The sequence below is a fragment of the Pseudomonas sp. zfem004 genome (assembly GCF_032621715.1).
Lineage (GTDB): Bacteria > Pseudomonadota > Gammaproteobacteria > Pseudomonadales > Pseudomonadaceae > Aquipseudomonas > Aquipseudomonas sichuanensis.
Window position 1 is genome coordinate 1 of the sequence record NZ_JAVYJF010000016.1, and the last position, 180,143, is coordinate 180,143.

General features: G+C 64.8%; 157 protein-coding genes and 1 pseudogene. 93 read left to right on the forward strand and 65 right to left on the reverse strand.

Annotation, left to right across the window (positions count from 1 at the left end):
• Positions 1–206 precede the first annotated feature (206 nt).
• The gene (locus tag RTH46_RS17520) at positions 207–1,196 is read right to left on the reverse strand and encodes a TerC family protein (protein WP_153788001.1); all 990 of its coding nucleotides are present in this window, start codon (positions 1,194–1,196) and stop codon (positions 207–209) included.
• 325 nt (positions 1,197–1,521) lie between these two features.
• On the opposite strand from RTH46_RS17520, the gene RTH46_RS17525 reads away from it, so the two are divergent.
• A complete protein-coding gene (locus RTH46_RS17525) occupies positions 1,522–3,756 on the forward strand; it encodes a TonB-dependent siderophore receptor (RefSeq protein ID WP_316906226.1) in 2,235 nt (744 codons plus the stop codon).
• A gap of 55 nt (positions 3,757–3,811) precedes the next feature.
• On the opposite strand, the gene RTH46_RS17530 is transcribed toward RTH46_RS17525, so the two are convergent.
• Both RTH46_RS17530 and RTH46_RS17535 read right to left on the reverse strand, forming a co-directional pair.
• Entirely contained in the window at positions 3,812–4,471 is a 660-nt protein-coding gene (locus tag RTH46_RS17530) for a DUF3313 domain-containing protein (protein WP_153788000.1), read from the reverse strand.
• On the reverse strand, positions 4,468–4,776 hold the full coding sequence (locus tag RTH46_RS17535) for a hypothetical protein (RefSeq protein ID WP_316906227.1): 309 nt from the start codon (positions 4,774–4,776) through the stop codon (positions 4,468–4,470). Before RTH46_RS17535 ends, RTH46_RS17530 begins: the two co-directional genes overlap by 4 nt.
• A gap of 158 nt (positions 4,777–4,934) precedes the next feature.
• Here RTH46_RS17535 and RTH46_RS17540 point away from each other — a divergent pair, with 158 nt between their 5' ends.
• Positions 4,935–5,642: a response regulator gene (locus tag RTH46_RS17540; RefSeq protein ID WP_279847627.1), complete on the forward strand. Its 708-nt coding sequence runs from the start codon at positions 4,935–4,937 to the stop codon at positions 5,640–5,642.
• Positions 5,639–6,973 carry an ATP-binding protein gene (locus RTH46_RS17545; RefSeq protein WP_316906228.1) on the forward strand — a complete coding sequence of 445 codons (1,335 nt, stop codon included), beginning with the start codon at positions 5,639–5,641 and terminating at the stop codon, positions 6,971–6,973. The genes RTH46_RS17540 and RTH46_RS17545 overlap by 4 nt, the downstream gene beginning before the upstream one ends.
• 3 nt (positions 6,974–6,976) lie before the next feature.
• On the opposite strand, the gene RTH46_RS17550 is transcribed toward RTH46_RS17545, so the two are convergent.
• The gene (locus RTH46_RS17550) at positions 6,977–8,284 is read right to left on the reverse strand and encodes a phosphate ABC transporter substrate-binding/OmpA family protein (protein ID WP_316906229.1); all 1,308 of its coding nucleotides are present in this window, start codon (positions 8,282–8,284) and stop codon (positions 6,977–6,979) included.
• Positions 8,285–8,470: 186 nt separating this feature from the next.
• Entirely contained in the window at positions 8,471–9,868 is a 1,398-nt protein-coding gene (locus tag RTH46_RS17555) for a cytosine permease (protein ID WP_316906230.1), read from the reverse strand.
• 262 nt (positions 9,869–10,130) lie between these two features.
• Here RTH46_RS17555 and RTH46_RS17560 point away from each other — a divergent pair, with 262 nt between their 5' ends.
• From RTH46_RS17560 to RTH46_RS17575, 4 genes are all read left to right on the forward strand, one after another.
• The gene (locus RTH46_RS17560; RefSeq protein WP_316906231.1) at positions 10,131–11,015 is read left to right on the forward strand and encodes an EamA family transporter; all 885 of its coding nucleotides are present in this window, start codon (positions 10,131–10,133) and stop codon (positions 11,013–11,015) included.
• Between the two features lie 192 nt (positions 11,016–11,207).
• Positions 11,208–11,528, forward strand: a complete 321-nt coding sequence (locus RTH46_RS17565) for a YbjQ family protein (protein ID WP_110995759.1) — start codon at positions 11,208–11,210, stop codon at positions 11,526–11,528.
• 140 nt (positions 11,529–11,668) lie between these two features.
• Positions 11,669–11,857 carry a hypothetical protein gene (locus tag RTH46_RS17570; protein WP_125463870.1) on the forward strand — a complete coding sequence of 63 codons (189 nt, stop codon included), beginning with the start codon at positions 11,669–11,671 and terminating at the stop codon, positions 11,855–11,857.
• 140 nt (positions 11,858–11,997) lie between these two features.
• Positions 11,998–12,303, forward strand: a complete 306-nt coding sequence (locus RTH46_RS17575) for a hypothetical protein (RefSeq protein ID WP_125463871.1) — start codon at positions 11,998–12,000, stop codon at positions 12,301–12,303.
• On the opposite strand, the gene RTH46_RS17580 is transcribed toward RTH46_RS17575, so the two are convergent.
• The 4 genes from RTH46_RS17580 to ampC all read right to left on the reverse strand — a co-directional run bounded on the left by RTH46_RS17580 (position 12,294) and on the right by ampC (position 15,219).
• Positions 12,294–12,716 carry a group II truncated hemoglobin gene (locus RTH46_RS17580; protein WP_316906232.1) on the reverse strand — a complete coding sequence of 141 codons (423 nt, stop codon included), beginning with the start codon at positions 12,714–12,716 and terminating at the stop codon, positions 12,294–12,296. The genes RTH46_RS17575 and RTH46_RS17580 overlap by 10 nt on opposite strands.
• A 96-nt stretch (positions 12,717–12,812) precedes the next feature.
• Entirely contained in the window at positions 12,813–13,145 is a 333-nt protein-coding gene (locus RTH46_RS17585) for a hypothetical protein (protein WP_110995763.1), read from the reverse strand.
• A gap of 308 nt (positions 13,146–13,453) precedes the next feature.
• Positions 13,454–14,077, reverse strand: a complete 624-nt coding sequence (locus RTH46_RS17590; RefSeq protein WP_153787991.1) for a glutathione S-transferase family protein — start codon at positions 14,075–14,077, stop codon at positions 13,454–13,456.
• Positions 14,078–14,079: 2 nt separating this feature from the next.
• Positions 14,080–15,219, reverse strand: coding sequence for a class C beta-lactamase (ampC, locus tag RTH46_RS17595; protein ID WP_316906233.1), 1,140 nt, complete (start codon positions 15,217–15,219; stop codon positions 14,080–14,082).
• 133 nt (positions 15,220–15,352) lie between these two features.
• Between ampC and RTH46_RS17600 the strand changes: the two genes are divergently transcribed.
• Entirely contained in the window at positions 15,353–16,342 is a 990-nt protein-coding gene (locus RTH46_RS17600) for a bile acid:sodium symporter family protein (protein ID WP_316906234.1), read from the forward strand.
• Here the strand turns inward: RTH46_RS17600 and RTH46_RS17605 are convergent.
• Genes RTH46_RS17605 through RTH46_RS17615 form a run of 3 tightly spaced genes read right to left on the reverse strand, consistent with a single transcriptional unit; the run spans position 16,339 to position 18,982 of the window.
• Positions 16,339–16,926 carry a TetR/AcrR family transcriptional regulator gene (locus RTH46_RS17605; protein WP_279847619.1) on the reverse strand — a complete coding sequence of 196 codons (588 nt, stop codon included), beginning with the start codon at positions 16,924–16,926 and terminating at the stop codon, positions 16,339–16,341. The genes RTH46_RS17600 and RTH46_RS17605 overlap by 4 nt on opposite strands.
• Before the next feature lie 10 nt (positions 16,927–16,936).
• Positions 16,937–17,785 carry a 3-hydroxybutyryl-CoA dehydrogenase gene (locus RTH46_RS17610; RefSeq protein WP_125463877.1) on the reverse strand — a complete coding sequence of 283 codons (849 nt, stop codon included), beginning with the start codon at positions 17,783–17,785 and terminating at the stop codon, positions 16,937–16,939.
• A gap of 12 nt (positions 17,786–17,797) precedes the next feature.
• The gene (locus RTH46_RS17615; protein WP_279847618.1) at positions 17,798–18,982 is read right to left on the reverse strand and encodes an acetyl-CoA C-acyltransferase family protein; all 1,185 of its coding nucleotides are present in this window, start codon (positions 18,980–18,982) and stop codon (positions 17,798–17,800) included.
• A 166-nt stretch (positions 18,983–19,148) separates the two neighbouring features.
• Here RTH46_RS17615 and RTH46_RS17620 point away from each other — a divergent pair, with 166 nt between their 5' ends.
• Complete coding sequence (locus RTH46_RS17620; RefSeq protein WP_153787986.1) at positions 19,149–20,159, forward strand: AraC family transcriptional regulator; 1,011 nt, start codon at positions 19,149–19,151, stop codon at positions 20,157–20,159.
• 94 nt (positions 20,160–20,253) lie between these two features.
• On the opposite strand, the gene RTH46_RS17625 is transcribed toward RTH46_RS17620, so the two are convergent.
• Positions 20,254–20,691 (reverse strand): carboxymuconolactone decarboxylase family protein, encoded by a 438-nt coding sequence (locus tag RTH46_RS17625; RefSeq protein WP_153787985.1) that lies wholly within the window; start codon positions 20,689–20,691, stop codon positions 20,254–20,256.
• A gap of 195 nt (positions 20,692–20,886) precedes the next feature.
• Between RTH46_RS17625 and RTH46_RS17630 the strand changes: the two genes are divergently transcribed.
• Together RTH46_RS17630 and RTH46_RS17635 are read left to right on the forward strand one after the other, a co-directional pair.
• Positions 20,887–21,345 (forward strand): nucleoside deaminase, encoded by a 459-nt coding sequence (locus tag RTH46_RS17630; protein WP_125858446.1) that lies wholly within the window; start codon positions 20,887–20,889, stop codon positions 21,343–21,345.
• Positions 21,342–22,535 carry a cyanate transporter gene (locus RTH46_RS17635; protein ID WP_316906235.1) on the forward strand — a complete coding sequence of 398 codons (1,194 nt, stop codon included), beginning with the start codon at positions 21,342–21,344 and terminating at the stop codon, positions 22,533–22,535. Before RTH46_RS17630 ends, RTH46_RS17635 begins: the two co-directional genes overlap by 4 nt.
• Here the strand turns inward: RTH46_RS17635 and RTH46_RS17640 are convergent.
• Both RTH46_RS17640 and RTH46_RS17645 read right to left on the reverse strand, forming a co-directional pair.
• On the reverse strand, positions 22,528–23,961 hold the full coding sequence (locus tag RTH46_RS17640; RefSeq protein WP_316906236.1) for a PLP-dependent aminotransferase family protein: 1,434 nt from the start codon (positions 23,959–23,961) through the stop codon (positions 22,528–22,530). The genes RTH46_RS17635 and RTH46_RS17640 overlap by 8 nt on opposite strands.
• A gap of 93 nt (positions 23,962–24,054) precedes the next feature.
• Complete coding sequence (locus RTH46_RS17645; protein ID WP_153787982.1) at positions 24,055–24,393, reverse strand: hypothetical protein; 339 nt, start codon at positions 24,391–24,393, stop codon at positions 24,055–24,057.
• Positions 24,394–24,628: 235 nt separating this feature from the next.
• Here RTH46_RS17645 and RTH46_RS17650 point away from each other — a divergent pair, with 235 nt between their 5' ends.
• Complete coding sequence (locus RTH46_RS17650; protein ID WP_153787981.1) at positions 24,629–25,210, forward strand: flavin reductase family protein; 582 nt, start codon at positions 24,629–24,631, stop codon at positions 25,208–25,210.
• 10 nt (positions 25,211–25,220) lie between these two features.
• Here the strand turns inward: RTH46_RS17650 and RTH46_RS17655 are convergent, their stop codons facing one another.
• Positions 25,221–25,949, reverse strand: coding sequence for a DUF899 domain-containing protein (locus RTH46_RS17655; RefSeq protein ID WP_153787980.1), 729 nt, complete (start codon positions 25,947–25,949; stop codon positions 25,221–25,223).
• A gap of 166 nt (positions 25,950–26,115) precedes the next feature.
• On the opposite strand from RTH46_RS17655, the gene RTH46_RS17660 reads away from it, so the two are divergent.
• Positions 26,116–26,427: a hypothetical protein gene (locus tag RTH46_RS17660; RefSeq protein ID WP_256671387.1), complete on the forward strand. Its 312-nt coding sequence runs from the start codon at positions 26,116–26,118 to the stop codon at positions 26,425–26,427.
• On the opposite strand, the gene RTH46_RS17665 is transcribed toward RTH46_RS17660, so the two are convergent.
• Positions 26,424–27,083 (reverse strand): HAD family hydrolase, encoded by a 660-nt coding sequence (locus RTH46_RS17665; RefSeq protein ID WP_153787979.1) that lies wholly within the window; start codon positions 27,081–27,083, stop codon positions 26,424–26,426. The genes RTH46_RS17660 and RTH46_RS17665 overlap by 4 nt on opposite strands.
• A gap of 102 nt (positions 27,084–27,185) precedes the next feature.
• On the opposite strand from RTH46_RS17665, the gene lexA reads away from it, so the two are divergent.
• The 4 genes from lexA to RTH46_RS17685 are packed head-to-tail and all read left to right on the forward strand — an operon-like array spanning position 27,186 to position 32,907.
• Positions 27,186–27,794, forward strand: coding sequence for a transcriptional repressor LexA (gene lexA / locus RTH46_RS17670; protein WP_316906237.1), 609 nt, complete (start codon positions 27,186–27,188; stop codon positions 27,792–27,794).
• Positions 27,794–28,405: a translesion DNA synthesis-associated protein ImuA gene (imuA, locus tag RTH46_RS17675; protein ID WP_153787977.1), complete on the forward strand. Its 612-nt coding sequence runs from the start codon at positions 27,794–27,796 to the stop codon at positions 28,403–28,405. Before lexA ends, imuA begins: the two co-directional genes overlap by 1 nt.
• 6 nt (positions 28,406–28,411) lie before the next feature.
• On the forward strand, positions 28,412–29,830 hold the full coding sequence (locus tag RTH46_RS17680; protein ID WP_153787976.1) for a Y-family DNA polymerase: 1,419 nt from the start codon (positions 28,412–28,414) through the stop codon (positions 29,828–29,830).
• Positions 29,806–32,907: an error-prone DNA polymerase gene (locus RTH46_RS17685; RefSeq protein ID WP_316906238.1), complete on the forward strand. Its 3,102-nt coding sequence runs from the start codon at positions 29,806–29,808 to the stop codon at positions 32,905–32,907. The genes RTH46_RS17680 and RTH46_RS17685 overlap by 25 nt, the downstream gene beginning before the upstream one ends.
• Positions 32,908–32,989: 82 nt before the next feature.
• On the opposite strand, the gene RTH46_RS17690 is transcribed toward RTH46_RS17685, so the two are convergent.
• Positions 32,990–33,811 carry an aldo/keto reductase gene (locus tag RTH46_RS17690; protein ID WP_316906239.1) on the reverse strand — a complete coding sequence of 274 codons (822 nt, stop codon included), beginning with the start codon at positions 33,809–33,811 and terminating at the stop codon, positions 32,990–32,992.
• The gene (locus RTH46_RS17695; protein ID WP_110995782.1) at positions 33,799–34,704 is read right to left on the reverse strand and encodes a LysR family transcriptional regulator; all 906 of its coding nucleotides are present in this window, start codon (positions 34,702–34,704) and stop codon (positions 33,799–33,801) included. The genes RTH46_RS17690 and RTH46_RS17695 overlap by 13 nt, the downstream gene beginning before the upstream one ends.
• 120 nt (positions 34,705–34,824) lie before the next feature.
• On the opposite strand from RTH46_RS17695, the gene RTH46_RS17700 reads away from it, so the two are divergent.
• From RTH46_RS17700 to RTH46_RS17720, 5 genes are all read left to right on the forward strand, one after another.
• On the forward strand, positions 34,825–35,523 hold the full coding sequence (locus RTH46_RS17700) for a CoA transferase subunit A (RefSeq protein ID WP_125463892.1): 699 nt from the start codon (positions 34,825–34,827) through the stop codon (positions 35,521–35,523).
• A gap of 35 nt (positions 35,524–35,558) precedes the next feature.
• Positions 35,559–36,215 (forward strand): CoA transferase subunit B, encoded by a 657-nt coding sequence (locus RTH46_RS17705; protein ID WP_125463893.1) that lies wholly within the window; start codon positions 35,559–35,561, stop codon positions 36,213–36,215.
• Between the two features lie 192 nt (positions 36,216–36,407).
• Positions 36,408–37,826, forward strand: a complete 1,419-nt coding sequence (locus RTH46_RS17710; protein ID WP_153787973.1) for a short-chain fatty acid transporter — start codon at positions 36,408–36,410, stop codon at positions 37,824–37,826.
• A gap of 158 nt (positions 37,827–37,984) precedes the next feature.
• Positions 37,985–40,207, forward strand: coding sequence for a TonB-dependent siderophore receptor (locus RTH46_RS17715; RefSeq protein ID WP_316906240.1), 2,223 nt, complete (start codon positions 37,985–37,987; stop codon positions 40,205–40,207).
• A 142-nt stretch (positions 40,208–40,349) separates the two neighbouring features.
• A complete protein-coding gene (locus RTH46_RS17720; protein WP_316906241.1) occupies positions 40,350–40,991 on the forward strand; it encodes a hypothetical protein in 642 nt (213 codons plus the stop codon).
• Between the two features lie 52 nt (positions 40,992–41,043).
• Here RTH46_RS17720 and RTH46_RS17725 read toward each other — a convergent pair whose 3' ends face one another.
• Both RTH46_RS17725 and RTH46_RS17730 read right to left on the reverse strand, forming a co-directional pair.
• Entirely contained in the window at positions 41,044–41,937 is an 894-nt protein-coding gene (locus RTH46_RS17725) for a dihydrodipicolinate synthase family protein (RefSeq protein ID WP_316906242.1), read from the reverse strand.
• Between the two features lie 33 nt (positions 41,938–41,970).
• Positions 41,971–42,753, reverse strand: a complete 783-nt coding sequence (locus RTH46_RS17730) for an aldolase (protein ID WP_153787969.1) — start codon at positions 42,751–42,753, stop codon at positions 41,971–41,973.
• Between the two features lie 154 nt (positions 42,754–42,907).
• Here RTH46_RS17730 and RTH46_RS17735 point away from each other — a divergent pair, with 154 nt between their 5' ends.
• Both RTH46_RS17735 and RTH46_RS17740 read left to right on the forward strand, forming a co-directional pair.
• Positions 42,908–43,450 (forward strand): helix-turn-helix domain-containing protein, encoded by a 543-nt coding sequence (locus RTH46_RS17735; protein ID WP_110992595.1) that lies wholly within the window; start codon positions 42,908–42,910, stop codon positions 43,448–43,450.
• Positions 43,451–43,460: 10 nt separating this feature from the next.
• Positions 43,461–44,240 carry an AraC family transcriptional regulator gene (locus tag RTH46_RS17740; RefSeq protein WP_316906243.1) on the forward strand — a complete coding sequence of 260 codons (780 nt, stop codon included), beginning with the start codon at positions 43,461–43,463 and terminating at the stop codon, positions 44,238–44,240.
• Between the two features lie 72 nt (positions 44,241–44,312).
• On the opposite strand, the gene RTH46_RS17745 is transcribed toward RTH46_RS17740, so the two are convergent.
• A complete protein-coding gene (locus tag RTH46_RS17745) occupies positions 44,313–44,897 on the reverse strand; it encodes a LysE family translocator (RefSeq protein WP_110992597.1) in 585 nt (194 codons plus the stop codon).
• 260 nt (positions 44,898–45,157) lie between these two features.
• Between RTH46_RS17745 and RTH46_RS17750 the strand changes: the two genes are divergently transcribed.
• Entirely contained in the window at positions 45,158–46,729 is a 1,572-nt protein-coding gene (locus RTH46_RS17750; protein WP_316906244.1) for a TerC family protein, read from the forward strand.
• Here the strand turns inward: RTH46_RS17750 and rarD are convergent.
• Together rarD and RTH46_RS17760 are read right to left on the reverse strand one after the other, a co-directional pair.
• The gene (gene rarD, locus RTH46_RS17755) at positions 46,692–47,579 is read right to left on the reverse strand and encodes an EamA family transporter RarD (RefSeq protein WP_153787965.1); all 888 of its coding nucleotides are present in this window, start codon (positions 47,577–47,579) and stop codon (positions 46,692–46,694) included. The two genes, RTH46_RS17750 and rarD, sit on opposite strands and share 38 nt — an antisense overlap.
• Before the next feature lie 36 nt (positions 47,580–47,615).
• Entirely contained in the window at positions 47,616–49,202 is a 1,587-nt protein-coding gene (locus RTH46_RS17760) for an EAL domain-containing protein (RefSeq protein ID WP_316906245.1), read from the reverse strand.
• 314 nt (positions 49,203–49,516) lie between these two features.
• On the opposite strand from RTH46_RS17760, the gene hppD reads away from it, so the two are divergent.
• On the forward strand, positions 49,517–50,593 hold the full coding sequence (hppD, locus tag RTH46_RS17765; protein ID WP_153787963.1) for a 4-hydroxyphenylpyruvate dioxygenase: 1,077 nt from the start codon (positions 49,517–49,519) through the stop codon (positions 50,591–50,593).
• A 194-nt stretch (positions 50,594–50,787) separates the two neighbouring features.
• On the opposite strand, the gene RTH46_RS17770 is transcribed toward hppD, so the two are convergent.
• Complete coding sequence (locus RTH46_RS17770) at positions 50,788–51,483, reverse strand: type 1 glutamine amidotransferase domain-containing protein (protein ID WP_316906246.1); 696 nt, start codon at positions 51,481–51,483, stop codon at positions 50,788–50,790.
• Positions 51,484–51,627: 144 nt separating this feature from the next.
• Between RTH46_RS17770 and RTH46_RS17775 the strand changes: the two genes are divergently transcribed.
• Both RTH46_RS17775 and RTH46_RS17780 read left to right on the forward strand, forming a co-directional pair.
• On the forward strand, positions 51,628–52,071 hold the full coding sequence (locus RTH46_RS17775) for a nucleoside deaminase (RefSeq protein ID WP_153786306.1): 444 nt from the start codon (positions 51,628–51,630) through the stop codon (positions 52,069–52,071).
• 25 nt (positions 52,072–52,096) lie between these two features.
• The gene (locus RTH46_RS17780) at positions 52,097–54,112 is read left to right on the forward strand and encodes an ATP-binding protein (RefSeq protein ID WP_153786398.1); all 2,016 of its coding nucleotides are present in this window, start codon (positions 52,097–52,099) and stop codon (positions 54,110–54,112) included.
• Positions 54,113–54,118: 6 nt separating this feature from the next.
• Here the strand turns inward: RTH46_RS17780 and RTH46_RS17785 are convergent, their stop codons facing one another.
• Together RTH46_RS17785 and RTH46_RS17790 are read right to left on the reverse strand one after the other, a co-directional pair.
• Positions 54,119–55,699: a response regulator gene (locus RTH46_RS17785; RefSeq protein ID WP_316906247.1), complete on the reverse strand. Its 1,581-nt coding sequence runs from the start codon at positions 55,697–55,699 to the stop codon at positions 54,119–54,121.
• A 108-nt stretch (positions 55,700–55,807) separates the two neighbouring features.
• Positions 55,808–56,863, reverse strand: coding sequence for a HEAT repeat domain-containing protein (locus RTH46_RS17790; protein WP_153786308.1), 1,056 nt, complete (start codon positions 56,861–56,863; stop codon positions 55,808–55,810).
• A gap of 111 nt (positions 56,864–56,974) precedes the next feature.
• Here RTH46_RS17790 and hisN point away from each other — a divergent pair, with 111 nt between their 5' ends.
• The 3 genes from hisN (at position 56,975) to RTH46_RS17805 (ending at position 59,792) form a co-directional block, all read left to right on the forward strand.
• Positions 56,975–57,766: a histidinol-phosphatase gene (gene hisN, locus RTH46_RS17795; protein WP_153786309.1), complete on the forward strand. Its 792-nt coding sequence runs from the start codon at positions 56,975–56,977 to the stop codon at positions 57,764–57,766.
• A 96-nt stretch (positions 57,767–57,862) separates the two neighbouring features.
• Complete coding sequence (locus tag RTH46_RS17800; protein WP_153786310.1) at positions 57,863–58,597, forward strand: hypothetical protein; 735 nt, start codon at positions 57,863–57,865, stop codon at positions 58,595–58,597.
• Between the two features lie 238 nt (positions 58,598–58,835).
• Positions 58,836–59,792 carry an AraC family transcriptional regulator gene (locus tag RTH46_RS17805; RefSeq protein WP_153786311.1) on the forward strand — a complete coding sequence of 319 codons (957 nt, stop codon included), beginning with the start codon at positions 58,836–58,838 and terminating at the stop codon, positions 59,790–59,792.
• 46 nt (positions 59,793–59,838) lie between these two features.
• Here the strand turns inward: RTH46_RS17805 and RTH46_RS17810 are convergent, their stop codons facing one another.
• A complete protein-coding gene (locus RTH46_RS17810; RefSeq protein ID WP_125463913.1) occupies positions 59,839–60,537 on the reverse strand; it encodes a pirin family protein in 699 nt (232 codons plus the stop codon).
• A gap of 187 nt (positions 60,538–60,724) precedes the next feature.
• On the opposite strand from RTH46_RS17810, the gene RTH46_RS17815 reads away from it, so the two are divergent.
• On the forward strand, positions 60,725–63,229 hold the full coding sequence (locus RTH46_RS17815; protein WP_316906248.1) for a UvrD-helicase domain-containing protein: 2,505 nt from the start codon (positions 60,725–60,727) through the stop codon (positions 63,227–63,229).
• A gap of 3 nt (positions 63,230–63,232) precedes the next feature.
• Here RTH46_RS17815 and RTH46_RS17820 read toward each other — a convergent pair whose 3' ends face one another.
• Complete coding sequence (locus tag RTH46_RS17820; protein WP_316906249.1) at positions 63,233–68,200, reverse strand: dermonecrotic toxin domain-containing protein; 4,968 nt, start codon at positions 68,198–68,200, stop codon at positions 63,233–63,235.
• Positions 68,201–68,431: 231 nt separating this feature from the next.
• On the opposite strand from RTH46_RS17820, the gene RTH46_RS17825 reads away from it, so the two are divergent.
• From RTH46_RS17825 to RTH46_RS17840, 4 genes are all read left to right on the forward strand, one after another.
• Entirely contained in the window at positions 68,432–69,358 is a 927-nt protein-coding gene (locus RTH46_RS17825) for an alpha/beta fold hydrolase (protein ID WP_153786315.1), read from the forward strand.
• A 48-nt stretch (positions 69,359–69,406) separates the two neighbouring features.
• Positions 69,407–69,829, forward strand: a complete 423-nt coding sequence (locus RTH46_RS17830; protein ID WP_153786316.1) for a VOC family protein — start codon at positions 69,407–69,409, stop codon at positions 69,827–69,829.
• A 91-nt stretch (positions 69,830–69,920) separates the two neighbouring features.
• Positions 69,921–70,700: an alpha/beta hydrolase gene (locus tag RTH46_RS17835; RefSeq protein ID WP_316906250.1), complete on the forward strand. Its 780-nt coding sequence runs from the start codon at positions 69,921–69,923 to the stop codon at positions 70,698–70,700.
• Positions 70,701–70,927: 227 nt separating this feature from the next.
• A complete protein-coding gene (locus RTH46_RS17840; RefSeq protein ID WP_153786318.1) occupies positions 70,928–72,613 on the forward strand; it encodes an MFS transporter in 1,686 nt (561 codons plus the stop codon).
• A gap of 109 nt (positions 72,614–72,722) precedes the next feature.
• Here the strand turns inward: RTH46_RS17840 and RTH46_RS17845 are convergent, their stop codons facing one another.
• The 10 genes from RTH46_RS17845 to RTH46_RS17890 all read right to left on the reverse strand — a co-directional run bounded on the left by RTH46_RS17845 (position 72,723) and on the right by RTH46_RS17890 (position 84,064).
• Positions 72,723–73,292 carry a hypothetical protein gene (locus tag RTH46_RS17845; protein WP_153786319.1) on the reverse strand — a complete coding sequence of 190 codons (570 nt, stop codon included), beginning with the start codon at positions 73,290–73,292 and terminating at the stop codon, positions 72,723–72,725.
• A gap of 96 nt (positions 73,293–73,388) precedes the next feature.
• Positions 73,389–73,775: a VOC family protein gene (locus tag RTH46_RS17850; RefSeq protein WP_153786320.1), complete on the reverse strand. Its 387-nt coding sequence runs from the start codon at positions 73,773–73,775 to the stop codon at positions 73,389–73,391.
• An 82-nt stretch (positions 73,776–73,857) separates the two neighbouring features.
• Complete coding sequence (gene alkB / locus RTH46_RS17855; protein WP_153786321.1) at positions 73,858–74,502, reverse strand: DNA oxidative demethylase AlkB; 645 nt, start codon at positions 74,500–74,502, stop codon at positions 73,858–73,860.
• Between the two features lie 114 nt (positions 74,503–74,616).
• Complete coding sequence (locus tag RTH46_RS17860; RefSeq protein WP_153786322.1) at positions 74,617–76,062, reverse strand: curlin; 1,446 nt, start codon at positions 76,060–76,062, stop codon at positions 74,617–74,619.
• 28 nt (positions 76,063–76,090) lie between these two features.
• The gene (locus tag RTH46_RS17865) at positions 76,091–76,561 is read right to left on the reverse strand and encodes a curlin (RefSeq protein ID WP_153786323.1); all 471 of its coding nucleotides are present in this window, start codon (positions 76,559–76,561) and stop codon (positions 76,091–76,093) included.
• 16 nt (positions 76,562–76,577) lie between these two features.
• A complete protein-coding gene (locus RTH46_RS17870) occupies positions 76,578–78,818 on the reverse strand; it encodes an Ig-like domain-containing protein (RefSeq protein WP_316906251.1) in 2,241 nt (746 codons plus the stop codon).
• A gap of 20 nt (positions 78,819–78,838) precedes the next feature.
• Positions 78,839–80,188, reverse strand: coding sequence for a hypothetical protein (locus RTH46_RS17875; RefSeq protein ID WP_153786325.1), 1,350 nt, complete (start codon positions 80,186–80,188; stop codon positions 78,839–78,841).
• A gap of 344 nt (positions 80,189–80,532) precedes the next feature.
• Positions 80,533–81,729: a hypothetical protein gene (locus RTH46_RS17880; RefSeq protein WP_153786326.1), complete on the reverse strand. Its 1,197-nt coding sequence runs from the start codon at positions 81,727–81,729 to the stop codon at positions 80,533–80,535.
• Positions 81,730–81,816: 87 nt separating this feature from the next.
• Positions 81,817–82,284: a VOC family protein gene (locus RTH46_RS17885; protein WP_153786327.1), complete on the reverse strand. Its 468-nt coding sequence runs from the start codon at positions 82,282–82,284 to the stop codon at positions 81,817–81,819.
• Positions 82,285–82,444: 160 nt separating this feature from the next.
• Positions 82,445–84,064 carry an NADP-dependent glyceraldehyde-3-phosphate dehydrogenase gene (locus tag RTH46_RS17890; protein ID WP_153786328.1) on the reverse strand — a complete coding sequence of 540 codons (1,620 nt, stop codon included), beginning with the start codon at positions 84,062–84,064 and terminating at the stop codon, positions 82,445–82,447.
• Positions 84,065–84,203: 139 nt separating this feature from the next.
• Between RTH46_RS17890 and RTH46_RS17895 the strand changes: the two genes are divergently transcribed.
• A complete protein-coding gene (locus RTH46_RS17895) occupies positions 84,204–86,447 on the forward strand; it encodes a putative bifunctional diguanylate cyclase/phosphodiesterase (RefSeq protein ID WP_316906252.1) in 2,244 nt (747 codons plus the stop codon).
• A gap of 21 nt (positions 86,448–86,468) precedes the next feature.
• Here RTH46_RS17895 and RTH46_RS17900 read toward each other — a convergent pair whose 3' ends face one another.
• Complete coding sequence (locus RTH46_RS17900) at positions 86,469–90,308, reverse strand: leucine-rich repeat domain-containing protein (protein ID WP_153786330.1); 3,840 nt, start codon at positions 90,306–90,308, stop codon at positions 86,469–86,471.
• A 324-nt stretch (positions 90,309–90,632) separates the two neighbouring features.
• On the opposite strand from RTH46_RS17900, the gene RTH46_RS17905 reads away from it, so the two are divergent.
• The 7 genes from RTH46_RS17905 (at position 90,633) to RTH46_RS17935 (ending at position 97,961) form a co-directional block, all read left to right on the forward strand.
• Positions 90,633–91,787, forward strand: coding sequence for a hypothetical protein (locus RTH46_RS17905; protein WP_153786331.1), 1,155 nt, complete (start codon positions 90,633–90,635; stop codon positions 91,785–91,787).
• Between the two features lie 63 nt (positions 91,788–91,850).
• The gene (locus RTH46_RS17910) at positions 91,851–92,966 is read left to right on the forward strand and encodes a glycosyltransferase family 61 protein (protein WP_316906253.1); all 1,116 of its coding nucleotides are present in this window, start codon (positions 91,851–91,853) and stop codon (positions 92,964–92,966) included.
• A gap of 395 nt (positions 92,967–93,361) precedes the next feature.
• Complete coding sequence (gene eppA, locus RTH46_RS17915; RefSeq protein ID WP_178125794.1) at positions 93,362–93,538, forward strand: EPS-associated small membrane protein EppA; 177 nt, start codon at positions 93,362–93,364, stop codon at positions 93,536–93,538.
• Between the two features lie 323 nt (positions 93,539–93,861).
• Positions 93,862–94,422, forward strand: coding sequence for a polysaccharide biosynthesis/export family protein (locus RTH46_RS17920; RefSeq protein ID WP_153786333.1), 561 nt, complete (start codon positions 93,862–93,864; stop codon positions 94,420–94,422).
• 74 nt (positions 94,423–94,496) lie between these two features.
• Positions 94,497–95,567 carry a hypothetical protein gene (locus tag RTH46_RS17925; RefSeq protein ID WP_371923681.1) on the forward strand — a complete coding sequence of 357 codons (1,071 nt, stop codon included), beginning with the start codon at positions 94,497–94,499 and terminating at the stop codon, positions 95,565–95,567.
• 19 nt (positions 95,568–95,586) lie between these two features.
• Positions 95,587–97,152, forward strand: a complete 1,566-nt coding sequence (locus RTH46_RS17930; RefSeq protein WP_153786335.1) for a GumC family protein — start codon at positions 95,587–95,589, stop codon at positions 97,150–97,152.
• Positions 97,153–97,163: 11 nt separating this feature from the next.
• Complete coding sequence (locus RTH46_RS17935) at positions 97,164–97,961, forward strand: CpsD/CapB family tyrosine-protein kinase (RefSeq protein WP_153786336.1); 798 nt, start codon at positions 97,164–97,166, stop codon at positions 97,959–97,961.
• Between the two features lie 27 nt (positions 97,962–97,988).
• Here RTH46_RS17935 and galE read toward each other — a convergent pair whose 3' ends face one another.
• The 3 genes from galE to RTH46_RS17950 form a co-directional block, all read right to left on the reverse strand.
• Positions 97,989–98,951, reverse strand: a complete 963-nt coding sequence (galE, locus tag RTH46_RS17940; protein ID WP_153786337.1) for a UDP-glucose 4-epimerase GalE — start codon at positions 98,949–98,951, stop codon at positions 97,989–97,991.
• A 94-nt stretch (positions 98,952–99,045) separates the two neighbouring features.
• Complete coding sequence (locus RTH46_RS17945) at positions 99,046–101,646, reverse strand: cellulase family glycosylhydrolase (protein ID WP_316906254.1); 2,601 nt, start codon at positions 101,644–101,646, stop codon at positions 99,046–99,048.
• A gap of 5 nt (positions 101,647–101,651) precedes the next feature.
• The gene (locus RTH46_RS17950; RefSeq protein WP_316906255.1) at positions 101,652–103,178 is read right to left on the reverse strand and encodes an O-antigen ligase family protein; all 1,527 of its coding nucleotides are present in this window, start codon (positions 103,176–103,178) and stop codon (positions 101,652–101,654) included.
• 95 nt (positions 103,179–103,273) lie between these two features.
• Here RTH46_RS17950 and RTH46_RS17955 point away from each other — a divergent pair, with 95 nt between their 5' ends.
• The 14 genes and pseudogenes from RTH46_RS17955 to RTH46_RS18020 all read left to right on the forward strand — a co-directional run bounded on the left by RTH46_RS17955 (position 103,274) and on the right by RTH46_RS18020 (position 118,594).
• The gene (locus RTH46_RS17955) at positions 103,274–104,650 is read left to right on the forward strand and encodes an oligosaccharide flippase family protein (protein WP_316906256.1); all 1,377 of its coding nucleotides are present in this window, start codon (positions 103,274–103,276) and stop codon (positions 104,648–104,650) included.
• An 82-nt stretch (positions 104,651–104,732) separates the two neighbouring features.
• The gene (locus RTH46_RS17960; protein ID WP_316906257.1) at positions 104,733–104,951 is read left to right on the forward strand and encodes a hypothetical protein; all 219 of its coding nucleotides are present in this window, start codon (positions 104,733–104,735) and stop codon (positions 104,949–104,951) included.
• The gene (locus RTH46_RS17965) at positions 104,948–106,414 is read left to right on the forward strand and encodes a GMC family oxidoreductase (RefSeq protein ID WP_316906258.1); all 1,467 of its coding nucleotides are present in this window, start codon (positions 104,948–104,950) and stop codon (positions 106,412–106,414) included. Before RTH46_RS17960 ends, RTH46_RS17965 begins: the two co-directional genes overlap by 4 nt.
• A gap of 132 nt (positions 106,415–106,546) precedes the next feature.
• Positions 106,547–107,164, forward strand: a complete 618-nt coding sequence (locus RTH46_RS17970) for an acyltransferase (RefSeq protein ID WP_153786343.1) — start codon at positions 106,547–106,549, stop codon at positions 107,162–107,164.
• Positions 107,157–108,113, forward strand: coding sequence for a glycosyltransferase family 2 protein (locus RTH46_RS17975; protein ID WP_153786344.1), 957 nt, complete (start codon positions 107,157–107,159; stop codon positions 108,111–108,113). Before RTH46_RS17970 ends, RTH46_RS17975 begins: the two co-directional genes overlap by 8 nt.
• Positions 108,114–108,121: 8 nt before the next feature.
• A complete protein-coding gene (locus RTH46_RS17980) occupies positions 108,122–108,646 on the forward strand; it encodes a serine O-acetyltransferase (RefSeq protein WP_153786345.1) in 525 nt (174 codons plus the stop codon).
• Positions 108,647–108,683: 37 nt separating this feature from the next.
• Complete coding sequence (locus RTH46_RS17985) at positions 108,684–109,661, forward strand: glycosyltransferase family 2 protein (protein ID WP_316906259.1); 978 nt, start codon at positions 108,684–108,686, stop codon at positions 109,659–109,661.
• Positions 109,662–109,668: 7 nt separating this feature from the next.
• Positions 109,669–110,578 (forward strand): annotated as a pseudogene (locus RTH46_RS17990) (DUF535 family protein); the annotation flags it as partial.
• 719 nt (positions 110,579–111,297) lie between these two features.
• Positions 111,298–112,641, forward strand: a complete 1,344-nt coding sequence (locus RTH46_RS17995; RefSeq protein WP_316906289.1) for a glycosyltransferase family 4 protein — start codon at positions 111,298–111,300, stop codon at positions 112,639–112,641.
• 62 nt (positions 112,642–112,703) lie between these two features.
• Entirely contained in the window at positions 112,704–113,906 is a 1,203-nt protein-coding gene (locus RTH46_RS18000) for a glycosyltransferase (RefSeq protein ID WP_316906260.1), read from the forward strand.
• A complete protein-coding gene (locus RTH46_RS18005) occupies positions 113,903–115,090 on the forward strand; it encodes a glycosyltransferase family 2 protein (protein WP_316906261.1) in 1,188 nt (395 codons plus the stop codon). Before RTH46_RS18000 ends, RTH46_RS18005 begins: the two co-directional genes overlap by 4 nt.
• A complete protein-coding gene (locus RTH46_RS18010; RefSeq protein WP_279847594.1) occupies positions 115,090–115,863 on the forward strand; it encodes a WecB/TagA/CpsF family glycosyltransferase in 774 nt (257 codons plus the stop codon). The genes RTH46_RS18005 and RTH46_RS18010 overlap by 1 nt, the downstream gene beginning before the upstream one ends.
• 350 nt (positions 115,864–116,213) lie before the next feature.
• Positions 116,214–117,632, forward strand: coding sequence for an undecaprenyl-phosphate glucose phosphotransferase (locus RTH46_RS18015; protein WP_316906262.1), 1,419 nt, complete (start codon positions 116,214–116,216; stop codon positions 117,630–117,632).
• A 179-nt stretch (positions 117,633–117,811) separates the two neighbouring features.
• A complete protein-coding gene (locus RTH46_RS18020) occupies positions 117,812–118,594 on the forward strand; it encodes a hypothetical protein (RefSeq protein ID WP_256671339.1) in 783 nt (260 codons plus the stop codon).
• A 31-nt stretch (positions 118,595–118,625) separates the two neighbouring features.
• Here RTH46_RS18020 and RTH46_RS18025 read toward each other — a convergent pair whose 3' ends face one another.
• The 3 genes from RTH46_RS18025 to RTH46_RS18035 form a co-directional block, all read right to left on the reverse strand.
• Positions 118,626–119,381 carry a hypothetical protein gene (locus tag RTH46_RS18025; protein WP_110992647.1) on the reverse strand — a complete coding sequence of 252 codons (756 nt, stop codon included), beginning with the start codon at positions 119,379–119,381 and terminating at the stop codon, positions 118,626–118,628.
• A 197-nt stretch (positions 119,382–119,578) separates the two neighbouring features.
• Positions 119,579–119,824, reverse strand: a complete 246-nt coding sequence (locus RTH46_RS18030) for a hypothetical protein (RefSeq protein WP_125858502.1) — start codon at positions 119,822–119,824, stop codon at positions 119,579–119,581.
• 150 nt (positions 119,825–119,974) lie between these two features.
• Positions 119,975–120,922: a LysR substrate-binding domain-containing protein gene (locus tag RTH46_RS18035; protein ID WP_316906263.1), complete on the reverse strand. Its 948-nt coding sequence runs from the start codon at positions 120,920–120,922 to the stop codon at positions 119,975–119,977.
• Between the two features lie 146 nt (positions 120,923–121,068).
• Between RTH46_RS18035 and RTH46_RS18040 the strand changes: the two genes are divergently transcribed.
• Entirely contained in the window at positions 121,069–122,445 is a 1,377-nt protein-coding gene (locus RTH46_RS18040) for an L-serine ammonia-lyase (protein WP_153786352.1), read from the forward strand.
• Positions 122,446–122,688: 243 nt separating this feature from the next.
• Positions 122,689–123,996, forward strand: a complete 1,308-nt coding sequence (locus RTH46_RS18045; RefSeq protein WP_153786353.1) for a serine/threonine transporter — start codon at positions 122,689–122,691, stop codon at positions 123,994–123,996.
• A 75-nt stretch (positions 123,997–124,071) separates the two neighbouring features.
• On the opposite strand, the gene RTH46_RS18050 is transcribed toward RTH46_RS18045, so the two are convergent.
• Complete coding sequence (locus RTH46_RS18050) at positions 124,072–124,749, reverse strand: DUF3313 domain-containing protein (RefSeq protein ID WP_153786354.1); 678 nt, start codon at positions 124,747–124,749, stop codon at positions 124,072–124,074.
• 181 nt (positions 124,750–124,930) lie between these two features.
• On the opposite strand from RTH46_RS18050, the gene RTH46_RS18055 reads away from it, so the two are divergent.
• Positions 124,931–125,314 (forward strand): type II toxin-antitoxin system RelE/ParE family toxin, encoded by a 384-nt coding sequence (locus RTH46_RS18055; RefSeq protein WP_316906264.1) that lies wholly within the window; start codon positions 124,931–124,933, stop codon positions 125,312–125,314.
• Positions 125,295–125,600 carry a helix-turn-helix domain-containing protein gene (locus RTH46_RS18060; protein ID WP_153786356.1) on the forward strand — a complete coding sequence of 102 codons (306 nt, stop codon included), beginning with the start codon at positions 125,295–125,297 and terminating at the stop codon, positions 125,598–125,600. Before RTH46_RS18055 ends, RTH46_RS18060 begins: the two co-directional genes overlap by 20 nt.
• A 10-nt stretch (positions 125,601–125,610) precedes the next feature.
• Here RTH46_RS18060 and RTH46_RS18065 read toward each other — a convergent pair whose 3' ends face one another.
• The 3 genes from RTH46_RS18065 to RTH46_RS18075 all read right to left on the reverse strand — a co-directional run bounded on the left by RTH46_RS18065 (position 125,611) and on the right by RTH46_RS18075 (position 129,508).
• The gene (locus RTH46_RS18065; RefSeq protein WP_316906265.1) at positions 125,611–126,906 is read right to left on the reverse strand and encodes an FAD-binding oxidoreductase; all 1,296 of its coding nucleotides are present in this window, start codon (positions 126,904–126,906) and stop codon (positions 125,611–125,613) included.
• A 13-nt stretch (positions 126,907–126,919) separates the two neighbouring features.
• The gene (locus tag RTH46_RS18070) at positions 126,920–128,008 is read right to left on the reverse strand and encodes a polyamine ABC transporter substrate-binding protein (RefSeq protein ID WP_153786358.1); all 1,089 of its coding nucleotides are present in this window, start codon (positions 128,006–128,008) and stop codon (positions 126,920–126,922) included.
• 141 nt (positions 128,009–128,149) lie between these two features.
• Complete coding sequence (locus RTH46_RS18075) at positions 128,150–129,508, reverse strand: glutamine synthetase family protein (RefSeq protein WP_153786359.1); 1,359 nt, start codon at positions 129,506–129,508, stop codon at positions 128,150–128,152.
• A gap of 151 nt (positions 129,509–129,659) precedes the next feature.
• On the opposite strand from RTH46_RS18075, the gene RTH46_RS18080 reads away from it, so the two are divergent.
• Together RTH46_RS18080 and RTH46_RS18085 are read left to right on the forward strand one after the other, a co-directional pair.
• Positions 129,660–130,559 (forward strand): helix-turn-helix domain-containing protein, encoded by a 900-nt coding sequence (locus RTH46_RS18080; RefSeq protein ID WP_153786360.1) that lies wholly within the window; start codon positions 129,660–129,662, stop codon positions 130,557–130,559.
• Positions 130,560–130,772: 213 nt separating this feature from the next.
• Positions 130,773–132,170, forward strand: coding sequence for a PLP-dependent aminotransferase family protein (locus tag RTH46_RS18085; protein WP_316906266.1), 1,398 nt, complete (start codon positions 130,773–130,775; stop codon positions 132,168–132,170).
• On the opposite strand, the gene panB is transcribed toward RTH46_RS18085, so the two are convergent.
• Together panB and RTH46_RS18095 are read right to left on the reverse strand one after the other, a co-directional pair.
• On the reverse strand, positions 132,158–132,973 hold the full coding sequence (gene panB, locus RTH46_RS18090) for a 3-methyl-2-oxobutanoate hydroxymethyltransferase (RefSeq protein ID WP_153786362.1): 816 nt from the start codon (positions 132,971–132,973) through the stop codon (positions 132,158–132,160). The two genes, RTH46_RS18085 and panB, sit on opposite strands and share 13 nt — an antisense overlap.
• Before the next feature lie 155 nt (positions 132,974–133,128).
• Positions 133,129–134,514 (reverse strand): aldehyde dehydrogenase family protein, encoded by a 1,386-nt coding sequence (locus RTH46_RS18095; protein ID WP_316906267.1) that lies wholly within the window; start codon positions 134,512–134,514, stop codon positions 133,129–133,131.
• A 105-nt stretch (positions 134,515–134,619) separates the two neighbouring features.
• Between RTH46_RS18095 and ptrR the strand changes: the two genes are divergently transcribed.
• The 4 genes from ptrR to RTH46_RS18115 all read left to right on the forward strand — a co-directional run bounded on the left by ptrR (position 134,620) and on the right by RTH46_RS18115 (position 137,767).
• Entirely contained in the window at positions 134,620–135,498 is an 879-nt protein-coding gene (gene ptrR, locus RTH46_RS18100) for a putrescine utilization regulator PtrR (protein WP_125463967.1), read from the forward strand.
• Positions 135,499–135,824: 326 nt separating this feature from the next.
• Positions 135,825–136,268 carry a carboxypeptidase regulatory-like domain-containing protein gene (locus RTH46_RS18105; protein WP_153786364.1) on the forward strand — a complete coding sequence of 148 codons (444 nt, stop codon included), beginning with the start codon at positions 135,825–135,827 and terminating at the stop codon, positions 136,266–136,268.
• Positions 136,269–136,313: 45 nt separating this feature from the next.
• Positions 136,314–137,045: a phytanoyl-CoA dioxygenase family protein gene (locus RTH46_RS18110; RefSeq protein WP_153786365.1), complete on the forward strand. Its 732-nt coding sequence runs from the start codon at positions 136,314–136,316 to the stop codon at positions 137,043–137,045.
• Between the two features lie 200 nt (positions 137,046–137,245).
• Positions 137,246–137,767 carry an acyloxyacyl hydrolase gene (locus RTH46_RS18115; RefSeq protein ID WP_153786366.1) on the forward strand — a complete coding sequence of 174 codons (522 nt, stop codon included), beginning with the start codon at positions 137,246–137,248 and terminating at the stop codon, positions 137,765–137,767.
• A 21-nt stretch (positions 137,768–137,788) separates the two neighbouring features.
• Here RTH46_RS18115 and RTH46_RS18120 read toward each other — a convergent pair whose 3' ends face one another.
• The 4 genes from RTH46_RS18120 to RTH46_RS18135 all read right to left on the reverse strand — a co-directional run bounded on the left by RTH46_RS18120 (position 137,789) and on the right by RTH46_RS18135 (position 142,157).
• Entirely contained in the window at positions 137,789–138,679 is an 891-nt protein-coding gene (locus tag RTH46_RS18120) for a universal stress protein (protein ID WP_153786367.1), read from the reverse strand.
• A 274-nt stretch (positions 138,680–138,953) separates the two neighbouring features.
• A complete protein-coding gene (locus RTH46_RS18125; RefSeq protein ID WP_153786368.1) occupies positions 138,954–140,105 on the reverse strand; it encodes an acyl-CoA dehydrogenase family protein in 1,152 nt (383 codons plus the stop codon).
• Positions 140,106–140,121: 16 nt separating this feature from the next.
• Complete coding sequence (locus RTH46_RS18130; protein WP_153786369.1) at positions 140,122–141,192, reverse strand: enoyl-CoA hydratase/isomerase family protein; 1,071 nt, start codon at positions 141,190–141,192, stop codon at positions 140,122–140,124.
• A 179-nt stretch (positions 141,193–141,371) separates the two neighbouring features.
• Positions 141,372–142,157 (reverse strand): helix-turn-helix transcriptional regulator, encoded by a 786-nt coding sequence (locus RTH46_RS18135; protein WP_153786370.1) that lies wholly within the window; start codon positions 142,155–142,157, stop codon positions 141,372–141,374.
• Positions 142,158–142,414: 257 nt separating this feature from the next.
• On the opposite strand from RTH46_RS18135, the gene RTH46_RS18140 reads away from it, so the two are divergent.
• Positions 142,415–143,779: an APC family permease gene (locus RTH46_RS18140; RefSeq protein WP_153786371.1), complete on the forward strand. Its 1,365-nt coding sequence runs from the start codon at positions 142,415–142,417 to the stop codon at positions 143,777–143,779.
• 17 nt (positions 143,780–143,796) lie between these two features.
• A complete protein-coding gene (locus RTH46_RS18145; RefSeq protein WP_316906268.1) occupies positions 143,797–144,912 on the forward strand; it encodes a P1 family peptidase in 1,116 nt (371 codons plus the stop codon).
• A gap of 97 nt (positions 144,913–145,009) precedes the next feature.
• On the opposite strand, the gene RTH46_RS18150 is transcribed toward RTH46_RS18145, so the two are convergent.
• On the reverse strand, positions 145,010–146,338 hold the full coding sequence (locus RTH46_RS18150; RefSeq protein ID WP_153786373.1) for an MFS transporter: 1,329 nt from the start codon (positions 146,336–146,338) through the stop codon (positions 145,010–145,012).
• Positions 146,339–146,501: 163 nt separating this feature from the next.
• On the opposite strand from RTH46_RS18150, the gene RTH46_RS18155 reads away from it, so the two are divergent.
• From RTH46_RS18155 to RTH46_RS18170, 4 genes are all read left to right on the forward strand, one after another.
• Positions 146,502–147,599 carry a sugar diacid recognition domain-containing protein gene (locus RTH46_RS18155; protein WP_153786374.1) on the forward strand — a complete coding sequence of 366 codons (1,098 nt, stop codon included), beginning with the start codon at positions 146,502–146,504 and terminating at the stop codon, positions 147,597–147,599.
• 32 nt (positions 147,600–147,631) lie between these two features.
• Complete coding sequence (locus tag RTH46_RS18160) at positions 147,632–148,717, forward strand: metal-dependent hydrolase (RefSeq protein WP_316906269.1); 1,086 nt, start codon at positions 147,632–147,634, stop codon at positions 148,715–148,717.
• Between the two features lie 67 nt (positions 148,718–148,784).
• The gene (locus RTH46_RS18165; RefSeq protein ID WP_153786376.1) at positions 148,785–149,699 is read left to right on the forward strand and encodes a LysR family transcriptional regulator; all 915 of its coding nucleotides are present in this window, start codon (positions 148,785–148,787) and stop codon (positions 149,697–149,699) included.
• A gap of 291 nt (positions 149,700–149,990) precedes the next feature.
• Positions 149,991–150,971, forward strand: coding sequence for an LLM class flavin-dependent oxidoreductase (locus tag RTH46_RS18170; protein WP_316906270.1), 981 nt, complete (start codon positions 149,991–149,993; stop codon positions 150,969–150,971).
• A 131-nt stretch (positions 150,972–151,102) separates the two neighbouring features.
• Here RTH46_RS18170 and RTH46_RS18175 read toward each other — a convergent pair whose 3' ends face one another.
• The 3 genes from RTH46_RS18175 to RTH46_RS18185 form a co-directional block, all read right to left on the reverse strand.
• The gene (locus tag RTH46_RS18175) at positions 151,103–152,200 is read right to left on the reverse strand and encodes an alkene reductase (RefSeq protein WP_316906271.1); all 1,098 of its coding nucleotides are present in this window, start codon (positions 152,198–152,200) and stop codon (positions 151,103–151,105) included.
• A gap of 108 nt (positions 152,201–152,308) precedes the next feature.
• A complete protein-coding gene (locus tag RTH46_RS18180) occupies positions 152,309–153,181 on the reverse strand; it encodes a phosphate/phosphite/phosphonate ABC transporter substrate-binding protein (protein ID WP_316906272.1) in 873 nt (290 codons plus the stop codon).
• The gene (locus tag RTH46_RS18185; protein WP_316906273.1) at positions 153,169–155,493 is read right to left on the reverse strand and encodes an EAL domain-containing protein; all 2,325 of its coding nucleotides are present in this window, start codon (positions 155,491–155,493) and stop codon (positions 153,169–153,171) included. Before RTH46_RS18185 ends, RTH46_RS18180 begins: the two co-directional genes overlap by 13 nt.
• A gap of 277 nt (positions 155,494–155,770) precedes the next feature.
• On the opposite strand from RTH46_RS18185, the gene RTH46_RS18190 reads away from it, so the two are divergent.
• The 6 genes from RTH46_RS18190 to hchA all read left to right on the forward strand — a co-directional run bounded on the left by RTH46_RS18190 (position 155,771) and on the right by hchA (position 162,918).
• On the forward strand, positions 155,771–158,602 hold the full coding sequence (locus RTH46_RS18190) for a xanthine dehydrogenase family protein molybdopterin-binding subunit (protein ID WP_316906274.1): 2,832 nt from the start codon (positions 155,771–155,773) through the stop codon (positions 158,600–158,602).
• Entirely contained in the window at positions 158,595–159,134 is a 540-nt protein-coding gene (locus RTH46_RS18195; RefSeq protein ID WP_153786382.1) for a (2Fe-2S)-binding protein, read from the forward strand. Before RTH46_RS18190 ends, RTH46_RS18195 begins: the two co-directional genes overlap by 8 nt.
• A gap of 2 nt (positions 159,135–159,136) precedes the next feature.
• Positions 159,137–160,348 carry a cytochrome c gene (locus tag RTH46_RS18200; protein ID WP_279847838.1) on the forward strand — a complete coding sequence of 404 codons (1,212 nt, stop codon included), beginning with the start codon at positions 159,137–159,139 and terminating at the stop codon, positions 160,346–160,348.
• A gap of 1 nt (position 160,349) precedes the next feature.
• The gene (locus RTH46_RS18205; protein WP_316906275.1) at positions 160,350–161,321 is read left to right on the forward strand and encodes an XdhC family protein; all 972 of its coding nucleotides are present in this window, start codon (positions 160,350–160,352) and stop codon (positions 161,319–161,321) included.
• Complete coding sequence (locus RTH46_RS18210; RefSeq protein ID WP_316906276.1) at positions 161,318–161,881, forward strand: nucleotidyltransferase family protein; 564 nt, start codon at positions 161,318–161,320, stop codon at positions 161,879–161,881. Before RTH46_RS18205 ends, RTH46_RS18210 begins: the two co-directional genes overlap by 4 nt.
• Positions 161,882–162,072: 191 nt before the next feature.
• Positions 162,073–162,918 carry a glyoxalase III HchA gene (gene hchA / locus RTH46_RS18215; protein WP_153786386.1) on the forward strand — a complete coding sequence of 282 codons (846 nt, stop codon included), beginning with the start codon at positions 162,073–162,075 and terminating at the stop codon, positions 162,916–162,918.
• Between the two features lie 37 nt (positions 162,919–162,955).
• On the opposite strand, the gene RTH46_RS18220 is transcribed toward hchA, so the two are convergent.
• A complete protein-coding gene (locus RTH46_RS18220) occupies positions 162,956–163,948 on the reverse strand; it encodes an NAD(P)H-quinone oxidoreductase (RefSeq protein ID WP_316906290.1) in 993 nt (330 codons plus the stop codon).
• Between the two features lie 22 nt (positions 163,949–163,970).
• On the opposite strand from RTH46_RS18220, the gene RTH46_RS18225 reads away from it, so the two are divergent.
• Both RTH46_RS18225 and RTH46_RS18230 read left to right on the forward strand, forming a co-directional pair.
• Complete coding sequence (locus RTH46_RS18225) at positions 163,971–164,099, forward strand: hypothetical protein (protein WP_256671341.1); 129 nt, start codon at positions 163,971–163,973, stop codon at positions 164,097–164,099.
• Positions 164,086–164,964, forward strand: a complete 879-nt coding sequence (locus RTH46_RS18230) for a LysR family transcriptional regulator (RefSeq protein ID WP_316906277.1) — start codon at positions 164,086–164,088, stop codon at positions 164,962–164,964. The genes RTH46_RS18225 and RTH46_RS18230 overlap by 14 nt, the downstream gene beginning before the upstream one ends.
• Positions 164,965–164,977: 13 nt before the next feature.
• Here RTH46_RS18230 and RTH46_RS18235 read toward each other — a convergent pair whose 3' ends face one another.
• Positions 164,978–165,808: an alpha/beta hydrolase gene (locus RTH46_RS18235; RefSeq protein ID WP_316906278.1), complete on the reverse strand. Its 831-nt coding sequence runs from the start codon at positions 165,806–165,808 to the stop codon at positions 164,978–164,980.
• A 177-nt stretch (positions 165,809–165,985) separates the two neighbouring features.
• On the opposite strand from RTH46_RS18235, the gene RTH46_RS18240 reads away from it, so the two are divergent.
• Positions 165,986–166,813 (forward strand): DNA-binding protein, encoded by an 828-nt coding sequence (locus tag RTH46_RS18240; RefSeq protein WP_316906279.1) that lies wholly within the window; start codon positions 165,986–165,988, stop codon positions 166,811–166,813.
• A gap of 63 nt (positions 166,814–166,876) precedes the next feature.
• Entirely contained in the window at positions 166,877–168,445 is a 1,569-nt protein-coding gene (locus RTH46_RS18245; RefSeq protein WP_316906280.1) for a sensor domain-containing diguanylate cyclase, read from the forward strand.
• A gap of 4 nt (positions 168,446–168,449) precedes the next feature.
• On the opposite strand, the gene RTH46_RS18250 is transcribed toward RTH46_RS18245, so the two are convergent.
• The gene (locus RTH46_RS18250; protein ID WP_316906281.1) at positions 168,450–168,953 is read right to left on the reverse strand and encodes a GNAT family N-acetyltransferase; all 504 of its coding nucleotides are present in this window, start codon (positions 168,951–168,953) and stop codon (positions 168,450–168,452) included.
• Positions 168,954–169,193: 240 nt separating this feature from the next.
• Between RTH46_RS18250 and RTH46_RS18255 the strand changes: the two genes are divergently transcribed.
• The 7 genes from RTH46_RS18255 (at position 169,194) to dksA (ending at position 175,847) form a co-directional block, all read left to right on the forward strand.
• Positions 169,194–169,406, forward strand: coding sequence for a hypothetical protein (locus tag RTH46_RS18255; RefSeq protein WP_316906282.1), 213 nt, complete (start codon positions 169,194–169,196; stop codon positions 169,404–169,406).
• Entirely contained in the window at positions 169,403–170,221 is an 819-nt protein-coding gene (locus RTH46_RS18260; RefSeq protein ID WP_316906283.1) for a DUF4123 domain-containing protein, read from the forward strand. Before RTH46_RS18255 ends, RTH46_RS18260 begins: the two co-directional genes overlap by 4 nt.
• Before the next feature lie 14 nt (positions 170,222–170,235).
• Positions 170,236–171,009, forward strand: coding sequence for a hypothetical protein (locus tag RTH46_RS18265; RefSeq protein WP_316906284.1), 774 nt, complete (start codon positions 170,236–170,238; stop codon positions 171,007–171,009).
• Between the two features lie 609 nt (positions 171,010–171,618).
• The gene (locus RTH46_RS18270; RefSeq protein WP_316906285.1) at positions 171,619–173,202 is read left to right on the forward strand and encodes a lipase family protein; all 1,584 of its coding nucleotides are present in this window, start codon (positions 171,619–171,621) and stop codon (positions 173,200–173,202) included.
• Between the two features lie 232 nt (positions 173,203–173,434).
• On the forward strand, positions 173,435–173,995 hold the full coding sequence (locus RTH46_RS18275) for a carbonate dehydratase (RefSeq protein WP_153786392.1): 561 nt from the start codon (positions 173,435–173,437) through the stop codon (positions 173,993–173,995).
• A 2-nt stretch (positions 173,996–173,997) separates the two neighbouring features.
• On the forward strand, positions 173,998–175,335 hold the full coding sequence (locus tag RTH46_RS18280; protein WP_153786393.1) for a dihydroorotase: 1,338 nt from the start codon (positions 173,998–174,000) through the stop codon (positions 175,333–175,335).
• Positions 175,336–175,439: 104 nt separating this feature from the next.
• Positions 175,440–175,847 carry an RNA polymerase-binding protein DksA gene (gene dksA, locus RTH46_RS18285; RefSeq protein ID WP_153786394.1) on the forward strand — a complete coding sequence of 136 codons (408 nt, stop codon included), beginning with the start codon at positions 175,440–175,442 and terminating at the stop codon, positions 175,845–175,847.
• Here the strand turns inward: dksA and RTH46_RS18290 are convergent.
• On the reverse strand, positions 175,844–176,557 hold the full coding sequence (locus RTH46_RS18290) for an MgtC/SapB family protein (protein WP_279847821.1): 714 nt from the start codon (positions 176,555–176,557) through the stop codon (positions 175,844–175,846). The two genes, dksA and RTH46_RS18290, sit on opposite strands and share 4 nt — an antisense overlap.
• Before the next feature lie 439 nt (positions 176,558–176,996).
• On the opposite strand from RTH46_RS18290, the gene RTH46_RS18295 reads away from it, so the two are divergent.
• Entirely contained in the window at positions 176,997–177,458 is a 462-nt protein-coding gene (locus RTH46_RS18295; protein WP_316906286.1) for a sterol desaturase family protein, read from the forward strand.
• A gap of 111 nt (positions 177,459–177,569) precedes the next feature.
• Here RTH46_RS18295 and RTH46_RS18300 read toward each other — a convergent pair whose 3' ends face one another.
• Entirely contained in the window at positions 177,570–178,466 is an 897-nt protein-coding gene (locus RTH46_RS18300) for a bile acid:sodium symporter family protein (RefSeq protein WP_316906287.1), read from the reverse strand.
• A gap of 182 nt (positions 178,467–178,648) precedes the next feature.
• On the opposite strand from RTH46_RS18300, the gene RTH46_RS18305 reads away from it, so the two are divergent.
• Complete coding sequence (locus RTH46_RS18305; protein WP_316906288.1) at positions 178,649–179,527, forward strand: Dyp-type peroxidase; 879 nt, start codon at positions 178,649–178,651, stop codon at positions 179,525–179,527.
• The last annotated feature ends 616 nt before the right edge of the window (positions 179,528–180,143 follow it).

Here is a 180,143-nt window from a genome sequence, read left to right on the forward strand (position 1 = left end):
CGATACCAAAATGCTGCGCTACCTTCCTGAAGCCATTGTTGCCTTCTAGGTAGGCGCTGATGGCTATGAGCTTGAAGCGCTCGGTGTACTTGCCCATAAATCCCCCAAGGGTTGGATTGGTGTCCAACTTCTTGGGGGCAGTCCATTGGCCTGTGTTATCCCTGTGGGAGCGGGTTTACCCGCGAAGGGCCGCAAGGCGGCCCCATTCACACATCTTCTTTCGCCTGCCCACGGGTCCGCAGCAGCGACAACAGCACCCCGCCCAGCAACAGCCCGAACGTCACCCCCAGCGACACCCCAGCCGGCACCTTGCCCACCATCCCGTGCCAGAAGATCTTGCAGCCGATGAAGATGAGCACCATCGCCAGCGCGTACTTGAGGTAGACGAAGCGGTGCATCAGCGCCGCCAGGGCGAAGTACAGCGAGCGCAGGCCGAGGATGGCGAAGATGTTCGAGGTGTAGACGATGAACGGATCCTGGGTGATGGCGAAAATCGCCGGCACGCTGTCGACGGCAAACACCAGGTCGGCCAGCTCGATCAGCACCAGGGCGAGGAACAGCGGTGTGGCGTAGCGGATGGCCTGTTGCTCGCCGGGCGGGGTGAGCCGCACGAAAAAGCGCGGGCCGTGGATCTGTTCGGTGACCCGCATGTGCCGGCGCACGAAGCGCAGCACCGGGTTGTTGGCCAGGTCCGGGTGGCTGTCGTCTTTAGACAGCGCCATCTTCACCCCGGTGAACAGCAGGAAGGCGCCGAAGATGTACAACACCCAGGCAAAGTGCTGCACCAGTGCCGCGCCCACGCCGATCATGATCGCCCGCAACACCACCACCCCGAGGATGCCCCAGAACAGCACGCGGTGCTGGTAGCGGCGGGGGATGGCGAAGAAACTGAAAATCATCGCCATGACGAACACGTTGTCCATCGACAACGATTGTTCAACCAGGAACCCGGTGTAGAACTCCAGCGCCGACTGCGCGCCCAATTCATGCCAGACCCACACACCGAACAGCACGCCGACGCTGAAGTAGCCGGAATACAGCAGCAGGCTTTCGCGCATTTCGATCTCGCGTTCCTGGCGGTGCAGCACACCCAGGTCGAGCACGAGCAAGGCGATGACGATCGCGATGAACACCAGCCACAACCAGGTGCTGGTGCCGAGGAATGGGTTAACGAGAAATGCATGCAGAGCTGTCATGAGCCCCTCCTTGATTGTCGACGTTGCCAGGCAACAGTGATTCCGACATGGCGGCGCAAACCGTCAGAGGGGCCCGGCATCACATGCTCTTGAGGCTAGTCCTGAATGCCGGGGATGCCGATGGCAGGGCTGTTACATTTCTTTTCCAGTCAGATAATTATTACGAATCATTAGCAATTGTAAAAATTTCGTAAAAACCCTAGGATGCGCCGCAGCCGTCGCAGAACGGGCGCGCCACTTGGCGCAGCGCATCTACAACCATAAAAAATGTCAGTGATTAGCCCCTTACGTAGCGAGCTTCACAACACACTAGGGGTCGACAAGCGTGCAACAGCAGCACTCTCTGAACACGGTTCAAGGGGCAGGGAACGCCACCACCGTCCGCCAGCGCCATCCACTGGCCCTGGCCATTCTCGCCGCCACCCTCGCCACGCCGGTCGGCATGGCCTGGGCCGAGCAGGCCGGCGGCACGGGCACCCTGGAGCTGGGCGCCACCGCCATCACCGACTCGTCGCTGGGTGAAACCACCGAAGGCAGCGGTTCCTACACCACCGGCGCCACCCGCACCGCCACGCGCATGGCGCTGTCGCCGCGCGAGACGCCGCAGTCGGTGAGCGTGATCACCCGCCAGCAGATGGACGACCAGAACCTCACCAGCATCAGCGATGTACTGGGCAAGACCCCAGGTGTCACCGTCAACAAGCTCGACAGCAACCGCGCCAGCTTCAAGGCCCGTGGCTTCGACATCGACAACTTCCAGATCGATGGCATCCCGGCGGCCTTCCGTTTCGGCAACGGCATCGACCAGACCGACATGGTCATCTACGACCGGGTGGAGGTGCTGCGTGGCTCCACAGGCCTGCTCAGTGGCTTCGGCAGCCCCTCGGCGACCGTCAACCTGGTACGCAAGCGGCCTACCCGCGAGCTGTCGGGCTATGTGTCGCTGGGTGCCGGCAGCTGGGACACCTACCGCGGTGAGTTCGACATCGGTGGCGCGCTGACCCCCGAAGGCAATGTGCGTGGGCGCTTCGTCACCGCCTATGAAGACGGCCAGTCGTTCATGGACAACCTGTCCGAGAAGAAGCAGGTGATGTACGGCATCGTCGAAGCCGACCTGAGTGAAGACACCCTGCTCAGCGTTGGCCTGAGCCGCCAGACCAACCGTCCGGAGGGTTCCTCCTGGGGGCCATCGACGCCCCTGCTGGACAACAAGGGCAATGAATTCGGCATGTCGCGCTCGTTCAACCCGGGCGCCAAGTGGAGCGCCTGGGACAACACCGCCGACAACCTGTTCGTCACCCTCGAACAGCGCCTGGCCAACGACTGGACCCTCAAGGCCTCGGCCACCCGCAGTGAGACCGATTCGCCGATAACCCTCGGCTCTGCGGCCAGTGGTTATCCGGATTCGGCCACCGGTGCCGGCATGGGCGTGTGGCTGGGGCGCTACCGCTACCAAACCGACCAGAACGCCTATGACCTGTATGCCAGCGGGCCGTTCCAGGTGCTCGGCCGTGAACACGAGCTGGTGGCCGGTATCTCCCACCGCGACACCCGGGCCCATGAAGAGAACTGGCCGTTCCTGTTCGGCAGCGCCAACATCTACCAATGGAGCGGCGACTACCCCGAACAGGATTGGGGCCGCCCGTTGTCGAAGGTCGACACCCGTCTGCGTGAAGATGCCGCCTACCTGACCGGTCGCTTCAAACCCACCGACCGGCTCTCGATCATCCTCGGCGGGCGCCTGTCCAACTGGCAGCTCGACAGCACCCGCCTGGACACCACCAGCGGCGAGCGCAGCAAGACCCAGGACCTGGAAGAGAACGGTGTGGTGGTGCCCTATGCCGGCCTGGTCTACGACCTGGACGACACCTGGTCGGTGTACGGCAGCTACACCAGCATCTTCAAGCCGCACGAAAGCGAGCAGGACGCCAGCGGCAAGATGATCGAGCCGGAGGAGGGCGATGCCTACGAACTGGGCCTGAAGGGCGAGTTCTTCGATGGCCGCCTGAACGCCAGCCTTGCCGTGTTCGAAGTGCAGCAGGACAACCTGGCAGAGCTGGACCGTACCGATCCGGTCACCAACCGCGGCATCTACCGCTCGATCCAGGGCGCCAAGACCCGAGGCTTCGAGCTTGAGCTGGCGGGTGAGCTGACGCCGAACTGGCAGGTGCAAGGCGGTTTCACCCACCGCATCACCCGCGATGGCGAGCACGACAAGATCTCCACCATCGAACCGGAGAACCTGCTGCGCCTGTCCACCAGCTACCGCCTGCCCGGGGTCTGGAACAAGCTGACCGTGGGTGGCTCGGCCAACTGGCAGAGCAAGGTGTGGAAAGACCTCGACAGCCCGGTGGTGGCTGACCAGACCATTCGCTACACCCAGTCGGACTACCTGATCCTCGACGCCATGGCCCGTTACCAGGTGACCGAGCAGCTGTCGGTGACCCTCAACGGCAATAACCTTACCGACAAGAAGTACTTCAACAACCTGGGCTTCTATAACGGTGGCTTCTACGGTGATCCGCGCAACTTCATGCTGACCACCCGCTACGCCTTCTGAGCCTGGCCTCGCCTGTTGCGCACGTATCGGGGTTGCCCGGTGCGTGCGCAGTCAATCAGCGATGGTTGACGGCATACGCCTGGCGCACATCGCTGGCCCAGCCATCGAGCACCGCCTTGACGTTGTCGGCGGTCATCTGCTGGCGGTCGTTTTCCAGCGGCACGCCAGTGCCGCTGAGGACCGCCGCGCCGATCAGCCTGCCGCTGGTGCCCGCCTCGAAACGCAGCTCGCTGGCAATTTCACTGTCCAGGTCGCGCCAGCCTGCGGCGCTGCTCACACCGGCCGCCACCAGGGTGACCGGCAGCCATTCATAGAAGTGCAAACCTTGGGTATGGGCATCGACCCGGCTGATGACCGGCCTGATCACCAGGGTGTTCGGGCCAGGGCGCTCGACCACGGTCATGACCTTGCCCAGCTCGTTGCGCAGCGCCGCGTCGTAGTAGCCGGTAATGCTGGCCAGCGTGCTCTGCGGGATGCGTGCGGTTGGCGCGGGCGCAGGGTATAGCCGGCTCGGTGCGAGGTACACCTGGATATAGCGGCCGCGCGGCAGTTTCGGGTCGACCCAGGTCAGGGCGGTGCCGCCCGAAGGGGTCGGGTGCGGGCTCAGCACGCTGTAGTCCGGCAGGAAACCGGCAGGCGGCGGCGTCTTGCTGCTACATGCAGACAGGCCTAAGACGCAGGTCAGCAGCACGGCACAGGCAGGATTACGCTTCATGGCTGGCCCCCGGCTGTGGCGGCCGCCGGGTCCTGTGGCGAATGCTCGATGTGCAGTTGCCCCTTGGCCATCATCCAGTGGATGAGTTCGTTCGCCGTCACCGTATGGCTGTACTCCACCCATTCGCCGTGCGCCGGGCTGTAATGTTCGAAGTAGCGCCGCAGGACGATCTGGCCGTTGTGCTCGCCCAGTTCAAGGCTCGCCTGCTGGATGGTCAGGGCTGCGCCGTCGCCACGGGTGCTGGTGCGCTGGTTGAGGATCAGGGCAGGGCCCTCGGTGCTGGTGCTGCGGTGCGAGACGTTCATCGGTGCCCCCTGGTGGTCGAAGGCCTGCAGGGTGCCCCAGGATGTTTGCCGGCGAATGTCGGCGTGATGTCCACACTGTAGAAATGTTACGCGGTTGAAATAAATGACCGCAGCCGCGCAATGGTTTTAGATACGCCCTTTTTCTGGACCAAGTGACCGTGAGCAGACTGCTGATCGTCGACGACGACGTGGAAATCCTGGCCCTGCTGAAGCAGTTCTTCATGCAGCATGCCTACGAGGTCGAGTTGGCCGCCGACGGCCAGGCCATGTGGGCGGCCATTGCCCGGCAAGCCCCGGACATCATCATCCTCGACCTGATGCTGCCGGGCGAGGGTGGCCTGAGCCTGTGCCAGAAGGTCCGGGCCCAGACCGGCATCCCGATCGTCATGCTCACCGCCATGGCCGAGCTGAGCGACCGTATCGTCGGCCTGGAACTGGGCGCCGACGACTACCTGACCAAACCCTTCGACCCGCGTGAGCTGCTTGCCCGCCTGCGCGCTGTGCAGCGCCGGGCCAGTGGCCAGTTGCCCCGTGCCGAGGCCGTGCGGCCGCTGATCGGCTTTGCCGGCTGGCAGCTGGATGTCACCTGCCGCGAGCTGCGTTCGCCCGAGCAGGTGATGATCCCGTTGTCCGGCGCCGAATTCGACCTGCTGGTGGTGTTCCTCGAGCACCCGCAGCGCATCCTCACCCGCGAGCAACTGATCGACCTGACCCGTGGCCAGGGGCATGACGCCTTCGACCGCAGCATCGATGTGCAGGTCAGCCGGCTGCGGCGCAAGATCGAGCCGGACAGCAAGCGGCCGGACCTGATCCGCACCGTGCGCAACGGCGGCTACCTGTTCACTGCCAAGGTCACCCGCTCATGATCGGCCGCTTGTTGCGACGCGACACCCTGCGCTGGCGGATCGCCCTGACCATCTTCGCCGCCATGCTGGCGTCGCTGGCGCTCAATGCGCTGTTCGTCCAGGTGGCCGGCATCTGGGCTCGCCCGCCGATCGAGCGCACCGGCCTGCTCGAACAGATCGCCGTGACCACGCGCCTGCTGGAGGCGGCGCCGGTACCCTTGCGCGGGCAACTGGCGCGGGCGGCGAGCAACCCGGCCTTGCAGGTGACCTGGAGCGACCAGCGTGACGCACTTGGGCTGCCTGCCGCGGGCATGCCAGTGGAGGCCGAGCGGATCCCGGCGTTGCGGCCATTACTGGGGCAGGGCAGGACGATCGAGGCGTTCAACCCCTCGGATTGGCCAGCGGGCAGCGCCGAGGCGCATTACGGCGCGCTGGTGCGCCTGGCCGACGGCAGCTGGCTGGAGTTCGTCCCGCCCGAGCGCAGCTGGGGACTCAGCGCGCCGGCACGGATTGCGGTGATCCTCGGCCTGGGGCTGATCGCCACGCTACTGGTGGCCTGGCTGGCCACGCGGCAACTGGCCAACCCGCTGCAGCGCTTTGCCAGCGCGGCCCGGCGCTTCGGCGGCGACCTGCAGGCCCCGCCCATCGCCGTCGAGGGGCCGCAGGAGATCCGCCAGGCCATCGTTGCGTTCAATACCATGCAGGCGCAGATCCAGCATTTCGTGCGCGAGCGCACCCAGATGCTCGCGGCCATTTCCCATGACCTGCGTGCCCCCCTGACGCGCCTGCGCCTGCGCAGCGAGTTCATGGAGGACCTGGAACACCAGCGCAAGCTGGTGCGCGATGTCGACGAGATGCAATCGATGATCAACGCGGCCCTGGCGTTCTTCCGCGAAGGCACGCAACTGGAGCAGGCGACGGTGTTCGACTTGTCCGAGCTGTTGCAGACCATCCTCGACGACTACTGCGACCAGCATATCGACGTCGACTTCAGCGGCCCCGCGCACCTGGTGCATTGGGGCCGGCCGTTGGCGCTCAAGCGGGTGGTGGTCAACCTGCTGGAGAACGCGATCAAGTACGCGCGCGCCCCGCGCATCGCCCTGAGCCGTGAGGCCCATAGGGTATTGATCGAGATCAGCGATGAGGGGCCGGGCATCCCCGAAGCGGCATTGCAGCAGGTGTTCGAGCCGTTCTTCCGCCTGGAAGGCTCACGCAACCGGCATACCGGCGGCGTAGGGCTCGGCTTGTCGGCGGCGCGGGCGATGGTGCGCGAGCAGGGTGGCGAGCTGACCTTGCACAACCGCCGGGGCGCGGGGCTGATGGCGCGGATCGAACTGCCGGACTACCGCTGAGGCTCAGTACACCCAGACCTCGACCCGGCGGTTGCGCAAGCGCCCCTGTTCCAGGTCGTTGCCCGCGACCGGCAGCTCGTCGCCCATGCCGGTCACTTCCTTGACCTCCACGCCCTGGCGCGCCAGTTCGCGGCGTACAGCCATGGCCCGCAGGCGCGAGAGCAGGGCGGCGCGCCCCGGGGTTTCCTTGGGGTCGCCGAAACCCACCAGCACGGCCTTGCGCTGCAGCTTGCCGGCCTGGCGCAGGTAGTCGCCGACCCGCTGCACATCGCGCAGGGCCTTGTTGTCGAGGCCGGCGCTGCCCTCCTGGAAACGGAAGTTGACCGTCAGGCGGCTGGCTTCGCGGGCAAGGTTCAGGTAGCGCACCGGCATGTCCGCTTGTGCCGGCACCGGCAGCGCCTTGATCTGCTGCGAAACGAAGCCCTGCTCGGCGACGATGGCCTGGCCGGCGGGGCTCTGGGCAAACTCGGCCAGGGCCCGGGCCTGGGGGATCGCGTTGGCCGGCAGGTAGAGGAACAGGCGCCGCGACAGTGGGTAGTCCTCGCTGGCCACCAGCGCGCGGCTGGGTGGCAGGGCGGCGGCGTCACCGTCGGCCACCGCCATTACCTTGGCCCCGTGCACCGTGGCCAGGCCGCTGAAACCGATGGCCTGGCGGTCGGCCTTGACCTGTTCGGCCAGGGCGTCGGCGGATTCGAAGCGCCGGGCCTGGGCCGACAGTTCGCCGTGGCGTGGGTCGAGCACCAGTGCCTTGAAGGTTTCGAAGGTGCCCGAGCGGTCGTCGCGGGCATACAGGTGGATAGCGCCGCCGGGCACCCCCAACTGCTCCCAGCGTGACAGCTGGCCGGAGAAGATCTGCGCCAGTTGCACGGTGGTCAGTTGCGCCAGCGGGTTGTCGGGGTGGACGATGACCGCCACGCCATCCAGGCCAATCACCTGTTCCGAGCCGCCGCCGCGCAGGTCGCCCAAGGTTTGCAGCTGCTGCGCTTCGAGGTCGTTGATCGGCCGCGAGGCGGCGGCCAGGTCGGCGTCGCCCCGGGCCAGGGCGGCAAAGCCGGTGCTCGAACCGTGGGCGGCGATGTCGATGCGCAGCGGCTGACCGTTGCGGCTCTGGGCGCGGATCACGATCTCGTTGACCGCCGCGCCGGGCTGACTGTCGATCGCACTGGCGCCTTGCGCCTGCAACAGCCCGCGCACCAGCGCCGGGGCCAATGCGGCGCCGATGGTGTTGGAGCCCTGGAGGCGCAGTTGCACGGGCTCGGCCATGGCAAGCGTAGGGAGCAGGCAGAGCAGAAGGGGGAGCAGGCGGTGCATGCCGGGGACCTTTGGCACAGAGTTGCGCCGCAGATTACGACAGTGGCGTGACTGTTGGATGACAGGGGCGGCAGGTGGCTTTTGATGCCTTCAGGTGTATGGCGACAGGTTTGCAGCGCTCTCAAGATCGAGCGCCGCAGAAACATCGGCGGGCACCTGGAAGCCCTCATCCAATATCCCGCCAAATCACCGCGCCTCAGGCACGATGATCTGCGCCGGCGCCTCACTGGCCCGCCGGCGGGCAACGCAGTAATACAGCACGCTCGGCACCACCAGTCCGATCAACCAGGACACATCCACCCCGCCCAGGTGCGCGACCATGGGCCCGGTGTACAGCTTGGTATCGATGAACGGCATCTGCACCAGCACGCCGAAGGTGTACACGCCGATCCCCGGCCAGTTCCAGCGGCCATAGCGGCCGTCGGGGTCGGCCAGTGCCGGGATGTCGTAGCGTTCCTTGGTGATGAAGTAGTAATCCACCAGGTTCACCGCACTCCAGGGCACGAAGAAGGTCAGCAGGAACAGGATGAACGACTTGAACGCCGTAAGGAACGAGTGCTGGCCGAGCAGGGCGACCAGCGTGGCGGCCCCGACGATACCGAGCACGAACACCAGGCGCTGGGCGCGGCTGATCTCAAGGTGGCCACGGAAACCGCTGATGATCGTGGCGATGCACATGAAGCTGCCGTAGCTGTTGAGCGTCGAGATGGTCACCTTGCCGAACGCGATGCAGAAGTACAGCAGCGCCGCGGTAGTACCGGCACCGCCCAGGCCGACGATGTAGGCCACTTCACGCCCGGAGAACTGCCCGCCGGCGATGGCGACGGCGAACACCCCCAGGACCATCGAGGCCTGGGCGCCGAGCACCGAACCCAGGCCTGCGGCGAGGAAGGTCCTGAGTGGCGAGGTGTTGCTGGGCAGGTAGCGCGAATAGTCGGCCACATAGGGGCCGAAGGCGATCTGCCAGGACGCCGCCAGGGAGACCGCGAGCAGGAAAGTCGCCCAGCTGAAATGGCGGTTGGCCAGCAGTTCGCTGATGTCGGCCAGCATCAGGATACGGCTGAACAGGTAGACGAAGGCGATGATCCCCAGCACGCTGGCCACGCGGCCGATCCAGTGAATCACCCGGTAGCCGGCCAGGGTCGCCAGCACGATCACCCCGGCGAACAGCAGGATGCCGGTGCTGTCGCTGACGCTGAGCAACTGGCCGATGGCCTGGCCGGACAGCACCGTACCGGTGGCGGTAAAGCCCATGTACATCAGGCACACCAGCACCATGGGGATGGCTGCGCCGTAGACCCCGAACTGCACACGGCTGGAGATCATCTGCGGCAGCCCCAGGCGCGGACCCTGGGCGGCATGCAGGGCCATCACCGCGCCGCCGATCAGCTGGCCGATGAACAGGCCGATCAACGACCAGAACACATCGCCGCCGAGCACCACGGCCAAGGCGCCGGTGACGATCGCGGTAATCTGCAGGTTGGCACCCAGCCACAGGGTGAACTGGCTGTAGACGCGTCCATGGCGTTCGGCTTCGGGAATGTAGTCGATCGAGCGCCGCTCGATCACAGGTTTGCTGGACATCGGGGAGGGCTCCGCTTCGTTGTTTTTGTGAAGGGCGGCGGCTATCGGCGGGACGCAGGGCGGATGGCCGAGGCTTGATATGAGCATGTCTATACAAGTTCGGTCAAGTGAAGCTTGGGGCCAGTTTTTCCTGCTTTCCTGGAGCCGATACAGCGCACTGTTACGTAAGGTCGGCACACAACTGTGCTGGTTCCTGAACCTGCAATCGCCTTATGCTGTAACGAAATATGTCTAGAACAAGCCTGCAGAAGGAAAGCGTGCCATGCCACTCAAGGACCTGCTGATCGCCCTGGTGGTGATCATCGCCTGGGGCGTCAATTTCGTGGTCATCAAGGTCGGCCTCGACGGTCTGCCGCCGATGCTGCTGGGTGCCTTGCGCTTTCTGCTGGTGGCGTTTCCGGCAGTGTTGCTGGTGCGGCGTCCGAATTTGCCGTGGCGCTGGCTGATCGCCTACGGCGCGACCATATCCCTGGGGCAGTTCGCCTTTCTGTTCCAGGCCATGTACAGCGGCATGCCGCCGGGGCTGGCATCGCTGGTGCTGCAGTCGCAGGCGTTCTTCACCCTTGGTTTCGCCGCGCTGTTCCTTGGTGAGCGGCTGCGCCTGGCCAGTGTGCTCGGGCTGCTGGTGGCGGCCGGTGGGCTGGCGGTGATCGGCAGCGAGCACAGCAGCCACGTGCCGCTGATAGCCTTGTTGCTGACCCTGTGCGGCGGCGCCATGTGGGGCATGGGCAACATCATCACCCGGCGCTTCGGCAAGGTCGACCTGGTGGCGCTGGTGATCTGGGGCGGGCTGATCCCGCCGCTGCCGTTCCTGGTGCTGTCTTGGTGGCTGGAAGGGCCGGAGCTGATCGCCCATGCGCTGCTCAACATCAGCTGGAGCTCGGTGCTGGCCCTGGCCTACCTGGCGTTCGTCGCCACCATGATCGGCTACAGCCTGTGGAGCACGCTGCTGTCGCGCCACCCGGCGGGCAAGGTGGCGCCGTTCTCGCTGCTGGTGCCGGTGATCGGCCTGAGTTCCTCGGCGCTGCTGCTGGGCGAGCGCTTGAGCCAGATGCAGGTTTGGGGTGGCCTGCTGGTGATGCTGGGGCTGCTGATCAATGTGTTCGGGCCACGGCTGGGGCAGCGCTTGAAGGCCGCCAGCGCGTAGTTCACGCCCGTTGTAGGAGCGGCCTTGTGTCGCGAAAGGGCTGCGCAGCAGCCCCGGCAATCTATGTGGTAACGCTGGGGCCGCTTTGCCGGCCCTTTCGCGGCACAAGGCCGCTCCTACAGGGGACGTGCGGATTCATTGTGTAGTCCCTCTGTTAGACTCGGCCTTTTTGCCATGTCAACGGAGCAGCCCATGATCATCTCTACCACCAGCCAACTCGAAGGCCGCCCGGTTGCCGAGTACCTCGGCGTGGTCAGCGCCGAATCGGTGCAAGGGATCAACTTCGTGCGTGATTTCTTCGCACGCTTTCGCGACGTCTTCGGCGGCCGTTCGCAGACCCTGGAAGGCGCACTGAAGCTGGCCCGCGAGCAGGCCACCGAGGAACTACAGGCGCGGGCACGGCAGTTGCAAGCCGATGCAGTGCTGGGTGTGGACTTCGAGATCAGCATGCCGTCGGTGCAGGGCGGCATGGTCGTGGTGTTCGCCACCGGCACGGCGGTGCGCCTGAAATAGCAATGTGCCATTGGTCGGGCAAGGGTGTTTTGTCCGACTGGTCTGCAAATGACCGGCTAGTCTCACTTCATCAGGCCGCCGCTTCACTTGGGCAAACACGCTGTTTGCCGGCACGGTCAGCATTGGAGGGAGTCACGGGCATGAACGAATCCTACGTCGAAGACTTGAACGATTCATTTCCGATCAACAATCAGGTGTGGTGCGGCCAGTCGGCGTTCCGGCTGGGGTTCGCCAACATGACCCTGGACGAGTCGGAGCAGCTGCAACCGGCGCACCTGCAGCGTGCCAAGAAGGGGCGCTTCACCCCGCGGCTACCGCCGAAAAAGTAAACCTGCACAGCGAACACCCCGCCCAACGGCGGGGTTTTTTTTGCATTCCTTGATCCTGCGCATGGCAATGCAGGGTCGTGCTCGTCGCAAGCCCGCCGCTGTGGTTTGCTTGCGCGATTCACTCATGGAGTACCGATTCAATGCGCATCAGGGAAGAAACCTACTGGCAGTGGGCCGATCCACAGTTGCACAGCCGCAGCCACGACGAGGCGCTGAGCGACGGCACCTGCATCGAGGTGCAGGTGCGCCTGTCGCGCCTGGGTGCCACGCAGATGTTCCTTGGGGTGTATGCCCAGGGTGGCAGGGCGCTGGTGGAGGAGTACTACCCGGCGCGCCCCGGCGAAACCATGACCCGCGCGCTGGTGTGGGGCGTTGACCGGGCCCGCGCCCTGGCCACGGGTGCCTTGCCGCTGCCCGTGCAGGCGCCGCGCCGGCTTCAGGCCTGAGGGTGGCGGTTGCGGCTGGCCTGGACGATGCGTTCGGCGGGCACCCGTAGCTGGCGCAACAGGTATTCGGCAAAGTCGACGGGCCAGGGTTGCAGGGCAATGGCCCGGGCCATGCAGTCCAGCCACTGCGCGCTGTGGCTTTGGTCGATTGGCCATTGCGCGTGGAATGACGGAATGGCGATCGAGCCATACCGTTCGCAGTACAGGCGCGGCCCACCCAGCCAGCCACTCAGAAAGCACGCCAGCTTGTCGCGCGAAGCAGACAGGTCGTGCGGGTGCATGCGCCGCAGGGGCGCGGCCTCCGGCCGTTCATCCATCAACCGATAGAAATCGTCGACCAGCCGGCGCAGGCCATCGATGCCGCCAGCGGCTTGGTAGGAGGCATCGTCGGTGCCGTAGGTGGGGGTGTTCATCGGGCGCTCCGCTTCAGTAAGGCGGGCATTCTAGCAGGCATGAAAAAGCCCGGCCTTGCGGGGCCGGGCTCAAGCTGTGGTGGACGACGGGGGGTGTCAGTTCAACGTGTCGATCACCTTGACTGCCTGGTGCTCACGGGCACCGGGCCATTCTTGTTGCAGGGTCTGCAGCACGCGGCCGACGAAACCGGTGTCGGCGGCGGCCTTCTTGCCGACGTAGCCCTGGCCACGGCGGTAGACCTTGAAACGGGCGCGCATGCTGGGCATGTGCGATTCGAATTCGTTTTCGACCGTGTTCGGCGGCAGACGGTCCAGGCGTACTTCACCGGACTGGCTGACCCACAGCAGATGGTCGTCGAGGCTGTCCTTGCGCGCGGCGAACAGCTGGGCCAATTGGTCGATGGTTGGATTGTTGTTCAAGTTCATCATAAAGCCCCCATTACCCTATTCGTTGGGTGAAGTTCGTTGTGAAGTTCACATTCGGCGCCACAACATGTAGCGCACTAACCAAAGCTGCTACAGCAGCATCGCAACAGGGGCTTTCTCACGCTGCCTTCTGGGCAGTTTCCCTCTCCACGGACGGCCTGCGTTACCGCGCAAGCCGTCTGGAACACCCTTGCCACCGCTCCCGATCAGGGAGACGGCCTCATCATGCCCAAGGCCCGGGAAGTGCGTCAATAGGTTTGTAGTGAATATTTTTAGTCACTACATGTTGTCCGACAATCCTGCATTTGCTGTCAGACCAAGCCGTTATCGCCGTGTTCAAGGAAGCCCGGGCGCTCCCGCAGCCGGGCATGGTAGGCCTCCAGCGCCGGCAGCGGCGGGTGCTCCAGCGGGGTGCGGCGCCAGCGGTTGAGCGACAGGCCGATGACCACGTCGGCCAGGCTGAAATCGCTACCGGCGATGTAGGCGCCAGTGACCTGCAGGCGCTGCTCGATCAGGCCCATCCTGGCGGTCCACAAAGCGCTGCTGGCGGCCAGCTGTGCCGGGTCCTGGTGGGCTGGCGACTGGCGCACCAGCGACATGAACGGGTAGCGCCAGGCGTCGTTGAGGTCGGTGGCCTGCCAGTCCAGCCACTGGTCCACGGCGGCCCGGGCGCGTGGCGCCGACGGGTAGAGGTGGCCGCCGTCGTACTGGTTGACCAGGTAGCGCAGGATGCTGTTGGACTCCCACAGCACAAAATCGCCATCGACGATCACCGGCACCATGGCGTTGGGGTTCAGGGCCAGGAACGCCGGCGTGTCGGTGGCCTGGAAGCCGCTGCCCCAGTCTTCGCGCTGGTAGGGCAGGTTGAGTTCGGCGCAGGTCCACAGCACCTTGCGTACGTTGATCGACGAAGCCTTGCCGAGGATCTTCAACATGCTCATTGCTCCAGGCTGGACAGGATGCGTTGCGCGGCGCGCACGCGCTCCTCGTTGGGGTAGTTGCGGTTGGCCAGCAGGACGATGCCCAACTGCTTGGCGGGCACGAAGGCGGCGTATGCACCGAAGCCACTGGTAGCGCCGGTCTTGTTGTACCAGGCTGCAGGTTCGGCAGGCTCTGCTGGGCTCAAGGCGCGGGTGGCCTGGGGCTCGCGGATCATCTTCGCGCCGTTGCCGGCCAGCAGGGTGTCGAGCGTGACCGGATAGGGGTAGCGCTCCCAGCCCAGGCCCTGAGTCATCGCGCCGACCTGGAAGTAGCCGCCCTGGGTGATGGCGATGGCCTTGCGCAGGGCCGGGTCCAACTCGGCGGGCTGCACCTGCAACTGCACGTAGCGCAGCAGGTCGCTGGCGCTGGTCTTGATGCCGTAGGCCTGGTCGGCATAAGGGCCCGGGTTCACCCGCACGGGTTTGTCGGCCGCATCGTAGCCCTGGGCGTAGAGCCCGCGTTCCTTGGCCGGAACCTCAAGATAGGTGTGCTTGAGGCCCAGTCGTGGCAGCAGGTCCTGGCTCATCAGTTCGTCGAAAGGGCGCTGCTGCGAACGGGCGGCGAGGTCACCGAACAGGCCCAGGCTTGGGTTGGAATAGCAGCGCTGGGTGCCGTGCTCGGCAACGCGCTTCCAGTTCTGCAACCAGGCCAGGGTCTGCTCGGGCGTTTGCACCTCGTCCGGGAACTGCAGCGGCAGGCAATCGCCGCTGTAGGCGCCCAGCTCCAGCACGCTGGCGCTGCCGATCGGGGCCTTGGCCAGGGCCGGCTGGTAGCGGCTGGCGGGGGCGTTGAGGTCAAGCTTGCCTTCGGCGCTGGCCAGGGCGGCGAGGGTGGCGGTGAAGGTCTTGCTCAGCGAGCCGATCTCGAACAGGGTGTCGCGGGTCACGGCCTGCTTGTCGGCCTTGTTGGCCCAGCCATAGCTGAAGTAATGCGACTGGCCATTGGCGTAGACCGCCACGGCCATGCCGGCGATGCCTTGTTCGCGCATCAGCGGCTGGATGATGCCATCGACCTGGCTTTGCAGGTCATCGGCCAGCAGTGGTGGCGCCACGAGCGTCAGGGCGGCGGTAAGCAGTGCGTGGTGGGTGCGGATCATCGAAAGGGGCTGTCCTTGTCAGGGGCGGGGCGGTGGTGTCCGTTGCGCGACACTGGCAGGGGTTCCAGCGTTAGCGGCGCAAGGCACGAAACCTTATCGTCTGGCCTTGCACAATGACAAGACGGAACCTGTGATGAAGTACTTGCGCATGCTGTTCGACAATTTCACCCTGGCCTTGCTCGGGGTGGTGTTCATTGCCACCGTGCTGCCCTGCTCCGGCGAGGGCGCACTGATGTTCGGCTGGCTGACCAACCTGGCCATCGGCCTCTTGTTCTTCCTGCACGGCGCCAAGCTGTCGCGCGAGGCGATCATCGCCGGTGCCGGCCACTGGCGCCTGCACCTGCTGGTGTTTTCCTGCACCTTCGTACTGTTCCCACTCTTGGGCATGGCATTCAAGCCACTGTTCGTGCCGCTGGTGGGCAACGAGTTGTACTTGGGCGTGCTCTATCTGTGCGCGCTGCCGGCCACGGTGCAATCGGCCATCGCCTTCACCTCGCTGGCTCGCGGCAACGTGCCAGCGGCGATCTGCAGCGCGGCGGCGTCGAGCCTGCTGGGGATCTTCCTCACGCCGTTGCTGGTGATGATGCTGCTTGGTGCCTCCGGCGATACCGGCTCGGGGCTGGATGCGGTGCTGAAGATCACCCTGCAGTTGCTGGTGCCGTTCGTGGCCGGGCAGATTGCTCGGCGCTGGATCGGTGACTGGGTCAAGCGCAATGCGCGCTGGCTGAAGCTGGTCGACCAGGGCTCGATTCTGCTGGTGGTCTACACCGCGTTCAGCGAAGCGGTGGTCACTGGTCTGTGGCACACGGTGTCGCCGCAACACCTGGCCGGGCTGTTCGCCGTGTGCGGGATCCTGCTGGCGGTGGTGTTGTTGGGCACCCGCGTGCTCGGGCGTGTGCTGGGGTTCAGCGTGGAAGACCGCATCACCATCCTGTTCGCGGGTTCCAAGAAAAGCCTGGCCACCGGCGTGCCGATGGCCCAGGTGCTGTTCGTGGGCAGTGGCATCGGGGCGATGATCCTGCCATTGATGCTGTTCCACCAGATCCAGCTGATGGTCTGCGCGGTGCTGGCGCAGCGTTATGCCGCGCGGGACGGCGCGGGTGAGGCGGCGACCGCAGGTTAGCCGAGGGTGCGCTCGATGCCGCCCAGGACCAGGCTTTCCATCAGCGCCAGGCCCTGCGCTTCGCCCAGGTCGCGCTCGCGCAGCCAGCCTGGCAGCTGGTTGAGCAGGGTCGCCAGCACATGCCCGGTGGCGGCCAGGGCGGCGCCATCGAGCCGTGCTTGCGGGGCGATCAGGCGCAGCAGGCCGGCCTCATAGCGCTCGCGCAACAGCAGCAGGCGCGCCTGCTGTGCCTCGCTGAGGCAACAGAAGTCGCGCTCGGCCAGGCGGAACTGCAACGGCCGTTCGCCATGCAGCTGCCAGTGCGCGGCAATCAGGCAGGCCAGCACCGGCTTGCCCTTGGCCAAGGCCCTGCGGCCTTGGTCGAGGGTGGCCTGGAGCTCTTCGTAGAGCTCCTCGATCAGGTCGTACAGCAGGTCCTGCTTGCTGGGGAAGTGGTGGTACAACGAGCCCGCGGTCAGCCCCACGTGCGCCGCCAGCTCACGCATGCTGACCTGGCCGAAGCCCTTTTCGGCGAACAGCGCCATGGCCCTGTCACGCCGCTCTTCGAAGTTGGCACAGCGCATCGCCGCGTTGACCGGGGGCATGGCGTGCTCCTTAGTAGGTGAAGAAGCCGCGACCGCTTTTGCGGCCCAGATAGCCGGCGGCAACCATTTCCTTGAGCAGCGGGGCAGGGCGGTACTTGCTGTCGTTGAAGCCCTCGTGGAAGGCCTCCATGATCGCCAGCAGGGTGTCCAGGCCCACCAGGTCGGCCAGGGCCAGCGGGCCGATCGGCTGGTTGCAGCCCAGGCGCATGCCGGTGTCGATGTCCTCGGCACTGGCCAGGCCTTCCTGGCGCACGAAGATCGCCTCGTTGATCATCGGCACCAGGATGCGGTTGACCACGAAGCCCGGGCGGTTGCCGGCGGTGATCGGGGTCTTGCCGAGCTTTTCGGTGACCAGCAGCGCCTGGGCGTAGGTGCTGTCGCTGGTCTGCAGGCCACGGATGATTTCGACCAGGGCCATCATCGGCACCGGGTTGAAGAAGTGCACGCCGATGAAGCGCTCGGGGTGCTCGATGCTGGCGGCCAGTTGGGTGACCGACAGCGACGAGGTATTGGTGGCGATCAGGCAGTCGCTGCCGACGTTGACCGCCACCTGCTGCAGGATGCGCTGCTTGAGTTGCAGGTTCTCGGTGGCCGCCTCGATCACCAGCTGCGCGCTGGCCAGCTGGGCATAGTCGGTGCTGGTGCGGATGCGGGTTTTCGCCGCCGCTGCGGTGCCTGCATCCAGGGTGCCCTTGTTGACCTGGCGCTCGAGGTTCTTGCCCAGGGTGGCCACGCCACGCTCCAGCGCGGCGTCGGACACGTCCACCAGCAACACCTGGTAGCCGGCCACCGCGCACACCTGCGCGATGCCGTTGCCCATGGTGCCGGCGCCGATCACGGCGATCTGTTCGATAGTCATGTTGCCGGCTCCTTACACGCGTTCGAAGACGACGGCGATACCCTGGCCGCCGCCGATGCACATGGTGGCCAGGGCGTAGCGGCCCTGCACACGCTGCAGTTCATGGATCGCCTTGGTGGCGATGATCGCGCCGGTGGCGCCCACCGGGTGGCCCAGGGAAATGCCCGAACCGTTGGGGTTGACCTTTTCCGGGTCGAAGCCCAGGGCGCGGGACACGGCGCAGGCCTGGGAAGCGAAGGCTTCGTTGGACTCGATCACGTCCAGGTCGGAAACGCTCAGGCCGGCCTTTTCCAGCACTTTCCTGGTCGCCGGGATCGGGCCCAGGCCCATCAACTCGGGCTCGACGCCGGCATGGGCGTAGGCCACCAGGCGTGCCAGCGGCTTCAGGCCCAGGCGTTGCACGGCGTCACCGGTGGCCAGCACCAGGGCAGCGGCGCCGTCGTTGATGCTGCTGGCGTTGCCGGCGGTGACGCTGCCGTCTTTCTTGAACGCAGGCTTCATGCCGGCCAGTTGCTCGGCGCTGGCTTCGCCGCGCACGTTCTCATCGACGCTGAACTGCACGCTGCCTTTGCGGGTCTTGATTTCGATTGGGACGATCTGGCTGTCGAAGCGGCCTTCGGCAATGGCGCGGGCGGCGCGGCGCTGGCTGGTCAGGGCCACTTCGTCCTGCATTTCGCGGGTGATGCCGTGGGCCGCCGCGACGTTCTCAGCGGTGATGCCCATGTGGAAGTGCTCGAACGGGTCCTGCAGGATGCCGACCATGTAGTCGATGCCCTGCAGGTCACCCATGCGCGCGCCCCAACGGGCTTGTGGCAGCAGGTACGGGCCGCGGCTCATGGATTCGGCGCCGGCGGCCAGGGCGATGTCGCTTTCACCCAGCAACAGGCCCTGGGCGGCCGAGACGATGGCCTGCAGGCCCGAGCCGCACAGGCGGTTGACGTTGAAGGCGGGGGTTTCCTTGGGCACGCCGGCATTCATCGAGGCCAGGCGGCTCAGGTAGGCGTCGCGGGGTTCGGTGGGGATCACGGTGCCCATCACCACGTGGCCGATCTGCTCGGCGCTCACGCCCGAGCGCTCGATGGCGGCGCGGGTCACCTGGGTGGCCAGGTCGGCCAGCGGCAGGTCCTTGAGCGAACCGCCAAAACTGCCGATGGCCGAACGCACTGCGCTGACAACGTAGATTTCTGTGCTGCTCATAAAGGCTCCGTTTGCAAAGACATGGCGGGGCGGGGGCCGGCTCTGCGAGAATGGCGCCGCCTCAGGGTGGATCGAGTCTAGGCAAAGGCCTCAAGGCGGCCTATGCCGGATCTGTTCAGTCAACCTGGCATTTTTTGCCACTCAGCATAGACAGCGAACTTCAGCCATGCGCGATAGCGATACGGTCGCGGTGTACTTTCTCAACGCCATGCTCCACGCCTTGCGCGAGCGCCCGCAGGCGCGCGATGCCCACCTGCGCGCGGTCGGCATCGAGCCTGGGTTGCTGGCGCAGCCCCAGGCGCGGGTACCGGCCAAGGCCTTCGCCCAGTTGTGGCTGGCGTTGATCGACGAGCTCAGCGATGAGTTCTTTCACCTCGACAGCCACGGTATGCCGCTGGGCAGCTTCGCCCTGATCTGCCGTGGCTTGATCCAGGAGCCCAACCTGGACAAGGCCTTGCGCCAGTGCCTGAGCAGTTTCGCGCTGTTTTTGCGTGACCTGCGCGGCACTGTCACGGTGCGCGGTGCGCGTGCGGTGATCAGCGTGCAGTCGAGCATCGAAGACCCGCTGACCCGGGTGTACGCCGAGGAAACCTACCTGGTGCTGGTGGTCGGCCTGCTGTGCTGGCTGGCCGGGCGGCGGATCGCCATCGACCGTACCGAGCTTGCGTTGCCGCGCCCGGCCCAGGAGGACGACGCCTTGCTGTGGGGGCCGGACCTGCGCCTGGGCAGTGGCCGCACCGAAGTGGAGTTCGACAGCGCCTGGCTGCGCTTGCCGGTGATGCAGGATCTGCCTGCCCTGAAGACTTTCCTGCGCAGTGCGCCCCAGGGGCTGGTGATCCGCTTTCGCAATCAGAACGGTCTGGTGGCGGAGGTGTACCGACACTTGCGCGCTCGCCACTATGGGCAGTGGCCAACCCTCAATGCCATGGCCGAGCGGCAGCGGCTCAGTGCCAGCAGCTTTCGCCGCCAGTTGGAGCGTGAAGGGCGTTCGTATCAGCAGATCAAGGACGAAGTGCGCCGGGCGATGGCCTTCGAGCTGTTACGCGAGGGTTGCCTGAGCATTGCCGAGGTTGCCGAGCAGACCGGCTTCCAGGAGCCCAGCGCGTTTCACCGGGCGTTCAAGAAATGGACCGGGCAGAGCCCGGGCAGTTATCGGGCCAGGCTCAGAGTGGTTTAGAGCCATCTCTGTCGAGATGCCATGAAGCCCGTCGCGACACAAGGCCGCTTGTGTCGCGATAGGGGCGCGCAGCGGTCCCAATTACGCCTAATTCTCAGGCCGGCACCATCGCAAAGCCTACGCCAAAGCGGTTCCAGGCATTGATAGTGGCAATGGCCAGGGTCAGGTTGGCGACTTCCTTAGGCTCGAAGTACTCCTGCAGCGCCTCATACTCATCCTGCGGCGCACCCCGCTCGGGCAAGCGGGTCAGGCTCTCGACCCAAGCCAGGGCGGCCCGCTCGCGCGGGGTGAAGTAGCGGGTTTCACGCCACACGCTCAAGGTCTGCAGGCGGGCTTCGGTCTCGCCGGCCTTGCGTGCATCGTTGGCGTGCAGGTTGACGCAGTAGGCGCAGCCGTTGATCTGCGAGGCGCGCAGACGGATCAGTTCGAGCAGCGAATGCTCCAGCCCCGATTGGATCAGGGCCTGCTCAAGGCCGACCATGGCTTTGTAGGCTTCTGGGGCGGCTTTGGCCCATTCGATACGGTCGTGCATGGTGTTTCTCCGGAAAGGTAATTAGGCGTGGTGCCACCTTAACGCCGCCCGGCAGCGTGCCGAATAGCCAATCCCACGCTTTGCCAGGAGGCCAATCCGGCATTCGCCTGGCCACTGAGGTGCATCCAATCTCTTCATTTCTACCGCTGCGGCCAAGCCGGGATAATGGCCGGGACAATTGCGGAGTACCGATTCATGTCCCAAGAACACTTCATGCGCGAGGCCCTCGACCTGGCCCGCGCCAATATCCAGGCCGGTGGCCGCCCGTTCGGTGCCGTGCTGGTGTACCAGGGCCAGGTGATCGCTCGCGCCGTCAACGAGATCCACAGCACCCAGGACCCGACCAGCCACGCCGAGATGCAGGCCATCCGCCAGGCCGCCCAGGCTTTGGGCCGGGCCCGCCTGGACGGTGCCGAAATCTACGCCAGTGGCCACCCGTGCCCGATGTGCCTGGCGGCCATGCACCTGTGCGGCGTCGAACGTGCCTGGTTCGCCTATGGCAACGACGAGGGCGAGCCCTACGGGCTGTCCACCGCCGCGGTGTACGCGCAGATGGCCCGCCCGCCGCAGCAGCAAAGCTTGCCGTTGCGCCCGCTCAAACCCGCTGGCGAAGCGGGCCTGTATGCCCAATGGCAGCAGGCCAGCCAGGCATGAGGGGCGCCCTGAACCTGTTGCTGGTGGTGTTGCTGGCACTCAACCTGCGACCAATCCTCACTAGCATCGGGCCATTGCTCGAGCCCATGCGCCAGAGCACCGGCCTGGGCTACCAGCAGGCGGCATTGCTGACGGCGCTGCCGGTACTGTGCATGGGCCTGGTGCCGCTGTTGCAGCCGTGGCTGCGGCGCTGGCTGAGCGAGCATGGCGGCATGCTTGCCGGGTTGGCGGCGATTGCCCTGGCTTGCCTGTGGCGGTTGCAACTGGACAGCGCCTGGGCACTGATCGCCAGTGCGGTGGTTGCCGGGCTGGGTGTGGCGCTGGTGCAGGGCATGATGCCGGGGCTGGTCAACCGCTGGTTCCCCACGCGGCTGGCGGCGACCATGGGCTTGTATTCGGCAGCCCTGATGACCGGTGGCGGCCTGGCGGCGGTGCTGGGCCCTTCGATCACTGCGCACTTTGGCCATTGGCAGGCGGGGCTGGGCGTGTGGGCCTTGCCCGCGCTGCTGGCGGTGATCGCCTGGGTGGCCCTGCGGCCACGCCAGGCCAGCCCCACGCTGGCCGGCACGGGTGGCGGGCACTGGTTCGGCAATCGCCGTGCCTGGCTGCTGGCGCTGTACTTCGGCCTGATCAATGGCGGCTACACCAGCATGGTGGCCTGGCTGCCGGCCTATCACCTGGAGCATGGCGGCACGGCCCAGGGCGGTGGTGAGCTGGTGGGGTTGATGACCATCTTCCAGGTGACCGGCGCCCTCGGCTTGCCGCTGTTGCTGCGCCGCCTGGCGGATCGTCGGCCTGGTTTGTGGTTGGCGCTGCTGATCCAGCTGGGCGGCTTCCTCGGCCTGCTGCTGGCGCCGGCCAGCGCCATGGGCCTGTGGGTGGCGATGATTGGCCTGGGCCTGGGCGCGTGCTTCAGCCTCAGCCTGACGCTGACCCTCGAACACCTGCGCACGCCGGCCGAAGCCGGCAGCCTGGCGGCCTTCGTCCAGGGGGTGGGGTTCATCGTCACCGGCATCGTGCCGTACATCACCGGCTGGCTGCGCGATGTCAGCGGCGACTTCCAGGCGTCCTGGACCCTGCTGACCTGCACCGTGCTGGCCATGCTGCTGGTCACCGCGCGCTTCGCCCCGGCTGGCTATGCCCGGGCCATCGCCCGGCCAGGGCAGGCCGGTGCTGCGGCGCTCAGCTGAGACGCTGCAGGGTATCGCGGACCCGGTCCAGCGCCGGGTCGATATCCAGCAGTTCGATGGCGCCGAAGCCCAGCAGCAACCCCGGGCGTACCGGGGCCTCGCTGAAGAACGGCGCCAACGAATAGAGCCCCACCTCGACCTTGCGCGCCAGGTTGACCAGCAGTTCCACATCGACCCCCGGCTTGGCCAAAGCGCTCAGGTGGAAGCCGGCACTGGCCGGCACGGCCTCGAACCAGGGCGCCAGGTCGCCGTCAAGGCGCGCCAGGATTCGTTCGCGGCGGGCACTGTACACCTCATGGCAGCGACGGATGTGCTTGCTCAGGTGGCCCTCGCCAATGAAGCGCGCCAGGGCCCATTGCTGCAGGCTCGGGCTGTGCCAGTCGGTCAGGTGCTTGGCCACGCAGGCGGCCTGCAGCACTGCCGGCGGAAGCACCGCATAGCCCAGGCGCAATTCGGGCAGCAAAGTTTTGGAGAAGGTGCCGACATAGGCCACCAGCCCGTGGCGGTCCAGGCGTTGCAAGGCCTCGGCGGCCGGCCCCTGGTAGCGGAACTCGCAGTCGTAGTCGTCCTCGATGATCAGCGCCCCCAGCGCGGCGGCTCGGGCCAGTAACGCCTGGCGCCGTCGTGCGCCCATGGGCATGCCCAACGGGAACTGGTGCGACGGGGTGACGTAGATCAGCCGGGTGCCGGCCTCGATCTGTTCCACGCACAGCCCCTCATCGTCCACGGGCACCGACTGCACCTGCGCGCCGAGGGCCAGGAACAGTTGCCGGGCCGGTGGGTAGCCGGGGTCCTCCATGGCCACCTTGCAGCCCGGCTCGACCAGCACCCGGGCGATCAGGTCCAGGGCCTGCTGGGCACCATTGCACACCAGCACATCGGCGGCGCTGCAGTGCACGCCCCGAGCGAACGCGATGTGGTGGGCAATGGCTTCGCGCAATTCAGGCAGCCCCTGCGGCGAGAACTGCCGCTCGGTGTGCCGCTGGCTGCGTCGCAGGGCGTATTGCAGGCAGCTGCGCCACTGGTCGTAGGGGAACTGCGCCTTGCTTGAGGCGCCACCGATGAAGTCATAGCGCGAGGGGGCATCCAGCGCGCGGCGGCCCAGCACCGTAGCGCGCAGGCGCCAGCGCTCCAAAGCGTCGGCAGCGGCCAGCGGGATGGCCTCGGCGGCGTTGGCTTGCAGGGGCTGGCGAGGGGTGATGAAGGTGCCGCGGCCGACCACGCCGCTGAGCAGGTTGTCGTAGGTCAGGCGCGAGTAAGCTTCGGCCACGGTCTTGCGTGATACGCCCAGTTGCTCGGCCAGCAGGCGCGTTGGTGGCAGTTGGGTGCCGGCAGCCAGGTGGCCGCTGTCGATGCTGGCGCGCAATTGCTGGTAGAGCTGCTCGGCAAGGCCTTTGCGACCTTCGAGGCGGATGTGCAGTTCCATCGGGGGCTGTGTCCGAAGCGCAGGGATGTCAAAGCTTCGGGGTTCGTGCGGCAAGCTGCAAGAGGGCCGAACAGGCGGCCCTTGCACAATGGGTCAAAGGCGGGCGGTGCTGATGGTGATATAGCCTTTGTCGGGCAGGGCGATGCGGATCACCGTCTCGTCCTGTGGAACCTTGCGTTTTTGCCGGATGCTGATGCCATCGACGGCCGCAGCCTGCATGTGTGCTGGGATGGCGCGACCCTGTTGGTCGAAGAAGGCTTCGCTGGCCAGCAGCTCGACGCGCTCGATCAGTTGCCGGGTGTGTTCGTCGGTGGCGCAGAAAAAGCGCACGCCGGACAGGTGCGGGTTGTCATCGGGGTTGCTGACCTCATGGGCCAGCAGTTGGCGCAGGGTGTGTTGCAGGGCTTCGGTGTGGCGGGCTTGGTTGGGCATGGTGGGGCCTCGTCGGGTGGGCTGGCCGCGCAGGGCGGGCATGACGACATCCAAGTCCGATCATGTTTTGGCTGGTGTAAGACGGAAAGCGGGCCACTTCCGACTGAATTGTAGGAAGAGTCATAAATTATGCGAGCGCCCCGCGCCTTGCCTTGATCCGGATCATTGCTGTCGCCGGTCTGCCCGCTGCGGCACAATGGCCGACCTGTCCCCCTGCGTAGCACCGAGGTTTGTCATGCACAGCCACTTCCAGCCCGTCGACCTGACCAAGGCCTATCGCCTGCTCAACCACGGCCCCACCGTGCTGGTCTCGGCCAGCCATGCCGGGGTCGACAATGTGATGGCTGCCGCCTGGGCCTGTGCCCTGGACTTCGACCCGCCCAAGGTGACCGTGGTCCTCGACAAGAGCGCCCGTACCCGCCAGTTGGTGGAGGGCAGTGGCTGGTTCGTGCTGCAGGTGCCCAACGCCGCCCAGGCACGGCTCACCCACCAGGTGGGCAGCCAGAGCCTGTTCGACCAGCCCGACAAGCTGGCGCGTATCGGTGTCGAGCTGGCCCGCGTCGCGGGGTTCGAGGCGCCGCTGGTCAACGGCTGCTCGGCCTGGCTGATGTGCCGGGTGATCGATGAACCGCACAACCAGCAAACCTACGACCTGTTCATCGGCGAAGTGGTCGCGGCCTGGGCCGATGACCGAGTGTTCCGCGACGGGCACTGGGCCTACGAGCATGCCGACCCCGACTGGCGCAGCCTGCATTACGTGGCGGGCGGGCACTTCTATGCCATCGGCGAACCCCTGGTGATCGACCAGGGCGAATGATCCGAGCCGGTCATTCCCCGCAGCAGTGCGGCTTGCCATGGGCGCCTTCATAGCGGTCGTGGTGGCGCACCCAGTCCATCGTCCCGCCCTCGTTGCGCCCCAGTGGGGCCAGGTCGAGGAAGTTGTAGGTATTGACCAGGATGTCCAGCCCGCGGGCGTAGGTGGAGTAGGTGTGATAGACGCTGCCGTCGCGGTCGCGAATGAACGCGCTCAGGCCTGGAAGCTCCGCTTCGTTGCCTGAGTAGGGCGCGTAGTTGTACTCGGCGCTGCCATCGGTGGCCACGCTCACGCCAAAGTCCTGGTTGAAACGGCTGCCGTGGGAGGAGTACCAGGGAAAGCGCCAGCCCATGCGCTGGCGGAACGCCTGGAATTCGCCATAGGGTGCCCGTGATACCGCCACCAGCGACACGTCATGGTGAGCCAGGTGCAGGTTGGCGCCGTCGAAATGGTCGGCGAGGAAGGAGCAGCCCGGGCAGCCTTCGTTCCAGCCATCCGCGAACATGAAGTGGTAGACCAGCAGCTGGCTGCGCCCGGCGAACAGGTCGGCCAGGGCCAGTTCGCCGTCGGGGCCGTGGAAACGGTAGTTTTCCTCGACCCGTACCCAGGGCAGGGCACGGCGGGCGGCGGCGAGTTCGTCGCGCTGGTGGGTGAGGGCTTTTTCATGCAGCCACAGTTGCCGGCGGGCGGCGAGCCATTGGCTGCGGGAGGCCACGGTGTGATTGTTGTCGAGCGTGTTCATGGGGCGCGCTCCGCGCTGGGGGGATTCATTGAGTGGTCGAATGAATCGAGGGCCAATCGACGGTTACCAGGCAGTCGACCGACGAATGGCGAGCATAGCTGCGCCGGAGATTTCTGATATCGTCGCGCCATCATTCACACGGAGCGTGACCATGTCCCTTCTATCCATGCGCTGGCTATCAATACCCTTGTTGGCCCTGTGCCTGGCTGTACCGGTTGCTAACGCTGGAAATACCCCTTGCTCTGGCCGCAAAGGGGGGATCGCCGGTTGTGATGGTGCCACCTTCCTTTGCAACGACGGTTCGATCAGTGCGTCGAAGAAAAATTGCAGCGCCCTATATGGTGAGCGCTCCAGCATCCAACCACTGCGTGCCAGCGACGATGGCTGCGCTTGCGGGAGTGGCAGCTACTGCACCGGGCCCCGTGGCGGTGTGTACTGCCTGACCCCGTCCGGCAACAAAAGCTACAAACGGCGCTAGCTCTGCATGCGCTCAATCAATGCCCACAACCGCGGATCATTGAAGTCGTCGATCACCAGTTGCGCCCCAGCCTTATGCAGGCGCTCGGCCGTCTGCGTGGTAGCCAAGCCCACCGTATAGATCCCGGCATCGCTGGCCGCCTTGACCCCCGGCAACGAATCTTCAAAAGCCAGCGCCTGCCCGGCCTCAGCCTGCAAGCGCTGCAGCCCGGTCAGGTAGGGCAGCGGGTCCGGTTTGGGCCTGGCCAGCTCATCAGCCACCAGCACATGCTCGAAACGTCCATCCAGCCCCATGGCCGCGAGCATGTGCTCGGCATTCAGGCGTGGCGCATTGGTCACTACGCACACGCCCACCGCATGTTGCCGGGCATGGTCGAGCAGGCGCAGCAGGCCGGGCAGGGGGTCGAGGTGCGGTGACAGTTCGCGGAACAGCGCCTCCTTGCGCTCGGCCAGGGCCTGGCGCTGGGCCGCATCGGCCTGAGGGAACAAGTCGGCGAACAGCAAACCGTTGGAGCGGCCGCTGACCTGCAGGTCGAACTGCTCCTGGGTCAGTTCGCGACCATCGTAGTCGTGCAGGAGCTGGCGGAAGGCCTGCAAGTGCAGGGTGTCGGTATCGGTGAGGGTCCCATCGAGGTCGAACAACAAGGCGGTGAGCATCGGGCATCCTGGCGTTGAAGAATCAATTCAGCAGCATCATAGCCAAAGCCGACGACCAAGGGGGCTGTTCAGTGTTCTACAAAAAGAGTACAAGTGTGCTCCATGGACAATCTGACCCCCAAACGCCGCGCCATTCTCGATTTCATTCGTGAGCGCATCACCGAACATGGCCAGCCGCCCTCGCTGGCTGATATCGCCGAGCGCTTCGGTTTTGCCTCACGCAGCGTGGCGCGCAAACACATCACCGCCCTGTGCCAGGGCGGCTTCATCGACGTCACCCCCAACCAGGCGCGCGGTATCCGCCTGGCCGAGCCGCTGCGCCGGCCTGAGATTCTCGAACTGCCGGTGCTCGGCCAGGTCGCCGCAGGCGCACCAATCGGCCCCGATCTCGATATTCACGAGCAGTTGCTGATCGACCCGAGCCTGTTCCGCCGTACCCCCGACTACCTGCTCAAGGTGCGTGGCGACTCGATGGTCGATGACGGCATCTTCGATGGCGACCTGGTCGGCATCCGTCAGCAGGGCGAGGCGCGCGACGGCCAGATCGTGGTCGCCCGGCTCGACGGCGAGGTCACCATCAAGCGCTTGCAGCACACCCGTGACGGTTACCGCTTGTTGCCCCGCAACCCGCACTATCAACCCATCGACGTAGGCCCCGAGCACGAATTCTTCATCGAAGGCGTGTTCTGTGGCTTGCTGAGGCGTGACTGATGGGCGCGGTGGTCGACCTCGACCGGCTGCTCGACCAGCGCCAGGTGTGGCGCGGCCGACAGGCCCAGGCTCGGCCGCTTGGCTTACAGCCCAGCGGGCATGCCGCGCTCGATGCACGGCTGCCAGAAGGCGGCTGGCCGGCGGCGGCATTGAGCGAATTGTTGTTGGCCAGCCCAGGTGTGGGTGAGCTGCAGTTGCTCTGGCCGACGCTGGCACGGTTGAGCGCAGCCAGTGAGCGGGTCGTGCTGGTGGCCCCACCCTTTATTCCCTATGCTCCGGCCTGGCAGGCAGCGGGTGTCGACCTGCGCTGGCTGGTGCAGGTCGACAGCGCGCGCGACGATGCCTTGTGGGCCGCCGAGCAATGCCTGCGCTCGGGCAGCTGCGCGGCGGTGGTTTGCTGGCCGGAGCGCGCCGATGACAAGGCCTTGCGTCGCCTGCAGGTGGCGGCGGAAACCGGCAACGCACTGGCGTTTGCCTGCCGCCCGCAGCAGGCCGCACTCAACCCGTCACCCGCCGCGCTGCGGATCGCCATCGACACCCGTCCGGCCCAGTGGCGGGTGCTCAAGTGCCGGGGTGGCCTGCCCCCCGCCAACCCCATCGCCCGGGGCTGAAGCACCATGCTCTGGGCCTGCATCCTGTTCCCGCAGTTGGCGCTGGACAGCGTCCTGCGCCAACGCGACGACCCTGACACCCCACTGGTGCTGCTGGGCGGGCATGGCCAGCGGCGTGTGCTGCAGGCGGTAAGCCCGGCCGCCGCCAGGCTGGGGTTGCGCGCCGGGCAGCCGCTGACCGCTGCCCGCGCCCTGGCCGATGGATTCACCTGCGTCGAAGTCGAGCCCGCGAGCATCGACAAGTTGCAGCAGCTGCTGGCCGCCTGGGCCTACCGGTTCAGTGCCCAGGTCAGCCTGCATTATCCGCGTGCGCTGCTGCTGGAGGTGGGATCGAGCCTGCAACTGTTCGGGCCCTGGCCCCTGTTAGAGGCGCGCCTGCGTGATGAGCTGGCCGGGTTGGGCCTGCGCCAGCGCATCGTGCTGGCCAGCAACCCGGTGGCGGCGCGGATGCTCGCCAATGCCCACGATGGGCTGGCCGTGAACAGCTCCGACGAGACCCGGGCAGCCTTGCTCGACCTGCCCATCGAACGGGCCGGCCTGCCACCTGAGGCCAGTGTGGCCTTGGCACGCATGGGCCTGCACCGGCTGGGCCAGGTCGTGGCGCTGCCCCGTGATGCCCTGGCCCGACGCTTCAGCAGCCAGGTGCAACTGCACCTGGACCAACTGCTTGGCCTGCGCTCGCTGGGGCTGGCGTTCTACCAACCGCCTGAGCACTTCGAAGCACGGCTGGAGCTGAACTTCGATGTCGAATCGCACCAGGCCCTGTTGTTTCCCTTGCGCCGGCTGCTCAACGACCTGGCGGCGTTCCTCGCCGGGCGTGATTGCGGTGTGCAGCGCTTCGAGCTTTACCTGGAGCACGCCGAGGGCCCGGATACCGTGCTCCAGGTTGGCCTGCTGGCTGCCGAGCGTGATGCTGCAATGCTCTTCGAACTGGCGCGAGGGCGCCTGGAGCCGCTGCGCATTCCGGCGCCGGTACGCAACCTGCGCCTGGTGGCGGCCGATCTGCCGCCGTTCATGCCCCAGCATCAGGCATTGTTCGACCCACGCGCCCAGCAGGCACAACCCTGGGAGCAACTGCGCGAACGCCTGCGTGCACGCCTTGGCGATGAAGCCGTCAAGGGCCTGCGCGCCGAAGCCGATCACCGTCCTGAATGTGCCTGGCAGGGCGTGGAGCAGGGCGCCCAAGGCCAGTTGGTCATGGCACCGGGCAGCCGCCCCGGCTGGCTGCTGCCTGAACCCCAAGCGCTGCCCGAGGCTGGCGTGCAACTGCTGGGGCATGCCGAGCGCATCGAGTCCGGTTGGTGGGACGGTGGCGATGTGCGGCGTGATTACTACCGCATCGAAACCCGCGATGGACTGCACGGCTGGGCCTTCCGCGACCTCGCGGCCCCCGGGCCGCTGTGGTTGCAGGGCTGGTTCGCGTGAACGGCCAGGGCTACGCAGAGCTGCATTGCCTGTCGAACTTCAGCTTTCAGCGCGGTGCCTCCAGTGCCGACGAACTGTTTCGCCGTGCCCGAGAGCAGGGCTACCAGGCCCTGGCGATCACTGACGAGTGCACCTTGGCAGGCATCGTCCGGGCCTGGCAGGCAGCCCGTGAGCATGGCCTCAAGCTGATCGTCGGCAGTGAAGTGCGGCTGGAGCAGGGGCCGAAGCTGGTGCTGCTGGTGCAGGACCTCGGCGGTTACCAGAACCTGTGCGCACTGATCACTCTTGCACGGCGCCGGGCGCCAAAAGGCAGCTACCGGCTGTTGGCCGAGGACCTTGCAGCCCATCATCAGGGTTTGCTGGCGTTGTGGGTGCCTGAGCCCGATGCGCCTGTCAGTGTCGGGCAGCAACTGCATGTGCTGTTCGGTGAACGCCTGTGGTTGGCCGTGCATCTGCATCGCGCAGCCGACGATGGCGCACGCCTGGCCCAGCTGTACGCCTTGAGCGCACAGCTGGCCGTGCCGCTGGTGGCCTGCGGCGATGTGCACATGCACGTGCGCGGGCGTCGCGCGCTGCAGGACTGCATCACCGCGATCCGCGCCCATTGCCCGGTGGCCGAGGCGGGGCGTTACCTGTTCGCCAATGGCGAGCGTCATCTGCGCCCGCTCGATCAACTGCACGAACTCTATCCAGCGCACCTGCTGGCCGAAACCCTGGTTATCGCCGAGCGCTGCAGCTTCGATCTTTCGGCGCTGAAATATCAGTACCCGCGTGAGCTGGTCCCCGAGGCTCACACGCCAGCCAGCTGGCTGCGCCACCTGTGCGAACAGGGCCTGCCCAGGCGTTGGCCCAGCGGGGTCACCGAAAAGGTCCGCGGCCTGCTGGACAAGGAGCTCGGGCTGATCGAGGCGCTGGGCTATGACAGCTACTTCCTCACCGTGCACGACATCGTCGCCTTTGCCCGCAGCCAGCACATCCTCTGCCAGGGCCGCGGTTCGGCGGCCAACTCGGTGGTGTGCTACGTGCTGGGCATCACCGAGCTCGACCCCACGGTGCACCGCCTGTTGTTCGAGCGCTTTCTGTCACGCGAGCGCAACGAGCCACCGGACATCGACGTGGACTTCGAGCACGACCGCCGCGAAGAAGTGATCCAGTACGTGTTTCGCCGCTATGGCCGCCACCGGGCCGCGCTCACCGCAGTGGTCAGCAGTTACCACGCTGCCGGGGCGGTGCGCGATGTGGCACGTGCGCTGGGGTTGCCCGCCGATCAGGTGGACGCCCTGGCCAAGTGTTGCGGGCGCTGGAGCGACCGCATTCCCGATGCCGAACGCCTGGCCGAGGCCGGTTTCGATGCACAGAGCCCCTCGCTGCGGCGCATCCTGGTACTGGCCGGCGAGCTGATCGGCTTCCCTCGGCACCTGTCGCAGCATCCGGGTGGTTTTGTCATTTCCCAGCAGCCCTTGCACGAACTGGTGCCGGTGGAGAACGCGGCGATGGAAGACCGCACGGTGATCCAGTGGGACAAGGACGACCTGGACATGGTCGGCCTGCTCAAGGTCGATGTGCTGGCGCTGGGCATGCTCAGCGCGCTGCGTCGCTGTTTCGACCTGATTGCCCTGCACCGTGGGCGTGAGCTGACCCTGGCCAGCATCCCCGCAGAAGACCCGGCCACCTACGCCATGATCAGCCGTGCCGAAACCATGGGCGTGTTCCAGATCGAGTCGCGGGCGCAGATGGCCATGTTGCCCAGACTCAAACCCACTACCTTCTACGACCTGGTAATCGAAGTGGCGATCGTGCGGCCAGGGCCGATCCAGGGCGATATGGTCCACCCCTACCTGCGCCGCCGACTGGGCGAGGAACCGGTCAGCTACCCCTCGGAAAAACTGCGCGAAGTGTTCGACCGTACCTTGGGCGTACCGCTGTTCCAGGAGCAGGTGATGGAACTGGCCATGGTCGCTGCCGACTACAGCCCCGGCGAGGCCGACCAGCTGCGCCGCAGCATGGCGGCCTGGAAGCGCCACGGCGGCCTTGAGCCCCACCGGGTCCGGCTGATCGAGGGCATGCTGCGCAATGGCTACGAACTGGCTTTTGCCGAGCGCATCTTCGAGCAGATCAAGGGGTTCGGCAGCTATGGTTTTCCCGAGTCGCACGCCGCCAGTTTCGCCCTGCTGTGCTACGCCAGCAGTTGGCTCAAATGCCACGAGCCGGCGATCTTCACCTGTGCCTTGATCAATAGCTGGCCCATGGGTTTCTACAGCCCCGACCAGCTGTTGCAGGAAGCGCGTCGGCAGGGCATCGAGGTGCGCCCGGTGGATGTCGAGCACAGCCAATGGGACTGCACCCTGGAGCCGGTGGGCGAGGGCGCGTTGGCCATCCGCCTGGGGTTGCGGCAGATCCGCGGCTTTGCCGAAGGCGATGCCCGGCGCCTGGACCAGGCCCGGGCACAACGGCCCTGGCGCGATGTCGAGGATCTGTGCCTGCGTGCCGGGCTCGACAGCCGCACCTGTGCCCAGCTTGCCGATGCCGGTGCATTGCGCGCGATGGCCCGCGATCGGCATCAGGCGCGCTGGCAGGTGGCGGCAGTGCAGGCGCAACTACCGCTTTTCGCCCAGGTCGAAGCAGCACCAGAAACGCCGGTCGAGCTGCCCGTACCCAGCGTGGCCGAGGACCTGGTGGCCGATTACGACACCCTCGGCACTACGCTCGGCCCGCATCCGCTGGCCTTGCTGCGACCGCGCCTGCGCGCCTTGGGCTGTCGCAGTTCAGCGCAACTGGCCGACGTCGAGCATGGCGACAGCATTGCCGTGGCCGGCATCGTGGTTGGCCGCCAACGGCCGCAAACGGCCAGCGGCGTTACCTTCGTCACCCTCGAGGACGAGCATGGCATGGTCAATGTGGTGGTCTGGCGAGAGTTGGCCGAACGTCAGCGAAGGGCGCTGGTGGGAGCGCGGTTGCTCAAGGTGAGCGGGCGTTTGGAGCAGGAGAAAGGCGTGCGCCATCTGATCGCCCGGCGGTTGGAAGACATCAGCCCCTTGCTGGAGGGGCTGGATGTGCGCAGTCGCGACTTTCATTGACCGCAATCGCGGGGCAAGTCGCACCGGCGCACCGCCGCTCCCACGTAACCTGCGTGGGAGCGGGCTTGCCCCGCGATGGGCCCTACACCATCGCCAACCGCTGCTTGCGCGTCGGCGCCGCAAACGCTTGGTCAATCGCCTGCAAGTCCGCCTCGGTCAACTCCAGCTCGCCCGCCGCTGCATTCAAGCGCACATGCGCCGGGCTCACCGCCTTGGGAATCGCAATCACCCCTTCGCCACGCGTGACCCATGCCAGGCTCACCTGCGCCGGCGTCGCAGCATGACGCGCCGCAATTTCAACCAGCACCGGGTGATGCAGCAGTCGCCCGGCCTGGGCCAGTGGGCAGTAGGCCATGGTCGGCAGCTGCCGCTGGCGGCTCCAGGGCAGCAGGTCGAACTCGATGCCACGCTCGGCCGGGTTGTACAGCACCTGGTTGGTGGCGCAGGCCGGGTTGTCCAGTTCCTGCAGGTCATCCAGGTCGAAGTTGGACACGCCCCAGCGGCGGATCTTGCCTTGCTCGATCAAGCGCTCGAAGGCCTCGACGGTCTCCTCCAGCGGATACTGTCCGCGCCAATGCAGCAGGTACAGGTCGATGCACTCGGTACCCAGGCGCTTGAGGCTGCGCTCGCACGCCGTCGGTACGCCGCGCCGGCTGGCGTTGTGCGGGTAGACCTTGCTGACCAGGAACACCTGGTCGCGACGCCCGGCGATGGCCTGGCCGACCACCTGCTCGGCACCGCCCTCGGCGTACATCTCGGCGGTATCGATCAGGCTCAGGCCCAGCTCGATGCCCTGCTGCAGGGCCGCCACTTCGGCCGCTTTGCTGCCTGGGTCTTCGCCCATGTACCAGGTGCCCTGGCCAATCGCCGGCACGCGGGTTCCCGCCAGATTCACGTAACGCATGTCACCTCCTGTGGATGGGTATGGGTCAGCAGCACGTCGAGCAGCGCTTCGGCGGCCCGTGACAGTTTGTGGTCGGCCAGGGCGATCACGCCGATGCGCCGCTCCACGGTAGGTTCGACCAGCGGCACGCAGCGTGCGCCGAGCTCTTGCATCTGTCCGATGCACAGCGCCGGCACGGCGCTCACGCCCAGGCCGCTGGCGACCATGCGGCCGATGGTCGACAGCTGGTGGCTCTCGAAGGCCACCGCCAGCTTGCCGTGCCCGGCCACCAGGTGCTGTTCGAGCAGCAGGCGCACTGCCGAGGGCCGTTGCAGGGCGATGAAGTCTTCAGCCAACAGCTCGTGCCAGCGCACCTGGGGCTGGCGGGCGAGGGGCGAGTCGGCGGGCACCACGGCGACGAAACGGTCCATGTACAACGGGTGGAAGCGTAGCGCCTCGCTGCCGTCGGGCTCGAAGCCGATGCCCAGCTCGACGCGGCGGTGGCGCACCAGTTCCAGCACCTGTTCGTTGATCACGTCGTGCACGGTGACGTTCACTTTCGGGTAGCGCTGGCGGAACACTTTCAGCGACTGCGGCAGCAAATTGCCGGCGAAGGAGGGCATGGCCGCCACCGACACCCTGCCCAGCTGCAGGGTGAAGCGCTGGCGCAGCATCTCTTCGGTGTCGTCCCAGTCGGCCAGCAGGCGCCGGGCCAGGGGCAGCAGCACCTCGCCCTCGGGGGTGAGGCTGACGCTGCGGGTGGTGCGGGTGAGCAGGGCGCCGCCGAGGTTGTCCTCCAGCGCCTTGATGGTCAGGCTCAGGGCCGGTTGCGACACATGCAGGTGCTCGCCGGCCTGGGCGAAGCTCTGGTACTTGGCCACGGTGACGAAGGCGCGCAGTTGCTTGACGTTCATGGCGGGCTTGGCCTTTGTTTTGCAAAAGTTATCAATCGATGACGAAAACAAAATTAACAAATCAGTCGACTACAGTGAAGATGACCGCACGGTTCCAACAACTACAAAAGGCGACTGAGCATGGCCGGACTGGACAAGCGTGTAGCAACCTACGAAGAGGCCCTGGCAGGCCTGACCGACAACATGACGGTGCTGGCCGGCGGCTTCGGCCTGTGCGGCATCCCGGAAAACCTGATTGCCCAGATCAAGCGCCTGGGCGTCAAGGGCCTGACCGTGGTCTCCAACAACTGCGGCGTCGATGGCTTCGGCCTGGGCGTACTGCTGGAAGACCGGCAGATCCGCAAGATGATCGCCTCCTACGTGGGCGAGAACGCCGAATTCGAACGCCAGCTGCTCAGCGGCGAACTGGAAGTGGAGCTCACCCCGCAAGGCACCCTGGCCGAGAAAATGCGCGCCGGCGGCGCCGGCATTCCAGCCTTCTATACCGCCACCGGCTACGGCACCCCGGTTGCCGACGGCAAGGAAGTGCGCGAGTTCAAAGGCCGCAAGTACATCCTCGAAGAGTCGATCACCGGCGACTTCGCCATCGTCAAAGGCTGGAAAGCCGACCACTACGGCAACGTGGTGTATCGCAACACCGCGCAGAACTTCAACCCGCTGGCCGCCACCGCCGGCAAGATCACCGTGGTCGAGGTCGAAGAGATCGTCGAGCCCGGCGTGCTGCTGCCCAGCGAGATCCACACCCCGGGCATCTACGTCGACCGGGTCATCGTCGGCACCTTCGAGAAGCGCATCGAAAAGCGCACCGTCAAGGCCTGAGCGCCATCCTCAAGAACAACAAAGAGATCCTGACCATGGCACTGACCCGCGAACAAATGGCCCAACGCGTCGCCCGTGAACTCAAAGACGGCTACTACGTCAACCTCGGTATCGGCATCCCCACCCTGGTGGCCAACTACGTGCCTGCCGACATGGACGTGATGCTGCAGTCGGAAAACGGCCTGCTGGGCATGGGCGAATTCCCCACCGAAGCCACCATCGACGCCGACATGATCAACGCCGGCAAGCAGACCGTCACCGCCCGCCGCGGCGCGTCGATCTTCGACTCGGCGCAATCCTTCGCCATGATCCGTGGCGGCCACGTCGACCTTACCGTGCTCGGCGCCTTCGAAGTGGACGTGGAGGGCAACATCGCCTCGTGGATGATCCCCGGCAAGCTGGTCAAGGGCATGGGCGGCGCCATGGACCTGGTGGCCGGTGCCGACAACATCATCGTCACCATGACCCACGCCTCCAAGGATGGCGAGTCCAAGCTGCTGCCCAAGTGCAGCCTGCCGCTGACCGGCGCCGGTTGCATCCGCAAGGTGCTGACCGACCTGGCCTACCTGGAAATCGAAAACGGTGCCTTCATCCTGCGCGAGACCGCGCCGGGCGTGAGCGTCGAAGAGATCATCGAGAAAACCGCCGGCAAGCTGATCGTGCCGGACGATGTGAAGGAAATGACTTTCTAATCAAGCATCACCCGCCCTGTGGGTGCGGACCCGTGGGAGCGGGCTTGCCCCGCGATGACGTCAGACCAGGTGCCACGATCGCCCGGTCGGGCGCTATCGCGGGGCAAGCCCGCTCCCACGATGCCGCTCCCACAGGGTTTTTGCGTTACTTCAGTGTTGAAAATCAAAAAAAACAAATAAAAGGAAAACCCCGTGGCCGCTGATATCCAAGACAGCCGCTCCGCCCGCTTTGCCCTGCGCTGCTCCAACTGGGCCGAGCGCTGGTTCCCCGACTCCTGGGTGTTCGCCGCCCTGGCCGTGATGCTGGTGTGCCTGGGCGCACTGGTGATGGGCGCCAAACCCACCGACACCGCCAAGGCCTTCGGCGATGGCTTCTGGAGCTTGATCCCGTTCACCATGCAGATGGCCTTCGTGGTCATCGGCGGCTACGTGGTGGCCAGCTCGCCACCCGCCGCGCGGCTGATCGACCGTCTGGCGCGCATCCCGAAAAACGGCCGTTCTGCCGTGTGCTGGGTAGCGCTGATCTCGATGCTCGCCTCATTGCTCAACTGGGGCCTGTCGCTGGTGTTCGGCGGCCTGCTGGTGCGCGCCCTGGCCCGCCGCACCGACTTGAAGATGGACTATCGCGCTGCCGGTGCCGCCGCCTACCTGGGCCTTGGCGCGGTATGGGCGCTGGGCTTGTCGTCGTCGGCCGCGCAGTTGCAAGCCAACCCGGCCAGCCTGCCGCCGTCGATCCTGTCCATCACCGGGGTCATCCCGTTCACCGAAACCATCTTCCTCTGGCAGTCCGGGGTCATGCTGGCGGCGCTGGTGATCGTCTCGCTGGTGATCGCCTATGCAACCGCACCAGGGCCGAACAGCGCTCGCAGTGCGCAAGACTGCGGCGTCGACCCCAGCTTCAGCGCGCCGCCCGCGCCGCAGCGCACGCGCCCGGGCGAGTGGCTGGAGTACAGCCCGATCCTGATCCTGCTGCTGGTGGCCCTGGCCGGCGGCTGGCTGTACCAGGAGTTCGCCACCAAGCCTGCGATCACCGCGATCTCCGGGCTGAACACCTACAACCTGCTGTTCATCATGCTCGGCGCCTTGCTGCACTGGCGCCCGCGCAGCTTCCTCGATGCCGTGGCCCGCGCGGTGCCGACCACCACCGGGGTGCTGATCCAGTTCCCGCTGTACGGTTCGATCGCCGCCATCCTCACCCAGGTCAAGGGTGTCGACGGTGCGACCCTGGCCCACCATATCTCGGTGTTCTTCACCCAGATCGCCACCCATGACACCTACGCGCTGTTGATGGGGGTGTACTCGGCGGTGCTGGGCTTCTTCATCCCGTCCGGCGGTGGCAAGTGGATCATCGAGGCGCCCTACGTGATGCTGGTGGCCAACGACCTGCAGTACCACCTGGGCTGGGCGGTGCAGATCTACAACGCCGCCGAGGCGTTGCCGAACCTGATCAACCCGTTCTACATGCTGCCGTTGCTGGGCGTGCTGGGTCTGAAAGCCCGCGACCTGATCGGCTTCTCGTTCGTGCAGCTGCTGGTGCATGTGCCGCTGGTGCTGGTGCTGCTGTGGGCGCTGGGTACGACCTTGCAGTACGTGCCGCCCGTGATGCCGTGAGGCTCGGGTAGTGTCAGGGAAGGGCGGTCAGGCACCGCCCTTTTTTACGTTTCGATGACATATCGATAATGATTCGCATGCGCGATTCGTTTTCATGTGAATGCCGCTCAGCCGGCAGCCAAGGACTTTCATCGAAACGAACAAGGAGACAGGCAGCGATGTTCGCGCCCATCAGCCGTTCCATGGCCCTTACCCTGGGCCTGTGTGCCACCGCCGTCAGCCCGCTTGCGCAGGCAGAAGAGACCGAGCCGCGGTCGGACGACAACGTGCTGGAACTCGGCACCACCGAGATCCTCGCCCAGGGCCTGGGCAGCACCACCGAGCACAGCGGCTCCTACACCACCGGCAGCATGAGCGCAGCGACGCGCCTGAACCTGTCGATCAAGGACACCCCGCAATCGGTCTCGGTGCTGACCCGTCAGCAGCTCGACGACTTCCAGCTCGACACGCTCTCCGAAGCCATGACCCATGTCACCGGCGTCACCGTGCAGCGCAACGACTCCGAGCGGCCGGCTTATTATTCACGGGGCTATTCGATCAACAACTTCCAGATCGATGGAATGCTCAATACCTTCTCGAGCCTCAAGTCCGACTCGGACACCATCATCTACGACCGTATCGAGGTGGTGCGTGGCGCCACCGGCTTGACCACCGGGGCGGGCGACCCGTCCGGCACCATCGCCATGGTGCGCAAGCGCCCGACCTCGCAGCTGGCGATCAGCACTGGCGCCAGTGCCGGCAGCTACGACAACTACCACGGTTACCTCGATGTCGGCGGCCCGCTGGGCCTGGAAGGGCGCCTGCGCGGGCGCACGGTGCTGGCCTACCGTGACAGCCAGTCGTTCATGGACAAATATGCCAGCCAGCGTGAGGTGGCCTACGGCATCCTCGAGGCCGACCTGACTGACAGCACCGTACTGGCGGTGGGTTACGACTATCAGAACAAGCACGTACAAGGGGCCTCCTGGGGCACCGTGCCGTACTGGAACGCCACCGGCGGCAAGGCCGACCTGCCGCGCTCGACCAACCTGGCCGCGCCCTGGTCGTCGTGGCCGCTGAAAGACCAGACGGTGTTCGCCACCCTCGACCAACGCCTGGCCAACGACTGGCTGCTCAAGCTCGCCTATACCCATCGCGAGTCCGACAGCGATGGCAAGGTGTACTACGGCGGCAACGGTTTCCCCGCCGCCGACCGCAGCGGCATGAAAGCCTGGTATCAGCATTTCAGTGGCGAAGAGCAGATGGACGCCATCGACTTCAACCTGGCAGGCCCTTACCAGCTGTTCGGGCGCAGCCACGACTTCATGGTCGGTTATGGTGAATCCGAGCGGCGCGACACGTCGCCATACTTGATCGGCGGGCCACTGCCCGACGATTACCGGGAGATCCCGGACTGGAAGTACATGAGCAGCATCGCCAAGTTCCAGGATATCGATACCGGGCTCGATGCCTCGCGTAATTCCATCAAACAGAAGGCCGGCTATATCGCCACCCGGCTCAACCCCACCGACCGCCTGCACTTCGTGCTCGGCAGCCGCTATGGCAGCTGGCAGACCGAGAGCCGTGAATGGGCCTACGACGCGGCGCAGAATGGCACCGAACTGACGCCCAGCAAGCAGACCCAGAACGACCAGTGGACGCCGTATGCCGGGGTGCTGTACGACCTCACCGAGCAGTACACCGTCTATGCCAGCTACACCGACATCTTCAACCCGCAATCGGTACGTGACAAAAACCGCCAGTACCTCGAACCCATCGTCGGCAAGGTCTACGAAGTGGGCGTCAAAGGCAGCCTGATGGACGATCGGCTCAACCTCAGCAGTGCGGTGTACCGCAGCAAACAGGACAACGTCGCCGAGCAGGACGATTCGGTACCGCCCAACGGCAACGAGGTGTTCTACAAGTCCGGCGGCAAGGGCAACGTGGTCGAAGGCTTCGAGGCCGAGATTGCCGGCGAGGTGCGCCCCGACTGGCAAATGAGCCTGGGCTACAGCTACACCCACGCGGCCAACGCCGACAAGCAGCGCAAGAACCCCGAGCAACCGCTGAACCTGGTGCGTTTCTCGAGCACCTATAAGCTGACCCCGGCGCTGACCGTGGGCGGCACCCTGGACTGGCAGAGCGATACCCACAAGCAGGCCAACCGGCCCGTGGGGCGGGCGGCGAACGGTTCGATCATCACGGTGCGCGACGAGATCAGCCAGAAGGCCTTCTCGGTGGTGGGGTTGATGGCGCGGTATCAGTTTGACGAGCACCTGTCGGCTTCGCTGAACGTGAAGAACCTGTTCGACGAGCACTACTACAACAACCTGGGTTTCTATAACGGGGTTTATCACGGCGAGCCACGGACGATGATGGTCAGCCTGGACTGGAAGCTCTAGGGCTTTACCTTGCGTGTCATGTTTCTGTTGATGCCATGGTGATCAGGCATGTTGTATTTCCAGCATCGATCGCTTTGACCTTCTACTATTTGCTCACCGAGCAACCGGCCCGCTGGCGGGATTCGGCCATGAAGGAGCTTCGATGAACAAGGTTTCGGCGTGCCTGGGTACTCTGGTCGTGCTGTTGTTGGCGGGCTGCTCCGGCATCCCTTCGCAGCCCTATCAGGAGCCGTCGGGGTTGGTACCCACGGCTCGCATGCGGGTGATCAGCAACTCGGATGTGTTTGGTGACAGCATCACTGGCCGCTGTGCGCCCAGCGTGCGTCACACAATGGCCCAGGCCGGTCACTTCTCGGCGGGTCGCGCACTGGAGAACCACCCACAGTTCCCCTTGGCACCCGCCAAGCTGGGCATGCCGCCGCGCCTTTCGCCACCCTTGCTCAGCCTGACGCCCACCGTGCGCAATGCCGAAGGCCGCGTCGAAGAGGTGGTCGCCGAGTACCGGGTGCCGACTACAGCGCCGTTTCAGCTCGCGACCCTGGGGGCTGGGATGGGCACGTCGCTGGGCAGGGGCATCTACTGCGACGAGCAGGCCCGGGTCTATAACCTCGAGGCGGGGCGCGACTATGAAGTGACCATCGGCATGGGGGCCGTCGGGCAAGGCGAGAACATGCGGCCGGTCTGTCGCTTCGATGTTCGTGTGCTGATGCCGATAGGTCAGGGAGATCAGGTGATGCCGATGCCCGTGACGGGGTTCGCGGCGCCGAGGAAACGCTGTGATTGAGGTGTGAGGGCGGCGTTACACCGAGCCCGCCCCCACGCGTGCTGGAGTCGCGTCAGTTCGGCTTGCGCAAACCATCGAGCAGTGCGCTTAGCTTCGCTCGGCCCGCTTCATCCAACCCGAACACCGGTCGCCGCGGCTCGCCCACCGGCAGCCCGGTCATGCCCAGCCCGGCCTTGATGGTCGCCGGCAAGCCACCCTTGAGGATGAAATCCAGCAACGGCAACTGGCGGTAGAACAGCGCCTGTGCCTGGCCAAGGTCGCCCGCCAGCACCGCCTGGTACAGCTGCTGGTTCAGTGCGGGAATCAGGTTGGCCGCCGCCGTGCACCAGCCTTTGGCACCGGCGACGAACGCCTCCAGCGCCAACGGGTTGCAGCCGTTGTAGAAGGGTACCTGGCCTTCGCCCAGCAGCTGCAGCTTGTGCATGCGCTGGATGTCGCCGGTGCTCTCCTTGACCATGGTGACGTTGTCCACTTCGCGCACGATGCGCAGGATCAGCTCCACCGGCATGTCGGTGCCGCTGGTGGCGGGGTTGTTGTAGAGCATGATCGGGATATCGATGGCCGCGCCGATGGCGCGGTAGTGCTGGAGGATCTCGGCTTCGCTGAGCTTCCAGTACGCCGCCGGCAGCACCATCACCGCATCGGCGCCGTGTTGCTGGGCGAAGCGCGCACGGCGCACGGCACCTGCGGTGGTCAGGTCGGAGACGCTGACGATGCTCGGCACGCGCTTGCCGATGCGCTCCAGGCTGTATTGGGCGACCTGTTGCCATTCGCCGTCGCTCAGGTAGGCGCCTTCGCCGGTGCTGCCCAGCGGGGCGACTACTTGCACGCCGCCGTCGATCAGGCGGTCGATGGATTGGCCCAGGGCGGGCAGGTCGAGCTGCTCGCCTTCGTGGCTGAAGGGGGTGATGGTGTAGCCGATGATGCCGTGAAATTGAGTAGTCATTCTGAAAAGCTCCGCAAGCAAGGCAGGATAAGGTCAGGCGAGGCAATCGGCGTGCTGGCGCAGGGCCTGCCGGGCGTAGTAGTTGAACGCGGCGCCATGGCGCTTGGGCCGGTCGATCCAGTCGTGGGCGTCGCGGCCAAGCTCGGGGGCGATCGGTTTGATGGTTCCGGCGGCCATGGCCAGCAGTTGCAGGCGCGCGGCGCGTTCGATCAGCTGGGCGTAGACACAGGCCTGCTCGATGCTGGCGCCGGTGGACAGTTGGCCATGGTGCGAGAGCAGGATGGCGCGCTTGTCGCCCAGGGCGGCGCTGATGATTTCGCCTTCTTCGTTGCCCACCGGCACGCCGGGCCAGGCTTCGAGGAACGCGCAGTCTTCGTACAGCGGGCACAGGTCCATGTGCGACACCACCAGCGGCACTTCGAGCATCGACAGCGCGGCGACATGGGTGGGGTGGGTGTGGATGATGCAGTTCACATCCGGGCGGGCGCGGTACACCCAGCTGTGGAAGCGGTTGGCCGGGTTGGGCATGCCCTGGCCTTCCAGCACCTCCAGGTCTTCGTTGACCAGCAGCAGGTTGCCGGCGGTGATCTCGTCGAAGCCCAGCCCCAGCTGCTGGGTATAGAAGGTGCCCGGTTGCGGGCCACGGGCGCTGATCTGCCCGGCCAGGCCCGAGTCGTGGCCATGGTCGAACAGAATTCGGCAGGTCAGGGCCAGCTTTTCGCGCACAGTCCACGTATTATCCGCGAGCGAGCCTTGCATCTGCGTCAGAGCCTTTTGCACCAGTTGGTCTTTGCTGTGTGTCAGGGTGTTGGCCATGGGGAGTGATCCTCTGTGGCGTGATGGTGGATGTCTCGGCTGGCCCGCCCCCTTACTTTCGACGGTGGAGGGGCGGTCCATCAGATGACACAAATAATCCTATATGACACAAAGTGTCATTAGCAAGTGCGTTTGTCCGGGAAAGCCGCTTCACATGTCTATCCGACTGAAATTGCTGCGCAAGAAACTGGGGATCACCCTTGAGGTGCTGGCTGAAAAATCCGGCATGACCAAGAGCTACCTGTCCAAGGTCGAGCGTGGCCTGAATACGCCGTCGATTGCTGCCGCGCTGAAACTGGCGCGGGCGCTGAACGTCAATGTCGAGGAGCTGTTCGACGGCGAGCAGGAAGGCCAGGCGCGCTATAGCCTGGTTCGTCGCGGCGAGCGCCAGGCGCTGGTCGGCAATGGCCAAGGGCCGGGTTACGCGGTGCTCACCTCCCAGGTTGGCCAGCGCAGCCTGTTGCCGTTCTTGATCCAGCCCCCCACCGAGTTCACCGATCCGACCTTCAAGGAGCACGAGGGCGAGGAGTTCCTGTTCGTCCACGAGGGCCAGGTGGAGGTGGACTTCATGAGCGAGCGAGTGCTGCTGGAAGCCGGTGACGCCCTGCATTTCAACGCCCAGACCCCCCACCGCCTGCGTTCCGTGGGCGAGCGCCAGGCCCAGTTGCTGGTGGTGGTGCAGGGCGGGGAAGGGTGAGGGCAGGGTGATGATCGAGGCCTCGCGGTTTTGGCGTGACCCTGCCTTGCCGTTTGTCGAGGCCCGGCGCGTGGGGGATGGGCGCCAGGTGTGCTATGCCGCGCATTCCCATGAGAGCTTTTCGATCGGTGTGATCACGGGCGGGCGCAGTCGCTACCTCACGGGGGATGCCCGGCATGAGATCGGCGCCGGCAGCACCGTGTTGATGAACCCTGGCGTGGTGCATACCTGCAACCCGATCCAGGGGGAGCCCTGGTCGTACCTGATGCTGTTTGTCGACCTACCGTGGTTGCAGCAGCATGGTTTTGCCCTGCCGCAAGCGACACTCAGCACCTCTTCGGGGTTATACGGGCGGTTGCTCGAGGTGTTTGCGGGCCTGTTCGATGACCGACCGGCCGCTGACAAGGAGGCGCTGCTGGTTGCATTCTTCCAAGCGCTGCCTGGGTATTTCGATGAGCGAACAGGCCAGCGCAGCGTGGAGCATCCGCAGCTGGAAATGGCTGCCGCGTTCATCCGTGCCAATCGCCTGGATCCGCTGACTCTCGAAGACATCTGCAATGCAGTGGGACTTTCCCGTGCCTACCTGATTCGCGCTTTTGGCAAGCGCTTCGGGCTGACACCCCACGGCTATCTGCTCGACCAGCGGGTGCAGTACGCCCGCGCCCAACTGCGCCTGGGCCGGCCGATTGCCGAGGTGGCGCTGGAGGCCGGGTTCGCCGACCAGGCGCATCTGCAACGGGCGTTCAAGCGGCACCTGGCGGCGACGCCGGGGCATTATCGGGCAACATAATCGCGGGGCAAGCCCGCTCCCACGGAGGTGCGTGGGAGCGGGCTTGCCCCGCGATGCGGTCGTGACAGGCATTCAACCTGCCAGCAGATACCCGGCGCTCGCCACCAACAACACCGCCAACCCGCGATTGAACAAGCGCAACCGCCTTGGCTCCCCCAGATACTGGCGAATCACACTCCCGGCCCACGCCCAGCTGGCCACCGAGACAAAACAGATCGGCCCATAGATCCAGGTGAACAGCCACAACAGCTGCTGCTCGCCAGCGGTATAGGCGCCCACCCCGGCCACCGCCGCCAACCAGGCCTTGGGGCTCAGCCACTGCATGGCCGCGCCGTGCCAGGCAGTGGGCGCCCGTTGTTCGGCGTCGGCCTGCAATTGGCCATCGTCACTGGCCAGCTTCCAGGCCATGTACAACAAAAACAGCACGCCACCCCACAGCAACAGGTGCTGCAGCCACGGCCAGCGCAGCAGCAGCTCATGCAAGCCCAGGCCGGTGAGCACCAGCAGCAGGCAGAAACCCAGGGTGGCGCCGGCGGCGTGCCCGAGGCTGGCGCGCAGGCCGTGACGGGCGCCGCTGCCCAGCGCCACGATATTGACCGGGCCTGGGGAAATCGAGGCCGCCAAGGCGAAGGCGGCCATGGACAGGGACAAGCTCATGCGCAGATTCCTTGCAACGATGGAGTGCCGCCATGATCGACGACAAATGCGGCGCAGGTATTGAACAAAAATGCTCAAGGCCTCTGTTACAGATTTTGTAATAGTTTCGCGCTGTGGGGAAAAGCTGCTTCGATTGTAGGATCGTCATCCCTTTTTCTGATCAAGGTCTATATGAGCACCTTCGCGGAGCCCCCCAGTTTCTGGCCGTCCCGGCCATCCTTCCCACGTCCTCGTGACGCCGCCCTTGTGAGTACCCGCTAATGGAATGGCTAGCCGACCCCACGGCCTGGCTGGGCCTGCTGACGCTTATCGTCCTCGAGCTGGTGCTGGGTATCGACAACCTGGTGTTCATCGCCATCCTCGCCGACAAATTGCCGCCCCATCAGCGCGACCGCGCGCGGGTGATCGGCTTGTCGTTGGCGCTGATCATGCGCCTGGGCCTTCTGGCCAGCATCTCGTGGATGGTCACCCTGACCGCCCCGCTGATCGAGGTGTTCGGCAAGACCTTCTCCGGCCGTGACCTGATCATGCTGTTCGGTGGTGTGTTCCTGTTGTTCAAGGCCACCATGGAACTGCACGAAAGGCTGGAGGGCCATGTCGCCCAGTCGGGCGGCGTGACGCGGCATGCGGCGTTCTGGCCGATCGTCGCGCAGATCGTGGTGCTCGATGCGGTGTTCTCGCTGGATGCTGTGATTACCGCGGTGGGTATGGTCGAGCACCTGTCGGTGATGATGATCGCGGTGATCTTCTCGATCGGCATCATGATCGTCGCCAGCAAGCCGCTGACCCGCTTCGTCAACGCCCACCCGACGGTGATCATGCTGTGCCTGGGCTTTTTGATGATGATCGGCTTCAGCCTGACCGCCGAAGGCCTGGGCTTCCATATCCCCAAGGGCTACCTGTACGCGGCCATCGGCTTCTCGCTGCTGATCGAGCTGTTCAACCAGCTGGCCCGCGCCCGCCGCAAGCGCAGTGTGCAACAGCACCGACCGCTGCGTGAGCGTACCGCCCATGCCGTGCTGCGCCTGATGGGCGGGCGCCGGGTGGAGGCCGACGAGGTGGGCGAGGAGATCGCCGACCTGGTGGAGGACGGTAGCGAGCAAGTGGTCTTCGACCGTCGCGAGCGGGTGATGATCAGCGGCGTGCTGAACCTGGCCGAGCGGCCGATCCGCACGGTGATGACGGTGCGTGCCAAGGTCGATGCCATCGACCTGGCGCAACCGACCGAGGTGATCACCCGGGCGTTGATCAACTCCTCTTACTCACGCCTGCCGCTGATCCGTGACGGGCGTATCGAGGAACCGCTGGGCTTCGTGCACAAGAAGGAACTGCTCAAGGAGCTGCTGGCCGGCAATGAGCCGGACCTTGAGGCCCTGGCCCGGGCGCCGCTGAACCTGCTGGAGAGCTTCAGCATCCTAAACGCGCTGGAGCAGATGCGTGGGCAGTCGACGCACATTGCCTTCGTGGTCAACGAGTTCGGTGATTTCACCGGCGTGCTGACCATGACCGACATCCTCGAGTCGATCGCCGGCGAGCTGCCGGACGCCAGCGAGGTCGAAGGGCCGGGCGTGGTGGAGGAGGCGGGTGGTTTCGTCGTCAGCGGCGCCCTGAACCTGGCCCAGGTGCAGGCGCGTACCGGCTTCGTGGCCCGTGCCACCGAGGACTACCAGACCCTCGCGGGCCTGGTGATGAGCCTGCTCGACCGCCTGCCGGTGGTCGGTGACCGTCTGCAGTGGAACGGCTGGAGCATGACCGTGGTGGCGGTGGAGGAGCGGCGCGTGCGCCAGGTGCGCCTTACACCGAGCGCCGACGCTGACGCAGCAGGTGCTTGATGCCTTCGAGCACCAGCACCAGCACCGCGGCCCAGATCGGCAGGTAGGTCAGCCACTGATCCGGGCCGATGGTTTCGCCCAGCAGCAGGGCGACGCCCACCAGCAGCACCGGCTCGACGTAGCTGAGCAGGCCGAACAGGCTGAACGGCAGCATGCGGCTGGCCAGCACGTAGGCGATCAGGGCGCTGGCACTGATCGCCCCGAGCAGCGGGATCAGCCAGTAGAGGTTCTGGTGTTGCGCCAGGTCCGCGGCTGACAGCGGGCCCTGGACCACGAAGTACAGGGCCCACGGCAGCAGCAGGCACATGTCGCACCACAGGCCGCCCAGGTGGTCGGTGCGGCAGCGTCGGCGCAAGACGAAGTAGATCGGGTAGCCGACCGTCACCAGGATGGTCTCCCAGGCGAAGCTGCCGTTCTGGTACAGCTCGTGGCCCACGCCCAGGGCTGCGCAGCTGACCGCCACCTTTTGCAGGCGCGACAGGCGTTCGCCGTAGACCAGGCGGCCGGTCAGCACCATCGCCAGTGGCAACAGGAAATAGCCCATCGACACCTCCAGGCTGCGCCCGTGCAGCGGCGCCCAGAGGAACAGCCACAATTGCACCCCCATCAGCCAAGAGGTGCCGACCATGCCCAGCAGCAGCAGAGGTGTACGGCGGACCCGCGCGAACAGTTCGCCAACCCGCTTCCAGTCTTTGGAAATCAACATGAACAACGTCAGGCAGGGCAGCGTCAGCAGGGTGCGCCAACCGAAGATTTCCTCGCCGTCGAGCGGTTTGAGGAAGGAGGTATAGAAATACATCACGGCGAACAGACAGGACGCCATGACCGATGAAACGATGCCTTTTGACACGAATGCCTCGAAAAACGGGAAGGGTGAGCGGGCGGATCAGCCGCGCATGATCTCAGGGGGCGCGTCCTGCGGCAACCGCAGCCTGCCCGGGCGCGTGGCCAATGCCGTGAGCAGCTCGGTGGCGGGCATTGGCCGGGCGAACAGGTAACCTTGCTGGAAGTCCACCCCGTGGCGCTCCAGGTAGTCGCGCTGCACCGCGGTCTCGACCCCTTCGGCCACGATACCCAAACCAAGCTTGGCCGAGAGTTCGATAATGGTGTCGAGGATATGTTGCGACAGCGCATCGCCACCGATCATGGCGACGAAGCTCTGGTCGATTTTCAGGTAGTCGACCTTGAACTGACGCAGGTAGTTGAGGCTGGACTGGCCCGTGCCGAAGTCGTCGAGGGCGATCATGACCCCCATCTCGTGCAGCTTTTCGAACAGCTCCAGGGTTACCGGGGTGGGCTCGATCAGTTTGCGCTCGGTCAGCTCGAGGGTGAGCACCACACGGCCGGGGGGGAAGTGCTGGAGGAAGGTGCGGCAATCGTCGAGCAGGCCAAGGTCGCGGCAATGATCGGCGGTGATGTTGATGCCGACGTGAAAACCGTCATCCAGCAGCGCGACATGGGGTGTCAGGGCTTGTGCGGTGTTGAGCATCAGGGCGCGGGTCATGGCGACGATCTGCCCGCTGTGTTCGGCGTAGGGGATGAACAGGTCCGGGCGTACCAGGCCCTCGCGCGGATGCTGCCAGCGCATCAGCACCTCGACACCGGCCCAGTGATAGTCGCCTTTGCGCACCACCGGCTGGAAGTACGGCAGGAACTCGCCGGCTTCGAGCGCCCGGTCGAGTTCAGCGCGAGGCGAGGTGGCGCGGCGTATCTGCCAGCGGCAGACGCTGCCGGCCACCACGCCGAGTACCAGCAGCAAGCTGAGCAGGGCCGGGTAGCGCGAGCGCATCAACTCGCCCAGCTTGCCTGCGGCGTAGCCGCCCTGCACGCTGAACGGGTAGCGTGTCGAGGAGACGGTGGCAGGGGCGCTGGCAGCGACGGGCGGTGTGCCTTGCTGCACCAGGCCTTGCTGGCCCATCCAGTGGCTGCCCACCCGCACCAACAGCTCGTCATCCTGAGCGATCAGGCGCAGGGCCGTCAGCAGGTGGTTGCCGTCCACTGTGGCGATCGCCCCGCGATCACCCTGGCTGACCCGGTAAACCAGCAGTGGATGGCCCGGCGTGACGGAGTTGCCGTCCATCAGCCAGAGCTGCCCGTCGGTATAGTCGCGCGCATTCACCGGCTCGTCGAAATCGCCGAACAGCGAAGTGCAATACAGGTTGTCGCGGTCGAACAGGCTGGTGGAGCGCACGAACGCATTGCGCGTGACTTCGATGCGCAGTGCCAACTGCACCTGTTCGCAGGGCTGACCGGCCTTGGGCAACAGGTGATTCGCGGCACTGGACAGGCTGTCTAGAATCATCTCGATGTGCCTGACCACTTCGCGTGTGGTGGCTAGGCTGTTGGCCTGCAATTCGCGCTCGGTCTGCCAGCGGGTAACGGCCAGCCCGCAGACCAGCGGCAGCACCCCGACAATCCAGGGCAGCAGGATGCGCCAGCTCCAGCGGGGAGGGCGTTTTGGGGGCAGGGGCATGCGCAGGTGAACCAGTGACGGACGGGCGTGTCAGTGCCAAGGATAGCCGTTTGTCGGTGAAGCTTACGAACTAAAACGCGACAAACAAATTTACGCAATGTAGAATTGCGTTACGAATACAACAATAAGGTTCTCCGCCAACCGGAGGATCAAGCCCGCCGAGAATGGGTCCCCATGAAAAACCCTGCATTCAAGCTGATCATTGGTGCCTATCTGGCCCGCAGCGTGCGCGGCATCCCCTGTTCGCCTCCTGTTCCGTTCGCCATCGCAAGCCAGTAATCCAACCGTTTTTTGCTGCAGATGAGGACACGAACATGGCAGATATCTTCGAAAACCCGATGGGCCTTGAAGGCTTTGAATTCATCGAGCTCGCTTCGCCGACCCCTGGCGTGCTGGAGCCGGTCTTCCAGATCCTCGGTTTCACCAAGGTGGCGACCCACCGCTCCAAGAATGTGCACCTGTACCGCCAGGGTGGCATCAACCTGATCCTCAACAACGAACCCAAAAGCGCTGCCTCGTACTTCGCCGCCGAGCATGGCCCGTCGGTGTGCGGCATGGCCTTCCGCGTGCGCAACGCCCATGAAGCCTATGCCCGCGCCCTGGAACTGGGTGCCCAGCCGGTAGAGATCGAGACCGGCCCGATGGAGCTGCGTCTGCCGGCGATCAAGGGTATCGGTGGCGCGCCGCTGTACCTGATCGACCGTTACGAAGAAGGCAGCTCGATCTATGACATCGACTTCAAGTTCCTTGAAGGTGTCGACCGCAATCCGGTCGGCGCTGGCCTGAAGATCATCGACCACCTCACCCATAACGTCTATCGCGGGCGCATGGCCTACTGGGCCGGCTTCTACGAGAAGCTGTTCAATTTCCGCGAGATCCGTTACTTCGACATCAAAGGCGAGTACACCGGCCTGACCTCCAAGGCCATGACCGCACCCGATGGCATGATCCGCATCCCGCTCAACGAAGAGTCTTCCAAGGGCGCGGGGCAGATCGAAGAGTTCCTGATGCAGTTCAATGGCGAGGGCATCCAGCACGTGGCCTTCCTCACCGACGACCTGCTCAAGACCTGGGATGCCCTCAAAGGCTTCGGCATGCGCTTCATGACCGCACCGCCGCAAACCTACTACGAAATGCTCGAAGAGCGTCTGCCGGGTCACGGCGAGCCGGTCGACCAGCTGCAGTCGCGTGGCATCCTGCTGGACGGTGCTTCCGAGGCCGGCGACAAGCGCCTGCTACTGCAGATCTTCTCGGAAACCCTGCTGGGCCCGGTGTTCTTCGAGTTCATCCAGCGCAAGGGTGACGATGGCTTTGGCGAAGGCAACTTCAAGGCACTGTTCGAGTCGATCGAGCGTGACCAGGTGCGTCGTGGCGTGTTGAACGTCGAGTAATCGGCGCATCGCCCACTGAACGGGCTTGCACGTCCAGACTGTAGGAGCGGCCTTGCCGGGGCGCCGGACCGGCCGGAAAGGGCTGCAGAGCAGCCCCGGCGGTTTCTGCTTACACGCTGAAAACCTGGGGCCGCGTTGCGGCCCTTTCCGGCCGGTCCGGCGCCCCGGCAAGGCCGCTCCTACAGTGATGTTTTTCAGCCAATCTTCGCTTTGCCCAGGAACTTGAGCACCGCCTGAGCCACGCCCGCAGTGGACGCCGGGTTCTGCCCGGTGATCAGGCCTTTGTCTTCAACCACGAAGGGTGCCCACACATCCTCCGCTTTCTGGTACTCACCACCTCGTGCGCCGAGTTCGTTCTCGGTGAGGAACGGCACCTCCTTGTCCAGCTCTGCCAGTTTCTCTTCGGTATTGGAGAAGCCAGTCACCTTCCGACCTCTGAGCAGCAGGGTGTTGTCGCTGAGTTTCACATTCAGCAGCCCCACGGCACCGTGGCAGACCGATGCCACAACCCCGCCACGTTCGTGAATGCGCCGCGCCAGGTCCTGCAGCGGCTGGTTGTCGGGGAAGTCCCACATCACGCCATGACCACCGGTGTAATAGATGGCGCTGTACTGCTCGGCCTTGACTTCGCCGGGGCTGAGGGTGGCGCCCAGGCGCTTCATGAAGGCCTTGTCGTCGTACCATTGCCAGTCAAGGTCCGGGGCCATTTGCAGGCTGTGCGGGTCGATTGGTACGTAGCCGCCCGCCGGGCTGACATAGTCGACCGTGAAGCCAGCCTGCTGCACGGGGTCGACGAAATGCACGGCTTCACCCAGCCACAGGCCTGTGGCGCGTTTGATGTTGGGGTACTTGGCGGTATTGGTCAGCACGACCAGGATCTTCTTGTTCATGTGCGCATGCCCATCCAACCCGAGGGGGCCGGTTGCCCGGCGAAGGGGAAAAACCCTCTGAGCATAGCCGTCGCTGGGCGTGGCGCCATCGCCGGCTGGCACTGTGCTAGTCTCGATCCAATCATGTGCAGCCAGGAAGTCACCATGACAACGGACAAATTCATGCAAGCGGCCATCGACGAAGCCCGCAAGGGGCTGGCGGAAGGCGGCATTCCAATTGGCTCGGTGCTGGTGCACGACGGCAAGATCATCGGCCGTGGCCACAACCGCCGGGTACAACAAGGCAGCGCCATCCTGCATGGTGAAATGGATGCCCTGGAAAACGCCGGTCGGCAGCCTGCCAGTGTCTATAAGGAGGCCACGCTTTATACCACCCTGTCGCCCTGTGCCATGTGCAGTGGCGCGATCCTGCTGTATGGGATAAAGCAGGTGATCATCGGCGAAAACACCACTTTTCTTGGCGAAGAGCAGTTGCTGGCCAGCCGAGGCGTAGCGCTGGACGTGCGCCACGATGAGGACTGCCAAAAGATGATGCGTGATTTCATCGAGGCCAAGCCGCAACTGTGGAATGAAGACATTGGCCGCTGACCATGCTGCGCAAGGGGATGCGCAGATGATTCACCTGGCGCCGATTTCGAGCGCCGAAAGCGTGGGACGTTCCCAGATCAGCAGCTTCAACTGGGAAGCAACGCCTTTGGGGCCCCTGACACGATGGCCGCCGGCCTTGCGCATCGCCGTCGACATGCTGCTGCTTTCTGCTTACCCCTGTGCCCTGGTCTGGGGCCCGGCGCTGACGGTGATTCACAACGAGGCCTATCCCGTCCCCCTGGGCGAGCGCGCCCATGCCCTGGGCGACAGTTTCGACACGCTCTGGGCGACGGCCTGGGACGAGATGGGGGCTGCTGTTTTCCAGGCATTGGAAGGGCACGGCAGCCTGGCCGAGAACAGCCTGCTGACGGTCAACCGCGACGGGCGCCCCTTCCAGGCCTGGTTCACCTGCAGCTATTCGCCCATCCGCGACGACCAGGGCGCGGTGGCGGGGTTCCTGCACGCGCTGGTCGAAACCACCGCCAGTGTCGAACGCACCCGCGAATGGCGCGAGCTGGCGCAATCTTTCGAGGCACAACTTTCGCGCTACATGGCCGAGAGTGAGCACACCTGGCAGTTGTCGCCCGACGTGATGTTGATGCTCGACACCGAGTTGCGCGTGCGCCTGGCCAATCCGGCCTGGCATCGGTTGTCGGGTTGGACGGATGAGCAGCAAACACCGGTCCCGCTGCTGGAGCTGATCCACCCAGCCGAGCGTACCGAGGCCAGGTTGGCCCTGATGGCACTGATGCAGGGGCATGACACCCCGGCCTTCGAGGCCCGCGTGCGCCAGGGTGAAGGGCATTATTGCTGGTTACGCTGGCATGCTGTATCGGGCCAGGCGCTGCCGATCCTGATTGGCCACAACATCACCGAGGAGCGCCACTCCGTCCAGCGCATGGCCGAAGCAGCAGTGCGCGACAGCCAGCGCATGGAGTCGGTGATCAAGGTGGCAGGCGGCCTGGCCCATGAAATGAACAACGTCCTGTCCGGGGTCGGCAGCAGCCTGGAGCTGCTTGAGCGGCGCCTGGCCCAGGGGCGGCTTGAGCGCTTGGACAGCTACGTGCAGATGGCCCGCGAATGCGCCCAGCGGGCCATCGGCCTGACCCAGAACTTGCTGGCATTCGCCCGCAGCCAGCCGTTGTCGCCCAACCCACTGGACATCAACCAGCTGATACGCAAGGCACAACCGATGCTCGAGCAGTGCACCGGCGCCGAGATGCACCTGCACTGGGAGCTGGACATCGCCCCCTGGCCCGTCCAGCTCGACCCCGACCAACTGCGCAACGCCTTGCTGCACCTGTGTGCCAACGCCCGCGATGCCTGCCTGGGGCGGGGCAGCCTGTCGATCCGTACCAGCAACGAGCGCCTGGCCGACGCGACTGCCGGGCTGCCGGCGGGCGACTATGTGATGGTCCAGGTCGAGGACAATGGCCATGGCATGTCGGCTGAAGATGAAGCGCGTGCATTCGAGCCCTTTTTCACCACCAAGCCCCTCGGGCAGGGCTCGGGCCTGGGGTTGCCCATGGTCCATGGCTTCGTGCGCCAGTCCGGTGGCCAGGTGTGGATCGAGTCCAGGCTGCAGCACGGCACCCAGGTCGTGCTGATGTTCCCTCGTTATACGGGCAGCCAGCCGATACCCGAAGCTCCGATGATCACAAGGGAGGCCAGGCAGGGCGAGCGTGTACTGTTGATCGATGACGAGCTCAACCTGCGCGGGTTGATCAAGGAAATACTGGTCGAGCGCGGTTTCGAGGTGTGCGATGTGACCGATGCCAACAGCGCGCTGGGGCAGTACCGTCATGCCGGCCCATTCGATCTGGTGATTACCGACATCGGCTTGCCGGGCGGTTTCAACGGGCGTCAGGTGGCCCGGGCGATGCGCATGATCAATCCCGATCAGAAAGTCCTGTTCATCACTGGCTACACTGCGGATCCGGTGGAGCAGCAACTGCTCGACGAGCCTGGTACCGCCTTGCTGCTCAAACCGTTTTCACTGCAGAGCCTAGTCATGCAAGTCGACCGCATGCTGCAGGCCTGATCCGGCTCAGGGCGCCACCAGCATTCGCGCGACCTGCTTGCGCAACTGCTCCAGAGCGAAAGGCTTGCGCAACAACTGCATCCCTGTGGCCAAAAATGCATCGCGAGCCATCGCGGTTTGCGCGAAACCCGTTATGAACAGCACCGGCAGCCCGGGGCGCAGGCGACGTGCGATTTCCGCCAATTGCCGGCCGTTCATGCCCGGTAGCCCGACGTCGCTGATGAGCAAACCGAATGGCTGTGCCGAATGCAGCCAGCGCAGCGCTTCACTGGCATTTTGCGCTGCACGGCAGGGGTAGCCTTCTTCGAGCAGGCTCCGTTCGACCAGTTCGCGCACATCCGGGTCGTCCTCCACCAGCAGGATGTCCTGGCAATCACCGGCAGCTTGCACGGCAGCGGCTTTGAGCGGTGGTGGGCTGTCGGTATGGCGTGGCAGATACAGGCGCACCTGGGTCCCTTTGCCGATCTGGCTGTCGAGCGCCAGGTAACCCCGTGACTGCCTGCTGAAGCCATACACCATCGATAGCCCGAGCCCGACACCCTGGCCAGTCGGCTTGGTGGTGAAGAACGGCTCGATGGCATGCTCCAGGGTGGCTTGCGACATTCCCTGGCCGCTGTCGCGGATGCTCAGGCACAGATAGTCACCGTGCGCCAGGCCGACGTTGGCGAGCTGCCCGTTGGCGACCTGGACGTTGTCCGCCTCGATGGTCAGCACTCCGCCGCTGGGCATGGCCTCGCAGGCGTTGAGCAAGAGGTTGTCCAGGGACGCCTGGAGTTGCTCGCCATCGGCGCTGGCTTGCCACAGTTGTGTGGCCAGGCGCACTTGCAGCTCGATGCCGGTACCCAGCTTGGCGGCCAGGGCATCGGGTGCCAGCAGCGTGCGCAGATCGATTGCCTGGCTCTGCAGTGACTGGCGAGCGGAGAACGCCAATAGACGATGGGTCAACAGGGCCGCGCGGGCCACGGCTTGCTGGCCCAGGCGCAAGGGCGGTTCCAGGCCCTCGCTGCGGCCTTGATGCAGGCGTTTGTCGATCAGCTCCAGGCTGCCGCCAATACTGGTCAGCAGATTGTTGAAGTCATGGGCCACTCCACCGGCCAGTTGGCCGATGGCTTCCATCTTGCGTGTTTGCTGCAGTGCCTGGTCGTCGGCCTGTTGTTGCCGGGCCAGGGCTTCGAGCTGTTCGCACAGGTCTCGCGCCTGATATTGCCGGCGGCGAGCCCTCAGCGCCCACAGTGCCAGGCTCAGCAGTTGCTCGTCAGGGTAGGGTGGGGCGAGGGGCAGCAGGTTGCCTGGCACTGCGCTGGTGTCGGCCTCGGCGCGGCTGGTGAGCAGCACCACAGGCAGGTCGGACCAGCCAGGCTGCTGCTCGAGGTAGCGGTGCAGGGCGGATTGCTGGTTGCGCGGCAGCGCCTGTTCGATCACCACCAGCAACCCTGCGCCTTCACTGAGCCAGCGGCCAAGGCGCCCCACATCGGCGGTGCGGCGGCTGTGGATACCGGCTCGCCGGAGTAATCGACAGGTGCTTGTCCCCACCTGGGCAGGCGCCAGGACCAGGGCGCGTTCTTCCACAGCCAGGCATGCGGCCAAGAGCATTCTCCTGTGACGATGGGCACGCCGTGATGGCGTTACCGCCTTCCTTCTCCTATCACTGGACCTTCGGCGCGGGCCTGGGGTTCAACCGGATTGTGGAAGGTGTCAAAGGCCTTGTTGCAGCAAGGGGTCGTCCGGGTTCTGGCGCTCGAGCTCGGCCAGCAGTACCTGGACGTTCTGCAGTTGCCCGGTCTCCTTCCAGTACTCGATCAGCAGTACCCGCGCCCGGCGGTTGGCGGGCTGGCGGCTGAGCAGCGTCTGCAGTTGTTGCTGCGCGGCCTGCACCTGCTCCAGCTGGTGCAGGGTGACGGCAAGGGTGTAGCGGTAGTCGCTGTTCTCCGGCTCCAGCTCGACCGCGCGCGACAGTGCCAGCAGGGCGTATTCGTGCTGGTCGTGGCGGGTCAGCCACAAACCCAGCTGGTACTGCAGGAAGGCCGAGTCCGGGCTAAGCGCCAAGGCCTTGCGCAGCACCTCGCGAGAGGTGTCGTGGTGGCCCTGGCGTTCCAGTAGGCGCACCTGGGTCGCCAGGGCGTCCAGGTTTTCGGGGGCCAGCGCCAGGGCACGGGCGAGCGCTGCGCCGGCGGCGTCATAGGCCTGCTCGTGCATGTACAGGCGCGCCAGGTGAATCTGTGCGTCGGCGTCGTCGGGTTGTTGTTCGAGGGTTTGCTGGTACTGCTCCAGCGCTTGCTGCAGCGGGCCGAAATAAAGGCCGATGGCATCCGGGTCGAGCCCGAGCAACGCGTCCACCGCGGCAAAGCGTACGCTCTGCTCGTCATCGTCGAGCAACGGCCCCAGCACCAGGCTGCGTTGGGCGGCCGGCAACAGCCGGCGGATGCTGGCGATGGCAGCGCGCCGCACCAGAGGATCGCTCTGTTCAAGATCCTGTTTTGCCAGTTTCAGCGCCTGGGGTGACGGGTAGTTGGGCAATTCGGCGTACAGGGCGGCGCGGCGAATCGCCGGCAGGTCGTTACGCTGCAGTTGCTGGTACAAAACCCGCGCGGCGCCCGGCTGGCCTTCATGGGCCTGGCGCAGGGCCTTGGCGTAACTGTGCGGCGGCAGCGCCGGCGTGGTGGATTGCGGGGTCCGCCACAGGTAAGCGAGCACGCCTGGCACCAGGATCAGCAGCAACAGGGCGATCAGGATAAGCGGGCGGCGTGGCATCGGGCAGTCCGTGGCGGCGGGAAGGCAGAGCTTGGGACAGCCGGCCAGTAAATGCAACGGGCGAGGAGTCGGGTATGATGCGTGCCTTTCCCAAGCATTGAGGCCTGATCCATGTCCCTGAGCGCTGAACAGACCGGCGAATTTCGCGCCTTCGCCGAACAGCTGGCCGATGCCGCGGCCATGGCGATCCAGCCGTACTTTCGCGCCAGCCTGGACGTCGAAGACAAGGGCGGGCGCCTGTACGACCCGGTGACCGTGGCCGACAAGGCCGCCGAAGATGCCATGCGTGAGCTGATCCAGGCGCGATACCCGGCGCATGGCATCCTCGGCGAAGAGCATGGCGCAGCCGTTGGCAGCAGCCCGCTGACCTGGGTGCTCGACCCGATCGACGGCACCCGTGCCTTCATCACCGGCCTGCCGCTGTGGGGCACGCTGATTGCGCTCAACGATGGCACACGCCCGGTCATCGGGGTGATGAACCAGCCGTTCACCGGCGAACGTTTCGTCGGTACCCCCGAAGGTGCATGGCGCAGCGGTACGCCCTTGAAAACCCGGGCCTGCGCCGACCTGTCGGCGGCCACGCTGATGTGCACTACACCAGACATGTTCGACAGCGCCGCGCGCAAGGCTGCCTTCGAGCACGTGGCCGGCCAGGCCAGGCTGATGCGTTATGGTGGCGACTGCTACGCCTACTGCATGCTCGCTTCGGGGTTTGTCGACGTGATTGTCGAGGCCAGCCTGCAACCCTACGACGTGCAGGCGCTGATGCCGATCATCGAAGGTGCCGGCGGGGTGATCACTGCCTGGGATGGCAGTACCGCACAGCACGGCGGCTGCGTGGTGGCCTGCGGCGACCCGGCGCTGCATGCGCAGGTGGTGGAGATGCTGCGCCACGCCATGTGACGGGCAGCGGCCACTGCACTTTTTCGCTTTTGCGCGCTCTATGCTTGGCCAGGCTACACCGACCCCCGGTGTAGCCATTGACCAGCTCCGGTGCCGATGGCCGCAAAACGACTCGATATTCTCCCGCGCGGCCTGCTGCTGGCAGGCGCCCTGACCTGCCTGGGGGCCTGCACCCAGCAGCAGGGCCGCGACATGCTCACGCAGATCGGCAACGGCAAGCCCGACGAGCTGTTCCAGACCAGTGTCGACCGCATGGCCACGCTGTCCATGCGCGACAACCTGCAAAGCCTGTACCTGCTGATGGACAAGCTGTACCTGCGCAACCCCAGCCAGTGGAAGCAGTCTGGCTACCTCGACGCCACCACCGCCGCCCGGCAGATCCGCATCGCCATCGAGCAGCGCCAGCCCTTGGCGCAACTCGGTGAGCGGCGTGACCTGGCAGCGCTCAGCTATGCCCTGAGCCCGGAATTCAGGGGCGATCGGGTCGGTGCCTTCATCTACGCCATCGGCAGCATGCTGGTCACCGCCCACGGCGGGCGCACCGAGTTCTACATGACCGACACCCTCGACCCGCTGTTCATCAACAACGCCGCGCGCAATATCGAAAAGGCCACCTGGATGCTTGGCCAGCGCCAGGACGCCAACGGCGTGCTGCTGCTGTTCTCCAACGAGATCTCCGAGCAGGGCAGCAACCTGAGCTTTGCCGTGGAGTTCGGCAAGGTGGTCGCGCGCCTCGACCTGCTGGCGCAGATGCTCGACGAGCGCTATCGGCGCATCGGGCTCAACTATGCGCAGAGCCTTTTGCTGCTGAACTTCCTGCCGGTGCAGTGAGTTGTGCGGTAATCGAACGCCGGGCCTGTGCCCGTGTCCGCTGTCCGCCCGCCGTTTGCCTTGGTCGCATTGCCCTCGATCCTGCTTTTTGCTTAGTGTGACGCTCAGCATCCGACCGTCGCCTGCCCCTGTACCCCGATGACGGTTGGTTAGAATGACCGTGAACGACCGCGGCCACATGCCCACAAGGCAGTAGGCCGCGGCGCCCATAACAATAATGATGGCGAGTGCCTTGCCCATGGAAAGCCGCCTGTTGAGCGAGCAAAGCTGCGTGTTCCACCGCGCCGACCCGTACGCGGTGTCCGACTACGTCAACCAGCATGTGGGCCAGCATCACATTGGCCTGTCCCGTACGACCCACCCTCAGGCCAGCTTGAGCCATCGCAAGTTCGCCGAACTGGACCTGTGCCGTATCAGCTATGGCGGCAGCGTGAGGGTTACCTCGCCGGCGCTGGAAACCATCTTCCACCTGCAGGTGCTGCTCAACGGCAATTGCCTGTGGCGCGGCCACCAGCGCGAGCACCACCTGGTACCGGGCGAGCTGCTGCTGATCAACCCGGACGACCCGGTCGATCTCACCTATTCCGACGACTGCGAGAAGTTCATTCTCAAGGTGCCGGTGCATCTGCTCGACTCGATCTGCGACGAGCAGCGCTGGCAGCGCCCCAGCGGCGGCGTGCGCTTTGTACGCAACCACTACCGGCTGGAGGAACTGGACGGTTTCCTGAATCTGCTGGGGATGATCTGCAACGAAGCCGAGGTCAGCGATTCGCTGCCCAGGGTGCAGGGCCACTACAGCCAGATCGTCGCCAGCAAACTGCTGACGCTGATGAATACCAATGTGCGCAAGGACACCCTGGGTGGCACGCAGGCCAGCCTGGAGCGAATCCTTGAGCACATCGAGGGCAACCTTAAGCTTGAGTTGGCAGCTGAAACCCTGGCCGAGCAAGCCAACATGAGCCTGCGTTCGTTGTACGGCCTGTTCGACCGACAGCTGGGGACCACGCCCAAGCAGTACATCCGCCAGCGCAAGCTGGAGCGGGTCAACGCCTGCCTGAGCGACCCAAGATGCACGGTACGCAGCGTGACCGAACTGGCACTGGATTACGGTTTCCTGCACTTGGGACGCTTTGCCGAGAGTTACCGGCAGCGGTTTGGCGAGCTACCGTCTGAGACCTTCAGACGGCGGGTTTGATCAGGTACCACAAAGGGCTGCATGGCAGCCCCTTGCGATTTGCAGTTCACGCCACGTCAACCAGGACGATTTCACTGTCCTCCAGCGCCGTCACCGTCAGCACCGTTTCCTCCTCGATAGCCACGCCATCCCGGGCCTTGGCCTGCAACCCGTTGACCTCGACCCGGCCCTTGGCCGGCACCAGGTAGCCGCGCCGGCCCTGGTCGAAGCGGTACTCGGCGCTTTCCCCGGCGCGCAGGGTAGCGGCTACCAGGCGGGCGTCGGTGCGGATCTGCAGGCTGTCGCCATCGCCTTCGCGGCCACTGGCCAGGGTCACGAAACCTTCGCCACGTTCACCCTTGGGGAACGGACGCGTGCCCCAGGACGGCGCGTCACCGACTTTTTCCGGAATGATCCAGATCTGGAAGATCCGCGTATCGACCTTCTCCTGGTTGTATTCGCTGTGCACGATGCCGCTGCCGGCACTCATGACCTGCACGTCGCCCGCTTCGGTGCGGCCCTTGTTGCCCAGGCTGTCCTGGTGGGTGATCGCGCCTTCGCGGACATAGGTGATGATTTCCATGTCACGGTGCGGGTGCGACGGGAAGCCACTGCCGGCGGCGATCAGGTCGTCGTTCCATACCCGCAGGTTGCCCCAGTGCATGCGTGCCGGGTCGTAGTACTCGGCGAAGGAGAAGTGGTGGTGGGCGTCGAGCCAGCCGTGATTGGCGTGGCCAAGGCTTTCGAAGGGTCGCAGTTGCAGCATGATGGTGCTCCTCTGAATTCGCTGGAATGGGGCCATGATCTGCGTTTTAAATATCGAAAAAAAGCGTAAATATCGACTTATTATCATCAACTAATCAGATGATTATTTTGCGATACAACATGCGATTCATCGCCTAATCCACTGATACAAAAGCATTCGCTGGCGCTTTTGGACGGATGAGGCGAACATGCCCGCTGTTTCGATTTTCAATGGAGTGACCGTGTCCCACGAGCAGCCCCAGGCCCCGGCCAACCTGACCCCACCTGCGCAGTTGCCCTGGTTGCGCCGCCTGGCCGCGCGCCTGCTTGGCCGTGGCCTGAGCCGCCTGCAGGCGCAGCACCGCGATTCATGGTTCCTTGGCCATGCGGTCGGCCAGCGCACTGGCCATGCCGACGGTTTGCGTGACGGCTACGAGCGTGGGCGCTCGGACGGCTACGAAGCGGGGCGGCAGGTCCTGGTGATTCGTGATACGCGCCCGGACGCCGCTGCGGTGCCTGGCCAGGACGACAAGCTGTTCGACGACTGGCGCCTGCCGCTGAGTGCCGAGCTGAAAAAACGCTTCAAGGCCGACGTGGCCCAGCGCCTGCCGGCCGAGGCACAACCCAGCGCCGCGCAGTGGAAGCTGATCCTCAGCGACACGCCGTCGACCTGCGTGGTGGCCGGTGCCGGTGGCGGCAAGTCGACCTCGCTGGTGCTGCGCATCCTGTTGCTGCGCCACTACCTGGGCTTCGAGCTCGATGCCATGACCGTGGTGACCTTCACCCGCGAGTCGCGCAAGGACTTCATCCAGCGCCTTTTGCAGGTTTTCGCGTTGTGGCAGGTCCAGCTGTCGCCGGCACAGGGCCGTGAGTTGGTACGCACCTTCCACTCGCGGATCCTGCCGCTGGTGCGCAGCCTGCCGGGCTTCTCCCAGATGCGAGCCTTCGAAACCCTCGGCAACGAGATGCCGGCGGGCGGGGAGGCAAATGCCGACAGCAATCCTTTTGACCTGCGCCTGAATGACGCCCAGCGTCAGCAGTTGAACCTGTGCTACCGGAACCTGCTGGCAGAGAACCCGCGTTTCGCCGCGTTGATCGGCCAGTTGCGGCAGGAGGCGCTGCTGCTCAAGCCACTGGACCCGGATCACCCGGATGTGCAGAAGCGTGTGCAGGTCACCCAGCTGGCCGCGCAGCGCGACGAAGAACTGTGCGACGTGATCGAGGACCTGTGGTTCGCGGCCGGCGCCTGGCCGATCAAAGGCATTGAGCCGTGCCGCGACACGCTGCAGATCCGTGGCAGCCGTTTCCATGTGCACGGTCGCCTCGAGGGGCTGGATGCCTGGGTGGTGCTGGGCTTCGACCCCAGTGAGAGCGCCCAGTACCAGCGCCCTGGCGCAAAGCTCGCGGTGCGCGCGGAATGGGCGGTCAAGCGCACGCTGTTCCAGGCGTTCAGCGACAAACCCGTGATCTGGCTGGACAACTACGCCTCGGCCAGGCGCCTGGCGGCCTCGTTGGCAGGGGATGCCGTGGCCGGCCCCGGCTTCGAATACAAGGTCAAGGGTGAACTGGCCCCGGCGCCGCTGCTCGACGCTTTCGTCACCGCGGCCAGTTTCATCGAGAACCTGGGCCTGGACGTAAACGCCGCAGTGGCCGCCATGAGCTTCCCGCCGGGTGACAGCGATGGGCCGTTCTTCGAGGCGCTGGCCCTGTACTGGAAGGCCTTTGAAACCCACCTGATGGCCCAGTCACCGCCGGTGATGACCTACAACCGCATGTTCGCCCTGTTCGGCGAGAACAACCCGGAAAACCTGCAGCTGTTGCCCGACCCATTGTTGCGGCCGCTGGCACACCTGATGATCGACGAGTTCCAGGATGTCTCACCGCAGATCGTCAGCTGGCTGCGCGCCTGCCTTGCGGAGATCCGCCGACGTGGGCCAGCCATGAACCATGGCCGGGTGGCGCAGCATTCGTCGCTGATGTGCGTGGGTGACGACTGGCAGTCGATCTATGGCTGGCGCGGCAGCTCGCCCAAGTACTTCATGGAGTTCACCAAGGTGTTCCCGTCACCTTCCAATACCCGGGTGATGCTGGTGGAAAACTACCGCAGCCAGCAGTCCATCATCGACGCCGCCGAGCATCTGGTGAAGGGAACGCCGACCATCAGCGGCAAGAAAGCCAAGGCCAGCGGGCAGGCGGCGGCGCTGCCACTGGCGCCCGTACGGGTGTTCGAGCGTGACGAGGCAGCGCTGGCACAGACGTTGATCGAACACTATGAACAGGGTGAAACAGTGATGATGTTGTTTCGAAAAAGTAGCGATAAGTCATTGATTGAGCAGCATTTATTACCGGTGATTAAAGTGGATTCTAGTTTGCCTTCCGGGCAGCGCCGGCTCAAGCAGCTGACCTACCACAGCGCCAAAGGGCTGCAGGCCGATGCAGTGTTCATGCTCGGTGACTGCCAGTACCTGACTAGCTCACCGTACAAGAACCAGGTGTACCGCCTGGCCGGGCTGGGCAAACCGGGCGACGCCCAGGCGTTCGATACGGCGCAGCAGGAAGAAGTACAACGCCTGGCCTATGTGGCCGTTACACGGGCCATCAGCCACTGTTACTGGCATGTGGAAAAGCCCAACGGCGAGGCCGTGAATCAGCCTCGCGCGTCGAGCCAGGTACAGGGGCGGCAGGCCTTCTTCGAAGACCTGCGCGGACAGTGAGGGTCAGTCGTCGCTGTCCAGGGGCTTGGTCAGTTCCAGGCTCAGGCTGTCTTCGTCATCCTCCAGGCCCTGGGCCATGCGGTTCATGCCAGAGACGTACTGGTCGCCGTTGATTGCCAGGCGTAATGCCTGGCCATGCTCGTCCAACGGGCTCGCGCCCAATGCAGAGGTCAGGGCGTCGATCACCGGTGTCTCCAAGGTTCCCTCCATCGGGCTGCCATCATTGCACCATTCCAGGAAGTCGATGCCCACATCCCAGCGCGACCTCAACGCCTCGAACCGCGCCGGGAATTGCGCCCGCAGCACGCGCCTCCAGCTCGGCTGGCGCGAGACCCACTGACGCCTTGCCGGTAAATCGTTGTTGCGAGTGAGTACCTCCTGCAACACGGCATCCTCCGTCGGGCCGACAATGTGAGCGGCGTCGCGGTAGAGCATCTGCATTTGCGGCTCGGTGTAATCGAGTTCTTCGGCCAGGTTGGTGCGCAGGGCCAGGCGCATTTCGATCAAGTCCAGCCCTTGGTTTTCCAGCAGCAGGTTGTCGGGGATCCAGTCGAAGCGGTGCAACGTACTGACACTGGGCTGCAGACCGCGCTGCGTCGCTGGCAGCGATTCCCAGCGTTGCCTTGCCAGCAGGCCCGTGCGGCGGTGCAGGCGCGCGCTGTAGAGCTCCTGGGCCAGCTCGTTGACCTGGTCGCGCCGAAACAGGCTTTGAAAGTAGGTGAACAATTCATGGGTCGCCTGAGGTTGGCCGGCGGTCATGCGCCAGACCCGCGCCTCGATCTGCAAGCTGCTCAGCACGTCGGCCCCGGCATCGCCGCAACTGACGGGAAACAGGGCCGCCACCTCGTTGAGGCGAGCGCACAGTTCGCTGTCTGCCGCGGCGTCCAACAGCAGGCGCCAGATCTGTCGGGTCATTGCGTGGGCATTGGCGTGCGCCGCGCTGGACAGCCCGGCCTGCTCCACGGCCTCGCGCAGGCTAGGGTTGGCATCGTCGGCGAACAGGCTGTCCCAGGTGGTGCGCTGTGCCTGGTCGGTCGGCTGTAGCCAATTACGCGGCCGCTCTCCCGGCAAGAGCGGCGCCTCAACGACAGGGCGCGCTACCACCACGCCTGCCGCGCGCAGTTGCCGGCGGGTGACTTCATCGAGCGGGTTGTAGTTGAAGCGCCAGCGCTCGCTGCCTCTACCCGTGAGCAGGGCTTCGACGAAGGGCGTCTCCAACAGGATGTCGAGATCAGGGACATGCTCGATCTGATTACGGCTCAGCTCGACCTGGCGCAAGGCATGGTTCGTGCGGCCCATCAACGTCTGCAGCCCCTCGGGCCAGTGGACCAGCTCGCAGTTTTCCAGGCTCAGGGCGCTCAGGCAGCGCAGGTTGCGCAAGTTTGGGCTGATACCCAGTGGATTGTTGCCGAGGTTCAGCTCGCGCAGCTCGGTCAGGGTGCCGAAGCGCGCTGCCATCCCTGGCGTCATTTCGATCCGGTTCTGGTACAGGTCCAGGAATCGTAGCTGGGGACTTGCGCTCAGCCGCACAAAGTCTTCGTCGGTCAAGGCCAGCTCGTTGCGACGCAGGGCCAGGAAGCGCAGCTGGGTCAGTGTTGGCAGGGCCTGATGAGCCTGTGCCGGCAACTGCCTCAGGCCGCTGCTTTCGATACTCAGCTCCACGAGCGCAGGCGTGTGGTGCAGCGCCTCGAACAGCGAGTCTATTCCCAGGGCAGGGCTGCTGATGACGCGCACGCGCCGCAGCGACGGAAACGACTGCAGGTAGTCGGCAGGAATCGTCGGCACGTCGAGGTTGTCCAGAAACAATGTCCTGACATGGTCGAAGCGCGTGCTCAGTGGCGGCAAGCTGTCCAGTTCCAGGTTGGCCAGCCTCAACGAGTCACCCTCCAGCCGATGCCAGGTTCTGATCAGCGTGCTGGCTACCTGGTTGGCGTGTCGCTGGTGGTGTGGCGCTTGCTGCGTGATCCAGTCGTCCAGGCCATCGCGCAGGATGCCAAGCTCCGTGCGATAGGCCTGGATCTGTTCAGTGACGTTGCCGCGTGCGCGCAAGGTGGCCAGCAATTGCCTGCGTTCCTGATCGTTCATGCCAGGGAACAACGTATGCAGCTCGCGCTCCTCCCGGGAGGCAAACACGCCCGGGCTCAGCGGATAGCCATAGCGCCCATCGCTCAGGCGCATGGGCGAGCGCAACCCCCTGCGCACAGGCTGTTGACCGATCAGGCGAGCGGCCTGGGCGCGATCGGCGATGGCAGCCTGGTACAGCTGTGGCTCGGTCCAGTCGGGGTGCAGGGCCAGCAGGCTGTCGCGAATCAGATGGGTGTCGGCGTTGGCGAGGCTTGGCCGGTACAGGCCGAGGATCGCCCGGCCCAGCCGCACATTGGCCTGCATCGCGCGTGCCTCCTGGGCCACCCGCAAGGGTACGCGCCCATTCAGCAAGCGGGTGCGCTCGGCTTGGCTGGTGGCGCCGACGATTTCCTCCAGCGCATTGTCGGGCACGGCGGGGAATTGCCTGGCCAGTGCCCGGGCGGCAGGGCTCAACGGCGGTTGTTGGCTTTTGTAGAGGCTGTCGAACAGCGACGAGCGTCTGCTGCTCAAGTGATCGGCCAGCAGGTCCTGCAGGGCTTGCTGGCGTTGCTCCATGGCGGTACCCGCGGGTAGCAGGCGGGTGATCCTGGCTTCGTCGAGTTGTTCGAGCACCCGGTCTGCCAAGTCTCCGTTGTCCAGGTCGTTGCGGGTCAGCTCGATCACTTGGTCACCTGGATGTTCGCGGCCGTAGAGACTGAACCCACCCCAGGCTTCGGGGCCTTCGAACACCTTGAGCACCACGTCTTCGGGCCAGCCGGGCAGCTCGCCCAGGGCGGTGATGGCGAAACTCTTGTAGGCGGCCAGCGGGCGGCCATTGCGGGTACGCGCGATGATGTCGGTGACTTGCATGTCCTTGTTCAGGCGCAGCAGGGCATCATCCAACTGCGTCGGTACCGGTTCGCCATCGGCAAGTACCGGCTCCAGTACACCTTGTTCCAGCCCTGTACTGTCGAACGCTGCGGCCAGGTCGGCATCACTTTGCCCCTCGGTGACCGGGCCCATGCGCCGTAGCAGTCTGGTCCGGCCCCAGCCTCTGAGCTGTTCGTGAGGCAGACGCCAGGCACCTTTACCGTTGCCGTGAAGGACTGGGCGGTAACCTTGTTGGTCGCTTGCGTGCACCAGTTCCCAGGCGCCGGCAGCGTTCTTGTGGACTTCGCAAGTCTTGCCATCGAGGCGGACGTAATGCCGATCGTCTACCTCATAGATGCCTTCTGCGTCCGGTTCGAGGTTGGGGGAAAGCTCTACCTGGCTGTGGTAAGGCGTGATTTGCGGGTGCCACAGCAGTTCCTCGCCACCGAATGCCACGCGCTCCAGCCAGTCGACGAAGCCCGATGCCTTGACCACCTTGGCGGCCGCGCCAATGACCATAATGCTGCCGGCGGTCAGCGCCAGTGCCTTGAGCTGCGCCACTGCCTCGGCGTAATCGCCCTCCGACCAGGCCTCGTACGCGAGGTAGACGTTGTCCAGCACCTGCGCGGCGAACACCAGCAGCATCACGGCATCGAGCCCCGGTACCAGCATGGCGGCGACGTTGAGCAGGTTCAAGCCGGCTTCTTCCCAGAATGCCAAGCGCTCCTTGCGCAGCATGGCGTTCACGTCGGCGGTGGGCACGGCGATCGCCCTGGCATTGTCCTTGAGAAAGGCGACATGGTTGTCGTAAAGGCTGTTCCAGTACGGCAAATCGACTTGCCGCTGCCGGATGCCAAGGTCAGGTGAGGCCCTGGGCCCTTTCCCCTGCAGTGAGTAACCGGCAGCGGGCCAGAGCGGCTCCAGCGGGATCAGGCCGCCCACGCCGTGGAACTCGGTGTCGTCTTCGTAGAGCTGTTCAATCAGTTGTTCACTCATCTTCTTCTGGTCGCTGTGCGCGACATGCTCGACGAAGCGCTGGCAGTATTGCGCGTCCAGCAGTTGCCCGGCCAGATAGGTCTGCAGTTGCTGCAGGTTGGCGAACTCCTGCATCGGCCTTCGATCATCGAAGGGCAGGTAGGCGACGATTTCGGCGTCTGAGCCGGCAGGGCCGAGCAGCAGCACGCCATGCACCTTCTTGCCGAGCACCGTCAGGTTGCGCAGGGTCACGGGTTGACTGCCATAGCGCGGTGTCGCGCCATCGATGCAGAAGTGCCGCAGTGCCTGGTAGCCAAGGCTTGAGAGTTCGCCCCGAATCAAGGCGATGACGGCCTTCACCGTGAGCATCGCCCGATGTGCTTGAATCCAGGCGTCCTGCACCTGAACCTTGTGCTGGCCATTGAAGATGTTGTCCAGGTGCGCTTGATAGCGTTCGCCCAGGTCCAGGGCGCGGCAGCTGCTGACGAAGCGGGCCATGCTCAGGCCGGGCAGGGTGCTGGCGTCGTTGGCGTTGACCTGCAGGGTGCTGAATGGGCCGACCTCGGACAGACCCTCGAAGTTGTGCATGGCCGCTTCCAGCAGGCTGCGCGACTCGCTGGCGCCAACCGGTTCGCTGATCCATTGCGGCTCATAGGCACCCCCGCCCAAACCCAGTGATTCCAGGCCCTGCACGGTTTCAAGCGAGCCGCTGAGGTAGGTGACGAAGGGTTGGAAGCAGTACTGCGCCTGGGTGACCGGTACGTCGATGGCCAGTTGCTGTTGCAGCAGGGGTTCGCAGAACTGCGGCAGCGATCGCAGCTCAATCAGTGCCTGGCCCAGGGTTTTGCGCGTGGCTGTGCGCACCTTGATGGCGTCGCGCAGCAATTGCTGGTGTAGCGCCGAGGCTTTGGCGAACCACCCGGTCGGTGTTCCGTCTTCATCGACATGCTCGTTGTGAGCACTTTGCAGCACCCGGTCCAGGTGACGGGGGTGCAATTGTTTGGCCCAGGCCGGAATACGGCGCTGGATCTGGTTCTGATGGTACGGGGTGGCGTTTTCCATGTGTGTTGCCTGGCAGTTAGCGGAGCCGCCATCGAACATCGGCTGCGCGCCGTGGCTGCGGTACATAGTTGCCGGCGCCAGGGTGTCGCAGCAGGGAATGTGCGGTCGGTGACGCGCACGTCACAGTCGGTAACGGGCCAGCCTGCCAGGGCCACGTGGGCGATGGTGGGGTGTCGGCACCCTGCGGTGTCGAAGGAGCCGGCCCACTGGGCCCTGCCATGGAGTGAAGTGATGGCTGTATCGACGACTGCAAAAGACCATTTGCTCGACCTCAACGGCATCGAGATCGCCGTGCGCACCTGGGGCCCGGAAGGCGGCATTCCCGTGCTGGCGCTACATGGCTGGCTGGACAACGCCGCCTCGTTCGAGCGCCTGGCACCCTTGCTGGAGGGGTGTTTCGTAGTGGCGCCCGATCTGGTCGGCCACGGCCGCAGCGACCACCGCCGCGACGACAGTGGCTATTACCTGTGGGAGCACGCCGAGGACATGTTGGCGGTGGTCGAACGTCTTGGCTGGTCGCGCTTTCACGTCCTTGCCCACGGCATGGGCACGGGTGTCGCCTCGATCCTCGCGGCGTTGACCAGCGCTATTGCCAGCCTGCAGTTCCTCGATGGCATGGGCGTTCCGTTCACCGTGGCCGAGGGCGATCGGGTCGAACACATGGCCCGCGCTTTTCGCCTCAAGCGCATGCTGCTGCGCAGCCGCCAGCAGGGTTTTGCCGAACCCGAGGCGTTGTGTTTCGACAACCTTGAGCAAGCCCTTGGCCAGTGCCGTAAACGCTTCGCCTGCGATTTGCCGGCCGATGCCGCGCGGCTGCTGGCACTGCGCGACCTGTTGCAGGTGGGCGACGGCTATTGCTGGCGCCACGACCCGCGCCTGGACCTGCCCGAGCCGATGCCGCTGACCGAGCGCGAGGCCTGCGAGCTGTTGCAGCAGATCCGTTGCCCGTTGTATCTGCTGCTGGGGCAGCAAGGCGCTTTCGCGGGTGATGATTTTGCCCGGCGCCAGGCGGCGCTGCCTGGGCAGACGCGAGTGACCTGGCATCCTGGTGGGCACCACTTCCATCTGCAGGCGCAGGGCCGGGCGCTGGCGCAGCAGATCCTGCGTACCCTGGCGCGGCACGAAAAAGGCGGATTGCTTCGCTTGGTCAACGAATGAGCGCTGCCCCTGCTAAGGTGCACAGACGCCCGTTCATGGAGTAACGCCATGTTGCCTTCGCGCATCCTGCATATCGATCACATCGTGCTGCGTGTCAGCGACTTGCCGCGCAGCCTGGCCTTCTACCGCGACGTGCTCGGCTGCCCGGTCAGCCGTGAGCGCGAGTCGCTGGGGATGATCCACCTGGCCGCCGGCAGCAGCATGATCGACCTGGTGGCGGTCGATGGCCCACTGGGCCTCAAGGGCGGCCCGGCCCCTGGCCGTCAAGGGCACAATCTGGACCACCTGTGCCTGCGGGTCGAGCCCTTCGACGAACAGGCGCTCAGCGATTACCTGCAAGGGGCAGGGGTGCGTGTGGAACCGGCCGAAAAACGTTATGGCGCCGAAGGCGAAGGGTTGTCGCTGTACTGCTTCGACCCCGACGGCAACCGGGTGGAGCTCAAGGGCTCGAGCGTGGCCGCGTCGGCCTGAACGGCCCGGCGTTCAGCCAATTTCGCCCTCGCGCCACGCGGTGACCTGGCTTAGCATGCACAGCTTCGCTGAATAGCCAGGCGCCTGGACGATGACGAACATCACTCACACGCAACATTCGATCGACACGCCTGCGGGCACACTCCATGCCGAAAGCTGGTTGCCGGTGAATGCGCAGGGCGTACCCATTGTGCTGCTGCATGACTCGCTGGGCTGCGTGGCGCTCTGGCGCGATTTCCCCGCGCAGCTGGCGCAGGCCACCAGGCAGCGGGTGATCGCCTATGACCGGCTGGGCTTCGGGCGTTCCGCCGCGCACCCCGGTCAGTTGCGCCGGGGCTTCGTCGAGGCCGAGGCGCATGAGGGTTTTGCTGCGCTGCGCGGGCAGCTGGCCATCGATGACTTCATCGTCTTCGGCCACAGCGTTGGCGGTGGCATGGCGGTCGGCTGTGCGGCAGCCTTCGCCGAGCATTGCCGGGGGCTGGTGACCGAATCGGCCCAGGCCTTCGTTGAAGCCCGAACCCTCGAAGGTATCCGCGCCGCCGATCGCCAGTTCGCCGAGCCAGGGCAGCTCGAACGCCTGGCGCGTTACCACGGCGACAAGGCCGAATGGGTGCTGCGGGCCTGGGTCGATAACTGGCTGTCGGCCGATTTCGCCGACTGGCACCTAGACGGCCTGCTCGCGCAGCTACGTTGCCCGCTGCTCAGCTTGCACGGTGACAACGACGAGTTCGGCAGCCTGGCCCACCCCGAACGCTTCACACGCCTGGCAGGCGGCCCGAGCCGAATGCGCGTGCTGGCCGATTGCGGGCATGTGCCCCATCGTGAGCAGGCCGATCGGGTGCTCGAAGAAATGCTGCGTTTTCTCGGCTGAGCATCGCCGGCCAAGCGTCATGCTTATCCGTCTGCATGGCCGATCAGCTACGCGTCATGCAGGCGAATGGATATCCCGGCAAAGCCGATTATGCTTCTGATTACCTTGCCGCGATCCGGGGCAGTGCCTCGTCGTGCTTCGCCGCAACCTGTAAGCCCTGAGGCCCGGGTGCGCGTGTGACAACCTGTTGAGCAACCTGGCCTACCTGATCTTCACGGAGGCGACCCATGGCGGTCCTCGACAGCAGCGCATCCACGGGCAGTAGCGCGCCCCAACGTGGCATCACCCGGGAGGAGCGCAAGGTCATCTTCGCCTCTTCCCTGGGCACCGTGTTCGAATGGTACGACTTCTACCTTTACGGCTCTCTGGCGGCGATCATCGCCAAGCACTTCTTTGCCGGGGTAAACGAAACCACCGCGTTCATCTTCGCCTTGCTGGCATTCGCAGCCGGCTTTGCCGTGCGGCCGTTCGGCGCGATCGTGTTTGGCCGCCTGGGGGACATGATCGGACGCAAGCACACTTTCCTCATCACCATCGTGATCATGGGGCTGTCTACCGCGATCGTGGGCTTGCTGCCCAACTACGCCACCATCGGCGTGGCGGCGCCGATCATCCTGATCACCCTGCGCCTGCTGCAGGGGCTGGCGCTGGGCGGTGAATACGGCGGTGCGGCCACCTACGTGGCGGAACATGCACCGAAAGGACGGCGCGGCTTCTTCACTGCGTGGATCCAGACTACTGCCACCCTCGGGCTGTTCCTGTCGCTGCTGGTGATCCTCAGCTGCCGCACCCTCATGGGCAGCGAGGTGTTCGAGGACTGGGGCTGGCGGGTGCCGTTCCTGTTGTCGATCCTGCTGCTGGCGATCTCGGTGTATATCCGCCTGCAACTCAACGAGTCGCCGGTGTTCCTCAAGATCAAGGCCGAGGGCAAGGCGAGCAAGGCGCCGCTGACCGAGTCGTTCGCCCGTTGGGACAACCTCAAGGTGGTGATCATGTCGCTGCTCGGCGGCACCGCCGGGCAGGCGGTGGTGTGGTACACCGGGCAGTTCTACGCGCTGTTCTTCCTGTTGCAGATGCTCAAGATCGACCCGCAGACCGCCAACTTGCTGATTGCAGGGTCGCTGCTGATCGGCACGCCGTTCTTCATTCTGTTTGGCAGCCTGTCCGACCGCATCGGCCGCAAGCCGATCATCATGGCGGGCTGCATCCTGGCTGCATTGACCTACTTCCCGATCTTCAAGGGCCTGACCGAGTACGGCAATCCGGATGTGTTCGTGGCCCAAGAGCAGAACCCGGTGGTGGTGGTCGCCGACCCTGCGCAGTGTTCGTTCCAGTTCGACCCGGTGGGCAAGGCCCGCTTCACCAGCTCGTGCGACATCGCCAAGAGCCTGTTGGCCAAGCGTGCCATCCCCTACGAAAACCAGGCCGCCGAGCCCGGCAGCGTGGCCCAGGTGCGCATTGGCGAGCGGGTGTTGCCCAGCTTCGATGGTCGCAGCCTGGCGGCGGCGGACTTCAAGGCGCAGAACGACGCCTTCACCGGCACCCTGGGCACGGCGCTGAAAGAGGCTGGTTACCCGGAGAAAGCCGACCCTGCGAAGATCCACTACCCGATGGTGTTGCTGCTACTGACCATCCTGGTGATCTACGTGACCATGGTCTACGGGCCGATCGCCGCCTGGCTGGTGGAGCTGTTCCCGGCGCACATCCGCTACACCTCGATGTCGCTGCCGTACCACATCGGCAATGGCTGGTTCGGCGGTTTCCTGCCGACCGTGGCCTTCGCCATGGTGGCGGCCACCGGAGATATCTACTACGGGCTCTGGTACCCGATCGTGGTCGCGGTGATGACGGCGGTGCTGGGCACCTTCTTCCTGCCGGAAACCAAGGACCGGGATATCACCCATACCGGCTGAGCATGGCTATCGCGGGGCAAGTCGCAGCGGCGCACCGCCGCTCCCACGAAGTACACAATACGTGGGAGCGGCGGTGCGCCGCTGCGACTTGCCCCGCGATGGCGTCCACTCAGTCGAAATACCCGCGCAGGCTGTAGCGATAGCCGGTATCGACCTCGGCGTTGCCGGCGTGGCTGTAGGTTTTCTTCAAGACGAATTCGAACGCCGGCTCGTACAGCCCGTCGCGCACCAGCGCCCCCGCCAGTACCTCCACCTCGTACAAGCCATTGTCCAGCTCGATGATCGGCCGCCCTGGCTCCTGGTAGCGGGCCAGCAGGTCGCCCAGGGTCTTGTTGGTGAAATGCTGCAGCACGCGCCAGGTGAACAGCATCAGTGCGCGGTTTTCCACCCGCAGCACATGGCCGCTACGGCGGTGCTTGAGGCGGCTGCCCGGTTCGAGCAGGGCCGGGGTGCCCCCGTCGAGGGTGAACAGGATGCGGTAAGGCAGATTGTCGATACCAGCCAAAGGCAGGATTACCCCCTCCTGCACCGCCAGGTCGCCACTGTCTCCGGTGGTGAAGGCGCGCGCCAGATCGTCGGGCAGATCGTGTTCGTGCTTGAAGTGCTCCAGCAGTTGAATGTCGCCGAGCAGGAAATAATCGACCAGGTCGTTGAGGACCTCGCTGAATTCGTAGCGCATGGTTTTTCCTTGTTGTGGCTGCGCTGAGCGGGATCGAGCAATGTAGCGGAGCGGGCAAGGGCAACGCCACCGCGGCGTTGCCCGACAGCGTCGAGGTCAGTGACGTTGCGCGATCTGGATGAGGTTGCCGCAGGTATCGTCGAATACCGCCACGGTGACCGGCCCCACATCCGTGGGTGGCTGGGTGAACTGCACGCCGGCCTTGCACAGCCGGGTGTATTCGCCCTGGATATCGCGCACGGCGAACGAGGTGGCCGGGATGCCATCCTGCTTCAGCGCGGTCTTGTAGGTCTTGGCTGCCGGATGGGCATCGGGTTCGAGCAGCAGCTCGACGCCATTGGGATCGTTGGGGGAGGTGAGGGTGAGCCAGCGATGCTTGCCCATGGGCACATCATGTTTGGGCTCGAAGCCGAGCACGTAGTGGTAGAACGCCAAGGCCTTGGCCTGGTCGTCGACGAGGATGCTGGTGACCACGATCTTCATAGGCGCACACCGTTGTGGGTGGGTGTTACAGCAAGTAAAGACGGTCGTCGGGCTTTGACCAGCGTGGGCCGCTAAAGTCCTCTCAGCCCGCTTTGCGCAAGGTCAGGTTGATGCGCCGCTCCCCCAGCCGTGGATGCACACCGGGCTTGACCGGCAGCACGCCGTGAAAGCGCAGGCGGTCCTCACCGCCCCAGACCAGCACGTCACCGTGGTTCAGCGCGATCCGCCGGGTGCGATCGGCGCGTTGCAGCCCGCCGAACAGGAACACCGCCGGCAGCCCCAGCGAAACCGACACGATCGGCTGACCGAAGTCGCGCTCGTCGCGGTCCTGGTGCAGGCTCAGCCGGGTGCCGGGCAGGTAGTGGTTGATCAGGCAGGCGTCCGGCACGAAACCTTCGAACCCGGCCTGTGCGGCAGCGCGACCGGCCAGCTCCAGTAGTACTGGCGGCAGGGCCGGCCAGGGCTGGCCGCTCAAGGGGTCGAGCGGGCTGTAGCGGTAGCCGCGCTCATCGCTGACCCAGCCCAGCTCCCCGCAGTTGCTCAGCGCCACCGCCATGCGCTGGCCGCCGGGGGTGTGCATGTGCCGCCAGGGCGCGGCGCGCAGCACCGGGCGCAAGGCATCGAGCAGGGCTTCGATCTCGCCCAGGGCGAAGCCGGGCAGCAGCACGGTATGGCTGGCCAGGCGCTGTGGCTGGGGGCCGAACAGGTCGAGGTCGGACTGGATCATCAGGCGGCGGCCGAGAAAGGGTCAGGCGGCCAGTTTAGCGCTGTTGCCAGGTGAGGGAAAAAGGAACCGCGGCGCCAGGGAGAGCGGACACCGCGGTTCAAAGGGGGGAGCGGGTCAGTGCTGGGTGACGGTGGCCGTGTTGGTGTTGCCGAACTGGGTGATGCTGGCGGTCTGGCTGGCACCGGCCTGGTCGACGAAGGCCTGGTTGGCGTTGCCGCCCTGGGTCACGTAGGCGACGTTGGCAATGTCGGTCTGCTTGATGGTGGCCTGGTTGCCGCTGCCGTACAGCTGGTAGGTGTAGCTCTGGTTGCCGCTGCCGGACTGGTCGATGTTGACCATGCCGCCGTTACCGGCGGAGATACCCTCGGCATAGTTGGCGGTGCCACGCTGGTCGGCAATCAGCAGGTTGTCGCTGCCGTTCTGCTCGAAATACAGCTCGTTGTTGGTATCGGCCTGTTTGGTTTCCATGGTGTTGCGGTTGCCGTTCTGGCTCAGCCTGGCGTACTGGCCGGTATCGTTCTGGTTGAGGTTGACGCTGTTCTGGTTGCCCACCTGGCTGATCTCGGCGCGCTGGTCGGTGCCGAACTGCCCACCGGATTTCTCGCCCTTCCAGTTGCTGGCCAGGATCTTGTTGCCGTTGCCCTGGGTAGTGATGGTCAGGCTGTGGTTGTCACCGGTCTGGTAGGTGAAGTGCAGGTTGTTGTTGCCGGTCTGCGAAATGCTGGTCACCGACTGGTTGGTCTCGAACTGGTCCGACCAGCTGGCGTTGGCGCGGCCGTTCTGGCTCAGGGTGGCACTGTTGCCCTCGCCGAAACTCTGGTCGATGTAGCCTTCGTTGAGCTGGCCGGTCTGGTAGACGCTGGCCTGGCTGGCGGTCTGATTGTCCTGCCACACCTCCACGGAGTTGCCGGTGCCGTACTGGTCGATGCCGATGGTGCCGCCATAGCCGTTGCGCTGGTCACCGTAGGCCCAGTTTTCCCGGCCCTGCTGGTAGATGGCGATGTCGCCGTCCTGGTGGGTGAGGTGCTCGGCGGCAGCCTGGTTGTCGTTGCCGCTCTGGTTGATCAGGCTGCGGTTGTTGCTGCCGCCGAACAGCTGCTCGATGGTGGCGTCGTTGCGCTGCCCCGATTGCTGGGTGGTGGCCTGGCTGCCGAGTTGGGTGTCCTGCCAGATCACCGAGCGGTTGCCGGTGCCTTCCTGCATCTGCAGGGCCTGGTTGTTCTCGCCCACCGACTGGCTGGCGAAGGCGTCGTTGAGGGTGCCGCCGGACAGCTGGGTGATCTGGCTGCCGTTCTCGAACAACTGCTCGGCGTAGCCGGCGTTGAGCGAGCCGGTGGCGATCTGCTGGATATCGCTGGTGCTGTTGTCCTGCACGGCCATGTGGTTGTGGTCGCGGCCGGTCTGGCTCTGGCTGGCCGAGGCGTACGAGGCCTGGGTCTGTTTCACTTCGGCGATGTTCTTGTTGCCCTGTTGGTTCTGGGTCGAAGTGCTGTCGTCGGCCATGGCCTGGCCGGCCAGCGCCAGGACAATGGCGGCGCTCAGAGGGGCGAGCTTGTACATGGTGAAGCCTCCTGCTGTATCGATGGCGTTAACGGTATTGGGTGATGTGCACTTGCTGGCCATTGCCGGCCTGGGTCACGGCGCTGTTCAGCCCCGTGCCGCTCTGCTCGATGGTGGCGTTGTTGTGGTTGCCGATCTGCTCGATGGCAGCCGTGTTGCCGCTGCCGTTCTGGCGGATCGACGCGTTGTTGCCGTAGCCCTGCTGGTTGATCGAGGCCATCAGGTCGCTGCCTTGCTGCAGGATGTACGCCTCCTGCGCGCCCCCGGCCTGGACGATCTGGCCCAGCAGGGCCACACCGTTCTGGTCGAGGGCGGCGCGGTTGCCGTTGCCCTGTTGCTCGATCACCGCCACCTGGCCGGCAGCGCTGGGCAGCAGCCGCAGCACCAGCGGCTCGCCCAGGTCGTTGCCGGCTGCGAGGTCGGCGTTGTCCATCAGGTCGTCGGCCCAGGCCTGGCCACTCAGGGCCAGGCACAGCAGCAGCGGGGACAGGCGTTTCATGGCGCACTCCTTCGGCTTACTGCACCACCACGTTGACGGTGCGCGTGGTGCCCTGGCTGCTGGTCACGGTTGCCGTTGGCGCCGCGGTCGGGACCGCCGTGGTGCTGTTGCTGACGGCCAGGCGCCAGCGGCCGGTGACCGGCACGGTGGTGGTGCCCAAGGTCTGCACGCCGGTGGTGGTGGTCACCCGCACGGTGATGGTGTTGCCGGTAGTCACCGAGGAGGTACCGCTGATGTCCCAGTTGTAACGGTTGTTGGAGCGCGCGGTGACGGTGGCCGCAGTGACCGCGAAGGTCTCCTGGGGTGGGCGTGGCGACACCTGCACGGTGACCGTGCCGGGAGTGGACAGGGCGCCGATAGAGTCACGCGCGATGTAGGTGAAGGTGGTGCTGAACGCGGCAGTGACCGTGGCCGGTGGGGTGTAGGTGATCACGTTGCCGTCGGTGCTCACCGTGCCGCGCCCGGCCGGGGTCGGCTGGGTGACGCTGGCGATGGTCAGCGGCAGGTTGCCCTCCGGATCGGTGTCGTTGGCCAGGGCGTTGATGGTCAGGGGTACGCCCAGGGTGGCGACGCTGTCGGCCACTGCCGTCGGAGCCCGGTTGGGCGCGACGTTGACGGTCACCGTGGCCGGTTCCGACTTCAGCCCCTTGGCATCCATGGCGCGGTAGCTGAAGGTCGCCACCAATGGGCTGGTGGCGCCGGTCGGTGGGGTATAGGTGACGGCGGTGGTGCCGTTCATCACCACGCCGCCCAGGCCGGTGCCGGGCTGGGTGAGGTCACTGATGGTCAATGGCAGGTTGCCGTCCGGGTCACTGTCGTTGGCCAGCAGGTTGAGGGTCACAGGAACCCCGACACTGGTGCTGCCGCTGTCGGCCTGGGCCAGTGGCGGTTGGTTGCCGGCCGAGATCGGCGCGTTGCCGACCACCACCACCGGCTCGACATCGCTGCCGCCATGGGCGGACTTGACGGTGATGCTGGCGGGTGGCTGGGTCAGGTCGTTGACCGTCAGGCTTTGCAGGACGCCGGCCTTGGACATGCGCCCGTAGCCCTGCACCACCAGGTCAGGCACTGCCACCTCGTCGCTGGAGCGGGCCTCGACCAGCAGGCGCTTGGTGACCCAGTCGTAGCGGGCGTTGGTGACCCGTACCACATCGCTGAGCTTGCTCGACACGGCCGTTGGCTTGGTGGCGCCGCCGCTGCTGCTGGCGGTGACCACCACCACCGGCGGTGGCGCGGTTTGGCTCAACTGCTGGCTGAAGAACAGGCCGTTGTTGTCTGGCAGCAGGTTGAACTGGCAGGGCGAGGGTGGCGTGCCGACCAGCGCCAGGCCATTGCGCATGCACACGCTGGCGGTGTTCGGGGCTTTGGCAAAGACCTCGACGCGGGTGCCGACGCCGGTGCGCGAGTAGGTGGCGCGCTCGAGGGTGACCGGGGTCTGGGCGCGTTGGTCGAGGACCTTGCCGGAGACCGTGAAGACGTTGGTCTGGATCGTGCCCGCGGGGCCTTGGATGCGCACGAAGTTGGTATTGTTCGGGCTGCCGGTCACCGCCTCGGTGGTGTTGGGGTCGCCGACGAAGGTTTCGGTAGCGCCGGTGTCCGGATTGACTTCGGTGTACGGACCGCCGACACCGCGCAGGAACGGCCCGATATTGCCATTGAGCGCACCACTGAAGTTGCCCGGGGCACCGATGCCGATATCGCGGGTGATGTTGACCGCACGGCGGCCCACCTGGTTGGCGGCGACGGTGACGGTTTCCACGCCGTAGGGGTGGGTGATGGTGTAGGTGCCTGCTTGCGGGATGGAGGCGCGGATGCGGATGCGGGCAAAACTCTGCTGGTCGCCATCGACCGGGTTCTCGGCGGCGAAGGCCGCCTCTATGCCGGCCACATAGACTTCCAGCTCGTAGCCACTGTTGCCCACTGCGGGGATGTCGGTCTCGGCCAGGAACCAGAACATCTCCGGCGGCCAGTTGTCGGGGAACACCAGCGGCAAGGTGTCGTCATAGACACCCGGCTCTGGCAGCAGGGTGCACATGTAGGCCGGGGCGCCTGGCCCACCGGGGAAGCGGGTACTGGTGGCACGCGACTGGCACAGCTCCAGCGACAGGTTGGTGGCGTCCTTGTACCACATGGGGTAGCCCCCGGTGGCGAAGGTGTAGGGGCCCGGGTCGACCTCGGTCAGCACGGCCCAGGCCGCGCTGCTCACGCTGAGGCTGAAACCGGCGGCGCACAGCGCCCGGCGTGACCAAGTATTCATGCTGCCTCCTGGAAGTCTGTTCATGGCACCAGCACCACGTCTTCGCTGTCGCTGCCGCCATGGGAGCTGCTGACCTGCACCCTGGCCGGCGGTATCGGAGTGAGCCCGGTGGTCATGGATTTCACCGCGCCGCTGCCGCTCAGGTTGCCGATCAGCGCACCATTGCCGGTGTGCGCGGTGAGGGCCGGCGGGCTGGTCTCGTCGCTGCTGCTGGCCACCAGGGTCAGCTGGCCGCTGGACAGGCTGTATTCGGCGCGGCTGATCACCACCAGGTCGGTCAAGGGCATCGACACGGTCGTTGGGGTGCTGGTAGCGATGGCCAGGCTGTTGTCGGCGGTGACCTGCAGGGTGAGGGGCAAGGTCGGATTGAGGGGCGACTGGGCATACCAGGCGCCAGTACCGTTGGCTTCGCTCAAGGCCAGGGCCGGGTTCTGGCTGCTCAGGTTGACGGTGGCCGGCGCCGGCGGGGCCATGACGAACACATCCTGCTGGGCGCGCAGGTCACCGTTCTCGGTATGCCGTGAATAGGTGCTGCGTTGGGGAATCACTGGGGTAGGGCGGTTGACCGTGGACAGCTTGCCGGACACGGCGAACAGATCGGTGCGGATGTCGAGGCCGTTGGGGCCCTCGATGCGCACGTAGTTGGTGTTGAATGGGCTGCCGGTTACACGCTCGTTCAAGTTGGGGTCGCCGATGAAGCGTTCACTGGCGCCGGTCGTAGGGTTGGTCTCGGTGTAGGGGCCGTTCACGCTGCGCAGGAAGGGCCCGAGGTCGCCCTTGAGCGCGCCGGTGAAGTCACCCGCGCCGGCGATGCCGATATCGCGGGTCATGTTGATTGCCCGACGCCCTGCGGCGGGTACGTCGAACACGTCCACACCGTAGGGGTGGGTAATGACGTAGGTGCCTGCCGCCGGGACATCGACGCGGATGCGCACGCGGGCGAAACTGACCTGATCGCCTGCCACCGGCTCTTCGGCGGCGAAGGCCGCTTCGATTGCCGAGACGTAGGTCAGGTCGATGCCGCGTGCGGCGTCGACGAGTGAGGTTTCGCCGGTGAACCAGAACGCTTCGTCGGGGAAGTTGCTGGGGAACACGATGGGTTGGGTGTCATCGAACACGCCGGGGGTGGGCAACAGCGTGCACATGTATGACGGCGCGCCGGGGGCGCCGGCGACCCTTGAACTCACGGCCTTGGTCAGGCACAGGTCGAGGGTGCGGCCATGACTGTCCTGATACCAGGCGGGAAAGCCGCCGTTGGGGGCTGTCGGGTAGGGACCGGGGTCGACCGCATACAACGCAGCCTGGGCCGGTAGCTGGAGCAGGCCAGCGACGATCGCGATGGCCAGCGGACGGGGTGTCGGTCGGTGCATGAGTCGATTCCTCCTGCAAACGGGCCCATGGGTTGGGGCGTCTGGGGAGGAGTCGGCAAGTGTTGTGCCAGGTTTGCCACAATGCTCTGCAGGCCGTTGACGGCGGGGCTTACAGCCTGTCTATCCATCTATACATTGGAAGATCCAGGTGGGCTGGTGGCCCCAGCTTTGGGGAATCGGGGCGGGCTCTGGCGATGCTTCGCAGGTCTTGAGACATGCACCAAGGCGGGCGCCACCTCTTTCACAGGAGTACATCTGTTTCGGGCCAGTTACTCCTAGTCTATCTCCACTGTCCGCCTTGTTGGCATGGCGCTACATCGAGGTGGGCGCTGCTACTGTGCCTTTCAGCGCTCGCGCATGAAGAACCCGGCCACGTACTTGCGGAAAGTCTCCAGGCTCTTGAAGTCGGCGTAGCGCTTGAAATGCTCGGTGTCCGGCTCCGGGCCGACCGGCTGCTCCAGCAACGACACCGACAGCACCCGGTCCTGGTCCGAGGTGAGCACCAGCTCGTCCATTACCTGGCCGCCGATCACCGGGCGGCGCATCAGCACCTTCACGCCTTTGCCGGCCATCCAGTCGATCAGCGACACCAGCGCCTTGAGTGGTTCGCGCTCTTCGTCGCGGTACACCGGGAACAGCTGCGCGCGCGACAGCACCGGCACGCTGGCCACGTGGATCATTTCGTAGAAGTGGCTGCCGGCGGTGGCCGGCGAATACAGCGCCAGGGCCAGCAGCGGGCCGCTGGTGCGGTTGCCACCCCAGTACTGGTGGTGGCCCTGGAAGTCGAAACCGTCCTCGCTGCGCGCATTGATCACCTTGCGCCCCTTGATCTGGTCCACGCAGTCGAGCAGCAGGCCATGGCGGCGGTGGTTGCCGAACACCGTGGCCTCGCGCAGGCGGGCCTTGAGCATCATCATGTGCTTCATGTCCAGGCGGGTTTCCAGGTAGTTGCTGGCCGGCACCCGCTCCAGCAACGGGTAGCGAGCGGCCACGCCACGCAGCTCGGCGAACTGGGTGGTGAGGTCCTTCTTCAGGTGGGTGGCGTACACGTTCAGGCCGCTGGCCTCGATCCAGGTCAGCAGCAGCGACAGCAGGCGCTGCTGTTCACGGCGCTCGCCGGGTGAGCGCGGGCTGGTTGCGCTCGCTTCGCGCTCATCGGTACGGCGGTAGTCGCCGATCAGCCGCAAGGGCGTATCCGGGGCCAACCAGGCGGCAGGTTGGTTGATTTCCTCGCTGCGCTCGGCGGCTTCGCGTTCATCCTTGCTGAACGGGCAGCCGGGGGCGTGCTCGGGGGTGTCGGGGTTGTTGCGCAGGAACAGCGTGCCGGTGCTGCCGTTCAACGAGATGTTGAGCACCGGCAAGGCGTCCTTGCGGCAGTCGCAGGCCAGCCATTGATTGGCGCCGCGCACCTTCATCAGCCACTGGTTGGCCTGCAGCAGGCGGGGGCCGGCGAGGGTTCCGTTGACGAAGCCGACCAACAGTTCTTCCTCGGCCGGGGTCAGGCTGCGCACCTGCGCGGCGGATTTTTCGATGATACGCATTGAGGGGCAGCTCCAAGCTACGAGCTGCAAGCTTCAAGCAAAGCCGCGTGGGTTTCAACTTGAAGCTTGCAGCTTGAGGCTTGCAGCTCAACTGCCGCCGAACATTTTCGCCGCGCGGGCGCGGATTTCCTCGACGCTCAGGTCTTCCTTGTGGGTCGAGATGAACCACATGTTGTTGAACGGATCTTTCAGCGTGCCGCTGCGGTCGCCATAGAACTGGTCCTTCACCTCGCTCAACGGCTTGGCGCCAGCGGCGATCGCCTGGGCGTAGACCTTGTCGCAGTCCTCGACGTACAGGTGCAGGCCGACGGCCGGGTGTTCGATGGTCTGGCTCGGTTTGAGGGTGTTCGGCATGTCGCAGGGGTCGCCGAGCATCAGCGAGGAATCGCCGATTTTCAGTTCGGCATGGCCGACGCGGCCTTGGGGGTCTTCAAGGCGGAACATCTCGACCGCGCCGAAGGCCTTCTTGTAGAACTCGATGGCCTTGGCGGCGTCCTTGATGCCGAGGTAGGGGGTGATGCTGTGCTGGCCTTCGGGGATGGGCTTGACTGCCATTTGCGTACTCTCCTTTCACCTGGGTGGGCCATGTGCGCGTTGCGCCACGGTGGTGACTTAGAGTCGTACAGGCGGGCAGGAAATCGACCTCAGGTTTAGATTGATTGCCTATAAAAAACGCGCCGCCCCGCGTTTTGCAAACGCGGGGCGGCGGCGTCGGTCAGAAGATGTAGTCGGTGGTCAGGAAGCTCGACTGCCGATTGCGGATGATCTCGCTGATCAGTTCCTTGTTCGCCTCCTGGAATTTGGTCGCCACCAGCGTGCGGATGGAGAACACCCGCAGCGCGTCATGCACCGACAGCGTGCCCTCGGCGCTGTTCTTGCGGCCATTGAACGGGTAGGTGTCCGGCCCGCGCTGGCACTGGGCATTGATGTTGATGCGGCCAACCTGGTTGGCGAAGGTGTCGACCAGCGCGCCGATGGTGGCGGGGTCGTTGCCGAACAGGCTAAGTTGCTGGCCGTAGTCCGAATCGAGCACGTAGTCGATCACGGTCTGCAGGTCACGATAGGGCACCACCGGCACCAGCGGGCCGAACTGCTCCTCATGGTAGATGCGCATGGCCTGGCTGACCGGGTAGAGCAGGGCGGGGTAGAAGAACGAACCACGGCTCAGGCCTCCGCCCTCATTGAGCACCTGCGCGCCCTTGCCGGTGGCATCGGCCACCAGGCCGTCGAGGTAGTCGAGCTTGCCCGGCTCGGGCAGTGGCGTCAGCGCCACGCCGGGCTCCCAGGGCATGCCGGGCTTGAGCGCGGCGAGCTTGCGCTGGAACTTGTCGAGGAATGGCTCGACCACGTCTTCATGGACGAACAGGATCTTCAGCGCGGTGCAGCGCTGGCCATTGAACGACAGGGCGCCGGTGACCGCCTCTTCGACGGCGTTGTCCAGGTCGACCTGGGGCAGGACGATGCCGGGGTTCTTGGCGTCCAGGCCAAGCGCTGCGCGCAGGCGGTGCGGGCGTGGGTGCAGTTTTTTCAGGTCGGCGGCGGCCTTGTGGGTGCCGATGAAGGCGAATACGTCGATCTTGCCGCTGGCCATCAGGGCGCTGACGGTTTCGCGGCCACGGCCATAGATCACGTTGATCACCCCGGCCGGGAAGCTGTCGCGGAAGGCTTCGAGCAGCGGGCGGATCAGCAGCACGCCGAACTTGGCTGGCTTGAACACCACGGTGTTGCCCATGATCAACGCCGGGATGAGCGTGGTGAAGGTCTCGTTGAGCGGGTAGTTGTAGGGGCCCATGCACAGCGCCACGCCCAGCGGGGCGCGGCGGATCTGGCCGAGGGTGCCTTGTTCCAGTTCGAAGCGGCTGGAGCGGCGGTCGAGATCCTTGAGGGCATTGATGGTATCGACGATGTAGTCGCAGGTGCGGTCGAACTCTTTTTCGGAGTCCTTGAGGTTCTTGCCGATCTCCCACATCAGCAGCTTGACCACCGCCGTGCGCTGTTCGCGCATACGCGCCAGGAAGGTTTCGACATGCTGGATGCGCTCGGCCACGCGCATCGTCGGCCAGGCGCCGCGGCCCTTGTCATAGGCCTGGACCGCGGCGTCCAGGGCGGTAAGGGCGGTGTCGGCGTCGAGCAGCGGCGCGCTGCCGAGGGTCACCTGGCGCTCGCCGTCAGCGTGCTTGAGCCACACCGGGCTGTGCACCGTGGCCAGCGGGCCGTCCCAGTGCCTGAGTTCACCGGCCACCAGGTAGTCGCGTTGCTCCAGGGGCTCGCCCAGGCGCCATTGCGCGGGGATGTCGTCAGGGGTGGGAAACAGCGAGTCGAGCAGACGTTCCATGGGGCTAGCACCTCTTGTATTTGGCTGGGTGAAACGCTTCAGCATCCGAGCATGCACCCCGCGCAGGAAAAAAACCAGTCTGGCTCAACATTGCCCGGGGCGCGCCGATACAGCATGAATCGACTCCGATGTCAGGCCTATGACCAGCAACAATCGCCCCGCACTCGATGACCCCTTGCCCGAACAGGGCGCCCTGCGCCGTACCCTCAATCGCCTGCTGCCGGTAGGTTTCGCCGTGGTCGGGATCGGCCTGTCCACGGTGCTCGGCCACCTTGACGCCCAACGCGAGCAGGCCGAGCAGGTGGCCAACCTTGCCGCGCGCCTGTCCGGTGTGCGCGGTGCGCTGGAGGCGCAGTTGCGCGCGGCGTTCAGCGAGGCCGAGGGCATCGCCCAACTGATCAGCGCCGACGGCAGCATCAGTGTCGAGCATTTTCACGGCATGGCCAGGGATGCCTTGGCTTCGGTGCCTTACATGCGCCATATCGCCCTGGCGCCGGGTGATGTGGTGAGCGATGTCTACCCGCTGGAGGGCAACGAGCGGCTGCTTGGCCTCGATTACCGGCTTTTGCCGCTGCAGTTTCCGCTGCTGGTGTCGGCGCGTGACCGGCAGGCTCCGGTACTGGCAGGCCCGCTGCAACTGTTGCAGGGCGGCCGGGGGCTGATTTACCGGCGGCCGATCTTCGTCACCGGCAAGCGCGGGGTGAAATTGTACTGGGGCAACCTCTCGGTCGTTGCCGATATCGACCGCCTGCTGCTCACCGCCGGGCTGCGCCCGGAGGCGGGTTTCGAACTGGCCGTGCGTGGCAGTGATGGCAAGGGCGCCGACGGCGAGGTGATCTGGGGGGATGCGCAGTTGTTCGAGGCGCCCCAGGTGAAGGTCAGCGTGGATGTGCCCGGCGGCCTCTGGCAACTGGTGGCCGCGCCGCGCGGCGGCTGGTCGGCGCTCAATCTGTTTGCCTCGCCGCTGTTCCTGTTTGCCTTGACCACCACCGGCCTGTTCAGCCTGTTCGTTGCACAGCTCAATCGCAAGCAGCGCCTGCTGGCACTGCGTAACCGCGAGCTGCGTCAATACCAGGCCCAGCTGGAGCGGCTGGCCCACTACGACACCATCACCGGGCTGCCCAACCGTGTGCTGTTCCTGCAGCAGTTGAATGCGGCCATCGAGCAGGGCCATGGCCTGGCGGTGCTGATGCTCGATATCGACGGCTTCAAGCAGGTGAACGACAGCCTCGGCCACCCCATGGGCGACTTGCTGCTGCAGCAGGCCACCGCGCGTTTCCTGCAGGAACTGGACACTCAGGATCGGGTCTGCCGGCTGGGCGGCGACGAGTTCGTGTTCATGCTGCAGGGCGCGCAAGGCCAGGTCAGCCACCAGATCCGCGCCGTGCTGCGTTGCCTGCAGCGCCCGTTCGACCTCAACGGCAATGCCAGCCTGGTCACCGGCAGCATTGGCCTGGCCTGGTGCCCGCAGCATGGCGAGGACGCCGACAGCTTGCTGCGCCACGCCGACACCGCCATGTATGCGGCCAAGGAGAGCGGCCGCAACGCCTGGCGGCCGTACCACCCGGACATGACCGAACGCCTGCAGCAGCGCCTGGAGCTGGAACGCAACCTGCGCCGGGCCCTGGAATACAACGAGTTCGAGCTGTGGTACCAGCCCAAGCTCGACCTGTTCAGTGGCTGCCTGGAAGGGGTCGAGGCGCTGCTACGCTGGCGCGACCCGCAACATGGCCTGGTGTCTCCGGGTGAGTTCATTCCGTTGGCCGAGCGCACCGGGCTGATCATTCCGCTGGGCGAGCGGGTGCTGGAACTGGCCTGCGCGCAGTTGGCGCAGTGGCGAGCCCAGGACCTGCTGCCCGGGCCGCTGGCGATCAACGTGGCGGCGCTGCAGATCGAGCGCAGCGACTATGTCAGCGCCCTGGCCTGCGCCCTGGAGCTGCACGGGCTGCCGGCCAGCCTGCTGGAAGTGGAGATCACCGAGAGCCTGCTGATGGAGAGCCAGCAACAGGCCTGCGCGGTGCTGGCGCAGCTGCAGGCGATGGGCGTGGCCACTGCGGTGGACGACTTTGGCACGGGTTATTCGTCGCTGGCCTACCTGCGCGCGCTGCCGATCGACCATTTGAAGATCGACCGCGCCTTCATCAAGGACCTGCCTGGCGACGACGACGCGGTGGCCATCGCCCGGGCGATCATCGACCTGGGGCATGCCCTGGGGTTCAGGATTACCGCCGAAGGGATCGAAACTCAGGAACAGTACGATTTTCTGCGCAACGCCGGGTGTGACCAGGGGCAGGGCTTCTTGCTTGGCCGGCCGATGCCGGCGCCGGCCTTGCAGCACTGGCTGGCCGAGCACCGTGAACGGCGGCGCCCGGCCAGGGAGTGAGCGTCGCCGCTGCAGGTTGCGCTACATGGGCAGCTCGAGTATCCGCCAGGGCGCCTGGCTCATCGCATAGTCATGCATCACGGGTTCTGAATCGATGCGCTGCAGGCGCCGCCAGAGCTCCTGCCGTGCGGCATCCGGGTCATTCATGAAGGCATCGTTGACCAGAACGGCGCGCAGCCCGCGGCGGTAGGCAACGGGCAGCCGCTGCCAGATTGCCTGTTGGGCAACAGTAGTGCCCTCAAGGAGTTCTTCATACTGGTAGTCGGCCACCAGCAGGTCGATGCCATGCGCCTGGTAGTAGGCATCGATCTGGCCCCGCATCGCGGGCGTCAGCCAATCGCTCTCCAGCTCCATGGCCCGGGCGACGTGCTCCGGGAACACCACCCCCTGCGGCAGGGCCGTGAACTGGTTGTCGGATAGGTCCAGCACCGACAGACTTATGCCGTCGCTGGCTTCAGTAGGCGTTGGCAGGCTGTCCAGCCCCAGTGGCAACTGCGTGAGGCTGGTGTTGTCGAGGCTTACCAGTAACAGGTCACGCAGGTTGCCAAGGTCGGGCGCGCGCAGCAATGGATTATCCGAGAGGTCCAGGTGCAGCAGGTTGGGCGAGCGCTCCAGGCGCGCCTGGGCCAGGTCATCCCAGGTGATGCGGTTGCCTTGCAAGTCGAGCGAGATCAACCGCTCTGGCATGGCCAGCTCCGGTAAGGTGGCGAATCGGTTGTCCCGCAGGTGCAGGCGCTCCAGCAGTGGAAAACGCTCGAGGAACTCCGGGTGCAGCCAGCTCAACTCTGGGTTGCTGCTGAGCTCAAGCTCCTCGACGTGCCTGAAGTCGTCCGGCAGGGCGAGGCTGGCGATATCCTCGTTGGTCAGTTCGAGGCCCGCCAGGTCCAGCGCCTGGATGCCGTGCTGCGGGGTGATTGGGCTGGGTGAGTCGCGGTGCCAGGCATCGATGATCGGGCGCACTGCGCGCTGGCGCCTGGGGGAGCTGGCCGACCATTCGGCCAAGTCGTCGCGCAGACGTTGCAGGCGCGCTTCCAGCCTGCCCAGCGCGAACTCCGGGGTAATGCCCTGATGGTGCCAGCGCGACAGGTCGTCAAGGAACTGTTGGTCATCGGCGCTGGGGTACAGACGCCGGTAGCGTCCACGGGTGGCGTCACGCAGTAACGGCAGTGGGTAGCTGCCACCTGCATCGCCGCCGCGCAGTCCGCCCTGTCGCCTCCACGCGGGAGCGCCGCCCCAGAGCTGTCTGGCCAGGCCCTGCCGATCATCCTGGGCCAGGGCCAGCACCTGCTCGCGCAAACCTTCGGCGCCCTTGATGCGCAGCCCCAGCGCCTGTAGCCGGGCGCTGGAAAAAACCTGAACCAGTGCGCGGCACAGGTCTTGATCGACCGTGCCGGCTGCCGGGCGCTCACCACGGTAAGCCTCATACCCCTCGGCGGACTTGATCAGGGTGTAGCGCTCGGTTGCCTGGCTGGGGCCGATGGCACGCAGCACTGGTCCCTGGGGGCTGCCAGCGCGCAGTTCCAGGCGTAGCGTCGAGCGGCCGGACATCCGCTCCACGCACATGAGCACCAGGCGCTCGCTGTTGGCTGAGGCCAGTTGTGGTAACCACACGCCTTCCAGGGCACGGGTGAGGGGCAAGTCGCTTGCCACCTGGCGGGCGGCATTGTCGAGCCAGGCTGGCAGTTGGCTGCGCTCGGCGGCCGCCAGCCTGGCGACCAGGCGTGTGGCCAGCGGCCGGGTCAGGCGTGGGTGGTCGATCAGCAGTTGATCGACCAGTGGGTCAGCAGGGCGGGCTGGGTTGTAGTAACCCTCGAACAGTGGCGCGTGGGCGAGGTTGGCGTCCTGCGCCATCCGGGCCAGGGCCTGCTGCTCGGCACGCAGGCGTGCCAGGGTATCGGCCAGTAGCGGCGGGGTGGGCCTGGACCGCAGGTGAACGCGGCGCAGGGCGTCCTCGCTCAGGCCGCACACCTGCGTTGCCCGGCGCAGCTCGTCATCAGTGAAGCCCTCGAACTCCGGCCCCAAGCGCCGTATCAGGTAGACCAGGCCCCAGTCCTGAGGCTGTTCGTGCTCGGCATGCCAGGCGCCCTCGCCATTGTGCTCAAGCAGCGGCTGATAGGCGTCGTTGCGCTCCGGGTGAACGATGCGCCAGCGCTTGAGCTGTGGGTCTAGGCGCTGTTCATACAGATGCCCGTCGATGCGAATGAAGTACCTGCCGTCATGCTCGAACTGCCCGCTGGCGTTGGCTTGCAGCGTCTCAGGCAGGGCCATCGGGCTGTGGTAGGGAGCAAGCTCCGGGCGCCACAACCGACGGCTGCCGTCGGCCACGCGCACCTGGTCGAGGCTTTCCATCAGTGGGCTGTTGAACAGCTTCGGCAACACCTTGCCGGCCACATGCAGGCCTCCGATCAAGGCCAGGTTCAGCCCGACGGCCTCAAGGTGACGCAGAGCCAGGTGGCGATCGCCGATGCTCCATGCCTCATAGCCCTCGTAGACCTCGTCCAGCAGTTGGCAGGCGATGACGGCAAGCAGCAGGGTGCCGACCCCAGGGACAAAAAAGCCGGCAACGGTCAGTACATCCATGCCAAGGCTCAACCACTCGTCCAGACGGCGCCTGCGCGCCTGCGCGTCGGCATCGGCGGTCGGGACTGCCAGCAGACGCGCTTCGGCCTTGAGCCGCGCCAGGTGCCGATCCTGAAGAAAACCGAATAATTCGCCAGGTACTGGGGTGAGGGTCAGGTACAGGTTCGCCGGGCTGGAACTGACCCAGGTCTGGTCACTGAGACCGAGGCCGCTGGCGTCGAGGTTCTGGCGCAGCAAATCGAGGAACTGTGCGCGCTGGTCAAGTGGCAAGTAGGCCAGGAAGCGCTGGCGGGCTTGCGGGTCGATCAAGCGTTGCGCCAGCGCGGCCTCCACTGATGGCTGATCCTTGCACAGTTGCAATGCCGGGCTGTGGCCGGGAAGGTAAAGCAGCAGGCCGGCCTTGCCAGCGTCGATCAGCAGCACCTCATGCAAGGGGATGCCGAACAGCGCGAGCATCCAGCAGTGGCCGGGCTCACCGTTGAGCAGGCGCTCCACTGCATCGCGGGCGGTGCCGCTGAGGGCGTGGCGCAGGTAACCGACATCAGCCGCCACCCGCAAGCGGTCGCGTAGCACCGCCACGGCCAGGGCGCGCAAGCGTGCCCTGTCGCTGCCGTCGAAGATGTGCTGCAGGTGCTCCTGGTATCGCTGGCCCAGGTCAAGTTGCCTGCAGATGCTGGCAAAGGCCTGGGGCGTGAGGGGCAGGGCGCTGACCTGGTAGGCCTCGGATGTCATCTGAACGGTAGCGCCTGGGGTGTCGAAACCGATTGGCGCGAAACCTTCAACGGTGATCGGCTGCACGTTGATGTCGGCTGCAGCAGCAATTGCGCTGTGGCTGTCGAACGACTCATCGCCGCCAAAGTTGAGCAATGCCGCCTGCAGCAGGCTGTGCCGTTCGCTGCTGTACAGAAAGCGGGTGCCGAGCCAGGACCACTCGCGCTGCACATGCAACAGCTGGGTGTCACGTGCAGGTGCGAGGATGCCGTCTTGCGCCAGTTGTGCCTGCAGCAGGGGCTCGCAGAATTGGCTTATTTGCTGCAGCCCCTTGAGTGCGTGGGACAAGGCCTGTTGCGAGCGTGCCAGGCGGTCCTGGCTGGCGAGCAGGGTTTCGCGCAGGTCGGGGGCGGCATTGTTGAACCAGTCGGCCTCTGCCCCGGGCAGCCCTTGGGCGGGTTCCAGTACGCCGCGCAGGGTTTGCCAGTTTTCGGCTGGTAGCGCTTGGGTCCAGCCAGGAAGCTGTTGTTCGAGTAGCTGTTGATGCGGGTTGATATCCGGGTAGGGCATGCGGTGACTCCTGTTCTATCGAGCGAACAGCAGGCCCCGAAAAGACTCAGTGGGTGCGGTAGATAGCTAATGGCGGGGACGATAGGCAGGCAGACCTGATGACACTGTGCTTGGATATTAAATTGGCGCCAAGGAATACCTGGCCTTGATAGCAATGTGCCGCTTGCAAAGTGATTTTCCTGCACCTTTAATTGTTTCTGAATGTGAGTGCAGTTAATGACTTTATAAGTGTTGAATATCAGATGGTTAGGTTGGCGCTTCAAGCACTTAGGTGGTTTTATTCAGGTGTGTCCATCCGACAACAGCAAGGGACGTTGACGCGCGATGAAACAATACTTGGTGGCTGTTGCCCGTAGGTTCATATCACCCTCCATGCGCTATGAACTGAGGAATGTATCAAACAAGTTACGCGATTTTCTTGGGCGCGCCTGTTTCTGGCGCTGGGAAATAGCCAGGTTCCGTCTGCAACAGGAAAGCCCCTACGAAATTCTCTACATCGGTCGCAAGCAGGGCCGGGAGATGGCCAAGTTGCTCATCGGCGGCAAGGGGCAGGGCAATGCGTCCGCCGCCAACGAGCAGGTGCAGCCTGCAGCATCGGGGCACGTGGTGGTGGTGAGCGAGATGCCGACCACAGGCGCCTTGAACGTACCGCATTACCTGAGCGCCGTGGTGCCGTTGGGGCGCCCGCTGGAGGAGATCACCGCGCGTTACGACAGTGAGCTGCGCCGCAGTATCCGCAAGAACCGGCCGCTTTATCAGATGCGCCAGACCCTGGACGATGACGAGATCGCCATGGCCGATCGCGAGCTGCTGCGCCCGTACGCCTCGGCACGGCAGGGTATTCATGCCGCGCAGTTTCCCACCGACGATGTGTTCCGCCTGGCCAAGGGGGTCGGCCGGCTCGACCTGATCACGCTGGAGGGCGAGGTGGTTGCCTGCCACCTGGGTTGCGAGATCACCCGTGGCGGCAAACGTTACTGGAGCACCCTGCGCTTCGGTTATTGCGAAGCGGTGTTCGCCGACGCGAAACGCCTGCGTGAAGTCAACTCGATCACTACCTACATGGCCCTCGAGTGGGCCCTGGAGCAGGGCTACGACTATTACGACATCGGCCTGTGCGTGGCGCGACCGGATGACGGGCTGCTGAAGTGGAAAAGACGACGCGGTGGGGACATCGATGGCTTGAACAACCACGCGTACATGTTCGTCCGATTGCCCAAGGCGGGGGTTGCCCAGTTTCTCTGGGATACCCCCTTGTTCGCCGTCGAAGGCAACAAGCTGACACTGCACCTGGGTGTGCCCGACGGGCCAAGCGATGAGGAAGTCGCCAGTCGGTACCATGAAATGGTGTTCGGCGGCCTGCACAAGATCTACCTGTATGGCGCAAAAGGTGCGGGCGAGCAGTTTCTGGAGAACCTGCGCAGCCGCTACGCCAGCGTGCAGAAACCACCGACCATGGAGCGAGTCGTGTCCAGTTAAGGTTCAGGGTTTTTGGCGCATGTTGCACAAGCCAGTGACTCTGTGTTCAAGCAGGGGGACCCAATGGGAAGTGGAATTTCGAATTTCAGTGCGCCGCCAACACGTCGTAGTACCTGGACGCTGGCCGCTTACAAGAACATGGCCAGAAAGCGCCTTGGGCGCAAACCGGACATCGACCTTAAAAGTATTGCGGACAAAAGCTGGGACATTGCGCCTGGGGAGACCACGGTTTCGCCTGCGGCCTTCTATCTACCAGGCCAGCTGGAGCGGGTGACCGGCTGGGAGGGCAAGCGTTTCTATCCTTACGTCCACCCCGCACGGACCATGGAGGGCGGGGTGTGCATCGAGCAGGGCGCAACCCGTGGCTACCTGATCAAGGACGCCTGGCTGGTCGACGGCGCGCTCTACAAGGGCAATGCCAGCCATTGGTTATCGCGAAAACCCAGCACCTTCCCACGGATCAGCGTTGACCACGAGATCGAGCGTGGCGCCGTTTATTGCACGCAGAACGGCAATTCGTGGTTTGGTACCTGGCTGATGGAAGACTGCGTCACTTATGCCCTGGCCTGTGACGAAGGGGTGCCGGTGACCACCGCGCCGTCCGCGCGATTCCCGCTGTTCACCCAGGCCCCGGCCTATGAAGACTGGCTGGATATGCGACCGCTGCGGCTGCACAGTGCGTTTTTCCGCGAGCTGGTTTTATTCGACGACCACTGCAACAACCGCAGCCGGCATGCCCGCTACCGCGCGATGGGTCAGAAGTTGCTGGCGCATGTGAATGCAGCGCCCCACCCGGGGGTGTTCATCTTGCGTGGTGGCGATGGCGATTTGCGCTTGTTGCGCAATGAGATCGAGGTCGCCGAACACCTGGCCAAGACCCGCGGTTTTCGCATCATCGACCCGCTGCGGGCCGATGTGCCGAGTATCGTCGCCGCCTGCGCGGGGGCACAGGTGGTGATCGGCGTCGAGGGCAGCCAGCTGGTGCATGGCGTCAACGTGCTGCAGCCAGGTGGCTGCGTGCTGACCTTGCAGCCGCCGAACCGGTTTGTCAGTTACTACAAGTACCTGACCGATCGCGATCACCAGCATTTCGGCTTTGTGGTCGGTTTGCCGGAGGGTGATGGCTTTCGGATCGATGTGGCAGAAGTGGAGCGCACGCTGGACTTGATGCCATTGTGAACCTGGCCCTGCACTGATGCCGGTGGCCATGGAAGCGGGGCGTTGATGTTTTGACTGTAAGCCGAAGCATTAGCATTTGGCTTCTCATCAATGAAACACCCGAGCCGCTGGCTGGTCGCTTCAGAAGTTTGATGGGCCTTTCAAGCGCTCTTGTGGTAAACCGAAAATGGCCGAAGATAAACACCTTTCGCAGCTATTCGCCCGGGTTGTATCAATGCCAAATCTCTGCATATTTCATCTGGCGAGAAATTGACATGAACAGAGGTCTTCGATTGAGATTTATTATGGTGCCGGATCGTTGACGTAGTGTCATTGTGCCCATAAGCTCAAATTCAACAGCGAAACAGTCTTTGTTCCCCAACAATAACGTTCATCCTCTTGTGCAGGAGGGGATTATGCGCTCGACACTCTTCATTAAATCGATTTTCCTGTTGGTCCTGTTGAGCGGCGCCGCAAGGGCAGCCGATTCCTATATGAGCCATGCCAGCGTTATTCCTTTGGCGACGGCGGGTTGGCTGTTCGCTTTTGCGGTGATCGGTTTTGTTGCTGTTGCCAACAGAAGTAAAATTTGAAGTGCGTCAATGAGTTGTGTGAGCGTTCAAAGGCTGTCTTAAAAGTTGCAATGCTTTTTGGTAATAAGCCAGTAAATTGACAGGTGAAATCTGTTGTTGGCGGCCCTGGCATCCTACAGAAGCTTGTCAATTTTCCTACCATTGCTATATTCCAGTAGCCGGCGGGCCTGACGCTGAGGTGTCAGCGTTCAGGCGCAAGACGGTACTGGCTTCCAGGATGATCGGGGCCATCGCGGCGGTGGTTTTCGTCGCGACCAGAGCGAGATGTAGTGCGTTGTTCTCAATCAGTGCTCTTTGCAGGCCATCAGGCCGGAGGGACCCCCATGGTACGTCTAATGTCTGCTGTGCTGTGCGTGCTGATGCTGTGGTCCGGTGCCAGCCGTGCTGATGACCCATCCGCTACCCCCTATCTGCTGAGCCCTGGCGACCGAGTGATGATCTCGGTCTGGCAGGAAGAAACCCTGCGCCAGGAAACCACCGTCCTGCCTGATGGCAGCATCACCTTCCCGTTGGCGGGACGAGTCAATGTGGCCGGGCTCGACCCGACCGCTGCCGCGCAGAAAATCAGTGCCGGTTTGAAGGCATACCTCGCCGAGCCCAATGTCAGCGTCGTGGTAACCGGTACCGCCGGCAACCTTGTCTATGTGCAGGGCAAGGTGATCAAGCCTGGCCCGGTGCCCATGGCTGGTCCTACCGCTGTGCTGCAGGCGTTGAGCATGTCGGGCGGCCTGGACAAGTTCGCCGATGAAAGCGCCATCAAGGTCATTCGCGGTACGGGCGCGACACAAAAGGTGCTGCCGGTGCGTTACAAGGATCTGGTTTCCGGGCGTGACCTGTCCACCAACTTCCAACTCCAGGCGGGCGACACACTGGTCGTTCCCTGATCTGTCTGACTCAATATTAAGACCGCATAGTGCCAATTATTCGAACAACAAGCGTTGCAACGGCAATCATGATGATGCCGTTTTCCGGCCTGGTACAGGCCGCCAACTGGCAGTCTTCGGTCGTGGTCCCCACGACCGTCGAGTACGACAGCAACCCGCTGTTGCTGACGTCTGACGAGAAGGGTGTTATGCGCACACTCATCGAGCCCACGTACAACCTTGTCGGCACCTACGGCCGCGACCAGGTGAACCTGGGGCTCGGCGTGCATGTGCTGCGCTCGTCCGACACCAATGTGATGGACAACCGTGAAGACCCCGATGTCAGCCTTGGCTGGCAACGCGATACCGACAAGGGGCGCTTCGGGCTCAAGGCACAGTATGTCGAAAGCTCGACCTTGTCCGGCAGCGTTCTGGACACCGGCGTAGTGACCACCGACGGCACCCAGAAGATGACCTTGCTGACGGGCACCTGGACCCACGCCCTCACCGATCGCACCACCCTGGACAACCAGACCACCTACTCCCACGCCCGTTATGACATCACCACGCTGACGGGTTACGACGAGTATGCCAACGCCACTACCCTGACTTATGCCTGGAACGCCCGCACCGATGTGTTCACTGGCCTGCTGGTGCGTCGCTACGAACCCGAGCAGACCGATACGGCGCGGGCCACCAACAGCTATACCCCGACCGTCGGCGTGAAGTACCAGCTGACCGACCGGCTTGTAAGTACCGTGCACGCTGGCGTCAACCAGGTCTCCGGATCCGGGGGCGGGCGCCGTGGCGAGGGTGGGGTGGCGCTCGACTACAACGGTGAGCGTGCCGCTGCCAGCTTCAGTGCCGAGCGCAGTACCGTCGCCAGCGCCGAGGGTGGTTTCGCCGAACTCGACATGGTGCGCGGGCTGTGGAGCTATGCCGTGAGCGAGACCAACCGTGTGGGCCTCGAAGCGTCCTGGCAGGACAGCAAGGGCCAGACGCCGAACACCCTGCAGACCTACAGCGCCTGGGCCAGCCATGAGTTCTCGCCGTTCTGGGACCTGCGCCTGTCGATGATGTACAAGCAACGCCAGCAGGACGACGTGCCGGATGCAGAAGCTACGATCATTGGATTGACCCTGACCTACAGACTCCCAGACCTTTGACTTTCAGCGTGGGCCCGCCATGAAGACTGAATACGAGATGTCCGTCAAAGATTACCTCGCCATCATCAAGGACCGGGCCCTGCTGTTGGGGTTGAGCATGATCGTCATCCTGGCGGTGACGGTCGGGGTTGCCCTGACGGTGCCGCCCACCTTTCAGTCGACCGGCACCATCCTGGTGGAGTCACAGCAGATCTCGCCGGAGCTGGTCTCGGCGAACAACAACAGCTTTGCCGATGAGCGCATCGAGGTCATTCGCCAGCGCGTGATGACCCGCGAGAACCTGCTGCAGATCATGGACAAGTACGGCTTGTTCAACGACAAGGGTCACCAGCTCAGCGAGTCGGACAAGATCGACCAGATGCGCAACGCGATCCTGGTCACCACCCTCAGCACCTTCGTCAAGGGGCGCGGCGAGACCACGGTGGCGTTCAACGTCTCGTTCGAGCACAAACGCCCGGAAGTGGCCAAGGAAGTTGCCACCGAACTGGTCACCCTGTTCCTCAACGAGAACATGAAGCAACGCACCGAGCGGGCCAGTGAAACCACCGAGTTCCTCACCCAGGAAGCCAACAAGCTCGGCGCCGAGCTGGCCACCTTGGAGAACCAGCTTGCCGATTTCAAACAGGCCAATGCCAATGCCTTGCCGGAGAATCAGGCATTGCGCATGAGCATGCTGTCGCGCTCGGAATTGGAGTTCCGCGAAGTCGATCGCGACTACAAGAGCGCCCAGGAGGAGCTTCGCTACATGGAGCTGGAGCTGTCGGCGGCGAATGCGGGGGTTGCGACCAAGACCGATGGCGCACGTTCCGGTGCAGCCGACCAGATGCAGGACCTGCCCAGCCTCAAGGCAGAGTACGCCCGGCTGCTGACCCGCTACACGCCAGCGCATCCGGACGTGCTGGCGGTCAAGCGCAAGATCGATGCGCTGCAGGCCAGCGGCAGCAAAGCCAACGCCGCCTCGGGCGTGAGCCTCGACGTGGCCCGGGCCCGGGCCAAGCTGGTGGCGGCCCAGGACCGGATTGCCTCGCTGGCCGAGCAGAAGCGCCAGCTGAGCAGCAAGATCGAAGGTTACGAAGCGGAGATACTTCAGGCCCCGCAAGTCGAGCGCGGCCTGGTCACCCTGATGCGTGACCATGACAACGCACGCAAGAAGTACGAAGAGATCCGCGCCAAGGAAATGGGGGCGAAGATCACCGAAAGCCTGGAGCAGGAAAACAAAGCCGAGCGCTTCGTGTTGCTGGAGCCACCGCTGATGCCGGAGAAGCCGGTAAAACCCAACCGCAAGAAAATCGTCGCATTGGGCCTGGTGCTCGCACCTGCCGGTGGCGGGGCGTTGGTGATGCTGCTTGAGTTGCTCAATCAGCGGGTACGTGGTGTCGGCGCACTGGAGAGCGTGCTCGGCCGGCGCGTGCTGGTAGCCGTTCCGTTCATTTCCACCCAGGCCGAGCAGGCGCGACGCAAAAAAATGCGAGTGTGGGCAATCATTGGTGCGTTGGTGATGGCGTTGGTCCTGCTGCTGCTTGTGCATCTGTTCTACATGCCGCTGGATCTACTACTGTTTAAAACTATGGCGCGGTTTGGCTAGGGAGCGCAGCAATGGACAGGAATACGCCAGCAATCGGCAAAGGCCTTCATCAGGTTCCACCTGCCGAAAAACTGCCGGCACCGCTGGTTCAGCGAACCGACGTGCTTGGCCCGTTCGACTATGTGCAAACCAAGGTGGTACCGCTGCGCGCGGAGCACCTTGAGCGCCACCGGATCGTGGCCTACAACAAGAACTCGAACATGAACTGGGCGTTCGACCTGCTGCGCACCCAGGTGCTGCAGACCATGGAAGAGAACGGCTGGCGCACCCTGGCGATCACCTCGCCGACGCCCGCAGCGGGCAAGACGGTGCTGGCGATCAACCTGGCCATGAGCATTGCCCACCACACCAACAAGACGGCGCTGCTGGTCGACTTCGACCTGCGTCGGCCGCGGGTCGGCAGTACCCTTGGCCTGCCGATGGACCGGGCGCTCAATGACCTGCTGGCCGACAAGGCGGGGCTTGAGGAGGTGCTGGTGAACCCGACATTGCCACGTTTCGTGGTGCTGCCGACTCGGGAGCCGATCCCGATGTCCACCGAGATGTTGTCTTCGGCCAAGGTGGGCAACTTGATCACCGACCTGCGTGATCGCTACGAATCGCGTATCTGCATCTTCGACCTGCCGCCTTTGCTCAGCTCGGATGACGCGATCACCGTGCTGCCCAAGATCGACTGCGTGCTGCTGGTGGTCGCCAATGGTGTGAACAGCAAGAAGGATATCGAAGACTGCCTGTACCACCTGGCCACCGCCAACATGATCGGCGCCGTGTTGAACAAGGCTGAGCCCGAGACCCGCGACTATTACTGAGTAAAGCGGTGAAGCGTGCCCCTGGGGTCAAGCCCAGGGGTATTTTTTTTCCCAGTTCCAGGCGTGGCGCACGATCGCCTCAAGCGAGCCATAGACCGGTTGCCAGCCGAGCACCTGCCTGGCCTTTCCGGCATCTGCCACCAGCCGCGGCGGGTCGCCGGCGCGGCGTGGCGCGTCCTCGACGCACACTTCACGCCCCGTCACATCACGCACGGTGTCGATCACCTGCTGCACGGAGAACCCGAGGCCGTTGCCCAAGTTGAACGCGGTGCTGGCGCCACCGGCAACCAGGTAGTCCACTGCCAGCGCATGGGCCGAGGCCAGGTCGGCTACATGGATATAGTCGCGAATACAGGTACCGTCGGGGGTGTCGTAGTCGCGGCCGAACACGGTGATGGCGGGGCGCCGCCCCGAGGCCGCTTGCAGGATCAGCGGGATCAGGTGGGTTTCCGGCTCGTGGCGCTCGCCACATTCACCCTCGGGGTCTGCCCCGGCGGCATTGAAGTAACGCAGGCACACCGAGCGCAAGCCGTAGGCGCGGTCGAAGTCCTGGAGAACCTGTTCCACCATCCATTTGCTGCAGCCATAGGGGTTGATCGGCGCCTTGGGGTGCTGCTCGTCGATCGGCACATACTGCGGGTCGCCATACACGGCGGCGGTGGAAGAGAAGATCAGCCGCTTGACCCCGGCGCGAACCATGGCCTGCAACAGCACCAGGGTCGCCGCCACGTTGTTCTGATAGTACCGGCCAGGCTCCGTGACCGACTCGCCCACCTGGATGAACGAGGCGAAATGGAACACTGCATCGAAGCTGTATTCGGCGAACAGGGCATCCAGTGCAGCTGCATCGGCGATGTCGAGTTCCACCCATTTGATCCGGGGCCGTGTGGGTGCAAGGTCAGCCACCACCACGTCATGCCCCTCGGCCAGCAAGTGCTTGACCATGTGCGAACCGATGTAGCCTGCACCACCGACCACCAAGAACTTCATGCAAACCTCCTGGAAGCTGCTGCCCGTACGGACGTCCCTTTGTGGCAACCGGGCGCGCCGGTTGCCGCAACAGGCCTTTGCAGACTCTAGATGGCTATTTGAGGAACAGCCAATTGGACATGCGCTGGCCATCGAGGCGGATGTTGTAGCGCCCATTGTCGTAGTCCGCAGGCAGCTGCGTTTCTTTCCCTGCGGCATTGCGCGCGAACAGTTTCAAGCCTGGCAAAGCCTTGACGCTGAGGGTGCCGGCGAGGGGCTCGACATGGAAGGGCGTCTTGTCATCCTCGCGGGGCACGGCGCGGGTGCCCAGCGAGATCAGCATCGTCCGCGACTGGCTCAATGGCTTGGCATCGAGGCTTTGCACCGCAACACTGGCATAGGGGGTCTGTATCTGGACCTGGATGTTGCTCAGTTGGACCGACTGGCCACCCAGCCAGCCGGTGGCGACCTGGGTCATGGCGGTATCGATGGTGTACAGCCCTTTTTGCCAGTTGCGTTTGAGCTCGCCGGTGTCGCTGGTGGACTCGCTGGCGGTGGCGTCCAGTAGTGACTGGTCTGGATCGCGCAGCACTTTCGCGTCACCCGGGATGACGCTGGGCTGCAACCACGGCAGCTGAGGCGTGGCAGGCATGGCGATCTGCAGCCGGCCTTTCTCCCAGGCCGTGCGCAGCAGGGCCGAGCTGTTCGGGCTGATAGCGCGGTTGTAGAGGGTCTCGGGCGTTGGCGCGAACACATAGCGCGTGGTGGCCTTGCGCACATCCCCGCGCCGGTAGAGCAGGGCCGCGGCGGGGAGGGTGGCGAGCAGCGCCGGGTCGTTGTAGGCGTGCCAGTTGTCGGCGGTGCGCCAACCTTCGATGAATTTTTGCTGGCTGTAGGCGTATTGCATCAGCCCGTCCCAGCCTTGGTGGCTGGCGGTGCCGGCGATGTACAGCGGCAATGAGTGGCGATCGGGGGTGGGAAAGGGCTCGGCGTTCCACTCGGTCACCGTCATCGGCTTGCCGACCACCTGGGCCGCTGCGAGCCAGTCGAGCATGCCGTCGCTGGTCAACGGATTGCGCTCCAACTGCCCGCCACCGCCATAACTGTGAGCGTCGATCACATCACCCGTGGTCAGCGCTGGCAGCGCGCTCAGGCCATTGCCACCCCAGGTGCTGGTGGTGACTATCGGCACCTTTACGCCAAGCCCGCGCAGGTGCTGGATCATGTCGATGTCGAAGCGGTGTTCCAGGTCGTTGAGGAACAGCTTTGATGGGCCTGGCAGCCAGGTCATCTGGACTTCGTCGGCATTCAGCTGTTGGCGCTGGGCGAAGGCCTTGGCCTCGCTCTCGAACAACTTGTAGTGCCTGGGCACGTTCTTGTCTTTCAACAGGGCATTGCCGAAGTGCTGGGTGATGTCGTTCTCGTTAGTGATCAGTACCGCGGCGACCGCCGGGTCGTCCTTGTAGGCCAGGCCGGTATAGCGGTTGACATGGGTCAGGTACTGCTCGGCGAAGGCTTTCATGGCCTGCTGCAGGGTGACGTTGACATAGGCGTAGCCCTTGAGCCCTGCGGCACCGTGGGTCTTGGGCAGCTCATCGAAGCCATAGATGTCATCCGCCGGGGTGACCGGACGCTCGACGTGCAGGTCCAGCCACACATAGATCCCTTCGTCCTTCAGGCTCTTGATCCACAGGTCAAGCTTGCGCAGCGACTCGGCATTGAGCTGGCGCGTGTCGCGCAGGCTGGTCATGTCGCCGAAGACGTTCGGGCTGACCCAGGGCGAGTCGTGATGATGCAGGCGCACCAGGTTGAAACCCAGGGCCGAGAGGCGCTTGGCCTGCACCTTGATCTCTTCGTCTGGGGTGCCGAACAAGGCGTAGGCCGTCAGGTTGGTGCCCCAGAAGCGTGCCGGCGTACCGTCGGCAAACTGCAACTGTTCGCCAACCGCCTTGACGAAGCCACGCTTGCCCGCCGGTATTTCCTGCGCGTTGAGAAACGACAGGTCGACCGGTGACGTGCGCCAGTCGAGCTGGTCGTCGGGCCAGCCGGCAGGGTCGACCATGCCGAAGCGTTCGGTGGGCGTCGGGCCGATGGCAATGTCGCCACTCACCTGCAGTTGTGCCTTGATCTGCTGGCGACCGGGCTCGATCGCCTCGCTGTAGAAGAACGCCCGGACTTCGCTGGGATTGCCGCGTTCGAAGTACACCTTGGCCAACGCCGGCTCGAAGCGCATTTCCAGCCGACGCCCCTGCGCATCATTGCCCCATGACCAGCCACGATTGCCGGGCAACAGTTGCGGGGCGCCCATCTCCCCGGCAACCAGTGCCGGGTCGAAATGGAAGACCATGCCCCCCCCCATCACCTTGGTCTTTCGGCTATGGGCATCCAGGTCGAAGTTCCAGGCCAGGGTGCGTTCGCCGGGCTTGCTGATGTCCGCCTTGAGGTCGAAGTCCAGGTCCTTGTTCTTGCCCTCCAGGGTATAGCGGTAGGGCGCGTTGACCTTGAGCGCGGCATAGAAACCGGTCCAGTCCCAGTCAGCGCCCCAGAAATCGAACTTGGCGATCATCGCCGGCCCGCCACCGCGGGTCACGGTCGGCAAGCCGTTCTGTTCCTCCACCTTGACGGTCCAGGCCGCAGCCTGCGCTGCAAATGGCAGAATCATCAGGCCAGCAAGGAGCGAAACCCGCAGCAACGGGCGCAGTGCAGATGACTTCATTGTCGTTACCTGGGTTGAAGGCCGCGCTGGGGAAGGGGTGCGGGCTGGGCTGCACGCAGTCTGCGGACCATCTGCATGTAAGCCACGCTCAGCCCGGCAACTGACCAGTACACCACGGGGATTACCGTGATGCTGCTGACGGTGAAGATGATCACCAGGATGCCCACCAGGGTGGCCAGCAGCGCCCGCCCCAGTTGGCGTTGTTCGTCATCCTTGTCCGGGAATGCCAGCATGGCCTTGCGCACTCCCCGCAGCACGCAGACGAAGAACGCCACGAACAGCCCCAGGCCCACCAGGCCAACCCTCAGCGCAAGGTTGAGGTAGGTGTTGACGATGTCGATGATGCCGTCGCCCTGGATCATCGACTGCATTTCCGGGGTATTGCGAAAATCGAACGAGCCGAACAGCGGGTTGCGCTGGATGACGATCCACGAGTTGTCGAGCAGGCGCTCGCGGTAGGTGATGTTCTCTTTTTCCAGGTTGCCGATGAACGGCAGCATGTCGAGCACCTTCTCGCCCCCCGGCACCACGGTCAGCAGCGGGATGGCCAGCACCCCGGCCACGGCCAGCAGGCTGAGACGCTTGACCGCGCCCTTGCCGGTGGCGATGAACACCGCGACGATGATTGCCGCGCCTATCCACGGGCCGCGCGACAGTGGGGCGACCAGCCCGGCCGCCAGCAGCAGCGCGCCCATGGCACGTTGCAAGGGGCTGCGCACATAGCCTTGGACGAACAGGAACAGGCCGATCGCAACGCTGATGACATAGCCCAGGGCGATGGCCTGGCCGGTGGTGACGCTGGCGCGCAACGAGCCGCCGCGGCTCAGGTAGCTGGCCATGCTCCACTGCACGCCCATGGCCTCGAGCAGGGCGTTGTACAGCAGCCAATGGCGGACGAACTCGGCCACGCCTATCAGCGCCAGGACGAAGCCGGCCAGCACGAAGGCCAGCATGGCGTCCTTGAAGTCGCTGACCTCGCGCAGGGCACGGCTGGCCACGTAGTACGGCAGGAACACGTCGATATACAGATACAGCGCCTGGCGCAGGGTGTCGGTGAGGGTGGTTTCGCGCAGGTACAGCGCGCCTATCAAAACAATGCTGGCGGCCAGCAGGCGGTCGGGCCACAGGCGCCCGAAGCCAGGTGTGTCGGCCTGCCTGCGCAAGGCCAGGGCGGCGGGTAGCAACACGCACAGGGTCAGCAGGCGGACGTGGTTCAGGTCGAACAGGTAGTTGATCACCCCGAAGCCGGGTATCGGCACCGTGGCAGGGGGCATCACGAACAGCAGCATGAAGAACAGCGCCATGATGTTGCGTTCGCGCCGTCCCGCCAGGTACATGATGACCGCCGCAGCCCCGGCGTATATCCAGAAGCTGTACGAGACGAAGGCCAGCAGTGTCAGGGCGAACCACAGGTTGCGTCGCCGCTTGAAATCGCGTTCGGGAATCAGGTCGCTGGCGGGGCCACGTGCGAGCACGAACACCACGGTGGCGAGGAACAGAATGACGACAAGCGCACGAAAATGTTCAGGCATTGGCAACGGCACCTATCCGCTGGTGGAGGACGGCTAGCATCATGGCTAATTGAAACTATAGTGACTTCTTAGACATCCAGTCAGGGATTGAAGCCATGCCGTCTGTTGAAGTGTCTGCATCGGTGAGTCTTCGCAAGCGCGCATTAGGGGCCGGGGCCTGGAACCTGGTGTCGTTGATCGCGTCGCAGGTGATGCGCCTGGGCGGCAACCTGATCATGGCGCGTTTGCTGTTACCGGAAATGTTCGGGGTGATGGTCATCGCCACCACCGTTTCGGTACTCCTTCACTTGCTCTCCGATGTCGGCCTGCGGCAGAACATCATCCAGAGCCACCGTGGCGACGACCCGCTGTTTCTCAATACCGCCTGGAGCGTGCAGATCGTCCGCGGTTTCGTGCTCTTCGCACTGACCCTGCTGCTGGCCCTGGCGGCCTGGTTCGCCCAGTTGGGCAACCTGTGGCCGGCAGACTCCACCTACGCTGCGCCCGAGCTGCCACTGGTGCTGGCGGTGACCGGTATTTCGGCGGTGATCTACGGTTTTCAATCAACCAACATAGATGTGGCGGTGCGCACTTTTCAGCAGAAGCGCGTGGTACTGGTGGAGCTGGCATCGCAGATCGTCGGGCTGATCGTCATGCTGGTGATCGGCTACTTCACCCGTTCCATCTGGTCGCTGGTGATTGCCGGCCTGGCGGGCGCCCTGACCGGTACGGTGCTGGGCCACCTGGTGTTCCAGGGCCCGAAAAGCCGCCTGCAATGGGACCGCAGCGCGCTGAACGAACTGGTGGTGTTCGGCCGCTGGATCCTGTTGTCCTCGATCGTTGGCGTGCTGGCCATGTACGGCGACCGCATGTGGTTCGGCGCCAGCATGAGCGCTGCCGAGCTTGGGGTGTATTCGATCGCCGTGCTGATTCTGGGCTCGCTGCAGACCGGCTTGTTGAAACTGGTCGGCACGGTGGCGCTGCCGGCGTTCAGCGAGGCCGCCAGGACCGGTGACCATGATCGGCTCAGGGCGCTGTATTACCGTTTCAGGTTGCTGGTGGACCTGGCCATGCTGTTCACCTGTGGCGTATTCATTACCGCCAGCCCACTGCTGATTGGCTGGATGTACGACGAGCGCTATACGGCCGCAGGCACTATGCTCAGCATTCTGTCGCTGTCGTTCTTTACGCTGCGCTACACCCTGGCGCACCAGATCTGGATCGCCCAGGGGCTGACCAAGTACCAGGCCATGGACAACATCATCCGCCTCGTTGCGCTGTGGCTGGGGTTGCCGTTGCTGCTGGCCATCGGTGGCGTGCAATGGGCTATCTGGGGGGTTGCCCTGCACACGTTCCCGACCTTGGTACTGATTGTGTATGTCAATCGCAAGCTCGGTATCTTCAGTGTCTGGCGCGAGCTCATGGTGTTGCCGATGATCGCCGTCGGCGCGCTGTTCGGTGAGTTGGCAACGCGTTTCTTCAACTGGCTTTGAACCCCTTGCAACAACGCGCGGTGTCCAGGCGGCGACAGCGGTTTACCTGGTTTTGGCACAACAATGGTGGGGGCTGGGGATCATGGGCAAGCTTCTGTTCTTTACGCAGCTGTCGGGGCGCAGGGTGTTCCTGCGCAACTGTGCCGTGCTGGGTATCGGCGCGGTGGTGTTCGGCAAGGCGGTGGCCGAAGGTCCTGCCAGCTCTCCCGCTGATCCTGTCGGCAGCAGTGCCCCGGGCGGGTTCGTGGTCATCAACGGCTGGGTCCTGCCTTCGAGCTATTTCCGGGACGGGCAGGCATGATCCGTGACTACCAGGCGCAGAAGACCCTGCGCGAGGATTATGACGTCTGCATCATCGGTGCCGGGCCCGCCGGCATCACACTGGCGCTGCGCCTGGCGCAGGCAGGCTGGAAAGTGGTGCTGGCCGAGGGCGGCGGGCACGACTACTCGCCGCGTTCGCAGGCGCTGTACCAGTGCACCTCGACCGGCCTCGAGCTGTACCCCCATGAAACCCGCCTGCGCTACCTTGGCGGCACGTCCAATCACTGGGCCGGCCGTTGCCGTCCGTTCACGCCCTCCGATTTCGCGCTCCCGCCCCCAGGCGAGCTGCCAGGCTGGCCCATCGCCTATGCCGAAGTGGAACCTTACCTGGCAGCGGCCATGGAGATTGTCGACCTGCCGCAGGGCGCACAATTCCAGGCAGAGAACGCTGGACTCAAGGGCGGTGATTTCGAGCCGGACAAGTTCCTGCTCAGCCCACCGACGCGTTTCGCGCAGAAATACGCCGCAGCGCTCAACGATACCGCCGGGCTGGATGTTTTCATCAACTGCAACTGCGTCGACCTCGAGTTTGACCAGGCCACGGGGCGTCTGGCGGCTGCGGTGGTATCCGACTATGACCGGCAGCGCCAGCGGCTGGTGGCCAGGCACTTCATCCTGGCGACAGGGGCCCTGGAGAACGCCCGGCAGTTGCTTAACAGCACGTCCCTGCGCAAGGCTGGCGTGGTCACCCAGGATGGGTTGGTGGGGCGCTGCCTGATGGAGCACCTCAACGTCGAGATGGGCACCTTCATCCTCGAGGACGGCCAGACTGGCGAGCCGCGCCAGTACTACACCAGCGATGCCTTCGTCAGCGAGTACAAGGCTGGCAAGGGCAATGTCTCGGCCACGGTGCTCGATGAAGTGCGCACCTTCGGCCGCACCGCCGAGGTCAAGCACTTCCTGGAGAACCTGCTCTGCGAGATGAACCTCGCCCACAAGGTCAACTTCATCGCCAATTTCAGCTGCCCGGGCGAAGGGGTGCTCAGCACCATGATCGAACAGTACCCCAATGCGCAAAGCCGGCTCTCGCTGCTCGAAGAGAAGGACGAGCTGGGTGTGTCCAAGGCCAACGTCAACTGGGTGCTTACCGCAAACGACCGCCACACCATCCAGTGCATCGGTAGCGAGCTTGCCAAACAGTTCGTCGAAACAGGCCTTGGCTTCGTAAGGCTGAACGAGTACGTCTACGACGCCGAGATACCGCTGAAGATGCAGCCTCACGCGCACCATATGGGCACCACGCGGATGGCCGCCTCGGCGCAGTACGGTGTGGTCGACCGCGACTGCAAGGTATTCGGCACCGACAATCTTTATGTCGCCGGCAGCAGCATCTTCGCCACCGGCGGCGCCTCCAACCCGACCATGCCGCTGTTGCAGTTCGCCCTGCGGTTGGCGGATCACCTCGATCAAAGGCTGAAAATGGCGCGCGGTGCGCTCACCTGAGCAGCCAGCGCAGTGTCAGGGCAACAGCAGGGTAGGTAAGGGAGTGAGCGCGGGGCGGTCAGCATCAACAAGAACGAGACCGCATTCGCCTCAGGGACAGTCCAGGATCGCTTTATTTGCGAGGCTAGCAGCATGTATGGATGGATACGCAAAGCATTGGCCAACTACGCCAACTCGACCGGGCGCGCTGGCGGGACCTACAAGAAGTTCTGCAATCCGAATGCCCGCGACTGGGGCGCTTACCTGACCCGCTGGGGCAAGTTCTACTCCGTGGGCAGCAACGTTCATATCAACCCCGGGTGCAATGTCACCGACCCGCGCCTGGTGCGCCTTGGCAGCAACGTCGGGTTGTCGGACTGCACGCTGATCGGCCACGACGGCGTGGTTGCGCTGATCGAGATCTGTTACGGCAAACAACTCGACTCGGTCGGTTTCATCGACATCCGTGACAACTGCTTCATCGGCCACGGTGCGATCGTGATGCCGCGCGTGACCATCGGCCCCGACTCGGTGGTTGCCGCCGGGTCCGTGGTCACCAAGGATGTGCCGCCCGGTACCGTGGTCGGTGGCAATCCGGCGAAGTTCATCTGCACCACCGAGGCGCTGATCAAGCGCGTCGAGGAACGCTGCGCCGCGTACCCCTGGATAGATCTGGTCAAGCAGCGCCAGGGTGCCTATGACCCGGCATTGGAGCCGAAACTGGCCGCTGCGCGAGGCCAGTACTTCTTTGGGGATGGCAGCCATGGCTAGCAAACCTGTCGATGTGATGGTGGTCAACTTCAATACCGCCGGCTTGCTCCAGCCGATGTTCGACGCCCTGCGCCAGGCCGACGGCGACAAGCTGGCGAGTTACCTGGTGGTGGACAACGCCTCGGTCGACGATTCGGTCGAGCGTCTGGCCAAGGTCTGCCCCGAGGCCGTACTGGTCAGCAACCAGAAGAACGTCGGTTTCGGCCGGGCCAACAACCAACTGCTGGCGCACCTGAACGGCAAGTACGCGCTGCTGCTCAACACCGATGCGTTCGTCGCCAGGGATACCTTGGACAAGACCCTCGAGTACATGGACGCGCACCCGGAATGCGGGGTGCTGGGCGTACGCCTGGAGGGGCGCGACGGCGACCTGCAACCCAGTTGTCGCTATTTCCCGACTCCCTTGAACGTGTTCGTGGCACGCACCGGGCTCGGGCGCTTGTTCCCGGGTTTGAAGATGGTCGACGAGATGGACTGGGACCACGGCTCGGTGCGCGAGTGCGACTGGTTGCCCGGCTGCTTCTACCTGGTGCGGCGCGAGGTGCTCGACCAGGTGGGCCTGTTCGACCCGCGCTACTTCCTTTACTACGAAGAAGTCGACCACTGCAAACGGGTCAAACAGGCCGGCTGGAAGGTGGTGTTCTATCCCCACACCACGGTGGTGCATATCGGCGGCGAAAGCTCCAAGTCGGTCGCTGAGCTTGAAGCGGCCAGCCGCCAGATCTCGGCCTACCAGATCGAAAGCGAACTGCTGTACTTCCGCAAGCATCATGGGCTGGCAGGGTTGATCCTGCACATGGCGCTGGTGACCCTCGGCGATCTGGTGCTGGCCCTGAAGGCCTTGTTGAAAGGGCGGGGGCGGGCAGCCATTACGGCGTGCTGGCGGCATTGCCGGGCCACCTGGGCGCTGTTGTTCGACACCCGTTTTGCAAGCCAACCCACACGGTAGGTGACGCCATGTTCGAGAATATTCGTGCCGATCTGCGGGCCCATGGTGGTGACTGGGGCGCCCAAGGCTTCTGGGTGTTGCTGGTCTATCGCTTCGGGCGTTGGCGCTACGGGGTGCGCCCGGCCTTGCTGCGCAAGCCGCTGTCGCTGGTCTACAAAGTGCTGTTCAAGTGGGTGCAGATACTGACCGGCGTCGAGCTGCCGTGTGAGGTGCAGATCGGCCGCAACTTCGTCATCGATCACTTCGGCGGCATCATCATCAGCGGCTATGCGCGTTTCGGCGATGATTGCCGGATCCGCAACGGCGTGGTGGTGGGCTTGAAGAATGTCAGCGAACCAACCGCGCCGGTGTTCGGCAACAACGTCGATATCGGCGCCGGCGCCAAGGTGCTGGGCAATATCCGCATTGGCAACAACGTGGTGATCGGCTCCAACGCCGTGGTGCTGGTGGACGTGCCGGACAACTGCCTGGCGGTGGGGGTGCCTGCGACCGTGAAGGCGCGCAAGCCCGCCGAAGCGATGCCGTGCTCATGAGGCAGGCAACACTGCCCAGCGCCAGCAGGAGGGCGCCATGCTGAAAGGGATTGGTGTGGTGGTGATTGGCCGCAACGAGGGCCAGCGCCTGCAGCGCTGCCTGGCGTCACTGGCCGGACGTGCGCAGCAGGTGGTGTATGTCGACTCGGGCTCGACCGATGGCTCGCAGGCCTTGGCCCTGGGCTTGGGCGTGGAGGTGCTGGCGCTGGACATGACCCGGCCCTTTACCGCTGCGCGAGCACGTAACGAAGGCTTCGCCTGCCTGCAATCTTTGTTGCCGACACTAAGCTACGTGCAGTTCGTCGACGGTGATTGTGAAGTCGTCGACGGCTGGCTGCAGCAGGCCTGCGAATTTCTCGATGCACGTCCGGAAGTGGCGGTGGTGTGCGGTCGGCGCCGCGAGCGCTTTCCGCAGCATTCGGTCTACAACCTGCTGTGCGATCTGGAATGGGACACCCCGGTGGGCGAGGCTCGGGCCTGTGGGGGTGATGCGTTGATGCGTGCCGATGCGTTCAGGGCCGTGGGCGGCTTTCGCGCGGGGCTGATCGCCGGGGAAGAGCCCGAGCTGTGTATTCGCCTGCGGGGGGGCGGCTGGAAGATCTGGCGCCTGCCCGCTGAAATGACCCTGCACGATGCCGCCATGACCCGTTTCAGCCAGTGGTGGCGGCGCAGCCTGCGCGCAGGCTACGCGTTCGCCGAGGGCGCCTTCCTGCATGGCGCGCCTCCTGAGCGGCATTGGCAGCGTGAGTCGCGTCGTGCCTGGGTCTGGGGGCTGGGCATACCGCTGGCAATCGTGGCTGCGTGTTTACTGCTGGGGGGCTGGGGGTTGCTGCTGTTGCTGCTCTATCCGCTGCAGGCCGTGCGCCTGGCGCGCCGTGGTGGCCGCTCGGTTCGCGAGAACTGGCTGCAGGCAGTGTTCCTGGTACTGGGCAAATTCCCGGAGATGGTCGGGCAGATGCGGTTTCTGTTGAACCGGTTCACTGCCGGCAAGACGGTGTTGATCGAGTACAAGTGAGAGGCCCATGGCGTTCAGATCGTTACTCAAGAGTGTGCTCACTTTGCAACCCGGCTATTCATTGCGGGCGTTGAACAACAAGTTCAAATTGCTGGTGCTGATCATCACCCAGTGGAGGGACCTGCAGCCGTTCCTGCGGCACATGGAAGCTGCGCTGGGCAAGGGAGGCTTCGACAAGCTCGGCGTCGATTGCATCGGCATGGTGCAGTGGCCCTATATCAGCAAGTGCTGGTCGGTGCGTGAACGCCTCGACGCCGTGGCCTCGCACTACCAGCTGGTGACGGCGCAGTTCCCGACCCTGTTGCTGCTGGGCCGGGACGAGCGGCGGACATTGTGCGATCTGTCAGGCTTTTCTGCCGACTGCACCCTGGTCCTGGACCGGCCGATCTGGTTCAAGCGCGAAGGCGAACTGGTGCTCAACCTGTTCCAGGGCGACCTGCGTGTGGCGTCACTGGCTTTCACCCTGCAGCGCACGGCGGCAGGCCTGTGCCTGTTCATCGGCGCGGTGCAGGGGATTCACAAGGGTATCGACAGCGAGCGCTCGCTGGCCATCTACCGCGACCTGACCAAGGACTTCGAAGGGCTGCGCCCGCGCAGCCTGCTGCTCGAGGCGCTCAAATGCCTGGCCAGGGCGGTCGGGGCTGATGGCTTGTATGCGGTGGGCGACAACTATCGACATCACCGGCATCCATACTTTGGCGCCGAAAAGTCCCAGGACCTGGCCGCCAACTACGACGCCATCTGGCTGGAGCATGGCGCAGTGCCCAGCGAGCGCGAAGACTTCTTCAGCATCCCGCTGGCGGCAGCGCAACGCGCGGCAGAAGACATCGCGCCGAAGAAACGCGCCATGTACCGCAGGCGCCAGGCCTTGCTCGAGGCGTTGTTCGCACAACTTGAAGCTGCGCTGGCGGCCAGTGTGGGCCAACTGCAGGTACATCGGCAACGGCTGGGCTATGCCCTGGCGTTGCAGGAGGCCAGTAAGCCGACAGCCGGGCATTCGCCGCTGGCAAAGGCTGCGCAACTGTTCCGACAGGCCCTGCGCGAACCCCGGGCGGACCAGCGTTTCATGGCGTACATACGCAAGGCCGGGCTATATCCGACCCTGAGAAAGGTCTGGCGGGAACTGTTGCGCCATGGTCCGGCGCTGCTGTGGAAACCACCCGCCGAGCAGCGTCACGACTTGCCCCTGGATGCCCCGGGCGTGGCGGCCAGCACGCTGTTCCCCGGGCAAGTCCTGCTGATTTGCGAGGCTGACCCGGCACAAGCGCCTGATGCCCGTCCTGCACAGCTGCGGCACATGCTGGTCGAGCTTGGCTACACCTGCACGGTGGTGGACTGGCGCAATCCACAGGCCTGCCTGGATGCCCTGCAAACCTGCGCGGCAGTCATCCTGCACCGCTTGCCTTACTGTGCGCAGCTGTCGAGGCTGGTCGAAGAGGCCTGCCGCCTCAAGGTCACCTCTTGCTGGGATGCCGACGAGCTGATCTTCGACCCGCAGGCGTATCGCCAGGGCAACGACCTGAATGGTTTGAACGACGCGGATGTGGGCAAGCTGATGGCGGCCGTGGCCCTGCACCGGCAGGCACTGCTGGCGTGCGAGTACGCAATCGCGTCGAGTGCGGCACTGGCGGCAGCGATGCAAGAGGCGGGGGCCCGGCAGGTCACGGTGGTCGAGTGCAGCCAGCAGTTGGGCCAGATCCTTCCGGCCCTGCCTGGCGTTCGCCCACGCAGGCTGCTGTCGGCGAACATCTTCTTCGCCCCCCGGAGTTTCGGTGGCGCCACGGTTGTTGCCGAGCAGATGGCGCGGTTGCTGGCGGCCACTTCGCCCTGGCAGCAATTCGTCTTCACATCGCTACCGCCGGCCGACACGCCCCCCTACAGCCTGTATAGATACCAGGCGCAGCAGGCTGCAGTGCTTGGCATCGGCCTGCCAGACCAGCGTTCGGCCCTTGAAGACTTCGAGAACCGCGCAACCCTGCCGCTGTTCGACGCCGTGCTCGAGCGCGTCGCCCCGGACCTTGTGCATCTGCATTCGATCCAGGGGCTGGGCGCGCTGCTGGCCGAAAGCTGTGTGCGGGCGGGCATACCTTTCGTGGTGACCTTGCATGACGCGTGGTGGATCTGCGGGCGTCAGTTCATGATCAATGGCCACGGACAATACTGCGGGCAAACGCGTATTCGCGCCGAGGTGTGTGCCGTCTGTGTCGAGGATGCGCCGCTCAACGCCTACCGTCAGCAGGCCCTGGCCGCCACCCTGCGCAAGGCCAGCCTGCTGTTGGCGCCAAGCCGCTTCGCCCGCGACCTGTACGTGGCCAATGGCTTCGACGCGGCGAAGATCCGCATCAACCGCAACGGCATCCTGGCCCCCGGTGCGGGCTACCACAAGCAACCGGGGGCCTTGCTGCGCTTCGGTTTCGTCGGGGGCAACACCGCAATCAAGGGCATCAACCTGATCACCCAGGCGTTTGCCGGGCTACCCCGCTCGGACTACGAACTCAAGGTGGTCGACAACCTGTTGCACCTGGGTTTCCGCTCGTTCAACCGGCACAGCGTAAAGATCCCGGGCAGCGTCAGCATCATCCCTGGCTACACCCAGGACGACATCGACGCGTTCTTTTCCGGCATCGACGTGTTGCTGTTTCCGACCCAGTGGAAGGAGACCTTCGGCCTTGCCGTGCGCGAAGCGCTGGTGCGCGACGTCTGGGTGATCAGCACCGACGCGGGGGGCACGGTCGAGGACATCGTCGACGGGGTCAACGGCACCATCATCCCGTTGAGCTCCGACCCACGGTATCTGCGCGATGCGCTGGCCGATGCGCTTGAGCATCCGGAGCGCTTCGCGCACCCACACAACGCATTCAAGGGCAGCATCACGCTGTGCAGCGACCAGGCCCTGGAGCTACAGGGCATCTATGCGGACGTCATCGAGGGCATTGCAACGGCACACCCTGCGCCGTCAGCACTGAAAAGCCTGAAATAGGGGGCCGGATGCCGCCGGGGCGGCCCAGCTCATTCATCACGCGGGTATGGACTCGGATTCCAATGCGCATTGCTTATTTCATCAATCAGTACCCCAAGGTCAGCCACAGTTTCATTCGCCGTGAAATTCTCGCGTTGGAGCGCCAGGGTTTCGAGATTCAGCGCATTGCCTTGCGTGGCTGGGATGCCGAACTGCAGGACGACGAGGATGTGCAAGAGCAGGGCAAGACACAGTACGTGCTGCAAGGCGGCGTGAAAGCCCTGCTCAAGCCCGCGCTGCAGGTGTTGCGCCAGCAGCCCGGGCGCTTTTTCGCCAGCCTGTGGCTGGCCCTGCGCCTGGGTCTGCGGGCTGACCGGGCATGGCCCTACCACTTGATCTACCTGGCCGAGGCCTGCCGTGTGATGCAGTGGCTGCAGGCATCGGGCGCGGTGCATGTGCACGCGCATTTCGGCACCAACTCGACCGAGGTGGTGATGCTGGCCCGCGCCTTGGGCGGTCCGGCCTACAGCTTTACCGTGCATGGCCCCGAGGAGTTCGACAAGCCACAGTTCCTGCATGTGGGCGAGAAGGTGCGGCGCGCCGCATTCGTCGCGGCGGTCAGCTCCTACGGGCGCAGCCAGCTGTTCCGCTGGGTGGCGCACGAGCACTGGGGCAAGGTCAAGGTGGTGCACTGTGGCCTGGAGCGCAGCTTCCATGATGTGCCCGCCGTGGCTGCACCCAGCGCGCCGCGGCTGGTGTGCGTTGGCCGCTTGTGCGAGCAGAAAGGCCAGTTGCTGTTGCTTGAGGCCGCACGGCTGCTGGCGGCGCAGGCGGTGGAATTCGAGCTGGTGCTGGCCGGGGACGGCGAAATGCGCGAGCAACTACAAGCCCTGATCGCCCGGCACGGCCTGCAGGCGCAGGTGCGCATTACCGGCTGGATCAGCAGCGCACAGGTACGCGAGGAGATCCTCGCCGCCCGCGCGCTGGTCTTGCCAAGTTTCGCCGAGGGCCTGCCGGTGGTGATCATGGAAGCCATGGCCTTGCGCCGCCCGGTGCTGACCACCTATGTGGCGGGTATCCCCGAGCTGGTAACCCCAGGCGAGAACGGCTGGCTGTTCCCGGCGGGGGCGGTGGAGGAACTGGCCGCGGCCATGGCCGATTGCCTGGCGCAACCTGCGCAAGAGCTGCAGCGCATGGGGGAGGCGGCGTACCAGCGCGTGCTGCAACGCCATGACATCGATACCGAAGCGGCCCGGCTGGCCAGCTACTTCAAGGCATCCGCATGATCATCCTACTGAGCTGGCTGTTGGGCGCCGCGGCGCTGCTTGTCCTGTTTCCGGTGCTGGTACTGTTCGTCCAGGTGTTGCTCGGCTGCCTGCCCGCCCGGCCGCTGCCCATGGCCACAGGCGAGCGGGCGCGGGTAGCGGTGCTGGTGCCGGCGCACGACGAGGCCTCGGTCATTCGTGCCACCCTCGCCAGCATTACCCCGCAACTGGCCGCAGGTGACCGCCTGCTGGTGGTGGCGGACAACTGCAGTGATGACACCGCCACGCTTGCTCGGCAAGCGGGCGCGCAAGTGGTCGAGCGCCAGGATGATCGGTTGCGAGGCAAGGGCTACGCACTGGATTTCGGTGTGCGCCACCTGGCGGACGACCCACCGCAGGTGCTGATCGTCATCGACGCCGACTGCCTGGCGGACGTAGGCGCTATCGAGCGGTTGGCGCGTTGCTGCAGCGAAACTGCGCGGCCCGTGCAAGCCCTCTACCTGATGCATGCGCCAGCCGGTGCCGGGCTGAAGGTGCAGATCGCCGAGTTTGCCTGGCGGGTGAAGAACCTGGTGCGCCCGCGTGGTTGGGCGTGGTTGGGCCTGCCTTGCCAACTGATGGGCTCGGGCATGGCGTTGCCGTGGCGCGACCTTGCGCTGATCGACCTGGCCAACGGGCACCTGGTCGAAGACCTGAAGCTGGGGCTGGACCTGTGTCGCAACGGCAAACCACCGCTGTTCTGCCCGCAGGCGCAGGTCTACAGCCAGTTTCCGAGCAGTGATGAAGGCCTGGCAATACAGCGCACTCGCTGGGAACACGGCCACCTTGGCGTACTGCTTGCCGACGCCCCTCGGCTGCTGCTGAGCGCGTTGACTCGAGGCAACGGGCGCTTGCTGGCCATGGCCATGGATCTCTTGGTGCCGCCGCTGGCCCTGCTGGTGCTGACATTGATGGCCTTGCTGGGCATTACCTGGTTGGCGTATGCGCTGTTTGGCATGTTGTGGCCGGCATTGCTGGCCACGCTGGCCATGGCCCTGCTGGGTAGCGCGGTGCTGCTGGCCTGGCTGCGTTTCTGCCGCGAGCAGATGCCCTTTTCGGTGTTGCTGTATGCGCCTTGTTACGCGGCGAAGAAGATCCCGTTGTATCTGGGGTTTCTGGTGCGGCGCCAGGTGGAATGGGTGCGTTCGAAACGGGATGACAGCTGATGACGGATCGTACATGGCAACAGCGCTGGGCCACTGTCGTCGACAAACTGCAGGTGGTGGCTGACGCGGCTGATGAGCAACGGCTGCTCGACACTTTGTTGGCACCGCAAGCGCCCACCGTGCTGGGTTTCGTCAATGCCCACGCCATGAACCTTATGGCGGCCAATGGTGAATTCTACAAAGCGCTGGTGGCCGCCGACCTGTTGCTGCGAGACGGTTCGGGCATGGGGCTGCTGTACCGCCGTCTGGGCCTTGCGCCTGGCTTGAACATGAACGGTACCGATTTCATTCCCCGTGTGCTGGCGGCCTGCAAAGGCCGGCGGGTCGCCCTGTGGGGCACTCGGGAGCCTGCCCTGGCCCAGGCGGCGCAGCACTGCGAAGCCCGCTTCGGCGTGCGGCTGGTGTCGGTGCACGATGGCTTCGCCGACATGGAGACCTATCTGCGGCTTGCCCGCGAACTGCAACCCGAGCTGATCGTGCTGGGCATGGGCATGCCCAGGCAGGAACTGGTTGCTGCCCGGCTGGTGGCCGTTTCCGGGCCATGCCTGATCGTATGTGGCGGGGCGATCCTGGACTTTCTGGGGGGAGGGGTGGAGCGCGCCCCAGCCTGGATACGACGGCTGGGCATGGAGTGGCTGTACCGCTTGATGAAGGAGCCCAGGCGCTTGTTTGGCCGCTATGTACTGGGTAACCCCTTGTTTGTGTTGCGAACCCTGGCCTGCAGCAAGGCGCGTGGCACCGCCGGTTCCGGTGTGCCGGACAGTGAGCCCTGAACCGTCTGAATGGTGGGGCGCGCCGCAGCGATGGCGCAGTACTGCTACAGTGATATCAATCGCCGCCAGACAGCAAAAACAATAAACAGGCGAAATGCAGCATCAGCCCCTGAATGAACGCCACCCTGGTGGCCGGACGCTCAGGCGGGCTCTTGAATCAGGGGGTCTTGCCGCATGCAGGGATCGATATTGCGCGCTCGCGTTCACGCCATCCGTGGCACCTCAATCACTGCAGTGCAATACAACCCCGGCAGGCTTGCCGGGGCGCGACCGCTATCGCCCGTTGATTTCGTATCGTGTTCAGCCTGATGCAAGGGTGTTCGCCACGCTCACATTGATGAGGCCTGACAATGGTTTTGGAACCCAGAAGCAGTCGTCCCGTACTCCAGCGCAGAAGCAACGTCAGCAACGCGGTGCAGGCGGGCCTTGACGGTATTGCGGTGACTGGTGTCGCCTGGTACCTGATCTACGAACAGTTTGGCTACATCACCTCCGACTACGTGATCATGCTGCTGTTGCTGATCGGTGCGTTGGCGGTGATCTACGACCACTACGCCATCTACCGCACCAACGTCGGCCTGACGGTCAAGGCCTTCAGGCTGTTCAAGGCCTGGTCGGCGACCTTCTGCTTCCTGGTGGTGATGGCGTTCCTTACCAAACAGAGCGAATCCTATTCGCGGCTGCTGGTCGGGGAGCTGTTCGTCATCGGTTATTTCGTCCAGTTGTTCCTGCATGTTGCGGTGCGTGAAGTGCAGAAACGCTTCATGGCCCATGCGTACCGTATGGAGAACGCGCTGATCATCGGCAACGGTGAACTGGCCGATTTCCTTTATCGCAAGATCAGCAACAACCCCTGGTTTGGCGAACGAGTGGTGGGTTGTGTGTTGTTCGACGAAGCCGATGCAGCGCAACGGACGGACGGGCAGCCAGGCCCGCCGGTACTTGGGCATATTTCCAAGCTCGACGAGATTGTCGCCCAGCACGCCATTCGCACGGTGTACCTGGTAACGCCGCTCGGCGGCTCCGAAGTGATCAACGATATCTACTTGAAGCTGCTGGAAAAATGCATTGCCGTGAACTGGGTGCCGGATATCTTCTCGCTGCGCTTGATCAACCACAGCGTTCGCGAAATCGCCGGCATCCCGGTACTGACCTTGTCCGAGACACCTTTGACCGGCATGAGCCTGTTCCTCAAGAACGTCGAGGACCGAGTGCTGGCGGCGCTTATCCTGCTGTGCATTTCGCCGGTACTGCTGGTTGTCGCCCTGGTGATCAAGCTCGATAGCCCCGGGCCGGTGTTCTTCCGCCAGGAGCGCATGGGCTGGACCGGCGAATCGTTCCGCATCTGGAAGTTCAGGAGCATGCATGTGCACCAGCCCGAGGCCGGCGTGCTCCAGCAGGCGCAGAAGAACGACCCACGGTTGACCCGGGTGGGTGCCTTCATCCGCCGTACCAGCCTGGATGAGCTGCCCCAGCTGTTCAACGTGCTGACCGGGGAGATGTCGCTGGTGGGCCCGCGCCCGCATGCGCTGCAACACGACACGCAATACTCCCAGGACATCGTCGACTACTTTGCCCGCCACAACATCAAGCCCGGCATGACTGGCCTGGCCCAGGTACGTGGCTTCAGGGGGGAAACCAAGGACATCGCGCAGATGGTCCAGCGCGTGAATTCCGATATCGAGTACATCAACAACTGGTCGCTGTGGCTCGACTTCGTGATTCTGGTACGCACGCTCAATGCCTTCACCGGCAAACACGCCTACTGAGTAGTGTCGGGCTGACCGGCGGGCCGACGGCCGGTCACACATCCCGCCCCGCAGCACTACACTTGCCCGGTGATGGCGACCTGCCTGCATCGGCCTGGTCGCCCCTTCAAGGATGAAAGACCCAGCCACTGTCGGTCCGCAGCGCGGACCGGCCGTGTCCTGCAAGGAGACGCAGGTCGATGGTCATCAAGCGAATGAGCAAGGTTCGCGTGCCAGCAATGGCCCGTGAGCCGTCGAAAAGTGGCAATGAACTCCAGGGAGCGGTCGAAGGGTTGCTGGCCAGCCCGCTGTTCGTCAAGTCGCGGCGCCTGGGCAGCCTGCTCAGTTACCTCGCCCAGCGCAGCCAGCAGGGCGGCGAGGGCATCCCCAGCGAATACGATATCGGCATCGCGGTGTTTCGCCGGGATCCTGCGGTGTATTGCACGGGCGACGACCCGGTGGTACGGGTGCAGATCGGTCGCCTGCGGCGCAAGCTTGCGGACTATTACGCCACGCATGGGGCTCATGAGCCGTTGCGCCTGAGCGTGCCTGCCGGTGGTTATCGGCTGTGCTGCGAACGGTGGGGCGCGCCGTTGGCCGATGGTCGGCCGGCGGTACTGTGCGTGCGGCCGTTCAGTTGCCTGACCAGCCTGGGTGGGGCGTTCGCGCGGGGGTTGGGCGAGGAGTTGTGCGACTTGCTGTTCCATGGTTTCGAGCGTGCCTCGGTGCGCGTGCGTTTACCACGGGGGGCACCGACGCCAGGCGAACTCACCCATGAGCATGCCTACCTGCTCGAGGGCAGTGTGCGGGCCGAAGCCAACCGTGTGCGGGTGGCGGTGCGTCTGCTGGACGTGGGGGCGGGCAGCCTGCTCTGGTCGGCCCGCTTCGACCGAGGCGGACCATTGCTGATCGCCACCGAGCAGGAGCTGGCCGAGGCCATCTGCCACTGCGTGATCGGTCAGTTCGTCCGGCACACAGGGTGATACCGCCGGGGCGAACCCCGGCGGCCAAGGCTCAGGAAGGGATGATCCACTTCTGGTCGGAGTACATGTAGGTGGCGCTGTTGGCGAAGGTCAGGTCGATCTCCTGGGCATTGGAGCGTGAGCTGCTGAACATGGTGCTGGTCTGCACGTCCTGTTGGAACCACACCAGGATGCTTTCCTTCGGCGTGAGGCTGGTGCTGCCCTGTACGACCGCACTGGTGGCCACGTAGATCGGCGTGCTCACTTGCTTGCCGTCGATGCCGGTGGACAGCTGGTTGACGCCCGGATGGATCGAACCGTACTTGTTGATCAAGGTGACCGCCGTTTCCGGTCCACCGGTGGAAGGCGCCCCGAGTATGCCTGCATCGTCGAGGATCGATTGTTGTCCGAGGCCGATGGTGACGATATTGGTGGCCGTGGTCACCGTGACATTGTCCTGGAAGGTGTTGGTGCCAAACAGCTGGTACTGGGGCGTCCAGCTGAAAGTGTTGTTCATCAGGTACTTGTCGTAGGACTGCCAGACCACGTTGTACGCAGCGTCTCCGACCTTCTTGGCGAAGCACAGCTTGTACTTACCGTCCTTGAGAGTACGCAGGTCATCGGCGGCAATCTGGATGTTCACCGATTTGGTAACGGCATCGGTGATGGTGCGGAACAGATTGGCGTAGTGGCTTTGCTCAAGGGGCTGGGTTCGGCCAAGCAGGGCCTTGACCGCTTGTTGCACCTGTTCCTGGCGCTGCTGGGCGACGGCGAGCTGTTGTTTGCTTGCGGCATTCGAATTGCTCATGGTGTCCCTCTGTCCTTGTTGAGTGATGGTTGCCGAATTCCGGCCTGTGCCGGGGTGTCGACCAGGCCACTCTAGGCGGGGCGAAAGGGCCGGCGAAGTATCACGGTGTTACAAGGCAGCGGCTGTCATGCCGCCCACTCAAATGAACAAGGGCCGCAATGCGGCCCTTGTTGCTCGTGCAGTTATGCAAGCAAGGCTTAGGCCGTGCTCTTGACGTTGGCGTCGGCCCAGGTGAAGTTCCAACTGGTGCGCTTGCCCTTGGCCACTTCGATGAGCTTGTTTTCGTAGGTCGTATGGCTGATCTCGCCGGTGAACGTCAATGTGCGTGCGCTGTTGTTGCCTGTGACTTCGCCCGGCGTGCCGTTGGACAGGATCATCGCTTTCTTGAGGTCTTCCGCGGATGGCGCGCTGGCCTGGTTCTTCTCGACGGTTACGAAATGCATGGTTACACCTCCTGTGTGGGTTTAACCTCGGCACGGCGCGGCGCGCAGGCCGAGGGGCACACTGTAGGCGCGTGGTGGGCAGGGGCTTAAGTTACAAGGCAGGCGCCGAAGTAACAGAGCGTAACTCCATGGCGGATACCCCGGGTGGCCTTACGCACCTGGCAGTGACAATGGGTGCAATGCCCTGAACCCCTGTGCCTCTTCCACCAGCCAGTCATGCACTGCCCGGGCGCCGGGCTGGGTCAGCCCGCCGGGCGGGTAGTGCAGCACGTAGCGCTTGTGGTTGGCGATCGGTACGCCGAACGGCACGATCAGCGCGCCGCGCTCAAGTTCATCGTTGAGCAGGGTGCGCCGGGCGATGGCCACGCCGACACCGGCAATCGCCGCCTCGATGGTCAGGTGGTTGCGGTTGAAGGTGTGGCCACGGCGCACGTCCAGCCCGCCGGCGCCGATACCGTCCAGGTAGAACTCCCATTCGGCATATTCCGAGCTGCCGCGCCAGGCGGTGATGTCATGCAGCAGCGGATAGTGCACCAGGTCCGTCGGCCCGTGCAGCGGCGGGCGGCCGCGCAGCAGTGCAGGGGAGCAGACCGGGAAAATCTGTTCATCCAGCAACGGGGTGGACAGCATGCCCGGGTAGCTGCCGTCGTTGAGGTCGATGGCCAGGTCGAAGTCATCCGGGTGCAGGGCCTGGTTGCTGTCCTCGGCCACCAGGCGCAACTCGATGTCGGGGTAGCGCTGCTGGAAGCGCGGCAGGCGCGGCGTGAGCCATTTGGCCAGGAACGACGGGATCGAACGCAGGCGCAAGGTGCCACGGATCTCACCGGCATCCAGGCGCAGCAGCTCGGCCTCGATGTTGCCGTAGGCCTCGGCCACGGTCTGCGCCAGCCGCTGCCCCTCGGCTGACAGCTCGACGCCGCGGGCGCGCCGCAGGAACAGGCGATAGCCCAGGCGCTCTTCCAGTTGGCGCATTTGCTGGCTGACGGCGCCGGGAGTGATGTGCAGCTCTTCTGCGCAGCGGGTGAATGACAGGTGCCGCGCCGCGCAGGCAAACACATGCAGCCAGACGTACACCTGACCGTTGAGTGGCCCCTTCATTGTTTAGTCCTGCTAAAGGCTTGTGTAGGAAGTTTCGTTGGTCATGCCGACCTGAGCGCGTCAGTATCGCCCAACTTTGTAATACCGTTCAATTTTTCCGGAGATCCGTGGTGCGCGTTGTACGGCTGCCACGGTCAGGCATTAGCATGGCTATCAGTGTTTTCGACCTTTTCAAGATTGGCATCGGCCCATCGAGCTCCCACACCGTCGGCCCCATGCGCGCCGCGGCAACCTTCGCCTTGGCACTGCGCGAGCGCGGCCTGCTGGCCCAGGTGAGCCGGGTCGAGGTCCGCCTGTACGGTTCGCTGTCGGCCACCGGGGTTGGCCATGCCACCGACCGTGCCTGCCTGTTGGGCCTGATGGGCCAATGGCCGGACCGCATCGACCCGCACAGCATCGAGCCGCGCATCGACCAGTTGATGCAGGAGCAGTGCCTGATGCTCGATGCCAGCCATCCAATCGAGTTCCAGTACAGCCGTGACATGCGCCTGCTCGACGAGAGCCTGGCGTACCACCCCAACGCCATGACGCTGGAAAGCTTCGGCGCCCAGGGCAGCCTGTTCAGCCAGACCTACTATTCGGTGGGTGGCGGCTTCATCGTCGAGCAAAGCGAAATCGACGCACCTCAGGGTGGCGGCGCCGAGGTCGAGCTGCCCTACGAGTTTTCCAGCGCAGAGGAGCTGCTGGCGCTGTGCAAGCAGCACGGGCTGAGTGTCAGCCAGCTGATGCTGGCCAACGAGCGCGCCTGGCGCTCGGAAAGCGAGGTACGCGAAGGCCTGCTGAACATCTGGGCCGCCATGCGCGAGTGCGTGGTCAACGGCCTGCGCAATGAAGGCATCCTGCCCGGCGGGCTCAAGGTCAAGCGCCGCGCCGCGCGCCTGCACCGAAGCCTGCAGGAGCTGGGCAAGCCCAACGTGATCGGTTCGACCCTCAGCGCCATGGAGTGGGTCAACTTGTTCGCCCTGGCGGTCAACGAAGAGAACGCCGCCGGCGGCCGCATGGTCACCGCACCCACCAACGGCGCGGCCGGGATCATCCCGGCGGTGCTGCACTACTACATGAAATTCAACCCCGGGGCCTGCGACGACGATGTGGTGACCTTCCTGCTGGCGGCGGCGGCGGTGGGCATCCTGTGCAAGAAGAACGCGTCGATTTCCGGCGCCGAAGTGGGCTGCCAGGGCGAGGTCGGTTCGGCCTGTTCGATGGCTGCCGCCGGTCTGGCCGAAGTGTTGGGCGCCACGCCGCCACAGCTGGAAAATGCCGCCGAGATTGCTCTGGAACATAACCTCGGGCTGACCTGCGACCCGGTCGGTGGCCTGGTCCAGGTACCGTGCATCGAGCGCAATGCCATTGCTGCGGTCAAGGCGATCAATGCCGTGCAGATGGCCTTGCGTGGTGACGGTGAGCATTTCATTTCCCTCGACCAGGTGATCCGCACCATGCGCGATACCGGTGCCGACATGCACGCCAACTACAAGGAAACCTCCCGCGGCGGCCTGGCCGTGGCGTTCGTCGAGTGCTGACAGAACGCGAGGCATGCACTTGACCCTGTCGGCGTAACTGTCTTTGTAGGAGCGGCCTTGTGCCGCGAAAGGGCCGTGCAGCGGCCCCGGCAATCTATGTGGTAACGCCGGGGCCGCTGCGCAGCCCTTTCGCGGCACAAGGCCGCTCCTACAGAAGCCATGCAACCCATGAGGCCGGCAAGCCGGCTCCCAAACTGCAACACCCGCTGTACCTGCGACAAAAACAACTACAAGGCGATACCCATGACTGATGTACAAAGCACCACGACCCTTCGTGCGGATTCGGCTGCCCCGGCTACGGCCTCGGGCTCGACCACCTGGAACCGCCACGACACCACCTGGGCCCTGGGCCTGTATGGCACCGCCATCGGTGCCGGCACCCTGTTCCTGCCGATCAACGCCGGCGTCGGCGGCTTCTGGCCGCTGCTGATCCTGGCGCTGCTGGCGTTCCCCATGACCTTCTTCGCCCACCGCGCGCTGACCCGCTTCGTGCTGTCCGGGCGCAAGGGCGGCAGCGAAGACATCACCGAGGTGGTGGAAGAGCACTTCGGCGTCGGCGCCGGCAAGCTGATCACCCTGCTGTATTTCTTCGCCATCTTCCCGATCCTGCTGGTGTACAGCGTGGCGCTGACCAACACCCTCACCAGCTTCTTCGAACACCAACTGCACCTGAGTGCTCCGCCCCGTGCCCTGCTGGCGCTGCTGCTGATCTGCGGCCTGATGATCATCGTGCGCTGCGGCCAGCAACTCATCGTCAAGGCCATGAGCCTTTTGGTCTACCCCTTCGTCGCTTCGTTGCTGTTGCTGGCGCTGAGCCTGATCCCCAACTGGAACGGCGCGTTCTTCGCCCAGGCCAATGAAGGCCTCAGCGCCTCGAACCTGATGCTCACCCTGTGGCTGGCGATCCCGGTGATGGTGTTCTCGTTCAACCACTCACCGATCATCTCGGCCTTTGCCGTCGACCAGAAACATCGCTACGGCGTTGACGCCGACCGCAAGAGCGGTCGCACCCTGGCCACTGCCCACGTGATGATGGTGCTGACGGTGATGTTCTTCTGCTTCAGTTGCGTGCTGGCCCTGAGCCCGGAGAACCTGGCTGAGGCCAAGGCGCAGAACATCTCGATCCTGTCGTACCTGGCCAACCACTTCCAGACCCCGGTGATCGCCTTCGTTGCGCCGCTGATCGCGCTGGTGGCGATTACCAAGTCGTTCCTGGGCCATTACATCGGCGCCAGCGAAGGCTTCCAGGGCATGATCGTCAAGAGCCTGCGTGGGCGTGGCAAAACCTGGCCGGCCAAACGCCTGGAGCGTGCCACGGCGCTGTTCATGGTGGTGACCTGCTGGGCGGTGGCCACGCTCAACCCGAGCATCCTTGGCCTGATCGAAGGCCTGGGCGGCCCGGTGATCGCCTGCCTGCTGTTCCTGATGCCAATGTACGCGGTGCACAAGGTGCCGGCGCTGCGTCAGTACTCGGGCAAGCTGTCGAATGTGTTCGTGGTGCTGATCGGCCTGATCACCTTGTCGGCGATCCTCTACAGCTTCGTCGCCTGATCTTCGGGAGCTAGACACAACAAGGCCGCTGTCCCTGCCGGGCAGCGGCCTTGTTGCGTTATCGAGGGTAGCGGCCTATTTGGACTTGTGCTGCAGGGCCACGAAACTGCGACGCATGTCGCTGGCCCAGCCATCGAGCACCGGCTTGACGTCGGCCAGGGTGAGTTTCTGCGTGTCGTTTTCCAGCTCCTTGCCACTGCCTTTACGCACCACCTGGGCCAGCACTTTCTGGCTGGCGCCATCGAGGAAGGCCGCCTCTACCGCAATGTCCACGTCCTGGTCACGCCCGCCGGCGGCGGTGTTGACCGCTGCTGCCACCAGGGCGATGGGGATGACTTCATAGGGCCTGAGCCCTTCGTTGCTGGTGGCCACTGCGGTAATCGCCGGGCGCACCACGATGGTGTTCGGCCCAGGCTCCTTGACCAGCGTCAGCACACTGCCCAGCTCGCGGCGCATGGCTTCGTTGAAGTAGCGGGTGATCTCCTGCAGGGTCTGCGCCGAGATCACCTCGGTCGGTTGTGGTTTGGGGTAGAACTGGCTCGGTTCGATGAACACCTTGGTGTACTGGCTGGCTTTCAGGTTGGGGTCGACCCAGCGCATCACCGGCGCGCCGGAGACGCTTTCGGCCGGCTTCAGACGGCTGTAGTCCTTGAGAAAACCGGAGTAATCCTTGGGGTCGACGCGGTTGCTGGAGCAGGCAACCAGGGCAAGCAGGGCTGCGCACAACAGGGTGCTGCGAGACAGTTGCATCATGATGGCGGTGTCCATGAGTGAATTGGCCAGAACAACGCTAGCAGGTGCTTGGCGGAAGGCCAGCAACCCGTTCGATTCTCATTGCCGTTTCGCACGTCCATGCCCGAAGCAGCTGACTATCCATTCAATCCGAAAGCTGGAAAAAGTATGCCCTTTACGGGTATGCTTTGGAGCGTTGGACATGGAAGTCTTTAAAAGAAGGGAGTTCGCCCGCTGGCAACTCAGCGAGAATCTCCCGGATTGCGTGCTGTGCAAGGCTGTTGAGGAGATGCAGTGCGGCCTTGTGGATGCCAGCCTCGGCGGGCTGCTATTCAAGACACGCATCGCCGGACGCGGTGCCGGGAAGCGCGGCAGCTATCGCACGTTGTTGTCGGCCCGCATCGGTAGCCGCTATGTGTTTCTGCATGGTTTCAAAAAGAACGACCAAGCGAATGTTATGCCCAACGAGCAGAAGGCGTTGCAGTTCGCCGGCAAGGTATTCCTGGATTTATCACCACAGGCGTTGGCCAAGGCCCTGGGCTGCGGTGTACTGATGGAGGTCCACTGTGACCAGCAAACTCATTGAATCATTGCGTGACGACCTATGTGCCCTGGAGCGGGCGGGCGCGGTCGGCAAGGTCACGCTGCGCGATTTCGAAGCAATATGCCCGGCACCCGTGCGGGCGTTCAGTGCCCAGGACATCAAGCAACTGCGTGAAACCCTCAATTTCAGCCAGCCGGTGTTCGCCCTGCACCTGCACACCAGCGCTTCCACGGTGCGCAAGTGGGAGCAGGGCGAAACACGTCCGGCGGGGCCGGCGTTGAAACTGCTCAATGTCATCGCTGACAAAGGCCTGCAAGCCATCCTTTGAGCAGCGCCCGTCAGCCCAGCGCCTCGCGCAGCCGGTACCACAACATCCCCAGCGCCAGCAGCGGCGAGCGCAATGCCTTGCCGCCGGGGAAGGTCAGGTGGGGCACCGCGCTGAACACGTCGAACCCGTAACTGGCCTGGGTGGCGATGGCCTCGGCCAGCAGTTTCGCCGTCCAGTGCGTGGTGTTCAGGCCGTGCCCGGAATAGCCCTGGGCATAGAACACATTGGAGTGCTGGCTGAGCCTGCCAACCTGCGGGAAGCGGTTGGCGGTGATGCCGATCATGCCGCCCCATTGGTAGTCCAGGCGCACATCGGCCAACTGCGGGAACACCTTGAGCACCTTGGGCCGCATGTAGGCGCCGATGTCCTTCGGATCGCGCCCGGAATAGTGGCAGGCGCCGCCGAACAGCAGCCGGTTGTCGGCAGTAAGGCGGTAATAGTCCAGGCCGACTTTCTGGTCGCACAGCGCCATGTTCTGCGGGATCAGCGCCCGGGCAAGCTGTTCGGGCAGCGGTTCGCTGGCCACTACATAGCTGCCGGCAGGCAACACTTTGCCGCTCAGGCGCGGTTCCAGCTCGTCGAGGTGGGCGTTGCAGCCCAGCACCAGGCTCTGGGCGCGGACCTTGCCGCGCGCAGTGTGCAGGGTCACGGTGCTGCCATGTTCTATGCGCAGCACTGGGCTCTGCTCGAAGATCTTTACGCCCAGGCCATGGGCGGCGCGGGCTTCGCCCAGGACCAGGTCGAGCGGGTGCAGATGGCCCGAGCCCATGTCCACCAGGCCACCGGCATACTGGTCGCTGGCGACGATTTCGTGCATGCGCTCGGCGCCGACCAGCCGGGTTTCGTGGCGGTAGCCGAGGTCGGCAAGATCGCGCTGCTCGTCTTCGAAGGCGGCGAACTGCGCCGGGGTGTTGGCCAGCTCGCAGAAGCCCCAGCGCAGGTCGCAGTCGATGCCGTACTGTTCGATACGCTTGGCCACCAGCGCCACCGAGTCGATCCCGGCCTGCTTGAGGTAGCGCACGCCGTCCTGGCCGACGTGGCGGGCAAAGCCCGAAACGTCATGGCCGATGCCGCGGATCAGCTGGCCTCCGTTGCGCCCGCTGGCGCCCCAGCCGATGCGCCGGGCCTCCAGCAAGACCACCGTGAGGCCGCGTTCGGCCAGTTCCAGGGCGGCGTTGACCCCGGTCAGGCCGCCGCCGACCACGCACACGTCGGCTTGCAGGTCCTGGTCGAGCACAGGGTAGGGCGCTGCCTGGCGCGCCGTGGCGGCGTAGTAGGAGGCAGTGTGTTCAGTCATGTGAGGCATGGTTGTGCTCGACTCAGCGGTTGGACTTGATCTTGCTCCAGGAGCGGGTCATCTGCCGCAGGATCGGCGGGCTCTGCATGGTGGAAACATACAGTTTGTCCAGCACCTCCTGGGGCGGGTAGATCTCGGGGTTGTTCACCAATGCCGGGTCCATGTCGGCCTTGGCGTCCGGGTTGGCGTTGGCATAGCCGACCGTGGCGCTGACCTTGGCAATCACCTTGGGGTCGAGCAGGTAGTTGATGAACGCCAGGGCCTGCTCGGGGTTCTTGGCATCCTTGGGGATCGCCAGCAAATCGAACCACAGGTTGCTGCCTTCCTTGGGAATGCTGTAGGCGATCTTGACGCCGTTGCCGGCCTCCTCGGCGCGGTGGGCGGCCTGCAGCACATCGCCGGAGTAACCGAAGGCCACGCAGACATCGCCGTTGGCCAGGTCGGATACGTACTTGGAAGAGTGGAAGTAGGTGATGTACGGGCGCAGTTCCAGCAAACGTGCCTCGGCCTTTTTATAGTCGTCGGCCTTCTCGCTGCGCGGGTTCATGCCCATGTAGTTGAGGATGGCCGGGAACAGTTCGTCGGGCGAGTCCATGAACGCCACGCCGCACTGCTTGAGCTTCTTCAGGTTCTCTGGCTCGAACAGCACGGCCCAGGAGTCGATCTTGTCGATGCCCAGCACCGCCTTCACCTTATCGACGTTGTAGCCAATGCCGTTGGTGCCCCACAGGTAAGGCACGGCGTACTGGTTGCCCGGGTCATTCTGCTCAAGCTGCTTGAGCAGTTTCGGGTCCAGGTGCTGCCAGTTCGGCAGCTTGCTGCGGTCCAGTGGCAGGAACGCGCCGGCCTGGGCCTGGCGGGCGAGGAAATGGTTGGACGGCACTACCACGTCGTAGCCGGTGCGCCCGGCCAGCAACTTGCCTTCCAGGGTTTCGTTGGAATCGAACACGTCATAGACCACCTTGATCCCGCTGCTGGCCTGAAAGTCCGCCAGGGTGGTATCGCCGATGTAATCGGTCCAGTTGTACACGCTCACCGTCGGCTGGGCCTGGGCGGCGGCGCCGAACAGCAGGGCGAAGGTTGCGGGGATCAGGGCTTTCGGATGACGCATGTCGACACCTCGTTGGTCTTGTTCTTGGTCGTGGTATTAACGATGGTTCGGGGTTGGGGCATTGTGGGAGCGGGCTTGCCCCGCGATTGGGCTGATGGCCTCGTCGCGGGGCAASCCCGCTCCCACAAGATGTGTGGTTGATCAGACGCTGAGCAACAGGAACTCACGCTCCCACGAACTGATCACCCGCTTGAAGTTCTCGTGCTCGGCGCGCTTGACCGCCACGTAGCCCTGGACGAACTGCTGGCCCAGGTACTGCTGCACCACTTCACAGTCTTCCATGTGCTGCAGCGCGTCCTCGATGGTGATCGGCAGGCGCAGGTTGCGCCTTTCGTAAGCGCGGCCTTGCACCGGCGCACTCGGCTCGAGCTTCTCGACCATGCCGATATAGCCGCACAGCAGGCTCGCGGCGATGGCCAGGTACGGGTTGGCATCGGCGCCCGGCAGGCGGTTTTCCACGCGCATCGCCTCAGGGCTGGAGGTCGGCACGCGCAGGCCGGCGGTACGGTTTTCTTCACCCCACTCGACATTCACCGGCGCCGAGGTGTCGGGCAGGAAACGGCGGAACGAGTTGACGTTGGGCGCGAACATCGGCAGCAGCTTGGGGATGTACTTCTGCAGGCCGCCGATATGGTGCAGGAACAGTTCGCTCATGCTGCCGTCTTCGTTGGCGAAGATCGGCTTGCCGGTGGCGATGTCGATCACGCTCTGGTGCAGGTGCATGGCACTGCCCGGCTCGTCGGTGATCGGCTTGGCCATGAAGGTGGCGGTGACGTTGTGCTTGAGCGCCGCCTCGCGCATGGTGCGTTTGAACACGGTGATCTGGTCGGCCAGGTCCAGTGCGTCGCCGTGGCGGAAGTTGATCTCCATCTGCGCCGGGCCGTCTTCGTGGATCAGCGTGTCCAGGTCCAGGCCTTGCAGTTCGCACCAGTCGTAGACGTCCTCGAACAGCGGGTCGAATTCGTTGGCGGCGTCGATGGAGAACGATTGGCGGCCACTTTCGGCGCGGCCCGAGCGGCCCAGCGGCACTTGCAGTGGCAGGTCCGGGTCTTCACAGCGTTGGGTGAGGTAGAACTCCATCTCTGGTGCAACGATTGGCTGCCAGCCCTTGTCGGCGTAAAGCTTGAGCACTTTCTTCAACACGTTGCGCGGCGACAGCTCGATCGGCTTGCCCTGCTTGTCGAAGGTGTCGTGGATCACGATCGCGGTCGGTTCGATGGCCCATGGGATCTGGTACACCGCGGTGGGGTCGGGGCGGCAGACCATGTCGATGTCCGCGGCGTCGAGCAGGCTGTAGTAGATGTCATCGTCGACGTAGTCGCCGGTCACGGTCTGCAGCAGCACGCTCTCTGGCAGGCGCATGCCACGCTCGTGGAGAAACTTGGCGGTGGGGGCGATCTTGCCGCGGGCGATGCCGGTCAGGTCGCTGATCACGCATTCGACTTCGGTGATCCGGTGTTCTTTCAGCCAGGTGGACAGCTGATCGAAGGGGGCGTTCATACAAACCTCTTGGTTGGGTAGTTGTGGTGGTCAGCACGTTGGGCACTTCCCACAGGTGACGCTGAGGACTATCTTGGGCGCAGCCCCCTGGGCTGATCTATCCACTTTCTTCGTCAGTCAATGCACCAAAAGAGTGCAACTAGGACAGCGCGTGACAACGCCAATCGCCTTGCAGGTTCAGGATTTCCACACCACCGATGTGACCGAACAGACCCGCGCCACTCCCGGCTGGCAGCAGCAGTACCGGCAAATGTCCCCCGGGCATTTCAACGGCCAGCTGCGCTGGCTGGGGCTTGAGGGCGTGGAGGTTTACGAGGAGCGCCTGAACACCCGCGTCGAACAGTTCTTCCGTGCCCCCAGCGGCGCCCTGGCGTTCTGTTTCGACCGCAGCGAGAACAGCCTGTACCTGCTGAACGAAGACAGCCGCAATATCTGGATTACCCCCGAGAACTACCAGGAGGTGGCAGTGGTGTTCGAGCAGCCGTTCCTGGCCAGCCACGGGTTGGATGTGGAGCGCTTGCGCGGGCTGTTCATGGTGCCGCTGAGCTGCCAGCAGAATGCCTTGTTCGGCAACTGGCTGAGCGCCACGCTGACCCGCCTGGGCCAGGCCGATTGCCCGCTGGAGGGCAGGGCGCTGGCGGAGCAGTTGCTGGAGGACTGCCTGTTCATTCTCGACAACGCCGGGCAGCGCCTGCAGGGCGATGCCCTGGGGCGACGCGACGAGGAACGGGCGATCATGCGCCGGGTCAGTGAATGGGCGGCCGATTGCCCCGACGAGACCCTCAACCTGGTGCAGCTGGCCAAGGTTGCCGGGGTTTCCGTGCGTCAGTTGCAGCAGGCGTTCAAGGGCTTTACCAACCTGCCGCCGGCGCACTGGTTGCGTCTGCGCAGGCTCAACGGGGCGCGGCGGGATCTTTTGGCGGGCGATGCGACCGTGGCCGAGGTGGCCATGCGCTGGTCGTTCTGGCACCTGGGGCGGTTTTCCGAAAGCTACCGGCAGCTGTTTCGCGAATTGCCGAGTGAGACTCTGAAGCGGACTCGCGGGATATGACAACAACCTGCAGGGGCTGCTGCGCAGCCCATCGCCGGCAAGCCAGCTCCCACAGATACAGCGCTGATTTTGAGGTTGGCGCTGTACCTGTGGGAGCCGGCTTGCCGGCGAACACCGGCGAAGCCGGTGCCAGGCAACGTTGCCTTATGCTTCGCGGCTAAAGCCGCTCCCACAGGAGCGCACCCCGGCAATAATTTCTCGTCAGGCCCAGGTATGGATACCCAGCGCACCCCCCGTTTCACCTACCAGAAAGTCCACCGCTACCTCAGCCATTGGCTCGACGCCCGGCCTTCGGGACAAGCGCACCGGCTGCCCTCGCTGCGCGAGGTCGCCCAGCAGTTGCAGGTGTCGCTGTCCAGCTGCAAGCAAGGCTTCGCCCTGCTCGAGTCCCAGGGCCGCATCCAGGCGCGGCCCAAGGTCGGCTATTTCAGCGTCGCACAGGCTCCGACGTCACCGCTGCCGCCCACGGCCAGCCTGCTCGATCGCGTCTACGCCAGCGCCCGGCAACCAGGAATGCTGGCCTTGAGCAGCGATGCTCCGGCCATGCTGGGCGCCCTCGATGGCCCGCTGCTGATGCTCGAACGCGAGCTGCTGCGCCGCTCACCGCCCGCGGACCTGCCGCCGTATCAGCCGCTGGGTGAACCTGAGCTGCGGGCGGCGCTGGCGCGTGACTACAGCCAGGGCTCGCCCGAGCCGTGGCAGGCCGACCAGGTGTTCATCGGCCCGGACCTGCGCTGCGTGTTCGATATCGCCCTGCAAGCGTTGATCCCAGCAGGTTCTGTGGCGCTGGTCGAGTCGCCGTGTTCCTGGTTGATACTGGGCCGGCTGCGTGCGGCGGGCCTACAGGTCTTCGAGGCGCCGCTGGACGGGGAGGGGCGGATGGACCTCGATGCCGTGGCCCGGATGCTGGACACCACGCCCGTGCGCGTGGCGGTGTTGTCATCCCGGGTCAACACCCCACAAGGCAGCGCGATGCCGGCAGCCGACAAGCGACGCCTGTGCGAGTTGCTGGCCCGGCGCCGAGTGTGGCTGTTCGAGAACGACAGCTACGGCGGCCTGTGCCCCAACCTGCCCAGTTACCGGGAGCATGCCGACCCGGAGCAACTGCTGGTGTTCGCAAGCTTCGATAAAAGCATCGGTGCCGAGGCCCCGTTCGCCTACCTGTTGTGCCGTAGCGCCACGGCAACCTTGGCCGAGGCATTCTTCGCCCGAGGCTTGCGCCTACCGTCCTACCGCCAGCGCGCCATTGCAGGGCTCTACGGTTCCGGGCGCATCGACCGGCAGCGGACCTTGCTGGGCAAGCAATTGGCAGCCAGCGCGGCGCGCATGGCCGTGCTGTTGAAGCAGCATGCCTATGACTGCTTGCAAGCAACCCTGCCTCAGGCCGGAGCCGCATTCTGGCTGCGGGCCATGCGCCCGGTGGACATGGATGCGGTCTGCGAAAGCCTGCTGGCCGAAGGCATCGTCATCGCCCCGGGCTCGCTGTTCAGCCAGGCGGGCCATTGGCGCGACCACCTGCGCCTGAGCGTCACCGTCGACTGGCGCCAGGACATCGAAGGCGCACTGGTGCGCCTGGCCCAAGCTGTTCGCCAGGCGCCTCAGCTCCCGTAGCAGTGGGATAGTTCGGGGAATTCGCCCTGGCGCACTTCGTTGGCGTAGCGCGCGCAAGCCACCCGGATCACTGCCGCCACGTCGGCATACTGCTTGACGAAGCGCGGCTTGCGCGGCCCGCCCAGGCCGAGCAGATCCTCGGTGACCAGGATCTGGCCGTCGCAGGCCGGGGAGGCGCCGATGCCGATGCAGGGTTGCGTGCTCTGTTCGCTGATACGCCGCGCCAGCGGCTCGGCCACACCTTCGAGCAACAGGCTGAACGCCCCTGCGTCCAAGTTGGCCCGGGCGTCCTCGGTAATCGCCTCGACGCTGGCCTTGGTCAGGCCCTGGGCCTTGTAGCCGCCCATCACGTTGACGAACTGCGGCATCAGCCCGACATGGGCCATCACCGGGATGCCGCGTTCGACCAGAAAAGCCACGGTGCCGGCCAGCGCCTGGTTGCTTTCCAGCTTCACCGCGGCGCAGCCGGTTTCGGCCAGTACCTGGGCGCAGTTGTTGAAAGCCTGCTCGGGCGAGGCCTGATAGCTGCCAAAGGGCATGTCGGCGATCACGCAGGCGTGTTCGGTGCAGCCCATCACCGCGCGGGTGTGGCTGATGGTTTCCTCCAGGCGCATGGCCAGGGTGGAGCGGCGGCCATAGGCGACCATGGCGGTCGAATCACCGACCAGGATGAAGTCCACCAGTGGGTCGATCAGGCGGGCGATGGGGGTGCTGTAGGCGGTGAGGGCGACGATCTTCTGCCGGCCTTTCATGGCGGCCAGTTCGGGGATGGTCAAGCGCCGGGTGGGGATATGGGTGCTCATCGGTTACCTCCGGGGTGGTCGGGAGGTCATCGATTATTCACCCGATGCAGGGTGATTCAAGGCACAGGATCGAGCGATTTTGCAGCCCAGAAGGTATTCGCCGGCAAGGCCGGCCCCCGCAGGAGCCTGCCTTGCCGGCGAGCAGCGCGGTCAGATCAGTTGCGATCCAGCCACACGGTCTGGGCATTGGTGAACTCACGCACGCCAAAGTGCGACAGCTCGCGGCCGAAACCACTCTTCTTCACGCCGCCGAAGGCCACACGGGGGTCGGAGGCGCAGTAGCCGTTGATGAACACGCCACCGGTGTCCAGCGCGCTGGTCATGCGCTCGGCCAGGGCGTAGTCGGCGGTGTAGATGGTCGCGGCCAGGCCAAAGTCGCTGTCGTTGGCCAGTTCCACCGCATGGTCGGCGTCACGGGCAGTGATGATCGCCGCCACCGGGCCGAACAGCTCCTGCTTGAACGCGGTCATGTCCGGAGTGACGTTGGCGAACACGGTCGGTGCGTAGAAGTTGGCCGCGCCTTCGACCTTGTGGCCGCCCAGCAGCAGGGTGGCGCCTTCAGCCAGGGTGGCCTGCACTTGGCCGTCGAGTTCGTCGCGCAGGTCGTAGCGGGCCATCGGGCCGATGTAGGTGGTGTCGTCCAGCGGGTTGCCGACGGTCAGGGCACGGGTGGCCTCGACGAACTTGGCAGTGAAGGCCTCGACAATGCTTGCTTCGACGATCAAACGCTTGGCGGCGGCGCACACTTGGCCGGTGTTCTGGTAGCGGCCGATCACGGCTGCCTTCACGGCGGCGTCCAGGTCGGCGTCGGCCAGCACGATGAACGGATCCGAACCGCCCAGCTCCAGTACGCACTTCTTCAGCGCGGCACCGGCCTGCGCACCGATGGCCATGCCGGCGCGCACGCTGCCGGTGAGGGTGATGGCGGCGATGCGCGGGTCGTTGATGGCGCGGGTGACGCCGTCAGGGGTGACGTTGAGCACTTCGAACACGCCTTCCGGCAGGCCGGCGCGCTTGAACAGGTCGGCCAGCAGGTAGGCGCTGCCCATCACGTTGGGGGCGTGCTTGAGCACGTAGGTGTTGCCGGCCAGCAGGGCGGGCACGGCGCCACGCAGCACCTGCCAGATCGGGAAGTTCCACGGCATCACGGCAAGGATCGGGCCCAGCGGGCGGTATTCGATGCGGGCTTTCTCGACCTGGGTCGGTTCGGCGGCGAGCATGGCCGGGCCGTGTTCGGCGTACCACTGGCACAGGCCGACGCACTTGGCGACTTCGCCACGGGCCTGGGCGATCGGCTTGCCGATCTCGCGGGCGATCATCTGGGCGAAGTCTTCGGCGTTGGCCTGCAGGGCGTCGGCCAGGGCGATCAGGTATTCGCTGCGCTGACCCAGCGACACTTTGCGCCACTGGTTGTAGCCAACCTTGGCGCGTTGCAGCGCCGCTTCCAGTGCGGCGTCGGTGTCGAAGGCATAGTGGCCGATCTGCTCGCCGGTGTAGGGGTCGACGGAGATGGCGTGGGTCAGGCTGCTGATCTCGCTCATGGCGGGGGTCTCTTGTTATGAATCGATGAGCCCAGACTAGTGGTGGCGCGCTTTAATGAAAACTGAATAATAATGAGCGAAACATTCACGTTTGGAGAATGACCTGTGGACCTGGTGCAACTGGAGATCTTCAAGGCGGTGGCCGAGCACGGCAGCATCAGCGCTGCCGCCCAGCACATCCACCGGGTGCCGTCGAACCTGACCACCCGTATCAAGCAGCTCGAAGAAGACCTCGGCGTCGAGCTATTCATCCGCGAGAAGAGCCGCCTGCGCCTGTCGCCGGCCGGCTGGAACTTCCTCGAATACACCCGGCGCATCCTCGACCTGGTGCACGAAGCGCGGCTGACCGTGGCCGGGGAGGACCCGCAGGGCACCTTCGCCCTGGGCTCGCTGGAGAGCACTGCGGCGGTGCGCATCCCGGCGTTGCTGGCGGCCTACAACCAGCGCTATCCCAAGGTAGACCTCGACCTGTCCACCGGCCCGTCGGGGACCATGCTCGAAGGCGTGCTGTCCGGGCGCCTGGTGGCCGCCTTCGTCGATGGCCCGGTGCTGCACCCCACGCTCGAAGGCATGCCGGTGTTCGAAGAGGAGATGATGGTCATCGCACCGCTGCACCATGCGCCGGTCACCCGTGCCCGCGACGTCAACGGTGCGAGCATCTACGCATTTCGCGCCAACTGCTCGTACCGCCACCATTTCGAGAGCTGGTTCGTTCACGACCAGGCCGTTCCGGGCAAGATCCACGAAATGGAGTCCTACCACGGCATGCTCGCCTGCGTCAGCGCAGGCGCAGGCCTGGCGATGATGCCGCGCAGCATGCTCGACAACATGCCCGGTTGCAGCACGGTCAGCGCCTGGCCGATGGCCGAGGACTTTCGTTACCTCAAGACCTGGCTGGTGTGGCGCCGGGGCACGGTGTCGCGCAGCCTGAGCATGTTCATCAAATTGCTCGAGGAGCGCCGGGCCGAGTCGTTGGCGGGTTGAGTGCAAGGCTCACACATTAAATGCCCGGAGCGATCCTTGTGGGAGCCGCGGTTCGCCGCTGCGATTCACCCGCGAACACGGGCATAGCCCGTGCCAGGCACCGAGGTGTCAGCTTCGCGGGTAAACCCGCTCCCACAGGCAAAGTGCAGGTCTTGAATTCGGCGGGATCATTTGGGAGCAACTGTCTTCTTGTAGAGGCTGGCCTTGCCGGCGATGGGCAGCGCAGCAGCCCCCCATACCTGACTAACGGTCCGAAACCACGCGAACGTGCGCTGCAGCCAGGCATCAAAACTGTGTAGACCATCCCTGCGAGGGAGGAATGCACCATGCGTACTCATCACTACGGGCTTTGCGCGGCACTGCTGGTGACCTTGGCCATGCCCTGGACCTTGGCGGCGGCCGCCGACCTCAACGCCCCCATCGACCCACAAGCCGTGCAACTGCAGCCGCAGGAGCAGAACGGCATCCGCTACCTGCAGGGCGGCATCGGCCAGGATGAGGCCAACGCCTTGCGCCGCACCCCCGGCTACGACCTGCACATCACCCTGTCCACCGGTGCCGAAGGCAAGTTCCAGAGCGGAGCTGCGTTGGATATCCAGTCTGCCCAGGGCAAGTCGGTGCTGGCCTTGCAGGACGTCGGGCCACTGATCTTCGTGCAACTGCCACCGGGGCACTACCGGGTGACTGGCAATGCCGACGGCCAGAGCGTGCAGCAGCAGGTCAACGTTGACGGCAAGACGCCGGCACGGGTGGACTTGAACTGGCGCTGAGCAATAAAGAGTACAAATGTGCCCATGGCCCGTGGAGGGACACCAATGAACCCTGTTGAGTCCCTCCACACGCAGGGCTTCGCCGTGATACCCGGAGTGCTCGACCCAGCACGCATCGCTTTGCTGCACGCTGCCATCGATGGCCTGCAACCGCTGCATTGGGACTATCAAGGCCTGCTCGAACACTACAAGTGTGTGTTCAACCGCGACCCACTGTGGTTGCCGTTCCTTGACCTGCCACCTTTGATCGAACTGGCCGAAGCGGTGCTGGGCAGCGACTGCCACGTCATCGGCCAGACCGCCTGGCGCAGCCACCCGGGCTACCCGGGCATGGGCCTGCACCTGGACCATCTGCCCATGCCACTGCCGACCGAGCTGCATGGTCGCTTTAGCCTGCCCGCCCAGATTCTCACGGCGCAGCTGTACCTGTGCGATATCGACCTGCAAGTGGGGCCGACCCTGATCATCCCCGGCAGCCACCGCGCCGGTCGCGAGCCCCAAACGGGAGAGGACAACTGGCAAGGGCATGTCCTGCGCCCGGTGCTGTGCCAGGCAGGTGACGCACTGGTGATGCGCAGCGATGTCTGGCACAGCGGCGGCGCCAACCGCAGCGCCGAGAGGGTGCGCGACATGCTGCAGGTGCATTACGGCCGGCGCATGGTGGCGCAGAAGTTCTCGCCCTACCTCACCTGGCGTTTCAACCCCGAAGTGCTCGCTGCGGCCACGCCGCGCCAGCGGCGGTTGCTGGGCGAGCATGAAGAATCGGTCTATGACTGAACGAGGCCTCGGTCAGTAGTGGCAAAGTACTTTCAACTTATGGCGCGTTCAGACAATAATCGAGAAAACTATTACCACTTGTGACCTGGTTGGATGCACCAGCCCACAGGTGCATAACGAGGGGCCCAAGCCCCCATTTGCCGCAGGCCTGCGCACGTCAGGCCGGGCCTGTTCGTGAAGACCCTCAGGAGTAGTCATTGATGAACACCCGTCTTGCCAGTTCCCTGGCCGCTGTCGTGCTGGCGTTCGCCGGCGTCAACCTGGCCCAGGCCGCACAGCTGTCCGGTGCAGTCGGCGCCACCAGCCAGGGCGACATGACCTACCGTCTCGGTGCGTCGTTCGATTGGGACAAGCGGTGGCTGGAAAGCAGTGCGGGCCACCTGACGGGTTATTGGGATGCGGCCTACACCTACTGGGAAGGTGGCGACTACAGCGGCGCCCATTCGCTGTCATTGAGTCCGGTGTTCGTATATGAATTCAGCGGCTTCACCTATACCCCGTTCATCGAGGCCGGCATCGGCCTGGCAGCGTTTTCCAAGACCGAGGTCGGCGACCAGCGCCTGGGCTCTTCGGTCAACTTTGAAGACCGTATCGGCTTTGGCCTGAAACTGCCGGCTGATCAGAAGATCGGCATTCGCGCCATGCATTACTCCAACGCTGGCATCAAGCAACCCAACGACGGCATCGAGTCGTACTCGTTGTTCTACAGCAAGGGTTTCTGACCCCGGCGAAGGCGGGCGCTGTCAGCGCACCGCCTTGATCGCCAGCACGTTGCACAGCGGGTGCTCCAGCACGTGCGACGTGGTCCCGCCGAGGAAGGTGTGCAGCGCATCGTGCCGGTGAGTACCCATGACGATCACGTCGATGCGGCTGTGGCTGACGTACTGGGCGATCGCCTTGATCGCCGGCCCTTCAAGGAAATGCCTGCGCTCCAGGGCGATTTCATAGTGATCGCCCAGGCGGTTGAACGCCGCGCGCTGGGCGGCGCGCACGCTGCCCTCGAAGCCGGGCATGGTCACGGTGCCGGCGCCGAAGTCGGCGATATGGGTTTTTGCCGCGTCGCACACGTGCAGCAGATGCAGCTCGGCGTTGCACTGCAGGGCCAAGGCATGGGCGCTGCGAAACACCTGGTCGTCCAGGTGCTCGCCGGCGCCGTGGAGGTTGAGGTCGACCGCTGCGGCGATCTGGCGGGGCAGGGGCAGGCGGATATCGCTGACCAGGTGCACGGCCACCGGGCTGTCCTTGAGCAGTTGCCAGTCCAGTGGCGTGACCAGCAGGCGCTTGAGCACCGGTTCGTGCTGCACGTCCTTGACCAGCAGGTCGCAGCCCAGGCGTTCGATCTGTTCGACGGCGCTGCCCAGCGGGTCGCGGGTCAGCAGCAGTTCGGTCGACACATCCAGCCCGTTGTCGGACAGTTGCTCCTTCGCGTCCGCCAGCCATTGCCGGTTATCGGCGAGCAGCCGTTCGCGCTCGCGGCCATCGCTCATCAGCCCGAAGGTATCGACGTCGTCGACGAATACATTGATGTCCAGCAGGGCCCCGCTGGACTCGGCCAGTGCTGCGGCCCGTTGCAGGGCAGGGCTGTAGCGCATCTGCGGGCCGAGCATGACGAACAAACGCTTGAACTGGCTCATCGCACACCTCCACGTGTGGCAGCCCCCCGTTCAGGTCTGGCCCGGACCGTGCGCTGCGGTGCGGGTGTAGTGCGTTTAGTCTAGCCGCTGTGCCGGCGAACAGGTTGCAGCGACTACCTTGCACTGCTTGTGCAGGCCTCATCGCTGGCAAGCCAGCTCCCACAGGTACAGTGCATTCCTTGAGTGCAGCGCTGTCATTGTGGGAGCCGGCTTGCCGGCGATGAGGCCAGAACAAGCAACACAACGCAGTGCCTTCCACCTCGATGCAATGGCATCAAATCGAATAGTGCTTCAACTCCCGCGCAATCAGCATGCGCTGGATCTCGCTCGACCCTTCGTAGATCTGGGTAATCCGCGCATCGCGGTAGTACTTCTCCACCGGATAGTCTTCCAGATACCCATATCCACCATGCACCTGGATCGCCATCGAGCACACCCGCTCGGCCATTTCCGAGGCGAACAACTTGGCCTGGGAGGCCTCCGACAAACACGGCTTGCCGGCCGTGCGCAACCGTGCGGCATGCAGGATCAGCAAGCGGGCAGCGTTGATCTGCACCTGCATGTCGGCCAGCAGGTTGGCGATGCTCTGGTGCTCGTTGATCGGCTTGCCGAACTGGATGCGCTCGCGAGAATACAGCAGCGCCGCCTCGAACGCGGCACGGGCGATGCCCAGGGCCTGGGCGGCGATGCCGATGCGCCCGCCTTCGAGGTTGGACAGGGCGATCGCCAGCCCCTTGCCGCGCTCGCCCAGCAGGTTGGCGGCAGGGATACGGCAGTTGTCCAGGGAGACCGCGCAGGTATCGGAAGCGCGGATACCCATCTTGTGTTCGCTGCGGTCGACCTTGAACCCCGGGTTGTCGGTGGGCACCAGGAACGCCGACAAGCCTTTCTTGCCCAGGTCCGGGTCGGTCACCGCGAACACGATGGCCAACTTGGCGCGGCGGGCGTTGCTGACGAACTGCTTGGCACCGTTGATCACCCACTGGCCATCGACCAGCTCGGCGCGGGTGCGCAGGTTGTGGGCTTCGGAACCGGCCTGGGGCTCGGTCAGGCAGAAGCAGCCGATCACCTCACCGCTGGCCAGCTTCGGCAGCCAGGCCTGTTGTTGCTCAGGGTTGCCGTAGGCCAGCAACGGGCCGCAGCCCACCGAGTTGTGAATGCTCATCAGCGCCCCGATGGCGCCGTCACCGGCGGAGATCTCCTCCACCGCCAGGGCATAGGCGACGTAGTCGGTGTAGCTGCCGCCGAACTGTTCCGGTGCGACCATGCCGAGCAGGCCGAGCTCGCCCATCTTGCGCACCACCTCGTCATCGATCCAGCCGGCCTTTTCCCAGGCCTGGGCGTGGGGCGCGATCTCGCCACGGGCGAAATCCCGTGCCATGTCGCGGATCATGATCTGTTCTTCGCTCAGTTCCAGGTCTTGCATCTGCGTACTCCCGGCCTTACAGGCCTTCGAAGAATTGGTCGACCCGCTGGGCATTGAGCGCCGCCAGGGTCGGCGGGTTCCAGCGCGGTTGCTTGTCCTTGTCGATGATCAGGGCGCGCACGCCCTCGATGATGTCGCCGTGGTCGAACCACTGGCGGTCGATGTGCAGCTCCATGGCGAAGCAGTCCTCCAGCGCCAGGTGGCGGCCACGGCGCAACAGCTCCAGGGTCACGGCCATGGCCAGCGGCGAGCGGGTCTGCAGCAGGTCGGCGGTGTCCAGCGCCCATTGGTGGCTGTCGCCGATGCTCACAGCGCGTAGCTGCTCGACGATGCTGGGCAGGTCGGGCAGGGCGAAGAAGTGGTCGATCACCGGGCGCAGCCTGGCCAGCGGCGCATCGCCCAGGGTCTGGGTGCCAAGCCGCGCGAGCAGGCCTTGCAGGTCCTTGAGCGGGTGGTCGCCGAAGGCCAGGCGGTCGAGCCCTTCATCCAGCGCGGCCAGTTTGTCGCTGTCCAGGTACCAGTCGGCGAGGCCGCAGTACAAGGCATCGGCGGCCTTTATCTGGGTGCCGCTGACGCCCAGGTAGATACCCAGCTCGCCGGGCACGCGCGGCAGGAAGTAGCTGCCGCCGACATCGGGGAAGTAGCCGATGCCCACCTCGGGCATTCCCAGGCGGCTGCGCTCGGTGACGATACGCAGGTCGCAGCCCTGGGCCAGGCCCATGCCACCGCCCAGAGTGAAGCCGTCCATCAGCACCATGACCGGCTTGCGGTAACGGTGGATGCACAGGTCTAGGGCGTATTCCTCTTCGAAGAAGTCCAGGTGCAGGCGCTGGCCGGCCTTGTAGCTGTCATGCAGCGAGCGGATATCGCCACCGGCGCAGAAGCCCTTCGGCCCTTCGCCGCGCAGCACCACGGCGTGCACGTCGGCATCCTGGGCCCAGCGATGCAGGTGTTTTTGCAGGCTGCGGACCATGTCGAGGGTGAGGGCGTTGAGGCCGGCGGGGCGGTTGAGGGTGAGGTGGCCGATATGGTTACGGACCTCGGCCAGTACATGATCCGTTGCCGAGGTGTGAGCGTGCGCGGTCATCGCGTTCTCCCTGCTTTGTTATTGATTTTCCAAGTGAAGCCTGGAATGCGCGGGCGGGTCGCAGGATCCTGTCATGCGAATTTGCCTTGCACAATTGGCAAATCTGCAGGGTTAGGCTGCATTTTTACCTTGGGTGCGCGCCTTCCGGCCGAGGTGGTTCAACTTTAGCCCGTCGGGCCTCAAGGGTCCTGCGGATCATGTCCCAACGACTGCAGGAACAACGAAAACAGCTCTGGTTGCGACGAAATATCCAGCTTGGCGTACAGGTGACGCCGATGCACCTTGACCGTCTCCGGCGAGATCGCCAGCCGTTCGGCCATGGCTTTTGACGAATACCCCCGCAACACCAGCCGGGCGATCTCCAGCTCGCGCTCCGAAAGCACCTTGGCGCCGAACAGGCTCATGGCATCGCGCACCTGGCTGGCCATCGCCGGGGCAGGGGCCTGACGCTGCCAGTGCTGGCCGAGCAGCGCCAGCACCCACGGGCAGACCATCACCAGCAGGCCATGCTGCGCCGCCTCGAAGCGCTGGCGGCTGCCCAGCGACAGCGACAGGGCGCCGCTGTCGCCCAGTTGCACGATGAACTGCACCTCGTCCTCGAGCACATGGTCGTGGAAGTAGGTGAGGTAGTACTCGCTCTGGCGGAACTGGTCCGGAGCGACTTCTTCCAAGCGGTGCAGGCCATCGCCGATGCCTTCCTGGCAGGCCTGGTAGAAGGGGTCGAGCTGGTACAGCCCGCTCAGGTACAGGGCCATGGCCTCGGGGTTGCCCTCGCCGCGGGCATCGAAGATCTCCAGCGCCCGCGGCAGGCCGGCGCGCGGGTAGAACATCGCCAGGGCATTGTCGAACGGCACCCAGTGCTGCAACAGCAGCATCAACTGGCGCCAGAAGCGCGGCTGGCCGAGCTGCTCGACGGTGCGGGCCAGGCCTGTGTGGGCGCTGGCTTCGGTGAACAGGTTGTGCATGATCCCCCGGCATTCGCAATGTAGGCCTATCGCGGGGCAAGCCCGCTCCCACAGATGCCTCACAAAAACGTGGGAGCGGGCTTGCCCCGCGATGAACGTCCCACAGTATCAGGTGATCTTTCCCTACGTCGTCAAGGGGCGTACCCCCATAGGGTAATTGGCACCCAGCGCCTCCCAGCCTAGAGTCCAGCCAGGTCCAGCGGCCGCACGACCCCGGTTTTGCCCTCACAACCAATAACAATCAGAGGAAAAACACCATGAGCTCCAGCGAAGCGCCCGCGAGCGCGCTCAAGCAGCGCCTGGGTATGCCCGATGTGGTCGCCATCACCGTTTCGGCGGTCACCCCCGCCAGTTCCGTGTTCGTCATCGCCCCGTTCGCCATCCAGCAGGCCGGCAGCGGCGCGTTCCTGTCCTTTCTCATGGCGGCGCTGCTGGCCCTGATGTTCGCCTGGTGCTACGCCGAGCTGGGCCGCGCCCACAGCACCGCCGGCGGGGAGTACGTGTATGCCAAGCGGGTGTTCGGCGGGCTGGCAGGCTATGCCACTTTCCTCACCGTGCTGGCCTCGATGCTGTTCATCCCGCCGGTGCTGGCGGCCGGCGCGGCTACTTACCTCAACAACGCCTTGGGGACAGGATTCGACACCCAGAGCGTGGCTCTGGTGATTGTGGTCGCCAGCTATGCACTGGGCATTCTCAATATTCGCCTCAATGCCTGGATCACCGGGCTGTTCCTGATCTGCGAGGTGGCCGCTTTGCTGGTGATCGTCGCGCTGGGCTTCGGCAATGCCAGCCAGCCGACGGCCAGCCTGCTGCAGCCACAGGTGCTGGAGCAGGGTGCCCTGGTGGCGGCCCCCTGGGCGCTGGTGCTGGGCGCGGTGGGCATGGCGCTGTTCGCCTTCAACGGCTACGGCGGCGCGGTACTGCTGGCCGAAGACATGAAGGACGGCGGGCGCACCGTGCACCGGGCGGTGCTGTGGTCGCTGGTCGTGGTGGTGGCCATCGAAGTCATCCCGTTGGCCGCGCTGTTGATCGGTGCGCCGTCGCTCGAGGCGATGCTGGCCAGCGGCGACCCGATCGGCTACCTGCTCACCGCCCACGGCAACGAAACCCTCGCACGGCTGGTCAGCGCCGGGATCTTCCTGTCGGTGTTCAACGCCATCGTCGCCATCGTCATCCAGGTTGGCCGGGTGGTGTACAGCAGCGGCCGCGATGCCATCTGGACGCCGGCCCTCAACCGCGCCTTCACCGTGATCCACCCGCGCTGGGAATCGCCGTGGCTGGCCACGCTGTTCCTGGCCATCCCCTCGGCGCTGCTGAGCCTGTCCGGCAGCCTCGAAGAGCTGACCTCGTTCACCGTGCTGTTGCTGCTGCTGATCTACCTGGTAGTGGCCGCCTGCGCCCTGTGCAGCCGGGTGCTGCGCCGCGACCGCGAGCACCCGTACCGCATGCCACTGTGGCCGTTGCCGGCACTGCTGGCCGTGAGCGGCGCCGGCTGGCTGCTGGTGACCCTGCTGCAACAGGCCTCGCTGCGTGACCTGCTGGTCCTGCTTGGGCTGCTGGCAGTGTCCGTCATTCTCTACAGCACCCACGGCCGACTCAGCCCGACCTTCCAGAAATTGTGAGTATCCAAGGAGTAGACATGCGTGCGCGTCATTTGGGCATTACCCTCGGCCACGGCACCCCGGGCCCGTTCAATGCCATTACCGATGTGCCGGGCGTGCGGGTTGGCCACAGCACCCTGCTGGATGAACAACGCCCGGCGCCGATCCGCACCGGGGTCACCGTGATCGAGCCGCGCCCCGGTGCCGCGCGCCTGGCGCCGTGCTTTGCCGGTTGCCATGTACTCAACGGCAATGGTGATGCCACCGGCCTTGAGTGGATCCGCGAGGCGGGCCTGTTGACCACGCCGATCGCCATTACCAACACCCACAGCGTCGGCGTGGTGCGCGATGCGCTGATCGCTGCCGAGCGTGAGCGCCTGGCGGACGAGGCCGTGTACTGGTGCATGCCGGTGGTGATGGAAACCTACGACGGGTTGCTCAACGATATCTGGGGCCAGCACGTGACCCCGTTGCAGGTGCGTCAGGCGCTGGACAACGCCGCACCCGGCGCGGTAACCGAAGGCCCGGTGGGCGGCGGCACCGGGATGATCAGCCATGAGTTCAAGGGCGGTATCGGCACCGCTTCGCGGCAATTGCCGGCGCAGCAGGGCGGCTGGACGGTAGGCGCGCTGGTGCAGGCCAACCACGGCCAGCGTCAGGAGTTGCGCATCGATGGCTATCCGGTGGGGCGCCAGCTTGGGCACCTGCCATCGCCCTTTGCCGAACGTGAACAAGGCACGCCTGGGATGGGTTCGATCGTGGTGGTGATCGCCACCGATGCGCCGCTGCTGCCGCACCAGTGCCAGCGCCTGGCGCAACGGGCGTCGATCGGGATTGCCCGCACCGGTGGCGGTACCGAGGACTCCAGTGGCGATATCTTCCTGGCGTTCTCCACCGGTAACCAGGGCCTGCCGCCGGCTGACTACGGGCGCAAGGACCTGGCCCAGTGCACGCAGGTGCAGATGCTCAACAACGACCATATCTCGGCGTTGTTCATGGCGGCGGCGGAGGCGGTGGAGGAGGCGATTGTCAATGCGCTGCTGGCAGGGAGGACGATGGTCGGCAAGGGCGGGGCGGTGGTGCCGGGGTTGGATGGCGACACACTGCTGACTGCCTTGCATGAGGCAGGGTGGAAAGCGCAGGCCCGGCATTAAAAGTATCGCGGGGCAAGCCCGCTCCCACGCATTGAGGCGTGGGAGCGGCTCCCACGCATTGAGGCGTGGGAGCGGGCTTGCCCCGCGATCGGTTTTGCTAGCGAGCGCGGGCGAACGCGGGATTACCCGAACGCGAAACCCGCAGCGCCACCACGCTACCCAGCACGATCAACCCCGCCAGCGCATACAGCGCCGCATCGGTCGACCCGGTCTGGTCCTTGATGAACCCGACCAGGTACGGGCTGAGGAAGCCCGCCATCTGCCCCACCGAGTTGATCACCGCCAAGCCCGCCACGGCGGTACCCGCACTGAGCAGCGCGGTCGGCATCGGCCAGAACATCGGCAGCCCGGTCAGCGCGCCCATGGTGGCGATCGACAGGCCGAGGATGGCAATGGTCGGCTGAGCGGCGAAGTTGACCGCGATCAGCAGGCCCAAGGCGCCCATCAGCATCGGCACGACCAAATGCCAGCGCCGTTCGTTGCGCAGGTCCGCCGAGCGGCCCACCAGGATCATGAACACCCCGGCCAGCAGGTACGGAATGGCACTCAGCCAGCCGATCAGCAGCGGGTTGTCGAAGCCCATGTTCTTGATGATCGACGGCAGCCAGAAGTTGATGGCATACACGCCGCTCTGGATGCAGAAGTAGACGAAGCCGAAGGTCCAGATCAACGGGTTGGTCAGCACGGCGAGCACGCCGTCACCCGTAGTGGCCGGCTTGCTCGCAGCGTCGGCCGCCAGGTCTGCCGCGATCAGCTGGCGTTCTGCCGGGCTCAGCCATGGGGCTTTCTGGTAGCCGTCACTGAGCAGCACGATGGCCAGCGCACCCAGTGCCACGGTCGGCAGGCCCTGGATCAGGAACATCCACTGCCAGCCGGCCAGGCCACCCTGGCCTGCCGCGAAGTGCTGCAGGATCCAGCCGGAGAACGGTCCGCCCAGCAGGCCGGAGACCGGGATCGCCGACATGAACAGGGCCATGATCCGGCCCCGGCGCGCCGCCGGGAACCAGCGCGAAAGGTACAGCACCACGCCAGGGAAGAAGCCCGCCTCGGCGGCGCCGGTGAGCAGGCGCAAGGCATAGAACTCGGTGGGGGTGGTGACGAACAGCAGGCAGGTACTCAGGCTGCCCCAGGCGATCATCATCAGTGCGATCCAGCGCCGCGGGCCGAAGCGGTTGAGCGCCAGGTTGCTGGGCAGGCCGCATAGCACGTAGCCGATGAAGAAGATCCCGGCGCCAAGGCCGTACACGGTTTCGCTGAATTTGAGCGCGTCGAGCATCTGCAGCTTGGCGAAGCCGACGTTGACGCGGTCCAGGTAGTTGAACAGGTAGCAGATGAAAATGAACGGAATCAGCCGCAGGGTGATGCGCCGGTACAGCGCGTTGCGGGTGACGTCGTTGCCTTGGTCAGGGGCGGGGCTGTGTGCCATGATCGGGTTCTCTTTTGTTATGGTTGTCACCGCGTCGCCTGTCTCGGCGCTCGCCCTGACGAGTCTCGGGGAGTGTAGCGCCACTGTCTTTGTGCTTTTGCACAGCCCCAGACTCAGCCTGCTGTGCCGCCGACCAACCCTAGGCAACCCTAAGGACCTGCTCATGTTCGAACTGGACCACGACCTGGCCCAGGACATCGTCGACCGGGCGATGGCCATCCTGCCGTGCAACGTCAACGTGATGGACAGCCAGGGGCTGATCCTCGGCAGCGGCGAGCCGGAACGCATCAACACCCGCCACGAAGGCGCCCAGCTGGTGCTGGCCAACGGCCGGATCGTCGAGCTCGATGTGGACGCTGCCAAGTGCCTCAAGGGTGTGCAGCCCGGGGTCAACCTGCCGCTGATGCTCGATGACCGGCTGATCGGCGTGCTCGGCCTTACCGGCGACCCGCAGCAACTGCGCACCTACGGCGAGCTGGTGCGCATGACCGCCGAAATGCTCCTGGCCCAGCGCCACTTGCAGGTTGAGCAGCAATGGCGCCGCCAGCGTTGCGACGACCTGCTAGCCCTGCTGCTGGGGGGCAGCGGCGAATCGCCCCGGCTGGTCGATGAGGCCCAGCAACTCGGGCTCAAACCCAACCTGCCACGCATTCCCTGCCTGTTCGAACTGCAGGCCGGGCCCCCGGCCGAAGCCTTGTCGGCCTGGCTGATGAGCCGCTACCCCGACAGCTGGTGTGTAAGCCCCGCCCGCCAATCGCTGCTGTGGTGCCGCCCGGCCAACGTGGCGCTGGACGAGCCGCGCCTGCTGGAGCGCCTGCAACGCCATGGCTGGGTGGTCGAACGCCTGGCCTTGGGCAGCCCGGCGCAAAGCCTGGAGCAATTGCGCCGCGGCTACCGGCGGGTGCGCGACCTGCTGGCCTACGGGCGCGAAGTGCTGCCAGGCGAGCGCCTGCTAAGCCTGGCCCGCTACCGCCTGCCGGCGCTGCTCTGGCGCCACCGCAACGACGATGCCCTGGACGAGCTGCTCGAACCCTTGCTGCGCGTGCGCGCCAAGGATGCCAGCGGCCAGCTGCTGGCTACGCTGCGCGCCTGGTGCGCCCATGACGGGCAGAGCCAGGCCTGCGCCGATGCCTTGGGCATTCACCGCAACAGCCTGCGCTACCGGCTTGAACGCATCGCCGAACTGGGCGAAGTCGATCCGCTGCGCCTTGAAGGGATGCTCAGCCTGTACCTGGGCTTGCAACTGTTACCCGCAGACTGAGTGCTGCACCGCGTTTTTCATGGAGATGTGCATTGGATTCACTGACCCAAGCCGTACTCGGCGCCGCCCTGCAGGGCACCGTGCTGGGCCGCATTCAAGGCCGCCGCTCGCTGCTGTACGGCGCCGCCCTGGCCACGCTGCCGGACCTCGACGTGCTGATCCGCTACGCCGACCCGGTGTCGCAGATGACCTTCCACCGAGGCTTTTCCCATTCGCTGTTCGTCCTTACCGGGCTTGCGCTGTTGATGGCCTGGATGGTTGCCTGGCTGGGCCAGCGCTACTGGCCGCACAAGGGCTACCGCTGGCCACGGTTGTTCCTGGCGTTCTGGCTGGTGCTGGTCACCCACCCGATCCTCGATGCGTTCACGGTGTATGGCACCCAGTTGCTCTGGCCCTTGCAGCCCACGCCGCAAAGTTGGGCGGCCGTGTTCATCATCGACCCGGTGTACACCGTGCCGTTGCTGCTGGCGGTGCTGTACGCAACGTTCAAGGGGCTGCAGGGCAGGGCGGTCGGCGTGTTGTGCCTGGCGTTGGCGTTCAGCACGGTTTACCTGGGCTTTGGCCTGGCCGGGCGCATGGCTGCAGAGCAACGCTTCAGCCAGGCGCTGGCTCAGCAGGGTATCGTCGCAAGCGAAGTGCGCGGGGTGCCGATGGCCTTCAACAGCCTGGTCTGGCGGATGCTGGCGAAAACCCCAGGCGGCGATTACTACGAAGGCGTCAGCAGCCTGTTCGACCGTGAGCCGCCCGAAATACTGCGCCAGTCACTCAACCTTGAAGCCGGCAAGGTGCTGGCCGGGGTGCCGCTGCACGAGCGTCTGCGCTGGTTCACCGGCGACTGGCTGCGTTACGACGTAGTCGGCGACGCGCTGGTGGTCACCGACCTGCGCATGGGTGTGCCGGGCAACTACAGCTTCCGCTTCCAGATGGCCCAGCGTGACGCTGCTGGCCAATGGCAGGTGATCCAGCCCAAGGGCTGGATCGGCGGCGGTGCGGCTTCGCTGTTCGATGGCGCCAAACTGAGCCTGATCTGGCGGCGTATCCTCGACCAGCAGCCACCCTTGCCGCTGGCAGCCTGGGCCAGCCAGTCGCTGGGGCATGCCGCCGAGGCCGGGCGCTGAGGCCCGCGGCCTTGCAATCGGCGGTTGCGCACCCATTTAGCTGGCTTGTCTTGATCGGGAATACAGCATGGAACCCAACCGCTTCGGCGATATCGCTGCCTTCGTCAGCGCCGTGAAGGCCGGCAGCTTCACCGCTGCCGCCGCCAGCCTGGGCCTGACCCGCTCGGCGGTGGGCAAGAGCATCGCTCGGCTGGAGGCACGCATGGCGGTGCGGCTGCTCAACCGCACCACGCGCAAGCTAAGCCTGACCGACGAGGGGCTGGTGGCCTTCGAGCGCTGGCGGCAGATCCTCGACGACCTCGATGAAGTCGAGTCGACCATGGCCCAGCGCCGGGGCCAGCCCACCGGTACCTTGCGCCTGACCGCGCCGTTGTCGTTCGGCCAGCGCCATGTGCTGCCGATCCTCGACCGCTACCTCAAGCTGTGGCCCGAGCTGCGCGCCGATATCCGCTTCACCGACCGCTTCGTCGACCTGGTCGAGGAGGGTGTCGACGTGGCGGTGCGTATCGGCGCGCCGAAAGAGGACTCGCAACTGCTGACCCGTACCGTGGCCTGGCAGCAGTTCGTCACCTGTGCCTCGCCCGACTACCTGCAGCGCCACGGCACGCCGCAGGTGCCGGCCGACCTTTATGGGCATGACAAGATCGCCTTCCTGGCGGGTGAAAAATCCAGCCCGTGGCGTTTTCGCACCGATGCCGGGTTGCATCTGTGCGAGGAGCCCGGGCGGTTGAACATCGACAGCTCCGAGGCGATGCTCGATGGCGCGCGGGCGGGGTTCGGGTTGATTCACCTGCCGACTTACATCACCGGCGATGACCTGCGCGCCGGGACGCTGGTCGAAGTGCTGCACGACTACCGGCCACCTGCCGACCCGATCCGCATCGTCTACCCCAGCAAGCGGCATCTGTCGCCACGGGTGCGCGGCTTCATTGATCTACTGGTCGAAAGCTGGCAGGACGGGGTGCCCTGGGAGTCGTTGTAGGAACAACTGTATTGTAATGCCCGCGTTTAACTCATCGCAGGCTGCTCCCCCACAGTTACTACGCTTGGCGTCAAAGCGGCGCGTATCCTGTGGGAGCGGGTTTACCCGCGAACACCGGCAGAGCCGGTGCCATCCAACGCGCCGCCTGCTTCGCGGGTAAACCCGCTTCTACACAGCAAGCGCGCAGTCTTTGGGGAATCCGAGGCCCCAGTATCGGGCCGCTCTTCGGCTTTATCCGCAGCTACCCACCCCGGACACTCTGCTGTCACGCAAACTTCATCAGGAGCCCCCATGACAGCCCTGTCCGTACTGGACCTGGTCATGATCGGCGAAGGCAAGACCTACGCCGACGCGATCGAAGAAACCCGCCAGCTTGCCCGCCACGTCGAACAGCACGGCTACCGCCGCTACTGGATCGCCGAACACCACGACATGCCCGGCATCGGTTCTGCCGCCACCTCACTGGTGATCAACGAAGTCGCCAACGCCACCCGGCAAATCCGCGTCGGTGCCGGCGGCATCATGCTGCCCAACCACGCACCGCTGGTGGTGGCCGAGCAGTTCGGCACCCTTGATACCCTGCACCCCGGGCGCATCGACCTGGGCCTGGGCCGTGCGCCCGGTACTTCCGGCCCGACCGTACGTGCCTTGCGCGGCGCAGCGCCCGAACGCGACTTCGAAACCGACATCGGCGAGCTACGCGACTACCTCGCCGACAACGGCCAGCGCCCGGTGCGCGGTGTACCCGGGCAGCATGACGTGCCGATCTGGATCCTCGGCTCCAGCCTGTTCGGCGCCGACCTGGCGGCCAGGCTCGGTTTGCCCTACGCCTTCGCTTCGCATTTCGCGCCGCGCTACCTGCTGCAGGCCGTCGCCCATTACCGCGTCCACTTCAAACCCTCGGCTCAACTGGCCAGGCCCTATGTGATGGTGGGTGTGAACATCTTCGCCGGCGGCAGCGATGCCGAAGCCGACTACCTGGCCAGCTCGCACCGCAAATGGATGCTCGACCTGCATGTGGGCCGTTACGGGCTGTTGCCCAAACCTCAGGAAGGGTATGTCGAAGGGCTGCCTGGCCATGAGCGGGCTGTGCTGGAGCAGGTGATGGCCTGCACCATCGCCGGTGGGCCGCAGCGGGTGAGGGAAGGGTTGCGCTCGCTGATCGAGCAGACCGGAGCGGATGAATTGATGATTGATTGCCGCATCCATGATCCGCTGGCGCGGCAGCGCTCGCATGCAGTGGCGGCCAATGCACTGGCGTCATTGGCCTGACGCTGAGCCCGGCGATCCAGCTGGAAATCTGGTGGGCGTCATCGCGGGGCAAGCCCGCTACCACGAAGTACCATCCCAACACTTGGACGCTGCGTGGGAGCGGGCTTGCCCCGCGATGAGGCCCGAACAGGCTACGCCCGGCGCAGGAACGGATAGTCGGTATACCCCTCAGCCCCATTGGCATAGTCGAACTGCGCTCGGTGCGCGTTCAGCGGCGCCTGCTGCTTCAGTCGCTCGACCAAGTCCGGGTTGGCAATGAACGCCCGGCCAAAGGCCACCGCATCGATCAAGCCGCGCGCCAGCAGGTCTTCGGCCTTGTCGGCGGTGTAGGCGCCTGCGGCGACGATCACCCCGGGATACGCAGCGCGGATCGCCTTGCGGAACGCGTCACGCAGCGGCTTGCCACCGGCCCAGTCCGGCTCGGACAGGTGCAGGTAGGCCAGGTTGCGCTTGGCCAGCTCGCCGATCAGGTACAGGCCGGCGGCCTCCTGGTCTTCACCGTTGTCGATGCCATTGAAGCCCCCCAAGGGGAAGATGCGGATACCCACGCGCTCGGCGCTCCACTGGGCAATCGCGGCATCGACCGCTTCGAGCACGATGCGCGCACGGTTTTCAACGCTGCCGCCGTAACGGTCGTCGCGAGTGTTGGCGCTGGGGGTCAGGAACTGGTGCAGCAGGTAACCGTGGGCCGCATGCAGCTCGATGAAGTCGAAGCCGGCTTCACGGGCGTTGGCCGCCGCCTGGCCGAAGTCGGCGACGATGCCGGCGATCTCGGCTTCGCTCAAGGCGCGTGGGGTCGAGGTGTCGACCCGGATGAGCTGGCCGTTCTCGTCGCGCAGCGTGGTGCGCGCATTGGCCGGCAACGCCGAAGGCGCCACCGGCGCTTGGCCACCCGGTTGCAACGAGGTGTGCGACACGCGCCCGGTGTGCCACACCTGCACCGCGCTGTGCCCGCCGCGTTGGTGGATGGCGTCGTTGACCTGGCGCCAGCCGGCGATCTGCTCAGCGGTGTGGATGCCGGGCGAACCGGAATAGCCCTTGGCCTGGAACGAGATCTGCGTGGCTTCGCTGATGATCAGCCCGGCGCTGGCCCGCTGGCCGTAGTACTCGGCCATCATCGCGGTTGGCACGTCGCCCGGCTCCAGGCTGCGCAGGCGGGTGAGGGGGGCCATGAAGATCCGGTTGGGCAGGGTTAGAGGGCCAAGCTTGAGTGGTTCGAAGAGTTTCATTGGGGATGCCGTCGCAAGGTGATTTCGATGGCACGCACGATACCGAGGTGATTGGGGAAAGGGGCTCCCGATACCCCGGCGTAGCGCTCCCCAATGCCTGGCAAAGGCTCAAGGGTGCAGTGTCGGCGCCATCATACGCTCAAGCCCCGCGTAATCCTTGTGCCCCACTGGCACCAGCCCGGTGGCGTCCTGTGACGCCACGAACCCGGCCAGTGCCTTGGGGTCATCGAGCATCGCCTGACGCAGGCGCTGCTTCAGCGCCGGGCACAGGTTGGCGCTGAACACGTAAGGGTCATAACGGATCGGCGCCGAGCGCCACAGCACCTGCAGCTTTGCCGGGTCGACTGCGTGGCTGGCCAGGTAGGCGTCGGCCCGTTCGCTGGCGACAAAGGCGGCATCGACCCGCCCTTCGAGCAGCGCCTCGAGCGCCTTGTCATGGTTGCCGGCGTACACCAGCGCCGCGAAGTAACGCGGTAATGGTGTGTTGACCAGCGCGGCGAACTCGACGCTGGGTACCAGGCTGCCCGAGGTGCTGGCTGGGTCGCTCAGCGCAACCCGCTTGCCGCGCACGGCGTTGAGGCTGGTCGGGCCGTCGGCGCGGGTCAGCAGCAGCGCCTGGTAATGGTTGCCCGCCGGGGTGTAGGTGCCCGCGGCGAGGGTGTAGGTGGCGAACGGCTCGATGCGCCGGTCACGCTGGCGGGCGAGGATATAGGAGGCCGGGCCCAGCCGGGCGATGTCGGCGCCGCCGGAGACGATGGCATCCACCACGCTTTCGTAGGAGGCGCTGATCACCAGTTCCACCGGCACGCCTGCGGCCTTGCTCAGGCGCTCGACCAGGGGCTGGTGCTCGCGGGTCATGGCTTCGACGTCCTTGATCGGGATCACTGCAAGCCGCAGGCCGTGGGGTGTGCAGTTGGCCAGCGCGGGGCCCGTCAGCAACTGCGCCAGCGCCAGGGCGCCGAGGGATTTCAGTACACGCATGCCTTGTCCTCGTTGCCGATGAAGGGGGGGTATTCGTGCAACTGGGCCGGCGATAGCGGCCGGCTGAAATGGTAGCCCTGGGCGATGTCGCAACCGGCGAGCTTCAGGCACACCACCTGTTCGCGGGTCTCGACGCCCTCGGCCACCACCTCCAGGCCCAGGCGCTTGGCCAGGATGATGGTCGAAGACACGATCGGGCTGTCGTCGTAGCTGTTGCACAGCGGCGCGATCAGCGAGCGGTCGATCTTCAGCCTGGATAGCGGCAGCGCCTGCAAATGGGCAAACCCTGCATAGCCGCGGCCGAAGTCGTCCAGGCTGATGCCGATGCCGGCGGCGCGCAGGCGGTGCAGGTGTTCAACGGCGGTGCCTTCCGGGTCGAGCACGGTGGTTTCGGTGATCTCCAGCTCCAGGCGCTGGGGGGCGATGCCGTAGTAATCGAGCTCGGCCAACAGCCGGGCGCTGAAGTCGCCCTGGCGCAGTTGCAGCGCCGACACATTGACCGCCAGGTGCGCGGTCTGATCGCGCACAGCCCAGCGTGCCAGCTCCTCGCAGGCCAGGCGCAGGACTTCCCAGCCCAGTTCGACGATGAACCCGCTGCGCTCGGCCAGGCCGATGAAACGGTCGGGGTAGAGCAGGCCGAACTGCGGATGGTCCCAGCGCACCAGCGCTTCGTAGCCCAGCACCTGCAAGGTATCGAGGCGGATCTGCGGCTGGAAGTGCAGGACGAACTGGCGCTCGCTCAAGGCGCTGCCAAAGGCCTGTTCGAGGGTGAACGCCTGGATGTCGGAGAGGTTCAGCGACGGGTCGAAGAAGCGGTACTGGGCACGCCCGGCCTGCTTGGCCGAGTACATGGCGGCGTCGGCGCAGCGGATCAGCGCGTCGATGTCCTGGCCGTCGCGGGGGCAGATGCTCACGCCCACGCTGGGGCTGGTGTTGACCTCCTGGCCGTCGAGGGCGTAGGTGGCCGAGAGTTTCTCCACCAGGGCGCGCACCCAGCCGTCGATCTGCTCCTCGCTGCGTTCACCGGCCAGCAGCACCACGAACTCGTCGCCGCCAAAGCGCGAGGCCTCGTCGCCCGGCTCCAGCAGGCGCTGGATACGCCCGGCCACGGCCTGCAGCAGCAAGTCGCCGATCTTGTGCCCGAGGGAGTCGTTGATCGATTTGAAGCGGTCCATGTCGATGAACAGGATGGCCAGCAACCGGCGCTTGCCGCGCTGGCGGGTGAGCGCCTGGGCGGCCACCTCGACGAATTGGCGCCGATTGTGCAGGCCGCTCAAGTGGTCGGTGGCGGCGGCATGGCTGCTGCGCCGGTGCTCGTCTTCGAGGCGGCCGATCAGCTGCTGGTTGACCTGCTGCGCGTACTCGAGCTCCGCGAAGGCCTCCTGGCGCTTGTGCAGCAGGCGCAGGCCCCAGGCCAGGCTGGTGAGGATCAGCAGGGTCATGCTCAGGTTCAGCCAGAACTGGCGATTGGTGGTGCGGCTGGCGGAGGCGAGGATTTCGTCCTGGCGCTGGCTGACCATCACGCTGAAGCCGCGCTCGGGCATGCGCCGGTACAGGCTCTGGAAGGCGCCGTCGAGGCTGTACTGGGTGAGCTGGCCGGCGTCTTCGCCGCTGCCCGGCAGCCCGGGTACCAGGGTCTGGCCGGCCACCACCACGCCGCTGCCGTCGATGCGCAGACGCTCCTGGCCGTCGTCCTGCAGCAGGCGCACCAGGCCGCTGCGGCCCAGGTCGATGTGCTGGAACAGTACCGCCAGGTAGCCGATGTCCAGTTGCACCACGAGGATGTTGTCGATCTCGCGGCCCGGCAGGTCGGTCAGCGGTAGCAGGAACGGCAGGCGCCAGTTGGGCAGGGTGCTGTTGCCCGCCGGCAGGGCGCGGGGCAGGAAGGCCTTGAAACCGTACTGCCCGACATGGCGCTTGAGCTGGTCGAGCCAGGCGTCGGGCAGTTGCCCGGGCTCGTCGGCATGGCTGGAGGAGAGCAGCCGGCCATGCCGGTCATACAGGCTCATGCGCTTGAACACCGGGTCTTCGGCCAACAGCCGGGCCAGGCTCAGGTTGCCCTGGCGCAGGCGCTTCATGTCGTCCTGGGTTACCCGGCCAACGGCCTGGGCGCGGTCCACCAACTGGCGCAGGTTTTCACCGACGATGCTGGCCAAGTTCAGGTGTTCGGCGGCTTTTGCCGACAGCGCATCCTGGCGCGTGGCGGCCTTCTGATTGATGTGCAGCCCCCAGAGGAAGGTCAGGGTGACGGCGCACAGCATCAACAGCAGCAGCGGCAACAGCCCTGCGGATGAGAGAGAACGGCGGATCACTGCTGGTTTCCCCTGCCCTGGGTGAGCGCTGAAAAATACGACAGAAAGATGACAGGGTCATGACTGGTGGCACATTGCCTCATGTCAGCCGCTCCTACACACACACAAACCGCCAATCCTGGACCTTGCCGCGACAAGTTGTCTGCTTGACTTCAATCGATGTAACAAGAGTTGTATCTTGACTTGATAGTCAATTTTTGTGATCGTGCGCGCCCTTCGCGTTTCACAAGCACCAGAACAAAGCATGGGCAGCGCCTGACTGCCCAGAGGATCAACCATGTCCAACCGTGAAATTTCCCGGCGTTCGTTCCTGCAAGGCGGGCTGATCGCCGGTGTCGGCGTGACCATGGCGCCGCTTGGCAGCCAGGCCTTCGCCGCCCTGATGGAAGACCGTGTCACCACCTCGCCACAAAAGTGGATGAACCACGACGGCAAGGCGCGTTTCCGTAACGACGCGCTGTCCAAGGTGTGCGGCAACAAGGTGTTTGCCCGTGACATCCGTGCCAAGGACATGCCCGGTTGGCCGCAGCAGCAAGGCCACGCCATGCTGCTCAAGGCCACCAAGGCCGACCGCATCTACGCAGGCTACGACCTGTCGCTGCTGGGCGTCGAGCTGCAGCCGGACCGCATCGTCACCGCCGACGACCTGAAAAAGGACGGCATCGCCTGGCCCGAAGCCCACTCGCCGGACCCGCTGCTGCCTCCCGGCCAGGTGCCGATGTTCATCGGCCACCCGGTGGCGATCCTGATCTGGAACGACTTCGAGCGCTTCCGCAAGGCCAAGCTCAAGCTGCAGTTCAACGACCAGGCGATCCGCTACGGCGCCCAGGCGCCGCTGTACCAGCGCGACCCCTACGGCAGCTTCCGTTTCGTGCGCGTGGGCGGCAAAACGCCGTTCGACGACGACGAATACTCAAGCCTCAAGAACACAATGCTGTTCCCCACCATCCTCGCCCGCAAACCGGTGTGGACCGCCGAGCCCAAGCAGCACGGCAACCTCACCGAGCAGGGGATGTTCTACGCCCAGCGTATCGATGAGCAGCTCAAGCAGCCGCCGGAAAACTGGCTGCTGTTCGACGAGCGCTACAAGACCCCGTCGATCGAGCCGGCGGCGCTGGAGCCGGACAACGGCAACGGCTGGTACGACCCGGCCACCGGCACCCTGCATTTCGTCGTGGCCACCCAGTGCCCGTTCGAAGTGGCGCAGGAGTGCGTGCACATGATCAAGCCGTCGCGCTTCGGCCTGAAGAACCTGAACATGCACCCCGGCTACACCGTGGGCTACGGCTCGAAGGACAACAACATCTTCGTGTTCTACGCCGCCGTCGCTGCCTTGTACGGCGCGGGCGTGCCGATCCGCCTGGCCAACGACCGCTATGAGCAGTTCCAGAGCGGCATCAAGCGCCACCCGTTCGACATCCGCTACCAACTGGCGGTGGACAAGAACGACCTGAGCTTCAAGATCTTCCGCGCCGACATGAGCGTCGACGGCGGCGGGCGCATCAACTACAGCCCTTCGGTGGCGGCAGTGGGCGCTACCGCAGCGCAGTCGATCTACTACATGCCGCAGAACGACCTGTCGGTCACCGCCTACCACTCCCGTGGTGTGGAGGCCGGTTCCATGCGCGGTTATGGCACCCTGCAGAGCATGGCCGCCACCGAGATGATGGTCGACGAGATTGCCGACCGTCTAGGTGTCGATGCCATCGAACTGCGGCGCAAGAACGCGCTCAAGTCGGGCATGAAGAACACCCAGGGCGCGGTCCCGGCTGGTGCCCTGCGCCTGCACGAGATTCTCGACAAGGCCAGCCAGCACGAATGGTGGAAGAACCGCCATGCGCGCAAGCAAGCCATGGACGCCAAGGACCACGACAACTGGTACGGCGTGGGCTTTGCCATCACCCAGAAAGACTTCGGCACCGGCTCCGAAGCGCCGATGGCGGCGGTGGAGTTCACTGCCGACGGCCAGATCACCCTGCGCCATATCGGCACCGAACTGGGCACCGGCATGTCGACCTCCCAGGCCCTGGTGGTCAGTGACTTCCTTGGCCGCGTTGCCGACCAGGTGCAGACCGCCCAGACCGAATGGCCCGAGCTGCAACTGAGCACCAGCGGCAACCCCTACCTGATCAGCCAGGCCGAGCAGGACGCCGCGCTGCGCAACCCGCGCTGGGTCGGCAAGCTGGCTTCGCCGTCGTCGGCGACCAACTCGGCGTTCTACTTCAGCCACGCTACCCGCGAAGCGGCCCGCGTGCTGTTCAACCACGGCCTGTGGCCGGCGGCCATGGCCCTGTGGCGCCAGGGCCCTTATGGCGGCCAGGCCAACCCGCTGGTGGTGCGCCGCGAGAACGCGGTGTGGGTCAACGGTGAATTGACTGGCAACGGCCTGGCGCCGATTCCGTTCGCCGAGCTTGCGAAAAAGGCCCATGAAATGGGCCTGGTCACCGGCGTCAGCGTGCACGGCTTCAACCGTTGGAGCTGGGCCGAGGCCGATTTCGTCATCGACGGCGTGCGCGAGCGCCTGCCGCTCGATGCCCTGGCGGTCAAGTACGGCGACGGTGCGGTGAACGCCAAGAAAGCGCAGATGAACAGCGCCGGCTTCCACCTGCTCGACCGGCAGAACGCCGCGTACCCGGCCACCCAGCTGAACAACGCCATGGTCACCTACTACAGCCCGGTGGCGACCATCGTCGAAGTGAAGGTGAACAAGGGCAGTGGCGAAGTGAGCGTGCTCAACCACCACAGCTGGGTCGAGTGCGGCCGGGTGCTGGTGCCCGAGCTGGTCAAAGGCCAGCTCGAAGGCGGCATCGCCATGGGTATCGGCCACGCATTGCTGGAAGAAATGCCCTTGTACGAGGGTGGCCCGGGCGAGGGCGACTGGAACTTCAACCGCTACCGCCTGCCGATGGCCAAGCATGTGGCGGTGTGGAAGCAGACCTCGGAGATCCTGCCGCCGTTGTCGCCCACCGACCCGTCCAAGGGCATCGCCGAAGTGGTGATGATCCCGGTGGTCGGCGCCATCGGCAACGCCGTGGCCCATGCCATCGGCAAGCGTGTCCGCGACCTGCCCATCACCCCCGCCCGCGTCAAGGAGGCCCTCAATGGCTGACCGCAAGCTACAACTGACCCTCAACGGTCAACCTGTCGTCACCGAAGTGGTCCCCGATGACCTGGCGATGCTCGACTACCTGCACGAATACCAGAACCTCACAGGCTCGCGCCTGGGCTGCGGCCAGGGCATCTGCCATGCCTGCGTGGTGATCGTCGACAACCCCGACGGCACCAGCGAGGAAGTGCGCACCTGCATCACCGGCGCGCATTACTTCGAGGGCAAGAAGGTCCGTACCATCGAAGGCCACGCCAAGCGTGACCAGGCCGGTAACCTCACCGAACTGAACCCGATCCAGCAGAAGTTCGTCGACCGCTTCGCCTTCCAGTGCAGCTACTGCGCCCCGGGCTTCGTCAACGCCGCCACCGTGCTGGTGGAGAAGGCACAGCGCAAGCCGCTGAAAAAGAGCGAGCTGGAAGACGCCATCGAAGCCAGCCTCGGCCACCATGTGTGCCGCTGCACCGGCTACGTGCGCTACTACGAGGCGACCCGCGATGTACTGGGCGACCTCGGCCTGGTCAAGGAGGGCTGAGCATGACCCGTGTTTTCAATGGCCTGGCCCTGGCTGTGGGCCTGGTGCTGGCGTGCGGCGCGCAGGCGGCGGATGAGCAACTGGTCAAGCGCGGCGAATACCTCGCCCGCGCGGCCGACTGCATGGCCTGCCACACGGCCGAAGGCGGCGCGCCCTATGCCGGCGGCCTGCCGATTCATTCGCCGTTCGGCACCATCTACGGCACCAACATCACCCCGGACAAGCAGTACGGCATCGGCAACTACAGCACGGACGAATTTTTCGCCGCCCTGACCGAGGGCAAGCGCAAGGATGGCGCCAACCTGTACCCGGCCATGCCCTACACCTCGTACCACCTGGTCAAGCGTGAGGACTCGGACGCCATCCACGCCTACCTGATGACCGTGGCACCGATCAATCGCCCGGCACCGCAAACCAGCCTGAGCTTCCCGTTCAACGTGCGCACCGGCCTGATGGGCTGGAACATGCTCTACGGCAAGAGCGTGCAGCTGGAAGAGGGCAAGGGCAACAGCGAAGCCTGGAAGCGCGGCCAGTACATGGTCGAGGTGCTCGGCCACTGTGGCGAATGCCATACCCCGCGTAACCCGATCGGCGCGCTGCAGCAGGACAAGCGCCTGACCGGCGGCCTGCTGTTGGGCTACCTGGCGCCGAGCCTGCTGGCCAAGGACCTGGCCGAACGCGGCTGGAACCAGGCTGACCTGGCCACCTTCCTCAAGCACGGCATGAGTGCCCAGGGCAGCATGTTCAACGAGATGTACCCGGTGGTGCACCACAGCACCCAGCATCTGGAAGACAGCGACCTGTCGGCCATGGCCACCTACCTGCTGGGCGACCAGCCGCCGGCGGCCAAGGTGGTGCAGGCGGTGGCCCATGAAACCCTGGGCGAAAGCGCCAAGCGCGGTCGTCAGCAGTACCTCAACGTCTGCGCCGGCTGTCACGGCGTCGATGGCGAGGGCAAGCCGCACATCGCCGTGGCCATGCAGGGCAACACCGTGCTGCGCCAGGCCGACTCGCGCAACCTGGTCAAGGCCATCGTCGACGGTATCCGTGAACAGCAGTTCACCGGCTTCGAGCGCATGCAGCCGATGCCGGGCTTCGCCGACAAGCTCGACGACCAGCAACTGACCGACATGGTCAACTACCTGCGTGAAGCCTGGGGCGGTTTGCCGGGCGACCTGACCACCCAACAGCTGGCCCAGCTGAAGGCGGACTGACGTGCAGCATCTCGACCTGCTGGTGGTGCAACAGGCGGCGCAGTGGTCGCGTGACGGCTTGCGCGTATGGCTGTGCACCGTGCTCTGCACCTATGGCTCGGCGCCACGTGCGCCGGGCTCGCTGCTGGCCGTGAGTGAGGGCGGGCACTGGGTGGGGTCGCTGTCCGGCGGTTGTGTCGAAGAGGACTTCCTCGAACGCGTCGCCGCCGGCGAGTTCGTCGATGCCGTTGCCGTGGTGCGCTATGGCGACGGCAGCGACACCCGCTCGAATATCCGCCTGCCCTGTGGCGGCATCCTCGATGTGCTGGTCGAGCACCTGCCGGGCGATTGCGACACCCAGGCTCACCTGGCGCAACTGGAGGCGGCGCTGCTGGGCCGGCGCCGGTTGTTGCGCGAAGTGAACCTGCGTACCGGTGCGCGGCAACTGCACGATGACCAAAGCCAGGGGCCGCGGGTGGAGCAGGGCGAAACCAGCGTGCGCCTGCGCGTTGGCGCCGCCCAGCGCCTGTTGCTGGCGGGGTATTCGAGCGTCGCGCACTTCTGCGCCGAGTTCGGCAAGGGCCTGGGCTTTGAGGTGGTGCTGTGCGATCCGCGTGACGAGGTGATGGACAACGTGGTGCTCGACGGGATAGAAATCCGCCGGGAACTGCCCTCGCTGTTCATCGCCAACGGTGGCTGCCACCGCGACACGGCGGTGGTGGCGCTCACCCACGACCCGAAGATCGACGACCTGGCCATGCTCGAAGCCGTACAGACCGAAGCTTTCTATATAGGCGTGATGGGCTCACGCGCCACTTCGGAAAAACGCCGTGAACGCCTGCGCCGCATCGGCGGGCTCGGCGATGCCGAGATGGCCCGCATCCACGCGCCCATCGGCCTCAACCTGGGCAGCAAGACCCCGGCGGAAATCGCCCTGGCGGTGCTCGCCGATATCCTGCGTACCCGCAGCGGCATTGGCCGCGAGGCGCTGTGACGGTCGTTGCGCTGGTACTGGCGGCGGGGCAGGGCTCGCGCTTTGGCGCGGACAAGCGCCGCGCCGTGCTCGGTGATGGCCGCAGCTTGTTGCAGCACAGCGTCGAGCGCGCCCTGGCGGTGTTCGACGAGGTGCGGGTGGTACTGCGCGACGGTGAGCGTGCCGATCTGCTGGGATTGCCTGACACTTGTTTCATCGTCCCTAGCCCCGATGCAGGGCTGGGCATGGGGCACAGCCTGGCGGCCGGTGCTGCTTCGTTGAGTGACTGCGCTGCCCAGGCGGTGGCAATCGTGCTGGGGGATATGCCCTGGATCTTGCCGCATACCTACCGTCGCCTGGTCGAGGCGGCGGATCCGGCAGCCATCGTGGTACCGCGCTACCAGGGCCAGAATGGCCATCCGGTGCTGTTCGGCCGCGATTATTGGCCTGAGCTGGCCGGGTTGTCCGGTGATGAAGGGGCGCGTTCGGTGCTGCAACGACACCGTGGTCGCGTGAGGGTGTTGGACGTGGACGACAGTGGGGCGGTGCGCGACGTCGATACACCTGCCGCGCTCGACTAGACTGCTTCGGGTCGTTCAAGGCCCATCGCGGGGCAAGCCCGCTCCCACGCCATGCAACACCATGGGGCATGGCATGGCGTGGGAGCGGGCTTGCCCCGCGATGGCTGCTAAGCATCGTTTACCGACGCCACCTTTCCGGTGGCCTCCTAGCAGGGATCCAGCTACCCACCCTCAGGCACAGGAGCACAGTAATGACTACCTCACCTGACGACAAACGCCCACAGCCCGACCCGGCCGAAGACAACGCCTTCTTCCCCTCGCCGTATTCCCTCAGCCAGTTCACCTCGAGCAAATCCGACCTCAGTGGCGCCGATTACCCAGCCCCTTACAAAGGCGGGCGCTGGAAAATCCTGCTGATCGGCGCCGATGAGCGCTACCTGCTCACCGACAACGGCACGCTGTTCTCCACCGGCAACCACCCGGTGGAAACCCTGCTGCCCATGTACCATCTGGACAAGGCTGGCTTCGCCTTCGACGTGGCAACCCTTTCGGGCAACCCGGTCAAGTTCGAATACTGGGCCATGCCCGGTGAAGACAAAGAGGTGCTGGGTCTTTTCGAGCGCTACCGCAAGGCGTTCAAACAGCCACGCAAACTGGCGGAGTTGCTCGAAGGCTCGCTGTCCGACTACATCGGCGTGTTCATCCCCGGTGGCCACGGCGCGCTGATCGGCCTGCCGCACAGCAAAGAAGTCGGGCAGGTGCTGCAATGGGCCGCCGACCACGACAAGTTTGTCATCAGCCTGTGCCACGGCCCGGCCGCGTTGCTGGCCGCCGGGCACCTCTACAAGGGCTACAAGATGTGCGCCTTCCCCGATGACCTGGACGCCAAGACTCCGGACATCGGCTACATGCCCGGCCACCTGACCTGGAAGTTCGGCGAGCGCCTTAAGGCCTGTGGCGTCGAAATCATCAACGACGGTATTTCCGGCGCCGTTCACCAGGACCGCAAGCTGCTCACCGGCGACAGCCCGCTGGCGGGCAATGCGCTGGGCAAGCTGGCCGCCGCGGCGCTGCTCAAGGCCGTCAACGGCGGGTGATCGGCACGTTTTTCAATACAGTGGCGCCGTGGGCGGTTCAGCCCTCGTGCGCCACGCTCAGCACCACCTTGCCGATATGCCGGCCCGACTCCATCAACGCGTGGGCTTGGCTCGCCGCCGCCAGCGGCAGGGTGGCATGGATCAGAGGCTTGACCGCGCCACTGTGCACCTGGTGCCAGACCTGGGCCTGCAGCTCGGCAAGAATTGCCGCCTTGTCGTCGGCGCTGCGCGCGCGCAGGGTCGAGCCGATATGGGTCAGGCGCTTGGTCAGCATGGGGAACAGGTTCACCTCGCTGGCCGGCCCCTTGATCACGCCGATCTGTACGATGCGCCCATCCATGGCGGCGGCCTGGAAGTTCCGCGCCACGTAGTCGCCGGCAATGATATCGACGATCACATCCACGCCCTTGCCCGCGGTGTGCAGCATGACCTGCTCGACGAAGTCTTCACGGGTGTAGTCGATGGCCACATCGGCGCCCAGTGCAAGGCTGGCGGCCTGCTGGGCAGCATCCTTGACCGTGGTGAAGATCTGCGTTGCGCCGAAGGCCTTGGCCAGTTGCGTGGCGGTGGTGCCGATGCCCGAGGCGCCGCCGTGGATCAGGATGCTGTCGCCGGCCTTGAAACCGCCGCGCTGGAACAGGTTGACCCACACGGTCATGAAGGTTTCCGGCAGCGCCGCCGCCTCGATCATGCTCAGCCCCTGGGGCAGGTGCGCGGTGGTACGTTCATCGGCCACGGCGTATTCGGCATAGCCGCCACCGGTTACCAGGGCGAGCACGGCATCGCCCAAGGCGAACTGACTGACCTGTTCGCCCAGTGCGACCACCTTGCCTGCGATTTCCAGGCCGGGGATGTCCGAGGCACCGGCGGGCGGGTCGTACAGGCCCTTGCGTTGCAGCAGGTCGGGGCCGTTCACGCCAGCGGCGTGGACCTTGATCAGGACTTCGCGCGGGCCGGGCCGGGGCGTGTCGCGGGTGGCCGGCTGCAGCACCTGCGGGTCGCCGGGCTGGGTGATCTCGATGGCAGTCATGTGCTGGGGAAGGATGTGACGCATGGTGACCTCTGTCATTCTGAACAACGTGCCGCACAGGGTAGGCAACCATCACCCGGCGGTCGCGCGGCGATTTTGCGGCGCACCGTTGCAGATTTTCTTCGAGGAACGCGCTGATGAATTGGGATGACGCACGCATGCTGCTGGCACTGAGCCGCGAACGCACCTTGCGCCGGGCGGCGCGGGTGCTGCAGGTCGATCAGGCCACGGTGGGGCGGCGGGTGGCGGCGCTGGAGGCCGACCTGGGCTCGACCCTGTTCCTGCGTACGCCCGCGGGTTACCAGTTGACCGCCAGCGGCGAGCTGGCGGCGGAACTGGCGCAGCAGATGGAGCGCGCTGCGCTGGAGCTGGCCGCACGGCTGCAGGGCACCGACAACGAGTTGGCCGGGGAGGTGCGGGTAGCGACCACCGATTCGCTGGCCTGCGACTTTGTCTTGCCGGCACTGGCGCAGCTGCAGCAGAGCCATCCGCAGATCCGGGTGATCCTTGCCAGCGGCTCGGAGCTGGTCAACCTGTCCCAGCGCGAGACCGATATCGCCATCCGCAACCTGCGCCCCGACAACCCGGACCTGGTCCTGCGCAAACTGGCCAGTTGGTCGCTGGGCCTGTTCGCCAGCGACAGCTATGTGCAGCGCCGTGGCGAGCCGTGCGAGGGCGACGGTTTCAGCGGTCATGAACTGGTGGTCTACGAGCCGTATTGGCGCGGCAACCCGTCACCGACGCTGGTGGATGAGCCGATAGCTCAGGCGCGGGTGGCGCTGGCGGTCGGCTCGAACCTGATGTTGCGTCGGGCGATCGCCAGCGGGCTGGGCATCGGTGAAATCCCCATCGAGCTCGGTGAGCGCGACGGCCTGCGCCGGCTGTGGCCGGCCCGTGCGCGACGCAAGCCCTACGAGGTGTGGCTGGTCACCCATCAGGACTTGCGCCACACCGCACGGGTGCGGGTCGTGATCGAGGCGCTGGTGCGTGCCTTCGCCACGCCATCGGCTGGCTGACGAAGGCGACTGTTCAGCTGCGCACGAACGCCAGCAGATCGGCGTTGATGGTCTCGGCATGGGTGGTCGGCATGCCATGGGGGTAGCTCTTGTACAGTTTGAGCGTGCCGTTGCGCAGCAACTCGGCCGAGCGTACCCCAGCGTTTTCGTAGGGCACGATCTGGTCGTCATCGCCGTGCATCACCAGCACCGGGATGTCGATGCGCTTGAGGTCTTCGCTGAAGTCGGTCTGGGAGAAGGCGACGATGCCATCGTGGTGCGCCTTGGCGCTGCCCATCATGCCCTGGCGCCACCAGTTCAGGATCACCCCTTCGTCCGCTTTCGCCCCAGGCCGGTTGTAGCCGTAGAACGGCCCGGCGGGCACATCGTGGAAGAACTGAGCGCGGTTGGCCGCGACCTGGGCCTGGAAACCATCGAACACCGATTTCGGCAGGCCGCCGGGATTGCTCTCGGTCTGCACCATCAGCGGTGGCACGGCGCTGATCAGCACGGCCTTGGGCACCTTGTCCTGCGGATGGCGAGTGAGGTAGCGGACCACTTCGCCACCGCCGGTGGAATGCCCGACATGCACGGCGCCCTGGCTGCCCAGGTGGTCGACCACGGCGGCCACGTCGTCGGCGTAGTGGTCCATGTCGTGGCCATCCCACACTTGGCTCGAGCGGCCGTGGCCTCGGCGGTCATGGGCGATCACCCGGTAGCCGCGTGCCAGGAAGTACAGCAGCTGGGCATCCCAGTCGTCGGCGCTGAGCGGCCAGCCGTGGTGGAAGTGAATGGCCTTGGCGTCCCGTGGCCCCCAGTCTTTGTAGAAGATTTCCACGCCATCTTTGGTCGTGACGAAGCCCATGATCGCGTCTCCTGTGTGATGAGCCTGCGCTGGCAGCCTGAGTTGTCAGGCCGTCGAACAACTGTAGGAGCAAACGGCGTTTGCCCATGACCTTCCGTCTTGTAATGAACCCCGCGCGGGTGCAGAATTCACGCCAGTAACGTAATACGTACCACGCTACGAAATATCGGAGAAAGCATGGCCCGTGCCGGCATTAGCGCAGCGCAAGTAAAGCAGGCTCAGCAATCGCTGATCGCCAGGGGCGAGCAACCCACCATCGATGCAATACGTATCGAATTGGGCAATACCGGCTCTAAAACCACCATTCACCGGCACCTCAAATCCCTTGGGCAGCAGCTCGTCGGGTTGGCTGACAGCAGCGGCCTGAGCGAGCCGCTTACGCGGCTGGTCACGCAACTCACGGCGCAACTGCAAAAAGAAGGGCAGGCGCGCATCGACGCGGCCGAGGCGCAGCACAACGAACAGTGCGCGCAGCTACAACTGCAACTGCAGTTGAGCCAGCGCGCATTGGCCGCAGCCCATCAGCAGCACCAGGCTCAGGCCAGTACATTGCAGGCCGAGTCGGACAAACTGGCCACCACCCAGGTCAGCCTGCAGGCGGAACTGTTGCGCAGCGCCAGCCTTGATCAGGCGCTCGGCGAGCTGCAGCTGCGTCTGGCCGACAAGGACGCGCAAATCCGCTCGCTTGAAGACCAGCAGCGGCGTGTCGACACCCAGGTGCGGCAGTTGCAGGGCCAGTTGCAAACCCTGCAACAGGGTGGCATCGCCCGTCAGGAAGAGCTGACCCGCCTGCACCGCGACAACGAACGCCTGCTCGCCGAGCAGCGCCAGGCGGTTGCGCAATGCACACTGCTCGACGGCCAGCTGGAGCAACGCGATGCTCAGGTGCAGGGTTTGCGCGCCATCCTTGCCCAGGCCCAGGGCGCCAGTGAAGAGCTGCGCCGCCAATGCAACGAGCGCGACCAGCAGCTGGCCCAGCTGCGCGCCAGCCAGCAGCCAGGTTGAAGGGCGCTGCCACCGGGCAAGCTATAGTCACTGCCGTCGAGTGTTGGATGACAAGGGATCCAGATGTGCGCAGCCAGGAAGCAGACTGAGGATGGCGTGTTTGCCGTGACCGGCGAGGGCCGTGCCGTGGCGTTGTTCCGCCTGGTGCTGGGTTTCATGGCCGTGGTGATGCTGGCTTTCGTGCTGATCGAGGGCTGGCGGATCTGGCGCGATTACCGCCAGGCCTTCTTCAATGCTGAGAACGCGGTGACCAACCTGGCCCGGGCCACCGCCCAGCACGCCGAGGACGCCATCCGCCAGGTCGACGCCATTACCGCGGCATTGGCCGAGCGCCTGGAAGGCGATGGTTTCGAGCACATCGACCGGCCGCGCCTGCATGCGCTGCTCAAGCAACAGGCGCAGATCATGCCGCAACTGCACGGCTTGTTCGTCTATGCGCCGGACGGCAGCTGGGTGGTCACCGACCAGGACGTGGTGCCGCCCAATGCCAACAACGCCGACCGTGACTATTTCATCTATCACCGCACCCACGCCGACCGCCAGGTACGCATCGGTGCGGTGGTGCGCAGCCGTTCCACGGGTGATTTGATCATCCCTATCTCGCGCCGCCTGGACTACTCTGACGGCCGTTTTGCCGGGGTGTTGCTGGGCACCATCAAGGTCGACTGGTTCGTGCGCTACTACGGCGACTTCAAGATCGACGAGCGTGGCGCCCTGGTGCTGGCCAAGCGCGATGGCACCATCCTCGTGCGCCGGCCATTCGTCGAGCAGGTGATCGGCCGCAGCCTGGCGAGCAGCGAGATCTTCCGCAAATACCTGCCTTATGCCAGCGAGGGTGTGGCCGAGGCGGTGGCAGTGGTCGATGGCACGCCACGCTTGTATGGCTTTCGCGCCTTGTCGAGCTACCCGCTGGTGGTGGAGGCGGGGTTGTCACGCGAGTCGATCATCGCGCCGTGGCGCCACGACATGCTCAAGTCGCTGGTGGTGCTGGTCTTGCTGCTGGTCGGGGTGGCCGGCTTTGGCTGGGTGGTGCTGCGTCAGCTACGCGAACGCATCGTCATCGAGCGGGCGCTGCACCAGGCACACCAGACGCTCAAGGCGCTGGCCCTGACCGACAGCCTGACCGGGCTGGGCAACCGCCGGCGGCTGGACGCGGTGCTGGAGCCGGAGCTGCGTCGGGCGCGCCGGCAGGGCTATGCGGTGGCGCTGGTGATGCTCGACCTCGACTATTTCAAAGCCTACAACGACCGCTATGGGCACCTGGCCGGCGATGAGTGCCTGCGCCGATTCGGCGGCTTGTTGAAGCAAGCGCTCAAGCGCCCGGCCGACTTGGCGGTGCGCTATGGCGGCGAGGAGTTCACCCTGTTGCTGCCCAATACCGATGCCCAGGGGGCCAGCCAGATCGTCCAGGAAATCCTGCAACTGCTGCGCCGCCAGGCCATCGAACACGCTGGCAGCCCGCTGGGGCAGGTGTCGGCCAGCGCCGGCATCGCCGTGGGCGCGCCCAGCCTTGAGGCCGTGACAGCGCAAAACCTGATGGCGGCGGCGGATGCGGCGCTGTATCAGGCCAAGCATCAGGGCAGGGATCGGTTTTGCCTGGCGGGCAGTGTTGAGGTTGGCGCGCAGCCCTGAGGGTCTAGACGGCCAAGCGCATGGCACAGCGATCTTCAAGCCCATGCGCCCGTTCGGCTGCCAATAGCGTTTTGAGGCGCTGGTCCAGCGCCGCATCCCCTAGCCGTTCGAAGCCATAACGCTGGTAGAAAGGCCCATTCCATGGCACTTCGCCAAAGGTGGTCAGCGTCACCACCTGTAGCCCGAACTGGCGCGCCGCTGCCACCGCCCGATCCAGCAATTGCCGGCCAAGGCCTTGGCCTTGGGCGTCCTGGCGGACCGACAGCTCATCGATGTGCAGCACCGTATCGATGCGGGTGGCACACAGGAAACCCAATGGCCGGTCCTCGGCATCCACTGCTACCCAGCTGGTGCCCGCCCTGAAAAACGCGGCATGTGCCGTTTCGTCCATGACCTCGCTGTCGGCCAGCCAGGCCAGTGCCGGGTACTGCCTGAACGCCTGGGCGGCGGAGTGCTCGATGGCGGGCAGCAGGGGGAGGTCGGTGGCGAGGGTAGGGCGAACGGTCATGGCAGGGGCTCGAGGTGGGTAGTGGGATTGTGCCCTAAAGCCAGAGGTGATCAAGATCGATGCTGGCCTGGGTCGGCCTCACTACCTGGATATGCCCGACATCTTGCTGAGAATCGTCCTACAAGCGTTCGGACAGGTCCTGCATATTCCGTTGAGAAACCCCGCTAGCTTGGCAGCTTTTCCTCTGGCGGGGCGATGCTGTGCAAGCCCTTGCCAGGCTGACATGACAGGGGACAACGGATGTTCGACTCAACACCTACAGAGCGCCTGCGCTTTCACCTGCCGGCGGTCCAGCACGATTTTCAGGCACAGCCTGCCCTGTTGCTACCGACCACGGTGGGCCCGGTACAACTGGCACTGGTGACGGCGAGCCAGGCACTTGGCCGCGCGGTGCGCACCGTGTGTGACAGCTGTTGCGAGGCACTGCCCGCGCCCCTGGGAGGTTCCGCATGAACGCGCCGACCCCTTGGCAATGGATGGCACGGGAGCGGGCCAGTGGCCGCGACATCGTGCTGATACTGGATGCCGGCTTCGACGCCCGCCAGGCCCTCATGGCCCGTCTGGGCTCAGAGCGTTGGTGTGCTCTGTACCACCAGACCGAAGTCGCCCACCTCGCCGCGCATGGGCCGGTGTGCTTCCTGATCGGTGAAGGCGAAGTACGTTTGCTGCAGGGCCTGCTGGAGGCGCCGCAGGACAATTGGGGCTGGCTGGCCAGCCTGGCTCCCGGTGAGCTGGCAGCCTGGGTCGAGCATTGGCGTGCCCGGCTGCTGCTGGGCCAGCGGCCGCAACGGGCGTTGTATCGCTTTCACGACAACCGCGAGCTGGCCCGAGTGATGACGGTGCCGGAGCGCAGGGCTGCCTGGCTCGGCCAGGCTATCAGTGTGTGCTACTGGCAGGCCACGGCCTGGCAGGTGGTGGACAACCCGGCGCCGCGTGCCTATCCGGCCCCGTCCGACCCAAGCTGGTTTCCCACCCCGGCCGAGGCCGCAAGCGATGGCGTCTTCTTGGCCAATGCCCATCGCTATCTCTGCAGGCGGCATCTGCCTGCCTACAGCACCCTCGCCGAAAGCCAGGCGCACCTCGACTGGTTGGCAAGCCAGCTGCGCCAGGCCCGGGCCTGGGGTTGGCATACGGGGGAGGCGATCGAGTTTCTGCTGATGTTGAGCCTGCACTCGCCGGGGTACGAGGTGCCGCGTGAGTGTGCGCCGCTGGCTGATGAAAGCCCTCAGGCGCACTTGGAGCGGCTGCGGCTTCGCACGGTGTTTTGAACAGGGAGAAAAGTATGAAGCGTTCGATACTCAAGTGTGTGGTGCTGGTGGGTTTGGTTTCAGTGGTGGGGTGCGTTGAAGAGAAGCCGAATACGTTCAAGTTAGTGGGTGAATTACCCCCTGACTTTGGGTATGAGGCGGTTGCGCTCTATGAGCCGGAGCCCGGGACAAAGTGCGAAGTGACCGATTGGCGCAGAACCATGCCGTCGTTCAATAGGAATTGGCCTAAAGAGTACAGCCCGACGTCGGTCATTGAGATTCGAAAAACGATCAAGGGCTGCCGGATGATTGTTAGTCATATAAAGATCAGAGTCATGGCTTTTTACGGGAGCGCTTTTCACCATCGGTCAGAAGATAGGGCTAATGTTGGAGTTTATACAGAGCTGGATGAAAAATATCGGCGTGTCATGAATGCCGAGGATGGAGATACGTTCTACGGTAAATGTCAGTGGCTATTTCGAACTATGGGGCCGGATCGTGTAATTCGAAAAATACTAGATTGCAAGAAAGACAATGAGCGCGGCGAGGTTTCTCTCGGGAGTCCTTTTGGTGCTTACCTGGTCAGTCAACTTCCTGGAAAAACAGTGAGGATGAATATTAGGCTTGAAGATAAAGAAATCCCTTCAATTGGAGATACTTGGATCGAATTCCCCTATGGATGGAAGAGATGCTTAGGGAAGGGTGTTAATGATCTTTACGGGTTTTGCCGGGGAAATCAAACAGATTTTGTTGATTTCAAGATGCCGGACGGACGCATCTGCAGTATTTATCCTAACTGTGGTGAGTAATCAATGATGAATCGCGACGAGTTTATAAAAGAGATAAATCATCCAGTGAATGGCCTTATGTTGGTCTGCCCAAGTCGTGACGGATCAACAAGCTTTCAGTTAGTGGATGAGCTAGGGAGTGGCACCTCATATGTGGGGGCTTTTTATGAGGTTGTCGACATGGAGGGGGTGATCTATAAGGGTGCGCTAAATATAGAGGGTAGAGGGGAGATTCAAAGTCATTACGCTGGTCCAGTGTGCTTGCGATTTACAGTTGGCTACGCGGGCGGTGATGAATGTTATTCATGGCTGCAAAAGCGGCGCCACTATCCGCTAAAAATTACAGACATTCAGGTTTGTGCAGAACAAACTCGCTATGTTAACCACGACAGTACTCGAACGACCTCCAACCCGGCAGGCGAGCATGCGGACTATTTCCTTCAAGTAGAAGTTCGGGAGCTTGTCCGTCATGGCTGCCACCTTCCTCCGCTATCAGCACGCTCCTTCCCACCCGCCAAAGGGCTCCGGCGGATCATGGGCAAGCACTGCGAGTGGGGTGTGGCGCTCATGCCCGGCAAGCATACTGTGCTGGAGGTCCGCCCGCTTCGGGCGTTCCGGCCCGTACTATCAATGGACCCTGAGTTCTGCGCGCTGAATCTGTATCAGTTGGCCTTGATGGCCACGCTCAGCTACAACCCGTTCGGCCAGGAGCCACCGGGCCATCCTGTGCTGGCCGCTTCGGTCAGTTTTCCCCATGCCCCCACCGTCGGAAACTGGTTTGGCGAGGCACTGGCCTGTGGCCAGGAGATCTGGCGCGTTGATTCATCCCAGCGCAAAGAGTACTTCCCGCTGTACGAGGATGTGCCCTACTCCCAGCGATGGGAAATCGCACCATTCGATCCTGATCTCTATGAGAAGAACAGTCCCGATTTGGGTAAAGAGCAGGAGAACCCGGCCTCTATTCATTTCCTGGATGACCGGAAGGAGCTAGACGCTACGGACACGCAGGCCTTCATCACCCACAACGCCGAYGTGATGATCATCGCGATTCGCGGCACCAGCGAGATGATCCCCGACCTGCTTCGCGATTTTGATGCCCGGCAGGTGCCGTTCGAAGAGGGGAGCGGTATGGTCCATCGGGGCTTTTACCTKGCGGCGAAGCGTGCCTTGCTGTTCGCGACAAGCTACCTGGACAAGTTCTACCAATCACAGCAACTCATCATCTGTGGCCACAGCCTTGGCGGTGCAATCGCCTTGCTGCTGGCGCAGATGCTGCGCGAAGCCGACAGCCGCTACCCCCTGCAGCTCTACACCTACGGCGCCCCGCGTGCTGGCGACACCACCTTCACCCGCAGCGCCGCCGACCTGCTGCACCACCGCATCGTCAGCAACGACGACCTCATCCCCAACCTGCCGCTGCCGTGGATGAACACCCGCTACGAGGTGATCGCCCCAGGCGCCATCCTGGCGCCGATCAGCTTCCCGCTGGGCATGAAGATCATGCACACAGGCCTGGTCAACCAGGACGGCGAGCCCTACGAGCACCATGGCGACCTGCGCCATTTCATGCCGATCCAGCTCAATGGCCAGGAGGAGTCGGCCATCCTCTGGAGCCCGGGCTGCACTACCATCACCGCGCAAGCTGCCTGCAGCCAGTACCTGAGTCAGGTGGACAAGCTGCCCGAGCACCGTTCGTTCAGCCTCAACGATCACTACATGGTCAGCAGCTATGTCCCGGCCTGCTGGGCCATGCTGCGCCGCCACCAGCAGGCGCTGGCCAACCGCACGCCGGCGGTGACCGTACGGGAACTGGAAGTGGTGGAGGTCGCGCTGGAGGAGATCGACAGGCAGTTGCGCGAGCGTCGCACCAGGCTGGCGTTGGGCGACCATTACCGGCGCCCGCATGAAGCCAGTTTGCCGCAGATCGAGCGGGAGCTGGAACGCCTGGAGGCCACCCGTGCACGCCTGGGCAGCCTGCGCCGCGCACCGGTCAGCGAGGCCGACGTCTACGGTACCCTCGCGGGCCAGCCGCAACTGGCCGAAGCCTTGGCGCGGTGGCAGGCGCAGGTCGGCAACACCCGTGTCGAGCCATTGGCCATGGCGCCGGCGGAACGTGCCTCGAGGGTGCCGGAGATCAAGGTAGTAACCTCCGACGAGATCTTCGCCATGCTCGATGCCCAGAGCGATCCGAATGACCCTTTGAACCTGATATGAAAACGGTTCTTCACGGATTACCGGGAACGTCATTGCTGATCTTCAGGAAATGGAATTCGCTGTCCCGGTAACCGTAGGCGATCCGGTTGTTGATCCCACGTCGGCTTCCACCAACCGCACAAACCTGAATCAAGTGGAGCTGGCTCGCCAGCGATAAGGCCCGTCGAGAGTGCTTGCATTGTAAGTGTTATAACGTAACATTTAGCGCTCTCACCGACCAAGGTCTCCCTCCGTGATCCGCAGAAACCCTTCCGGCCATCTCCCCGAAATCGCCGCCTCGGCCTACATCGACCACACCGCGATCATCTGCGGCAAGGTGATCATCCACGACAACGTGTTCGTCGGCCCCTACGCGGTGATCCGCGCCGACGAGGTGGATGCCAGCGGCGACATGCAGCCCATCGTCATCGGCGCCAACTCCAATATCCAGGATGGCGTGGTGATCCACTCCAAGTCCGGCGCCGCCGTGCGTATCGGCGAATTCAGCTCCATTGCCCACCGCTCCATCGTGCACGGCCCGTGCGAGGTCGGCGACCGGGTATTCATCGGCTTCAACAGCGTGCTGTTCAACTGCAAGGTGGGTGACGGCAGCGTGGTGCGGCACAACTCGGTGGTCGATGGCCGCGACTTGCCGCCGCGCTTCTACGTGCCGCCGACCGAACACATCGGCCCGCACACCGACCTTGCCAGCTACCCGCCGGTGAGCGTTTCGGCCTCGGAGTTCTCCGAGGACGTGGCGCGCACCAACATCGACCTGGTCCAGGGCTACAAGGCCCTGCACAACGAGTTCTGAGCATGGACACGCTGCTGGTACGCAATGCCCGGCTGGTCAACGAGGGGCGCGAGTTCGACGCCGACTTGCTGGTACGCCACGGCCGCATCGAGCGGATCGACGCAAGCATCGGCAACGTGCGCGCAACCCGGGAGATCGACGCCAAGGGCGCCTTCCTGCTGCCGGGGATGATCGACGACCAGGTGCATTTCCGCGAGCCGGGCGCGCCGCACAAAGGCAGCATCGCCAGCGAGTCGCGGGCGGCGGTGGCCGGGGGCATCACCAGTTTCATGGACATGCCCAACACCAGCCCGCCGACCCTCACCCGCGAGGCTCTGGCCGACAAACAGCGCCGGGCAGCGGCGGGGTCGCAGGCCAACTACGGCTTTCACTTCGGCGTGAGCCGCGACAACCTCGACACCATTGCTGCCCTCGACCCGCGCGAGGTGGCCGGGATCAAGGTGTTCATGGGGGCGTCCACCGGCAACTTGCTGGTGGACGATCCGCAGGTACTGGAAAAACTGTTCGTCTATGCACCGACCCTCGTGCTAGCCCATTGCGAACACACCCCCAGCATCCTCGACAACGAGGCCTGGTGGCGCGACCGGCATGGCGAGTTCATCCCACCGGCCGCGCATCCGCTGATTCGCGATGCCGAGGCCTGCTATCGCTCGTCCAGCCTGGCCGTCGAGCTGGCCCGGCGCTTTGGCACTCGGCTGCACGTGCTGCACCTCACCACTGCGCGGGAGTTGGCGTTGTTCGAACCCGGCCCGGTGGCCGGCAAGCGCATCACCGCCGAGGTGTGCCTGCACCACCTGTATTTCGACGACAGCGACTACGCCAGCCTCGGTCACCTGATCAAGTGCAACCCGGCGATCAAGACCGCCAGCGACCGCGTGGCGCTGCGCCGGGCGCTGGCCGAGGACCGCATCGATGTGATCGGCACCGACCATGCACCGCACACGCTGGAGGAAAAGCGCCGGACCTACGGTCGAGCGCCGGCCGGCTTGCCGCTGGTGCAGCATGCGCTTCCCGCGGCGCTGGAACTGGTCAGCGAGGGGGCCCTGAGTCTGGCGCAGATGGTGCACAAGACCAGCCACGCGGTGGCCGAGCTGTTCGCCATTCGTGAGCGGGGCTTCTTGCGTGAAGGGTATTGGGCCGACTTTGCCCTGGTAGAGCGCCTGGCGGTGCCACGCCCGGTGGCGGCCGATCCGGTATTGGCCCATTGCGGCTGGACGCCGTTTGCGCAGCGCAGCTTCCATCATGTGGTGCGCAGTACGGTGGTCTCCGGGCAATTGGCCTGGCACGAGGGGCGGGTGCAGGACGGTTGCCAGGGGCTACCGTTGATGTTCGAGCGTTAGCCCAATCGCCGGCAAGCCGGCTCCCACAGGTGCGGTAGGGGTGGGAGCTGGCTTGCCAGCGATTGGGGCGCAGAGCGCCCCCAAAATTTCAAAGGAGTACATCAATGACCGAAGACGAACTGTTGCGCCAGCCTGTCAGCGCCTACATGAACGAACCCCAACGCCAATACTTCCGCAACCTGCTACTGGCCGATCGCGACGCGCTGCAGGCCCGCATCGACAGTGAGTTTCGCGCCCTGCGCGAGCAGGAGGTGCACAGCGACCCGGCCGATATTGGCAGTGCCGAGGAAGAACGCCATTGGCAGCTGCGCTCGCTGGAACGCGAAAAGAAACTGTTGGACAAGATCGACCAGGCGCTGGAGCGCCTGGCCCGCGGCGAATACGGCTGGTGCGAGGAAACCGGCGAGCCGATCGGCCTGCGCCGCCTGCTGCTACGCCCCACCGCCAGCCTGAGCATCGAGGCCAAGGAGCGCCAGGAGCTCAGGGAGCGGCATTTGCGCCACGACGGTTAATCACTGTTCAGCGCCAGGGCCTGCAGCTGCCAGCGCACCGAGCTGACGCCTTTCTCCAGGCTCACCCGGCTGACCAGGCGCTCCAGCGTGGCGGGCGCCTGCGGGCTGCCGAGCAATTCAGCGCGTACTTCCAGGCGCGCCGGATCAGCCAGGTCCTCGCTGTGCAGCGACTGCAGGCGCAGGCCTGGGTCGCTGAGGCTGTGCAGCATCAGGCTGCGCACCTGGATCTCGTCCTCGGCGCGGCAGACGATGCGCACTTCGAAACGCTGCTCGACCTCGCTGGCCGGCACCACCTCCTGGCGGTCCAGACGTTGGGCGATGTCACGCAGCAGGATATTGGCGCACAGCACCACCAGGCTGCCCAACGCGGCCTCCAGCAACAGGCCAAGGCTGCACAGCACCCCGACTGCGGCGGTGCACCAAAGCGTGGCGGCGGTGTTCAGGCCGCGTACGTTGAAGCCGTCGCGCATGATCACGCCACCGCCCAGAAAGCCGATGCCCGACACCACATAGGCGGCGATGCGCGAGGCATCGCTGGGGCTCATGCTCGGCACGGCCTGGGTCATCAGCACGAACAGGCAGGCGCCGGTGCTGACCAGCGCGTTGGTGCGCAGGCCGGTCAGGCGCTGACGCAGTTGCCGCTCGGCGCCGATCAGCGCACCGAGTACCAGGGCCACGCTCACGCGCAGCAGAAAGATTTTCCAATCCATAGCGAACCTCGTTCCACGGGCCAAGGCCCATGCAAGCGCCGCTTGCACGGCGGCGCGGTTGAAAACGGTGAATGCGCAGGACCACGGGCCGGCACGCCAACAGGGTGGCGGGGCGGGGAAGAGGAGGAAGGGTAGGTCGTCTGAGACCTGAGGAAACCACCGTCTACCGAGTGCGGCGAGACAGTGGCAGGGACACTGCCGGACTAGCTCGCCGTGTGGGCCTGTCGCAAGCGACTGGGGCTACTGTCCAATGCAGGGGTCTCCTGTGCGGGGGATGCTTGAATGCGCGGCGGACCTTACGCCTTGAGCCTGGCAGGGTCAAGGCCGGGCGCATGACATTTGTGTTACGCAGGCGCGTGCAGGCGGGCGGCCTTCATGGAACATCGGCGCCGGGCAGTGTTACCCTTGCGCCTTTCGTTGCCAACCCCCGGACTGTCCCATGCTGTTCAATCTCGCCGTGCTGTTCGGCACCCTGGTGGCCATGGAGGGCGTCGGCACGCTGGCCCACAAGTACGTCATGCATGGTTGGGGCTGGTGGCTGCACCGCTCGCACCATGAACCGCAGCTGGGCATGCTGGAAACCAATGACCTGTATCTTGTCGCCCTGGGCTTGATCGCCACGGCGCTGGTGGCGCTGGGCAAGGCCGGGCACGCGCCTTTGCAATGGGTGGGCGGCGGTGTGGCGGGGTATGGCGTGGCCTACGTGCTGGCCCATGACGGCTTTTTTCACCGGCACTGGCCACGGGCGCCGAAGCCGGTCAATCGTTACCTCAAGCGCCTGCATCGGGCGCATCGGTTGCACCATGCGGTGAAAGGGCGCCAGGGCAGTGTGTCGTTCGGGTTCTTCTATGCGCCGCCGTTGCGGGTTTTGAAGCAGCAGTTGAAGCGTCGTCAGCGCTAAGGAGCGCTTCGCGCTCCAATCGCCGGCAAGCCGGCTCCCACCTCGACCGCGCTGACCTCAAGCCATACGCATTCTCTGTGGGAGCCGGCTTGCCGGCGATTGGCCTTTGGATCAGCTCACAGCCTTTTGTTCAGCTACCGTCTCCACCCCACGCCCCCGGCTCACCCACCAGCCAAAGGCCCCTGCGGTAAAGAACATGATCAGGCTATAGATCGCCGCTGGCACCGCCATGGTCGCGTTGTTCAGCAGCGACGGGCTCAGTGCCAGGGCAATTGCCAGGGTGCCGTTGTGGATGCCGATCTCCATGCCGATGGCGATCGCCTGGCGTTTCGGGATGCTCAGCAGCCGTGGCAGCCAGTAACCCACCCCCAGGCTGAGCAGGTTGAACAGCAGCGCGGCGCCACCCACGATCGGGGCGTACTCGACCACCGTCTGCCAGTCCTTGGTCAGCGCCAGGACGATGGTGAAGGCCAGGAACAGTGCCGCCACCAGCTTCATCGGTTTTTCCATGCGCGCGGCAAAGCGCGGCGCCCAGTGGCGGATCAGCATGCCCAGCGCCACCGGCAGCAGGACGATGGCGAATACCTGCATCACCTTGGCGAATTGCAGCGGGATGGCCTGGTCCGACTCCATGAACCAGATCAGCGACAGGTTGACCAGCAACGGCATGGTAAGGATGGCGATCAGCGAGTTCACTGCCGTGAGAGTGATGTTCAGTGCCACGTCGCCATGGGCCAGGTGGCTGAACAGGTTGGCGGTGGTACCGCCAGGGGAGGCGGCCAGCAGCATCAGACCCACGGCGAGCGCCGACTCCAGGCCAAAGCCGTTGGCGATCAGGAAGCACACCAAAGGCAGCAGCAGGATCTGGCAGGCCAGGCCGATGACCACGGGTTTTGGGTATTTCACCACCCGGGCAAAATCGGCCAGGGTCAGCGACAGGCCCAGGCCGAGCATGATGATGCCCAAGGCCAGGGGCAGGATTGCGGTGAGCAGCGGCGAGGCGGTCATGGGCGGTCTCTCGGGCGAAGGATCCCGAGCAGTCTAGGTGGCGGTTGAACGATAGCTAATCGCAAAGGGCCATACTTGGTAACCATTTATTACCAAGGCCACGGACACAGCGGCCTTGCGTCGCGTTGCGATGGCGCGCCTGGCGCAGTAGCATCTGCGTTTTGCCGAAGGATTAGCCTGTCATGCCGTTCCAGCAAGGTCTGCTTGCCACCCCGGTGCCGGCCCATGCCCGCCACCTGTTCTTCGCCCTCGATTGCCATGAGGCCTTGCCATCCGTGCTCGACCAGCTGATCGCCGAAGTCGATGGACAGAGCCTGATCCTGTGCGTCGGCACGCCGCTGGCCAAGGCCTTGGGCCGCGAAGTGCCGGGCCTGCGCAGCTTCCCGCAACTGGACGCCGTGGTGGAGAACCCGGCGACCCAGCACGCACTGTGGTTGTGGCTGCGTGGCGAGGAGCGGGGGGAGCTGTTCCTGCGTGCCCAGGCGCTGCAAGCGATGCTGGCACCGGCGCTGCGCCTGGTCGACAGCGTTGATGGTTTTTTGCACCGCGGCGGGCATGACCTGACGGGGTACGAAGACGGTACGGAAAACCCGGTGGAGCAGGACGCGGTCGATGCCGCCATCGTTGCAGGTGACGTACCTGGCTTGGCCGGTTCCAGCTTTGCCGCGTTCCAGTTGTGGAAGCATGACCTGAACTACTTCAAGGCGCTGCCGCAGGATGAGCAGGACAACATCATCGGGCGGCGCCTGAGCGACAACGAGGAGCTCGATGACGCGCCGGAGTCGGCGCACGTCAAGCGTACCGCCCAGGAGAGCTTCGAGCCCGAGGCGTTTGTGGTGCGGCGTTCGGTGGCTTGGGCCGATGAGCGAGGGGCGGGGCTGGCGTTTGTTGCGCTGGGGTACTCGCTGGACGCGTTCGAGGTGCAGCTGCGGCGCATGAGCGGGTTGGAGGATGGGGTGGTTGATGGGCTTTACCGTTTCAGCAGGCCTTTGAGTGGGGGGTACTACTGGTGCCCGCCGATGAGTGAGGCGGGGGCTGATTTGCGGGTGCTGTTGGGGTGATTCTGGTTGCCATTAGCCATTAGCCATTAGCCATTAGCCATTAGCCATTGGTTGGTTGGTTTTGAAAGTTGTATGCGCATTCATTTGTGATGTCGACGCGTAGTCACCTTTCCGCCCTTACGGCGGCTTACTTTGGTCTTGGCCAAAGTAAGCAAAGCCGCTCGCTCCCATCATACGGCCCCTACGCTGCGCTTCGGGGTCCCTTCGCTCCGGCGTCCTCCGGGCCCGCGCGGCCTCCGACTTGCTGCGCAAGTCTACATCTCGCGCCTTCGGCTRNCGCCGAAGGGTGCTGCGCACCAGGGCCCTCCAGACGCCTACACTCAGCCTCCTGAAGTCGCGAAGTTAGGGGCGGCGCCTGGGCTGGCGTTAGCTGTCGCTAGTTGGATGAGTTGGGGACTCAGGATTGCAATCGCTGGCAAGCCAGCTCCCACAGGTTAGTGCGAAACTCACAGACTTGCGCTGTACCTGTGGGAGCCGGCTTGAACTGGCCTAATGATTTTGGACACCTTCATCGGGCGCTATGATGGCGCCCAATTGGAGGCAAAATCAGTGCGTAAATCTTATTCAAGAGAATACAAAGTCCAAGCAGCCGAAATGGTACTGGACGGCGGCCAGT

Excerpts from the sequence above, each read along its gene's own strand:
- RTH46_RS17520 (WP_153788001.1), bottom strand. The coding sequence starts at position 1,196 with ATGACAGCTCTGCATGCATTTCTCGTTAACCCATTCCTCGGCACCAGC.
- RTH46_RS17530 (WP_153788000.1), bottom strand. The coding sequence starts at position 4,471 with ATGAAGCGTAATCCTGCCTGTGCCGTGCTGCTGACCTGCGTCTTAGGC.
- RTH46_RS17535 (WP_316906227.1), bottom strand. The coding sequence starts at position 4,776 with ATGAACGTCTCGCACCGCAGCACCAGCACCGAGGGCCCTGCCCTGATC.
- RTH46_RS17545 (WP_316906228.1), top strand. The coding sequence starts at position 5,639 with ATGATCGGCCGCTTGTTGCGACGCGACACCCTGCGCTGGCGGATCGCC.
- RTH46_RS17550 (WP_316906229.1), bottom strand. The coding sequence starts at position 8,284 with ATGCACCGCCTGCTCCCCCTTCTGCTCTGCCTGCTCCCTACGCTTGCC.
- RTH46_RS17555 (WP_316906230.1), bottom strand. The coding sequence starts at position 9,868 with ATGTCCAGCAAACCTGTGATCGAGCGGCGCTCGATCGACTACATTCCC.
- RTH46_RS17560 (WP_316906231.1), top strand. The coding sequence starts at position 10,131 with ATGCCACTCAAGGACCTGCTGATCGCCCTGGTGGTGATCATCGCCTGG.
- RTH46_RS17565 (WP_110995759.1), top strand. The coding sequence starts at position 11,208 with ATGATCATCTCTACCACCAGCCAACTCGAAGGCCGCCCGGTTGCCGAG.
- RTH46_RS17570 (WP_125463870.1), top strand. The coding sequence starts at position 11,669 with ATGAACGAATCCTACGTCGAAGACTTGAACGATTCATTTCCGATCAAC.
- RTH46_RS17575 (WP_125463871.1), top strand. The coding sequence starts at position 11,998 with ATGCGCATCAGGGAAGAAACCTACTGGCAGTGGGCCGATCCACAGTTG.
- RTH46_RS17580 (WP_316906232.1), bottom strand. The coding sequence starts at position 12,716 with ATGAACACCCCCACCTACGGCACCGACGATGCCTCCTACCAAGCCGCT.
- RTH46_RS17585 (WP_110995763.1), bottom strand. The coding sequence starts at position 13,145 with ATGATGAACTTGAACAACAATCCAACCATCGACCAATTGGCCCAGCTG.
- RTH46_RS17590 (WP_153787991.1), bottom strand. The coding sequence starts at position 14,077 with ATGTTGAAGATCCTCGGCAAGGCTTCGTCGATCAACGTACGCAAGGTG.
- ampC (WP_316906233.1), bottom strand. The coding sequence starts at position 15,219 with ATGATCCGCACCCACCACGCACTGCTTACCGCCGCCCTGACGCTCGTG.
- RTH46_RS17600 (WP_316906234.1), top strand. The coding sequence starts at position 15,353 with ATGAAGTACTTGCGCATGCTGTTCGACAATTTCACCCTGGCCTTGCTC.
- RTH46_RS17605 (WP_279847619.1), bottom strand. The coding sequence starts at position 16,926 with ATGCCCCCGGTCAACGCGGCGATGCGCTGTGCCAACTTCGAAGAGCGG.
- RTH46_RS17610 (WP_125463877.1), bottom strand. The coding sequence starts at position 17,785 with ATGACTATCGAACAGATCGCCGTGATCGGCGCCGGCACCATGGGCAAC.
- RTH46_RS17615 (WP_279847618.1), bottom strand. The coding sequence starts at position 18,982 with ATGAGCAGCACAGAAATCTACGTTGTCAGCGCAGTGCGTTCGGCCATC.
- RTH46_RS17620 (WP_153787986.1), top strand. The coding sequence starts at position 19,149 with ATGCGCGATAGCGATACGGTCGCGGTGTACTTTCTCAACGCCATGCTC.
- RTH46_RS17625 (WP_153787985.1), bottom strand. The coding sequence starts at position 20,691 with ATGCACGACCGTATCGAATGGGCCAAAGCCGCCCCAGAAGCCTACAAA.
- RTH46_RS17630 (WP_125858446.1), top strand. The coding sequence starts at position 20,887 with ATGTCCCAAGAACACTTCATGCGCGAGGCCCTCGACCTGGCCCGCGCC.
- RTH46_RS17635 (WP_316906235.1), top strand. The coding sequence starts at position 21,342 with ATGAGGGGCGCCCTGAACCTGTTGCTGGTGGTGTTGCTGGCACTCAAC.
- RTH46_RS17640 (WP_316906236.1), bottom strand. The coding sequence starts at position 23,961 with ATGGAACTGCACATCCGCCTCGAAGGTCGCAAAGGCCTTGCCGAGCAG.
- RTH46_RS17645 (WP_153787982.1), bottom strand. The coding sequence starts at position 24,393 with ATGCCCAACCAAGCCCGCCACACCGAAGCCCTGCAACACACCCTGCGC.
- RTH46_RS17650 (WP_153787981.1), top strand. The coding sequence starts at position 24,629 with ATGCACAGCCACTTCCAGCCCGTCGACCTGACCAAGGCCTATCGCCTG.
- RTH46_RS17655 (WP_153787980.1), bottom strand. The coding sequence starts at position 25,949 with ATGAACACGCTCGACAACAATCACACCGTGGCCTCCCGCAGCCAATGG.
- RTH46_RS17660 (WP_256671387.1), top strand. The coding sequence starts at position 26,116 with ATGCGCTGGCTATCAATACCCTTGTTGGCCCTGTGCCTGGCTGTACCG.
- RTH46_RS17665 (WP_153787979.1), bottom strand. The coding sequence starts at position 27,083 with ATGCTCACCGCCTTGTTGTTCGACCTCGATGGGACCCTCACCGATACC.
- lexA (WP_316906237.1), top strand. The coding sequence starts at position 27,186 with ATGGACAATCTGACCCCCAAACGCCGCGCCATTCTCGATTTCATTCGT.
- imuA (WP_153787977.1), top strand. The coding sequence starts at position 27,794 with ATGGGCGCGGTGGTCGACCTCGACCGGCTGCTCGACCAGCGCCAGGTG.
- RTH46_RS17680 (WP_153787976.1), top strand. The coding sequence starts at position 28,412 with ATGCTCTGGGCCTGCATCCTGTTCCCGCAGTTGGCGCTGGACAGCGTC.
- RTH46_RS17690 (WP_316906239.1), bottom strand. The coding sequence starts at position 33,811 with ATGCGTTACGTGAATCTGGCGGGAACCCGCGTGCCGGCGATTGGCCAG.
- RTH46_RS17695 (WP_110995782.1), bottom strand. The coding sequence starts at position 34,704 with ATGAACGTCAAGCAACTGCGCGCCTTCGTCACCGTGGCCAAGTACCAG.
- RTH46_RS17700 (WP_125463892.1), top strand. The coding sequence starts at position 34,825 with ATGGCCGGACTGGACAAGCGTGTAGCAACCTACGAAGAGGCCCTGGCA.
- RTH46_RS17705 (WP_125463893.1), top strand. The coding sequence starts at position 35,559 with ATGGCACTGACCCGCGAACAAATGGCCCAACGCGTCGCCCGTGAACTC.
- RTH46_RS17715 (WP_316906240.1), top strand. The coding sequence starts at position 37,985 with ATGTTCGCGCCCATCAGCCGTTCCATGGCCCTTACCCTGGGCCTGTGT.
- RTH46_RS17720 (WP_316906241.1), top strand. The coding sequence starts at position 40,350 with ATGAACAAGGTTTCGGCGTGCCTGGGTACTCTGGTCGTGCTGTTGTTG.
- RTH46_RS17725 (WP_316906242.1), bottom strand. The coding sequence starts at position 41,937 with ATGACTACTCAATTTCACGGCATCATCGGCTACACCATCACCCCCTTC.
- RTH46_RS17730 (WP_153787969.1), bottom strand. The coding sequence starts at position 42,753 with ATGGCCAACACCCTGACACACAGCAAAGACCAACTGGTGCAAAAGGCT.
- RTH46_RS17735 (WP_110992595.1), top strand. The coding sequence starts at position 42,908 with ATGTCTATCCGACTGAAATTGCTGCGCAAGAAACTGGGGATCACCCTT.
- RTH46_RS17740 (WP_316906243.1), top strand. The coding sequence starts at position 43,461 with ATGATCGAGGCCTCGCGGTTTTGGCGTGACCCTGCCTTGCCGTTTGTC.
- RTH46_RS17745 (WP_110992597.1), bottom strand. The coding sequence starts at position 44,897 with ATGAGCTTGTCCCTGTCCATGGCCGCCTTCGCCTTGGCGGCCTCGATT.
- RTH46_RS17750 (WP_316906244.1), top strand. The coding sequence starts at position 45,158 with ATGGAATGGCTAGCCGACCCCACGGCCTGGCTGGGCCTGCTGACGCTT.
- RTH46_RS17760 (WP_316906245.1), bottom strand. The coding sequence starts at position 49,202 with ATGCCCCTGCCCCCAAAACGCCCTCCCCGCTGGAGCTGGCGCATCCTG.
- hppD (WP_153787963.1), top strand. The coding sequence starts at position 49,517 with ATGGCAGATATCTTCGAAAACCCGATGGGCCTTGAAGGCTTTGAATTC.
- RTH46_RS17770 (WP_316906246.1), bottom strand. The coding sequence starts at position 51,483 with ATGAACAAGAAGATCCTGGTCGTGCTGACCAATACCGCCAAGTACCCC.
- RTH46_RS17775 (WP_153786306.1), top strand. The coding sequence starts at position 51,628 with ATGACAACGGACAAATTCATGCAAGCGGCCATCGACGAAGCCCGCAAG.
- RTH46_RS17780 (WP_153786398.1), top strand. The coding sequence starts at position 52,097 with ATGATTCACCTGGCGCCGATTTCGAGCGCCGAAAGCGTGGGACGTTCC.
- RTH46_RS17790 (WP_153786308.1), bottom strand. The coding sequence starts at position 56,863 with ATGCCACGCCGCCCGCTTATCCTGATCGCCCTGTTGCTGCTGATCCTG.
- hisN (WP_153786309.1), top strand. The coding sequence starts at position 56,975 with ATGTCCCTGAGCGCTGAACAGACCGGCGAATTTCGCGCCTTCGCCGAA.
- RTH46_RS17800 (WP_153786310.1), top strand. The coding sequence starts at position 57,863 with ATGGCCGCAAAACGACTCGATATTCTCCCGCGCGGCCTGCTGCTGGCA.
- RTH46_RS17805 (WP_153786311.1), top strand. The coding sequence starts at position 58,836 with ATGGAAAGCCGCCTGTTGAGCGAGCAAAGCTGCGTGTTCCACCGCGCC.
- RTH46_RS17810 (WP_125463913.1), bottom strand. The coding sequence starts at position 60,537 with ATGCTGCAACTGCGACCCTTCGAAAGCCTTGGCCACGCCAATCACGGC.
- RTH46_RS17815 (WP_316906248.1), top strand. The coding sequence starts at position 60,725 with ATGCCCGCTGTTTCGATTTTCAATGGAGTGACCGTGTCCCACGAGCAG.
- RTH46_RS17820 (WP_316906249.1), bottom strand. The coding sequence starts at position 68,200 with ATGGAAAACGCCACCCCGTACCATCAGAACCAGATCCAGCGCCGTATT.
- RTH46_RS17825 (WP_153786315.1), top strand. The coding sequence starts at position 68,432 with ATGGCTGTATCGACGACTGCAAAAGACCATTTGCTCGACCTCAACGGC.
- RTH46_RS17830 (WP_153786316.1), top strand. The coding sequence starts at position 69,407 with ATGTTGCCTTCGCGCATCCTGCATATCGATCACATCGTGCTGCGTGTC.
- RTH46_RS17835 (WP_316906250.1), top strand. The coding sequence starts at position 69,921 with ATGACGAACATCACTCACACGCAACATTCGATCGACACGCCTGCGGGC.
- RTH46_RS17840 (WP_153786318.1), top strand. The coding sequence starts at position 70,928 with ATGGCGGTCCTCGACAGCAGCGCATCCACGGGCAGTAGCGCGCCCCAA.
- RTH46_RS17845 (WP_153786319.1), bottom strand. The coding sequence starts at position 73,292 with ATGCGCTACGAATTCAGCGAGGTCCTCAACGACCTGGTCGATTATTTC.
- RTH46_RS17850 (WP_153786320.1), bottom strand. The coding sequence starts at position 73,775 with ATGAAGATCGTGGTCACCAGCATCCTCGTCGACGACCAGGCCAAGGCC.
- alkB (WP_153786321.1), bottom strand. The coding sequence starts at position 74,502 with ATGATCCAGTCCGACCTCGACCTGTTCGGCCCCCAGCCACAGCGCCTG.
- RTH46_RS17860 (WP_153786322.1), bottom strand. The coding sequence starts at position 76,062 with ATGTACAAGCTCGCCCCTCTGAGCGCCGCCATTGTCCTGGCGCTGGCC.
- RTH46_RS17865 (WP_153786323.1), bottom strand. The coding sequence starts at position 76,561 with ATGAAACGCCTGTCCCCGCTGCTGCTGTGCCTGGCCCTGAGTGGCCAG.
- RTH46_RS17870 (WP_316906251.1), bottom strand. The coding sequence starts at position 78,818 with ATGAATACTTGGTCACGCCGGGCGCTGTGCGCCGCCGGTTTCAGCCTC.
- RTH46_RS17875 (WP_153786325.1), bottom strand. The coding sequence starts at position 80,188 with ATGCACCGACCGACACCCCGTCCGCTGGCCATCGCGATCGTCGCTGGC.
- RTH46_RS17880 (WP_153786326.1), bottom strand. The coding sequence starts at position 81,729 with ATGCGTATCATCGAAAAATCCGCCGCGCAGGTGCGCAGCCTGACCCCG.
- RTH46_RS17885 (WP_153786327.1), bottom strand. The coding sequence starts at position 82,284 with ATGGCAGTCAAGCCCATCCCCGAAGGCCAGCACAGCATCACCCCCTAC.
- RTH46_RS17890 (WP_153786328.1), bottom strand. The coding sequence starts at position 84,064 with ATGGAACGTCTGCTCGACTCGCTGTTTCCCACCCCTGACGACATCCCC.
- RTH46_RS17895 (WP_316906252.1), top strand. The coding sequence starts at position 84,204 with ATGACCAGCAACAATCGCCCCGCACTCGATGACCCCTTGCCCGAACAG.
- RTH46_RS17900 (WP_153786330.1), bottom strand. The coding sequence starts at position 90,308 with ATGCCCTACCCGGATATCAACCCGCATCAACAGCTACTCGAACAACAG.
- RTH46_RS17905 (WP_153786331.1), top strand. The coding sequence starts at position 90,633 with ATGAAACAATACTTGGTGGCTGTTGCCCGTAGGTTCATATCACCCTCC.
- RTH46_RS17910 (WP_316906253.1), top strand. The coding sequence starts at position 91,851 with ATGGGAAGTGGAATTTCGAATTTCAGTGCGCCGCCAACACGTCGTAGT.
- eppA (WP_178125794.1), top strand. The coding sequence starts at position 93,362 with ATGCGCTCGACACTCTTCATTAAATCGATTTTCCTGTTGGTCCTGTTG.
- RTH46_RS17920 (WP_153786333.1), top strand. The coding sequence starts at position 93,862 with ATGGTACGTCTAATGTCTGCTGTGCTGTGCGTGCTGATGCTGTGGTCC.
- RTH46_RS17925 (WP_371923681.1), top strand. The coding sequence starts at position 94,497 with ATGCCGTTTTCCGGCCTGGTACAGGCCGCCAACTGGCAGTCTTCGGTC.
- RTH46_RS17930 (WP_153786335.1), top strand. The coding sequence starts at position 95,587 with ATGAAGACTGAATACGAGATGTCCGTCAAAGATTACCTCGCCATCATC.
- RTH46_RS17935 (WP_153786336.1), top strand. The coding sequence starts at position 97,164 with ATGGACAGGAATACGCCAGCAATCGGCAAAGGCCTTCATCAGGTTCCA.
- galE (WP_153786337.1), bottom strand. The coding sequence starts at position 98,951 with ATGAAGTTCTTGGTGGTCGGTGGTGCAGGCTACATCGGTTCGCACATG.
- RTH46_RS17945 (WP_316906254.1), bottom strand. The coding sequence starts at position 101,646 with ATGAAGTCATCTGCACTGCGCCCGTTGCTGCGGGTTTCGCTCCTTGCT.
- RTH46_RS17950 (WP_316906255.1), bottom strand. The coding sequence starts at position 103,178 with ATGCCTGAACATTTTCGTGCGCTTGTCGTCATTCTGTTCCTCGCCACC.
- RTH46_RS17955 (WP_316906256.1), top strand. The coding sequence starts at position 103,274 with ATGCCGTCTGTTGAAGTGTCTGCATCGGTGAGTCTTCGCAAGCGCGCA.
- RTH46_RS17960 (WP_316906257.1), top strand. The coding sequence starts at position 104,733 with ATGGGCAAGCTTCTGTTCTTTACGCAGCTGTCGGGGCGCAGGGTGTTC.
- RTH46_RS17965 (WP_316906258.1), top strand. The coding sequence starts at position 104,948 with ATGATCCGTGACTACCAGGCGCAGAAGACCCTGCGCGAGGATTATGAC.
- RTH46_RS17970 (WP_153786343.1), top strand. The coding sequence starts at position 106,547 with ATGTATGGATGGATACGCAAAGCATTGGCCAACTACGCCAACTCGACC.
- RTH46_RS17975 (WP_153786344.1), top strand. The coding sequence starts at position 107,157 with ATGGCTAGCAAACCTGTCGATGTGATGGTGGTCAACTTCAATACCGCC.
- RTH46_RS17980 (WP_153786345.1), top strand. The coding sequence starts at position 108,122 with ATGTTCGAGAATATTCGTGCCGATCTGCGGGCCCATGGTGGTGACTGG.
- RTH46_RS17985 (WP_316906259.1), top strand. The coding sequence starts at position 108,684 with ATGCTGAAAGGGATTGGTGTGGTGGTGATTGGCCGCAACGAGGGCCAG.
- RTH46_RS17995 (WP_316906289.1), top strand. The coding sequence starts at position 111,298 with ATGCAAGAGGCGGGGGCCCGGCAGGTCACGGTGGTCGAGTGCAGCCAG.
- RTH46_RS18000 (WP_316906260.1), top strand. The coding sequence starts at position 112,704 with ATGCGCATTGCTTATTTCATCAATCAGTACCCCAAGGTCAGCCACAGT.
- RTH46_RS18005 (WP_316906261.1), top strand. The coding sequence starts at position 113,903 with ATGATCATCCTACTGAGCTGGCTGTTGGGCGCCGCGGCGCTGCTTGTC.
- RTH46_RS18010 (WP_279847594.1), top strand. The coding sequence starts at position 115,090 with ATGACGGATCGTACATGGCAACAGCGCTGGGCCACTGTCGTCGACAAA.
- RTH46_RS18015 (WP_316906262.1), top strand. The coding sequence starts at position 116,214 with ATGGTTTTGGAACCCAGAAGCAGTCGTCCCGTACTCCAGCGCAGAAGC.
- RTH46_RS18020 (WP_256671339.1), top strand. The coding sequence starts at position 117,812 with ATGGTCATCAAGCGAATGAGCAAGGTTCGCGTGCCAGCAATGGCCCGT.
- RTH46_RS18025 (WP_110992647.1), bottom strand. The coding sequence starts at position 119,381 with ATGAGCAATTCGAATGCCGCAAGCAAACAACAGCTCGCCGTCGCCCAG.
- RTH46_RS18030 (WP_125858502.1), bottom strand. The coding sequence starts at position 119,824 with ATGCATTTCGTAACCGTCGAGAAGAACCAGGCCAGCGCGCCATCCGCG.
- RTH46_RS18035 (WP_316906263.1), bottom strand. The coding sequence starts at position 120,922 with ATGAAGGGGCCACTCAACGGTCAGGTGTACGTCTGGCTGCATGTGTTT.
- RTH46_RS18040 (WP_153786352.1), top strand. The coding sequence starts at position 121,069 with ATGGCTATCAGTGTTTTCGACCTTTTCAAGATTGGCATCGGCCCATCG.
- RTH46_RS18045 (WP_153786353.1), top strand. The coding sequence starts at position 122,689 with ATGACTGATGTACAAAGCACCACGACCCTTCGTGCGGATTCGGCTGCC.
- RTH46_RS18050 (WP_153786354.1), bottom strand. The coding sequence starts at position 124,749 with ATGATGCAACTGTCTCGCAGCACCCTGTTGTGCGCAGCCCTGCTTGCC.
- RTH46_RS18055 (WP_316906264.1), top strand. The coding sequence starts at position 124,931 with ATGGAAGTCTTTAAAAGAAGGGAGTTCGCCCGCTGGCAACTCAGCGAG.
- RTH46_RS18065 (WP_316906265.1), bottom strand. The coding sequence starts at position 126,906 with ATGCCTCACATGACTGAACACACTGCCTCCTACTACGCCGCCACGGCG.
- RTH46_RS18070 (WP_153786358.1), bottom strand. The coding sequence starts at position 128,008 with ATGCGTCATCCGAAAGCCCTGATCCCCGCAACCTTCGCCCTGCTGTTC.
- RTH46_RS18075 (WP_153786359.1), bottom strand. The coding sequence starts at position 129,508 with ATGAACGCCCCCTTCGATCAGCTGTCCACCTGGCTGAAAGAACACCGG.
- RTH46_RS18085 (WP_316906266.1), top strand. The coding sequence starts at position 130,773 with ATGGATACCCAGCGCACCCCCCGTTTCACCTACCAGAAAGTCCACCGC.
- panB (WP_153786362.1), bottom strand. The coding sequence starts at position 132,973 with ATGAGCACCCATATCCCCACCCGGCGCTTGACCATCCCCGAACTGGCC.
- RTH46_RS18095 (WP_316906267.1), bottom strand. The coding sequence starts at position 134,514 with ATGAGCGAGATCAGCAGCCTGACCCACGCCATCTCCGTCGACCCCTAC.
- RTH46_RS18105 (WP_153786364.1), top strand. The coding sequence starts at position 135,825 with ATGCGTACTCATCACTACGGGCTTTGCGCGGCACTGCTGGTGACCTTG.
- RTH46_RS18110 (WP_153786365.1), top strand. The coding sequence starts at position 136,314 with ATGAACCCTGTTGAGTCCCTCCACACGCAGGGCTTCGCCGTGATACCC.
- RTH46_RS18115 (WP_153786366.1), top strand. The coding sequence starts at position 137,246 with ATGAACACCCGTCTTGCCAGTTCCCTGGCCGCTGTCGTGCTGGCGTTC.
- RTH46_RS18120 (WP_153786367.1), bottom strand. The coding sequence starts at position 138,679 with ATGAGCCAGTTCAAGCGTTTGTTCGTCATGCTCGGCCCGCAGATGCGC.
- RTH46_RS18125 (WP_153786368.1), bottom strand. The coding sequence starts at position 140,105 with ATGCAAGACCTGGAACTGAGCGAAGAACAGATCATGATCCGCGACATG.
- RTH46_RS18130 (WP_153786369.1), bottom strand. The coding sequence starts at position 141,192 with ATGACCGCGCACGCTCACACCTCGGCAACGGATCATGTACTGGCCGAG.
- RTH46_RS18135 (WP_153786370.1), bottom strand. The coding sequence starts at position 142,157 with ATGCACAACCTGTTCACCGAAGCCAGCGCCCACACAGGCCTGGCCCGC.
- RTH46_RS18140 (WP_153786371.1), top strand. The coding sequence starts at position 142,415 with ATGAGCTCCAGCGAAGCGCCCGCGAGCGCGCTCAAGCAGCGCCTGGGT.
- RTH46_RS18145 (WP_316906268.1), top strand. The coding sequence starts at position 143,797 with ATGCGTGCGCGTCATTTGGGCATTACCCTCGGCCACGGCACCCCGGGC.
- RTH46_RS18150 (WP_153786373.1), bottom strand. The coding sequence starts at position 146,338 with ATGGCACACAGCCCCGCCCCTGACCAAGGCAACGACGTCACCCGCAAC.
- RTH46_RS18155 (WP_153786374.1), top strand. The coding sequence starts at position 146,502 with ATGTTCGAACTGGACCACGACCTGGCCCAGGACATCGTCGACCGGGCG.
- RTH46_RS18165 (WP_153786376.1), top strand. The coding sequence starts at position 148,785 with ATGGAACCCAACCGCTTCGGCGATATCGCTGCCTTCGTCAGCGCCGTG.
- RTH46_RS18170 (WP_316906270.1), top strand. The coding sequence starts at position 149,991 with ATGACAGCCCTGTCCGTACTGGACCTGGTCATGATCGGCGAAGGCAAG.
- RTH46_RS18175 (WP_316906271.1), bottom strand. The coding sequence starts at position 152,200 with ATGAAACTCTTCGAACCACTCAAGCTTGGCCCTCTAACCCTGCCCAAC.
- RTH46_RS18180 (WP_316906272.1), bottom strand. The coding sequence starts at position 153,181 with ATGCGTGTACTGAAATCCCTCGGCGCCCTGGCGCTGGCGCAGTTGCTG.
- RTH46_RS18190 (WP_316906274.1), top strand. The coding sequence starts at position 155,771 with ATGTCCAACCGTGAAATTTCCCGGCGTTCGTTCCTGCAAGGCGGGCTG.
- RTH46_RS18195 (WP_153786382.1), top strand. The coding sequence starts at position 158,595 with ATGGCTGACCGCAAGCTACAACTGACCCTCAACGGTCAACCTGTCGTC.
- RTH46_RS18200 (WP_279847838.1), top strand. The coding sequence starts at position 159,137 with ATGACCCGTGTTTTCAATGGCCTGGCCCTGGCTGTGGGCCTGGTGCTG.
- hchA (WP_153786386.1), top strand. The coding sequence starts at position 162,073 with ATGACTACCTCACCTGACGACAAACGCCCACAGCCCGACCCGGCCGAA.
- RTH46_RS18220 (WP_316906290.1), bottom strand. The coding sequence starts at position 163,948 with ATGACTGCCATCGAGATCACCCAGCCCGGCGACCCGCAGGTGCTGCAG.
- RTH46_RS18225 (WP_256671341.1), top strand. The coding sequence starts at position 163,971 with ATGGTGACCTCTGTCATTCTGAACAACGTGCCGCACAGGGTAGGCAAC.
- RTH46_RS18230 (WP_316906277.1), top strand. The coding sequence starts at position 164,086 with ATGAATTGGGATGACGCACGCATGCTGCTGGCACTGAGCCGCGAACGC.
- RTH46_RS18235 (WP_316906278.1), bottom strand. The coding sequence starts at position 165,808 with ATGGGCTTCGTCACGACCAAAGATGGCGTGGAAATCTTCTACAAAGAC.
- RTH46_RS18240 (WP_316906279.1), top strand. The coding sequence starts at position 165,986 with ATGGCCCGTGCCGGCATTAGCGCAGCGCAAGTAAAGCAGGCTCAGCAA.
- RTH46_RS18245 (WP_316906280.1), top strand. The coding sequence starts at position 166,877 with ATGTGCGCAGCCAGGAAGCAGACTGAGGATGGCGTGTTTGCCGTGACC.
- RTH46_RS18250 (WP_316906281.1), bottom strand. The coding sequence starts at position 168,953 with ATGACCGTTCGCCCTACCCTCGCCACCGACCTCCCCCTGCTGCCCGCC.
- RTH46_RS18255 (WP_316906282.1), top strand. The coding sequence starts at position 169,194 with ATGTTCGACTCAACACCTACAGAGCGCCTGCGCTTTCACCTGCCGGCG.
- RTH46_RS18260 (WP_316906283.1), top strand. The coding sequence starts at position 169,403 with ATGAACGCGCCGACCCCTTGGCAATGGATGGCACGGGAGCGGGCCAGT.
- RTH46_RS18265 (WP_316906284.1), top strand. The coding sequence starts at position 170,236 with ATGAAGCGTTCGATACTCAAGTGTGTGGTGCTGGTGGGTTTGGTTTCA.
- RTH46_RS18280 (WP_153786393.1), top strand. The coding sequence starts at position 173,998 with ATGGACACGCTGCTGGTACGCAATGCCCGGCTGGTCAACGAGGGGCGC.
- dksA (WP_153786394.1), top strand. The coding sequence starts at position 175,440 with ATGACCGAAGACGAACTGTTGCGCCAGCCTGTCAGCGCCTACATGAAC.
- RTH46_RS18290 (WP_279847821.1), bottom strand. The coding sequence starts at position 176,557 with ATGGATTGGAAAATCTTTCTGCTGCGCGTGAGCGTGGCCCTGGTACTC.
- RTH46_RS18295 (WP_316906286.1), top strand. The coding sequence starts at position 176,997 with ATGCTGTTCAATCTCGCCGTGCTGTTCGGCACCCTGGTGGCCATGGAG.
- RTH46_RS18300 (WP_316906287.1), bottom strand. The coding sequence starts at position 178,466 with ATGACCGCCTCGCCGCTGCTCACCGCAATCCTGCCCCTGGCCTTGGGC.
- RTH46_RS18305 (WP_316906288.1), top strand. The coding sequence starts at position 178,649 with ATGCCGTTCCAGCAAGGTCTGCTTGCCACCCCGGTGCCGGCCCATGCC.